This window comes from Acinetobacter sp. Marseille-Q1623 (assembly GCF_902809895.1).
Lineage (GTDB): Bacteria > Pseudomonadota > Gammaproteobacteria > Pseudomonadales > Moraxellaceae > Acinetobacter > Acinetobacter piscicola_A.
Genome location: NZ_CADDWG010000002.1, coordinates 461,216 through 625,679, shown reverse-complemented (window position 1 = coordinate 625,679; position 164,464 = coordinate 461,216). Strand labels below are relative to the sequence as shown.

The 164,464-nt window shown below is 37.2% G+C and carries 135 protein-coding genes, 5 tRNA genes, 12 pseudogenes and 1 riboswitch; of the genes and pseudogenes, 93 read left to right on the top strand and 59 right to left on the bottom strand.

The window, feature by feature from the left end; genetic code table 11:
• From HUV91_RS15600 to HUV91_RS15585, 4 genes and pseudogenes are all read left to right on the top strand, one after another.
• Positions 1 to 1,050 (top strand): annotated as a pseudogene (locus HUV91_RS15600) (poly alpha-glucosyltransferase); the annotation flags it as partial.
• 5 nt (positions 1,051 to 1,055) lie between these two features.
• Complete coding sequence (locus tag HUV91_RS15595; RefSeq protein ID WP_174493998.1) at positions 1,056 to 1,775, top strand: CatB-related O-acetyltransferase; 720 nt, start codon at positions 1,056 to 1,058, stop codon at positions 1,773 to 1,775.
• 23 nt (positions 1,776 to 1,798) lie between these two features.
• On the top strand, positions 1,799 to 2,848 hold the full coding sequence (locus tag HUV91_RS15590; protein WP_174493997.1) for a YheC/YheD family protein: 1,050 nt from the start codon (positions 1,799 to 1,801) through the stop codon (positions 2,846 to 2,848).
• 7 nt (positions 2,849 to 2,855) lie between these two features.
• On the top strand, positions 2,856 to 4,358 hold the full coding sequence (locus HUV91_RS15585) for a glycosyltransferase (RefSeq protein ID WP_174493996.1): 1,503 nt from the start codon (positions 2,856 to 2,858) through the stop codon (positions 4,356 to 4,358).
• A 150-nt stretch (positions 4,359 to 4,508) separates the two neighbouring features.
• Here the strand turns inward: HUV91_RS15585 and HUV91_RS16650 are convergent.
• Positions 4,509 to 5,037 (bottom strand): annotated as a pseudogene (locus HUV91_RS16650) (transposase); the annotation flags it as partial.
• A 733-nt stretch (positions 5,038 to 5,770) separates the two neighbouring features.
• On the opposite strand from HUV91_RS16650, the gene HUV91_RS15580 reads away from it, so the two are divergent.
• From HUV91_RS15580 to HUV91_RS15565, 4 genes are all read left to right on the top strand, one after another.
• Positions 5,771 to 7,177, top strand: coding sequence for an aldehyde dehydrogenase family protein (locus HUV91_RS15580; protein ID WP_174493995.1), 1,407 nt, complete (start codon positions 5,771 to 5,773; stop codon positions 7,175 to 7,177).
• 85 nt (positions 7,178 to 7,262) lie between these two features.
• Positions 7,263 to 7,928 (top strand): helix-turn-helix transcriptional regulator, encoded by a 666-nt coding sequence (locus HUV91_RS15575; RefSeq protein ID WP_174493994.1) that lies wholly within the window; start codon positions 7,263 to 7,265, stop codon positions 7,926 to 7,928.
• Between the two features lie 83 nt (positions 7,929 to 8,011).
• On the top strand, positions 8,012 to 10,309 hold the full coding sequence (tynA, locus tag HUV91_RS15570; protein ID WP_174493993.1) for a primary-amine oxidase: 2,298 nt from the start codon (positions 8,012 to 8,014) through the stop codon (positions 10,307 to 10,309).
• Positions 10,310 to 10,380: 71 nt separating this feature from the next.
• Positions 10,381 to 11,664 carry a hypothetical protein gene (locus HUV91_RS15565; protein WP_174493992.1) on the top strand — a complete coding sequence of 428 codons (1,284 nt, stop codon included), beginning with the start codon at positions 10,381 to 10,383 and terminating at the stop codon, positions 11,662 to 11,664.
• 76 nt (positions 11,665 to 11,740) lie between these two features.
• Here HUV91_RS15565 and HUV91_RS15560 read toward each other — a convergent pair.
• From HUV91_RS15560 to fahA, 5 genes and pseudogenes are all read right to left on the bottom strand, one after another.
• Positions 11,741 to 11,923 (bottom strand): annotated as a pseudogene (locus tag HUV91_RS15560) (hypothetical protein); the annotation flags it as partial.
• Positions 11,906 to 12,050 (bottom strand): annotated as a pseudogene (locus HUV91_RS15555) (CoA-transferase); the annotation flags it as partial. The pseudogenes HUV91_RS15560 and HUV91_RS15555, both read right to left, overlap by 18 nt.
• 20 nt (positions 12,051 to 12,070) lie before the next feature.
• On the bottom strand, positions 12,071 to 12,646 hold the full coding sequence (locus HUV91_RS15550) for a VOC family protein (RefSeq protein WP_174493991.1): 576 nt from the start codon (positions 12,644 to 12,646) through the stop codon (positions 12,071 to 12,073).
• Positions 12,647 to 12,668: 22 nt separating this feature from the next.
• Positions 12,669 to 13,307 carry a maleylacetoacetate isomerase gene (gene maiA, locus HUV91_RS15545; RefSeq protein WP_174493990.1) on the bottom strand — a complete coding sequence of 213 codons (639 nt, stop codon included), beginning with the start codon at positions 13,305 to 13,307 and terminating at the stop codon, positions 12,669 to 12,671.
• A gap of 14 nt (positions 13,308 to 13,321) precedes the next feature.
• Positions 13,322 to 14,303: pseudogene (gene fahA, locus HUV91_RS15540) on the bottom strand (fumarylacetoacetase); the annotation flags it as partial.
• 348 nt (positions 14,304 to 14,651) lie between these two features.
• Between fahA and HUV91_RS16695 the strand changes: the two are divergent.
• The 3 genes and pseudogenes from HUV91_RS16695 (at position 14,652) to HUV91_RS15530 (ending at position 16,407) form a co-directional block, all read left to right on the top strand.
• Positions 14,652 to 15,029: pseudogene (locus tag HUV91_RS16695) on the top strand (FAD-dependent monooxygenase).
• A complete protein-coding gene (locus tag HUV91_RS15535) occupies positions 14,978 to 16,228 on the top strand; it encodes an FAD-dependent monooxygenase (RefSeq protein WP_267313470.1) in 1,251 nt (416 codons plus the stop codon). The pseudogene HUV91_RS16695 and the gene HUV91_RS15535 overlap by 52 nt, the downstream one beginning before the upstream one ends.
• Positions 16,225 to 16,407 (top strand): hypothetical protein, encoded by a 183-nt coding sequence (locus tag HUV91_RS15530; RefSeq protein ID WP_130072450.1) that lies wholly within the window; start codon positions 16,225 to 16,227, stop codon positions 16,405 to 16,407. Before HUV91_RS15535 ends, HUV91_RS15530 begins: the two co-directional genes overlap by 4 nt.
• A 124-nt stretch (positions 16,408 to 16,531) precedes the next feature.
• On the opposite strand, the gene HUV91_RS15525 is transcribed toward HUV91_RS15530, so the two are convergent.
• The gene (locus HUV91_RS15525) at positions 16,532 to 16,948 is read right to left on the bottom strand and encodes a DoxX family protein (RefSeq protein ID WP_130072449.1); all 417 of its coding nucleotides are present in this window, start codon (positions 16,946 to 16,948) and stop codon (positions 16,532 to 16,534) included.
• 191 nt (positions 16,949 to 17,139) lie between these two features.
• Between HUV91_RS15525 and HUV91_RS15520 the strand changes: the two genes are divergently transcribed.
• Positions 17,140 to 17,778, top strand: a complete 639-nt coding sequence (locus HUV91_RS15520; protein ID WP_130072448.1) for a DedA family protein — start codon at positions 17,140 to 17,142, stop codon at positions 17,776 to 17,778.
• Here the strand turns inward: HUV91_RS15520 and HUV91_RS15515 are convergent.
• The 5 genes from HUV91_RS15515 to HUV91_RS15495 all read right to left on the bottom strand — a co-directional run bounded on the left by HUV91_RS15515 (position 17,775) and on the right by HUV91_RS15495 (position 20,625).
• Positions 17,775 to 18,365, bottom strand: coding sequence for a LysE family translocator (locus tag HUV91_RS15515; RefSeq protein WP_130072447.1), 591 nt, complete (start codon positions 18,363 to 18,365; stop codon positions 17,775 to 17,777). The genes HUV91_RS15520 and HUV91_RS15515 overlap by 4 nt on opposite strands.
• A 210-nt stretch (positions 18,366 to 18,575) precedes the next feature.
• Positions 18,576 to 18,959 (bottom strand): hypothetical protein, encoded by a 384-nt coding sequence (locus HUV91_RS15510; protein WP_174494017.1) that lies wholly within the window; start codon positions 18,957 to 18,959, stop codon positions 18,576 to 18,578.
• Positions 18,960 to 18,997: 38 nt separating this feature from the next.
• Positions 18,998 to 19,834 (bottom strand): ParA family protein, encoded by an 837-nt coding sequence (locus tag HUV91_RS15505; protein ID WP_174493989.1) that lies wholly within the window; start codon positions 19,832 to 19,834, stop codon positions 18,998 to 19,000.
• Between the two features lie 81 nt (positions 19,835 to 19,915).
• Complete coding sequence (locus HUV91_RS15500) at positions 19,916 to 20,308, bottom strand: SirB2 family protein (protein WP_174493988.1); 393 nt, start codon at positions 20,306 to 20,308, stop codon at positions 19,916 to 19,918.
• A gap of 8 nt (positions 20,309 to 20,316) precedes the next feature.
• Positions 20,317 to 20,625, bottom strand: coding sequence for a BolA family protein (locus tag HUV91_RS15495; protein ID WP_174493987.1), 309 nt, complete (start codon positions 20,623 to 20,625; stop codon positions 20,317 to 20,319).
• A gap of 227 nt (positions 20,626 to 20,852) precedes the next feature.
• On the opposite strand from HUV91_RS15495, the gene HUV91_RS15490 reads away from it, so the two are divergent.
• From HUV91_RS15490 to HUV91_RS15480, 3 genes are all read left to right on the top strand, one after another.
• Positions 20,853 to 20,925, top strand: a tRNA-Gly gene (locus HUV91_RS15490).
• A gap of 47 nt (positions 20,926 to 20,972) precedes the next feature.
• Positions 20,973 to 21,048: transfer RNA gene (locus HUV91_RS15485), tRNA-Gly, on the top strand.
• A gap of 45 nt (positions 21,049 to 21,093) precedes the next feature.
• A tRNA-Gly gene (locus tag HUV91_RS15480) sits at positions 21,094 to 21,169 on the top strand.
• A gap of 475 nt (positions 21,170 to 21,644) precedes the next feature.
• Here the strand turns inward: HUV91_RS15480 and HUV91_RS15475 are convergent.
• Positions 21,645 to 21,872: a helix-turn-helix domain-containing protein gene (locus tag HUV91_RS15475; RefSeq protein ID WP_174493986.1), complete on the bottom strand. Its 228-nt coding sequence runs from the start codon at positions 21,870 to 21,872 to the stop codon at positions 21,645 to 21,647.
• Between the two features lie 113 nt (positions 21,873 to 21,985).
• Between HUV91_RS15475 and HUV91_RS15470 the strand changes: the two genes are divergently transcribed.
• The 5 genes from HUV91_RS15470 (at position 21,986) to HUV91_RS15450 (ending at position 24,997) form a co-directional block, all read left to right on the top strand.
• Positions 21,986 to 22,195, top strand: a complete 210-nt coding sequence (locus HUV91_RS15470; protein ID WP_174493985.1) for a hypothetical protein — start codon at positions 21,986 to 21,988, stop codon at positions 22,193 to 22,195.
• Between the two features lie 21 nt (positions 22,196 to 22,216).
• Positions 22,217 to 23,398, top strand: a complete 1,182-nt coding sequence (locus HUV91_RS15465) for a tyrosine-type recombinase/integrase (protein WP_174493984.1) — start codon at positions 22,217 to 22,219, stop codon at positions 23,396 to 23,398.
• Positions 23,391 to 23,636, top strand: a complete 246-nt coding sequence (locus tag HUV91_RS15460; RefSeq protein ID WP_130072434.1) for a hypothetical protein — start codon at positions 23,391 to 23,393, stop codon at positions 23,634 to 23,636. The genes HUV91_RS15465 and HUV91_RS15460 overlap by 8 nt, the downstream gene beginning before the upstream one ends.
• Before the next feature lie 71 nt (positions 23,637 to 23,707).
• On the top strand, positions 23,708 to 24,241 hold the full coding sequence (locus tag HUV91_RS15455; RefSeq protein ID WP_174493983.1) for a DUF1376 domain-containing protein: 534 nt from the start codon (positions 23,708 to 23,710) through the stop codon (positions 24,239 to 24,241).
• A gap of 9 nt (positions 24,242 to 24,250) precedes the next feature.
• Entirely contained in the window at positions 24,251 to 24,997 is a 747-nt protein-coding gene (locus HUV91_RS15450; protein ID WP_174493982.1) for an ATP-binding protein, read from the top strand.
• 74 nt (positions 24,998 to 25,071) lie between these two features.
• Here the strand turns inward: HUV91_RS15450 and HUV91_RS15445 are convergent, their stop codons facing one another.
• Genes HUV91_RS15445 through HUV91_RS15435 form a run of 3 tightly spaced genes read right to left on the bottom strand, consistent with a single transcriptional unit; the run spans position 25,072 to position 31,191 of the window.
• Positions 25,072 to 28,272 carry a tyrosine-type recombinase/integrase gene (locus HUV91_RS15445; RefSeq protein ID WP_416377022.1) on the bottom strand — a complete coding sequence of 1,067 codons (3,201 nt, stop codon included), beginning with the start codon at positions 28,270 to 28,272 and terminating at the stop codon, positions 25,072 to 25,074.
• Entirely contained in the window at positions 28,259 to 30,520 is a 2,262-nt protein-coding gene (locus HUV91_RS15440; protein ID WP_174493980.1) for a hypothetical protein, read from the bottom strand. The genes HUV91_RS15445 and HUV91_RS15440 overlap by 14 nt, the downstream gene beginning before the upstream one ends.
• Positions 30,517 to 31,191 (bottom strand): hypothetical protein, encoded by a 675-nt coding sequence (locus HUV91_RS15435; protein ID WP_174493979.1) that lies wholly within the window; start codon positions 31,189 to 31,191, stop codon positions 30,517 to 30,519. The genes HUV91_RS15440 and HUV91_RS15435 overlap by 4 nt, the downstream gene beginning before the upstream one ends.
• A gap of 234 nt (positions 31,192 to 31,425) precedes the next feature.
• Here HUV91_RS15435 and HUV91_RS16545 point away from each other — a divergent pair.
• From HUV91_RS16545 to HUV91_RS15395, 9 genes and pseudogenes are all read left to right on the top strand, one after another.
• Positions 31,426 to 31,623, top strand: a pseudogene (locus tag HUV91_RS16545) (transposase); the annotation flags it as partial.
• A gap of 355 nt (positions 31,624 to 31,978) precedes the next feature.
• On the top strand, positions 31,979 to 32,485 hold the full coding sequence (locus HUV91_RS15430; protein ID WP_174493978.1) for a hypothetical protein: 507 nt from the start codon (positions 31,979 to 31,981) through the stop codon (positions 32,483 to 32,485).
• 191 nt (positions 32,486 to 32,676) lie between these two features.
• Complete coding sequence (locus HUV91_RS15425; RefSeq protein WP_228721884.1) at positions 32,677 to 33,090, top strand: M48 family metallopeptidase; 414 nt, start codon at positions 32,677 to 32,679, stop codon at positions 33,088 to 33,090.
• 148 nt (positions 33,091 to 33,238) lie between these two features.
• Positions 33,239 to 33,823, top strand: coding sequence for a class I SAM-dependent methyltransferase (locus HUV91_RS15420; protein ID WP_174493977.1), 585 nt, complete (start codon positions 33,239 to 33,241; stop codon positions 33,821 to 33,823).
• Between the two features lie 21 nt (positions 33,824 to 33,844).
• A complete protein-coding gene (locus tag HUV91_RS15415; protein WP_174493976.1) occupies positions 33,845 to 34,870 on the top strand; it encodes an HNH endonuclease domain-containing protein in 1,026 nt (341 codons plus the stop codon).
• Between the two features lie 275 nt (positions 34,871 to 35,145).
• Positions 35,146 to 38,613 (top strand): type I restriction-modification system endonuclease, encoded by a 3,468-nt coding sequence (gene hsdR, locus HUV91_RS15410; protein ID WP_174493975.1) that lies wholly within the window; start codon positions 35,146 to 35,148, stop codon positions 38,611 to 38,613.
• A 63-nt stretch (positions 38,614 to 38,676) separates the two neighbouring features.
• Positions 38,677 to 40,239, top strand: coding sequence for an N-6 DNA methylase (locus HUV91_RS15405; protein WP_174493974.1), 1,563 nt, complete (start codon positions 38,677 to 38,679; stop codon positions 40,237 to 40,239).
• Positions 40,236 to 41,582, top strand: a complete 1,347-nt coding sequence (locus HUV91_RS15400; RefSeq protein ID WP_174493973.1) for a restriction endonuclease subunit S — start codon at positions 40,236 to 40,238, stop codon at positions 41,580 to 41,582. Before HUV91_RS15405 ends, HUV91_RS15400 begins: the two co-directional genes overlap by 4 nt.
• Positions 41,583 to 41,655: 73 nt before the next feature.
• On the top strand, positions 41,656 to 42,132 hold the full coding sequence (locus tag HUV91_RS15395; RefSeq protein ID WP_174493972.1) for a hypothetical protein: 477 nt from the start codon (positions 41,656 to 41,658) through the stop codon (positions 42,130 to 42,132).
• Positions 42,133 to 42,324: 192 nt separating this feature from the next.
• Here HUV91_RS15395 and HUV91_RS15390 read toward each other — a convergent pair whose 3' ends face one another.
• Positions 42,325 to 42,711, bottom strand: coding sequence for a hypothetical protein (locus HUV91_RS15390; RefSeq protein WP_174493971.1), 387 nt, complete (start codon positions 42,709 to 42,711; stop codon positions 42,325 to 42,327).
• 103 nt (positions 42,712 to 42,814) lie between these two features.
• Positions 42,815 to 43,480, bottom strand: coding sequence for a hypothetical protein (locus tag HUV91_RS15385; protein ID WP_174493970.1), 666 nt, complete (start codon positions 43,478 to 43,480; stop codon positions 42,815 to 42,817).
• Positions 43,481 to 43,800: 320 nt separating this feature from the next.
• Between HUV91_RS15385 and HUV91_RS15380 the strand changes: the two genes are divergently transcribed.
• The 14 genes and pseudogenes from HUV91_RS15380 (at position 43,801) to HUV91_RS15315 (ending at position 61,989) form a co-directional block, all read left to right on the top strand.
• The gene (locus HUV91_RS15380) at positions 43,801 to 44,376 is read left to right on the top strand and encodes a hypothetical protein (protein ID WP_174493648.1); all 576 of its coding nucleotides are present in this window, start codon (positions 43,801 to 43,803) and stop codon (positions 44,374 to 44,376) included.
• A 111-nt stretch (positions 44,377 to 44,487) separates the two neighbouring features.
• Positions 44,488 to 44,898: pseudogene (locus HUV91_RS16645) on the top strand (guanosine-3',5'-bis(diphosphate) 3'-pyrophosphohydrolase); the annotation flags it as partial.
• Between the two features lie 371 nt (positions 44,899 to 45,269).
• On the top strand, positions 45,270 to 45,671 hold the full coding sequence (locus HUV91_RS15370; RefSeq protein WP_174493969.1) for a hypothetical protein: 402 nt from the start codon (positions 45,270 to 45,272) through the stop codon (positions 45,669 to 45,671).
• Between the two features lie 473 nt (positions 45,672 to 46,144).
• A complete protein-coding gene (locus HUV91_RS15365; RefSeq protein WP_174493968.1) occupies positions 46,145 to 47,089 on the top strand; it encodes a hypothetical protein in 945 nt (314 codons plus the stop codon).
• 50 nt (positions 47,090 to 47,139) lie between these two features.
• Positions 47,140 to 47,283 (top strand): annotated as a pseudogene (locus HUV91_RS15360) (IS3 family transposase); the annotation flags it as partial.
• 193 nt (positions 47,284 to 47,476) lie between these two features.
• The gene (locus HUV91_RS15355; protein WP_174493967.1) at positions 47,477 to 48,898 is read left to right on the top strand and encodes a DarT ssDNA thymidine ADP-ribosyltransferase family protein; all 1,422 of its coding nucleotides are present in this window, start codon (positions 47,477 to 47,479) and stop codon (positions 48,896 to 48,898) included.
• A gap of 10 nt (positions 48,899 to 48,908) precedes the next feature.
• Positions 48,909 to 49,595, top strand: a complete 687-nt coding sequence (locus HUV91_RS15350; RefSeq protein ID WP_174493966.1) for a DarT1-associated NADAR antitoxin family protein — start codon at positions 48,909 to 48,911, stop codon at positions 49,593 to 49,595.
• Between the two features lie 93 nt (positions 49,596 to 49,688).
• Positions 49,689 to 50,168, top strand: a complete 480-nt coding sequence (locus HUV91_RS15345; RefSeq protein ID WP_174493965.1) for a hypothetical protein — start codon at positions 49,689 to 49,691, stop codon at positions 50,166 to 50,168.
• A gap of 721 nt (positions 50,169 to 50,889) precedes the next feature.
• Positions 50,890 to 53,157, top strand: a complete 2,268-nt coding sequence (locus HUV91_RS15340) for an McrB family protein (protein ID WP_217431204.1) — start codon at positions 50,890 to 50,892, stop codon at positions 53,155 to 53,157.
• Positions 53,158 to 53,163: 6 nt separating this feature from the next.
• Positions 53,164 to 54,486: an McrC family protein gene (locus HUV91_RS15335; RefSeq protein WP_174493964.1), complete on the top strand. Its 1,323-nt coding sequence runs from the start codon at positions 53,164 to 53,166 to the stop codon at positions 54,484 to 54,486.
• 317 nt (positions 54,487 to 54,803) lie between these two features.
• A complete protein-coding gene (gene zorA / locus HUV91_RS15330; protein WP_228721883.1) occupies positions 54,804 to 56,627 on the top strand; it encodes an anti-phage ZorAB system protein ZorA in 1,824 nt (607 codons plus the stop codon).
• A gap of 17 nt (positions 56,628 to 56,644) precedes the next feature.
• Positions 56,645 to 57,376: a type I Zorya anti-phage system protein ZorB1 gene (gene zorB1, locus HUV91_RS15325; protein WP_174493963.1), complete on the top strand. Its 732-nt coding sequence runs from the start codon at positions 56,645 to 56,647 to the stop codon at positions 57,374 to 57,376.
• 6 nt (positions 57,377 to 57,382) lie between these two features.
• Positions 57,383 to 58,756 carry an EH signature domain-containing protein gene (locus tag HUV91_RS15320; RefSeq protein WP_174493962.1) on the top strand — a complete coding sequence of 458 codons (1,374 nt, stop codon included), beginning with the start codon at positions 57,383 to 57,385 and terminating at the stop codon, positions 58,754 to 58,756.
• A 20-nt stretch (positions 58,757 to 58,776) separates the two neighbouring features.
• Positions 58,777 to 61,989: a DEAD/DEAH box helicase gene (locus HUV91_RS15315; RefSeq protein WP_174493961.1), complete on the top strand. Its 3,213-nt coding sequence runs from the start codon at positions 58,777 to 58,779 to the stop codon at positions 61,987 to 61,989.
• Positions 61,990 to 62,198: 209 nt separating this feature from the next.
• On the opposite strand, the gene HUV91_RS15310 is transcribed toward HUV91_RS15315, so the two are convergent.
• The gene (locus tag HUV91_RS15310; protein ID WP_228721882.1) at positions 62,199 to 63,116 is read right to left on the bottom strand and encodes an ADP-ribosylglycohydrolase family protein; all 918 of its coding nucleotides are present in this window, start codon (positions 63,114 to 63,116) and stop codon (positions 62,199 to 62,201) included.
• Between the two features lie 922 nt (positions 63,117 to 64,038).
• On the opposite strand from HUV91_RS15310, the gene guaA reads away from it, so the two are divergent.
• Complete coding sequence (gene guaA / locus HUV91_RS15305; RefSeq protein ID WP_130072393.1) at positions 64,039 to 65,607, top strand: glutamine-hydrolyzing GMP synthase; 1,569 nt, start codon at positions 64,039 to 64,041, stop codon at positions 65,605 to 65,607.
• A gap of 299 nt (positions 65,608 to 65,906) precedes the next feature.
• On the opposite strand, the gene HUV91_RS15300 is transcribed toward guaA, so the two are convergent.
• Positions 65,907 to 66,110 (bottom strand): DUF3565 domain-containing protein, encoded by a 204-nt coding sequence (locus HUV91_RS15300; protein WP_174493960.1) that lies wholly within the window; start codon positions 66,108 to 66,110, stop codon positions 65,907 to 65,909.
• Positions 66,111 to 66,226: 116 nt separating this feature from the next.
• On the opposite strand from HUV91_RS15300, the gene gshB reads away from it, so the two are divergent.
• Entirely contained in the window at positions 66,227 to 67,165 is a 939-nt protein-coding gene (gene gshB / locus HUV91_RS15295) for a glutathione synthase (protein ID WP_130072391.1), read from the top strand.
• A gap of 75 nt (positions 67,166 to 67,240) precedes the next feature.
• Here gshB and HUV91_RS15290 read toward each other — a convergent pair whose 3' ends face one another.
• Positions 67,241 to 68,434: a CynX/NimT family MFS transporter gene (locus HUV91_RS15290; RefSeq protein ID WP_174493959.1), complete on the bottom strand. Its 1,194-nt coding sequence runs from the start codon at positions 68,432 to 68,434 to the stop codon at positions 67,241 to 67,243.
• 354 nt (positions 68,435 to 68,788) lie between these two features.
• On the opposite strand from HUV91_RS15290, the gene murG reads away from it, so the two are divergent.
• From murG to lpxC, 7 genes are all read left to right on the top strand, one after another.
• On the top strand, positions 68,789 to 69,886 hold the full coding sequence (gene murG / locus HUV91_RS15285) for an undecaprenyldiphospho-muramoylpentapeptide beta-N-acetylglucosaminyltransferase (protein WP_174493958.1): 1,098 nt from the start codon (positions 68,789 to 68,791) through the stop codon (positions 69,884 to 69,886).
• Between the two features lie 13 nt (positions 69,887 to 69,899).
• Positions 69,900 to 71,348 (top strand): UDP-N-acetylmuramate--L-alanine ligase, encoded by a 1,449-nt coding sequence (gene murC, locus HUV91_RS15280; RefSeq protein ID WP_130072388.1) that lies wholly within the window; start codon positions 69,900 to 69,902, stop codon positions 71,346 to 71,348.
• Positions 71,349 to 71,442: 94 nt separating this feature from the next.
• A complete protein-coding gene (locus HUV91_RS15275; protein ID WP_130072387.1) occupies positions 71,443 to 72,369 on the top strand; it encodes a D-alanine--D-alanine ligase in 927 nt (308 codons plus the stop codon).
• Between the two features lie 3 nt (positions 72,370 to 72,372).
• Positions 72,373 to 73,227, top strand: a complete 855-nt coding sequence (locus tag HUV91_RS15270; protein ID WP_174493957.1) for a cell division protein FtsQ/DivIB — start codon at positions 72,373 to 72,375, stop codon at positions 73,225 to 73,227.
• Between the two features lie 64 nt (positions 73,228 to 73,291).
• The gene (gene ftsA, locus HUV91_RS15265) at positions 73,292 to 74,554 is read left to right on the top strand and encodes a cell division protein FtsA (protein ID WP_174493956.1); all 1,263 of its coding nucleotides are present in this window, start codon (positions 73,292 to 73,294) and stop codon (positions 74,552 to 74,554) included.
• 161 nt (positions 74,555 to 74,715) lie between these two features.
• Positions 74,716 to 75,897 (top strand): cell division protein FtsZ, encoded by a 1,182-nt coding sequence (ftsZ, locus tag HUV91_RS15260; protein WP_130072384.1) that lies wholly within the window; start codon positions 74,716 to 74,718, stop codon positions 75,895 to 75,897.
• Positions 75,898 to 76,021: 124 nt separating this feature from the next.
• Positions 76,022 to 76,924 (top strand): UDP-3-O-acyl-N-acetylglucosamine deacetylase, encoded by a 903-nt coding sequence (lpxC, locus tag HUV91_RS15255; RefSeq protein WP_130072383.1) that lies wholly within the window; start codon positions 76,022 to 76,024, stop codon positions 76,922 to 76,924.
• 97 nt (positions 76,925 to 77,021) lie between these two features.
• On the opposite strand, the gene HUV91_RS15250 is transcribed toward lpxC, so the two are convergent.
• On the bottom strand, positions 77,022 to 77,462 hold the full coding sequence (locus tag HUV91_RS15250; protein ID WP_130072382.1) for a DUF721 domain-containing protein: 441 nt from the start codon (positions 77,460 to 77,462) through the stop codon (positions 77,022 to 77,024).
• Between the two features lie 106 nt (positions 77,463 to 77,568).
• On the opposite strand from HUV91_RS15250, the gene HUV91_RS15245 reads away from it, so the two are divergent.
• The 3 genes from HUV91_RS15245 (at position 77,569) to HUV91_RS15235 (ending at position 83,246) form a co-directional block, all read left to right on the top strand.
• The gene (locus HUV91_RS15245; protein WP_174493955.1) at positions 77,569 to 78,294 is read left to right on the top strand and encodes a M23 family metallopeptidase; all 726 of its coding nucleotides are present in this window, start codon (positions 77,569 to 77,571) and stop codon (positions 78,292 to 78,294) included.
• A gap of 267 nt (positions 78,295 to 78,561) precedes the next feature.
• Positions 78,562 to 81,273 carry a pyruvate dehydrogenase (acetyl-transferring), homodimeric type gene (gene aceE, locus HUV91_RS15240; protein ID WP_174493954.1) on the top strand — a complete coding sequence of 904 codons (2,712 nt, stop codon included), beginning with the start codon at positions 78,562 to 78,564 and terminating at the stop codon, positions 81,271 to 81,273.
• Positions 81,273 to 83,246 carry a 2-oxo acid dehydrogenase subunit E2 gene (locus HUV91_RS15235; RefSeq protein ID WP_174493953.1) on the top strand — a complete coding sequence of 658 codons (1,974 nt, stop codon included), beginning with the start codon at positions 81,273 to 81,275 and terminating at the stop codon, positions 83,244 to 83,246. Before aceE ends, HUV91_RS15235 begins: the two co-directional genes overlap by 1 nt.
• A 65-nt stretch (positions 83,247 to 83,311) precedes the next feature.
• On the opposite strand, the gene HUV91_RS15230 is transcribed toward HUV91_RS15235, so the two are convergent.
• Positions 83,312 to 83,986, bottom strand: a complete 675-nt coding sequence (locus tag HUV91_RS15230; RefSeq protein ID WP_174493952.1) for a methyltransferase type 11 — start codon at positions 83,984 to 83,986, stop codon at positions 83,312 to 83,314.
• A 74-nt stretch (positions 83,987 to 84,060) separates the two neighbouring features.
• Positions 84,061 to 84,208: riboswitch (yybP-ykoY riboswitch) on the top strand.
• 91 nt (positions 84,209 to 84,299) lie between these two features.
• Here HUV91_RS15230 and HUV91_RS15225 point away from each other — a divergent pair.
• The 7 genes from HUV91_RS15225 (at position 84,300) to pdxH (ending at position 90,501) form a co-directional block, all read left to right on the top strand.
• Entirely contained in the window at positions 84,300 to 84,878 is a 579-nt protein-coding gene (locus HUV91_RS15225; protein ID WP_130072377.1) for a TMEM165/GDT1 family protein, read from the top strand.
• A 293-nt stretch (positions 84,879 to 85,171) separates the two neighbouring features.
• Positions 85,172 to 85,969 (top strand): MBL fold metallo-hydrolase, encoded by a 798-nt coding sequence (locus HUV91_RS15220; RefSeq protein WP_130072376.1) that lies wholly within the window; start codon positions 85,172 to 85,174, stop codon positions 85,967 to 85,969.
• A gap of 136 nt (positions 85,970 to 86,105) precedes the next feature.
• Complete coding sequence (locus tag HUV91_RS15215) at positions 86,106 to 86,471, top strand: YkgJ family cysteine cluster protein (protein ID WP_174493951.1); 366 nt, start codon at positions 86,106 to 86,108, stop codon at positions 86,469 to 86,471.
• Positions 86,449 to 86,619, top strand: coding sequence for a hypothetical protein (locus HUV91_RS15210; RefSeq protein ID WP_174493950.1), 171 nt, complete (start codon positions 86,449 to 86,451; stop codon positions 86,617 to 86,619). Before HUV91_RS15215 ends, HUV91_RS15210 begins: the two co-directional genes overlap by 23 nt.
• Positions 86,620 to 86,896: 277 nt before the next feature.
• Complete coding sequence (gene guaB, locus HUV91_RS15205) at positions 86,897 to 88,363, top strand: IMP dehydrogenase (protein ID WP_130072374.1); 1,467 nt, start codon at positions 86,897 to 86,899, stop codon at positions 88,361 to 88,363.
• Positions 88,364 to 88,489: 126 nt separating this feature from the next.
• Positions 88,490 to 89,824, top strand: a complete 1,335-nt coding sequence (gene glmM / locus HUV91_RS15200) for a phosphoglucosamine mutase (protein WP_174493949.1) — start codon at positions 88,490 to 88,492, stop codon at positions 89,822 to 89,824.
• 20 nt (positions 89,825 to 89,844) lie between these two features.
• A complete protein-coding gene (pdxH, locus tag HUV91_RS15195) occupies positions 89,845 to 90,501 on the top strand; it encodes a pyridoxamine 5'-phosphate oxidase (protein WP_130072372.1) in 657 nt (218 codons plus the stop codon).
• A gap of 83 nt (positions 90,502 to 90,584) precedes the next feature.
• Here the strand turns inward: pdxH and HUV91_RS15190 are convergent, their stop codons facing one another.
• Positions 90,585 to 90,944 (bottom strand): hypothetical protein, encoded by a 360-nt coding sequence (locus tag HUV91_RS15190; protein WP_174493948.1) that lies wholly within the window; start codon positions 90,942 to 90,944, stop codon positions 90,585 to 90,587.
• 200 nt (positions 90,945 to 91,144) lie between these two features.
• On the opposite strand from HUV91_RS15190, the gene recJ reads away from it, so the two are divergent.
• Positions 91,145 to 92,848 (top strand): single-stranded-DNA-specific exonuclease RecJ, encoded by a 1,704-nt coding sequence (gene recJ, locus HUV91_RS15185; protein ID WP_174493947.1) that lies wholly within the window; start codon positions 91,145 to 91,147, stop codon positions 92,846 to 92,848.
• A 72-nt stretch (positions 92,849 to 92,920) separates the two neighbouring features.
• Here recJ and HUV91_RS15180 read toward each other — a convergent pair whose 3' ends face one another.
• Entirely contained in the window at positions 92,921 to 93,691 is a 771-nt protein-coding gene (locus HUV91_RS15180; protein ID WP_174493946.1) for a putative porin, read from the bottom strand.
• Between the two features lie 454 nt (positions 93,692 to 94,145).
• Here HUV91_RS15180 and prfB point away from each other — a divergent pair.
• The 3 genes from prfB to HUV91_RS15165 all read left to right on the top strand — a co-directional run bounded on the left by prfB (position 94,146) and on the right by HUV91_RS15165 (position 96,827).
• Positions 94,146 to 95,241, top strand: a protein-coding gene (gene prfB, locus HUV91_RS15175; RefSeq protein WP_130072368.1) for a peptide chain release factor 2 whose coding sequence is annotated in 2 segments (ribosomal slippage) — positions 94,146 to 94,217 and positions 94,219 to 95,241 — 1,095 coding nt in all. Because the reading frame shifts where the segments join, the coding sequence is not laid out codon by codon here.
• A gap of 162 nt (positions 95,242 to 95,403) precedes the next feature.
• Positions 95,404 to 95,703, top strand: a complete 300-nt coding sequence (locus tag HUV91_RS15170) for an ArsR/SmtB family transcription factor (protein ID WP_174493945.1) — start codon at positions 95,404 to 95,406, stop codon at positions 95,701 to 95,703.
• A gap of 50 nt (positions 95,704 to 95,753) precedes the next feature.
• On the top strand, positions 95,754 to 96,827 hold the full coding sequence (locus tag HUV91_RS15165) for an alkene reductase (protein WP_174493944.1): 1,074 nt from the start codon (positions 95,754 to 95,756) through the stop codon (positions 96,825 to 96,827).
• A gap of 10 nt (positions 96,828 to 96,837) precedes the next feature.
• On the opposite strand, the gene HUV91_RS15160 is transcribed toward HUV91_RS15165, so the two are convergent.
• Positions 96,838 to 98,025 (bottom strand): GGDEF domain-containing protein, encoded by a 1,188-nt coding sequence (locus HUV91_RS15160; RefSeq protein WP_174493943.1) that lies wholly within the window; start codon positions 98,023 to 98,025, stop codon positions 96,838 to 96,840.
• A 323-nt stretch (positions 98,026 to 98,348) separates the two neighbouring features.
• The gene (locus HUV91_RS15155; RefSeq protein ID WP_174493942.1) at positions 98,349 to 99,263 is read right to left on the bottom strand and encodes an alpha/beta hydrolase; all 915 of its coding nucleotides are present in this window, start codon (positions 99,261 to 99,263) and stop codon (positions 98,349 to 98,351) included.
• A 156-nt stretch (positions 99,264 to 99,419) separates the two neighbouring features.
• Here HUV91_RS15155 and HUV91_RS15150 point away from each other — a divergent pair, with 156 nt between their 5' ends.
• Positions 99,420 to 99,848 (top strand): DUF2147 domain-containing protein, encoded by a 429-nt coding sequence (locus HUV91_RS15150; protein WP_130072363.1) that lies wholly within the window; start codon positions 99,420 to 99,422, stop codon positions 99,846 to 99,848.
• Between the two features lie 124 nt (positions 99,849 to 99,972).
• On the opposite strand, the gene HUV91_RS15145 is transcribed toward HUV91_RS15150, so the two are convergent.
• Together HUV91_RS15145 and HUV91_RS15140 are read right to left on the bottom strand one after the other, a co-directional pair.
• Positions 99,973 to 100,320 (bottom strand): Spx/MgsR family RNA polymerase-binding regulatory protein, encoded by a 348-nt coding sequence (locus HUV91_RS15145; RefSeq protein WP_174493941.1) that lies wholly within the window; start codon positions 100,318 to 100,320, stop codon positions 99,973 to 99,975.
• A 516-nt stretch (positions 100,321 to 100,836) separates the two neighbouring features.
• Positions 100,837 to 101,655, bottom strand: coding sequence for an exodeoxyribonuclease III (locus tag HUV91_RS15140; RefSeq protein WP_130072361.1), 819 nt, complete (start codon positions 101,653 to 101,655; stop codon positions 100,837 to 100,839).
• Positions 101,656 to 101,696: 41 nt separating this feature from the next.
• Between HUV91_RS15140 and pyrE the strand changes: the two genes are divergently transcribed.
• The 5 genes from pyrE (at position 101,697) to HUV91_RS15115 (ending at position 105,306) form a co-directional block, all read left to right on the top strand.
• On the top strand, positions 101,697 to 102,347 hold the full coding sequence (gene pyrE / locus HUV91_RS15135; RefSeq protein ID WP_130072360.1) for an orotate phosphoribosyltransferase: 651 nt from the start codon (positions 101,697 to 101,699) through the stop codon (positions 102,345 to 102,347).
• Positions 102,348 to 102,427: 80 nt separating this feature from the next.
• Entirely contained in the window at positions 102,428 to 102,979 is a 552-nt protein-coding gene (locus HUV91_RS15130) for a hypothetical protein (RefSeq protein ID WP_174493940.1), read from the top strand.
• Positions 102,980 to 103,169: 190 nt separating this feature from the next.
• A complete protein-coding gene (locus HUV91_RS15125; protein WP_174493939.1) occupies positions 103,170 to 104,117 on the top strand; it encodes a pirin family protein in 948 nt (315 codons plus the stop codon).
• A gap of 94 nt (positions 104,118 to 104,211) precedes the next feature.
• Positions 104,212 to 104,610: an OsmC family protein gene (locus tag HUV91_RS15120; protein WP_130072357.1), complete on the top strand. Its 399-nt coding sequence runs from the start codon at positions 104,212 to 104,214 to the stop codon at positions 104,608 to 104,610.
• Between the two features lie 96 nt (positions 104,611 to 104,706).
• Positions 104,707 to 105,306: an alpha/beta fold hydrolase gene (locus tag HUV91_RS15115; protein WP_174493938.1), complete on the top strand. Its 600-nt coding sequence runs from the start codon at positions 104,707 to 104,709 to the stop codon at positions 105,304 to 105,306.
• Positions 105,307 to 105,358: 52 nt separating this feature from the next.
• Here the strand turns inward: HUV91_RS15115 and HUV91_RS15110 are convergent, their stop codons facing one another.
• The gene (locus HUV91_RS15110) at positions 105,359 to 106,126 is read right to left on the bottom strand and encodes a hypothetical protein (RefSeq protein WP_130072355.1); all 768 of its coding nucleotides are present in this window, start codon (positions 106,124 to 106,126) and stop codon (positions 105,359 to 105,361) included.
• Between the two features lie 391 nt (positions 106,127 to 106,517).
• Complete coding sequence (locus HUV91_RS15105) at positions 106,518 to 110,009, bottom strand: PAS domain-containing hybrid sensor histidine kinase/response regulator (protein ID WP_174493937.1); 3,492 nt, start codon at positions 110,007 to 110,009, stop codon at positions 106,518 to 106,520.
• A gap of 185 nt (positions 110,010 to 110,194) precedes the next feature.
• On the opposite strand from HUV91_RS15105, the gene HUV91_RS15100 reads away from it, so the two are divergent.
• The 4 genes from HUV91_RS15100 to HUV91_RS15085 all read left to right on the top strand — a co-directional run bounded on the left by HUV91_RS15100 (position 110,195) and on the right by HUV91_RS15085 (position 115,409).
• Positions 110,195 to 110,530, top strand: a complete 336-nt coding sequence (locus HUV91_RS15100; protein ID WP_130072353.1) for a DUF485 domain-containing protein — start codon at positions 110,195 to 110,197, stop codon at positions 110,528 to 110,530.
• Position 110,531: 1 nt separating this feature from the next.
• Positions 110,532 to 112,247, top strand: coding sequence for a cation acetate symporter (locus HUV91_RS15095; protein WP_130072352.1), 1,716 nt, complete (start codon positions 110,532 to 110,534; stop codon positions 112,245 to 112,247).
• Between the two features lie 339 nt (positions 112,248 to 112,586).
• On the top strand, positions 112,587 to 113,264 hold the full coding sequence (locus HUV91_RS15090) for an ion channel (RefSeq protein WP_130072351.1): 678 nt from the start codon (positions 112,587 to 112,589) through the stop codon (positions 113,262 to 113,264).
• Positions 113,265 to 113,429: 165 nt separating this feature from the next.
• Positions 113,430 to 115,409 carry a BCCT family transporter gene (locus HUV91_RS15085; protein WP_130072350.1) on the top strand — a complete coding sequence of 660 codons (1,980 nt, stop codon included), beginning with the start codon at positions 113,430 to 113,432 and terminating at the stop codon, positions 115,407 to 115,409.
• 67 nt (positions 115,410 to 115,476) lie between these two features.
• Here HUV91_RS15085 and omp33-36 read toward each other — a convergent pair whose 3' ends face one another.
• Entirely contained in the window at positions 115,477 to 116,349 is an 873-nt protein-coding gene (omp33-36, locus tag HUV91_RS15080) for a porin Omp33-36 (RefSeq protein ID WP_174493936.1), read from the bottom strand.
• A gap of 1,057 nt (positions 116,350 to 117,406) precedes the next feature.
• On the opposite strand from omp33-36, the gene blaOXA reads away from it, so the two are divergent.
• Together blaOXA and HUV91_RS15070 are read left to right on the top strand one after the other, a co-directional pair.
• Positions 117,407 to 118,192 (top strand): class D beta-lactamase, encoded by a 786-nt coding sequence (gene blaOXA, locus HUV91_RS15075; RefSeq protein ID WP_228721887.1) that lies wholly within the window; start codon positions 117,407 to 117,409, stop codon positions 118,190 to 118,192.
• 342 nt (positions 118,193 to 118,534) lie between these two features.
• A complete protein-coding gene (locus HUV91_RS15070; protein ID WP_174493934.1) occupies positions 118,535 to 119,890 on the top strand; it encodes an MFS transporter in 1,356 nt (451 codons plus the stop codon).
• Between the two features lie 32 nt (positions 119,891 to 119,922).
• Here HUV91_RS15070 and HUV91_RS15065 read toward each other — a convergent pair whose 3' ends face one another.
• The 3 genes and pseudogenes from HUV91_RS15065 to HUV91_RS15055 all read right to left on the bottom strand — a co-directional run.
• Positions 119,923 to 121,179: a hypothetical protein gene (locus HUV91_RS15065; protein WP_174493933.1), complete on the bottom strand. Its 1,257-nt coding sequence runs from the start codon at positions 121,177 to 121,179 to the stop codon at positions 119,923 to 119,925.
• Positions 121,180 to 121,348: 169 nt separating this feature from the next.
• Entirely contained in the window at positions 121,349 to 124,177 is a 2,829-nt protein-coding gene (gene uvrA, locus HUV91_RS15060; RefSeq protein ID WP_174493932.1) for an excinuclease ABC subunit UvrA, read from the bottom strand.
• Positions 124,178 to 124,291: 114 nt separating this feature from the next.
• Positions 124,292 to 124,657: pseudogene (locus tag HUV91_RS15055) on the bottom strand (hypothetical protein); the annotation flags it as partial.
• A gap of 198 nt (positions 124,658 to 124,855) precedes the next feature.
• Here HUV91_RS15055 and HUV91_RS15050 point away from each other — a divergent pair.
• Both HUV91_RS15050 and HUV91_RS15045 read left to right on the top strand, forming a co-directional pair.
• Positions 124,856 to 125,197 (top strand): GlpM family protein, encoded by a 342-nt coding sequence (locus HUV91_RS15050; RefSeq protein WP_174493931.1) that lies wholly within the window; start codon positions 124,856 to 124,858, stop codon positions 125,195 to 125,197.
• Between the two features lie 100 nt (positions 125,198 to 125,297).
• Positions 125,298 to 125,582 (top strand): YciI family protein, encoded by a 285-nt coding sequence (locus HUV91_RS15045; protein ID WP_174493930.1) that lies wholly within the window; start codon positions 125,298 to 125,300, stop codon positions 125,580 to 125,582.
• Positions 125,583 to 125,666: 84 nt separating this feature from the next.
• On the opposite strand, the gene tenA is transcribed toward HUV91_RS15045, so the two are convergent.
• Positions 125,667 to 126,341 (bottom strand): thiaminase II, encoded by a 675-nt coding sequence (tenA, locus tag HUV91_RS15040; protein WP_174493929.1) that lies wholly within the window; start codon positions 126,339 to 126,341, stop codon positions 125,667 to 125,669.
• A gap of 278 nt (positions 126,342 to 126,619) precedes the next feature.
• Here tenA and HUV91_RS15035 point away from each other — a divergent pair, with 278 nt between their 5' ends.
• From HUV91_RS15035 to ssb, 3 genes are all read left to right on the top strand, one after another.
• Positions 126,620 to 127,702 carry a DUF475 domain-containing protein gene (locus HUV91_RS15035; protein ID WP_130072343.1) on the top strand — a complete coding sequence of 361 codons (1,083 nt, stop codon included), beginning with the start codon at positions 126,620 to 126,622 and terminating at the stop codon, positions 127,700 to 127,702.
• A gap of 137 nt (positions 127,703 to 127,839) precedes the next feature.
• A complete protein-coding gene (locus tag HUV91_RS15030; protein WP_174493928.1) occupies positions 127,840 to 129,204 on the top strand; it encodes an MFS transporter in 1,365 nt (454 codons plus the stop codon).
• Between the two features lie 51 nt (positions 129,205 to 129,255).
• Positions 129,256 to 129,864: a single-stranded DNA-binding protein gene (gene ssb, locus HUV91_RS15025; protein WP_174493927.1), complete on the top strand. Its 609-nt coding sequence runs from the start codon at positions 129,256 to 129,258 to the stop codon at positions 129,862 to 129,864.
• Positions 129,865 to 129,942: 78 nt separating this feature from the next.
• Here ssb and HUV91_RS15020 read toward each other — a convergent pair whose 3' ends face one another.
• Entirely contained in the window at positions 129,943 to 130,407 is a 465-nt protein-coding gene (locus HUV91_RS15020; protein WP_130072340.1) for a hotdog fold domain-containing protein, read from the bottom strand.
• Positions 130,408 to 130,530: 123 nt separating this feature from the next.
• Between HUV91_RS15020 and HUV91_RS15015 the strand changes: the two genes are divergently transcribed.
• Both HUV91_RS15015 and ahpC read left to right on the top strand, forming a co-directional pair.
• Positions 130,531 to 131,154, top strand: coding sequence for a TetR/AcrR family transcriptional regulator (locus HUV91_RS15015; protein ID WP_174493926.1), 624 nt, complete (start codon positions 130,531 to 130,533; stop codon positions 131,152 to 131,154).
• A gap of 143 nt (positions 131,155 to 131,297) precedes the next feature.
• Positions 131,298 to 131,861 carry an alkyl hydroperoxide reductase subunit C gene (gene ahpC / locus HUV91_RS15010; protein WP_174493925.1) on the top strand — a complete coding sequence of 188 codons (564 nt, stop codon included), beginning with the start codon at positions 131,298 to 131,300 and terminating at the stop codon, positions 131,859 to 131,861.
• An 87-nt stretch (positions 131,862 to 131,948) separates the two neighbouring features.
• Here the strand turns inward: ahpC and HUV91_RS15005 are convergent, their stop codons facing one another.
• Complete coding sequence (locus HUV91_RS15005; RefSeq protein ID WP_174494013.1) at positions 131,949 to 132,872, bottom strand: LysR substrate-binding domain-containing protein; 924 nt, start codon at positions 132,870 to 132,872, stop codon at positions 131,949 to 131,951.
• A 120-nt stretch (positions 132,873 to 132,992) separates the two neighbouring features.
• On the bottom strand, positions 132,993 to 133,619 hold the full coding sequence (gene ycaC, locus HUV91_RS15000) for an isochorismate family cysteine hydrolase YcaC (protein WP_130072337.1): 627 nt from the start codon (positions 133,617 to 133,619) through the stop codon (positions 132,993 to 132,995).
• Positions 133,620 to 133,912: 293 nt separating this feature from the next.
• Here ycaC and HUV91_RS14995 point away from each other — a divergent pair, with 293 nt between their 5' ends.
• From HUV91_RS14995 to HUV91_RS14985, 3 genes are all read left to right on the top strand, one after another.
• Positions 133,913 to 134,788 (top strand): pirin family protein, encoded by an 876-nt coding sequence (locus tag HUV91_RS14995; RefSeq protein ID WP_174493924.1) that lies wholly within the window; start codon positions 133,913 to 133,915, stop codon positions 134,786 to 134,788.
• 465 nt (positions 134,789 to 135,253) lie between these two features.
• On the top strand, positions 135,254 to 136,552 hold the full coding sequence (locus tag HUV91_RS14990) for an FAD-dependent oxidoreductase (protein WP_130072335.1): 1,299 nt from the start codon (positions 135,254 to 135,256) through the stop codon (positions 136,550 to 136,552).
• A gap of 6 nt (positions 136,553 to 136,558) precedes the next feature.
• A complete protein-coding gene (locus tag HUV91_RS14985) occupies positions 136,559 to 137,389 on the top strand; it encodes an SAM-dependent methyltransferase (RefSeq protein ID WP_174493923.1) in 831 nt (276 codons plus the stop codon).
• Positions 137,390 to 137,451: 62 nt separating this feature from the next.
• Here the strand turns inward: HUV91_RS14985 and HUV91_RS14980 are convergent.
• The 13 genes and pseudogenes from HUV91_RS14980 to HUV91_RS14925 form a co-directional block, all read right to left on the bottom strand.
• Positions 137,452 to 137,527 (bottom strand) — tRNA-Thr (locus tag HUV91_RS14980).
• A 143-nt stretch (positions 137,528 to 137,670) separates the two neighbouring features.
• On the bottom strand, positions 137,671 to 138,192 hold the full coding sequence (locus tag HUV91_RS14975; protein ID WP_174493922.1) for a tetratricopeptide repeat protein: 522 nt from the start codon (positions 138,190 to 138,192) through the stop codon (positions 137,671 to 137,673).
• A 344-nt stretch (positions 138,193 to 138,536) separates the two neighbouring features.
• On the bottom strand, positions 138,537 to 138,764 hold the full coding sequence (locus HUV91_RS14970) for a hypothetical protein (protein ID WP_130072332.1): 228 nt from the start codon (positions 138,762 to 138,764) through the stop codon (positions 138,537 to 138,539).
• Positions 138,765 to 139,452: 688 nt separating this feature from the next.
• Positions 139,453 to 142,311 (bottom strand): type I restriction endonuclease subunit R, encoded by a 2,859-nt coding sequence (locus HUV91_RS14965; protein ID WP_174493921.1) that lies wholly within the window; start codon positions 142,309 to 142,311, stop codon positions 139,453 to 139,455.
• 42 nt (positions 142,312 to 142,353) lie between these two features.
• The gene (locus HUV91_RS14960) at positions 142,354 to 143,277 is read right to left on the bottom strand and encodes a GIY-YIG nuclease family protein (protein WP_174493920.1); all 924 of its coding nucleotides are present in this window, start codon (positions 143,275 to 143,277) and stop codon (positions 142,354 to 142,356) included.
• 36 nt (positions 143,278 to 143,313) lie between these two features.
• Positions 143,314 to 144,417 (bottom strand): PD-(D/E)XK nuclease family protein, encoded by a 1,104-nt coding sequence (locus HUV91_RS14955; protein WP_174493919.1) that lies wholly within the window; start codon positions 144,415 to 144,417, stop codon positions 143,314 to 143,316.
• A 45-nt stretch (positions 144,418 to 144,462) separates the two neighbouring features.
• Positions 144,463 to 144,840 (bottom strand): DUF4431 domain-containing protein, encoded by a 378-nt coding sequence (locus HUV91_RS14950; protein ID WP_130072329.1) that lies wholly within the window; start codon positions 144,838 to 144,840, stop codon positions 144,463 to 144,465.
• Between the two features lie 115 nt (positions 144,841 to 144,955).
• Complete coding sequence (locus HUV91_RS14945) at positions 144,956 to 145,414, bottom strand: hypothetical protein (RefSeq protein WP_174493918.1); 459 nt, start codon at positions 145,412 to 145,414, stop codon at positions 144,956 to 144,958.
• 66 nt (positions 145,415 to 145,480) lie between these two features.
• Positions 145,481 to 145,870: a hypothetical protein gene (locus tag HUV91_RS14940; RefSeq protein ID WP_174493917.1), complete on the bottom strand. Its 390-nt coding sequence runs from the start codon at positions 145,868 to 145,870 to the stop codon at positions 145,481 to 145,483.
• Positions 145,871 to 146,185: 315 nt separating this feature from the next.
• Positions 146,186 to 147,838: an RNA-binding domain-containing protein gene (locus HUV91_RS14935; protein ID WP_174493916.1), complete on the bottom strand. Its 1,653-nt coding sequence runs from the start codon at positions 147,836 to 147,838 to the stop codon at positions 146,186 to 146,188.
• A gap of 9 nt (positions 147,839 to 147,847) precedes the next feature.
• Positions 147,848 to 148,537: pseudogene (locus HUV91_RS16765) on the bottom strand (restriction endonuclease subunit S); the annotation flags it as partial.
• A pseudogene (locus HUV91_RS16760) lies at positions 148,511 to 148,981 on the bottom strand (restriction endonuclease subunit S); the annotation flags it as partial. The pseudogenes HUV91_RS16765 and HUV91_RS16760, both read right to left, overlap by 27 nt.
• The gene (locus tag HUV91_RS14925) at positions 148,981 to 150,555 is read right to left on the bottom strand and encodes a type I restriction-modification system subunit M (protein ID WP_174493914.1); all 1,575 of its coding nucleotides are present in this window, start codon (positions 150,553 to 150,555) and stop codon (positions 148,981 to 148,983) included. The gene HUV91_RS14925 and the pseudogene HUV91_RS16760, both read right to left, overlap by 1 nt.
• Before the next feature lie 133 nt (positions 150,556 to 150,688).
• On the opposite strand from HUV91_RS14925, the gene HUV91_RS14920 reads away from it, so the two are divergent.
• Complete coding sequence (locus HUV91_RS14920; RefSeq protein ID WP_174493913.1) at positions 150,689 to 151,144, top strand: hypothetical protein; 456 nt, start codon at positions 150,689 to 150,691, stop codon at positions 151,142 to 151,144.
• 718 nt (positions 151,145 to 151,862) lie between these two features.
• Here the strand turns inward: HUV91_RS14920 and HUV91_RS14915 are convergent.
• From HUV91_RS14915 to HUV91_RS14895, 5 genes are all read right to left on the bottom strand, one after another.
• Positions 151,863 to 154,325: a DUF927 domain-containing protein gene (locus HUV91_RS14915; protein ID WP_174493912.1), complete on the bottom strand. Its 2,463-nt coding sequence runs from the start codon at positions 154,323 to 154,325 to the stop codon at positions 151,863 to 151,865.
• A 107-nt stretch (positions 154,326 to 154,432) separates the two neighbouring features.
• The gene (locus HUV91_RS14910; RefSeq protein WP_174493911.1) at positions 154,433 to 154,720 is read right to left on the bottom strand and encodes a helix-turn-helix transcriptional regulator; all 288 of its coding nucleotides are present in this window, start codon (positions 154,718 to 154,720) and stop codon (positions 154,433 to 154,435) included.
• A gap of 183 nt (positions 154,721 to 154,903) precedes the next feature.
• Positions 154,904 to 155,992 carry a DUF6387 family protein gene (locus HUV91_RS14905; protein ID WP_174493910.1) on the bottom strand — a complete coding sequence of 363 codons (1,089 nt, stop codon included), beginning with the start codon at positions 155,990 to 155,992 and terminating at the stop codon, positions 154,904 to 154,906.
• Positions 155,993 to 156,006: 14 nt separating this feature from the next.
• Positions 156,007 to 157,203 (bottom strand): tyrosine-type recombinase/integrase, encoded by a 1,197-nt coding sequence (locus HUV91_RS14900; protein ID WP_174493909.1) that lies wholly within the window; start codon positions 157,201 to 157,203, stop codon positions 156,007 to 156,009.
• Positions 157,204 to 157,464: 261 nt separating this feature from the next.
• Positions 157,465 to 157,555, bottom strand: a tRNA-Ser gene (locus tag HUV91_RS14895).
• A 123-nt stretch (positions 157,556 to 157,678) separates the two neighbouring features.
• On the opposite strand from HUV91_RS14895, the gene HUV91_RS14890 reads away from it, so the two are divergent.
• From HUV91_RS14890 to HUV91_RS14880, 3 genes are all read left to right on the top strand, one after another.
• Positions 157,679 to 159,559, top strand: coding sequence for a potassium transporter Kup (locus tag HUV91_RS14890; RefSeq protein ID WP_130072318.1), 1,881 nt, complete (start codon positions 157,679 to 157,681; stop codon positions 159,557 to 159,559).
• 417 nt (positions 159,560 to 159,976) lie between these two features.
• Positions 159,977 to 161,071 carry a DNA/RNA non-specific endonuclease gene (locus HUV91_RS14885; protein WP_174493908.1) on the top strand — a complete coding sequence of 365 codons (1,095 nt, stop codon included), beginning with the start codon at positions 159,977 to 159,979 and terminating at the stop codon, positions 161,069 to 161,071.
• A 71-nt stretch (positions 161,072 to 161,142) separates the two neighbouring features.
• On the top strand, positions 161,143 to 161,388 hold the full coding sequence (locus HUV91_RS14880; RefSeq protein WP_174493907.1) for a hypothetical protein: 246 nt from the start codon (positions 161,143 to 161,145) through the stop codon (positions 161,386 to 161,388).
• Positions 161,389 to 161,449: 61 nt separating this feature from the next.
• On the opposite strand, the gene aqpZ is transcribed toward HUV91_RS14880, so the two are convergent.
• Both aqpZ and HUV91_RS14870 read right to left on the bottom strand, forming a co-directional pair.
• Positions 161,450 to 162,142 carry an aquaporin Z gene (aqpZ, locus tag HUV91_RS14875; protein WP_174493906.1) on the bottom strand — a complete coding sequence of 231 codons (693 nt, stop codon included), beginning with the start codon at positions 162,140 to 162,142 and terminating at the stop codon, positions 161,450 to 161,452.
• An 81-nt stretch (positions 162,143 to 162,223) separates the two neighbouring features.
• A complete protein-coding gene (locus HUV91_RS14870; RefSeq protein WP_174494012.1) occupies positions 162,224 to 163,234 on the bottom strand; it encodes an AraC family transcriptional regulator in 1,011 nt (336 codons plus the stop codon).
• Positions 163,235 to 163,430: 196 nt separating this feature from the next.
• Here HUV91_RS14870 and HUV91_RS14865 point away from each other — a divergent pair, with 196 nt between their 5' ends.
• On the top strand, positions 163,431 to 164,057 hold the full coding sequence (locus HUV91_RS14865) for a hypothetical protein (protein WP_174493905.1): 627 nt from the start codon (positions 163,431 to 163,433) through the stop codon (positions 164,055 to 164,057).
• The last annotated feature ends 407 nt before the right edge of the window (positions 164,058 to 164,464 follow it).

Below are 164,464 nucleotides of genomic sequence, written 5' to 3'. Positions count from 1 at the left end.
GTCGAACATAAAAAATCAGAAATTAAAAATATTATTTTAAATAATGCAAAGTTTTTACATAATGAAATTCAAGCGGATGGAAAATTTATTTATGGATATTTCCCTGCATATAATAGAGAAATTAAAAGTTATAATACGGTACGGCATTGCACGGCTATCTATGCCTTATTAGAAACACTTGAAGTTGAATACAATCAAAGCTATCTAGAAAAAATCATTATCTCTATTGATTATGCAATTAAGACTTTCTATAAAGAGATAAATCATCATGCATTTATGATTGATGGTATTGAAAGTCAAGCAGAAATTAAATTAGGTTCAAATGCAGCGGCAATTTTTATGCTCGCTAAGTATCAAGAGATCACAAAAGATAATCGCTATCAAAAATATGCCGAAATGTTAGCCGAAGGTATACGTTTTATGGTAGACGAACAGGGTGAAACTACACATGTATTAAATTATCCATCTTTAGAATTAAAAGAAAAATTTAGAATTGTTTACTATGATGGTGAAGCAGCATTAGGTCTATTACGGCTTTATCAAATCAATAAAAATGAAGCATTATTGGCAACAGTAAAACAGATGTTTGAACATTTTATAGAAAAAAAATACGATAAATATCATGATCATTGGCTGAGCTATTGTACGAATGAATTAACCATGATTTGTCCTGAGAAAAAATATTTTCAATTTGGATTAAATAATTATTTAAAACATATGAGGTTTATTGCAAAACGTAAAACAGCCTACGCAACATTTTTAGAAATGATGATGGCAGCTTATAAAATGGTGATCCGCTTACAACAACAAGGCTTTGATGATTTATATGAGCAAGCAAAATTTGATGAATTAAAAACACTGATCGAGAGTCGAGTTGAGTTTCAACGTGCTACTGGATATTTTTATCCTGAATTTGCAATGTATATGGCGAAACCTGAGAAAATTCTAAATTCATTTTATGTGCGTCATGATCGCTTTCGCTGTCGTATAGATGACCAAGAGCATAATTTGTCAGGTTATGTGGCTTATTTAAACTATTTTGTAGAGTAGATATTTTGAAAAAAAAATTTATTGAAATCAAAAATGACTTACTGAAGCATAATATTTTTTTCACCAGAAGTGGTATAGAGCGTTTCAAAGCAGATGATGAAATTAGCTATCAAGAAGGTGTAGTAATTGAGCCGTATTGTGCATTTTTAGTGGGTAGAAATATTTGGGAAATGGGGGCTTTTTCTTATAGTTGGTCGACTTTACCTATCACCACTAAAGTAGGGAGATATTGTTCTATAGCCACGGATATCAAAGTGATGGGCTTAAGGCATCCTTATGAGTGGCTAACGACCTCTGCAACAACATATGATAGAAATTTTATTATTTATAAAAAGTATCTTGATGATCAGCAAAAATTACAAAATGCGAGGAAATTACCTCATATTCATCATAATAAATTAATTATTGGACATGACGTTTGGATTGGCTCAAGAGTAACATTAAAAGCAAATCTATATATTGGTACAGGAGCTGTAATTGCGGCAGATTCTGTAGTGACGAAAGATGTTCCAGCATTTGCAATTGTAGGAGGTAATCCTGCAAAGATTCTTAAATACCGTTTTGATCAAGAGACTATTGAGCGGCTTTTAGCAACAGAATGGTGGAAATATGATTTTAGTGACATTCAGCATTTAGATATTACGAATATAGCTCTTTTTTTAGAGGAATTTGAAAATAAGAAAAGTATTTTTACTGAAATGAATGTACATCCCTTAACACTTTAATTTATTTGTATTGGAGAATCGAAATGGCAGTATTTGGTGTTTTAAAACCAAATAAAGTTTTGACAGACGTTGAAGAAATATTTATTCAAGTTGCAAAAAATCGTGGTCACCAAGCTTATGTTTTTACAGCAAAAGATGTCTCTTTTGAAGCGGGAACGATTTTAGGTAAAACTATTGAGCATGATCAGGTAGTCGAGAAGCTATTTTCATTTCCAGATGTGATTCAAAATAGATTGGCTGTAAAAGCTGAAGATAAGGATATTTATATTAAATTATCCGAAATGATTCCATTTACTTCAAATAGAATTGGCACAAAAAAACAAGTGGAAGAAAAATTAAATCGAATATCTGAGCTAAATGATTTTTTAATTGAAGTTGAAGAGTGTAAGACAGAAGGTAGTATTTTAGTTGCCTTAGAAAAACATAAGAAAATTATTTTAAAACCGAATTCAAGTAACCAAGGTAAAGGAATTTATACGGTTGAGAACACAGATGGGAAGTATCTTGTTAGAATGTTAAAGGAGAGCTTTATATACTCTAAAGATGAATTTCTATCTTTTATTTTAAATAATATTTTGAATAAAAATTATACTTTAAGTCGATATTTTGAAAGTTCAACAAATAATAATTTAAATACTGTATTTAGGTTGCAAATTAATAGAGGTAAAAATGGTACATGGAAAATGATAAAATTTTTTCCTTATGTTAATATTAATAAAAATGTAGACATTACAAATGGTATGCAAGGTGCTCTTATCACTACAAGAGAAAAATTATTTTTAGAACAATTTTATACACAACATGTAGAGAAAATTTTAAAAAAAGTTAGATATTTGTTCAAGATTTTTCCTTTAGCATTTCAAAAGCAATATCCATGGCGATTAGATTCATTGGGTTTAGATTTAGGTATAGATCAAAATGGAAATGTTGTAATATTTGAAGTGAATGCTGGGCCTGGTATTGGTTTTATGGCTTATCCTGTAGCAAAAGCTCAAGTAGATTATTATGAATGGCTGAAAGATAAGGCAGTCAAGCCTTTTAAAAATAACTTTCTGCCTTTAAATTTAAAATGATCTTTATATGAATTATAAAATATTTATGCTTTATACTGAGATTAAAGCAAAAAAAAATGGTTTATTGGTTGCACTGTTAAAACGTGCAGCCCTTTTTGCTGAAAAAGGTTATCTTGTTCATATTTGTACTCTATCTTATAATCCACACATTCACTTGATTTACAAGTCTTTATTTGAAGATGGATTTTTTGATAAAAAAATTGAAAATAATATTAAATTTATTAACTTATATGAAATTTTGCAGAAAAGAGTATTTCGTTTAGACTCTTTTAAAATTTTTAAAAATGCAATTTATACAGTTAAAGAAGCAAAAGTTAATGAAGCTGGAAATATTAAAGTTTATAAAGATAAAAAAATAGTCAAGTATTATATAAGAGACCAAAAAGGATTTTTGTCATATATTAATGTGTTTAATGCTGGGAAGTTAAACCAAAGAATAAAATATAATGAGCAAGAAAAACTAAGTTCGATTCAGATTTTGGATGAAAATAAATGTGTGATCAGTGAGTTTATATATGATATAAATGGAAAAATTGTTGCAAATAAAATATTTATTGATAAAAAATTAAGTCATATTCATTATTTTGATGATAATGGGATTTTATTAGCAACTTTTGAAAAGGAAGTGGATTTTTTATTTCATATTCTTTCATATTATCATCATGAAGATTGTATTTTTATTATAGATAGGGCGATTGTTTTTTCAGAGTATTTGCTAAAAAACAAAAAAGAAAATCATCGGATTTTTGGTATTATACATGCTGCCCATTATAATGATCCAAACGATAAAAATTCAAAACTCAATGGGCATTATAAACACTATGTCGAATATTTTAATAAACTAGATCAATTGGTATTTTTAACACATCAGCAAAAAAATGATTTTGTTGAGAAATACGGTGATTATCAAAATACTCGAGTTATTCCACATTTTATTCAAGATAAAGAAGATAAAAAGTTAGGACGAGAAGCATATCATTGTGTTTGTGTTGCTCGTTTTGATCAGGTAAAGCGTTTACCTCTTTTAGTTAAAATGTTTAAGCAAATTGTCTTAAATGTACCATTAGCAAAGTTAAGTTTGTATGGCTTCGGAGCTGATGAAATTAATATTAAAAATACAATTCAAGAGTGTGGTTTAGAGGATCATGTCTTTATACAAGGCTTTACTACAGATGTGAATAGCGTATTCCAACAGGCAGATTTAATGCTTTTTGCTGGTTCATCTGAAGGATTTTGTATGGCAATTTTAGAAGCGTTGTCAAATGGTTGCCCTGTTACTTCCTTTGATATTAATTATGGCCCATCTGATATGATTATTCATGGTGTGAATGGAATTTTAATTGAGAACAATCATGAAGAAGCATATATTCAACAAGTCTCAAATTTATTACTCGATCGTGAGAAATTACATCAATTACAGCAAAATGCCAGATCATCTGTAGAGAAATTTAATCGTGATCATATTTTTAAATTATGGAATGATTTATTATCAGTATCAATTAAAAAGTGAGCCGTGTAATTTGTTGCAGAAATGAATGGATCATATTTATGATAGCTCAAAAGGTTCTATGACCATATTTATTTCTATTTAAATTAGGCTTTGTTGCATAAAGCTTTGAAAGACAGAGCTAGCCTATAAGATCTAAATTTAAGATACAATTTAGATATAGGGGCAATCTAATGCTATGAATATGTAGAGTACTGCTACGCGTGCATGAATCTCATTTACCAGACTAGAAAAATTCTTTGTTGTTAATTTATCTCCTAAGCGTTTGACTGTTCCCAATAATTCATTCTGCTCTATAGACCTCGCTTTCCGATCTTTCCAAGGCTTGGCATTCTTTCTTGGTAGAATGATTGCCTATGCATCTCGATTTAAAATAACTCGTTTTTAGTGCTGTGTGTCATAAGTAGCCATGGACTGAATCAATTCGTTCTTAAAAGGGGCTTTGTGAAAGTAAAGTTCCAAGTACTCGTACATCACTGACATTATTCGTTGTGAACTGTAAAGCCCATATCTACAGAGCTTTAGCATCGATTCAACTATAAAGTTTAAACCACTGACGATGATTTTCCAGTTGATGCTTCTTACGTTTCCATTCAGCTTGATCAAGAAAATTCAGACTCGTTGAGTCCATGAATAAATATAGTCTATCACTACTTTTTTGATAACTTATCACAATATCAATCAGGTCTTTAAGCATAAATCAATGAACGCTTGGCGCTTGTATGCACGCAGAAATTATATTGCACCATCACTTATATTGATTGAACAATGAGATTTACGATAAATGTAAATAAGGGTTGAAATTTTACCATTTAGTTAATATATTAATTTTCATGAGGTATCTAAACTATTTAATTTCAACAAAGATTAAATGAATGACAAAGGACATAACGGAGTAACAACATGGATATGTTGAAAATTAAAAAGGCGATATTCAACACTGTATGTAATCGATACAGGTGATCGCATACCCCGTGGTTTATTCGAAATACAAGTTTGATTAAAAATATTCAAACAAGTTGATTCTATCTTTATACAGTGATTATGTTTTTGCTGATTTTTTTAATTGTATATCACTGCATTGCTCAAAAAATCTCGTTAAAGCAGTGACCACGGTAAAAAAGTAAAACATGGGGAACACAGTGATATGGTGCTTTTGTGAACCTCGAGCTGACCCTTCTATTATGGTAAAAAGAGTTTTGTAGGTTTTATAAAAGCAAAAGTGCTGTGGGTATTTCAAATAGTAATACCAATGCACCGACCATTGTTGTTGCTGAAAAAGGAGTCGAATTGCTCATGCAACGGACTTAAAGTTTCATCGGTTTTCATAGAAAGATCATCCTTTGGGATGAGTTCCAAGCCTAGATTCACCGTTAAAATCGTGTTGATCAGGCTTAATATATAAGGAAATATAAATGAACACAGCTTTAATCATTGATGGACAAAAAATACAGGGCGAAGGTGCAACATTTGCCGTGATTAATCCTGCCAATGAAACTGTACTGACAGACGTGGCTAGTGCAAGTCTCAAGCAGGTGAATGACGCAATAGAGTCAGCTGCCCAAGCATTTAAAACATGGAAAAATACTGAGGATCAGGTGATTCATGCGCTTTTTCACAAAATTGCTGCCGATATTCGTGCAGAAAAAGATGAGATTGCACAGCTCATTACTTTAGAGCAGGGCAAAACCTTAGCCATGGCACAGTTTGAAGTCGAAGCAGGTGCTGGCTGGATTGAATATTTAACCAGTTTAGACATTCCTGTGGAGACCATGACAGAGCCAAATGGTAAAACCATTAAGGTGTATAATCGTCCGCTTGGTGTAGTGGCATCGATTACACCGTGGAATTGGCCATTTATGATTGCCGTTTGGCATATTTTTCCTGCCCTCAAAACCAAAAACTGTGTAGTCAATAAACCTTCTGAATATACCCCGCTGAGCACGATTAAACTGGTTGAAATTATTAATCGTCATTTACCGCAAGGCGTATGTAATATTATTTTAGGTCAAGGCGAGGTTGGACAAGCATTAAGTGAACATGCTGCTGTAGATAAAGTGACATTTACAGGTTCTACACGCACAGGACAAAGTATTTTGAGTCATTCTGTACGTTCATTAAAAAGTGTTGTGCTTGAATTGGGGGGTAATGATGCAGGTATTGTGCTTGAAGATGCCGATATAGAGATGGTGGCAGAAAAGATTTTTGGTTCAGCATTTTTAAATGCAGGTCAAACCTGTGCGGCACTTAAACGCTTATATGTGCATGAAAATATTTATGATGCTCTAGTTAAAAAATTAGTCGAGATCGCAAATCAGCAAGTCATTGGTGATGGTACAGATGCTGCTGTCAGCTTTGGTCCTGTGCAAAATAAAATGCAATATGACAAAGTCAAAGCCCTCATTCAGGATGCTGTTGCACAAGGTGGAACAGTTGTGAGCACAGCGCAAGCTTTACCAGAAACCGGTTATTTTATTGCGCCAACCATCGTGACCAATGTCCATGAAGGCATGGCTTTAGTGGATCAGGAGCAATTTGGTCCAGTTCTACCTGTACTAAAATTTAGGACTATTGATGAAGTATTACAGCGTAGCAATGCCACAGAATTTGGTTTAGGTGGTTCAGTATGGAGTCAAAATTTAGAACTTGCTGAAAATATTGCCAGTCAAATGGAAACAGGGACAGTCTGGATTAATAGCCATTCTGATTTATCTCCTGCAGCCGTTTTTGGGGGCTGGAAACTGTCTGGTTTAGGTTATTCATTTGGTTTAGACGGTTTATTGTTATTTACCCATAAACAAGCGGTTCATATTACGTCATAAAGTTTGATCAGTCCTTTGCAGGAAGCAAAGGACTTTTTGGCGTATATCTTGCTAATCATATTTCCGAACAGGATCGGTGGAAATTATGCTTAATCATCAGTTTATAACAGATTTTACTCAAAATTTTATTCAGCAAGTGAGTCGAGTCTTTGATTTTGATGGCTACTTGTTGTATTCGATTGACAACATTCACCATGCTTATAACTATCAAAATTTTAATATTCCTGCACAATCATTAACAGAATATTTAAATCGTGAAGTCGAAAATGATCCTGTATCATTTATGAAGCATTATCAACATAAAGATCATAATGTTGAACTACTGAGTGAATATACCTGTGATGATCACTATGCGGATTTTATGCAACGTTGGAAATTAAAAGATACTGCTGAAATTTTTTTTAGAAAACGTAATGGTGAACCTATTTTAGGTTTAAGTATTATTCGAGAAAAGAATAGCCAAATCTTTACTGTACAAGAAAAAAATATGTTGGATGCTTTTTGTGAACTATCCAAAAAATATTTTTTTAATCAAACAGATCAGTTAGAAAATAGCGCAATATATGATGCTTATCATTTTACTAAAAAAGAAATCGTAGTGCTTGAATTAATATTAAGAGGTTTAAATAATCAGTCAGTTGCGCAGTATTTAAACTGTAGTTTGGCAACAGTGAAAACCCATGTACAGCATATTTATCAGAAAACAGGAATAAATAATCGTCAAGAGATTATGCTGAAGTTTTTAAAATAAAAATCATCCTTTAGGAGGATTTTTTATCGATTGAATTGCATTACTTTAAATCTATCGTCGTGTTTATTATGGATTTTGACACAATGCAATTGAATCAAATTACACAATCATTAAAAAACTTCGCAACGTTCAATGTTGCAATTGCTGCACTTGCTTTAGGGGTTCAACATCATGCATGGGCACATGGTCAAACAGCCGAAATGGTGTCTTTATATCAAAACATGAGCGATTTTGGCGCAGACGTTAAAAAAGATGATTTTACCAATACCTATACCATTGCAAAGGGATCTTTAATTGTACGGGCAAAAGCAAATTCAGATACCGTTTTGGTCAATGGTAAAGCTTTCAAAGTCAGTGTGCCATTGGTTGAAAAAAATGGTCAGCCCGTGGTGAGTAAAGAATTTGCTTCAGAGATTTTTCAGTCAGGTTTAGATCAAACATTTAAAATTGAATCAGTTGCACATCCACTTAATAGCTTAACATCACAAGAGATTACTCAAACATTTAAAGCCATTACACAGTCAGAATATGCTTACCCAAATATGCGTTTTTCAGAAATTAAGTTGAAAGACCCTGAAAAAGAAAAAGTATGGGATGCTTTTATCGGTGGCAAAGCGTTACAAGAGGATCGAATCGCTGAGTTTACTTTGTTAAAAGGTAAGCAAGTGATCGAAGGTTTAGTCGATCTAAAAACACAAAAAGTCACGCAATGGAAAGTTTTAGACAATACGCATGGTATGGTGTTATATGACGATATGGTTGCCGTACAAGAGATTGTCACGCAAGATAAAAATTATAAAAAAGCGCTCGAAAAAAGAGGGGTTAAAGATATTTCTAAAGTTGTGACGACCCCTTTAACAGTCGGTTATTTTGGTGGTAAAGATGGTTTAGACCGTGAACTCAATGTTTTAAAAGTGGTGTCTTATTTAGATACGGGTGATGGTAATTATTGGGCACATCCAATTGAAAATCTTGTTGCAGTGGTCGATTTAGACAATAAGAAAATTGTGAAACTCGAAGAAGGTACAATTATTCCTGTGCCGATGACGGCTAACTCTATCGCAAATAAAAATGATAAGAACCAATTTAAACCTTTAAATATCGTTGAACCTGAAGGTAAAAATTTTTCCATTACAGGACAAACCATTCATTGGGGACCTTGGTGTTTCCATGTGGGCTTAGATTCACGGGTGGGGCTAAAAGTTTCAACCGTAACTTATAAAGATAAAGGTGATAAACGTAAAGTCATGTATGAGGGCAACCTTGGGGGCATGGTTGTGCCTTATGGTGATCCTGATATGGGTTGGTACTTCAAGTCTTATCTAGACTCTGGTGAATATGGTATGGGGACACTGACGTCCTCAATTGAAAAGGGTGTAGATGCACCTGATAATGCAGTACTGCTCGATGCTGTGATTGCTGATTACACAGGTCAGCCACGTATCATTCCCAATGCGATTGCGGTTTTCGAACGTTATGCAGGCCCTGAGTTTAAACATCAAGAAATGAATCAACCGAATATTAGTTCTGAGCGCCGTGAATTGGTGGTGCGTTGGATCAGTACCGTAGGTAATTATGACTATATTTTTGACTGGGTATTTAACAACAACGGTATTATTGGCATTAATGCAGGTGCAACAGGGATTGAAGCAGTCAAAGGCGTTAAAGCACGTACAATGCATGATGCAACAGCCAAAGAAGATACGCGTTTTGGTACGCTGATTGACCATAATATTGTCGGGACAACCCATCAACATATTTATAATTTCCGTTTGGATATGGATGTAGATGGAGGCAATAACAGTTTCGTTGAGATGGACCCTGTAGTGGCTAAAAATACCCGAGGTGGTCCGCGTAGCAGTGCGATGGAAGTCAACGAACGCATTGTCAATACTGAACAAGAAGCTGCCCAAAAATTTGATCCATCGACGATTCGTTTAATTTCCAATCTCAACAAAGAAAACCGTATGGGCAATCCTGTATCTTATCAAATGATTCCATTTGCAGGCGGCACACACCCCATTGCCAAAGGTGCGAACTTCTCGCCAGATGAATGGTTGTTTAAACGTTTAAGCTTTATGGACAAGCAAATTTGGGTCACGAAGCGAGATGCCAATGAACTATTCCCTGAAGGTAAATATTCAAATCGTTCTGTCAAAGACACAGGTCTTGGCGAGTTTGTTGCCAACAATGACAATATTAAAGATCAAGATTTGGTGGTTTGGATGACGACAGGAACTACCCATGTTGCACGTGCAGAAGAATGGCCAATTATGCCAACGGAATGGGTATATACCATGTTGAAACCTTGGAATTTCTTTGACAGTACACCCACCTTAAAAAATGACAACGAGCAACAAAAACAACAAATGCAGCATTAAAACTAATGTGCGTTCTGAAAGGATCAGCTTGGTGCTGATCCTTTTTTAGATTGATCACAATGAGAAAAGACATGAACAAAAAAGTATATGCACTCAGCATTTTTACATTGTTGGGGAATGCTGCTGTACAGGCTGATAATGCGCAGATCAATGAAAACTTAAGCATCAAACCGAGTATAGACATGATGTATGGTGCGATGTACAGCAAAAAAAGTTACAACAATCCTGAAGCGCAAGATGATATTTCATGGCAAGAAGCCTATGCGTCTTATGGTGTTGAAGGGCAATATCGCTTAGGTAAAAATGAACTGTATGCCACAGTGAAAGGGCTCAGTTCAGCGACCTTTGGTGATGGCGATGCAGCAGGTTTTAGCGATGGCAGTGAGCGCAAAACAACGGTAGGTGAATGGTCACTGGGCTGGCGAAACGGTGCAGCAGATAAAGCCAAAATTGATCTGAGTATAGGTCGTCAAAGTGTGCAAATTGCAGATGGTTTTTTAGTTGCTGGTGATGCCTTAAATATGGGCAAAGGCATAGCCGATGGTGAACTCAATCGGGGTGGTGGTTATTATATTGCAGCGCGTAAAAGTTTTGATTTTACAACGGTTCTACATTATCAATTGACGGACAGTTTAAAAAGCCATTGGTACTATTTAAAATCGGATAATCAAGCCCAATATCAACCGACTTTATGGGCAACCGATTGGCAGTATCAATTTAAAAATTATGATTTTGGACTGACGTATTTACAGATAGCAGAGCTTGAAGATCCACAGCATGAATCTGTACGTGATGATTTAAAAGATATTGCTGTTAGAGCGAAGACACAAATCAATGATCAGCTTGCTTTTAGTAGCGAATATGTCTATCAAGATCAGCAACATGAAAATGAAAATGCATGGTATATGGCATTAAATTATCAATTTGAGCACATGCCATTTCAGCCGACTTTAGGGTATCGCTTTTCATCATTTTCGGAAAATTATGATGCATTGTTTTATGGTAATACTGATGCAGGCTTTGGTACATGGTTTCAAGGTGAAGTTGCAGGAAATTATGCGGGGCCATTTAGCAGCAATGCACGTATTCATCAGGTTTCATTGCAAGCTTCCGTTAAGGAAAATTTACATTTAGGCATGTTGGCGTATCAATTTGATACGATTAAAAAAGACACAGAAAATCTAGATGCACATGAGCTTGATATCTTTGCGGTTTGGTCACCGACTCCGCATATCAATGTCATTCCTTTATTGGGGATCTTTAAACCGAAAAAAGCACTTTTAAATGGCGGATCACAAGTAAATGGTACACAGAGCAATACATATGCTCAGTTATTGCTACAGTATGTTTACTAGTTATAAATATAAAAATTAACTCATCGTCATCAAACATCCAAGCAATTTCAGTTGCTTGGATGTTCAATAAAATCAATTATGTCGCAACAGCATCTAAAATCAGCTCAACACCTGTTGCTGCCTTGATTTGTTCTAGCATGACATCTTGAGCAAGTTCGACCAGTTTGACACCTTCAGTACTTATATCCATCATGCCTAAATCGGTGATAATACGGTTGACTACACCTTTGCCTGTGAGGGGTAAACCGAAGTCATCTACTCCAGAATGATTGTAAATACAGGTCAAACCCTTGACCTGTATTTTTAAAAGCGTCGATGAATAGTTCAGGAATACCACATAAACCAAAGCCACCTGCCAGTTCAGCACTTGCAACACATTTATTCATGAACGAGATCATCCCTAAAATTAAGCATCCACTTTGGCATCAGCTGCATTGTCATCTAATTCAGCAGCATGGAGAAAGTGGGTATGGTGTGGTGCACGTTTATTTTTAGACCATTCTTCTAACATTTCGTGCTTCATTTCTTCGGTGATCATTGCAATTTTTTGCGGTGCTTTTTCATCGTCATATGCCAATTCCAAACGGTGACCATTCGGATCGAAGAAATAAATCGAATGGAAAATACCATGATTGGTGATGCCTAAGACATTGATACCATTGGCTTCTAAATGCGCTTTTGCTTCTACCAATGCAGCACGATCTTTCACTTTTAATGCAATGTGCTGTACCCATTTCGGTGTATTTTCATCACGCCCCATTTCAGGTTGTGTCGGTAGCTCAAAAAATGCCAAAACGTTGCCATTACCTGCATCTAAAAATAAGTGCATATATGGGTCAAATGCTTTGGTTGAGGGCACATAGTCTTCTGCAAATGCTAAGATAAAATCCATATTGAGATTTTTTTTATACCATTCGACCGTTTCTTTTGCATCTTTACAGCGGTAAGCCACATGGTGAATTTTTTCGATTTGAATCGTCATCATTTATATCCTTATAAAAATTTTAATTTGCTTCAGCTTGTGCTTCAGGTGCTGCACGTTGAAATGCATGTAATGTGTTGCAATGTGCATAGATCGATTCAATTTTCGGATATGCAGATAAATCAATATTGAAGCGTTTCGCGTTATACACCTGCGGAATCAGACAACAATCTGCCAATGTTGCCTGTTCACCAAAACAGAATTTGCCATTTGAATGGATTAATTGAGCTTCAAGTGCTTGAAAACCTATCTCAATCCAATGCGCATACCATGCAGATTTTTGTGCATCGCTCAGCTCTAAGGTCTGTGTGAGGTACTGTAAAATGCGCAGATTGTTGAGTGGGTGAATGTCACAGGCAATGCTTAAACTAAATACACGTACTTGGGCGCGTTGTTGTAAATCCTGTGTGAGTAGACTAGTTTCTGTGTATTTTTCATCTAAGTATTCAATGATGCTGAGCGATTGTGTTAGGGTAAAATCATCATCACAGAGGGTCGGTACAAGTCCACTCGGATTAACTTGACGATATGCAGCACTATGCTGTTCACCGCCATGATTGACCAAGTGTATAGGGATTAATTCTGCATCTAAGCCTTTTAAATTCAGTGCTATACGTACCCGATAGGCGGCTGAACTGCGAAAATAGGTGTACAGTTTCATTTACGCTATCCGTCTTATTCTGCAAAGTTAAATTGAATGGCAGGCAGAATTTTGCCTGATACAGCACCAAAGCCAATACGTACACCTTCTTTTTCACAGAAACCTTTCATCGTGACTGTATCGCCATCTTGAATAAAGGTATGTTGTTCACCATTGGCAAGTGTTAATGGTTTGGTCGCATTCCATGTGATTTCGAACAGAGAACCGTAGGAGTTTGGCGTTGGTCCTGAAATGGTTCCTGAACCCATTAAATCACCCACTTGCACATTACATCCTGCAATCGTGTGGTGAGTTAACTGCTGTGCCATTGACCAATACATATATTTGAAATTGGTTTCACAAATGACATTTGCTTGCGTTGCACCTTCCGCTTGAATTTCTACAGACAGATGAATGTCATAGCTGTTGTTACTGTGGTCTTCACGTAAATAAGGAAGGGGCTGAGGCTCTTGTATTGGAGAATGTGTTTTAAAAGGTTCAAGCGCTTCTAAGGTCACGATCCATGGGGAGATTGAGGAAGCAAATGTTTTTGCATTGAATGGACCGAGTGGCACATATTCCCATTGCTGTAAATCACGAGCAGACCAGTCATTAAACAGCACCATGCCAAAAATATGATCCCATGCATTTTCAATTGCAATCGGTTCACCTAATGTGTTGGCTTTCCCGACGATAAAACCTGTTTCTAACTCAAAGTCGAGTTTACGGCAGGCTGAAAATTGTGGGCGATCCGCTGTTGGTAATTTAATTTGACCTGATGGACGGACAATGTTTGTGCCACTCACAATCACTGAACTTGCACGACCGTTATAGCCTACAGGTAGCTCAGACCAATTGGCTAAAAGTGCATTTTTAGGATCACGGAACATACACCCCCACATTCGTTGCATGTTCTTTGGATGAGTAAAAGTCAGTATATCCCGGTATATGCACAGGAAGATGTAGGCTTACATCAACTTGTTTAAAGAAAACCTGCTCACGTAATGGTTCATTGTCACTGCTTCAGGTTCGTTTACGTGGGTTTGGATCATTTGTATCGTACTGACTATTTTCCTTTATGTTTTTTATTTCTATGGGCTACGTGGTAGCCAAAAGTACCGCAGCGTTGTATGTCCTGAATCTGATTATTCTGCAATAAAAATGCCCACAACGCTTGTGATGGCGTCCGAAACAAAGTCTTAAATTTAGTATATATATGACAAGGAGTTCAATATGCATTTTCCAGCACAAGAGCCAAGAAAATCGCTTTACTATCAGTATTAAGCTTTTCCACACTTTCATAGTCAAACAGAAGTTGTGACAGACGAACAAACGGTTACTGTGGTTGGAGCAGGTCCAATCGGGATGACGACAGCACTATTGTTAGCAAAACAGGGGATCAAAGTCATTTTATTGTCTGCTGAATTATAACTGTCTGAAGGTAGTCGTGCACTGGTTTATACCAAACGTTCGATGGAAATTTTGCAAGCAGCAGGTGCAGCAGAACGGATCATGTCAAAAGCTTTAGCTTGGACACATGGTAATTCAATTTATAAAGGCCAAGTTACTTTTCGCATGGCATCACCCACCAATGAACATGATCAGTTTGCACCCTTAAATAATTTACAACAAAATTGGTTAGAGCATTTTTTATTAGAAACGATTCAAGAACAAGACAATATTGAAGTACGTTGGGAAATAAAGTCGTCGATCACGTACAAGCACAGGATCAGGTCACTTTAACGATAGACACGCCTGAAGGAACATATCAGCATACTTCCAAATGGGTTGTTGCAGCCGATGGTGGTCGCTCCCCGATTCGTGAAAGTATGAAATTGTGGATGGAAGGAGCGAGTTATGAAGGTCGTTTTGTCATTGTGGATATTCGTATTCAATTGGATTATCCCACTGAACGTTTAGCTTTCTTTTCACCTGATTGGAATCCTGGGAATACGATTTTAATGCATCGTGAACCCGACAATATCTGGCGTTTTGATTATCAATTAGATCCATCGATTAGCCCCGAAGAAGCATTGAAACCAGAAAATTTACATAAAGCTGTCAACGATCAATTAAAAATGATTGGGCAAGATCATCTTGAGTGGGAAATGGACTGGAGTACAGTTTATTCAGCACGTGCATTGACCTTAGATAATTATGTACATAACCGTATTATTTTCGTGGGCGATGCTGCACATTTATTACCAATTTTTGGAGTGCGTGGTGCAAATACAGGTTTTCAAGATGCACAAGATTTAGCTTGGAAATTAGCAGCCGCAGTAAAAGGTTGGGCACCTGAGAAAATCTTACAAAGCTACACTTTTGATCGTGTTGGGGCTGCACGTGAGATTATTGCTGAAGCAGGCAAATCAACGCGTTTTATGGCACCTCCTACGGATGGTTTCCGTTTACTGCGTAATGCTGTACTTTCATTGTCATTAGAACATGAGTTTGTTCGTCCACTTTATCATTGGCGTACCTCACGCCCGCACGCATATACACATTCACCGCTCAACAGTCTGTGTGATGACAATGCACAAATGAATGAGTTGACCGAAAACGGGGCATTGATTCCAAATATCAAATTTGCAGATCATTCATTTTTGTATGATGCAATTTCAGGTAAATTTAGCGTAATTGTATTTACTGAAAAAGGTCAATTACCTACAGCCTTGTCACAAGAAGTTCTGGCATTAAAGCAACAGGGTATTCCTGTACAAATAGTTGCCTTAGCACTTGATCAACACATGGTGGCAAAGGCAGATGTGTGCTTGAGCATCCATCCTGATATTGCAACAGAACCTTTCTTTGCATCTGTCGGCACCGTCTATTTGGTTCGTCCGGGGCATCATATTAATGGGCGTTGGCTGAGCTATCGTGAAAATGCATTAACGCAAACATTTAAACAGTTTACTGACGTTGTGGAAGGAGCGGTAGCATGAGTATTTCTATTGAACATCTAGAAAAAGTGTATGATCACTTGGCTGAAACGATTGATGCTGTACCGTTAGAAAAACGTGAATTATTTTTAGTGAAATTGGCATTACTCAGTGCCAATCAAATTCAAGATAGTGCTATTTTTCAACAATTGATTCATCAAGCAAAGCAGTTTGAAGACTAAGATTTTTCGGCTGTGCAAAGCATTAATAGATTCATTTGATGTTGCTTTGCTTATGCTTGCTTAAACTGTTGCACAAAAAAGCCAGATGTTGATCTGGCTTTTTTAATTTTTATTTTAATATTGATTATTTTTCAATGAGATGATCAAAGCTAAATCGACCTGCACCATGCAACATTAAGAAAAATAAACCACCAGCCATGGCAAAGTTTTTCATAAAGTTAATACTATCTTCTGCACCACCATGGAATAAAAATGCAGTAATTAAACTAAATACAGCTAAGCCGAGTGCTGCAAAACGTGCCTGAAAACCAAATAACAAGGCTAAACCACCACCGAATTCAACCAAAATCGTGAGTGGTAACATTGCTCCCGGCACTCCCATAGACTCCATATAACCTACGGTTGCGCTATATGCTGTGATTTTGCCCCAACCCGCAACGATAAAGATATATGCGAGAAGTGCACGTGCAATCAATGCAAGTGTTGCATCAGTATGGGCTTGATGGACGATATTTTTGAGAACAACATTTGGATTTAACATGATGAGACCTAATTCGTATTTTTTAACATGAGCTCATGATAGTACGCTGTGATTTTTGGATAAATATGCAAAAATCAGACTTATCGTTTTATAAATGAAACGATAATAGATGTTTTTATTTACTTTTTAATACTGACTTTCATAACACAGACTGCTAGGATTTGAGCACGACTTGGCTTAGCTTTTATTTCATGAATCTCATTGATTTTATTTTACATGTTGACCAGCATTTATTTGAATTTATAACAAATTACGGTTATTGGGTTTACGGAATTTTATTCCTGATTATTTTCGTAGAAACTGGTTTAGTGGTGATGCCATTTTTACCGGGGGACAGCTTACTTTTTGCCGCAGGGGCATTGGCTGCATCTACAGGGGCAATGGATCCTGTTTTATTGGTGATTTTACTGTTTATGGCGGCAGTATTGGGCGACACATTAAATTACCACATTGGTAAATACATTGGACCACGGGTATTTGAAATCGAATCTCGCTTTATTAACAAAGAACATTTGATTAAAACTTCACAATTCTTTGAAAAGCATGGTGGTAAAACAATTATTTTTGCTCGTTTTATTCCTTTTGCCCGTACTTTTGCGCCGTTTGTTGCTGGTGCAGGCAGTATGAATTATAAATATTTCCTGACGTATAATGTCGTAGGTGCTTTCTGTTGGGTGGGTTCATTTATCACATTGGGCTATTTGTTTGGTGGGCACCCATTGGTCAAAGATAACTTTACTCATTTGGTCTTCGGCATTATTTTCTTAAGTATTTTACCTGGTTTAATCGGTTTTATTCGTCATAAATTTTTCAATAAAGATAAAGTTTAAAAAAATTGAATCACCACAGGCAACATACATAAAATTAAAAACAGTGCTGATCCTTTATAGATACGATCAGCACTGACGCCTTTTATATTTCCTGCCAACACTGTGCGTCCCCAATAAATCCAAAACAAAGAACAGGGGATTAGACATAACACAAATACGCTCATCACCAAAAAATAATGTAAGTAGGAATCCCATGTTTCTACAGGAAAAATACCTGCGGCAAATAAAATCGTTTTTGGGTTTTTTAATGTTGTAATAAACAGTTGTGATGGCGTTAATGTCTTGTGTAACTGACTATGTGTTTTTAAATGTGAAGCTTTCCATAAATGAAATGCCAACCATAGGACGTAAATCGTACTGGCGAAATGTAAAATATCAATCAAAAATGGCCAAATTGGCAAAGTTAAATGAATCAGCAGTGCCCAAATACTGATGCCATATAGATAACCTAAAAGTTGTGCAGGGACTAAAGCAAATGTTTTTGCAATACCTTGATGATGTGCTGAACTGACTAATAATGCATTGGTGGGGCCCGGAATGAGCAGCACAGCCAACATCGCAGCAATAAATAGCCAATTTTCAATCATATAGTGCTTTCAAATAATTTTACAGGGACATACCTTAAACGAAAATATAAAAGCATAACAAGTTTTAAGATGGATTTTGCTTGAATTTTAACCCATTTATTTAAAGGGATATGATTTAACATTTTATTTTTTATATGATTAATCTTGAAACATTTTGCTAAACATTAAAATGCATACTATGCCAACTGTGGCTCAGTATGCATATATTTGTTACTTTTTCACTTCATGACGTTTAGGCACATAAGGACAATTTTTAAACTGTGCTGCTTGAGAAATCGCATCTTGCTGCCCATACAGATTAGCAAGCTCAGTGTTCTTGGTATTTGAAGATTGTCCCATATTGACTGAAATACTTGGACCAAAACCCCAACCGCCACGTCCCCAACCACCACCAAGTCCGACACCAACGCCCATACCTGTACGTTTTGCAGGTTGTACACCATTGTTGATGTATTGTTGAATACGTTGGAATTCAGAATTTAACTGTCCACAATTCATCGCTTGATATTGTGTTGGTGACACATAACTTGGTTTGACTGTGGTGGCACATGCGGTTAAAACAGACAGCCCTATACCGAAAGCTGCCCATTTCATTGCATTTAAATAGCTCATTTTCATGCGATATCTCGATCTTATTTTTGCTCAATCTCATTGAACAATGATTGATATGCCTGCGTCAATTTATGATCTGTAGCAAAATAGATGAGAGGTAAGTTTTTATGATGTGACTCTTTCATAATGACTGAAGGCGGCAACATATTTTCTAATACAGGAAGATTTTCATCTTTGAGCTGTTGTACCACTTCACGTGGTAATTTTGCTTGCGCTTGGAATTGATTGACAATAATCCCTTCAATTTCCAAACGATCATTATGGTCATCTTGGGTTTCGATGACATTTTCAATCAAAGTTTGTAAGGCGCGTTTAGAAAATACATCGCAGTCAAAAGGAATCAGTACACGATCTGCTGTAATCAATGCCGACAACGTGAAAAAATTAAATGCAGGTGGAGTATCGATAAAAATACGCTCATATTTTCCAGTAAGGGTTTGAATCGCATCACGTAATTTATAGATTTTATGTTTGGCTTCTAATGCATGTTCCAGACTGCCCAAGGTTGGACTTGCGGGTAATACATCTAAATTTGCAAAAGGTGAGTGGTGAATATACTGTTCGAAGCCTTTATTTTTTGATTTTAATAATGACCCGATGGCATTGCCAATCAAGCCTTTTTGTTGGTTATTGCCCAAAACATCTTGGAAGAAATTTTCGATATTGGGTTCAAGTGCGGTTTTGTCTGCTGAATAAGTTGCATCATCACCTAAAAGATATTGGCTCGAATTTGCTTGCGGATCTAGATCAATCACTAAGGTTTTTAGACCAGCATTGGCATTCATTGCCGCCAAATTTACTGTAATACTCGACTTACCTACGCCACCCTTTTGGTTAAACACCACACGTGTGATCATAATTTCCTCAAATTCATTATTTTTTGACTTGTATACAGTTTAACCTAGACTGCATACAAGTAGGGAATAAGTGTCTAACAATCAACCAAAAACAGGCTTAATTAAAATCAAGGCAAGGATAGAAACAAAGGCAATAGCACCCAATACCAAGCCCGCACGACGTTGTGCCAGCAGAATCGTTTCATCTTTTTTATAAGCTTTAATTTGCGATGATAACAACACAAAAAAGAGTAATATTTTTGCGTAAAACCAAGTTTGTACTTGGAAATGATTCATAACCAATAAAGCCACACCTGTGATTACGAGCAGTGTATAAGAAAAGTGCTGTACAGCAACGAAGGCAACACGACCTTTGGGGTTTGGTTGTTGATTTTGCGTGCCAAAAAATAGTGTAAATGCACGTAAAACAAAGACCAACATTGCCAGTGCTGCACTAGACATGTGGATGATTTTAACAATTAAATGCGTATCCATACTCTACCTTATGCTTTTGGTGCATGTGCACATTCAGGGCTAGCAGGCGCTTGACCTTGCCATTCACTTGGAAGATAAGCGTGGATGGCTAAAGCATGAATTTTACCAGGACTGAGTAAATCTTTAGCTTCAGCGTAGATTTTTTGATGACGTTGTACCAAACGTAAACCTGCAAAAGCTTCACTGACGATGATCACTTTGAAATGTGATTCTTTTCCTGGAAAATAGCCACCATGACCAGCTGACTCATTGACGACTTCTAAATGGGTTGGATTTAAAGTTTGTAACTTTTCAATCAATAGTTGTTCAAGGCTCATTTCACACTTCCTCAAGATTTAACTTAAATGGAGTATAACGGATTATATTTTTTGCCCCTAATCTGAGTGTGAGAGATCATAAAATGAGTTTAATTGCTTTAAAGCCTATTTGTTTTTAGGCAGAATTAGCAAAAAAATAAGTCATCTGTGTTAATTTTATGCAAATGAGCGATTTTATAACAAAAAATTGTTGACCCTGATTTTTCTTAATGTATTATAAGCCCCATGCGGGAATAGCTCAGTTGGTAGAGCATAACCTTGCCAAGGTTGGGGTCGGGAGTTCGAGTCTCCTTTCCCGCTCAAAATTTTTTTATTCAGTTTTTTATTTAAAAAATTGGACAGACTCCGCGGGAATAGCTCAGTTGGTAGAGCATAACCTTGCCAAGGTTGGGGTCGGGAGTTCGAGTCTCCTTTCCCGCTCCAAAATTTTTTTATTCAGTTTTTTATTTAAAAAATTGGACAGACTCCGCGGGAATAGCTCAGTTGGTAGAGCATAACCTTGCCAAGGTTGGGGTCGGGAGTTCGAGTCTCCTTTCCCGCTCCAGATTCAAAAAGCCCTCATCGAAAGATGGGGGCTTTTTTATTGTTGATTTTATTCATATTTTTCTAGCTGGTTCAAATTGTTTACTAGAGCCTATTTATAAATTTTATTAGCCGTCCCCATGTTCGGCGACCAAAATGTGACCATTGTGTGCCACACTTTGTATAAAGTACTTTAAATGACCTCAAATTTCACTCAATCACTTGTACTTTTTAGACCATCTAAAGCTAAAAAACTGGGTCTATAAAATAGAATTATATTCCTAGTTTTAAGTTATTTTTCGAATTTGTGACCAATCACTTTTCTAAAGTGACCATCGGTGACCAAAATTTTTCCCTAAAAAGCTCATTTTTAGATATATTCATCTAGGTTCTAAATAAAGCAATTCAAATTTGATGGATAAATTTTAACGATCGTTCAAATTTAATGTCTGCTTTTGTGACCAATCACGATTTCAAAGTGACCATCGGTGACCAAACTACTCTTCATTTATTTGATTAGTAATATTTTTTTTAAAAACTAATAAATCTCCAACTTCTACCTCTAATGCAGTGCAAATCTTATCAATTGTCTCAAAATCAATTCTTACTGATTCATCATTATAAAGTTTATGTAATGTAGATTTGTTAATTCCAGTACTCCTGACTAAATCAGCAACTTTTAGCTTCCTTTCAGCTAACAAAACAGCTAAGTTTGAAATAATCATAAATTATCCTATTTAAATAGTAAAAAGTACTTGCAAAGACATAAAAATATGATAATTTACTTAAAGGGAATAAATTTTCCTACTTAACTAGTAAAAAATCAGAGGCTATTATTATGTCATATACCTATCTTACAGCCCAACAGCTGGCTGAAAAAATTCAATACGACGTTCGCACCATTCGCAATCAACTTAAAGATAGCGTCTTCATTGAAGGTGTTCACTATATTCGTCCTTTTGGTGGTCGAAAGATTCTGTTTGTTTGGGAACGTATTGAAACTGAAATGCTTAAGTTCACAGGACTGAGTATGGATGCTCTTCAATAATTCATTAGAGGATCTATCACTATGGCTACTATCCGTGAACGAAATGGCAGACTCATTGCAGACTTTCGCTATATGGGCATTCGATGCAGAGAGACAACGAGTCTTGAAGATAATCCCTATAACCGAAGGGTATTAAAGAAGCGTCTAGAACAACTAGAAGCGGAAATAACGCTAGGTACTTTTGAATACGAAAAGTATTTCCCTAAAAGTAAAAAAATTGATGATTTCAAAGAAAAACGAAGTCAGCAAATTGCAGTGCAAACACGAGTACCACTTTTTAAAGATTTTACAGCTTTGTGGTTTAAACAGAAACAAATCGAATGGAGAGGTTCTTATCAACAAAAAGTGGCGATTGTCATTAAAAATTACTTGTTACCAGCTTTTGGTAATCAGGTATTAACAAAGATTAAGAAGTCAGACTTGCTGAACTTCCGTGCCTCTCTCGCCAAAGTGACACACGGAAAAGATCAAACAAGTCTGAAAGCATCAAGGATCAATCAAATCATGACACCTTTGCGTATGATACTGAATGATGCGGCCGAACGGTATAGTTTCGAGTCGCCTTATAAAAATATTAACAATTTGAAAGAAAGTAAAATTGAGGTAACTCCATTTTCTCTCGAAGAAGTACAGCAGATTCTCACGACTGTGCGTGACGATTTTAAACCGTATTACACCATCCGATTTTTCACAGGTATGCGTACCAGTGAAATTGATGGATTACAGTGGAAAAATGTGGATTTTCAACGTAGAGAAATCCATATTCGAGAAGCACTTGTAAATGGTGTGCTCGGTGCTACCAAAACGTATGGCTCTGATCGAACGATTCAAATGAGTGAACGTATTTATCAAGCTTTTAAACAACAAAGAAGTTTGAATAATGGTAAATCGGATTTTGTCTTCTGTAATCGAAATGGTGGTCCTTTAGACTACCGTCTTGTTAACAAACGTGTTTGGCATCCTCTGTTACGATTTCTAGAGCTCAAATCACGTCGTGCATACCAAACACGTCATACTGCTGCAACGCTTTGGCTATCTGCGGGTGAAAACCCTGAATGGGTTGCACGACAGCTTGGTCACTCAACCACAGAAATGCTATTTCGGGTCTACAGTCGCTATATTCCTAATGTTACACGCCGCGATGGTAGTGCATTTGAAGCAATGCTTGAAAAACTCAATGAAAAGGAGTTTTCACATGAATAGCAAATCATTTTTTGGCGGTGTGGTTGTGAGTCAAGAAGCTGATGATGTTGCTCGATTATTGATTCAAGAGTTACATATTCCAAAACTGCATAATTTGGCTTTCTTACTCAATATCAATAAATGCTTTGATGATCATCAAGCATTACGCCTATGGCTACAAAAGTTGATGGATGAAGAGTTTATTAATTTTGATGACTTGGCTCTACAAGCCCGCATTCGCCTTAGTAATTTAATTTAGACATGCCAAAAGATTTGAGGTCATCTGAATCAGGTGACCTTCGCCTTCTTATACTTAAAAATGGTGAAAAAATGAATAAAGATGCCTCTATTTGGATGCCAATTTATATTGGTGATCTGCAATCAAAGTTTGCAAGAATGAGCCCAGAACAAATTGGAGCCACATTTCTTTTAATGATGGATTTTTGGAAAAATGGTCCAATTCCGAACCAAAGCGCCATTTTGGTCAGCATTACTAAACTTCCTCAATCCAAAATTAAACTATTGATTCAAACCATAACCAGCTTAGGGATGTTTGAAAGTACGGCTGATCATTTACAATCTCGTTATCTTTCTGCATTGAAAGAGCAGGCGACTTTGAATCAAAAAATGAAATCAGATAAAGCCAAACAAGCTGCTCAAGCACGTTGGAGTAAATCCTCAAGCCATGCTCAAGCATCGTCGAAGCTTGCACCAAATGATGCTCATGTAATGCCTGAGCAAAGTTTAAGTAGTACTTTGGCAAAGCCTGAGTTATACCCTTCACCTTCACCTTCACCTTCACCTTCACCTTCACCTTCACCTTCAGACGTAGAAGGTTGTAATCAAAGTAAAAACTGGGTTTAGGAGGGAAACATGAAGTGCTTTCTCAATTTAATCAATGACTCATCATCTCCAGCAGAGCAAGTCTGTCCTATTCATGGTCAAACAATATGGTTGATTGCAGGACATTTGATTTGTAAGGAGTGTGCTAAAACCTTGGTGTCTGCAGCACAACAGTTACATGAAGATGAAATTCGTCAAAATTTAATTGATGTAAAAATCAAAAAATCTGGTTTATTAAAGCGTTATGTAGAAAGTGGATTTAAAAACTATCAGTGTTTGTCTTTTGGTCAGGAAAATGCAGTAAAAAATTGCCAAAATTTTGCTCAGCAGATTATAGCAGGGCAATATCCTAATTTAATTTTATATGGACATCCTGGTACTGGGAAAACACACCTGAGTGCATCAATCATTCGCAATATTATTTTAAATAGCCCTTTAACAGCTCGATATTATACCAGTGCTCAGATTGCACAATTGATGATGGATACATGGAGCGATCCTACAAAATCTGAAGCTGAAATCATTCAGCATTTGGCTGGTTTTGATCTGTTGGTGATTGATGAATATGGCTTACATGATCGTCATGAAAAGCGTTTAGAAATGGTACATAAGATTCTATACAGTCGCTATGACAGTATGAAATCAACGTTATTGATTTCCAATTTTGATATCAGAATGTTGGAAAAAGATTTAGGTGTCCGTTTGTGGTCTAGATTACATGAAAATTCACTATTTTTAATCCCTTGTTATTGGGAGGATTGGAGAAAAAATATGTGAAATCAAACCTCAGTTCATGAAGGGCTGGGGTTTTAACTGTCCACTTGCTAGTTGAATCCGCCTAATAATAGAATTCATTTGCTATTAAGATGTTTCACTTCACATTCATTTGACTTGTAACTTTTAGGCTTTCCAATACAAGCTAAATGCAAACAAAACTTAAAAACCCCCAGTGCTCTTTGCTTATTTTTAGAAAAAAGCTGTAACCGAACATAATTATCACGCAAAGTGGGAGCTAATACTTTTTGAGTTCTTAATACTTTAAATAGTAAAGGTTGATTTTTACGCGTAATCAAATCACTTAAATCATTACCGGTAATATTCCAGTATTCCGTTGGGAATAAATTGTGAATTTTGCTATAAAATGCTTCAAGCTGATCCACCTTTTTGCGTGGAAAATGAATTCCTGAGTGAGATGCTGTAACACGCTCTAAAAATAACTGCAGCGCCTGAAGAATCAGTGTTGGATTGTTTTCATATTCACCCTGAAGTTTGTCGAAAAAATATGTATAGATTTTAATTTCCTCCTGTGTATCGACCTTTGCAGGTTTTAAGCCGTTCAGACGTGGCTGTCCTTTTTTTGAGGTCAGTTGCCTGAGCTTTTTGGCATTATTGAACCAATAATCAACGAGTGCAAAAGGCAGACCATATTCGGCAGCGACCTGTTGAGAATCCTCTAAGGTTTCGAGTCGATTTAAGCATTGATAAAACAGTTTAAATGATACTTTTGACTGCGGTGTACCTGCAAAAAATTGAAAATAATCATGTGGTTTATAATTGAGAACTGAAGGATCTACAAAAATAGATTCGAAATTGCTTTTTGACCATTCATTCTGTTGATTTAATAAAAGCTGACTTAATTTTTCAGCATACTGATCAAAATTAAAGGGTTTATTGGGATGAACAGAATTAAGAAATTTAAAACAAGTTAATGCAGGGTTATAGCCCATGATTTTCATGGCTAATTCAGCAGAGATATCAGGTTGATGTTTGAGTAATTTTGTACCTGCAATAAAATAGCCGAGGTGGATGTAGCTTCTAAAAGTTTCAGTTGGGTCAATATGACCCAGAAGATGGGCGATGATGAACCAATGGTTTTGGTCATGTGAATTGCGCAAAAGTTCTTGCCGAATATGATGATATTCTTCTAAAGAATAATCTGTGAGCCTTTCCACCCAAGGTGAGTATTCACAATTTAAAATCAGAGCAAAATGATTTGCGGCACTATGCCTGAATGAATGAAAGGAATAATCATGGCTTGGTAAAAGCTGATTAAATAGTGTAATCAAAGGCACAGTCACAGTATTTTTTTGCAACTTGGTCTGTTGATTCCACTCAGCAAAAATGTAATCGTTTTTAGTACCCGACAGACGTTTTTCAATCATAAATTGGTGGAATAGCTCATATTCTTTCTGCTTTAACAAACAGTAGATTGGAATAATACGCTCAGAACTGTCCGTTTTTAACTGATGTAAATTCCCTTGTTTTTTTGAACCGTAAGGCTGAATCCAAATAGATAGTTTTTCCAATCCTTCCACATCACGAATGCGTAAACCCAAAATTTCATTGATACGCATCCCTGTACGATAGGCCAATATATAAATCAATTTAAGATATTGATATTGGGTATGTTCAATGAGATGTTCGGCATTCTGTTGATCTAGTGTATTAAGTAACAATGTTAAAGTTTGATGTCCAATGATTCTTGACCGAGGGCGTGTTTGTGTGGCGATTATTTCAATTTCAAAAGAATCAGCATTAAATACAATTTGTTGAAACTTATGAAACCTTTTGAGCATTTGGATAATTTGCGATTTAGATTTTTTAGCTTCGTTTTGACTCGGTTCTTCTTCTGTTTCAGTAATAGACTCATCTGGAATGAGTGTATTACTGATGATTTGTTCGTAAAGCTTATTAAGCAAGATATTCGGATCATCTTCACTACTTATATATTGTAGAGAATGGCTTAACCATGGCTCAGCAATACGTGTGTAATAGGTATAAATGGAATGGTCAGATAATGGATTATTGTTTTGGAATGACTTTTGAAATAGAGCAGCATCGACATTTAAAAGCGCTAAAAGAGGTGAAATTAAAGCCTTAGCGGGTTTATATAAGCTGATTAACCACAATACGATTCTTTGACTATATTCATTTAAGTTAGCATGATTCAACATGATATATTCAATAATTGAATGTTCAGTCGCGTGATCACTTTGAGTAGAACGAATAAATTTTAAAAGATCTTTATGCAGTTTAAGTGTTTGTTTCCTGGCTTGATCGGATTGGACAAATGCAGGTTGAGCGGGTGCTGCACTAGATTTCTGCGGATCTGGAGATTGAGTATTTGTAATAAATTGAGGGCGATAAAAGTTTTGAAACTCGTGTTTGGATAATCCACAGGTTTGTATATTTTCAATTAAGCATTGTGACAAAGCAGGGTCAATATCGGCATCTTTCAGTTGAGTCCAATGAAAGTTAGAATGATCTCTTAATAATTTATATGTTCTACGATTAAAACTAGAATTCATCTTTGAAAAAATGAGCTGTAAATATTCGTCAACGGTTAGATTGATTTTACGAATCTGCCGCGTATTAAAATGAATTAACCATAAACGGGTAATATGATCAGGAATAAAATTACGAGACTTTCGGATGGTTTTTTCATCGATAAATAAATCCCCATAGCCCGGTGAGAGGGGAGTTAGAAATATAATATTAGTTTGATCAATACTTTGAATATGGGTTGGATTTTTTAGATATTCTAGCAATGCATTTAATGAAGATACTTGATTGAGTCCAGCAAATAACATGGATGAAATCAGTATATTTGCAATAATTTCATCATCTGAAAAAGATTGATGATCCTCAGCCAACTCCCAATAATCCCAAAGCTTTTCGATGATCTCATCAATTTTATACCCAGATTGAAACCATTCAGCATTTCTGACCAAGGCATCCCGTTGCATAGTAAAAGGAAGATAAGGTATTGGAAAAGGATCTAAGCGATTTTGATTTTTCTTTGAAATAAAATTTTTAAAAAATTGATGCGCTTGGATTTTCCAGGCATTACAAGTTGCATGCTGTTGGATAAATTTATAAATTTCATCATATTGATGCTCAAATTGTTCTAAATGTTTCTGATACAGTTGAGTGATATAGGGATGTAGTATTTTCTCAACATCTACTTCAATACGCTTTTTATCATCGAGCCGTTTTTGTTTTCGGCGATCTTCTGCAAATGATATTTTTTTAATTTTCTTAGAGGATGACATCAATATTAATCTCTGGAATTTGAAAAGCCGCTTTCATTTGTTGTAATACATCTGCAATTTTTGAATATTGTGAAAAGGATAAACTAGAAAAAGGATGTGCTGCCTCTTGCTGCATTTGTTCATGACCGAAGAGTGCTAAAATTTCAGGTTCAGAAATTTTATCTGTTAAAAATGCACGTGCAGTATGTCGATGCCAATTGGCATGATTTAAACCGAGTTCTAAATGAAAATTTTTGACAATAGCGGGGCTAAGACTTTTCCATACGCCATCTATACATAAAGATAATAGTGGCTTTTTACTGTCGAGAATATCTTGGATATGTTGACCCATTTGCATCTCATTTTTCCCCAAATAATGTTTTATATTATTGAGAAAGCATACGAAGTTTTGAACTTCTTGAACTAAGAAATCACAGAGTGGAATGATCCGACCATCACCTTGTCGTCCTCCCACTTCTTTGTCTGAAACATAGAAAATCTTCCTTTTTAAATTAAAGTTTTTCAGAAAACCTGGAAAATCAGCAACAGGTCGGGCAGATGTAAATAGCAGTAAAATATTCCACATCCAAATGCTGTAGTGATTAAACTTTCCGATCCAATCCTCATCTGCACATTGACACATCTTCGTGGCAAGCACATTGAAAATATGTTGAATAATATGAGCTCTTGGTGCTTTTCGACTTCCAAAATTTAAAGATGAATCTAGGCGAATTTCTGCATATCGTTTTCCTAGATCTTGATTGAGTTGTTGAATAATAGAAATATATTTTTGCTGAATTTTGAATATATTGTGATGACAATATGAAATAGCGGAAGCTTGATTGGCATCAATGCCTAAGAGAATATTTGCGAGTTGTTGATCTCCTGTGAGCTCGTAAATTCTATGGTGTAATAAAGAATTTGTTTTCAATAGTGATAACTTAGGAATAAACAACTTGTTTTTTAATAGATTAATTTTTTTATAAATGGCTTCAATTTCAATCTTTTCGCCAGCCCGTAACCCGTCTATAAGCTCGTTGGCAATGGGAAGATCAAAATAAATAGTATCATTTAATAAGTCTTTGAAAGGGAATTCTTTATTCTCAAAAATGGTAAATTTTGTGGAAAGGTAATATTGCTGATTTTTATATATCAGGGTTTGTCGTGTTGTTAGGTTTTTAACCCGACGACTCTGTGCTTTGATCCAATGATCCGCAGAATTTCCGGTCAGAAACATGAGCAATAAAATCAGGCTTTCTTTTTCGCCATGAAGAAAGCCTTGATATAACTCTTTTAGTAAATATTGAATACTGGATGGATTGGGATACAAGCTACTACTTGTCAGTAAATGTTCTTTTCTCTGGATATGTTTAGCAATAACCAAATGAAAGTAGTTTTGGCTACTGGTTGAATAATTTGCGATGGGTGAAATATGACTTGGATTTGTGCTAATCACTCTCGCTTCTGGTTCATCAAGTTGATTTTCAAGATTAAGTGCTTTGCTTTTAGAGACGGTGACTAGGTCAACAGTTTCTTCAATCAGTTGATCTTCATCTAAATAACGCGTTTGGATTTGTCGTTGAACATTTGCACGAGCAATTTTAGCCTTATTCTGTAGAACATAATTAAAAGGAATGCGAATGTCATTGATGAGGTGTTGATCAAATTCATCAAGTTGATCTGAATCAGTAAGAGACTCAAGATAAGTAACAAGGTCTTCTAATGAAAGTGTGGGTTCGGGTAAATACTCCGCAAAGAGTTTCAAATAATTATCAGTATTTTGGTGCTTACGTGAATGGCTTAACACCTTATTAGCATTTCGCATACGATGAAATAAGCGTTTTACAGTATTGAAATGTTCTGTGTAAGCTTCTTTAAATAAATCAGGTCGAAGCGCAGGTAAAGCCATTAAATAAATTGCAGCTTTGATCGATAACACATTCCATATCATCGCTTTATGGTGAGAATCGTTTAGCTGAGCGATAGAGTTAACATACCAAACAATAGGGGTATCACTGACTTTGCGTTTTCGGGTAGGTGCAATTATTTCAAGTGAAAATTCATCTTGAAATTGAATATCAAAATCAATTTGTTCGAGTTGTAATCCCGTTAAATAGCCCTCTGTGTTGACCGAACTAAGAAGATTAGCGACATACTGAATATGTTCTGCTGTTTTTAGATCTTCATCCGTAAACAGTTTATTCAAAATATGTTTTAAGGAAATAATCAGGCTATTGGGATCTTCAAAATCTAAACTTTCTTGGGTCATGAGGAGGTCCAAATTAAGTCAGGTGTTAATACAAAATTGGGATCATTCAACATCGCTTTTGCTATCGCACTATTTTTCTCTAAATCATCGAGTGTTTGCTTACGACGCTTTTCGATGCTTTTGATTTGTCGTTGTAATTGCTGATCTGATACCTTGAGCTCTTTGGCCAGTACCTCTAGTCCCATAGTTTTATGTGCTTTATAGAAGTATTGTTTATTGAGCTTCAGTAAACACTCGCTTGGAATATATTGATTAATAAGGGCTTGTAGTCGTTTAGGATTGAGTTTTGTTAACTGATAGGGGTATTTGCGCAGATCATTTAAAAACTCATTCCCTACATAGACTTTAAGTGCATCTATATCTTCTGCATTTTCAGGATATTGATAAACATGAAAATGAATAAATCGATCTGATTGACTAAAATAATAAAAACGTGTGAGATGATGTACGCAAACGTAACTATCATGCTGGGGGGCTTTGCAAACAGCCAAATATAGGTTTGAATCAAATGATGATTCTAAGTTGAAATTTAAGCCTTTAAATAATTCTGTATAACAATTATAGATCCCAGTAAAGTCTGGATGAATTTGGTGTTTAATCAGACTGATTTTTTTATCTTTAAGTATTTTGTGTTCACCTAAAATTTGATTTAAATCAATTTGAAAGGCCATCTCAAAATCCATATCTCGTTATTTACTTGTATATGGATACGATTGTTTTATATACAAATGCAAGTAGTGTTTTCAATATATAGTTATTTTTTACAATAAAAATACAATATCTTGTGTTTTTTATAAAATATGATCTTTCTGCAGTATCGAATATCAATCTTTTGAATCTATGATGTGTGCTGATAAAACGGAGGCTTTAACTTGGTAAACTAAACATACTCATCAGGAGTTGCCATGAGCAAAAAACAAAAGATTTATACGGCAGAATTTAAAGCTGAAGCAATAAAAGCCATTGAAGAAAACGAAGGTCATATTTCCGAAACAGTATGACAACTCGGTATTTCCATGCAAACTTTGTCAAATTGGTACAAGAAAGCAAAGGTTGGGACATTAGCAGACACACAACAATATTCGCCCGATCTCATTGCTCTAAAGCAGATATTACAAAATATATAGAGCTATTTATAATCAACAAAGAATTCAGAAGGGGCTGAATTTTAAGACACCAAATCAAACAGCAGAGGACTTTTACAAGTTGGGTGCGTAGAATCTCCCAAGTGGAAGAGTCCTATTATTTCGGCACACATCAATAAATATTCAAGCACAGGGTATACAGAATGAGCAAAGTGAGAACATACACACCAGAGCGTCTAGCACTCACTCGAACAGCAATGCAAAAACACTTTCAAACTCTAACACCACAGGAACAGCAGGACAATCAGCACATCCTACAGGAGTTGGACGAAGCTCAAACGATAGTGGATATGTATCGGATAATGAATCAAGTTTGGGATCTGACAGCAACAGCCAAACAAGTGAAACAGTGGAAGGAGCAGGAACAACTACAGCTACAGAAATAACCAAGAATGCACCTGAAGCATTAGTTCCTGTACTTCAGAATATTACAGATCAAGTACGAGAATTAGAAAAACGTAAACCATTCAAGCTGCGTGATGTGGTTAAAGCTCACTTTAATCAAAAAGTAGTAAAAGGTAATCCTCTCGTTTCAGTGAAAGATTTTGCAACTCAATTAAAAGAAAATTTGGATGGAATGTTGCAACGTTTTTCTAATAAAGAAATGACTAAAAGACAAATACAACAGTTAAATGATTTCCTGAATTTTAATGATGCTTTGAGTCAGACGATCAAAGACATCTTTAAAGCTCGACCTGAGCAGTATCGCCATTTAGATTTCACCAATTATCTTGTGAATGTTCAGGGTACATTCGATGACAATACTTTAAATCAGGTAAGGTTCACTCCTGAGAGCAGGAATATTATAAAAAAATTTTAAAAGAGCTTCAGAAAATTGAGAAATTACAGGTTGAATAAAAGCTATCTATACCTAGTAAATTTAAAAATATCTTTAAAATTAGCAAGAAAGGAAGTTGCGATGTTAAATCTTAAGACGGTATGTACATTGGCTCTATCAGAGATACTTTTGACTGGTTGTATGTCTACAACAGTAAGTGGCATACAGGTTCAATGACTAAAATTAATGCTACTGATGATGAATTAGCAGCACTAATCGGTCATGAAATTTCTCACGCATTAAGGGATCATGGTCGAGAGAAAATGAGTAAGAAGCTTTTAACAAGTTTACGGATCCTAGCTGCAAGTTCAGCTGGCTTAGGAGATATTGCTGTTTCAGGTACTAGTCTTGTTGGAGATTATGGAATCAATTTACCAGGATCTCGTAAGTTAGAAACAGAAGCTGATTTATTAGGCTTGGAAATTATGGTGCGAGCTGGATATAACCCTCAAGGTACAGTCAGTTTTTGGAATAAAGTTTTAGCTCAAGAAAAAGCAGGGACTAAAGTAGACTTTCTTTCAACTCACCCAGCATCTGAGAAACGTATAGTTGCAATTCAAGAGCACATTAACCAAATGAATAAATAGCACATGTATAATTCTAATGAGTGTTGAATCAAACCAATTTTTATTTTAAATGAGTATAATCAACGACAAAATTTGACGCTAAAAAATTCAACAATCTATATTTTTGGGTTGTAGTCATATACATTAATCTCCTTAGGGGAGCGATGCTATGATGACCACATTAGATTATTACAATAAAAATGCTGAATTATTTTGTACGCAAACAATAAATGTTGATATGGAATCTTTATATCAACCGTTCCTACGTTATCTGCCTGAACATGCCAAAATATTAGATCTAGGCTGTGGTTCTGGACGTGATAGTTTGGCTTTTAAAAATAAGGGCTATCAAGTTGAAGCGACAGATTATTCTGAAAAATTGGTAGCACAAGCTAAAAAATTAACGGGTATTCAGGTCCGTTTAGAAAGTTTTTATGAATTAAATGATTGGGAAAAATACGAGGGTATTTGGGCATGTGCTTCATTACTGCATTGTGAAAGAGGTCGTTTAACTGAAGTTATCGGAAGAATTTTAAATGCATTAAAACCCGATGGTATTTGTTATATGTCTTTTAAATATGGTGAGACAGAACGAATTAAAGATGGACGCAGTTTTACGGATTTAGATGAGCAGCAAGCCCAAGCATTATTGGATCAGTTAAATGGTATTGAAAGCCTAGAGCAGTGGATCACAGTAGATAAACGACCTGATCGTGATGAAGAATGGCTGAATGTTCTTTGGAAAAAGAAATAAAATAATAAGGAAATTATCTTAATGTCTGAATTTTATGAAATAGAGCCATCTTTAGAAAACTATTGGCGTGCAGTGATTCTGTTTGGACGTAATGTTGCTTCCTATAAATTTGCGTTAGCTAAATCACTTTATGATCTAAAAGCGGGAGGCAGTACGATCATTACCCTTGATCAATTAGCAGAGCCTTTTAGCCAGCATATTTGTGAACATTTAAAACTCGTAGATAAACAGGCTACTTCAAGCTCAAGTCGGTTTTTAGATTTTTGCCGTTCTTACAATACAGGTGAAATTGATCAGCAAACTTTGATTGCAAAAACGGTGCAGTATGGCTTCGCAAATGTTATTGATGCTTTTCATAATGTACATGGGCAAGAGTTACCAAAAAGATTTTTCATAGACGCTCGCAAAACACATGGTGGCATCATTCTCACTGATGAAGTATTCCAACTCTTTGAAGCACAAAATGCTCATGATTTAGTTGATGAAACCGAAGCAAGATGGCGCTTGGTTGAGACTGCTTGGGATATGAATTTACCTAAGCATTTAGTACAGATTGAGCATGATGATCAGGGTATTTTGGTTGCAAACAATAAAATAAGACGCGTAAATGTTACCTCTGCAAAATCAGCGTTGAATGGTTATCAAAAGAGTCGGTGTTTCTATTGTTTTACACCGATCACAATTGAACAGTTATTTGAACATTCGGCGGATGTGGATCATTTTTTTCCACATAAGTTGCGTGAGTGTGATATTCAAAAACCAATTAATGGCGTAGCGAATTTGGTGCTGTCTTGTTCAAATTGTAATCGAGGACAACAGGGCAAGTTTGATCGCTTACCATCGGTGAATCTATTAGCACGTTTACATAAGCGTAATGAGTACTTAATTACGAGTCATCATCCTCTTCGAGAGACCTTAATTTCACAAACGGGCTTTACTGAATCTGCACGTCGTGGTTTTTTACAAGATGCGTATAGCTGTGCTACGTTGACGATGGGTGGGGGGAAGAAATGGGAACCAACACGGAGTGGGAATAGCATTTTTTAGCAAAGTATTAACTTTCATTATTTTTAAATAACAACATGACGATCTAATACTGTAGATGTTTTGATCGGGCTACAAGACTGTAAATGCTTCTACTGCGATATATGAGCAAGCAAAAGAAAATGGCTATTTGATGTGGAGTTTAAATACAGTGTAGATATCTAAAATTTATTTATATCTTAGTTTTTTCTTAAAGTATTCTTTGAGAACTGCTATGCTTGACTCAGGGTGGCTTTTAAAAAGCATAATAAAATACAGATAGTTAGTTGCATATAATGATGAATGATATAGTTGAATCTCAGTTTGAATTTGTAAAAGAAATTGATCCTTTAATGCATGCATTATTGATCAGTGCAGAAGCTTCATATTACTCAGCACCTGCGCATACTTTAGTACAGACACGTAAGTTTGCTGAGCGTTTGGTCAATCAACTCGCCATTGCAAATAAGATTGAATTTACAGAACAAACTGACTTTGCAGCACGCATTCGTCGTTTAGAAAATACAATTGATATCAAAGCTGATTTTATTTCTGTGTTGCATACTCTACGTAAAAATGGCAATAAAGGTGCACATGATTTACAGACCCATCATAGTGATGCCCTTGCTTCATTGACGCTTTCTTATAAAGTTGCACAATGGTTATATTTGGTGACCCAAAAAAAATCGAAAGTGTTCAAAGCATATCAAGCACCAGTAGATCCAACCTTAGAAACACGTCGAATGAAAGTTGAAGTCATGGAGCTTCAACAGCAGTTACGTACAGCTTATGATAAACAAGCTGTAAATCATGAAATTCAACAAAAAAATGCAGAATTAGAAGCTGAGAATCAAAAGTTAAAACAACAACAGTCAGAAGAGGCTGAAAAGTTAAAACAGCAACTTTTACAACTTGAGCAAAAAGTTAAAGAACTCGAACAGCAACCTACCGCACCTGTAGTTGAGGTGATTGATCCGTCACAACTAAAAGTTGCCAACCAAACTTTCGAATTGTCTGAAGCAGAAACTCGATTATTAATTGATAAACAATTGAATCAGGTGGGATGGATTACGGATACTGAGTTGTTGACTTATGCCAAAGGTGTACGCCCGCAAGAGGGTTTAAATTTAGCGATAGCAGAATATCCAACATTATTTGATGGAAAAAAAGGTGAAGCTGATTACATTTTATTTGTAGGATTAATCCCCGTTGCAGTGGTTGAAGCGAAGAAAGAAAACAAGACTGTGAGTGCTTATATTTCTCAGGCAGAACGCTATTCGCAAGGTTTTCAATTTACGGATGAAATTAAACCAGCTTATCTTTTAGAAGATCGTACACAAGCATGGCAGTCAGAGGATAAAACCTTCCACGTACCTTTTGTGTATTCCTGCAATGGACAGCCATATTCACAGCGTTTAGTCGATGAAGGTGGTATTTGGTATCGTGATGTACGTCATGCCTCCAATTTGCGTCGTCCCTTACAAGGTTTCCATTCACCTCAAGGCTTACTCAGTAAGCTTAAATACAACGCCTATCCAGCAGATCAATATTTGGAAAAAACGGAGATACTGCCATTTAATGATCGACAATATCAACGTGAAGGCATTAAAGCGGTTGAACGTGCGATTGCTCAGGGCAGTGACCGTTGTTTATTAGCGATGGCGACAGGTACAGGGAAAACCCGTTTAGCAACAGGGTTGATGTATCGATTGTTAGAAAGTAACCGTTTTCAGCGTGTTCTATTTCTCGTCGACCGTTCATCACTCGGAACTCAGGCTTTTAAAGCTTTTGAATCTGAAGTGATTAATCAAAGTCAGACTTTGGCGCAGATTTATACCATTTCTGATTTGGGAATTGAGTACGACACCGACATTGATGTACAGGTGGCGACAGTACAAAGTCTGGTACACCGCTTATTTAACAGTGATGATCCATTACCAATCGATTATTTCGACTGTATTATTATCGATGAAGCACACCGCGGTTATACCTTAGACAAGGAAATGACCGAAGGTGAAGATAGTATCCGTGATGAGGCACAGTATCTGTCGACCTATAAACGAGTACTGGAATATTTTGATGCGACCTTGATTGGTTTAACGGCTACACCTGCGCTACATACCACCGAAATTTTTGGCAATCCTGTATTTACTTACAGTTTTACCCGTGCGGTCGAAGAAGGTTATTTGGTCAACTATAATGCGCCGATTCGCTATATTACAAAATTGAGTCAGGCAGGCATTGAGATTCCAAAAGGTGAAACCGTTCAGGTGGTGACCAATAAAACAGGGCAGAAAAGTACGGCACAGCTACAGGATGACATGGCTTTTGATGTCGCAGACTTTAACCGACGTGTGATTGCTCCTGAGTTTAATCAAGTCATTTGTCAGGCATTGGTTGAGGATTTAAATCCATTGTCTGATGAAAAGACGATGATTTTCTGTGTGACGGACCGTCATGCTGATCAAGTTGTATTGGTCTTAAATGAATTGTTCAAAAAGAAATACGGTAAAGATTGGAACAATGATGCAGTTGCTAAAATCACGGGCAATGCAGAACAGCCTGATAAACTGATCGAAAGTTTTAAAAAGAATAAATTCCCGAATATTGCGGTGACAGTTGATTTACTTACCACAGGGATCGATGTTCCAAAGATTTGTAATTTGGTCTTTATTCGTAAAGTCCGTTCTCGTGTGCTCTTTGAGCAGATGCTTGGTCGTGCAACTCGTCTTTGTTCTGATATTGGTAAAACTGAGTTCCGTGTATTTGATGCCGTTGATATTTTTGCAACTTTACAAGATGTCAATACCATGAAGCCAATCGTAGTGCGTCCAAACATCAGTATAGATCAGCTCATCAAAGAGTTAACCGATGCTGATTTGATGCAAAAAGCCAAAACCGTTTCAGTTCCCTCTGATGATGGTGTGAAGCGGACACAAGCCGATTTGGTCTTAGATGAATTGGTGCAAAAAATTACTCGAATTTTAGGTAAAGCTGAAAAGTTTAAGCATCATCCTGATCAAGGAAAACTTCGTGAAGCTATGGCTAAGATTAAGGAAAATTTTGGTGTTGACTCGCATAAAGTCCCGCAAATGTTACGTGAAAAGGGGGTAGATGGTTTGGGTGAATGGCTCAAACAAAACAGTGCAATTTTAGAAGAGCGATTATCAGAAGTGCGTTCTTCACTTGGGACTTTAGATTTACCAATTATTTCCACTGAAAAAGATGCATTGGTCGAGCGTGTTGTGGATACAGCACATCAACGACCTGAAGATTATTTATTGCAGTTTGATCATTTCATTAAAACTGCTGTGAATGATAATGCTGCAATTAAAGCAGTAGTGACACGTCCTGCCGATTTAACCCGTGTGCAATTGCGTGAATTGGAAAATTTATTTGCCAGTAAAGGTTTTACCCAAACTAAGCTTTCACAGGCATTGGGTGGCAATGCAAGCACCCAAAGTTATGCCTCACAGATTATTTCTCAGATTCGTCGTGCGACTTTGGGGGAAGATGTGACTTCGGTGGAGGAGCGCTATAAACGAGGTTTGGCGAAAATCCTGAAAATACGTGATTGGACGCCAGATCAAAAACAATGGCTTGAGCGTTTAACAATGTTTATTGCCAAAGAAATCATTGTCGATAAAAGCATGATTCACCATCAATTTGCCAAAGCGGGTGGGGTTAAACGGTTGAGTAAACTTCTGGACACAGATGTCGAAAAACTGGTTGATAAGATCAGTGATGGCGTTTGGAAAGCATCCTAAGCTCTCGCTAACTGTTACAATACCACGCATTTATTTTTTAATTTTTTTGATGAAGTAGACAACATGACCCAAAACGATATCGTACAAAAACTCTGGAATCTTTGTGATGTGCTCAAAGATGACGGGATTAACTATAGCGATTATGTCTCTGAGCTAGTCATGTTGCTATTTGTCAAAATGGTCGATGAGCTGGATGATGAGTTTTCCACACTCGCTAAAATTTATCCTGAACAATATAAATGGGCACATTTTAAAGACCATAACGGTTTAGCTTTACTGACTTTTTATAAGCAAATGTTGCTCGATCTGTCGCAAAGTCAGCATGAGTTAATCGCTTCGATTTATGCCAATGCGCAAACACGTCTACGTGAGCCACGTCATTTACAACAGTTAATCAATGCTTTTGATCAGTTGGATTGGTTTAGCATTAAAGCCGATGGTTTGGGTGATCTATACGAAGGTTTATTGGAAAAGAATGCGACTGAAACCAAATCAGGTGCAGGTCAGTACTTTACTCCTCGCCCACTCATTAACAGTATTGTGCGTTGTATGCAACCGCAGCCGAATGAAGTGATTCAAGACCCTGCATGTGGTACGGCAGGTTTCTTAATTGCTGCCGATGCGTTTATTAAACAGCATCATGACTTGTATGATTTATCTGAGTCGGAAACGAAGTTTTATACTTTAGAGGCGTTTACAGGTGTAGAGCTTGTACCGAACACCCGTCGTTTAGCGCAAATGAACTGTTTGTTGCATGATATTGGTGGGGAAAATGGTGCAATTAAACTCGGTAATTCGCTCGGCCCTGTAGGTGAGAGCTTAGCTAAAGCCGATGTGATTTTAGCCAATCCGCCATTTGGGACGTCGAAAGGGGGTGAAGCGAGTATTACCCGTGACGACTTGCCATTTACCACATCAAATAAGCAATTGGCGTTCTTACAGCATATTTATAAGAATTTAAAACCAGGTGGTCGTGCCGCTGTGGTATTGCCAGATAATGTGTTGTTTGAAGCAGGGCAAGGCACGTCTATTCGTCAAGACCTGATGAATAAGTGTAATGTACATACCATTTTGCGTTTGCCGACAGGGATTTTCTATGCGCAAGGTGTAAAAACCAATGTGCTGTTTTTTACTAAAGGTACAGAAGCTAATCCACTTCAAGATGAAAATTGTACCACGGAAACGTGGGTCTATGACCTACGTACCAATATGCCAAGTTTTGGTAAGCGTACGCCATTTACTGAAAGTCATTTAAAAGGTTTTGAAGCTGTCTATGGCACAGACCCGAAAGGTTTATCAGCTCGTACGGAAGGTGAATGGTCGCTTACGGAAGAAAGCCAAGAGCAAACGCTTGAAAACAGCCGTTGGCGAAAGTTTAGCCGTGAATGGATTAAAGAACAAAAAGGCGATTCTTTAGATATTTCATGGTTAAAGGATAATGATGCGGTGGATGCTGCAAACTTACCTGAACCGCATGTGTTGGCAAGTGAAGCCATGTCAGAACTGACTCAGGCTCTAGTTGAGTTAGATGCGTTAATGCAGGCATTGGGTCAAACTGATGAAGCCAATACGCAAAAACAGTTTTTGGTAGATGCTTTAGGTTTAAACGCTGAGGAACAGGCATGAATTTAGATAATTTGCCTGTTGAATGGTATTTAGTTCCTTTTACGGATTTGTTGGATGTACAGGGTGGTACTCAACCCCCAAAGTCGGAATTTATAGATCAACCTAGTGAAGGATATATTAGGTTATTACAAATTAGAGATTTTGGCTTAAAGCCTGTACCTACTTATATTCCAATGACAAAAAAATTAAAAACTTGTCAAAAGGAAGATATTTTAATCGCTAGATATGGGGCTTCCTTAGGCCGTATATGTTCAGGTATGGAAGGGGCATATAACGTTGCATTAGCCAAAGTCATTACTCCATCAGGCATTGAAAAAACTTTTTTAAAGTATTTCTTAAGATCAGATTATTTTCAAAATCCTTTGATGTTGTTATCTAGATCAGCTCAAAATGGTTTCAATAAAGACGATTTAGCAAAGTTCCCATTTATATTACCACCATTAGCCGAACAACAAGAAATTGTTCGTCAGCTTGATGTGATGCTTGCCCAAGTGGAGCAAATTAAAGCCCGTTTAGATGCGATTCCTGCCATTCTTAAAAAATTCCGTCAGTCGGTTTTGGCGGATGCAGTGAGTGGGAAGTTGACGGAGGAGTGGCGTGGTACTTCTGAAATAAATGAGTGGCAAGATAAAACCTTAGGGGATATTGCTATCATTAAAACTGGAAAAACACCTTCTCGAAAAGAATCAAAATATTGGGAAAATGCTTCTATTCCTTGGCTAACAAGTTCTGCTACAGGAAATAATTTTACTGATAGTGCAGATGAATTTATCTCAGAGATTGCTTCAAAAGAGTGTAATTTAATTCCTTTCCCAAAAGGAACTTTACTCTTAGCTATGTATGGTGAGGGTAAAACTCGAGGACAGGTAACAGAGCTACTAATTGAAGCGACATGTAATCAGGCATGTGCTGCAATTTTAGTAAATAATGAAATTGCTCATACCTCATTTGTAAAAATTAGATTATTAGAAAATTACGAAACCATTCGTAAAGCTGCATCTGGTGGAAATCAGCCAAATCTTAACCTAAATAAAGTCAGAGAAATTGATATATTTTTACCAACACTCAATGAACAAGTTGAGATTGTAAATATCGTAAAAAATCTATTTGTTTATGCAAATAAGATTGAAGAAACAGTTAAATCAGCCCAAAAACGAGTGAATTTACTCACGCAATCTATTTTAGCCAAAGCCTTTAGCGGTGAACTCACTGCCGAATGGCGTGAGCAACATCAAGAGCTTATTACGGGGGTTAACAGTGCTGAAAGTTTACTTGCTAAAATTCAGGCGGAAAGAGAAGCGAATAAGCCTGTGAAAAAAACACGGGCAAAGAAAGAAGTTTAAACAATAAAAACGCATTCATGGGGATGAGTGCGTTTTTACGATCTACAGCGCATAGACAAGGAGGGGGGACGCTATGCAACCACCAAAAAATATTTATAAAACATCTACCATCGATTACTTAAGTAAAAAACTACATATCAATATTGATCAAGCCGAAGAATTTCCACAATGCTTTCATGAGGTTGTAAAAGCCAACATTGCATTTATAACAAAACTCGAAAAATTTAAACAATTCATTGACTGTTTAAGCGCAGATCGTTGCTTTGCACTTTGGATTCAAGAAACAGAAGAAGTCATTCAAAAATCAGAAGATTGCCTACAATACTTTGCTTATAGAAGTATGACAGATGAACAATTTATTGCAGAGCATTGGGAGTTGGCTGAAAGAATGATGGATTTGGCAGGACGTGTGTACGAAGGGCATTGGGGATATGGTGTAACTCGGGAAGCTGATCGGCAATTTGATGATCTCACTGAGCTGTGTAGACGTATTTGGTTAAAAGAAAACAAGGCTTGGTTGAACTTGGCAAAGACTTGGGGACGGTTATAATTCATTGAAAAATTACTTAATTTTCTGTTGAAATAGACGCCCATAATCATCTTAATCACCAGCATGGCTTGCTTATGTGAAATGGAACTATCAATTTTACATAAGCAGAAAGCTAAATAGGGTTGATGATATTTTTCTAAGTAATTGAAAAAATATCATTTATAAAAAATTCTGTGAATACGTTGAGTATCTTTACTCATAATTGACATCGGTAGCAAAGTAAACCAATTCCATAACACTTTGTTGATACTGCTCAAAGTCAAAAACCACATGTCCAAACTGAGTAAAGAATTCTATGTTTGGGTCATTTTTGTGAAGTAAAATAATTTTAGGGAATTTAGCTTGCAGTAAATCTTGATCAATCGCTTCTATTTTTGGGTAATACAAGCCATAGCCTAACCAGTTTTTCACTGCTGTTTTAAGGACAAAATTATTTTCAGCGCAATCTTCCGCCATCAATGACGTATCTGACGATTCAAATTCCGCAATTTGGCTTTCAAAATCATCATTCATTGAGAAAGTCAAAGTTTGAATTTTTGAAGAATGATCGGCAAGTTCAAATGTCGTAAATATTTTCATAGTTTTAATCTCATGCGTATATATCTCTTCACTTGGCGTATAGATCATCCATTACCAAGGATGATCTATAAATCTAAAAAATAGGTCTAAAAAATCCTAGCGATTAAATAAGTTCTGAAAATAATACGGCTTCTTCCTTTCTAAAATTTTCAATCGCTTGATCGAGTTGAATATACTGCTGTTTATTGAGTGTGAAATATTGAATATCTTGATCGGTATTGGATTTTTCCCAAACATTCGCTTGCTGGATTAAGCGCTCATGTTGATCGAGCTTTAAACGCACAGTGGAGCCAATATTTAAGGGCAACTCAATATGTGTATCGTCTGCTCTCCATACGTGTTCAATGTCCTCGACAGAAAATACCGTTAAATCTTCTAAGTACGGAATAAAACTGCGTGGAAAATAAATATTAGTGGGTGAATTTTTAAATAATGGACCAATTTGATTGACGTTATAATTGGCAAAACCACAACCAATCTCTGTGAGATAAAACTTAAGATCAGGATTGCTTTTTGCATAGTGTATAAAATTATCGATGTAGTTTTGAATGAGATTTAAATCTAAAACTTCACCACTTTGAGCGATGGTAGGAATACCATAAGATTGGCCTTGTCTTCCTTCGCCTTGACCTAATTTTGCACCAAAATGATGTAGAGCCGTTTGTGCATATCCAGAGTAATGCTTACCTAATTCATGACAGCCAAATACTAAAATCTGATTTTCGGGAAAGTTGTAGTCTTTAATTGCTTGATAATACTGATAAATCATTAAAATCCCCTGTAAAATAATGCTGTTGAGATAAGCGCGTATTTGTATGACTCAAATCCAAGGTAGAAATGAAAAATGCATAAATACCTAATGAATAAATGAAGTAAAGTGTTTAAAAGATTGATTTAATTTTCCATTAAATGCTAACACGGAATGATTTAAACAGAAGGGTTATGAGTGCAATCGAGGATAGTTGAGCGACAAATAATGTCGCAAAGCTGCTTAGTAAGTTTGCTAATGCAATATTTAAACCGTAAAGTTAGATGTGAAATAAATCCTTATAAACCAAGCAACTATAATTCAATGATCGTGAGGGAAATATGGGTATACATCAATCTGAAACATTAGTTCAAGATTTAGCACTGATCAATCAACTGATATTGGACGATAGGTCTAATGAAAATGTAGGCATGTATGTCTTTCCTGTCTTAACCTTTAAGGCTGAAATTTCGACAGTATTATTTGGCTTAAAATATGCTTTTGAACAGTTGAGCCTACAACATGGAAATGTTGCTGAAAAAGAACAATTGTTTTTTTGGGTGAAACAACCTAAGGATTGTGAAAATTCAGTCTTTAATCGAAATATTCTAAAAATTTGTCGCCACTTTCAAATCACATCGAAGTGTGCAGTCAACATTCAAGATACAGACGTAAAAATTAAAGTTTACGTCAATGAAACGTCTTCAAAAAGCACAGTGAAAGTGAAAGAAGCTGCAGAATGGCTCATGTCATCGTTCTTTGAAAAATTTAAAAATAAATCTCTAGAAACATTTGTGCTGATTCATGCAAATGAATCTTCAGCCGTGGCTGAACCGCAAACCAATATGGGAAGAATGGCAAGAAAATTGAAAGCTGATCAGCTTGTACAACAAATAGACTTAACCAAAACAATCTAGTCTAACATTACGACATAATTTGACGCGACACCTATGATTGAGCTGTACTCATTCGCTGTAATTGATTAATATAATTGAAGAAAAATGGTTAAAATAAAAGAGGAATATCATATCGCAACTTTAGAAAAAGCAATTTCACTCGCTACTGAACGTCATTTAGGTCAATTGGATAAAGCAGGGTTGCCTTACATTTATCACCCCTTGCGTGTTATGCAAAATGCACAGCATCCAGATGCTAAAATTGCAGCGGTATTACATGATATTTTAGAAGACACAGCGACATCGGTAAGTGATTTAAGATCTCTTGGTTTTAATGAAAATGTTATTCAAGCAGTATTAGCAGTCACTAAACAAGATGGTGAAAGCCGCTTTCAAGCGGTGCAAAGAACGGTAAAAAATGCGATTGCGTGTGACGTCAAGCTGGCTGATTTACGTGACAATATGGATTTATCACGACTCCAACAAATCACACGGAAAGATTTGATTCGCTACAAACAATATCAAAAGATTCAATCTATACTCCGAGAGGCTTTCGCAATTCATCAGCATATCAATTCTTTAAAATTAGATGCTGATTATCCTAAGTTTGAATATGGAAGTATGCGATTTAATTTTCAATATTTACTCAATGCGCGCTTCGATCAATTACATCCCATCGGTGGGATTCAAATCGGTAGTCCACAAGAGTGGTGGATTTTATTCGAGAATGTGAGTGAATATTTTGCTTACTGTCAGCGAAAAAAACTAAAGCCTAACCAACAATACTTTATTCAATTGTTGAATTCGACGGATCGTGAGTTTTTTGGCAGTGCTTTTCAAACATTACTCGATCAAGAGATTTTGATGGAGATCTATAACACGTTTATGCAACGACATTTTACTAAGGATATTGCATGATTTTAAAAGAGGATTTAATGATTGATGGATTACATTACATACTCAAATTTGATCATTATAATTTTTCTTTTTCATTGAATAGACCACCACGTGCTAGAGTTCAAATTAATTATCGCAAGCACCCAGAATTAGCTTTATTTAGAGATGACCCTATATATGAAGACGTTAATTTGAAGTTACCTGCGATGAAAGTTTTTAACGTGATTAGTCAGCGCGTTGAAAAGCTGATTTATAAGCATAGAATTCATTATTGGTCTTTTAGTGCGACCTCAACCAAAAAGGCAAATATATATGAAAAGCTTTTAAAGCGATGGATGGGTCGTAACACTTTGAGCTTTAAATATGATCGTGTGGGCAATGATTTTTATGTATATGTAGAAAATAATTTTGGTGATTAATATCGTTAATATAGCGAGTAATTTAATAAAGAAGCTTATTTGTTAGTTTGTGTGGATGTGGATGATGTGAAATTGAAATATGGGGAAGTCTCACGTGTATTTATGTCGTATATACAAATAATGAGAGCGCATTTTTGATTAAAAGAAAGTAAGGCTTGGTTTGCCTTAGCTATAATTTAGGGAGAGCTAAAGCCAAGTAATGTCTTGTAATAAGCAGTGAAGAAATAAAATCTTTAAAATTGAAATCGTTTTAAAGGAAAAATCAAACAGCAGAGGACTTTTACAAGTTGGCTGCGTAGAATCTCCCAAGTGGAAGTATCCTATTATTTCAGCGCATATCAGTAGCAGGTGAAGCAGGAAAATGTAGAAATTAAACGTGTTTAATTAGTCTTGTTATAGCAGATGTTTGTTTAAGTTTTTAAAGCCAAATTCTTTAGAAAATTTGGTATTTTTTAATAATGATATGAGAGGGTATGATGAAAAATGCATGGTTAATTGGGGTGGCTGGTGTTGTTTTAGGTGGTGCTGGTGCTTTTGGCTATGTGTCCTATCAGAATAAAAATGTAGGTACGACGGTAGGGGTAATAAAAGAAGCATCTCAGCCCAAAACGACTGAACAATCCAATGAATCTAAAAAATCTAGTTTTCTGAGCCAAGAATTAGTAGATGCCCGTTTAAATGAGCTCAGTTTTAAAGAAATTATGCGACTTTTCTATAAAGATAATATGCGTAATGTCTACGTCAATGAAGATGAATTAGAAACAGAAAATCTCATTGGTCTAGGGGCAACGAATGAGTCTGGGGAAGATACAGTTGCATTGATGCATCCTATTATTAACTATCGCAATGTCGAAGGTGATGCACGTTTCTTGGTGATTATTGAAAAAGTTCAGGTAATGGATAATGGCGGTGTTGTGAGTTGTCATGCATGTGTGGGAAGTGCTGATTTATATACCTTTAAAAAACTTAAAAATGGTCAGTATCAAGTCGTAAGTATCACACATAAAGACCAGGAGTTTGGTGGTAGTTATGGGCGTGTACACTTAGATCGCGAAGAAATTTTAAATAATATGCAACCTATCGGAAAAAACTTAATTGGTAGTTTTTACCAAAGTGGCTATAGCAGTACGGGGGAAACTTCAATCTCATGGAATGTTATTCATTTACCTGAAGATGATTTTATAGGCGCTTATGGTGTAGCTGAAAAGGCAGGAGATAATGGTGGGAATCATGAAGAAGGCTCTCCATTGCATTATAGTTTTGATAGTCAAATTCAGGTGATTGATAATAATGAAAAATATTATCCAATTCAGGTGAGCTATTTCGGGGAAAAATATAATACAGATTACACAGAGATCATTCCTGCTGATCAAAAAGTTGTCTTAAAGTTTGATTCAATTAAAAAAGAATATGAATAGTGAACCGTACCGGGTTTGTCGGAGAGTCGATATTCTGAGAAACTACCCCGATGAAAAAATCAAACTATACCCATGAAATCAAAGAACGTGCAGTTCAACTTGTTCTTGAATCTGAAAAAGATTATCCATCGAATTGGGCTGCGATCACTGCTATTGCGCCTAAAATTGGTTGCACTCCTGAAACTCTACGTGTTAGCAACATCAAGCGCTAGTTAAAGGCATCAATAGTACGAAAGATTACTTGCTAAAATTCAGACGGAACGAGAAGCGAGTAAACCTGAAAAAAGGGGAAGCAAGCGAAAGTGGTATAATCACTTTTTTGACTTAAATTCTCCTTTAGGTGCAGGGTGACCTGCATTGATATTTTTGTGTTTCTGGGGGATAGTCATGGAAATCATTGTATTTATTGTTATTGCACTTATTTTTTATATTGTGGTTTTACCATTTATCAATAATTTTGGTGGAAATAGTAAGCATAAAGACAGTGGGAAAATTACCAAAACTAAAGAAGCATTCAAAGAAGTAGGGAACAATTATCGAGAAACGAAAGAGGCTATATCCAAAGGATTCAGTGCTTTAGAAAAAGGACTTGACGCTTTAGAAAAAGAGACTAGAGCTTGGCCTGAAAAAGCTGAAAGATTTCGTTTAGAAGAACAGGAAAAAGGTTATCAGCGTGGTAAACAAAAAGTTGAAGAAGTCAATGTAACATATAGAAAGCTAGGGTTACCTGAAGTTTCACTTGTTGATTTTTTTGCATATAACAAGGACTATCAAGAACGTGCACGAAAAGAACTTGCAGAATTGGAAACAAAAAAGCGTGCTGAGCGTTTATTAGTACTTATAGAAGAATCCCATAAAAATGAAATAGTGCCAAAAAATGAAAAATTAGAAGCAACAACTGATACGCAGTTTAGTCAAAAAGAAAATCTAGAAATTTTTAATTGTAAGCAACATGACACTATCGGGTTGGTAGAAAATAATGAATTACATGTTATAGAGGGTTTAAATAGACCAATAGATATTCAGTTAAATCAACTTCCCATTGAATTGATTGAATTTATTTACATACGCTATTACCTAACGGGTGAAAAATCACTGCCAAAACACAAGTGTATAAATGATAGTTGGGCAAAAAGTCATTATGCCGATTCGGAGTTAAATGATGTACAGTGGAGTAAAATTATTGAGAAAATGTCTTTTGATGAGACAAAGTGTAAAAAAATTGATGCGCTATATCATTTTACTCATAAAGATAATTTATCTTCGATTTTATCTAAAGGTTTACTAACTAAGCAAAATTTGGAAGAACAAGGTTTAAAATATAAATATAATGATGAGCATCGCTGGGATGGTATTGAGGACTCTATATCTCTATCCGTTAGTCATCCAAATTGGAAAATGTTTTTTAAATATAGAAGTAAATTGGGTAAAAATGATTGGGTAATTTTAAAAGTTTCACCTAAATTACTTTCAGGAGTGGAAAATTTGGTGAGTGATGTTTTTGAAAAATTTAATTATTTAGATAAAGCGATATTTAATAAGTTTAATGCAGCATCGTTTAACGTACAAAAATTATCAATTGCGGAAAGAAAATCTCACCAAGCGTTTTTAGATATGTTTGAGTCAAATATTGGGAAGACTTTAGAAACATATACTTTTGATAATCAGGCTGAAATTTTATATCAGGGCAATATTCCAACTGGATTTATCGAAGCAATCTACATTGTTGAAGAAGATCAAAATCTGTCTTGGGTACATGATTTAGGTTTTAAATTAAGTGTAAATAAAACAGTATTTGAGAAAAGATAAGGACAACATCATGGCAAAAAGACCCGTATTTGTACCTAAATTCGATGGTGTCACTTTAGTGGATATTATAGAAGTTGAATTTGAGTGGTTTCCAGGGATGCACTTTACTCAGAAACAAAAGTCGATCCGATCCTTGCACGAAGCTTATCTAACACAGAATCCAGAAGCTAAGATTCTAGAGATTTCGAGCAAATCAGAGATTGAATTAGGTACGAAGCTCAGCGCGTTTAACTTAATGTTTAAAACTAAAAGTGGCAAAAGCATCAGTGTTGAAAGTATCTTTCAGGCATCGAAAGTATTCTCGAATGGTGGTCCTTATAAAGAAATCATGGACATGACTTCGCGTGATGCGAAAAAAGACGAGCGCCTCAAAAACTCAGGAAATTTGATTGCTTTTGAATATCGGGATTCACGTTGGGAACTTGAACCCAAAACTGCTTTTTATGATTGGTTATACTTAAATGCACTCAATCTGAATGATAACCTAAAAGAACAAGCACTTGCATATAATGCATTTACAGATATTGAGTTTAATCCTCAGAAGTCCATTAATTGCCAAGCCTATTCAATAGCGCTGTTTGTTGCTTTGACCAAATGTGATTTGTTGGTTGGTGGAGTTATTCCTCCTAAAGATGAATTTATTCAGCTTGTTGAGCAATTTAAGATTAAGAATACAAGTGATGGATTACTTTTCTAAATAGAGTTGTTCAATATATTATAGATTGCTATAAAAATATTTAGATTCATAAACACTTTCAATTAATTTTGTCGTATATATTCAGAGGGAATAATGCAACGGACTGGTTTAGACCGTAAATCTAGAAACTACTTAGATAGTTTACATATCAATTTCACTTATAGAGAAGAGCAATTCATAGCTATCAGCGCATTAATAAAAGCCAATATTGCATTTAAAGAAAAACTGGAAAAATTCAAAAAATTTATAGACTGTTTAAGTGCAGATCGTTGTTTTGCCTTATGGACTAGAGAAACAGAAGAATTACTTTTGCAATCAGAAAATGCCTTAACAAGGTACAACAATGAAGAAATGTCAGAAGCATTATTGGTTGAAATACACAAAAACCTAGCTGAAAAAATACAAGAGCTGGCGGATTGTCGCTTATATGAAGGGCATTGGGAATATGGATTATCAGAGGAAGTTGATCAGCAATTTGATGATTTAACCGAGCTATGTAGACGTATTTGGTTAAAAGAAAATAAGGCATGTTTGAGCTTGGCAAAGACTTGGGGAAGACTAAAACTAAGTTAAGTTGTGTAAGAAGCAGTGAATAGAATTTAAATTTTTAGGTTTGGGGTAAAGTGTGTCAGTAGAGCAACAAAGCAATTGGAATGATTTTTTAGGAAAATGGCCAGTAAGTCGTTTAAAAGAAATGACGTTGGAAGAGTATAATCAAGTCGGAAATAAAGACTCTTTTACATATTGGCTTGAACAAGCCACTCGCCCCATTGCAGATATTCGAGGTGGCGATGCTTCAAAATTTGGAATATTTCATAGAAGAAATACGGAAGTCAAAGAAAATAGTCGCGGTCGAATTTACGATGGTGAATATTGTTGGTTTGAAAAGTTTGGGGAAACAAAGGAACAAGCATTTCAAAACATTAAAAATAATATCCTTGCTATTGTTGATGCAATCAAACAACACAATTTAAATGCGATTGAAGAAATTACTATTAGTGATATGTTCAAATGGAAAATTGCATTCTTATATCAAGATCGAGATAATCCATTGATTATTCCAATATTTTGGAAAGTCATGTTGGATTTTTTGACACAAAATAAAAAGATGAACTATGTACAAGCCTATGAAAAATTAGTTCTGAATAAAGGTAATCTTTCTCTATTTGAATATAGTGAACAGCTTTTGGGACAATACTTTGAAGCTCACCCGAAAAAAAGTTATTTAACGCCGAGTGAGGCGAATGAAATTTTAAGTCAAAAATATCCTGATCGTTATATTAGTCGTGAAAAAATGACTGTGGTAACGAATGAAAGTGACAGAGAAATTGCATTAGTTTTAACAGGTGCCAAAGTATCAATTTTTATTGAAAAAGATCCAGAAGATAATGGTCAGTTTAGTTTTAATTTTAAGTCAACTAAAGATGTGCCGAATGGTAAATATTCAGAGCAAGATGGTCGTCACAGTGGTTTAAAATCACAAAGTCAACATTTGTGGTTAGGTAATCAAGTTTATTACATAGAATTGGATACAGTAGAAGAATTAGAAAAATTCTGTGATTGGTACGAACAAAATGATAATCAAACCACTGTACTTGAGCGTAAAGTCAAAGCATTTCTAGAATTATGGTCTGTTGAACGTCTTAAGAATCTGACTATTGAAGACTATCATCAGGCTAAAAATACAGACTGTTTTATTTCACAAGTAGATAGTTTTGACCCAACCCAAGGTGATCCTACTTTTGCTTGTTATTTTGATTTCTGGGAGCCTATTGGCTTAGGTAACAATGAGAAATATCACAATGAGAAGCCATATTCTTGGCATAAAAGACTCGGTGATGATCCAGAGCTGGCATTCCAGCAGATTAAACAAGAAATACTCGATATCATCGCTGCAGTACAGCGTCGTGATTTAATAGCAATTGATCAAATTCAGTTTACTAAGGGACTGAAATGGATGATTGCATTTTTATATCAGAATTTTAGTAATCCTTGTGTTATTCCAATCGTGACTGAAACGAACATAAAGAGAATAGGCTATGAATCTTATCTGAAAACGCCTTTACCTGAGTTTTTGCCAATACTCATAAAAAACCAAGGGAATCAAAGCTTTTTCCCATATGTAGAAAAGCTATTTACGATGGTAAGAAAAGGCTATTTAGCGAATAAGCAAAAGAAACAAAAAAATGAAGAAATTAAGGGGGAGGTTATGATGGAACAGGCTTTAAACCGCATTTTATTTGGTGCTGCTGGTACGGGTAAAACCTATCATACAATTAACCATGCTGTGTCTATTTTAGATCCAGAATACGATCCGCAATTAGATCGTAAAGAATTAAAGAAAAGATTTGATATTTATAAAAAGCAAGGACAAATTCAATTCGTGACTTTTCACCAGAGTTTTAGCTATGAAGATTTTGTAGAGGGAATTCGAGCTGAAACAGATAAGCAAGGGCAGTTACGTTATGATGTAAAAGCGGGTGTATTTAAAAAAATTTGTGATCAAGCAAAACAAATCGATAATAATCAAAGCATTACTCAAGTTACACAGCCAATCGAGTTTGGGAAAGGTTATATTTTAAAGAAAATGAATACAGAGTTACTTGAGATTCAGAAGCCCAATGGAAACGTTATTCATCTATCGCGTGTATTGACCGATTTTTTACTAAGAGAATTTAGGAATGGCAAAATTACAGATAGAAATTTAGCTGAAAAAAAAGTCATTGAAATTTTGGGTGAGTCAGAAATATTAGAGCCCTATTTAGTTAATGGTTATAGCGCAATTTGGGCAAATTTAATTCCATTTTTAGATAAACTTCTACATAGTGCAAACCCTGTAGTTAAAGAAAAATCGAAATATGTAATCATCATCGATGAAATCAACCGTGGCAATATTTCCCGTATTTTTGGTGAACTCATTACCCTTATTGAAGACTCAAAACGCCAAGGTGCTGACGAAGCTTTGTCTGTAACGCTGCCATACTCAAAAGAAGAATTCTCTGTCCCAAACAATGTCTACATCATTGGTACCATGAATTCATCAGACCGTTCTTTAACAGGTTTAGATATTGCTTTACGCCGTCGCTTTACCTTTATTGAAATGCCTCCGCAACCTCAGGAAATTAAAAATGAGGATGGTGAATTAATAAAAATATCTGGTAAAGATAAAGATGGAAATGATAAAGATGTGATTGTTGCGGATATTTTATCAGCCATGAATCAACGAATAGAAGTGCTTTTAGACCGAGATCATTGTATCGGTCATGCCAACTTTATGAGCTTAAAAGAAAAACCTACACTTGAGCATTTAGCACATATTTTCAAACAAAAAATCATTCCTCAACTGCAAGAATATTTCTTTGATGATTGGGCGAAGATTAATTTAGTATTCTTCAATAACAGTATGATTGTCGAGGATAAAGACATCAATATCGCAGAATTATTTCCATCAAAGTTTGAGCAAGAATTGGGTTATTCAAGTGAAAAGAAAATTTGGAAAATCAATAACAATGCATTTAAAACGATAGATGCTTTTATTCAAATTTTAGGCTCGAAAGAATAAGAATTTATGTCTAATTTTACTGTTCGAGAATATGCTTTTATCAGTGTGCAATACGACGGCTGCCCAAAGTCTACTATTGAGCATGCTTATATCCCTGAAAAAGCGTTTGAGCATTTATGTGAATTGTCTGCTTCATTTTCCAAGCATGGGGCAAAAGTCTTTGAACTTGCAGGTCGTAAAAAGCTAAAGCTTGATCAGCATGTGGGTGTTATTGAAACTCCATGTGGTACTCGTATTGAAATATTACCCAAGCATGTGGATATGAAAGAGGGGGATGAGCAGGAGATTATTCAACAAGAGCGCAGGCTTCTGCAAAATATGCTCAGTGTTTCACTGCATTTGCCTTATCGAGAAGTGGGTGCAGCAGATTTAAGCAAATTTAAACAGCCTTTGCATGAATGGATTATTACTCAGTTTTTAAAATGCTTTGAACGATTAGTACAACGTGGTCTTCGTTTTGACTATAATCGTGTGCAAGAGGATCAAAAATTTCTACGTGGGCAGTTACAACATGCCCAATACATGCGTCAGTCTCCTGCCCAAAAACATATTTTTCCCATTGAGCATGATGTGTATGAGGTGAATCGACCAGAAAATCGTTTGATTAAAACTGCATTGGAAGTTGTTTGTAAAAAGACTAAACATGCAAGCAATTGGAAACTCGCGCAAGAACTCCGCTTAATGACAGGTGAAATTCCGAAGAGCCTGAATGTGAAACAAGATTTTAAACAATGGCAATCAGGACGGTTATTGGCGCAATATGCAGAGATCAAGCCTTGGACTGAACTCATACTGGGTGAATATATGCCTGTTTCCACGCAAGGCAACTGGCGCGGTATGAGTTTACTTTTTCCGATGGAGAAATTGTTTGAACACTATGTTGCACATTTCTTGAACAAAGCTCAGAAAGAGTGGGAAATTCATACTCAGCATAGTACTGAACATATGTGTCTACAAGGAAGCAAATCCATGTTTAGACTCAGACCTGATATTTTTATGAAAAGGGTCAGTTCTGAGGCAGAGGTTTTAAAGGTTGCAGATACCAAGTGGAAATTATTGGATTCAAATGATTCAAGTGGGCGTTATGGTTTAAAAGACAGTGATATTCAGCAAATGTTTGCTTACAGCGCATTTTATTTAAATCATGCTCACGAAGTGCTTATGATTTATCCTGCAAGAGGAGATGTATTTAATCAACCGTTGCAAGATTTTAAATTTAAATATGGGGCTTCAACTTTAAGAATCTTACCTTTTGATTTGAATATGAGACCTGAGTGTGAAAAAGGACAGCGATTTATGAGGTGGGTATTTAATAGAGCAGATATATAAATTTATTTTCTTGAAAATTAATATTTTATATAAAAAGTAAGTGATATCATTTCCATATTAAAGAGATTTTAATTAGGGGGTTCACTTGCTAGCTATTGCTGAGTTTTTACAGAGCTACTTTATTATTCCAATAACCATGTTGATTTTTGTATCAGTCGTTGGTTTTAGATTTTTAAAATTATATTCAACCTGCAGAAAAATTAAATAATGATTTATTATCTATCCAAAACTATTTAAAGCAAGTTGATATAAATAATTTAGATAAATCTGAACTAGATAATAAGTTTATAGATAGTTTACTTTTAGAAAATGCTTGGTTGAACTACAAAAGTTCATTTCATGATGTTTATGAGATCGTAGATGGTGAGAGTGTATTACTTACTTCTCGTGCAACAGCTGCTAGTGAAGTATTTTTTACACAATCTGCATTGGTTGATACCCCTTTAAAAGTAGAGTTTTATAAACATTTACCAGGTATTATTACTGGTGTTGGTATTATTGCTACATTTACTGGATTATTATTTGGTTTATTTGCCTTTGATCCTGCTGGTGATCCTGCCAAAGTGCAAGACAGTTTAGCATTATTATTAGGTGGAGTCGGTGAGGCTTTTATTGCATCTGGTCTGGCAATTTTAGCTGCTATGCTTATCACATGGCGCGAAAAATCTTGGCTAAGAAAATGTTATGAGAGCTTAGAAAGTCTAACGATTGAAATTGATAAAATTTTTGAAAATGATGCTACTGGTGAAGAATATTTAGCAAAACTATTGCAGTCATCACAGGCAAATGAAACCAATGCCCGTCAATTAAAAGATAGTTTAGTCAATGACTTAAAGGTTATGATGACTAACTTAATTGATGAAAATAAAAAGAATCAATTGGCATTTACCTCACAGTTGACAGAAAGCTATGCCAAAACAAGTAAAGATATGGCAGATCAAATTGGCCAGTCTATTTCAGATAATTTACAAGCACCTTTAGAAAAAATTGCTTCAAGTGTACAGCAAGTCAGTGGTGATCAAAGTTCTGCTGTTCAGTCACTTATGGCAGATGTACTGACAGCGTTTATGACTAAATTAGAGTCAACTTTTGGCGCACAAATGAATGGTATGAGTGAAATGATGATTCAATCTGTATCTGCGATGAAAGAAATGCAGTTAGGGTTTAGTCAACTCGTAACCGATATGAAAATAAACAGTGAAAGTTCTACGAAAAACTTAGAAATTCAGATGGCAAATATGATTGAAGATATTCAGTCAAAGCAGAATGCTATGTCAGAACAAATGAATGAGATGGTTGATCATTTAGCTCAAAGTGCAAAAAAAATTGGTGAACAAGGGCAATATTCAATTGAGCAGTTAAATGGCAGAGTTTCTGAGCTTATAGAAAATATGGGTGGAACAATGTCTAGTGTAGTTGCTAATATTGCCCAGCAACGCATAGAGCAAGATAGTATTATTGCTGCGAACCAGCATAAATTACATGAAGAGTCCTCAGTATTAATAAATAGCCTTGGCTTAGAAATTAAAGAACTTATATTACAAAGTCAAAATGCGGTTGATGCATACAAAAATAATATTCAGAAACTGACTCAAGTAACGACAGAAAGTATTCATGGAATGAACAATGGGGCTGAAAAAATGCGCCTTGCTTCAGAACAATTTAATATGGCTGGTACATCATTAATTACTGTTACTGATAAAGCGTCAGAGTTAATTTCTGAAGTCACTGTTACATCTACACATCTTACAAGCGCAAGTAGTAATCTTATCTCGTTATTGGGTGATTATAAAAACTCACAAGATAGTGTAAACAAAGCAATCGGTGTTTTAGAAAGTTTATTGAAACAAGCACAGTCTGAAGTAGGGATGAGTACAAAAATGCTTGATGATATGCATCAAATGACAAGTGCATTAAGTCAAGTTAAACAAGAGATGCAAGATTATCTTGAGCAAGTCAGTGATGTTCTCGTTAAAAGCTTTGATAGCTTTGGTGCTTCTGTTGAAACAAGTCTAAATCATTCTTTAGGTATTTATGACAACACTTTAGATCAAGCTGTTAAGCGTCTTTCTGTTGGGGTAGAGGGCCTAGGAAATTTTGTTGAGGATCTAGAGGACCTCGTTAGACAGAAGAAAAATTAAACTGGAGTGCATGATCAATGTTAGGTAATCGGTACTCTAAAAAAGCTCGCCCTAAAGACGATGGTGAAAAACCCTTTTGGATTTCTTTTGCAGATTTAATGACAGCTTTGATGACATTGTTTCTTGTCGTCATGGCTGTATCGTTGATGATTGTGACAAAAAAGATTAATGAGGCAACTCAAGCTGAAGATCAGAGAAGTGCTGAAATTTTAAATATTTGTCAAGGTATTCAGCATAGTGCAAAGCTGAAAGATGCTGGAATAGAGGTAGATTGTAAAAATAATCGTATTAATTTTGGTGAGGCAGGACGGTTTGCACACAATGATTATCGTTTAAATGAAATTGGTAGGCAGCGATTAAATACAATTGTCCCAATTATTATTGAAGAAGCAAATAATCCAAAAGGTGAAAAATGGTTTAAGCAAATTGTGATCGAAGGCTTCACAGATACTGATGGCTCATATCTCTATAATTTAAATTTGAGTTTGCGTCGTTCAGAATGGGTGATGTGCAGTTTACTTGACCCCAAATTTAGTACAGGGTTATCTCTAACCGAACAGCAAAAAAATCAAGTTAAACAGCTCTTTTTGGCAGGGGGAGTATCTTTTAACTCAGCTAAAGACAGTAAAGAGGCATCTCGTCGAGTCGAATTAAGAATGCAATTTTATGGATTAAAAGAGAGAGAGACTTCAGCACCACAACCTAAGTTTGTTTCAGCGCCTGTTGAGACATGTCAATTAGCACGGTAGTTTAATATGAGCATAGACAAGTTAAAACAGAGGTTAGAACAACAACTAAGTCATTCTTTGGCTCAAGAGGTTGTACACACAAAATTTGTAAAGCCACAGAAATTAATCAAAACATTATATGTTCTTGAACAACGATTTGACGATTTTGAGAATGCTATTCCTTTAGATCAAAAAATTTTTAGAACAATTTCTAAATTTCACGATACAGGTTTCTATTCGCTTTCTAAGCGAGATTGGAAAAATTTAGCGTGGGCTTTAAGTAAAGTTTTACCAGACACTGAAAATAAACTCATTTTTAGTGATATTGGTAAAAAAATTCTTCAACATTTTACACAAGCTAAGCTAGACCTTATCGGACTAGTTTATTTTCCATTATTGTATAGCTACTTTGCTTTAGAAAATGAAGATGTCAAAAATAAGCCTGAAACGTGGCTTCACCTGAGAAGTATACTGAGTGCACATAGATCACAGGTTTACAGAGATGCACAGCGCCCGAAAAAGTGGATGAATGCCCTTATAGATTATCCTGAACTTTTATCAGACTTACCTACTCAAATTTTTGTAGGCAGATTTTTAAAGGATCAAGATTCAAATAGCATTCAACAGGATTTAGAAAGTTTAAAAATAGCACCTAATAGCTGGTTTTGGGATGATTTGATTCATTCTTCAATTCAATCTATTAAGAAAATGAGTGAAGCGGAATTCTTTCAGTTAATTCCACGATTTCTTATATTATCGGAAAAAAATACGTTATATACCACGGAAATTCTTGTTGCTCTGCTAGAGAGATATGCACAGAGTATTCAACGGGAAGTTGTACATGATGCATTAAAGCATTTAGCTTTAAATCAATGGGGAAATCCACAATATAATTCATCGGCAGGGTGGAATAATGTGAATGCTGAGACTAGATATATGGTGAACCAATGGTTTGTGAGAGCGGATCTAGAAGCATTTTTTAAGGTATTTAGTCATGGTGCAGAAACGCGTAGATTCAATTATTGGTTGCGCTTTATTAAGCAAGTTTCTCTTTCAGAAATATTTTTAAATGATGATGCAATTTACCATGCAACGAGGCAACAAGAAGAATTTAAAAATAAAAATCAGGGTAGATATAAGCGAATAATTGGAAAAAGTACAGCAGCTAATGCATTTATGATAAAAATAGGGGGGTATTATATAGTTGAATTTTCTGAACTTAATAATGCAACATATTTTTATAGAAAGCTTCCTTATAAAGGGGCTAATGCTAGTTTACAACTTGTAAATATTACAGATTTAAAATCTACTGCAAAGGCAGATTTTTATTTATCCCATAATGGTTCATGGGAAAATTCTTTTGATAAACGTTTAAAAGCTTTAGGAATTTATCCAGATTAATCTTGTGAAGGGGTATTTGAATGAGACTAGCATTTTGGAAAAGAAAGAAAAATACTGATTCTCATGTGGATGAAGCTACTCCATTAGAGTCAAATCCATTCATTTTTAATGAATTAGGCGTTCTGTATTCATCTAGACAAAATGTGAGTACCAAAAATGCAGATTTTTATTGGCAAAGTCTTGAAGAAGAGGAATTAGCATATCTTTCAGATGATCATTATATTTTACCATGGGAAGAGTTATTCCAAATTTTACAGGATAAGGAACATCATAGTGTTATTCACTTATTAAATTTACCTTCTCAAATCAATTTACGCCCTATTATTCGAAGTGAGGGCGGATTAAGTGATACTGAATTCAAAATCATTTTAGATGGATGGCTGAACGAGAATAATACGAGAATTAAAAGCCCATATCAGAGGCTGGGTGCGATCCTAACAGTAGATGGTCAGCAATATTTACTCAATGAGCAATGTTTTAAATTAGTCGAATTACTTAAAGAGTTTTCACATTTACAGCCAAAAGATAAAGAATTAAACCAAAAATATTGGGCAAAAATAAGAAATGTAGCGAATAAAGCAAATGCAAATTTAGATGATTTTTTAAGAAAGACTATTGTATTAGCGCCAGAAAAGTTACAACTTAATCTTCGAAGAAACTTAATTAGTCATGAGTCTGTTGTTGAAATTCAACCAGAATTTGATGAAATGCCAGAAAATTGGTTAGATGCATTTGATCAATATAATCAAGTTCAGGATCAATATAGTATGAGTTTACCTAATGGTGGACTTGCACATATTGTGATTGATCCACAAGTCAAAAGTGTATTAACTGAAATCAAAAAAATGCCAAATCGTCGTGTATCAGGTGAAAGAGCTCAGGCATTTATACATAATCCTTTTGCTCAATTAGGTGATGACGCGATTAGTGTCATTTCACCAGAGAGTTTTGAGGCATCAAAACAACAAGCAGAAATTTATACTTATAATTTACAAATTCAAAAACAATATAATGAGCTAGGGTATTATGAAGCTGCAAAACTAGTACTTCATGAAAATTCGGAAAGAGAGCACAGCACAATATTCTTAGAATTGAACAATATTGATCAAACTTTGTTTTTTATTCAAGCTTATGAAAAAAAATCGTTATTTTTTATATGGGCTGGATATGAAATTGAGCGTAGTCAATTTCTAGAGCAAGAAATCGAAGATTTAAAAAAAGAGCTGCATGAAATACAAAAATACCAAGATGAATTACAGGCAAAGCAAGTTTTAGATTTATCTAATTATAGTGAGCGTGTCATTGGTATTGGTGAAGCAGAACAACTTAATTCTGAATTTATTAAAAGAGATAGTGGTGAGTCTGAGTGGTTGCCACAGCATCTCATGGATTTAGGGCAGCTGTTACAAGATGAAAATTTAAAACAAAATATTGAATTGCTTGAAAAATGTATTCAGCAAGCGAAACAGAATAATTTAGATGAGTTCACCTTCCCAAATACGGATAAAAAGCTATCTATAGAACAGGCTCAAAACTTACTGAATCAACTGCGTATTTCTAATAATCAAGATCAAAGTGTAATTGAAGAAAAAACAGCTCAGTATCAAAAAAAGAAAGATACATTATTAATTGCAAATAATATTGAAGAAGCTGAATTTACTAAACAACGCGCCAATCAACTTATTTTTGATGAGTGTTCTCCACCACATGCGAGATTACCAAGTAGTTTTAGGCAAACAGAATTTAGTCTGAAGGCACATCAATCTTATGGTGTAGCATGGTTACAGAATTTACATCAATATGCGCCAGAACATGTGGGTGGATGTTTGTTAGCTGACGATATGGGTTTAGGGAAAACATTACAATTACTATGTTTCATTGGTGAGTATTTAGAGCGGGCAAAGAATAAAAAACCTGTATTAGTTGTTGCACCAGTTTCCTTATTAGAGAATTGGGAAGCTGAAGCGAATCGTTTTTTTAGTGCTAAGTTTCCTGAAATTTTGAGTCTATATGGTGAAAAACTGAAAGAAAGAAAAATACCTAGGCATTTGATTTCATCACAATTGAGAGATCATCATGGTATTACCAATCTTCTTGAAGAGGGATGGCGTGGAGAGGCAGATATTGTTCTTACTACCTATGAAACTATGCGTGATCTAGAGTTTTCTTTGGCAAGAGAAGATTGGGGCATCATGATCTGTGATGAGGCACAAAAAATTAAAGTACCAACAGCAATGGTAACCAAAGCAGCTAAGGCACAAAAAGCTGATTTTAAAATAGCATGTACAGGAACTCCCGTTGAAAATTCATTAACTGATCTTTGGTGCTTATTTGATTTTATACAAGAAAACTTATTAGGCCCACTCAATGAATTTGGACGAAACTATCGAAAACCTATAGAAAATAGCAGTGGCAGTGATGCAACAGTTTTAGCAAAACTACGGGAAATCATTGCACCTCAAGTGTTAAGAAGAATGAAGCATGATGTTGCAGATTTACCACCAAAAAGTGAGGTAGTACATTGTAAGGACATCACTATTTCTCCATTGCAAAGACAGTTATATGTGGATGTGGTGAATCGTTTTCATAAAATGTCAGCTGAAGGAAATCAGGGAGCAATGCTCACGTCACTACATAGCATGAGAATGATTTGTGCACATCCTTTACAGCTTCAGTCAGATATAACATTAAAAGATTCTCCAAAGGTGGGTTGGTTAATCAATACATTGGAAATGATTAAACAACGAAATGAAAAAGTTATTATTTTTACAGAGTTTAGAGATATACAAGTTTTTCTCATGCGAATTTTAATGGAACGATTTGGCTTAAATATTATAACTATAAATGGTGATTCTAATACGAGTAGTAAGAAAGGATTAACCAGACAAAATTTAATTGATAAATTTCAAAAAAAGGCTGGATTTAATATCATTATTTTATCTACTACAGCTGTAGGATTTGGAGTGAATATCCAAAAAGCAAATCACGTTATTCATTACACACGTAGTTGGAATCCTGCTAAGGAAGATCAGGCAACTGATCGTGCTTATCGTATAGGTCAAGAAAAAGAAGTTTTTGTGTATTATCCGACGATAAAGGCGGAAGACTTTGATACATTTGAGGTGAAATTGGATAGATTATTGTCAAGTAAGAGAGAACTTGCTGATGATATGTTAAAGCCAAGCCTTGATATAGGTAAAGAGTTAATGGAAGCTGTAAATTATTTTGTGTAATTACTTTTCATAAATTTAAAGGTGATTACTTAAGCGGCCACCGAATTCAATAATAAAGTGGCTCAAGGCTAAATGCCATGAGCCACACAGCTGCGCAAGATTTAATGATTAGAACGGTATACTCTCATTATTAATTGAGGTCAAAAGTAGAAAGTTCTAAGTCCGTGTTATCGTTTAAAGTTAGGTGATCTACCCTCAATTATAAAATCTTATGAGATCTGCTCAGCGATAAGCAATTCAGCCAATTGAACTATATCATCATAGCGATAGAGTTGATTTTTCCAGTGTTTCGGTATTCCTGCTAAACCATAATATGCCCCCGCAATTTGCCCACAAATCGCTGCTGTTGTATCTGCATCATCACCTAAATTGGTTGCTTTCAAAATTGCATCTTCAAAATTTGAACTGTGCCAAAAAGCCCAAAGTGCTGCTTCTAAACTTTCTATGACATAGCCACTGCCTTTGATTTGATCTTCTGTTTTGTCACGATATTGTCCTAAAACAATCTGCTGAAGATCAGGTAACGCTGTCGAAAAGTGGATATCAAAAATCTGTTCTTTGGATTGTCCCTGTAAAGCATTGGTGACTACATGAGCAAAGTACTGACAAGCTTCAATACACTCAGTAGATGCATGTGTGGTTTGTGAACTTAATGCAGCGTAACGATATAACAGAGTTAAATCGTGTTGATAATATAAAATAATCGGGGCTAGACGCATTAAAGACCCATTACCGGAATAGTGTGATTCGGTACGACCACTATAAACTTGCCCCGTCTTATGATAGCGAAATAAAGCATTCAAGATGGTTTTTCCAACTCCAAAAGCATGAGGCAAACAGGAGTTATAGCCTTGGTCTAGCCACAACCAATAACGATCCATTTGATCTTGTGCATTAAAGCCTTTGTGAATAATCAAACTTTCAGCCAAACACAAAGTCATTGCAGTGTCATCTGTCCACATGCCTGCCTTGAGTTGAAATTTTCCGCCTCCAATCATGTCCGTAACAGGCTTAAATCGGCCTCGGGGCAAAAACTCAACAGTAGTACCAACAGCATCACCACATGCGAGCCCAATCAGGCAACCGAGCGCTTTATCTTTAAAATTAGAGGTTGTAGGGTTCATCATAAAGTGGCCTTTTATATTATTGCCATATTTATAGCTCTATAAAAATATGAATTTTCCAATCGGAGAGTTAGGTCTGATAAATACAATTTTTATTTTCTTTACATTTAATATCAAGCTCCGAATAGATATTGAAAAGTTATAATCGACCCAACAATCCTCTTTATTTTTACCAAATGGTATAAAATTAATTATCCACAGCGATACAAATTATTTTATGTTTGTCATTGTTTATAAATTATTCAATTAAAAAAGTGACCATAATTATGTTACTTTAGACAATGTAAAATGACGTTAAATTTAAAAATATTGGTAATTTTTTGATTTTAAATAAATATAATTAAATACACTTGCTGTAATTTAAGGTCATTTATGTCGGTGACTATTGCCAAGGTTGGGGTCGGGAGTTCGAGTCTCCTTTCCCGCTCCAGATTCAAAAAGCCCTCATCGAAAGATGGGGGCTTTTTTATTGTTGATTTTATTCATATTTTTCTAGCTGGTTCAAAGTGTTTACTTGAGCCTACTTATAAATTTTATTAGCCGTCCCCATGTTCGGTGACCAAAATGTGACCATTGTGTGCCGCACTCTGTATAAAGTACTTTAAATGACAAAGAGCTTTTACTAGTTGGCTGCATAGAAGAATTTCCCAAGTGAAAGTCGCCTGTTATTTCAGTATACATCACCTTAGATTGGATAAAAATTAGAATATTATTTGTGTGATTATATAAATTGCTGTTTGATTGAGTTTAGATTTTTTAACTATGGAATATATTTGTTGACCCAGTTGGGCTCTCCGTTGTATTCGCATATTTCACAAGTACATTTGTGGAAAATTATGCAAATTTGCTGCAATGGTGTGCGTCCTGCGCTGAAAAATGTTAGAATATGGCGCTTAAATCCATTTGCCTGCATAGTTGTATATCCATGACGACCAATACTCAAATTACTGAAGATCGTATCCTCATTCTGGATTTCGGTTCTCAATATAGCCAATTGATTGCACGCCGTGTTCGTGAAGCTGGTGTTTATTCTGAAATGTATGCGTTTGATATGTCAGAAGAAGACATTCGTGCATTTAACCCGAACGGGATCATTCTTTCAGGTGGTCCTGAAAGTGTGCATGAAGAAGGCAGTCCACGTGCACCAGAAATCGTCTTTAATTTAGGCGTACCAGTATTGGGCATTTGCTATGGTTTACAAACCATGTCAGAGCAACTTGGCGGTAAAGTTGAGCCAGGTGATGTACATGAGTTTGGCTATGCTGAAGTCAATATTCAGGTTCGTGACAAATTGATTGGTGATCTTGAAGACAATAAAGACCAATTGAAAGTATGGATGAGCCACGGTGATAAAGTAACGCGTATCCCTGAAGGATTCCAAGTGACTGCAAGCACACCAAGCTGTCCATTTGCGATGGTGTCGGATGAAAATCGTCGTTTCTATGGTATTCAGTTCCATCCTGAAGTGACACATACTGCCAAAGGTGCAGAGATTCTGTCTAACTTCGTTCATGGTATTTGTGGTTGCCGTAACCTTTGGAATTCTGAAAACATCATCGACTTACGTGTAGAGCAATTACGTGCGCAAATTGGTGATCAAAAAGTATTACTAGGTCTTTCAGGTGGTGTGGATTCATCTGTGGTTGCTGCACTTTTACATAAAGCGATTGGCGACCAATTGACATGTGTATTTGTGGATAATGGCTTACTTCGTTTGAACGAAGGCGAACAAGTGATGGACATGTTTGCAAAAAACATGGGCATCCGTGTGATTCGTGCCGACGCTGAAAATCGTTTCTTGTCTGCACTTGCTGGTGAAGTTGATCCTGAGAAAAAACGTAAAATCATCGGTCGTGAGTTCATCGAAGTTTTTGCTGAGGAAGCACGTAAACTTGATGGCGTAAATTTCCTTGCTCAAGGCACGATTTACCCTGACGTGATCGAATCTGCTGCAACTAAAAATGGTAAAGCGCATGTGATTAAATCACACCATAACGTGGGTGGTTTACCAGAAGATTTAGCGTTTGAATTGGTTGAGCCAATCCGTGATTTATTTAAAGACGAAGTTCGCCGTTTAGGAACAACTTTAGGTCTGCCACATGAGATGCTGTATCGTCATCCATTCCCAGGTCCAGGTTTAGGTGTTCGTATCCTTGGCGAAGTGAAAAAAGAATATGCTGACATTTTACGTTTAGCTGATGACATCTTTATGCAAGAGCTTCGTGCAAGCGGTTGGTATGACAAAACTGCGCAAGCATTCGCTGTATTCCAACCTGTCAAATCTGTGGGTGTGGTGGGTGATGGTCGTCGTTATGCATGGGTGATTGCACTTCGTGCGGTTGAAACAGTTGACTTTATGACGGCTCGTTTTGCACATCTTCCATACGACCTCGTAGACAAGATTTCTACACGTATTATGAATGAAATTGCAGACGTTTCTCGTGTTGTTTATGACGTTTCATCTAAACCACCTGCAACGATTGAATGGGAGTAAAATCAGGGTTTCAAAATGCAACGCATTTTGCTGATTTTACGCCAAGGGCTGTGCCCGCGGCAGTGAGGGCTTTCAAGAAACAACGTTTCTTGCCTAAATTACGGCAAAGGCTATGCCTGCGGCAGTGAGGGCTTTGAAGAAGCAATGCTTCTTGCCTAAATTACCCTAAGAGCAAAATACAACATGTTGTTTTGAATTTTGTGCAAAGTGTTTGCGGTAGTTGATCGACATGATTAAGTAAAAAAGAGCGCTTAGGCGCTCTTTTTCATTTTTACCGATGATCGTAATTTATGGATGACTTAAGTAAAACTCGTGTTCTTCACTTCACACGCTTTACATTCCAACATCATCCCAATTTTTTCTCTTCGCCCTTGTTCATTCATTATCCACGGACGATTTTGCCAAGGTGGCGTATGACGAACATGTTGCGTATGACCGCAAGCAAGCTCAGCCACCCAATGACCTTCATGGTCTATATGAAAAGCAATTATGGCTTGTTGCATATTTATCCTTAAAATATTTAAAAATATAATTCATCAAAGCTTTACTGAAAATGGCATAAATGCAAGAAAAATCTCGGCTATACTAAAACCATTAAATATTGAAAAAGAGCTTAAAAATGCGCGTACTTGTAGTGATGGACCCGATTGAAAATGTAAATCTCAAAAAAGATTCAACCATGGCAATGTTATGGGCAGCATCACGACGTGGGCATGAACTCGGCTATGCATTACAGCAAGATTTATATATTGATCAAGGTAAAGCGTTTGGCTTAATTCATCCTTTAACAGTATTTGAAGATTACAACCACTATTACGAATTGGGTGAAAAACAAAAGCAATCTTTGGCTGATTATGATGTGGTGTTGATGCGTAAAGATCCACCATTTGATATGAACTTTGTTTATACCACTTATATTTTAGAACAAGCAGAGCGTGAAGGTGCATGGATTATTAATAAGCCACAAAGCCTGCGTGACTGTAACGAAAAACTATTTGCAACTCAGTTCCCTGAGCTACAAGTGCCGACTTTAGTGACGTCACAACAAAGTCTGATTCGCGAGTTTTTAAAAGAACATGGTGATGTGATTGTTAAGCCTTTAGATGGTATGGGGGGAATGGGTATTTTCCGTTTATACCAAGATGGAGTAAATATTGGTTCAACCATTGAAATTTTAACAAATAATGGTACACAACCAATCATGGCACAGCGTTATATTCCTGAAATTGTGGATGGTGATAAACGTATTCTCATGATCAATGGTGAAGCTGTTCCATATTGCTTGGCACGTATTCCACAAAATGGAGAAGTGCGTGGTAACTTGGCAGCAGGTGGTTTAGGTGAAGCTCGACCATTGACTGAAAATGACAAAGCGATTGCAGCAAAAGTGGGTCCATTTTTAAAAGAAAAAGGCTTAGTTTTTGTTGGTTTAGATGTGATTGGTAACTATGTCACTGAAATTAATGTCACCAGCCCAACGTGTATTCGAGAAATTGATACACAATTTGGCACCTCAATTGCTGATGACTTATTTGCTGTCCTAGAAGCAGGACGTTAATCGTTTTAAGTCGGTTTGAAAACACCAGCATCAAGCTGGTGTTTTTTTAATATGTCTAAAATTTTTAAATGACATTTATTGTATTTTTACGGGGTACGCTTTAAATAATTGCCAAACTGCGCCAATGCCAAGTAAAGACAAAGCTGTGGTAATCCAGACAATATTGCTCCAATTATGTGTATATGAAACGAGCATTCCACTCAGAGGTGGCAATATAAATTGTCCAAAAGCTGAAATTTGTAATACTAAACCGACACTTGCTGCAATTGCATTCGGATGAGGTGCGTAATTTAAAGTAATCGCAAAAACGGTTGCAGGAATCAGCCCGCCTACAGCAGAAAAAATAATGACACTGAAATATTGAATTGGAAATGGTAAATATTGATTGAATACGAACATAACGAAACACATCGTACACATGGTCAAAAAACCTGTAATGATGAGTTTTTTAGCCGTAATCCCATGGTGTAAAAGTGCACCTGCAGCCAATGTTCCCGCAATATTAGAAATTGAAACAAGAGCTGTTAATATCCCTGCAACTTGAAAATCAATTTTTGCATTGAGATAAATACTCGGTAAAAAACCAATGACGGTCAGCCATTGACTGGTATAAGCAGCAAAAATGATGGCTAAACAGACAACAGGTGCGTGACGCAGTGTCATTTTAACAACACTTAAAAATGATAATGATGAGGTCTGTGTTGAATGTGTACGTGGAAGATAAAGTAAAACTTGCACAATTGCTGCAAAGCCTAAACAGAGCAGTCCTAAACCAAACCAAATATGTTGCCAAGAAAAGTACTGTAATAATAACGGAATGCTGAGCATGGCAATCCCTACACCGAGTCCCATATAAGACCCCCAGATGCCCATTTTTACATTCATTTTTTGTGGATCACAGATTCTTTTTAAAATTGCAGGAGCAGTGAGGGTAATCAATAAAAAGCCAATTCCTTCAAAAAATCTAAAGAAAAATAAACTGAATAGTGAACTAATAAAAACACCGCTTAAACTTGCACAGCCTAAAATCACTAAACCTGCAATAAAGCACTGTTTAAGCCCAACTTTTTCACTGAAACTTCCTAAACATAACGCAAACAACATACCTGCGGCTTGTACTAAAGACAAAGCAAGTCCTGCTTGTGCAAGATTTAGATCAAGTTGTTTTTGTAAAATAGGCAGAATAGGGGAGAGTTTACCGACATGAATCGCAGCCAAATATCCTGCTGCAATAATCCAAAGATCATGTCGTGAATTATGTTGTGTCACGATGTCTATTCTTCCATGAATAATTTTTAAGTCAAATTTGAGTATAAAGAGAATAAAATATATTTCTATAAAAACAATTTTAAGTTTATAGATAAATTTTTCATATAAAGAGAAAGATACGATAAATACTTAAGGCATACAGGAATCCCGATTTAAAATATATAAATTGTACAAAAATAAGTATTTTCTGATAGATTAATAACAAAACTAGTTTAAACTTTCAAATCAGTAGAAAAAAACAATGAAGTGTCAGGTGAAAAAAAGTAAATAAACTTTTCCCTCTCATGGTTTGTGATTACAATTGTCTGCTTAAAGACTCGTTAAATTTTATTTTTGGTATTGAAGAATTAGACTGTGAGCAAACCTCAACAAACTACACCTAAGCATGTCATGATGATGGCAGCAGGTACAGGTGGGCATGTATTTCCAGCCTTAGCGGTCGCTAAAGAGTTGCAACAACAAGGGTGCCAAGTCTCATGGTTAGCAACCCCGGCGGGAATGGAAAATCGTTTATTAAAACAACATGATATTCCAATTTATCAAATTGATATTCAAGGTGTACGTGGCAATGGTCTTGTCCGTAAATTAGCAGCACCTTTTAAAATTTTAAAAGCAACCTTAAGCGCAATGCGCTATATGAAGCAGCTCAAAGTTGATGCTGTTGCAGGCTTTGGGGGGTATGTTGCAGGTCCGGGTGGTTTGGCTGCCCGTTTATTGGGTATTCCTGTGATTATTCATGAGCAAAATGCTGTGGCGGGCTTTACCAATACGCAACTTTCACGTGTAGCAAAAAAAGTATGTCAGGCATTTCCAAATACCTTTCCTGCATCTGAAAAAATTGTGACAACAGGTAATCCTGTGCGTGCAGAAATTACCGCAATTTATAATCCATCTTATCGTTATAAAGAACGTGAAAATTCAGGTGAACCCATTCGTATTCTCATTGTGGGTGGTTCCTTAGGGGCACAAGCTTTAAATGAATGTGTACCACAAGCGTTGAAACAGCTTAATGTTCCACTGAGTGTTTATCATCAATGTGGTCAAAATAAGCAAGAAGCCACACAAGCATTATATGCAAATTTACCTGAAACTTTGCACGTTGAAGTTCAGCCATTCATTGAAGATATGGCAAAAGCGTATAGTGATGCTGATTTAATTATTTGTCGTGCAGGCGCACTCACTGTAACTGAAGTGGCAACTGCGGGTGTCGCTGCGGTCTTTGTCCCTTTACCAAGCGCAGTGGATGACCATCAAACAGCAAATGCTCGTTTTTTGGAAAAAATTGGTGCTGCAAAAATTTGTCCACAAGCCACCATGACACCTGATTCGTTAAAGGATTTATTAATGCCGTTGATGAATCGCCAATTATTGATGGAAATGGCGGTTAAAGCTCGTCAACAAGCCCAACCTGACGCAACACAGCGTGTGGTTGGTTTAATTCAAGATTTGTAAGTTAGAGTTGATTATGTCTCCAACAAGCCCAGCTGATAAAGCAAAAAACCTGATTAAAATTCCTGAAATGCGCCGTATTAAGCATATCCATTTTGTGGGTATTGGTGGTGCAGGGATGTGTGGTATTGCCGAAGTATTGAAAAACCAAGGTTATAAAGTTTCAGGCTCTGATATTAAGGCATCTAAAACAACGGCACAGCTTGAAGAAAACGGGATTAAAGTTTATATCGGGCATGCAGCTCAAAATATTCAAGGTGCAAATGTATTGGTGGTTTCAACTGCCATTGATCCTGAAAATCTTGAAGTTAAAGAAGCAATTGAAAACCGCATTCCTGTTGTTCGTCGTGCCGAAATGTTGGGTGAGTTAATGCGTTATCGTCATGGGATCGCAGTTGCGGGCACGCATGGCAAAACGACAACAACTAGCTTAGTCACTTGCATGCTTGCTGAAGAAAATATGGATCCAACTTATGTGATTGGTGGATTACTCAATCGTACAGGTGTAAATGCTGCACTTGGAGCAAGCCGTTATATCGTTGCTGAAGCGGATGAGTCAGATGCATCATTCTTACACTTAGAGCCAATGGCTGCGATTGTCACGAATATTGATGCAGACCATATGGACACTTATGGTGGTAGCTTTGACGTATTAAAAGATACCTTCGTCAAGTTTTTACAAAAAATGCCATTTTATGGTTTAGCTGTCGTCTGTGGTGATGATGCCAATATTCGCGAAATTATGCCGCGTATCGGTCGTCCCGTTTTAACGTATGGTTTTAATGAAGATAATGATATTCGTGCAATCGATGTTGAACAAACAGGCATGCAATCAAGCTTTACTGTTTTACGTAAAGATCGTGAACCTTTACGTTTAACCATTAACTTGCCAGGCTTACACAATATTTTAAATGCTTTGGCTGCAATTGGTATTGCAACTGACGAAGGTGTTTCAGATGCTGCTATTGCACGTGCTTTAGAAAGCTTTAGTGGCGTGGGTCGTCGTTTCCAAGTACAAGGTGAATTTGCGCTTGGCGAAGGCAATGTAAAACTTGTCGATGACTATGGTCACCATCCTAAAGAAGTTGAAGCGACCATTAAAGCGGCACGTGCGAGTCATCCAGATCGTCGCTTAGTGATGATGTTCCAACCTCATCGTTTCAGTCGTACACGTGATTGTTTTGATGACTTTGTTGATGTGTTGTCACAAGTCGATCAACTATTACTTTTAGAGGTATATCCTGCGGGTGAAAAACCGATTGTGGGTGCGGATAGCCGCTCATTGGCGCGTAGTATTCGCCTGCGTGGCGAGGTTGAGCCGATTTTGATTGATCCTGTCGAAGGTAATTTGCAGAACGTTATACAAAAAGTGTTACAAGCGAATGACTTGTTATTAACACAAGGTGCGGGTAACGTGGGTGCAATTTCGATAGAATTGGCTCAAAATCAATTGTATTTAAAATAATTTACAATGTTGGGTTTTTATTGTTTGACAGAAAAATAGTGAAACCCAATATTTTAATTTAAATTGACTAACATATAAGTTTAAGGATTTAAACGTGTCAAATGCTTCTAAATTCGGCAAAGTAGCGGTGTTGCTTGGTGGTAAATCTGCTGAGCGTGAGGTGTCATTAGATAGTGGTAAAGCTGTATTAGAAGCATTATTGCGTTCAGGAGTAAATGCTGAAAGCTTTGATCCACAAGAACGTAGTGTGACGGAACTTGTAAATTACGATCGTGCCTTTATTGTCTTGCATGGTCGTGGTGGTGAAGATGGTCAGATCCAAGGTGTTTTGGAGTGGTTAAACATTCCTTATACAGGAACTGGTGTGCAAGGTTCTGCAATTGGCATGGATAAAGTTAAAACCAAACAAATTTGGCAAGGTTCAGCATTGCCGACTGCACCGTATCGTATCATTTCTAAAGATTCAAACTTAAATGAAGTGATTGAAAGTTTAGGCTTACCTTTAATCATCAAACCTGTACATGAAGGTTCAAGTGTAGGGATGAGTAAGGTTGAAAAAGCTGAAGATCTAGCAAAAGCTATTGAAAAAGCAACAGTTCATGATGCTGTTGTGATGGCGGAAAAATGGATTACAGGGCGTGAATATACCATTGCCTTTTTAAATGGACAGGCTTTACCTGTCATTCGCTTACAACCGCCTGCGGATGTTGCATTCTATGATTATGAAGCAAAATATAACCGCAACGACGTTGAATATGGAATTCCGTGTGGTTTAAGCGAAACAGAAGAAAAACAACTGCAAGAACTATGCTTACGTGCTTTCCAAGCTGTGGGTGCAAGTGGTTGGGGGCGTATTGATGCCATGCTAGATGAACAAGGTAATTTCTGGTTGCTTGAAGTTAACACTGTGCCAGGTATGACCAGTCATTCATTAGTACCAAAAGCTGCTCAAGCGGTTGGTTATGAGTTTGATCAACTTTGTGTGGCAATTTTAGAACAGACTTTGGGCGATACACACTAATTTATGGCTCAACTCCCTGCTTCGATGCGCCGTAAAAAGGCAGCAATTACTTCAATACATGAGAAGCCGCCCACTCGTAAAGAAAAGTTAATTCATGCTGGTGGGTGGGTCTTGCTGTGTGTGGCTTTTTTAGTATTGGTTGCTGGTTTGTTTGGTTTATATAAAGTTGTGACAGATGCTAAAGTCGCGACTTTGCAAGTGGTGGGTGTAGATTCACCTATCGAAAATCAAATGCTGTCGCAATATTTAGCCCCTGTGGTCAAGGATAATTATTTTACTTCTGACTTAGAGCAAATTCGAGATCGGGCATTAGAAGTATCTTGGGTAGATCGCGTTGTTGTCGCTCGTGCATGGCCCAATGGGATTCGTGTTCGAGTGATGCCACGTCATGCAATTGCACGTTGGGGAACAGGACGATTGTTGAGTGACAGTGGCGATGTGTATAGTGAAGCACAGTTACGCAATCATCAAAATTTGCCACTTTTGCATGGGCCACTGAGCCAATCTAAAGTTATGATGCGTCGCTATAATGAGATTAATCAATTATTTCATCCTACTCATCTTCGGTTGAAAGAGTTGTATTTAACAGAACGAATGACATGGTTTATGCAGTTTGATTCGGGTATGCGCATTATTGTTGACCAAGATCAAACCATGAGTAAATTACAACGTTTAAGTCATTTGGCACAAACTGATTTAAAACCTGTTTGGTCAAATATTGCTGCCATTGATTTGCGTTATCGAAATGGTCTTGCGATTCAATGGAAAGATGCAAAAATGCCAAAAATTTTAAATGGTGGCTTTGTTGTAACGAACAATGACCCAAGCGTTGCAGATCCAAGCATAGTACAGCCATAATAGATGGCTTTATAAGAGGCGATAAGCCAAAGATAAACAATATGAAGATAATGGTAGTGAAGTGATGAGTGAAGCTGTTCCCTCAGTTGTTGCGATAGACATTGGGACACATAAAGTTTCAGTTCTAATAGGTAAGGTGCATGCCCCTGATAATATTCAGGTTATTGGTATGGCAAGCGCACGTAATAAAGGCATGAATAAAGGCAAAATTGTTAGCCTAGATAAAGTGACCAATGCCATAAAACAAGCCGTGCAAGAAGCGGAAGACATGGCAGAATGTCGTGTACATTCGGCATGGGTTTCTATCCCTAGTACAGAATTACAAAGTCATTATGCTGTGGGACGTACCCCAATTGCGAATCCAGATCGAACGATTACGACTTCAGAAGTTGTTCGTGCATTAGATTTGGCTAAAGCCAGTCATTTAACTGCAGATCATTATTTAGCAACGGCTGTCCCTTTGGGCTTTGAATTGGATGATTCACAAGAATGGGTACAAAATCCAATTAATTTGACTGCACATAGTATGACTGCACATTATCAGCTCATGATGATGCCGATTGCAACTATGCAGAATCTTGATCGTGCAATGAAAGGTGCCAATATTTCTGTTGAGAAAATGGTGGTATCTTGTTTAGCAACAGCAGAAGGTAGTTTGCTAAAAGACGAAAAAGAATATGGGGTTTGCTTGCTCGATATTGGCGCAGGCACGACCAATATTGCCGTATATATTGAAGGTCATTTGGTACTTGCACATACCATTCAACGTGGTGGTGAAAATGTCACGCGAGATATTGCAGCTGTATTACAAACCACTACAGAAGAAGCAGAGCGAATTAAGTTACTCTATGGTTGTGTAGATATTCATCAAGTCAAACCTGAGCATATGATTCAGTTTGAAGCAATTGATGGTCCACAAACCATCAGCCGCATTGAACTTGCTGAAATTATCATTGCTCGCTATGAAGAAATTTTAGGTTTGGTGCGTGATGAATTAGAACAACGTGGTGCATTACCAAGTTTATATCATGGTGTGGTATTAACAGGGGATGTATGTCAAATCGAAGGTATGGTAACGTTAGCACGTAGAATGTTAGGTGTTTCAGCACATTTGGGTAATCCCACAGTAAATGTATATGCAGATGAACAACATTTATCTGCTTTACGCCGTTCGATGTATGCAACTGCGTCAGGATTATTGTTATTTAGTCAAAGTGAAATGCAAGATGCTGTAGAAGAACCAGAAGTCAATAGCCATCGCTCAGTTTGGGAGCGTATAGCCAATGGTTGGACTGCAATGAATAACAAATTGAAAGGTATTTTTTAGGTTTGATTTTTTGGAATATTGTTAAAAAGTTGTAAGTATGTCGTCCTATACTTGACAAGTTTAACAATGAGCAGCATCCTAAAACAAATTTTATTATTGAAGATCAAGGCAGTATACGGGCTTAAGTGACTGCCATACATTAAGTAGGAAATCTAAAGGTCATGGCCTCATTTGAATTTTTAGAAGATGAACAAACCGATAGTAACGGTCAAGCCCGTTTTACTGTATTTGGTGTTGGTGGTGGTGGTGGTAATGCCGTACAGCATATGGTGCAGTCGGACATTAAAGGCGTAAAATTTGTTTGTGCAAATACGGATAAACAAGCTTTAGATCGTATGAATGCCCCATTTAAAATTCAACTCGGTGAACAAAGTACCCGTGGTTTGGGTGCAGGTGCAAACCCTGATGTAGGTCAAATTGCTGCTGAAGAAAGTCGTGAATTGATTCGCCAACACCTTGAAGGTGCGGACATGGTATTCGTGACTGCGGGTATGGGCGGTGGTACAGGTACAGGTGCTGCGCCAGTTGTTGCTGAAATTGCTCAAGAAATGGGTATTTTGACAGTGGGTGTGGTAACAACACCATTTAACTTTGAAGGTCGCCGCCGTCAACGCTCAGCAGAAAAAGGCATTGAAGCTTTAGAACAACATGTTGATTCATTGATTATTATTCCAAATCAGCGCTTACTTAGTGTGTATGGTGACATCTCTATGCAAGATGCTTACCGCAAAGCAGATGATGTATTGTTAAATGCTGTGCGTAGTATTTTTGATTTAGTTGTTCGTCCGGGTCATATTAACCTTGACTTCGCCGATTTAAAAACTGCAATGAGTACCCGTGGTTATGCCATGATGGGTGAAGGTAAGAGCAGTGGTCCAGATCGTGCTGAAGAAGCTGCACGTTTAGCGATTCGTAGCCCATTATTAGATAATGTGAATATCATGAATGCCAAAGGCGTTTTGATTAACATTACTGGTGGTGCAGATGTTACATTACGTGAAACTGAAATTATCACAGATGTTGTCAATCAGATTGTTGACCTTGATGAAGGCGAAGTCTTCTTTGGTACAGTATTTGATCCAGACGCACGTGATGAAATTCGTGTGACTGTGATTGCCACAGGTCTAACACGTAATGCCAATGAAGCAGAAGTAAAACGTCGTACTCCTGTAAGTGTTGCTGCAAATGTACAGCAATCTACTCAAAATGCTGTAGATGAGGATGATATTCCTGCGATCAGTAAGCGTCAGAACAATGATGCGCCTGTTGCGAATACCAGTGCATCACCACGTTCTACACCGATGAGCATTCAAGATTATTTGAAGAATCAACAACGTAAATAATTGATTATTTAAATAAATACTGATGATGATCGAAAAAGGCAGTAAGTTTTACTGCCTTTTTTGTTTTTTATCAATGGCTAAATGTGCTAACGTATAGCAGATTTAGGTTGAAGAACACAGAAGCATGTTGAAACAGCGTACCCTGAAACGTGTCGTGAAAGCGAGTGGCATCGGACTGCATAGTGGACAAAAAGTGATGATTAACTTTTTGCCACATGTTGCTGATGGGGGTATTGTATTTCGCCGTATTGACCTAAATCCGCCTGTAGAAATTCGTGCTGATGCTATGCTGGTGCAAGAAGCCTTTATGTGCTCCAATTTGGTTGAACATGACGCCAAAGTGGGAACGATTGAGCATGTGACGAGTGCCATTGCAGGTTTAGGCATCGACAATTTAATTATTGAAGTTTCTGCCTCTGAAATTCCGATCATGGATGGCAGTGCAGGACCATTTATCTACTTATTAATGCAAGGCGGTTTGGTTGAGCAGGATGCACCCAAAAAATTTATTCGTATGCTCAAGCCTGTAGAAGCATTAATTGAGGATAAAAAAGCTGTTTTTACCCCTCATAATGGTTTTCAAATTAATTTTGAAATTGATTTTGATCATCCAGCCTTTGCTAAAGAATACCAGTCTGCAACTATTGACTTCTCGACTGAAACTTTTGTGTATGAAGTGAGTGGTGCACGTACTTTTGGTTTTATGAAGGATTTAGATTATCTCAAAGCGCATAATTTAGCGCTGGGTGCAAGCCTAGATAATGCTGTGGGGCTAGATGATACTGGGGTAGTGAATGAAGAAGGTTTACGCTTTGCAGATGAGTTTGTACGACATAAAATTTTAGATGCAGTAGGGGATTTATATTTGCTTGGTCATCAAATTATTGCCAAGTTTGACGGTTATAAATCGGGTCATGCCCTGAATAATCAGCTTTTACGCAATGTTAAAAGTGATCCAAGCAGCTATGAAATTGTAACATTTAATGACATATCTTCTTGTCCTATTCAATATGTACAGGTCTTATAAGTCCTTGCTTTTGAGTAGGTATGTTATAAAGTAACATTTAAAAATGTGACTTATTTGGCTTTTTGTAAATACAATATACTAATTTTTATTTTCTTGTTTACTTTTTATTGCTTGCCAAACGTAACAAAGCTTGGCTAAGCTTAGCATCGTTCACAAAGCTTGCAGCGTGTTGTAACATTTCTTGCGTTGCGGGAGTAAGGGTTTGAACGGGTTTATTTGAAAGTATAGGTTCTACTTTTCTTGTGCGAAGGCGAATTTGAATTTTTTGTAAATCTTTCAACTCTTCTAATTGTGATAATTGAGAAATATATTGTTTTTGAAGATAACCGAGCTGACTGATCATAGCTTGATTTTCACCGGTAATCGTCAAAATACCGTATTGATAACATACGACCTGCCATACTTCTGGTTGAGGTAATAAGGGTTGAATTAATTTAGTAAGTCTTTGCCATTCGGCAACTTGCTTTTTTAGAAACGATAAGTTTCCTGTTTTTACGTGTTGTCTTGTTTGATGGAAGAGATTTTTAGGTTCAGACATACATTATTCCTACATAGTTATGTCTTATCTTAAGCCCTCGTTTCAGTAGATATCAAGGACGAGATCACTCAAGGAACTTGACTAAGAACAGTTAAAAGAGGTTTTTATGCATTCGCGACGTATTTTATTGGCATTTTCTTTAGCAGCTTCTGCTGCATCGGTTGCATTCGCAGATTTAGTTCAATTAGATGTTTCTAATCCTTCTGCTCCAGATCGTTTAGAGCAGCTTTCGAAAACATTGTCTCAAGGCTCTTATACACATCCTGATGATATGGATATTCCAGGCAGTGTAACATTTCAACCGCATTTACGTACATCAAATGAAAAATCAATTGAATTGAACAATGCAACAATTGCTCAGAAATACGGTTCAGCAGCACTTTCTTCTTCACATGTTGCATCTACAGCGTCTCGCTATTCAGCAGGCTCTCCATATTCATGGTTAGTGACGCATCCATTACCTGATTTAAAACGTGTAAGTTCAAATTATGGTGGTCGTACCATGGGTGGTCGTGCAGAAAATCACTCTGGTTTAGACATGTCAGCACCAAGTGGTACGCCAATCTATGCAACAGGTCCAGGTATTGTGACCAAGTCAGGTTGGGGTACAGGCTATGGTCAATATGTCGAAATTAACCATGGTAATGGTTATTTAACACGTTACGCACACGCTTCACGCTTAATTGCTCGTGTGGGTGATCAGGTGAAAGCAGGTGAACATATTGCTAATGTTGGTTGTACGGGGCGTTGTACAGGCCCACATTTACATTATGAAGTAGTGAAAGATGGTCAACGTAAAAATCCATCTACCTATTTAGCAATGTTGCCATAATCACGCACCATTCGATTGATGTATATCGTTTGATTTTGGATGCATAGTGAATTCTATATTTCAATAGACTATCATCAAATAAAATCTTAAGTGTATATAAAACCGCCTTTATTGGCGGTTTTTTGTTGCTTTGTGTGAGCTTTGGTCAGTATGTATTTAGCTACTAAATAATACAACAGCTCTACATTCATCTGTAACGATAACTTAACACCTCTAAAACATGATACATATAAGATATAGAAAATTAGTCTAAGGAGTAGGTGAAACATGGCGTATTATGGTGATACTGACGCACAGGAAACACAAGAATGGCAAGATGCCTTTGATTCTGTGTTGCAACATATGGGCAGTGAACGTGCTGCTTTTTTGCTCGAAAAATTATACCAACAAGCAATTTCGAAGCATGTCCCTATTCAGCGACTAAATACTCCTTACTTAAATACGATCCCAGTAGAAGAACAACCTGCTATGCCAGGTGATCCAGATATGGAGCGTCGTATCCGTGCGCTCATCCGTTGGAATGCATTGGCAATGGTTTTACGTGCTAACAAAACAGGTGATGATCTAGGTGGTCACTTGGCAAGTTTTGCATCTTCTGCGACGTTGTATGATGTTGGCTTTAACTACTTCTTCCGCGCCAATAGTGATCACTTTGGTGGTGACATGATTTACTATCAAGGTCACTGTGCACCAGGGATTTATGCACGTTCTTATTTAGAAGGGCGTTTGACTGAAGATCAGCTCAATAATTTCCGTCGTGAAGTCGGTGGTCAAGGTCTTTCAAGTTACCCACATCCTTATTTGATGCCTGATTATTGGCAGTTCCCAACCGTATCGATGGGTTTGGGGCCAATCATGTCAATTTATCAAGCACATATTCAAAAATATTTGATGAATCGTGGTTTAATCAAAGAAGAAGATCGCAAAGTTTGGGCTTACCTCGGTGATGGTGAGATGGATGAACCAGAAAGTTTAGGTGCCATTTCACTCGCAGGTCGTGAAAAATTAGACAATCTCATTTGGGTGGTGAACTGTAACTTACAGCGCCTTGATGGCCCTGTACGTGGTAACGGTAAGATTATTCAAGAACTTGAATCATTATTCCGTGGTGCAGGCTGGCGTGTGATTAAAGTCGTCTGGGGTCGTCATTGGGATCCTTTATTAGATAAAGATGCTTCAGGTGCTTTGAAAGCGCGTATGGAGGAAGCATTAGATGGTGATTATCAGCGTTACCAAGTGAAAGGTGGTGGATATACGCGTGAGCATTTCTTTGGTAAATATCCTGAAGCGGAAGCGCTTGTTAAAGCTTTGAGCGATGAAGATATTGAAAATCTCAATCGTGGTGGTCATGACCCATACAAAGTGTATGCAGCTTATGCCGCAGCGATGACGAGTAATGGTCAACCTACAGTGATTTTGGCAAAAACCGTAAAAGGTTATGGTCTGTCTGAAGAAATTGAAGCGGTCAACAAAACGCACCAAATCAAGAAAATGCATTTGGAATCATTGAAGTATTTCCGTAACCGTTTCAATCTGCCGTTTAAAGATGAAGACTTGGAAGAGCTACCTTTCTATCGTCCAGGTGAAAACTCTCCTGAATTAAAATACATGAAAGCACGCCGTGAAGCATTAGGCGGTTATCTGCCTGCACGTCGTAAAGAAAGTGAAGCGTTGGCGATTCCTGAACTTTCAGTTTTTGATGGTGTACTCAAAGGTAGTGGCGGTAAAGAACAATCAACCACCATGGTGATGGTGCGTTTGATTGCTGCATTATTGAAAGAAAAAGCGATTAAAGATCGTGTTGTGCCAATTGTTCCTGACGAAGCACGTACCTTTGGTTTGGAAGGTATGTTTCGTCAGCTGGGTATCTATGCTGCACATGGTCAGAACTATACTCCTGAAGACCAAGAACAGCTCATGAACTATCGTGAAGCAAAAGATGGTCACATGTTACAAGAAGGGATCAACGAAGCAGGTGCGATGAGTGCTTGGTCGGCATTAGGTACAAGTTATTCAACCAATAACTTACCCATGATCCCGATGTATATGTATTACTCCATGTTCGGTTTCCAACGTATTGGTGATATTGCATGGGCGGCGGGTGACTCTCAAGCACAAGGTTTCTTGTGTGGTGCAACAGCAGGTCGTACCACATTGAATGGCGAAGGCTTACAGCACCAAGACGGTCATTCACATATTTTGGCTGCAACGATTCCAAACTGTGTGGCTTATGATCCTTGCTTTGGTTATGAGTTGGCAGTGATTGTGCATGATGGTTTACAACGCATGTATGTCAATCAAGAGCGTGTCTTCTATTACTTGACACTAATGAATGAAAACTACGATCAGCCAGCATTGCCACAAGAAGCAATTGAAGGTATTAAAAAAGGCCTGTATTTATTCGAAAAAGATGAAAAAGCGACAGTTCAGTTGATTGGTTCAGGCGTGATTCTGCGTGAAGTGATTAAAGCTGCACAAATCTTAAAAGATGAATATCAAATTCATGCCAATATTTGGAGTGCGACAAGCTTTAACGAGTTAGCACGTGATGGTATGGCAGTTGAAGAATACAACCGTTTACATCCACTTGAAGATGGTCAAGAGTCTTGGGTATCGCAGCAACTGCGTGGCACAGATGGTATTGTGGTTGCAGCAACCGATCATATGCGCGCATACAGTGAACAGATCCGTGCTTATTTGCCAGACAGCCGTCCATATGTGACTTTGGGTACAGATGGTTATGGTCGTTCAGATACTCGTGGCAATTTGCGTAGTTATTTTGGTGTTGATGCTGCACACATTGTGGTTGCAACGCTGAAAAAACTCGCAGATGAAGGCGAAGTAGATCCACGTTTAGTGAAAGATGCGATTTCTTCATTTGAACTTGATGTTGATCGTCCAGTGGCTTGGTTACCACAGGCGCATCCTTCAGTACAAGATGTTGCAGCATATGCAGAACCAACTGAGGAGAATAAATAATGCAAGTTAAAACTCCTGATATTGGTGTAGATAAAGCCACTGTCGCTGAGATTTTGGTAAAAGTGGGTGATACGATTGCTGTAGATGACAGTATTGTATTACTCGAATCGGATAAAGCCTCTGTTGAAGTGCCAAGCACTTCGGCAGGCGTGGTTAAAAACATTGCAGTTACTGAAGGGGATGAAGTTTCTGAAGGTGCAGTGCTGATTGAAGTTGAATCTGCTGAAGCGGAAGCAACGCAATCAGAATCTACGCAAGTCGAAGAAAAAGTAGAAGTAGAACCTACACAAGCAGAAACGGTTGCTGAACAGCCCAAAGCTGAAACAGCATCTCCTGTAACAACATCGCAAACTGTTGAAGTCAAAGTCCCTGACATTGGTGTGGAAAAAGCACTGGTCGGTGAGATTTTGGTGAAAGCAGGCGATGAAATCGCGGTTGATGACAGCATCGTGGTGGTTGAATCGGACAAAGCCACTGTAGAAGTCCCAAGCACGGTTGCAGGTACTGTAGAAAGCGTGATCGTCAAAGAAGGCGACAGTGTCAAAGAGGGTGTGGTTTTAATTACTGTGAAAACAGTATCAGTTGCCCAAGAGACTGTGGCAGTTGCTGAAACCAAAGCGAGCCCTGTAGCATCTATGCCTGCTGAAGCGCCGAAAGCTGAGGCAACAACTGTACAAGCCAGCCCTGTAGAGATTGCTGTACCTGATTTGGGTGTAGATAAAGCATCTGTGTCTGAGATTTTGGTCAGCGTCGGTGATCGTGTTGAAAAAGATCAGAGTTTGGTTGTTGTTGAGTCCGATAAAGCTTCAGTTGAAGTACCAAGTACCGTTGCGGGCACGATCAAAGCAATTCATGTAAGTGAAAACCAAGACGTCAAACAAGGCATGCCTTTAGTGACCATTGATGGGGTTGCTGATGTCAAACCTTCTGAAGTTGCTAAAGAAAAAGCAGCTGCAGCACAGACTGAAACAAAAGCTGCACCAAAAGCAGAAAAAGTAGTAGAGCCGCAAGCACATCTTGCCCATACCTCGGATAAACTGAGCAAAGAACAACAGGCTGAAAATGCCAAAGTCTATGCGGGTCCTGCTGTACGTAAACTGGCTCGTGAACTTGGTGTATTGTTAGCGCAAGTTGAGTCTTCAGGTCCGCATGATCGTGTCGTCAAAGAAGATGTTTTTGCTTATGTTAAACAACGCTTAACTGCACCACCATCTGCACCACAAGCAGCAGTGACTCAGGTTGCTTCAGGCTTGCCTGCATTGCCTGACTTTAGTGCATTTGGTGGCAGTGAAATTGCACCAATGACGCGTTTACAGCAAGTGTCAGTACCACAATTGTCATTGAATAACTTTATTCCACAAGTGACGCAGTTTGATTTGGCAGACATTACTGAACTTGAAGCTTGGCGTGGCGAACTGAAAGGTAAATTCAAGCAAGATGGTATTAGCCTGACGATTTTGGCATTCATTGCTAAAGCGGTGGCATTCTTGTTGAAAGAAGAACCTTATTTTGCAGGGCACTTGGCTGATGATCAAAAGTCAGTTGTGCTACGTCATGAAATTCATATGGGTATTGCGGTTGCAACACCAGATGGCTTGACTGTTCCTGTACTGCGTAATCCTGACCAAAAATCAATTAAGCAAATTGCGATTGAATTGGGTGAGCTCAGTAAAAAAGCCCGTGATAAAAAACTTTCACCGAAAGATTTACAAGGGGCTAACTTTACCATTACCAGCTTAGGCTCCATTGGTGGCACAGCATTCACACCATTAGTGAACTGGCCTCAAGTGGCGATTTTGGGGATTTCACCTGCGACCATGCAACCTGTATGGAATGGTGAAGCTTTTGATCCAAAACTGATGTTGCCGCTTTCATTGTCTTATGATCACCGTGTGATTAATGGTGCAGATGCAGCACGTTTCACCAATAAGCTGACTAAATTATTGGCAGATATCCGTAATATTTTGCTATAAATTAAATTTTTAATCTGAATGAGAACCTCGCTACGGCGGGGTTTTATTTTGACTAAGTTTAAAATTTATAGAAAATCGCTCAAATTTTTGCTTCGATCATAAATTGACAAGGCTGAATCAGGATTGATATTCCAAATGCTAGGTAAAGGGCGGTCAGTAAATACTTTTTTCCATTGTTTGGCTTTAATTTTTTCAAAATCAGTAAAATCCCTCAAAAACATACGCCAAAAAGATTCATAACGTTTTATTGAGGCAGAATTTTCTGTTGCATAGCCATGACTTTGTCCATTTTCAGTTTTGAAATCAAAGCCAATGAGCACAATATTTTGTGGTTGAAATAAATGGGCAATACACATTGCCTGCAAGCCGCAGTTATTGCCGTAGACCTGCATCGTTGAGCTAAAGAGCTGTTCCCACTGTGTCGGTGGCGTAATTTTGAGTTCGGTCACCGCTTTAGGATAAGTTTTGCTATTACCTAGACCACAGCCTGTGATGAAATCACCTCGGAATTCGCTTGCTAACCGAGACTGATATTGCTCCCACCACGCATAGTCACTGTGATGAGTGATTTTTGCTGATGGAATCAGTTGAAATGCTTGATTGCAGCAGATGACGAAATGTTCGGGTGTATTCAGTGGTGTCAAATCATGTTTTTTTAATGAAGGACCACCACCAAGGACAAAAATCGTTTGAGGAGATGAATGTTGCTCAACATATTCGGAAAAATGGGTTGTCGTCATGAGTGAAGATAGGTCTTTCAAGTAAATTATTGGAAAAATAGCTGTAAAATTTTTATAGACATTGTAAACTAGTTCTACACTTCATTGGGGAGTAGCCGCTATTCACATGCATTTTAGTTGTGAATAGGTGATGGTCAACATAATTGTTCAACAGAACATGGTCATCATAGCAAAGAACCAATCTGCTTTTTAAGCATATCTTTTGTTGGCAAGACCTTTGATTTATCACTCCGCATGTCATGGTAAATATCATGATACAAGGCTAGCAGGAGGGATAAGTCATTGGTAAATATTGCTAGCCTGAGAATATGACATGTTACATGCCTTCCTCATCTCGCTTGTTGTCGTTGCCCTATCTGAAATGGGTGATAAAACACAATTACTTGCGTTACTTCTTGCGGCAAAATTTCGCAAACCTATACCGATTCTGATCGCTATTTTCTTGGCCACTGTAGTTAACCATGGGGTTTCTGCACTGCTGGGACAATGGATTACCACTGTGTTGAGTCCAACAGTACTGCTTTGGATTGTATCACTTGGCTTTATTGCGATGGCAGGTTGGATGTTGATTCCAGATGAGTTGGATGATGAGTCTGAAAGTATTAACAAATGGCAAAAATACGGTGTGTTTGGGGCAACTTTTGTGTTGTTCTTTCTGGCAGAAATTGGTGATAAAACGCAAATCGCAACCGTTGCTTTAGCTGCTCGTTTTGACAGTATCGGTTGGGTAACTTTAGGGACAACATTAGGGATTATGTTGGTGAATGCACCTGCGGTATTTATTGGCAATAAACTCGCAGAAAAATTACCAATTTCTTTGATTCATAAAATTGGTGCATTGATTTTCTTGGTGATCGGTGTTGCCGCTTTAGTACAGCATTATTTTTTCTAAAAGTTCATCATTAAATCATTTTGGTTTTGCAGCTGCATTGAGTTGTTCATCAGCTCAATGCTATTTATTAAATATGACTGCAAAATTTCGATATCTGACATTGGGTTTTAATTGTAATTTGATCATAATACTTATAAATTATAAGGAATTTAAAATACGCTTTCGTATTCTTTCATCGGGGTTCTCATCTATAAATCGTTTGAATGACATATTGTACTATAAATGTCTGATTGCTTGTAGAAAAAAGAAAATGAAAGAAGTGAAATATATAAATAATTTTTAGAGGTTGGGGTATGGCTTTAGATCGCACCACATCGCAAGTACTGTTTGATAATGGTACACATAAATGCATTAGTTTTACGAGTTTAGTTAAAGGTGAAGGTGTACAAGCCAATCAGTTTTTAATTTTAGATCATGAAAGAGCAGCAGTGTTAGATCCTGGTGGTGATTTGACCTATGTGCCCCTCACGATGGAACTCAATAAATATACGCGTTTGCAAAATCTTGATTATGTTATGGCATCGCATCAAGACCCTGACATTATTACCTCTATGCCACGTTGGCTCGTTTATACAGATGCCAAAGTGGTGGCTTCAAAATTATGGGCACGTTTCCTACCGCATTTAAACTCAGCATTTATGAGTGATCGCATGAAAGGTGGATGGTTAGAGCGTCTGATCGAATTACCTGACCAAGGGGGCTCAATTACACTAGGACAAAGTCAAATTATTGTTGTGCCTGCACACTTTTTACATTCAGTGGGTAATTTCCAATTTTATGATCCGATTGCGAAAATTTTATTTTCAGGTGATATGGGCGCATCTATGGTCAAAGATGCTTCGAAACCCATTGATAATTTTGCAGCACATATTCCCACGATGAAAGGTTTTCATCAGCGTTATATGTGTTCAAATCGTATTATCCGTTTATGGGTGAAAATGGTACGACAAATGGATATAGAAATGATTGTACCGCAACACGGAACGCCTTTTGTTGGTAAAGCGATGATTAATGAATTTTTGGATTGGATCGAAAATTTACAGTGCGGCATCGACTTGATGGATGAAACGGTTTTTACCTGCCCACAATAAGCGAACAAAAAATTAGAAAAAAATATTGAGTTGAAGAAAAAATATTTTTAAGATTTGCAGTGCCAAAATCTTTTTTAAACCTCTTTCATTGTAACTTAATGGAAGAGGTTTTTTTGACCACGAGAATTTTAAAAATATGTTGTCTCAAATCCCAGCACAGGATGCGTGCTTAAGCTGTGGGGCGTGTTGCGCCTTTTTTAGAGTGTCATTTTATTGGGCAGAAGGAGAGATCATGCCTGATGATGTGGTAGAAGAATTAACCCCTGTCTATTCATGTATGAAAGGCACCAATCAAAAAAATCCACGTTGTGTCATGTTGTCAGGTGAGATTGGGCAGCAGGTGAGCTGTACGATGTATGAACAACGCAGTTCAAGCTGTAAGGAAGTTCAAGCAGGCGATGCACAGTGTAATAAAGCACGCTTTGCACATGGCTTGATTCCATTGGTTGAAATTGAACCTGTATTGCCAATTAATGACGATGGCTACGACCAAGTGTGTTAAAGGACTGGGTATTTTTATTGCTTTAACTTTGCTTGCGGATTATGCCTATTCGACCAGTACTTTTACTTTGGCGCGAACCCATTGGCTCATGAGTGAAATGGGAATAGGCAATGCAGAGTGCACAGACACTTATGGTTTGAGTAAATAAGACTTCCCACTGCGTGGCAAAACATGGGAGGTGCAATATCGTTTTGTGGATTTAAGACTCATTTTGTATGATCCCAAGACGTATGAAATGGCATGTGCCTATGCTGCAAAGTAAGTCTTATTTTTTCATTCAACATAAAATAACAATTCAAGTTTCTAGAGTTTGATAAATTTTGTATATATGGAAGTCCCATGCAAGTTTAAAAAAGACAATAAAAAATGAAATTTAAACGGAAATTTGTATATAATAGCTCACGGAAATTACCAGCGAGACTGTTATGTTGACCATCGTTCAAGAAGCCCTTACTTTTGATGATGTCTTATTACTCCCTGCCTATTCTACTGTCCTCCCAAAAGATGTCTCTTTAAAGACACGCCTTACCCGCGGCATTCAACTGAATATTCCTATGGTTTCAGCAGCAATGGATACTGTGACTGAGTCACGTATGGCGATTGCAATGGCGCAAAATGGCGGTATCGGTATCCTGCATAAAAACATGGACATTTCTGCTCAGGCTGCAGAAGTACGCCGTGTGAAAAAATTTGAAGCGGGTATGGTGAAAGATCCAATTACTGTGACACCAGAAACGACAGTGCGTGAGTTGATTGCGATTACAGAAGCAAATAACATCAGTGGTGTACCTGTTGTAAAAGACGGTAAAGTGGTAGGTATCGTAACAGGTCGTGATACACGTTTCGAAACCAATCTTGAACAACCTGTTAGCAATATCATGACAGGTCAAGACCGTCTTGTGACAGTTCGTGAAAATGAATCTAAAGAACATATCCAAGCACTTTTACAAAAAAATCGCATCGAAAAAGTGATTGTGGTTGGTGAAAATAATGAACTAAAAGGCTTAATTACGGTGACTGACTTCCGTAAAGCTGAATTGTATCCAAACAGTTGTAAAGATGACTTGGGTCGTCTACGTGTAGGTGCTGCGGTGGGTACAGGTGTAGAAACGCCAAGCCGTGTTGAAGCATTAGTAGAAGCGGGTGTCGATGCGATTGTGGTTGATACTGCACATGGTCATTCTGCAGGTGTAATCGAGCGTGTACGTTGGGTAAAAGCGAACTATCCACAAGTGCAAGTCATTGGCGGAAACATTGCAACAGGTGATGCTGCATTGGCATTGTTAGATGCAGGTGCAGATGCGGTTAAAGTCGGTATCGGTCCTGGTTCAATTTGTACCACACGTATTGTGGCGGGCATTGGTATGCCACAAATCTCTGCGATTGATTCTGTTGCAAATGCATTGAAAGATCAAATTCCATTGATCGCAGATGGTGGTATTCGCTTCTCAGGCGATATGGCAAAAGCGATTGGTGCAGGTGCAAGTACCATCATGGTGGGTTCACTCATGGCGGGTACTGAAGAAGCACCAGGTGAAGTTGAATTCTTCCAAGGTCGTTACTATAAGGCATACCGTGGTATGGGTTCATTGGGTGCGATGGCGGGTGCAACAGGTTCTGCTGACCGTTATTTCCAAGACTCAAAAGCGGGCGCTGAAAAATTAGTACCAGAAGGGATCGAAGGTCGTGTACCGTACAAAGGTCCAATGGGCAATATCGTGCATCAAATGATGGGTGGTTTACGTTCATCTATGGGGTATACAGGTTCTGCAACAGTTGAAGATCTACGTCAAAACGCGAAATTTGTGAAAATTACCTCAGCAGGTATGTCTGAATCACACGTACATGATGTAACGATCACCAAAGAAGCGCCGAACTACCGTGTAGGCTAATACATCTTTTTTCGTTGTAATTTTGCATTTAAAAACCGTCATTTTATGACGGTTTTTTTATTTTGGTGTAAAGTAATGCGATTGAAAATCAACTGTTAAACAACACGATAAATAAGTGGGTAAAAAATGAGTTATTTTGGTACAGACGGGATTCGAGGCAAATTTGGTGAACTCCCAATTACCCCAGAATTTGCATTAAAATTAGGATTTGCAGCAGGAAAAGTATTAAAGCAAATTAGTCCAAAAACCAAGCCTATTGTTGTTTTGGGTAAAGATACACGTTTGTCAGGTTATATTTTAGAAGCTGCTTTACAAGCAGGATTGAATGCAGCAGGTGTGTATGTGCATTTGCTTGGTCCTTTGCCAACGCCTGCGATTGCACATTTGACCCGTGCTTTACATGCCAATTTGGGTATCGTAATTTCAGCTTCACATAACCCATATTTTGATAATGGGATTAAATTCTTTTCTGATGAAGGTAAAAAATTACCTGACGCCATTCAGGAAGCGATTAATAAAGAATTAGAAAATGACATCGTAATCGAAGACAACGCCAATTTGGGTAAAAGTGTCCGTGTTAAAGATGCCAATGGTCGTTATATCGAGTTTTGTAAGTCGACATTCCCATACCATTTCAACTTACGCCATTTAAAAATTGTGGTGGATTGTGCACATGGTGCAGCCTATAGCGTAGGCCCTGCGGTATTTCGTGAACTCGGTGCGAAAGTGATTGCTCTGTATAACGAACCGACAGGCTTAAATATTAATGAAGGTTGTGGCTCAACCCATCCTGAAAATTTACAAAAAGCAGTGGTACAACACCAAGCAGATTTAGGTATTGCCTTTGATGGTGATGCGGATCGTGTAGTTTTGGTCGATCGTCATGGTCACTTGGTTGATGGCGATGCGATTTTATATATCCTCGCAACACAAGCCGCAAACAAACCTGCGGGTATTGTGGGAACTGTGATGAGCAATATGGCATTAGAACTTGCACTTGAAAAAGCACAAGTACCATTTGTTCGTGCCAAAGTGGGTGACCGTTATGTATTGCAGGCACTCGAAGACAATCAATGGGCGATCGGTGGTGAGCCTTCAGGTCATATTTTGACTTTGGATAAAAGCACTACAGGTGATGCGATCATTGCAGCACTGCAAGTCTTGACGGTTATGGTTGAGCAAGACAAAGCTTTAGATGAATTAATCGCTGACTTTAAACTTTTGCCAAATGTTTTGGTAAATGTACGTTTAGAAGAAATGTATGACCCGTTTGCTGTACCTGCATTGGTTGCCGCATTTGATCAAGCTGAAAAGCAATTGAAAGGTCGTGGTCGTATTCTGATTCGTAAATCAGGCACTGAGCCTGTAATCCGTGTTATGGTTGAAGGGGATAATTTACAAGAAGTAACTGATCTTGCAAATCATTTGGCAGATCAAGTCCGCCAACATGCGAAGGCTTAAGAGTTAAGGGGATAAGGTACATGAGTGATGTCATTAAAGATTTAAGTGAGCTACGCCTGACTTATGAAAAAGGTGAACTGCATGAAGATCAAGTGGATACAAATCCACATGAACAATTTCTGAATTGGTTCAATCTGGCTTTAACTGCAAAACTACATGAACCTTATGCTATGTCTTTGGCGACTGCGGATGATAAAGGTCGTCCGCATGTGCGTACTGTGCTACTGCGTGGTGCAACGGAAGCAGGTTATGATTTTTATACCAACTATGACAGTCAAAAAGGTTTAGATTTAGCTGCTAATCCTTATGCAGAAATTTTATTTTATTGGGCTGAATTAGAGCGTCAGGTGCGGATTGGTGGTTATGTCACGAAGATTTCACTTGAAGAGTCCACCGATTATTATCATAAGCGTCCACGTGATAGCCAAATTGCAGCGCATATCAGTACACCACAAAGTGGTGTGATCGAAAGTCGTGAATTACTACAACAACGTTTTCAAGCATTGCATGATCGAGTTGAGCAACAGTCTGAGCTGAATAAACCTGAATTTTGGGGTGGTTATCGTTTAGAACCACAACATTATGAATTTTGGCAAGGTCGTCCGAACCGTTTACATGATCGTCTAAGCTATGAAAAAGTGGATGCAGCTTGGCAGATTCGACGGTTAATGCCTTAAAATATGATGAATATCAATGCTTTGTATTAAGCTATATGTAATGATGAAAAGAGATCGTTTGTGATCTCTTTTGATTTTAAGATTTAATTTTTTAAATACACAATACTTTGAGTTTCATAAATTTTTTGTCCTGAATAAGGATTATCCACTAATTTAAGATTGACACGTGCTTTACGGTCATTCAGTTCATATTCCTGATATTCATCTTCAGCAAGGTGTTGCATCATATTTTCATATGCTTGATGGTATTGCGTGCAATATTGACGGTCGCCACAGAAAGTTGAAAGCTGAACATTGTCTACATTGGCAATTTCCATAGATAAATAACAACTATCTGAACCACAAGCAAATGATTTTAAATAGACCTCTTCAGTCATTGTGCTAGGTAAAGCATATGCATGTTGTAGGCTGAATAGTCCAAATGCCAAAAGAATTTTTTTCATCATATCCTCATTATAAAAGTTGAATTGATTATGGTGTATAAATTTGTTGGTATTTTAAGCTAAATGACTGAATTATTTAAGGTCTAAACAAGCACTCAAAAGCTGATTGTTATATTGGACATGCTGCAAAAATCCTATGCTTGCTGAATGAAAAAGGAACTCTTTATAATCCTATTTAATTGATATGACATGTGAATGCAGTGAATAAAATTAAAATTCGACAACGACCCTTGTTAAGCTCTCCTGATGTTTTTCCGCAATTGCCACATTTCGCTGCTGAAATTTTAGCAAGACGTGGTGTGCAGTCTGAGCAAGAACTCGATTTAAAACTGAAATACTTACTTGCGCCAACCTTGAAAGGTCTTGATCAAGCCATCGAAATCATTGACCGTGCGATAGATGAACATCAAAAAATTGTGATTGTGGGTGACTACGATGCTGATGGTGCAACCAGTACCGCATTGATGATTTTAGCACTGACCGAAATGGGTGCGGATGTGCATTATCTGGTGCCTGATCGTTTTAAATATGGTTATGGCTTAACACCTAAAATTGCCGATTTGGCTTTTGAAAGTTTTCAACCTGACCTATTGATTACTGTGGACAATGGCATTTCAAGTCATGCAGGGGTGGAACAGGCACAGTCACATGCGATGCAAGTGATTATTACCGACCATCATTTAACCACTAAAGAAACACCAAAAGCTGAGGCTGTTGTGAACCCAAATCAGTTGGGCTGTGATTTTCCAAGTAAGGCATTAGCAGGGGTTGGTGTTGCCTTTTATTTGCTTGCCAATCTAAGTAGTTATCGTGGCAAACAAGGAAAGTCGGCTGCGAAGATGGCACAGTATTTAGACTTAGTGGCATTGGGAACCTATGCGGATGTGGCAAGTTTAGACTATAACAATCGCATTTTGGTAGATGCAGGTTTAAAACGCATTCAACAAAATCAATGCCGTGTTGGCATCAGTGCATTGCTCGATATCGCAGGGCGTGAACCCGCAGAGTTAAAAGCCTCAGATTTAGGTTTTGTACTCGGTCCTCGGATTAATGCCGCAGGGCGTATGGACACGATGGATATTGGCATTGAATGCCTGTTGGCAACCGATGCACAAAAAGCCTATGCCTTAGCACGCCAACTCAATGATTTAAATTTGGAACGCCGTCAAATTGAATCGCAAATGAAGCAGCAAGCTTTGCTTGAGATGGAGAAATTACAATTAGATCAAAATCATTTACCTGCCGCCTTGGTGATGTTTGATGAAGATTGGCATCAAGGCGTGATCGGCATTGTTGCGGGACGTTTAAAAGAACAGTTTCATCGCCCGAGTATCGTCTTTGCTGCGGATAAAGATGGTATTCATATCAAAGGTTCAGCTCGTTCCATTGAAGGGATCCATATTCGCGATTGCATTGAAAAAGTGGCGGAGCAGCACCCTCACTTGGTCAGTTTCTTTGGTGGGCATGCAGCAGCGGCAGGCTTAACCATCAAAAAGCAGCACTTTGAAGAATTTAAGCAGATTTTTACTGAATTGATTGCCCAATCTGAGGATGAGTTATTTCAAGCAACGTTATGGACAGATGGCGAATTACCATTGCATGAGATTCAACTGACGACCGTGAATACCATTGAAAATTTAGGCCCTTGGGGGCAAAAATTCCCTGCACCTGTATTTGAAGGGCATTTTCAGGTATTAGAACATCGTTGGCTGAAAGACGTGCATTTAAAATTGAAATTGGCACTGGGCAATGGGCAATCTGTAGATGCAATAGCATTTAATGTTGCAGATCGGTTTGATTTTGACCCTGCGAAACCACAGGTACATTTGGTTTATGAATTAGATAAAAATCAGTTCAATGGCAATGTTAGTGTGCAACTGAGAATGTTGCATTTACAACAGTAAGCTATTTTTCCATTTCCATGAAAAAACCGCTCAAAGTTGAGCGGTTTTTTGTTTTGCTAAGCTCGTTTAATCTTAGAAACGATAGCCTGCACGTACGCCATAAGTATTGTAGTCATCACCGAAGCCTACACGACCTTCAACGCTGACATTTTGATTTAAGAATTTCTTCGCAGAAATACCAAACTCATCATGATCAAGTACATCATCATTTAAGTAATCAACACCAACACTTAATGTTTTGTCTAAATACAAGTCACCACGTACTTTATATTCATCTAAGTCACCAAATGCACCATATGCTTCGAAGTTAGCATCGTATTGACCAACTTGAGTGACATATTTTGCACGTACAGTTGGGTCTACACCATCATCGCCATCTTTAATGTCATAGCCTTTTAAACCCAATGCAAGCAATAAACCTGGTGCAGGTAAATAACCAACTTCAGCACCATATGTAGTTTTTTTGCGATCTACATTAGTATTGTCGACTTCAAGATCGTCACGACCAACATTACCACTTAAATAAAAGTCACTACCTGGTACGAAGTACTCAACGCCTGCACCATATTGTGAATCTTTGATGCCATCATTGTCGGCATAATTTACATGTGCTTTTACATTACTTGCACGGTCAAGGAAGGCTGCTTCATTTAAAGGTGCATTACGTGTTTGTACTGGGTTGAAATAGTAAGTTCCATCTACACCGAATTGATGTGTTGCATCAAAATCATCCCAATCAGTATAAGTATAAGAACCGCCTACTTCTGCTTGATAAGCATTTGCAGTGCCTGAAACTGCGATCGCTGAAAGTGCGATTGCTGAAGCGATTGCTAATTTTTTCATGGATTCTTCTCCCCTCTGAAAGAAATATAGTTTCATCGTTTTAAATCTTTTGTTACAAGTTCAGTCTAAGGGAAATAATAACTGCGTCAATCATTGCAAAGTAACAGAACTGTAATGTTGGTAAATTAATGTAAAATTCAATAATTAAATTATTTATTTTCAATTATATATGTTTATGTTTTGTTTTATTAAAACTATGTAGAAAATGTGTGTAATCTTAAATTTTGATTAAAAATAAAACAAAATATGTAACAATACATTTTTTAGCCGTTGTCATTTTGCCAAAATATTGTGAAATTTAATTGCTCAATTGACCTCAGTATACCGCGTAAAAGTAGGCAATATTTTATAGCTGAAACAAGCAATTTATTCTAAAAATAAAAGCATTTTTTCATGTTTATATGCTCTGTGATAGAATGCCCCCGAATAAATTTTGATACATAGGATAGCACTCGTGGAAATAAATCCATTTCTAAACCAATTAAAAGACTTAAATGACCGTGGTCTTACACTACGGGGGTATCTTTGACTACGATCTAAAGAAAGAGCGTTTAGAAGAGGTTCTCCGCGAGTTAGAAGATCCTGCCATTTGGAATGACCAAAGCCGTGCACAGGCGATGGCTAAAGAAAAAGGTGAACTTGAAAACGTACTCAACGTTTTAGAAGGTTTAGCCACACAAATTGAAGATGCTCAAGCACTTTTAGACTTGGCTGTTGAAGCGGATGATGAAAGTTTATTGGTCGATGTACAAGCAGAGTTAGACACAGCAGAAGCTGAATTGGCGAAGCTTGAGTTCCGTCGTATGTTTAGTAACCCAATGGACCCGAACCCATGTTATGTGGAAATTCAGGCAGGTTCTGGCGGTACAGAAGCACAGGACTGGGCTTCGATGTTACTACGTATGTATATGCGTTGGATTGAACGTCATGGCTTTAAAGCCGAACTGATGGAAGAATCGGATGGCGATGTAGCAGGGATTAAATCTGCAACCATTCGTGTGGAAGGTGAGTATGCTTATGGTTGGTTACGTACCGAATCTGGTGTACATCGTTTAGTGCGTAAGTCACCTTTTGACTCCGGTAACCGTCGTCATACTTCATTCTCAGCAGTATTCGTTTCACCTGAAGTCGATGACAATATTGAAATTGATATTAACCCTGCCGATGTTCGCACAGATACCTACCGTGCATCAGGTGCAGGTGGTCAGCACATTAACAAAACTGACTCTGCGGTACGTTTAACACATGCACCAACAGGTATTGTGGTTGCATGTCAGAACCAACGTTCACAACATGCCAACCGTGACCATGCATGGAAACAGTTACGTGCAAAATTGTATGAACTGGAAATGAGTAAACGTAACGAGGCAGCACAGGCACTTGAAGACTCTAAGTCTGATATTGGTTGGGGCAGCCAGATTCGTTCGTATGTATTGGATGATTCACGTATTAAAGACTTGCGTACAGGCGTGGAAAATTCCAACACAGGTGCGGTTCTTGATGGTGATCTGGATAAATTTATTGAGGCGAGCTTAAAGCAAGGGCTTTAATCGCTGAAATTAAATTTTTATAAAAAGCAAAGCATTATCTGCATTTTTACAATATATCTAAAATAATCGATATTAAAATCGAAAAAATACGATATATTGAGTTTAACGATGCTGGGTAATGCTTTGTTGTGCATTTGGATATGTCTGATACGAGTTCTAAGTATGGATATTGATTTAATTTCTAAAGCTTTGGCAAATCCGACTCGACGGCAGATCTTGGCGTGGTTGAAAAACCCGCAGCAATATCTGTGCGAAGAACAGTGCGGAGGCTTTAGTCGTGGGATTTGTGCAGGGAATATCGAAAAACTCGGTAAGGTCTCACAATCCACGATGTCAAATCATTTGTCTGTGTTACAACAGTCAGGTCTAATTCAGGCTGAAAAATATGGTCAATGGTCTTATTTTTCTCGCAATGAAGCTCTTATTCAGCAATATATTGAACATTTACAGCAAGCACTGTAAAACTCAGCAGATGCTGAGATTCTCTCTCTTTGGTGCTGAATGAGGCAAAAATGGCTGAACTGAATTCTCCGCTTATTTTAGGTGATTTACACCTTAAAAACCGTGTCATCATGGCACCTTTAACCCGTAGTCGCGCGACCATAGACCGGGTTCCTACGGCAATGATGGCAGAGTACTATGCTCAAAGAGCCAGTGCAGGTTTAATCATTTCTGAAGCGACGGTTATTTCTGAACAAGCCAATGGGTATTTAAACACGCCGGGATTATTCACCGATGCTCACGTGGAAGGCTGGAAGCTAACCACGCAGGCAGTACATGACAAAGGTGGTTTGATTGTTGCTCAACTTTGGCATGTCGGACGTGTTTCACATCCTGATCTACTGGGTGGTGAAACGCCTGTTTCGGCAAGTGCAGTACAGCAAGCAGGGCAAGTCAGTTTACTTCGTCCAAAACGTGATTATGTTGTGCCACGTCCTTTGCAAATTACAGAAATTAAAAGCATTGTTGAACAATATAAACAGGCTGCAATCCGTGCCAAAGACGCAGGTTTTGATGGTGTTGAACTCCATGCTGCCAATGGTTATTTGATCGATCAGTTTTTACAGAGTAAAACCAATCAGCGTGATGATGAATACGGTGGCTCTGTGGAAAACCGTGCCCGTCTATTGCTTGAAGTGACCGATGCCTTGATCGAAGTTTGGGGTGCGGGTCGTGTGGGTGTGCATTTGGCACCTCGTGGCGATGAACATGACATGGGGGATGCTGATCCACGTGAAACCTTTGGCTATGCACTTGAAGAATTGGGTAAACGTAAAATCGCGTTCTTCTTTACCCGTGAATATCTAGCAGATGACAGTATCAGCATTTATATGAAAGAACGTTCAGGTGGCGTGCCATACATTGCCAATATGAAATTAAGCCGTGCAGATGCCATTGAACTCTTAGCTTCAGGCAAAGCCGATGCGGTGTCTTTTGGTAAAGCTTATATTGCAAATCCTGATCTGTATGAACGTTTACTTCTGGATGCACCTTTGAATGAGTTGGTGTTTGACAATATGATCGGCTCACAAACAGCAGAAGGCTATATTGATTACCCTGCTTTAGCAGAAGAGCCGACCGCTTAAACTTTAGCATTCAAGGTTTGAGCGTTTTATGTTGGAATGACTGAAATGTTGTTCCATCATAAATTTGTACTTGATTTCGCCCTGCTTGTTTGGCGTGATAGAGTGCTCGATCTGCTAAATAAATCGCTTGATCAATATTTGCTAAGTTGCGAGTTATGCCTAAACCAAAACTAGCCGTCAGATAAATCTGTTGACCATCATCGAGTTGTAAAGGATGGTGAGCAATCATTTTTCGACACTTTTCTGCGATTTCTAAAGCTTGTGTTTCTGTAATTTGTGGTAAAATTAAAATAAATTCCTCACCACCATAACGCGCGACAATATCCGTTTTACGAACCGATGCAGATAACGTTTTTGCAATGTGTGTAAGTGCTAAATCACCTGTGTGATGCCCATATCGATCATTAATCGCTTTGAAATGGTCTAAATCAAGTAAAATAATGAGATAAGAAAGCTGCTGTTGTTGTAGCTCTTTGATTTTATCATCAAAAAAGCGTCGATTATATAACCCTGTTAATGGATCGATTTGGCTAATCTGTTGAAATAAAGATTCTCTATGGCGCCATTGCATGAGCAGTATTTCAAAGAAAAATAGACCTGCAAATAACACAGGAATAATGAAATAAATCATGCTATAAACCCAAAAACTATTATGATAGGGAATACTATTTAATAGTTGATGGCTAAAAATAGGTGCATAAGGAATGATATTTTTAGTGGTCAGATAAATTAGAGTGGAAAAAATAGAGGTCGCTAAAACTAAATTAAAATAAATAATTTTTTGATTAAATAAAACTAATCCGATACCTGTGACACAAACACTGGTAAATATTGTTGCGGGACTATAAATTCCAACTAAATAACCATCTAATATTAAAATTAAGATAAATGTTGTAATCACAAAATAGCTAAAATAATGATTTACCCATTGTTTTTTATGATTAAAAATACTGATAATAATTAAAATAGTCAGACAAATGATAGAAATAATGTTAATCGAAAGTTGATGTTTTAATAATGAAATGTTTAACCATTGCCACAGTGTTGGCGTGATTAAAATATAAACTTTCCACATAATCCAAAGTAAATGAATTAAAATAGCCAATACCAATACTAAAATACATTTATGAATAGTAGACCAACTCATAATAATGTTAGATTGTATATAATTGATCATTTTCTTTGCTAAATTATTCATGGGAGTTAGCTTAAATCATTATTTATGTATTTTTTATACATACTCTAAAATATAGAATATTTTAATAAAAAACACGGTATTTTTTACGGGAGCATTTTAAGTTAATCTTTTACTAAATTGACTCAAGATATATTTTTATATCGATTCTGAGCCAATTTTAAATAGATTGAAAAGAAAAATAATGCATAAATTATGTGTTATAAAATTATAAACCTAAATGATTATTTTCTAAATATTTTTTTATTTAAAATTATGTCTAAAAATGCGATATAAGCAGTGAGCAGCTATTGCTAACTGACTGCTTAATATTTTTTACAACGTGATTAGTTTTGATCAAGTCGATGGGCAAAGTCAGCAATATCGGCAAGTGCTTTTTTTGCTTCATCAAACCATGGACTAAACATTTGAAAGTTATGCCACATCCCTGTATAGAGTTTATAGGTGACATCTACATCGGCTTTTTTAGCTTTTTTCTCGAAACGGATTGCATCATCCATTAAGATTTCTTTTGAACCCACTTGTACAAGTGTAGGAGGGAGGCCTTTAAAATCACCAAAAATAGGTGAAATTTCAGGAATAGAAGCATCTATACCTTGTGGAACATAATAACTAATCCCCGTTTCTAAGGCTTCTACAGAAAGTAAAGCATCATGTTTTTGATTATAACGTAAAGATTCACTGGTTAATGTTAAGTCTAAAAAAGGTGACATTAAAATTAAGCCACTGGGTAGATGTTCGGGATCGTCTTTTTTTAGTTTTAATGCGAGTGCTAAAGCTAAATTTGCACCGCAAGAATCACCTGAAACAATAATATCTTTGGCTTGTACACCTTGATCCATAAGCATTTGATAAATATCATAAATCGCATCGCTTGCTTCAGGATACGGGTGATCAGGTGCTAAAGGATAGTCCACATGTAAGACTTGCATTTGTGTGCGAAGTGCAATTTCAGATAAAAAAGCCCGATGTGTTTTGAGTGAACCAACGAAAAAAGCACCACCATGAATGTGAAAAATCATCTGCGTGGTTGAAGCTTGTGGCTTTATTTCTTCAGCATGTATACCTGCAATACGCAAAGAGCGCAAAACCACGCCTTTGGGTTGAGGAAAAACACGTGTCAGTTGTTCGAGAGCAAAACGTACAGCAGTCGGTGGGAGATTTAAGCGACTAGGCATTTTAAAACTGGTCTTTAAAATAGTTTCTGTGATGAATTGTTTCATTAACGGATTAATCTTCATGCTTTTTCCATTTTGTTTGGTTTTTACTGTTTTTATTTGTTGAATAACCAACATTATTTACAAGGGTACACTAAATAGTCACATTCAAAAATTGCATATTTGTTGTAATTTTTGAATACTATTACATGTTAATGATGACTAGGGAAATCAACAAAAATGAAAAAAATAGCACTAATGATGGGTTTATTGACAGTGACAGCATTTGCCAATGCCGCAGATCCACTTAACGGCACAGTATGGAAAACCATCGATGATGAAACCAAACAAGCTAAAGCAGTGGTGAAATTTACTGAACAAAAAAATGGTACGCTTTCAGCTACGATTCAAAGCATTGTGACGCCAGGTGAAGAAAATGCATGTACGAAATGTGAAGGGAAGTATCACAATAAATCGTTGAAAGGTGTCACCATTGTTTACGGTTTAAAAAATGTAAATGGTAAATATGAAGGCGGCACAATTTTAGATCCAAAAAATGGTAAAACCTATAAGCTTAAAGGTGAGTTAGCAGGTAATAAGCTTAACTTACGTGGTTATATGGGGGTTTCAGCATTGGGTCGTAATCAAACTTGGATTCGTGCCAACTAATCCTGAGTCAATGAATGATTAAAAAAAGCTCGATGAACATATCGAGCTTTTTTATTGTTAACTTAAAAAGATAGAGTGACAGATGAGATCAAACGCTGTTTAAGTTGTTACCGCGCATTGGATATTATTGGAGTGCTTTGATTTTTTCTTCATCAAAACCGACCACGTACATGCCATCTTTTTCAATCACAGGACGTTTGATCATACTTGTGTGTGTGATGAGTGCTTGAATGAGGTTCTCTTGGCTTGCTAAAGCCTCTTGTTGTTCTTGTTCAGAAAGTTTTTTCCAGGTTGTGCCTTTTTTATTGAGAATAATCTCTGCTCCTTGCTGCGTTAACCATTTTTTTAATGTGTCCGCATCTATGCCTTGTTTTTTATAATCATGAAACTCATAAGGAATGGACAATTCATTGAGTAAATCAAATGCTTTTTTCATAGAATTACAGTTTTTGATTCCGTAAATTTTCAACATAGTCGAGAACCTATTTGTCGTTAAATTTGAATACTGATAAATTTTAGGGTAGCAAAAAAATGCGATGACCAAAAACGATTTAAAATTTAAAATGAGAAATGGAAGGTGAAAATATCACTTGTCATAAAAATGAAAGATAAAGTGTTTAAATTAAGAGATATAAACATGAAGAAAAATTATAAAGATAAACAACGAAAACACTTGAAAATAACAAAGTAATTATTTAAAACATAAGAAAGAGAAAACCCGCATCTAATCATCCTGACTATGCGGGTCTCAGTACAACGTCCAATGTCAAATCCATTAAAAATATTAAACTTGCGTTTAGTATTTTCTTTTCATCCTACGGCGTCCTATCCTTTTGCTGTCATCCTGACAATGTCCCTGTGCCGTGAGACAATAATGCGCTTATTGAGGTGAAGAAAAAATACGATAACACGACAAGCATTGTACGATATTTACATATATTAAGTGAACATGTGTTCACTTAATATATTGAGAAAGGACTACAACGCGTTAAATTTGGTAATCAATAATGACCGGTGCATGGTCACTAAACCATTGTTCTTTGTAGACCCAAGCATTGACAGTGCGTGCTTTCCAGTCTGGTGAACATGCTTGATAGTCGATGCGCCAGCCCACATTTTTAGCACGAGCTTGCCCACGATTTGACCACCAAGAATAAACTTCAGCTTCTTTACGTACTTCACGGAAAGTATCTACATAGCCTAAATCATCATAAATATGGTCGAGCCAAGCACGTTCATGTGGTAAACAACCAGACGCTTTTTGGTTGCCTGACCAGTTTTTAATATCAATGCGTTTATGCACGATATTATAATCCCCACAAACGATGACTGATTTATTTTCATCACGCCATTGTTTTAAAATGATTTTATATTCTTCCAAAAAATGATCTTTACGTGTTTGTGCTTCTTCACCTGATGAGCCTGAAGGAAGGTAAAGTGAACAAATATGGATGTTTTGTTCTAAACCGAGATCAAATTCAGCACTGATAAAACGGCCCTGTGAATCGGCTAATTCAAATCCTAAACCATCTTTGACGGATACAAAAGGTAATCGGCTATAGATGGCAGTTCCTGCATAGCCAGCTTTTTCTGCGGGGAATAGGTGTGTGTACCAACCTTCAGGTTTAAACTTGTCTGTCCATTGTGCATGAGTAATGCGACTTTCTTGCATGCAGATCACGTCTGCATCGGATTGTTCCATCCAGTCAAGAAGTCCTTTGGTCACAGAAGCACGGAGACCATTTACGTTAATGGACACAACGCGTAAAATTTTTTGATCACTTGGATAGCTACTCTTTGGTATCATGCGCAAGTCTTTACCTCTATACAGAATATTTGGAGCACCTCATGTCAACGCCAGCTCAGTTTAACCCACAAGCTTTTATCGAACTCGCATTATCACGTGGTGTGCTTAAATTTGGTGAGTTTACTTTAAAATCAGGCCGTGTGAGCCCTTATTTTTTTAATGCAGGTTTGCTCAACGATGGTGAAGCATTATCGCTACTTGCACAGGGTTATGCAGATAAAATCACACAATGTAACAATGTTGAGGTGATTTTTGGCCCTGCTTATAAAGGCATTCCATTTGTTGCAGCAACAGCTGTGGCACTTTCTCAAATTCACGGTGTCAGTGTACCTTGGGGTTTTAACCGCAAAGAAGCAAAGGATCACGGTGAGGGGGGTGTATTGGTCGGTGCTGCGGTTGAAGGTAAAAAAGTGTGGATCATTGATGATGTGATCACTGCTGGAACTGCGATTCGTGAAGTTGTGACTATTTTGAAAAATGCGGGTGCAAGTATTGCAGGTGTATTGGTTGCTTTAGATCGTCAAGAAAAAGGTCAAGGCTCATTGTCTGCTATTCAAGAAGTACAAAAAGAGTTAGAAATTCCTGTACATGCTTTAATTACCATGAAAGATTTGATGGAATATTTAGACGCTAAAGGTGAAAAAGAAGCTTTGGCAAAAATGGAAGCTTATCGTGTTAAATATGGTATTTAAGCCTGTAAAAAATAATGATTTAGAGTAAGGAGCGTAAGCTCCTTATTTTGTTGGTTGATTTGTTTCAGGTGAATGGATAGATGCTTTTTTTAGTTTTAGTTGTCATCGTAATTGTACTTGGTTTTTTTATGATACAACAATTGGATGAACGACGTTGGCAACGTTATCAGTTTGAACGTGATATGTTTTTTCGTGATCATCCTTTGTTATTACAAGACATAGATGACTTTGATTATGCACTGAAATTAAGTCATGCGATGCAGCGTAAAATTATCACTGAACTGATGCTAAAACCCACAATACAACCCATCTATAAAAAAATGCGTTTACAACGCCTACCTGAAATAAGACAAGAAAAATATCATATCCAAGTGTTGTTAAATGATATTAAAATCGGGGAATTAGACCGTAATTATGCGCAACAATGTGGAGAGCGTTTAGTTAAAACGGATTTTGAAATTGGTCGCCCAATTGAAGTTTTGGCAGAAATTTTGGTGTTACGTAAAAATAGTCATGAACTCACCTGTCAAATACATTTGAGTTTGCCTCAAGATCCGACACAGATCGCCAATTTATTGGTTGCTGAACAAGCAAGTTTAAAATCGAAAGTGCAAATGCCACATAGTCAATAGATTGATCTAATTTCAATTTTTTGCTGTCATTTTTTTTACATAAGAATAAAAAAACAATTCTGTTATTGTCCTATCCTTGATATTCAGCGTATTAATTGTGCTATAGGTCAAGGATTTAAAAATTGACTACAATGTGCAATATTCAGCATGACCATAACAATTTTATGGATAGGTAATTTAGGATAACAAGATGACCAATACCAATTATACCGAGATTTCGAATTCAGACGATTGTGAAAAATACGTGAATAAATTTATTCAAGATTTTGAAATTCGCTCTGCTGAGATTGGCAAAGGCACCGTCATTAAACGTGCATTACCGAGTCGTCATAAACGCATGATTGGCGCATGGTGCTTTTTGGATCACGCAGGTCCAGTCCATTTTCCACAAGGCGATGGTTTAGATGTTGGACCACATCCACATATTGGCTTACAGACCTTTACCTGGATGATTGAAGGAACCATGATGCATACAGATAGCATTGGTTCAAAACAATTGATTCGCCCAAAACAAGTCAACTTAATGACGGCGGGTTATGGCATTTCACATACAGAAGTTGCACCAGATACTGAAACCAAGATGCATGCTGCACAGCTATGGATTGCATTGCCTGATGATAAACTCAATATGGCACCGCAGTTTGATCATTATCCAGAGTTGCCTGTCGTGATCCGAGAGGGGGTTGAATTTACAGTATTGGTTGGTGAGTATCTCGATACGACTTCGCCTGTGAAGGTCCATAGTGAACTTTTAGGCGTTGATTTAACAGCTCAAGAATCAACCACGACACGTATTCCACTTAATCCTCAGTTTGAATATGGCTTTTTAGCGTTAGAAGGCAACGCAATCATCAATGGGCATGAACTGACTGATGATAATATGGTGGTGTTAGAACCAGGTTTAAATGAAATAGAAATACAGCTTTATGCGGGTAGTCGTTTGTTGTTACTTGGTGGGGAGCCGTTTGAGTCACCGATTTTATTATGGTGGAATTTGGTTGGGCGCACGCAAGAAGAATTAAAAATTGCACGTGAGCAATGGATAAATCATGATGCGCGTTTTGGCATAATTCCTGACTATGATGGTCCTCGTTTAGAAGCACCTGCATTCCCAGATAAAATGCGCCCGTCAAAATAAGTTTTAAATGTTTAAGATTAGCTCAACATCAGATGTATGTTGAGTTTTAACATGGCAGCTTGAGCCATATTTTAAATTCATCAGGAGAATAACCATGGCAATGATTGCACATGCAAAAGTAAAAACATTGTCTACAGCATGGTCGGGTGAAGTGACCAGTGGTCAACATCAACTCATGACAGATAAACCTGAATCTTTTGGTGGTCAAGATAAAGGCTTAGCACCCTATGATTTTATTTGTTCAGGATTAATCTCATGCACCATGATTACCTTACGTATGTATGCACAGCACAAAGGTTTTGATTTAGGTGAGTTCACTGTTGAAGCTGATTTTAATGCCAATAAAGAAGGCAAAGAATGGATTGAGCGTCGTTTGTCTTTTGAGCAAGAACTTTCTGCGGAGTTAAAACAAAAGGTTTTAGATATTTGTCAAAAAACGCCTGTCACCAAAACTTTATTGCGTAGTGTCGAGATTCAAACCACATTACTTTAAAGCAGTCATTAAAAGGTATTGTTATGGCAATGCCTTTTTTTATAACTCATCCATTTAAAAATAAGAATGCTTTAACATCTTGAAAGAGATTTGAATTTGCACAATTTTATATTTTTGCCGGGTGCTTCGGGCAGTACAGCATTTTGGCAACCTGTGGTGCAGGCTTTGCCAAGCCATTTGCATCCATCTATTGTCGCTTATCCCAGTTTTGGTGGTCATCCTGATCATGCTGAAGTACAAAGCTTTGAAGATCTACAACATTATGTATTGCAAAAGATTCAGCAGCCGAGTGTGATTGTAGCCCAATCTATGGGTGGGATTTTTGCGGTGCAAGCGGCTTTACAAAAACCACATTTGGTTCGGGCTTTAGTTTTGGTAGCAACGTCTGGCGGTATTGATTTAAGCCCATTTGATGTGGCGAATTGGCGAGATGATTATCAGCTTAACTTGGCTGTACCAGATTGGTTTGCGACACATCATTCCGATGTCAGTACGCAGTTGGATCAAATACAATGTCCTGTGCTGTTGCTCTGGGGCGATGCCGATCCAATCAGTCCTGTGGCTGTGGGTGAGTATTTACAACAGAAATTACCCAAGGCTGAGCTTTTTGTGATTGCACATGGACAGCATGATTTGGCAAATGTTTATGCAGAGCAAGTGTCGAGACTCATTTTAGCGTTCTTTGCAAAGCTGTAATGAAAATGCCCAAGATAGGCTTGAGCATTTTACTGCAGTTGAATAGAAAGAATTAAGCCAAACAGTCCTGTTTAGAAACTAAATCTGGGCAACCCAATGGATTGAGTGCGCATTTTAAATCTTCGATTTGTTCGGGGGTGACATATCCTTTTGACTGTAAATATTCGGCAACACGGTCATCACGTAGGCTGAGGAATGCGGCATCATATACTTCTAGGTCGACAAATAGGGCAGCGGTTTCTAAGCTATTAAAGCGATCAAGGAAAATGTCATCGCCATACATTAAAAAGATATGGTCATATGCTGCATGTGTGTCAACATTTAAACGCTGTGCCAAAGTGGTGGGTGAGGTTTTAACAAAGAGTAAATCAGACAATTCATCAAATTGGGTTAAGTCAAGCACATTTTCCCCTGTTTTGACTTTGCCTAACCACGCTTTAAACACCAATACTGCACCGCCACGTAATAACATACTCCAAATTTGATGACGAGTTTCATCATCTAAAGATTTACATTCCTCTTTGAGTTCTTGAATGAGTAATTCTTCTTGTTGCGCAATTTTGTCAAATAAACCTAAACCTTGTGGTTGATAAGCAGCCGATGTAAAGACATCAAATTTTAGATCTTCAAACACTTTCAACGCCAACGGCACTGCTGCTTGATAAAGTGCATTCAGTGCATGTAATTGGGCATGTTCAAGCTTGCTATGTGGAAAAACTTCTGCCCAATTGATTTCAGGCAAAATCGCATTCACGCCATACTGACGGTGGAATTGTTGTGTTTGGTGAATACCCTGTGGGACTGCTGCTGAAATGTTCATGGGAAAGCTCCTACTTTTAAATTTTTGTTGCATCATTCCAAATGCAAATTGATCAATCAATGAATAGATTTTATGAGTTATTGAAGATGCAATAGGAATACGACTAAAGTATTAGGCGTGGTTTTATTAATATTATTTTTATTGAAATCATCTATTTAAATAATTGTAACTAAGTGTACAAGTGTATAGTAATAAATTTGATTGAATTTGCCATAGAAAACATCGTGTTGAATTTTTTGGTCAATGAATTTTACTTAAATGGGCAATGTTTTGAGCATTTTCGCCTAATCGTTTTAAAACTCGGTCATTTTACTTAAAAAAAGCGCCTAAAAACGGTGTTTTTAGGCGCGATAAATGTATCAAAACATATTTTGGCGACAGTTTAAAAATGCTATTTAGAGATTTTTAAACCTGATAACCAAGAACGTAATGAGGCAGGTTTTAACGGTTTTTTCAGTAAGACAATATTCAACTCTTTTAAATGTTGTGGTAATTCAGGATCTGAGTCTGCGGTGATTAAGGCAACAGGCACATTCTCCTGACGATTTTCTATAATAAAATCTAAGCCGATTTTATTGTCATTTAAGTGTTGGTCGACCAACCATACTTGAATATTTTCCTGTTGAATGAGGTCTAATGCTTGTTCAGGTTCGGTGGCTTTAAAGACTTGATAACCCCATTTGGTCAGTAAAGTATGCATACCTTCTAAGATCGTCTCATCATTGTCTAAGCATAAAATTTTATAGGCTTTAGTCCGTAATGGGACGGCTTGTACAGGGGCTGCTACGACTTTAGGTGCATCCACAATAGGGACTTCAATCATGAAGCATGAGCCCTTACCTAATTCAGAGTAAACATGTACAGGGTAGTCGAGTAAGCTGGTCATACGTTGTACAATGGCTAAGCCAAGTCCTAAACCTTGTTCGCCCCACGGAGAGGTATGTCCACAGCGTTCAAATTCTTGGAATAGCTTAATGCGTTGTTCTTCCGCAATACCTGGCCCTGTGTCCCATACACCGATGCGAATATGCTTGCTATGAGGCGCTGAACGTAATACGCCCACCACCACGCGCCCTTTGGCTGTATAACGCAAAGCATTACTCACAAAGTTTTGAATAATACGGCGAATCCATTGTGGATCGGTGTCAATCCAAAACTGCGCGTCATGTACTACCAATTTGATATTGCGCTGCGCGGCAATGGACTTGAACTGTAGTTCTAAATCGCTGAGTAAATCATGCAATGGATAAATTTGCCGTTTTGGTTGAATCGTTCCCCCTTCTAAACGGGCAATGTCCAATAGCGCAGACAGCATACTTTCTGCGCCATGTAAGGCACGATCCAGTTGTTGTAGAGTTTTACGATCTTCATCGGTTTGCACACTCTGCTCAAGCGCAGTGCTGAATAAACGTGCGGCGTGCATAGGTTGTAATAAGTCATGACTGGCTGCGGCAATAAAGCGGCTTTTTGACATATTGGCTTTATCGGCTTGTTCACGTGCCAACTGTTGTTCTGCAAGTGCATTTGCCAATTGTTGTGTACGATCAGAAACACGCGCTTCGAGCACGGCTTCATTTTCACGGAACGCAGTAATATCGGCAAAGGTCGTCACAAAACCACCCCCTTCAATGGGGTTACCACGCATTTGAATGACACGACCATCTTTACGAATACGTTCAAATTCATGTGCACTACCGACTTTCATCCAATGTATACGTTTGCGCACATGTTCTTCGATGGAGCCTGGACCACATTCACCACGTTCAGCGTTATAACGAATCAAATCGGCAATCGGACAGCCGACATACACCAAATCTTTGGGATAATCAAAAAGTTTGAGGTATTGGTTATTCCAAGCCACTAAACACATATTTTCATCGACGACACTCACCCCTTGTGTCATGTGGTCGATCATGGTCATGATCAGGTTTTGGTTAAACCGTTGCCATTGCGATGCCTGATCGAGAATATTGGCAACTTGTCCAAGGGCTAAGCCGTTGTTGACCATTGCTGTTGTAAGGAGTGTACGTGCAGATGCAGCACCAATTGTGCCTGCTAAATATTGTTCGGTGAAACGCCACCACATGCCATTGGCACTGCTATTTTCATTCAGTACCACATTATTCATGATACAAAATTGACGAAAAGCTTGAATGGTCGGACCTTCACCCGTAATGCGTTTGGCAAGCGTAATCAAATCGCCTACTTTTAAACGTGCTACATCATGGTTTAAATAATTGATATCTGTTGAGGTACTTTGTGCAGGTAAAGGTTTAGTTTCATAGTAGAAGAAACTTTCTGCTTGGATTTGTTCTGCAACAGATGGGCGATAAATACGAGAAACCCAAATATAGAGCATGATATTTAAACCCAATGCCCAGATCACGCCATGTGTGAGTGGTGCAAAAGATTCAAAGCCTAATAACGCCTCAGGACGTAACCACTGAATATTGAATGGGCCAGCGATTAAAAACTGATGTGAAAATTGGCTATATTCGGCAGGTAGGCTGCGTAATACAGTGGGCAGTAGGAGGGTATAAGTCCATAAAATAAAACCAATGACTAGTCCTGCGTAAACACCTTGGCGACTACCACCACGCCAATATAACCCCCCAATTAGGGCAGGTGAAAATTGGGCAACAGCACTAAATGCCAATAGACCAAAGGTTGACAGTTGGTCAATGTCATTAAAGAAATGAAAGAATAAAAAGCCCAAGAACATCACGGCTAAAATACAAATACGCCGCGTCAATTTGAGGACTTGAGGTAAGCGTTTGTCATGGCGTGACAATAAGTTAAATCGCCACAATGCAGGCATGATTAAGTCATTGCTGAGCATAATAGACAGAGCAACAGAAGACACTAACAGCATACCTGTAGATGCAGAAAAGCCACCTAAAAATGCCAATAATGTTAGCCAATCTTGCCCATAACTCAGAGGTAAAGACAACACGGCGACATCGGGAATACTTAAGTACGAAGGTGCGGCATGCAGTGCCCAACTTGCAATGGGAATAATCGCAATAATGGTTAAAATCAGATAAGCCGCAAACCAACGCCGTGCGCCACGAATATGCTTTTCGTCACGCAATTCAACCACGGCAACATGGAACTGTCGTGGTAAACAAATGATGGCTAATGCTGCAAGTAAGGTTTGTACCCAAAAGGTTTCAGGAACACCAAATAATTGTACTTCGTGGAATGTTTTAGTGACATCTTTAGAAATTTGCAGCAAATTGGCTGGATTTTCAAAAATAAAAAAGAATGCAACACACAATAATGCAAAGAGCTTCACAAATGACTCAAATGCAACAGCAAGCATTAAACCACCATGTTGTTCAGTATTGGCAATTTGCCGTGTACCGAACAACATCGCTAAAATTGCAAGTACAGCGGTTAATGCTAAAACCCCATTGGTCGTGGTCGATACCACTTGGGTATTATGATCAAGCATGACGGATGCACTGAGCGCAATGGCGCGTAGCTGTAGTGCTAAATAAGGAATAATGGCGATGACTGCAAGGATCGTCACAAGGGAAGCCAATGTGCCACTTTTACCATAACGTGCTGCGACAAAGTCAGCGATCGAAGAAATGGCATGATGCTGACGCACACGTCCTAAACGCCGCCAAATGTCATAACCGAGTCCAACAAAGAGTAACGGGCCTAAATAGATGGGAAGGAAAATAATTCCTTCGCGAACTGCCGCACCTGTCGCACCATAAAATGTCCAAGATGAACAATAGACACCCAATGTTAGACTAAAGAGAAGCATCCGTCCTCTGGTGCTCAGTCGACTGGCATGTTTTTCACCAAAGAATGCACAGGCAAACAAAATGATGATGTAAAGGGCGAGAACCCCAATAATCAACCAACTATTCATAACAACTACAGTTCAAAAATCTCAGACTATGATAACGCATACATGAACTGACGCGTTCATTCTGTTCAAAATTTAACGACCAAAGTCTAAGTTACGCAGCTCAACAACATTGTTAATTTTAGCTTATCAAAATAATGATTAAAAATTGCAACCAGTGGACTGGTCGCAAATCAAGGAGCAAGATTATGGATGAGAGACAGGTAGATGCAATTCTACATAATCCAAAATTCAAAGAAATGGTGGCTAAAAAGAGTAAATTAAGCTGGACACTTACGGCAATTATGCTGTTTGTTTATGTTGGCTTTATGCTTTTAGTGGGTTACAACAAAGAGTTTTTATTGACGAAGGTATCTGAAGGTGGTGTGACCACAATCGGTATTCCTTTGGGACTAGGCATTATTGTGCTTTCTTTCGTGTTATGCGGTGTGTACTCATATATTGCCAATAATAAATTGGATAAATTGACTGAAGATGCAATGAAAGAAGTGGAAGCAATCGCACATGAAAAAGGAATGCACTAAGATGAAATGGAACTCTTTAAAAACTAAAGCAGCTCTTGCATCTACAGCACTGCTTTCAACAATTGCTCAAGCTGGTCCAGACCTTGGTGCAGCAGAACAACAAGCAACCAATTGGCATGCAATCATTATGTTTGCAGTCTTTGTTGGATTAACCTTATTTATTACTAAATGGGCAGCAAAACAAACCACAAGCACTGCGGATTTCTATACTGCGGGTGGTGGTATTTCAGGTTTCCAAAATGGTTTGGCGATTGCAGGTGACTATATGTCAGCAGCATCGTTCTTGGGTATTTCTGCGATGGTGTTTAGCTCTGGCTTTGACGGCTTGCTGTATTCACTGGGCTTCATGGTCGGTTGGCCAATCGTATTGTTCTTGGTTGCTGAACGTCTACGTAACTTGGGTAAATATAACCTTTCAGATGTAGTGTCATTCCGTTTGGAAGAAAAACCAGTACGTACCTTAGCCGCAGTCAGTTCATTGGTTGTTGTTGCATTTTATTTGATTGCTCAAATGGTGGGTGCAGGTCAGCTCATCAAACTATTATTCGGTTTGAACTATAACATTGCGGTGGTGATCGTAGGTCTTCTGATGATGGCTTACGTGATCTTCGGTGGTATGTTGGCAACAACGTGGGTACAGATCATTAAAGCGGTAATGTTGCTTTCAGGTGCGACATTCATGGCGTTCATGGTGATGCATTCTGTAGGTTATAGCTTCTCTGAAATGTTCAAGCAATCTATTGATGTATTTGCGAAAGTACATGATGTTAGCCTAGATGAAGCTTCTAAAATTATGGGGCCGGGGAGTCTTGCTGCAAATCCATTAGATGCACTATCACTTGGTTTGGCATTAATGTTTGGTACAGCAGGTTTACCACATATTCTTATGCGTTTCTTTACTGTTAAAGATGCCAAAGAAGCACGTAAATCAGTGGTTGTGGCAACAGGTTTCATTGGTTATTTCTATCTATTAACCTTCATTATTGGTTTCGGTGCGATCCTTTTTGTATCAAACAACCCACAATTCATCGACGTTGCGAAAATGGCGGTGACTGGTAAGTTAGAGCTTGTTGGTGGTAACAACATGGCTGCAGTCCACCTTGCAGATGCTGTTGGCGGTGACTTGTTCATGGGCTTTATTTCAGCAGTAGCGTTCGCAACAATTCTTGCGGTTGTGGCTGGTTTGACTTTGTCTGGTGCATCAGCAATCTCTCATGACTTGTATGCAAACGTAATCAAGAAAGGTCAAACGACTCCTGAATCTGAATTACGTATGTCTAAGATCGCAACTTTAGGTCTAGCAATTTTCGCGATGATCTTAGGTATTTTGTTCGAGAAACAAAACGTAGCATTCATGGTGGGTTTGGCATTCTCAGTAGCGGCTTGTGCAAACTTCCCAGTACTTGTACTTTCAATGTTCTGGAAAGGTTTAACAACTCGTGGTGCAGTGATTGGTGGCGTGGTAGGTCTAGTAACAGCGGTAACATTAATCATCTTATCTAAAGCAGTTTGGGTAGATACATTAAAAATCTCTGATACGCCAATTAACTCATTCAATGGCCCTGCAATCTTTGCAATGCCATTAGCATTCATCTGTTGTTGGTTCTTCTCAATTACAGATAAATCAGCACGTGCTGAAGCAGAACGTAAAGCATTTGATGCACAATATGTTCGTTCGCAAACAGGTATTGGTATCTCAGGTGCATCTGATCACTAAGTCTGAACTTGTGTAAAAAAGTCCCATCAGGGACTTTTTTTATGTGGGGTAGAATCTGGAATTTTAAATCTGAAATCTGAATTGCAATATAAATCCAACCATCTAAAAAACAGCGTCTTGTTTATCTGTTTTAAAGTACTCATCTCATTTTGCATTGGTTCATAGAGCTATATCGTTGTTTGCATCATGCTGTTGTTGTATGATTTTTTGCACCTTACATTCCATCACGAACATGCATACTCAGAACCCAAGACATTTTGCGAATGTATTGATGAGTTTTTAAAATTTTCTGTAAGATAAATAACATTCAGACTAAAACAACAATGATTAGGAATAAGCATGCAAACTTTGCTTCAGTTTTGGAAAGGCTTCAAACTTTTGCCTTCAGCTTGGTTGCTTTTGGTACAACTGAGTATTTTGATTTTATATGTATTCGCGAGTAGTAGTCGCAGTTATCAAATTTTGATGTGGGCTTTAGGTGTTTTAGCTTTATTGATGATTGCTAAAGTGATTCGGCAAACACCTGTTTATAGTGTCATTGGGCTGTTTTTTGTTGCAGGCGCATTTATATTTTCAATTCTTATGTTGATTGGGCAGCGCTCTATTGCAATGCAAATTACGGCACATAGTTTTGAAGCCATGGCTTATTTTTGTGCGGCATATGGCTTAGTTCGTTATATGTTTGAAGATCGTTATTTAACGAAGGATGAGCTTTTTGCAGCAGGGGCAGTGTTTACCCTTATCGCATGGGGATTTGCTTTTTTATATAGTATTTGTCAATTGCTTGTGCCCAATAGCTTTCAAAATCCAAATCATGTTGGAGAATACCAAACTTGGTTGGATTTACTATTTTTGAGTTTTAGTTTGCAGTCTGCGACTGGACTTTCAGATGTAATTCCACTTGCACCAGCAGCGCGTATTGTGGCGATGTTACAAATGTTCTGTGGTGTGATGTATTTAGCACTCATTGTTTCACGTTTGATTGCTTTGCATTATGTTGCACATAAAACTGAATAATTTCAATTCACTAATTTTTACAGTAACTAAACTGCATCGCTTTTGTATTTGAATTATCATCTTTTTTGAGCTTTTCTTAAGCTGAGCTCGCTTTTTTTCACGCCATGTGAATGCCTTTTTTGACCTTTTCGGTCTGTCCATTAATTAAAAAAATGTGAGGAAGATATGCCTTCCAAAAAGTCATCTTGGTTTGACAATGTCAATCGAAATGTATTTTTTAGTAGTGTTGGGATTATTGCAATATTTTTAGCGTTCGTGATTTTGACACCGAATGCATTTGACTTGATGACCAAGCAAATGAATCAGTGGATTACCGATTCATTTAGCTGGTTTTATGTGCTTGCCGTTGCGATTTTCCTAATTGTTTTAGTATTTATTGCTTTATCTGACATGGGTAAAATTAAACTTGGCCCTGATCATAGCCAGCCGACGTATAGCAATGGCTCTTGGTTTGCGATGCTATTTACCGCAGGTATGGGCATCGGTTTAATGTTCTTTGGGGTGGCTGAGCCAGTCATGCACTATGTTAATCCACCAACAGGTGATCCTGAAACCGTGCAAGCTGCTCAACAAGCCATGCGGATCACCTTTTTCCATTGGGGCTTACATGCATGGGCGATTTATGCATTGGTTGGTTTGACCTTGGCTTATTTTGCCTTTCGTTATCACTTACCTTTAAAAGTTCGTTCAGGGTTGTATCCTTTAATTGGGAAAAAAATTTACGGTCCAATGGGGGATGCGGTTGATACCTTTGCCACTATTGGTACAGTGTTTGGTGTGGCAACAACCTTAGGTTTTGGGGTCACACAAATTAATTCAGGTCTCAACTATTTATTGGGTTGGGAAAGTCAGATCAGTACGCAGATTATCTTAATTATTTTTGTGACTGCTTTAGCATCATTGTCTGTGTGTTTGGGCTTAGATAAAGGTATTAAGCGCTTATCGGAACTGAATTTAGTATTGGCTCTGGCTCTATTGATCTTTGTATTTTTAGCCAGTTCAAGTATTTATATTTTACAAACTACGATTCAAAATGCTGGGCAGTATATGTCCAATTTATTTTCCATGACCTTTAACCTCTATGCGTATCAACCGAGTGGTTGGATTGGAGGATGGACAATTATGTATTGGGCATGGTGGATTTCTTGGTCACCATTTGTCGGTATGTTCATTGCACGTGTATCACGTGGTCGTACCATCCGCGAATTTATTGTCGGAGTGCTGCTGATTCCAACAGGTTTTACCCTGATTTGGATGGGATTCATGGGCAATGCTGCGTTATTTAGTATTTTAGAACAAGGAAATACCAGCCTGATTACTGCGGTGCAGCAAGATTCATCCGTAGCATTATTTGAATTTTTAAATCATTTACCCTTTGCAAGTATCTCTAGTTTTATTGCGACGATTTTAGTGATTTTATTTTTTGTGACTTCTGCCGACTCAGGTGCATTAGTTACAGATTATTTAACAGCGAAAACGGAAAACTCTCCCATTTGGCAGCGTCTATTTTGGACAGTTATCATGGCAGTGTTGTCAATTATTTTGTTAGTTGTTGGAGGCTTGGGTGCATTGCAATCGGCAACCATGATGAGTGCTTTGCCATTTACCTTGATCATGCTGTTGCTCTGTTGGGGATTACTCAAAGCATTACGCTTAGATGTAACCAAAATGCATGCTTTACAAGTTGCCCGTATTACGCCACGAGCTGTACAAAATCCAAGAAGTTGGCAACAACGCCTTGGGCTGATTATGCACTATCCGCATACCCATCAAGAGGTTGAAGAATATATACAAACAGTGGTACGCCAAGCTTTTGAAAATATTCAGCGTGAATTTAAACGTCGACATTTAGACGTGAAAATTCAGGTCGTTGAAGAAGGTTTAGTATTGAGTGTTGATCATCAAAGTGAAGTCAATTTTGTGTATAAAGTTTTGAATCATGTGACGGAAGCTGCAAGTTTCATGCTCGATGAGCAGCATGAAAATATTGATACATTTTATCAAGCAGAAGTCTTTTTACGAGAAGGTGGGCAGGGCTATGATGTGATGGACTGGACACAAGAAGATGTTCTACAAGATATTATTGACCAATATGAACGTCATTTACATTTTTTAAATGTGATTCGCAATTCAAACCTAGACTGATTTTTAAGAGATTAACAATAAAAAAAGGACTCAAATGAGTCCTTTTTTTGCTTCTGAAGAAATATTCTTAGAAACGGAATTTAGCATTAACACCTACAGTTTGAGTGTCATTTGCAGCTTTAGAGTTTGCATTTACGTAGCTTGCACCCACTGCAACAGCAGGAGTGATGAAGTAATTTACGTTTGCACCCCAAGCTGAATCAGGTGTTGCATCGAAGCTAGATTCTGCATAAGAAGCACCAACACTTAATTGTGGGTTCAAATACAAATCAGTTTTTAATTGGTAAGCAGTGTCATCACCGTATACAAGACCAGTTTCAAAACCAATCGCCATATTTGTACCGTCAATGTTACCTACATATTTAGTACGTGCAGTGATTGCATCTTGGTCATCGCCAATTGTTGCTGATTCTGCAACAGCTTTTGCAATGCCTGTACCCATCACATTGAATGCATCAAGTGCAGCTTGGTCTGCAACACTGGTATAACCTACAGCAACCAAGAAGTTTTTAGTTGCAAGCGCACCCACTTCTAATGCATAACGATCACCATTGTCGTCAGCACGATTTTGGTTTTTGCTGTCTAAAATAGTGTGGCTATAAGAAGCACTTGCATAAGCAGGAACAAATTTAGTTGGAATATAAGCTTCAGCTTTAGCACCAAAGTTATGTGCGATTACGTCAACACCATTTGAACCAACTTCGCCATAGTTATAAGCAAGCGAAACGTTAGAAGCTTGGTTTAAAAATGCAGCTTCAGCCAAAGGACCTTTAGAAGCATCAACGTTTTTAAGGTAATATGTACCTTGAATACCACCTGTAAAATCTTTGTCATTTACAGTTGTGTCGATGTATTCAGATTGACCTTGAACTTCAAATTGATACGCTTGAGCACCGGTCATGGCTAATAATAAAGCAGTGGCTAAACCGAGTTTTTTCATAATCATTTCCAGTCTATTGAAATGGGTTAAACAACCTGCATTGTATTGTAACAATATATTAAGTCAATGATGTATAAAGACATTATATTTTGAGTCAATACTCTAAATGTGTTAAAGGTTAAAAAAGAGACAGATGGCACAGCGCAAGTCAACCTCAACAAAATATCAATCAGAACAATGAAATAAACTGTGAAAAATCACAGAAAAATTACTCAACTAGATTAAATTAACAACAAACATTGATTGTTTTTAACGATTTATTTTATTTTTTTAATTGTAATAATTGATTGATTTATTTTCGTTTTTAAATATTGATTTAAAGAAGCTTAAATAAATAATTTGCTAAATTTAAACATAGTTGATGTCACTTAAATGACAGACTTGATTAAAAATAAAACAAATAAAAATATTTATGTGATTTTTTTTGCATTTTTATTTTGAATTGTGTTTTTAATCAAATCATACTAAAACAATCGGCTTTACTTTTTGCTCAATTTTTACATAATTCTTAGATCAAATTTATATGACAAATTTGATAATTTCTTCATAGTTTTACTTTTTAATGCTCAACTTTCCCCAAGGTTGGGCTTTTTTTTGGGTTTAAATTGAATAATATTAATATTTAAAAAATATGAATAATCATATACGAATTATAACGTCTTTAGCGGAAAACGTCCTGAACCGATAAAAATCTGTAAATAATTCCAGTTTTAATTTTTATTGCACTATATTGGTGCTAATTATGATTAAGTTGGCATGGTTTTTGCCAAAAAAAACCCCAATTTCTTATCGGAATTGGGGTTTTTCGCCAAAATCTTCGGAAAATTTAGAAATTCTGCTGAGGAATATTTCTAAATCGCCCTAATGGAGTGCATTATGCACCTAATTGTTGCACTTGTAAATATTTTCTTACATCCTCGTGAAAAAATTTACATTTTTAAAAAATAGATCAATTATGATGCTGCTTAGCGCATGTTTTTTTGAGTAAATAATGAATTATATCAAGGGTATGTTTATTTTATGTTTGCTGAGTATGAGTTTAGGTTGCCAAAAGCAAATGTTATCTCAGACAGATGATGTGATGAAAATGCAGCAAATCGCTGAAAACTCTTCAAGAGCACAAGAAATTCCATACTTATTCGATGAGGCACATACCAAGGCCGTGATGGTGATTTATGACGGACAGCATTTTCAACAATTTGGAAATGATTTATCTCGTGCCAATCAGGCTTTTGTTCCCGCATCAACGTTTAAAATATTGAATGCTTTGATTGGCTTACAGCATAAAAAAGCAACCTATACTGAAATTTTTAAGTGGGATGGAAAAAAGCGTAGTTTTTCAAGTTGGGAAAAAGACATGACTTTAGCGGAAGCAATGCAAGCATCGGCAGTCCCTGTGTATCAAGAGTTGGCTCGTCGGATTGGTTTAAAACTCATGCAAAGTGAAGTCAAACGTGTGGGTTTTGGTAATGCAGATATTGGTACACAAGTAGATCAATTTTGGTTAAAAGGACCATTAAAAATTACCCCGCAACAAGAAGCTAAATTTGTATATGGTTTAGCAATGGAGGAATTAGGTTTTGATGTAAAAGTACAGCAACAAGTCAAACAAATGCTGTTGATTGAACAACGCGGTGACTTAAAACTTTATGCCAAAAGTGGTTGGGCAATGGATATTGAGCCACAAGTTGGTTGGTACACAGGTTGGGTGGATGACGGGCACGGTAAAATCACCGCATTTTCTTTAAATATGACGATGCAGCATGATTGTGCTGTAGGAGAACGAAAAGAGCTGACTTTAGATGTTCTTGATAAGCTAAATATTTATAGTTATTTGAAGTAAGCAAAAAAAAGCCCAGTCGATATAGAGGTGACTGAGCAGAAAAGGGTACAGTAAGAAACTTACAGCGATATTTAAAAAATATATTCATTGACTTACGGTAATAAAATATATTGGTTTTTATAAAATCTGTAAAACAGTTTATTTAAATAATATTGATTTGTAAAAGCGATTATTGTTTAGTCAATGTAGAAACTGAATTAAGTATTTAGACTTAATACAGCAATGAAGTCGATCAAGCCTGATCAAGCGATGTTACTAAAGGTATAAGGAGATACCTTTAAATGTATTGTGATTTATGACGATCCGTTCAAAATAAAATAAGAATACGGATAAGGATGTAAAATGGATTTAACAGCAAAACCCACACAAATTTCACAGGTTGTGGATCAGAGATTTTCACCATACCAATGGTTTATTACTCTTTTATGCTTTCTCATCGCATTATTTGATGGCTTTGACACCCAAGCAGTTGCATTTACAGGTCCAGCAATTATTGATGCATTTCAACTCGATGCCAAAGCTTTAGCACCTGTATTGACCGCAGGTATTATTGGCATGACAGTTGGGGCGATGTTTTTAGGAATGCTCGGAGATAAGTTAGGGCGCCGTAAGACCTTGATGATTTGTATATTTATTTTTGCGCTCGCGACTTTTGCAACGGCTTTTGTCACGCATTTAGATCATATTTTTGTATTGCGAGTGATTGCAGGTTTAGGTATGGGAGGCGCAACGCCTGTGCTTTTGGCATTGGCATCTGAATATTCACCAAAGCGTTATAAAGGCTTAGTGACGACAGGTGTACTTTTGGCACTCCCTGCAGGGGCGATGATCGGCGGTATATTGGCTGCTAAAATTTTGCCACTATGGGGCTGGCAAAGTATTTATATTATTGGTGGTGTCATTCCGTTGGCATTATTAGTTTTGATGTTTTTTGTTTTGCCTGAATCTTTGGAGTATTTGGCACAACGTCCTACGGAAAAAAATAAAGCCAGTATTGCCAAAATTTTAAATAAAATTTCAGGTCAAACGATTCAGCTTAATGAAGATATTTTTGCAAAATCAGAGATTCAAAAAGCAGAGCCAGCTAAGCTTTCGAGTTTATTTCAAAATGGTTTAGCCAAAACCACAGTAGGTGTGTGGGGAACATATTTCTTTAACTGGATTGCATGGTTTATGTTACTGTCTTGGTTGCCAACGATTTTAAAGCAATCGGGTCTAGATCCTATTCAAGCGCCTTACGCTTCTGTGACGGTAAATGCCGCATTTATTGTGTTTGCGATTCCATTGGCTTATTTTTTACCAAAAATTAATACGGTTAAAATTCTGTATTTTATGTTTGCTTGCGGAATTGCTGTTGCTATTGCTTTGGGTCTAAGTATTGAAACTGCACAGTGGTCAATGATTTTTGTACTGATTGCGTTGGCTGGTTTTGGTATTGGTGGACAACAACTCGCGTTAAATTATTTGGTGGTTGCATCGTATCCTGCTGAAGTTCGTGCAACAGCAACAGGTTGGGCGATTGGTATGGGGCGTTTTGGTGCGATACTCGGTTCTGCGATCGGTGGTACTGTTTTATCTGGTTTTGGTAGCAGTGGTTATTTTTATGCTTTGGCTACTCCATTGGTGATTGCTTGGGTTTGTGTGATTTTAATTCGTAAGCGTTATCAGCAAACAGGTGAAGTGGTGGTGAGTCACTAAGTATATTACGACCTCGAAAGAGGTCTTTTTATTTAAAATAGAACTTCTGTAAAAGAAGTTTGTAAAATATACCACTTAGAGTCTTTCTCATTTCTTAGATATAAATTTCCTTCATCATCTAAAGAATTCATTTGCACTATATAAGTTTGATGAAAGTTTTCTTGATTTTTTGTGTAGTTCAATTGAACTGTTATGTCTGTTATAGCAGGTGTTTGATCAGTTGAAGTAAGGATTGAAAAGTGATGTATTTGAATTGGTAAATAATCTTCTTTTAATCGTTTAATTGTAGCTCTTTCATTATTTATCGTGTGGACTAACATGTTATTCATCAAGCCCCATCGTTTATTTTTCCAATTTTCTAAGAATGTTAATAAACAGTGTTCTGGGCTATTCTCATCAAGTGTTTTCAGAGCTTGAATTTCCCAATAATTCTTAGTTTTGATAGATCTTTTTTCCCATTTATCAATCCGTTTTGAGTATTCATGAATATCATTTGATGTTTTTAACGTATCAAAAAATGAGACTTGCTCTTTAGGTTGTTTATTTAACTGTTTTTCATCTGCCCATTCTAAAAGGCATGCTAATGCCCACCAACACTTAGATGCGACTTCCTTATTATTAAAATTTAAATCACGTCCATGAAGTATCCCATTTCTATATGGAATGGTTATTTTTTCATTTGTAGTTGTTTTTCTTGTTTTATTCATTATTGTTTGTAGAAAAGGCAGTCCACTTTCGTGTGATGTAATACTATCAAATAGTTCTAAATCAGTTTTTCCAGCAAAGAAACCTACATGCGCAGAAATATCATTTGCTAAACCATCAATTAATGCAAGTAGTAAAGGAATGCAGGCGTGATAACGTTCTTCTAAATAATCATTTTTCAATAATTGAAGAAGAGGAATTCTTAAATCAAAATGTTTTCTACATTCACATCGTAGAAGAATCAAATCAATAGTAATTTCATCGATTGAATCTATTAACAATAAATGTGCTTCATTAAATCTTTTCTCATGTCCTAATCTAACAGTTTCTTCTAAAATTTTTGTACTTAAGCTTCCATAACAAATCCAACCATCTTTCGAAAAGAGTTCATTAAACTGATCTGGAAGATTTAGGATATAACTTTGATTTTGAATTTTTTTAAATTGTTCTTTGAATGATTTTATTTGAGGAGTAAATTTATAAATAAAGGGAATTTTATCTATTATAGAAAAGCTTGTTTCCCCTATTTTTAATAAGTTGAGTAAAGGTTGAATAGATTCATTATCTTTAATTTTTTTAGTCATATTTTTTAGCCAAAAATAGTATGTATTTATTTTATAATGCGTTAAATTAAAAAACCATTTTTTAATCTCCCCTAACCCCTCTTTTAAAAAGAGGGGAACTCCATTGAATTAATAATGGAATACTCCTCCCTTTGGAAAAGGTGAGGAATATGTTCCGCAAGGGGGAGGATTATAACATCGGCTTTAAAAACTTCGCTGTATGCGAAACTTTAGATTTCACCACGTCTTCAGGTGTACCTTCGGCAATAATCATACCGCCACCTGCACCACCTTCAGGACCCAAATCTACAATCCAGTCCGCCGTTTTGATCACATCAAGATTATGCTCAATCACCACAATGGTATTGCCCTTATTACGCAGCTCATGAAGAATATCCAAAAGTTTCGCAATATCGTGGAAATGCAGCCCCGTCGTTGGTTCATCTAAAACATACAAGGTTTTACCTGTATCACGCTTCGCCAATTCACGAGCAAGTTTCACACGTTGCGCCTCACCACCTGAAAGCGTGGTCGCAGACTGACCCAAACGGATATAACCCAAACCGACCTGATTTAAAGTTTCCAAACGACGATGAATCACAGGGATCGCATCAAAGAAATGCATCGCATCTTCAACAGTCATTTCTAAGACATCAGAAATGTTCTTGCCTTTATAACCCACTTCCAAGGTTTCACGGTTATAGCGTTTGCCATGGCAGGCATCACATGGCACATACATATCAGGTAAGAAATGCATCGCTACCTTGATCATCCCGTCGCCTTCACAGGCTTCACAACGACCACCTTTGACGTTAAATGAGAAACGACCAGCCGCATAACCACGAGCTTTCGCTTCAGGTGTTTGCGCAAACAATTCACGAATTGGCGTGAATAAACCTGTATAGGTTGCAGGGTTAGAACGAGGGGTACGTCCAATTGGACTTTGGTCAATGTCCACCACTTTATCCAAGAATTGTAAGCCATCAATCGAATCAAACTTTTCAGCGGTCAGCGTGGTTGCGCCATTGAGTTGAGTTGCAGCCAAAGGCAATAAAGTACGGTTAATCAGCGTCGATTTACCTGAACCCGATACCCCAGTGACACAGGTCATCACACCCAAAGGAATGGTCAGATCAACATTTTTCAGGTTATGACCTGCTGCACCCATCAGCTTGATTTGTTCATCAGGCTTCGGCGGTTTAACACGCGTTTTCGGCACTTCGATTTTTAACTTGCCTGATAAATATTGCCCTGTCAGTGAATCAGGATTTGACAAAATTTCATCATAAGTTCCTTCAGCAATCACATGACCACCATGAATTCCTGCACCCGGACCAATATCAATAATATGGTCTGCTGCACGAATCGCATCTTCATCATGTTCAACGACTAAAACGGTATTACCCAAGTCACGAAGACGAACCAATGTTTCAAGCAAGCGATCATTATCCCGTTGATGCAAACCAATTGAAGGTTCATCAAGCACATACATCACACCCATCAAGCCTGCACCAATTTGCGAAGCCAGACGAATACGCTGTGCTTCACCACCTGACAAGGTTTCCGCAGAACGTGATAGACTTAAATAGTTCAAACCTACCGATACAAGGAAGTGCAAACGCTCACGGATTTCTTTGAAAATCTTATCGGCAATTTCGCCTTTGGCACCTTCAAGATTAAGGTCTTGATAATAGCTTTCAGCATCACCAATCGACATTTTGGTGATTTGAGCAATGGTTTTATCTTTCACCCGAACATGGCGTGAGATTTCATTTAGGCGTGAACCACCACAGGCATCACAAGCCGCATTAGATAAATATTGCGCTAAATCATCACGAACATAGTTCGATTCTGTTTCGCGATAACGACGTTCCAAATGTGGCAAGATCCCTTCAAAAGGCTGTACACGACTATGTTTACGTCCACGTTCATCGATATAACTTAGATCAACTTTTTCTTTGCCTGTTCCATAGAGAAATTTCTTTTTGGTATCGGCATCCAATTCATTCCAAGGCGTATCCAAAGAAAAACCGAAATGATCTGCGACTTTTTGAATCATGGAATAATAATATGGACGTTGTCTGTCCCAACCACGAATCGCCCCTTGGCTGATCGAAATATCAGGACTTGGAATGAGTTTGTCCGCACTGAAATGGCTACGTGTGCCCAAACCATCACAAACAGGGCAGGCACCGAATGGATTGTTGAATGAAAATAGACGGGGTTCAAGTTCTGCCACAGCGCGGTCACATTCAGGGCAAGAGTGTTTGGCTGAAAAAACACGATCCGGCTGTTCGCCATTCATCCACGATAAAATTGCAATATCACCGCCCAAACGTAGTGCGGTTTCAAAACTTTCTGCGATACGGTTGCCAAGGTCATCACGGACTTTAAAGCGATCCACCACCACTTCAATGGTGTGTTTTTTCTTTTTATCCAATTCAGGTGGTGTGTCGATATCAATCACTTCACCATCGACACGAGCACGCACGAAACCTTGGCTTTGTAACTGTTCAAATAAATTGCTGTATTCACCTTTACGCTCACGTACTACAGGCGCGAGTAACATCAGCGCTGTGCCTTCTTCTAAGGCTTTAACGGCATCGACCATTTCCGAAACAGTTTGCGCCACCATTGGCAAGTCATGCTCTGGACAGTAAGGTGTACCAACACGTGCATAAAGCAAACGCAGATAATCGTAAATTTCAGTAATGGTTCCCACAGTTGAACGTGGGTTGTGGCTGGTTGATTTCTGTTCAATGGCAATCGCTGGGCTTAAACCCTCAATTGAATCAACTTCAGGTTTTTCCATTTGTGATAAAAACTGACGGGCGTATGCGGACAGTGACTCGACATAACGGCGCTGGCCTTCGGCATAGAGGGTATCAAAAGCAAGGGATGATTTACCTGAGCCTGAAAGTCCCGTGATCACCACAAATTTGTCGCGTGGAATATCGAGTGACACATTTTTTAAATTATGGGTACGTGCGCCTCGAATACGGATATGACTTTGACTCATAGAACGATCTCGAATATATGCAATTTGAAGACTATATATGATAGCGATTTAATTTTGTTCAAGCTGTATTAAATCGTTTTTTCGCGACATTTTATGTCGGATATGTGAAAGATCTATTGCATAAGGTCTTTCAAAAATAGAGTCTAATTCTTCAAAGGCAAATACTCGTGCGGTATCATGATGTTGTCGGGCATAAAAATTAACCTCTTTTTCGAGTAAATGTTAAAATTCATTATATTGATCTTCAAAATCTGCTAAGTCGAGTAAGTGCCAACCTTTTGCAAGATGGCAATTAAATTGTGTAATAAATACCAACATCAATTTTTGAATATGAGTATTGGTATAATAAATCAGATACGTTGCAGCAGCACTGCAATGCTGACACCCTTTTTCTAGATAAATTTCTTCATTGTTTAGCCAACAACATTGTAAATTGAAAAATGTACGAATTGCCTCTGTAGCTAAAGTTAAATTTTGCATAGGAACCTCACAACGGATCAAATTTGTACATATTGATAATAATCATTATTTTTATTAGTCATCTATGAGTTTAAATCTTTTGGCCAATCTTAACTTTTATTGATTCAATCCCCACTTTGTATGCTGTTATATCAACATTCACGAAAAAAATACGTTAAAATTTACCTTGTCAGAATTTTACTTTTGGATCAGATCCACATGCTGTCTTTGTTTTTGAAATGCGTGATTGGGGCAGTCGTCGTGTTGTTGATCGCTGTATTATCTAAAAGTAAGGTGTTTTATATCGCAGGTTTAGTCCCGCTATTTCCCACATTTGCGTTGATTGCGCATGTGATTGTGGCACAAGACAAAGGTGCAGAAGCATTAAGGCAAACTGCATTGTTTGGTATCTGGTCTTTAATTCCTTATTTTGTCTATCTTTTTACGGTGTATATATTGGCAACAAAAATGCCGATTTGGTCGTGTTTGGGTGTTGCAACAGGATGCTGGATTGTGGCGGCAGTCATTTTGATTTTGGGATGGAATAGTTATTTTTCATAAATTTTTGATCAATTTATAGATACGATGATGCTGAATGAATGGTGTATGCTTAAGGCTGAAAAGTGAAAAAGTCATTTATTATTAAAATAGGGAAATCATCATGTACATCATTCAGTTGCAATATCAAAAACCATTAGAAGAAGTCGATGTTTATCTACGCGATCATGTGAAATGGTTGAAACAACAATTTAAATGTGGTCATTTCATTGCGGCAGGGCGTCAAGACCCTGTGACAGGAGGTGTACTGTTTGCGAAGAATATGCCTTTGGCTGAACTTGAAGAAATTTTAAAATTAGATCCTTTTCAGGCGGTTGCTCAGTATGACATTACAAAATTAGATGTGGGCTTAACACATGCTGATTTTGAAAATCTAAAAGGCATTTAAATTTTTTAAATCTATAATAGAACCACTTCTCTTACGCCACATCAAACGTAAGAGAAAGGTAAGATAAATAATTTTTTTTTAAACTTATTGCTCATCTAAACTTAACCATTGTCTTTGATGATAAGCGCCATCCCAAAATAAATACTCAAGTTCAGCACCTTTGGTATATGCCTTATGCATTTTCTCGATGGTATCTGCATCACAACGTTCTGCAATACGGTCAATGGTGGCTAAAACATTTTTAACCGCTTCATTAAACTCTTCACCTGAATAAGTATCTACCCATGCCTGATAAGGGTTATTGGTAACAGACGCACTCACAATATCCTTGCCGACTTCTGCATAAATCCAAAAACAAGGTAATAGTGATGCTAAAACAACAGGATAACTTTCAGACCAAGCCGTTGCAGTTAAAAATGAGGTGTAATGATGACAAGCCAAAGTCAAAGGCGTATTTTCAAAATCCTCTTTGCTAATACCAAAATTTTGCATAAAACCATCATGCAAACTGCGTTCAACCACAATGGCTTCTTTAGCACCTTGGGTAAACTGAATAATGTCATCGGCATCAAATGCCTTCGCACCACACACAGCGAGGGCACGACCATATGCCACCAAATAGTGAGCATCTTGAATCACATAGTGACAAAAAGCCGCTTTGTCTAAAGTCCCTGCAGCCAGTTCTTGGTTAAATGGAAGTGCTAAGGTTTTTTGATAGAGTGCGTGATTACGTTGCCAGACATCTTGAGAAAATGACATGTAATGATTCCAAATAGTTTATAAATAATGCCTTAACTATAACAATAATTAAAAAATTTACGACCTGAAAAACCGTTTAAATCATGTCACATGTTCAAAAAAATCATACGAAGAGTTTGAGAAAAATAAATAAAAGTTGTCATAATTAGCATATCTAACTTAAACCTTGCTTTAAGTACTCTCTATTTATTTTTAGGGTTTGTACACATTTCATTCGTGCTTCACATAGATGAACTGTCAGCACACCTTAGATAAAAAATACTCATAGGTCGTTTATCATGTGGAAACATTTTGGTTTCTCAATCATCTTTTCGGTCGTGTGTCTTGCTATTTCTGCCTACTGGGGTTTTCACCATGGTCCAGAAGCTGGCTTAAAGACGATGTTCACGGCATTGACCATTACTGCAATTTTAGCGGTGATGGAAGTTTCACTTTCTTTTGATAACGCAGTTGTCAATGCTTCCGTTTTACGTGGTTGGGATCATTTCTGGAAAATGATCTTTTTAACTGTCGGTATTCTCGTTGCTGTTTTTGGTATGCGTTTAATCTTCCCAATTGTGATTGTGGCAGCAACTGCTGACATGGGCATGATGGAAGTGGTCAATATGGCACTGAATGATCCAAAGAACTATTCAGCACGTTTAATTGCCCATCATGCAGAAATTGCGGCATTTGGTGGTTCATTCCTATTATTGGTATTTTTAAATTTCTTCTTGGATGAAGGCAAAGATACCCATTGGTTTAAATGGCTTGAAGCACGTTTAGCTAATTTAGCCAATGTTCCTGCAATGTCTGTATTTTTGGCATTGATTGCATTATTGATCATGGCTGCCTATGTTGACGAAGCTAAACGTCTTGTGGTGACGATGGCCGGAATTTGGGGCATCGTGATTTATATCGGGGTGCAAGTGCTGAGTCATTTACTTGGCGGTGAACCCGAAGTGGATGAAAATGGCAATGCAATTGGTCATGATGCTTCAGGTGCACCAACAGGTGCAATTAAAGCGGGTATAGGTGGTTTTATTTACCTTGAAGTGTTAGATGCATCTTTTAGTTTTGATGGGGTCATTGGTGCATTTGCCATTACTTCAGATGTCGTGATCATCATGTTAGGTCTTGCGATAGGTGCAATGTTTGTCCGTTCAATGACCATTTATCTTGTAGATAAAGGTACTTTAGATGCCTATATCTACCTTGAACATGGCGCGCACTATGCGATTGGTGCATTGGCATTTATTATGCTTGCAAGTGGTACAGGTGTACATGTACCTGAAGTGGTCACAGGCTTGATTGGTGTCGCATTTATTGTATGGGCGGTGATTGCCTCAATTCAATACAATAAACGCATTGCGCAGCATTAATGCTTTTTTAAGAAAAATGCTCATAATAAGGACGTATTTATACGTCCTTTTTTATGCGCAGAGCTCCCACAAACGAGTAGCAATATGCGATGATAGGGTGGAAATAAAGTGAAAAAAATTTTGAAAAGTTTATTGATATGATGAATTCCATAGAGCGCCGTTCCACCTTTGCACTAAGTAGTATTTTCGCCTTACGCATGTTGGGGTTGTTCATGATTATTCCTGTCTTTGCCGTTGCAGGACAGTCATATCAATATGCAACCCCAGCATTGATCGGTTTGGCGGTCGGTGTTTATGGTTTGAGTCAGGCCTTATTACAGATTCCTTTTAGCCTTTGGGCAGACCGTTTTAGTCGTAAGCCACTGATTGTGTTTGGTCTATTGTTATTTGCTTTAGGTGGTGCTATCGCAGCCATGTCAGAAACCATTTATGGTGTGATCATCGGACGAGCCATTGCAGGAGCAGGAGCGGTGTCCGCAGTGGTGATGGCACTCTTAGCTGATGTTACCCGTGAAGAAAACCGAACCAAAGCCATGGCAGTCATGGGAATGAGTATTGGTTTATCTTTTACAGTTGCTTTTAGCCTAGGCCCTTGGCTCACCACATTGGTTGGGATTTCTGGATTATTTTGGGTAACGACACTGATGGGATTATTGGCGATTTTGACCTTATTTTTAGTGCCAAAAACCACACGCCATCATAAAAATTTTCAGCAAGGTTATTTCACTCAACTGAAACAAGTTTTGAAAATGGGTGATCTCAATCGTTTACATGTGTCAGTATTTTCACTGCATCTTTTATTAACGGCAATGTTTGTCTATATCCCATCACAGTTGATCAATTTTGCAGGGATTCCATTGTCAAAACACGGTATTGTGTATTTACCTTTACTGCTCATCAGTTTGTTTTTTGCATTTCCAAGCATTATTTTGGCTGAAAAATATCGCAAAATGCGCGGCATTTTTCTGACTGCCATTGCAGGGATCATTGCAGGTCTCATGATTTTAATTTTTGGTTATGAGTCTAAATATATTCTTTTACTGGGTTTAGGTTTGTTTTTCATTGCTTTTAATGTCATGGAAGCGTTATTGCCATCTTGGCTATCGAAAGCTGCCCCGATTCAATCTAAAGCAACAGCAATGGGTGTAAATGCTAGTGGACAGTTTTTAGGTGCATTTTTTGGTGGCACATTGGGCGGTCAATTATTGTTGTTAAATAATACGGCCATCGGTTGGAGTATCCTGACTGCTATTGCTATAATTTGGCTGCTAATCAGTTTCGGTTTGGCACAGCCTCGTTATTTAACCTCAATCGTTTTACGTTTACCTGAGGATAAACAAACCGATGATTGGACTTCTCAATTACTGACAATTCGTGGTATTGAAGAAGTGGTGGTGATGTCTGGGCAACAGGTTGCTTATATTAAAGTCGATAAACAGCAAATAGATGATGCTGGGCGACAACATTTAACGCACTTGTTTGGTAAAGAGGTAGCCATTTAAACATAACTCTTATAAAGTAAAACATAGAAATATATAGGAAGATAACATCTGATGCGTGGTGTAAATAAAGTTATATTGGTGGGTACTCTAGGTCGTGATCCTGAGACAAAGACTTTCCCAAATGGTGGTTCTCTCACCCAGTTTTCAATTGCAACAAGTGAGTCTTGGACAGATAAAAATACGGGTGAAAGAAAAGAACAAACAGAATGGCACCGTATCGTATTGCATAACCGTTTAGGTGAAATTGCACAGCAATATTTACGTAAAGGCTCAAAAGTTTATATCGAAGGTTCATTACGTACACGTCAATGGACAGACCAAAATGGTCAAGAGCGTTACACGACTGAAATTCGTGGTGAGCAAATGCAAATGCTTGACTCAAATCGTCAACAAGGTGAACAAGGTCAAGGTTTTGGTGGTGACAATGGTGGTTATAGCCAGCCACGTTTTAACAATAATCAGCAAGGTGGCTACGGTAACCAAGGCAATAACAACCCAGGTGGTTATGGCAATCCGGGCAACCAAGGTGGCTATGGTAACCAAGGTAACTATGGCAATGCAGGCAATAATGTAAATCAAGGTTTCCAATCACCGAAGCCAGCCGCTGCACCAACACCTGCTCAAGCACCAGCAGATTTAGATGATGATCTTCCGTTCTAACTGATTAAAACAGCAGATCATCATCAAAACCCTTTGTGAAAACAGAGGGTTTTTTATTAGAAAAAAATAAGAAGGGCATCACTTCTTCGCAGACACCCACATGGTAATCACTGCTTTAAATACAGTTTCTTGTTTCGTATCTTTCACTTCAACATTGACTAAATAATCACTGCCTTGATTCCATTGAAAATTTGCATCGGCAGGTGTCGCAATTGCCACTAAATCGGTATTGGCTTTTTTCAGATATTCTACGGTCATACCTTTAGGAATCCAACGATGTGTAGATGGCACTGTGGCATCGGTCATGGTTCCACCTGCAAGTTCAGCCATATTACACATCGCAATGGCGTGTACAGTGCCAATATGGTTGAGGACTGAGCGTTGTTTCTTGATTTTAATTTCGCAATAATTTGGTGCAAGTTGTTCAAAAACAGGGGAAATACTACTGAAATAAGGTGCTTTTAGGCAAAGCAATTTTGAAAATGTCCATTTCCCTGCGGGTTTATTTTTAAAGCTATTCCATAGTTTAAGTGCTTGGCTCATTGTGATGTCCCATTCTCATTAAATATTGTATATGATTTTAATACAGAATAATATTCTGTTATTGGCTCAGCAAACATATTCTGCGTAAAATTTGTCAAAGTTAGGTGGTGGAATGAAATATTGATGAAAAATACCGAATTATTACAACGCATTTATGTGGGTAAGCGTGCAGAATTAAAACGTACAATTTTGAATGAAGCTTTAGATTGCTTTTTAAAGTATGGCATCGAAACCACTAATATTGACATGATCCGAGCGCGTGCTGAGACGAGTGTCGGCGCGATTTATCATCATTTCAAAAATAAAGAAGGCATTGTTCGGACTTTATATCTAAGTGCTTTGCAAGATCAAGCACAACGCCGTGAGCAGGCGTTATTAAACGTACAGTCTTTAGAGGAAGCGATTCAAGCGATTGTCAGTAGTTATATTGATTGGGTAGTTGATTTCCCTGATTTTGCCCGCTTTTTATATATGTCAGCAGCTTTGGTTAACCGTAACGATGAAGATTTGGAATTAAAACACACCAATCAGTTGCGTAACCAAGAATTTATGAAGCGTATGCAATGTTTTGCAGATACTGAAAAAATGAAAAATATTCCACCAGAATTATTATTGTCTTTGATGATTGGAGCGACAGAGAGTTATTGTCGGGCATGGTTGTCACATAAAGTGAAAACCTCACCGCAAAACTATAAAAAAGTATTGGCAAATACAGCGTGGAACAATATTGCTTATTTTCCTGAATGATCTGAAGAGCCGATCAAGGTGAGTATTCTTGATCTGAAAAACAGATTATTTTTATAAAAAACTTCTGTTTTACCGATGCATGCATTTTGCGTATTCTCACTTCACAGACAAGCAATCCCTACAACGAATTGAAGGAATACCCAATGAGTTTAATCAATACTGAAGTCAAACCATTTCATGCAACAGCGTATAAAAATGGCGAATTTATTGAAGTTTCAGAACAAGATATGATCGGTAAATGGTCGGTGGTATTTTTCTATCCTGCTGATTTTACATTTGTTTGTCCAACTGAATTGGGCGATCTTGCAGACAATTATGCAGAATTCCAAAAAATGGGTGTAGAGATTTATTCAGTTTCAACTGATACACATTTCACACATAAAGCTTGGCATGATGCTTCTGAAGAAATCAACAAAATCCAATACACCATGGTTGGTGATCCAACGTGGACTTTGGCGAAGAATTTTGAAGTGCTCATCGAAGCTGAAGGCTTGGCAGATCGTGGAACATTTGTAATTGATCCTGAAGGCAAGATTCAAATTATTGAAATCAATGCAGGCGGAATTGGTCGTGATGCTCAAGAGCTTTTACGTAAAGTGAAAGCAGCACAATATGTTCATGCGCATCCAGGTGAAGTTTGCCCTGCAAAATGGAAAGAAGGTGAGGCGACACTTGCACCTTCAATTGATTTGATTGGTAAAATCTAAGCGTCTAAAGTTTTAAATATGTTGGTTATCAAAATCCAGAAGTCAGTCTTCTGGATTTTTTATTGGATACTATTTTGATTAAGCTATTTAAGTTAAATAGCCATCAAATTCTTTGGCATAGTCACGAATGCCCTCAACTAAGGTTTCTATCAGTTTTTCCATGACCAAGCGTTGCCCTTTACGAGATGCATAAACCAATTGGACTGTGCCAATATTGGAACACCAATCGGGCAAAATGTGGATTAAACGCCCTGATGCAATATCTTGCTGTACGATCAAATAAGGTAGATCGGCAATGCCTAGCCCATCTAAAACAGCATAGTATGCACCTGCTAAATCGTTGCTTTTCACCCGAGGTTGTAACAATACATCAATCACCTCATTGTGGGTTTGATTGTGTAAATGCCAATGATAATTTTGTTTTTGAGTTCCCAATACAATCGTTGGATAATCATAGAGTTGCGTAATATGTTTAATTTCTTTTCCTGCTAAAACTTCAGGACTGACCACTAAGCAATGCGTGGTTTTAATTACGTCACGTACGATAATGCTCGAGTCTTCATTGGCAGAAAAATTGGTACGAATTGCAAGGTCAATGTCATCATGCAAAACATCCACACGACGGCTAGTAAGTTCCAATTCTGCTTCAACTTTCGGATATTTTTTTAGAAATTTATTTAAAATAGGGCGAATTTGGTGCTCCATCATCACGGGTGGGCAACTAATTTTAAGCATGCCATGTAATTCGGAACTTTGTTTTAATAATATACTTTGTGCAGAGTCTGCTTGTTCAATGATTTTGACACATTCATTGTAGAACTCATGCCCTAAAGGTGTGACTTTAAAATGGCGTGTGGAACGTTGAATGAGTGTGACATTGAATTTGGCTTCCAAGTCCAAAATGCGCCGACTGAGTTTGGACTTCGTAATATCTGTTGCTTCACTTGCTGCACTAAATCCACCATGTTTGACGACAAGGTAGAAATAATAATAGTCATCAAAAGAGTGCATCATACACCTCAAAAATGAGTAATTTTTAAGATTATACCATTTTTAAGACAATCTATTATTTATTCAGAGCGTAAACAAAAGCAACCTGAAAGGTCACTTTTGTCATATCAAATCTGAAAATTATTTCTGTTCAGTATTTTTAATATAGCTTTGGATCAAGTTGCTATAGTCAGGAATGTGCGCACCAAACAATGCACCTAAACCTTCAATATCATTACGCCAGTCACGGTGTAATTCACAAGAAGTACCGAACCATGTCATCAGTTGTGCACCAGCTTGTGACATACGATCCCATGCAGAATCACGTGTTAAATGGTTGAATGTACCAGATGCATCTGTCACCACGAAGACGTCAAAGTCTTCTGCAAGAGCAGAAAGCGTTGGAAAAGCCACACAAACTTCAGTAACAACACCAGCAATAATCAATTGCTTTTTACCCGTTGCTTTTACCGCTTTGACGAAGTCTTCATTATCCCAAGCATTGATTTGACCCGGACGAGCGATATAAGGTGCGTCAGGGAACATTTCTTTAAGCTCTGGAACAAGAGGACCATTTGGACCGTCTTCAAAACTTGTTGTTAAAATGGTTGGAAGGTTAAAGTATTTTGCAGCTGCAGCGAGTGCCAACACATTATTTTTGAATTTATCAGGATCTATATCACGAACTAAAGAAAGCAGTCCTGTTTGATGATCAACCAATAAAACGGCCGCATTGTCTTTATCTAAACGAACGTATGGTTTACCCATGGTCTATGCCTCATTATTAAAATTAAGTCTGTAAAGTGTACAGCAATATCTGTGAATCAAGAGATACAGGTATTTGTACTCTATTCATCCTACGTGAAGCTGAGTTTGGTTAAAGCCCAAATACTGAGAAAAATAATCCTATTTATAAGAAAATAGCCTCATCTTTAAAATAATGTAGGACAGAGTGTCTTCCCATTTTTGAGATATAGAATGCCGAATCGTGGCTATATTCAGCATCTCAAAAATTTTAAAATGCATTCATATTATCGTTCCGCAAGAGATGGGGCATTGAAATGAAAAAAATTGTTGGCGTTTATCGTAATCAACACATGCACTGGGTTGGTGATGGCTTTCCTGTGAAAAGTTTGTTTTCTTATGATCGTTTAGGTCAAGCCATTAGTCCATTTTTACTGTTGGACTATGCATCTCCGTACCAATTCGATCCAACTCAAGTGCAACATGGTGTAGGGTCACATCCACACCGTGGTTTTGAAACAGTGACGATTGCCTATCAAGGGGAAGTGACCCATAAAGATTCGCATGGTGGCGGTGGTACGATCAAAACGGGTGATGTGCAATGGATGACAGCGGGTTCAGGCTTAGTGCATGAAGAGTTCCATTCAAAAGAGTTTGCTGAAATGGGTGGATTTTTTGAAATGGTACAGTTGTGGGTCAATTTACCTGCTGCGGATAAAATGACGGCACCAAAATATCAAGCGATTGATGCACAAGATATTCCTGTGATTCAGTTTGAACAGGATGCTGGACATTTGCGCGTGATCGCAGGTTCATTTGCAGAACAACACGGTCCTGCAACCACATTTAGCCCCGTCAATGTGTGGGATGGACGCTTAAATGCAGGGTTTTCGGAGCAAGTTTATGTGCCTGTAGACCATACCACCTTGCTTGTGGTGCTTGAGGGCGAAATGTTGCTCAATGACCATCAAGTGGTGCAAGACAATTCTTTGGTACTGTTTGGCAAAGATGGCGAAGCACAAATTCAGTTGAAAGCGCTGAAAGATACTAAGTTTTTGGTACTGACAGGTCGCCCACTGAATGAACCGATTCAAGGTTATGGGCCTTTTGTGATGAATAGCAAAGAAGAAATCGTGCAAGCTTTTGATGATTTCAATCAGGGTAAGTTCGGCGAAATTGCAATCCAACACTAAGGTAAAGGCGGATTTTCGAATCCGCTTTTTATGTATCTATATGTTTACCATGATGGTTAAGGTCATTGGAGATAAAAAAAAGGACTTCTATCCCACACTATAGAAGTCCTTTTACGCTGTAAGTTTTCTTTATACATTTCACATATTTAACCTTCAAATATGTGAAGTAGTTATCATTTATGTTGCTCATGATAATCAAAGCTTAGGTGTTTGTAAATACAACAATTGGTAAAATATTTAAATTATCTTTATATTTTTAAAAAGGTTTATTTTTAAATTTAAAAAAATTGTTATAAAAAAATAAGTTATATTCATATTGTTTAAATTATATGCAGATGTATTTTTTATCAATTAGATTATATTTTTTCATTTGTGAAAAACCATAAAAACTGGAACTTTTTAATAGCCTATTTTTAAGATGCTTCATTCATAATAAAAAAAATAGTTAACGCTTGGATAATAACTTTGAATATTGCAGTGATTGGTAGTGGCATGGCTGGCCTTGCTACAGCAAGAATTCTGAAAGATGCAGGACATCATATAACCATCTTTGAAGCCTTACCTGGTCGCGGAATGGACAGTCATAGTTTAGCATTTGAAGGTGGTTTGATTGATGCACCGTTACGCGTGATGAATCCGCATTTATGGAAAAACACCTTAAGTCTTGCAACTCACTTAGGCATTAAAACCTTTCCTGTACGTACCTTTATGGCATGCAGTTGGTTGTTCGAAGATAAAACAGAAACATGGTTAACAACCACACGATCTCGCATAGGAAATTTTCCGATCATCAATAACCGTAAAGGGATTAAGCAATACGGTTGGCGTTTAGTGAAAGGCATGTTGCAACTTAAAACAGCAATTCATCAATTTTTTAAATCTAAAAATCAAGATATTACATTAGCTGAATTTATTAATCACAATGATATTGAAGAAGTATTTTGGCATGGTGCAGTCATGCCTGTGCTCTATACAATTTGTACGTGTGACCCAAAAACAATTGGTGAATGGCCAGCTAAACCGTTATTGGTTTTCCTACGCCAGTTAACAGATGGTGATGCATTGTTACGTTTGCATGGTGGTACACCTGCATTAGTTGATAAATTGGTCGAAGGCATCGATATCCATAGTGGTTCTGCTGTTTCAAAAGTTGAAGAACGCGGTGACCAAGTCTTAGTGGAAAATGTCCAAGGCGAACAATTGTTTTTTGACCGGGTCATCGTGGCAACCCCAACCAATAAACTGGAGGATTTTTTAAATCCTGAGCAGTTTGCTGAAGATCTAGCATTGTTGAAAAACTTTAAGTTTGAGCAAGGTGAGTTGGTCATGCATACCGATATTACGGTCATGCCGCCGAATCGTAAAGATTGGTGTGTACTGAGTTATATGATGGATCGTAAATTTACCAAGCAACAATTTACGGTGTGGTTAAACTCGGTTGAGCCAAGTCTCGTGGGCAAATCACCAGTGTTTCAAACGTGGCGTCCAGTCACAGCAATTGACCCGAAAAAAGTCATTTCAACGGTGACTTTGACCCGTGCGGTGGTCAACTCTGAAACAGTGGCATTGAATAAAGAATTGCAACAACGTCATCGTCAAGAAAATCGTAAAGTATTCTATTGTGGGTCTTGGTCATGTGATGGTTTGCCTATTTTAGAATCTGCGGTAACGTCTGCTATGCATATCGCCGAGATTTTTGGTGCACCATTGCCATTTGTTGATTTAAAACCTAAAGTTGAAGTTGCTCCACAACTTGGTTACTGATGTGTTATGAAATGGACTCAAGCAATACAGCAACAATTTTCACAACATAAATATGCCATCAATGCAAAAATTTTAGGTGATGATGCGCCGTATGCTTGGACGAATTTAGGATATTGGACGGCAACTACGCAGTCTTATCCACAAGCATGTCGCCAATTGGCAGATCGGTTGGCACATGCTGTCGCTTTAAATTCAAATGATCAGCTTTTAGATTTAGGCTGTGGACGAGGTGCAAGTGTATTGCATTGGCAAAATAACTATAAGATTGAAAATATTAGTGCTGTAGATTTACAGCCACAGTGCATTGTCGATCTTGAAAAAAATTTAAATTCAAATATTCAGTTTCATTGTGCTTCATTCTTAAATTTAAAAAATAGATTGACTAAAACAGATTTTGATGTGGTGCTGTGTATTGATGCTGCCTATCATAGCCCTTTATCTGCATTCTTAGACTCTATTCATTTCGTTTTAAACTCAAAGGGGCGATTAGGCTTTCATTACTTAACATGGTCTGATCAATGGCAAAATTTGTCTCGGTTAGAGCAAAAAAAATATGCGTATTTATTGAAAGCAGCCAATGTGCAGGCACAGCAACTTTTTACAAATGCACAGACCGCAGATATCCTAAAAACATGTGGTTTTGGGCAAATTGAGATTCAAGATATTTCAGAACAAGTTTTGCATGGCTTTGCACAATATGCAGCACAACGTAAATGGCATTATTCAGCAGCCTATGCTATAGATCTATTAAAAATCCGTATGACAGCAAAGTTATGTGAGAAACTTTTTATGGATGGGTTAGTGCATTATGTGCAAATTACGGCACAGAAGATCTGAAGTATATAAATGAAATGCCAAAAACAACAAAGCCTCACTAAAAAGCGAGGCTAAGTATAAAATGGTGCCGGCACACGGATTCGAACTGTGGACCTACTGATTACAAGTCAGTTGCTCTACCAACTGAGCTATGCCGGCAACGTAGCGAGAATTCTACAGAAAAATGACGAGATTACAAGTCAAAAAATAAACAATTGAATCAAAATGTTGATTTATTTTTAGGGTGATGAAAATTTATTCATGTTTTAATTTTCATCACATTTAAATGACCAAAATAGAATTTATAGCTTTGCCAAAGTGGCTTGCGCTAAAGGGTGATTCGCTTGCGCTGCTTTTTGTAACCATTGTTGTGCTTGTAGTTGATCCTGTGCGATACCTATACCTGATCGATATGCTTGAGCCACTTTGAACTGTGCTCTAGCATCGCCTTGATTCGCGGCTTTTAGATACCATTGGAATGCTTCCTTGTCATTTTTTGAATCAATTAAGCCCATTTCTGCAATGGTCGCAAGGCGATATTGTGCTTGGATATGATGATGTTCAGCTGCCATTTTTAACCACTGAAGTGCTTTTTTATGGTCACTTTGACCTTCTTCACCATTAAAATATTTCATGCCGACTTGATATTGCGCTTCGATATCGCCTTTATTTGCAGCAGCTAAGTTCCATGCCAAAGATTGACAATCGTATGCGATTTCTTGAGATCTTGTGGTTTGATTCAATACGTTTGAAGGTGTTGATTCTGCGAATGCTACAGATTGCATAAAAAGTGCAGCACATAAAATTAATAATGAATTTTTCATACTTTTTCTTCTTAGTGTGATTTAATTGGTATTATTTTTATCAAAGTTGAGTTATTTTGTAAACATTAAAAGATGAAAATATAAAAATATTTATTAATTATTATCTAATATTATGTTTTTAAATAATTTTATTTTAAAAGTATTAGTAAGTTTATATAAATAATTATTATAAAATTATTTAGAGGTTTTAAATAAAACCTGATTGTAAGTATTTTTAATTTAAAATTTAGTTTATTAAAAATAACCCGCATTTATTTGCGGGTTATGTCGAAGATTTAAAATGTTTAAAAGCTCAAAATAAATTAGAGGCTAAAATATATACATACTGATATAAAAATTGACATTTACTTACTCCTTAATACTTGGTCTAAATCTTGAGCACATTCTTCTAAAGTGAGCGCCATGTCTATTTGCATTTGTGGCTTGAGCTCATTGGCAAGTTTTCTCCATTGTTCAATTAAGCGAATGGCTTTTTGCACTTTATGTTTATTGATGTCTTTTGCAAGGGTCGGGGTATATCCACCACGTTTCGCATTTTTGATTTGTTTTACAAAGTTGGCACTGTTATTCATTCTAACTCCCGAATACTAGAATCGATGTATTTCGTGTGCTTTATTCGATTGTGCATACCGTATCTTTGATATTAAGTCTGAATTATTGCATCTAAATGATATTTAAATATGTTTTTCATTATGCTGACGTCTTTGCTGTTTTTAAAATATTCATTTTAATCATTGGGTTGTGATTTTATTTTTGAATTTATAATCTCTTTTTCGTTAGCGGGCTGTAGTGGCAGTTTGTATCTATATGTTTAATTTTAGATAAATAATTTAAGCGAAAAGAGAGATCAATAAGATAAGACGCATGTATGCGGAGGAATTGAGGATATTGAACATGATCATAACGATACCGATCTCATCCCCCAAAGTAGCTTAGATTTCAATGAATTTAGTTGGTAGTGATTAGAAATAAAAAAGACCTAAACCCTTACAGTTTAAGTCTTTTGGTATTCCATTGGAGAACTTTGGAATAGAATTTGGCGGTGAAAGAGGGAATCATATTTCGTGTTTAAATTATTGGTTTTAAATACAATATGTTTTTATTATTTTGCTTTATACCCCCATTTATACCCCCAACACGCAAAAGTACTTGTTTAATTTTTTACATCATGAACATTGGATTTAAAGAAAAAATATATGGTATGGCATAAAAATTTATTTTCGATACCATACATTTTTTAAATTTAAATGACGATTAAACTTAAAACCCGATATAAAACTTCTCAATAAATCGTTGGGTTTTAGACAGAAGGTCATTCAAAATACCATCTCGCTTAAATAGACCTAATTTGTAATTAGGTAATTCTGAAATTTCTTCTTTACGTGGCATACGTTTAGTAAATTCATATTGTTTTAAAACACTTTTCATGACATCAGGTTTTAAATTTTCTTGCTCACAAAGCTGTTGATAGGCGTTTTCTTTTTCTATATCCCAGAATTGAGCAAAAGCCTGTTGTACACTTTGCCCATTAATCATTTTCGGTACATTCTGTTCGATAAACTTTTTAATCAATTCTTGTTTGTTGTGCAAACTTACTTCTCCACCTAGGAGATCATAAATTTGTACTTCATATTGCTGACGTTGGGTCGCATTTTTTGCATTTACCACCATTTGCAATAGGTTCAGAATGTAGCCAACATTCACCCGATCACTATGTAATAGCTCCAGTTGGAAGTCGACTTCGCTTAAAACAGAGACTTTATCTTTTTGGGTTGAAGTTTTGACTTCACGACACAGATCTGCATATTTAGATGCAAAATTAGCAAACGCTTGTTTATCGAGTTGGGTTTGATCTTGGTCATACTCAATAAAGGTTTCAAGTTGAGCGTTGTAGCGCATGACTTCACGAAAGGCTTTAATAAAAGCGAGTTGATCATCTTCTGTCAGTAAATCATCTACAGCTTGGTAGTCACTGCTTAATGTTAAAAGCTTTTGTACAGCAAGGTCATAATCTTTTTTAATTTCTTCAAAAGCAGGGATAAGCACGATTTGTTTGGCTTCTTTATTGGAAAAAAGTGCCAATGCTTCATCTGTGGCTTGTTTCAAATTACGAAAGCATAAGATATTACCAAAAGGTTTATCTGCATTTAGAACACGATTGGTGCGTGAAAATGCTTGAATTAAACCATGATATTTAAGGTTTTTATCAACATACAGCGTGTTTAAATATTTAGAGTCAAAGCCTGTTAAAAACATATTGACCACAAGCAAAATATCTATTTTTTGATCTTTGACTTTTTGTGCAATATCTCGGTAATAAGCATAGAACTGATCGCCTGAGTTAAAATTGGTCTTAAATTGCGTATTGTACTGTGCAATATAACGATCTAATTTATCGCGGCTAGACACATTAACTTGTGTGGGAATATCAGTAGATTCTTCATCAATTAAACCATTTTGCCCATCGCTATTGACCGCCTCATTGGCGCCGTAAGAGAAAATAGTGGCAATAGTCAAAGGGATATATGCTGTATTTTCTGCTTGTCGTTCTGCCTGTATTTTTTCAAAAATATCATAGTACTGTGTGAGCATGTCGACAGAGCTGACACAAAACATGGCTGTAAACTTGCGTTGTTTGGTTTTGATGTTGTGATGATCGACAATATAGTTGGCAATCATATTTAAACGTTGAGGATTGTCGTATAACTCTTGGGTATTAATCGCTTCAACATCTTCGTTGGTCTGCATACCTTTGGCTGTGAACTTGCCTCTATAGTCGATTTGGAACTGTAGAACGTTACGGTCACGGATGGCATCGACAATGACATATTTATGCAAACAGTCATCAAAAAGGTGATCAGTTGTAAGCTTTAACCCAGCTTTAGATTGGCTATTTTCTTCAAAAATTGGCGTACCTGTAAAGCCAAACATTTGAGCATTTTTAAAAAATTTTTTAATGTTGCGATGAGTTTCACCAAACTGACTACGATGACATTCATCAAAAATAAACACCACTTTTTTATCTTGTAGATACTGAATATGTTTGGCATAACGATCTGTACTGATCGCTTTATTCAGTTTCTGAATGGTGGTAACAATCAATTTATCATGGCGTTGGTCAAGCTGATCGACCAACGTTTTGGTATTGGTGGTGCTATCGACACTGTCTTTTTTAAATGCGTTAAATTCGCGTGATGTTTGCGTATCGAGATCATTACGATCTACGACAAAAAGAACTTTTTCGACATCAGGCATTTGCATGATGATTTGACTGGCTTTAAACGATGTTAAGGTTTTTCCTGAACCCGTGGTATGCCAGATATAACCATTTCTTTGACTATTTTGTACGTGTGCAACAATTTTTTGCACAGCATAAATTTGATAGGGACGTAATACCATTAATGCAGGTGGATTGGCTGTTTCTAAAAGCACCATATATTGAGTCATCATTTGGGTAATGTGACTGGGTGTTAAAAATACCTGTGCAAAATCGACCACTTCATTGATGGGTTTATTGTCTATGCCTGCCCAAGGGAAAGTAAATTCAATATTTTTTGTGCCATTTGAATAATAACGAGTATTCACGCCGTTACTAATGACAAAGAGTTGGATAAACTGAAATAAGCCTTGTCCTGAAGCATAAGCTTCACGGCTATAACGTTGGGTTTGATGAAATGCTTCACCAATTTCCATGCCACGGCGTTTAAGCTCAATTTGGACTAAAGGTAAGCCATTGACCAAGAGCGTGACATCAAAACGGCTTGTACGTCCATTTGTCGCTTTATGATCGACAGTGATTTGATGACTGACTTGATAAATATTGTGTTGCGGTTGTTCTGATAAAAAATAGATATGTTTGCTTGAACCATCATCAAATTTAACAGGAAATTTGTCTCGTAGTTTTTGTGCGCGTTCAAATATAGTGCCACTGTTTAAATGGCTAATGACTTGCTTCCACTCAGCATTCGATAGGGGAGACAATGCATTGGCACGTTCAATTTGTGCTTTTAAGTTTGACAGTAAAGCTGCTTCATCTTTAATGGTGACATTGGCATAGCCCAAGCCATTGAGCTGTGTAATAAGTTCATTTTCAAGTTGTGCTTCGCTTTGTACTGTCATGGTTTTCCCTTAAATCTATTTTATGTTGTATATCAATCGTAATTAAGCTTCTGAGATCTTTACTTGATCTACTTGGTTTTCCAACCATTCCCCGTAAGTGATATTTGTTCCAACCTGTCGCCAATCTTTACGTCCATTACTACATCTTCCTGCAACTACAGCACCTGCCGCCGAAGGACTTGAAAATAAATAATTTTGCTTAAATTTATATGTAGTTGAATCAATAATGTTTTTTTCAAATAATTGTGGACGTAAATTTTTAGTATAGGTATGGTTTAAATCGGTCATTTCTTGACGTACTTCAGAGTCTGCTAGAACATAAAACTCACCATCTACCACTTTTGCCTTTGCATTAATCCCCTTAACAGAAAAATAAAATTCAGCTTCTTCTTGGTTTTCTACAGTTTTTTCAACAGGCATTGTATTTAATTTTGGGCTGATGATTTTCATTTCTTTTAAAAACTCATAGCCTAAAACAGGTAAAACGACCTGAATTTGCTCAAGAAAATATTCCATATCTGCCCGATCTGACTCGGGTAAACGGTCATATTGATGCGCTGTACCATTGATGAGCTGACATTGTCCATTACTTTGAGCAATATCAATTAATCTGCTTTCTAAGTATTTAATGTGCGTCTTAGTAATATTCTGATCTTTCCCTGTGACTAAACATACTTTATCCCAAAAGTCTTTGCCCCCTGACTTTTCTGCACGGTTATGTTGTTTTAAACGATTGGCAACATCGTCCGATTCACCAATATATACACAAGGTAAAGCACTTTCAGGTTCATATCCAACGAGAAAATAAATGCCTGTTCTTGCACATTCATCTCGTTGAATGAGTTCAGGGAGTTTAGTCCGAGGGGCGGAAAGCACATGACCTGTCCAATTAATAATTTCAGCAGTTAAAATGCCATTGGGTGTTCCATCAACCAAAAAAAGTTTTACACTTTTACCATGAACCATCTTTTATTCCCCCATATTTAATATTTTATATAAAAACTAAGCTCTTAAAGTTGTTTCTAGTAAATTGAGTAAATTTGCTTTTTCAAGGATTAAACTTTCAATTGCTTCAAATGTATTTTCAGGTACAAGCCAATAGATACATAACCAGCACTCACTTCCTCGTTTATATTTTTCTATATCCCACGACAAATAACGAGGATCATCATTGCATTTTAAAGTTTCCCGAGCTTTTTCATGTAGATCTTCTGGTAGATTTAAAATATAAGTATTGACTTGTATGACTGTTTCACCTTTATCTTCATATATATAGAGCGTGTTATTTGTAAAATTATTCCATGCTTCATTATAAAATCGAATTCCTCCCCAAGACTCATATTTGTTTTTGGACAAATATCCTTCAATATTTTGGTTTAATTGTTGGCTAATTTTTTCTACAACATCCTTAATTGTATTAGTCTTTAACTCTTGTAGCTTTTGGATGTCATGGTAATGATCAAAAATAAATTGGACACGGTTCATATCTAAGTTCTGTATCTGATAATAGCTTTCAAGGTGTAATAAAAACTCACGTGCAAACAAATTCCATTTATTCATCGGATTTGTCAGCATTTGTTCTGCAAGATAAGGACGAATAGTATTCACTAATTGTTGATAAGAAATACCAAGCCAATTTTTTGTTTCACTTTTGCCTGAAATACTTAGAATAAACCCTAAGTATTTTTTGTTTTTTGCTCGTTGTTTTGCATATAACTCATAATCATCAAAAGGATTATTTTGATAATGATAAATTTTTGCTTCAATGAGTAGAAGGTACAGGTCTGTTTCAATCACCAAATCAATTCGGTTGCCATGCTGTGTAACGCATTCACGTTCTATCGTTTCAATTTGACCTAAAGATTGTTCAGATGAGAGTTTGATTTCGGATGCAATAACATCACTTAACCCTTTCCAAAAAACATCACCTAATTCATGTGCTTCTTGCGGATGAGTGAAAAATTCAAGCAATTCAGTGGTCGGATTTTCATAATGGTTGCGAATAGCGGTATCGAAAAATGTCTTTTCTCTTAAAGGTAGTTTGAACTTTTCGGCTTCTTTTAAAAGTTGTCGAAAATGTTCAAATGTTGAATCGGTCAAACTCATGATTTTCCTTAAACAAGCATCCGTGTGTCTTATATATACGAAGGGCTATTTATATTTCACCGACTCCACAACACATAAAACTTTTGTGGTGTGATGAGCTGTATGACTTCTAAATAACTCGCTACATTTAATTTGCACTGACTTTCCTTCCTGTTTAAACAAAGAGGAATAGCGTGGATCACTATCAACCAATTGAATAAGTTTAGTTTTAACTAATCCTTCTTCACCATCCACATTGAGTTGTTGGTTTAAAGCGACAGCGATTTGATTACCACCAAATGCTTCCTGATTTGGATGAAGGCTTTTGATTCTGAGGAGCTTGCCTGAAATGGTTGCAGGTTCACCATAGTACGCCGTTTGTGCTTGACTCAAGCCTGAAACAGAAAATACCCCCACCATGAGTAACAATGCTATTTTTTTCATGATTTATTCCATTTTCAATAGTTTAAAAAGGGTATGCTCTAAAGTCTTGAATTACTCAAGCATACCTTGTTGAGTCACTTATCGTTTTTTGTGTACGTTGTTAAATTTAAATGAGTTAATCATAAATATCACATTTTACTGCTTTAGCAGGGGTCACATTTTTTGCTGAAATCAATGTAGTATGATCAAAACCTTCAGATTCTATAAAAAATAATTCGTAGTTTTTAATGGTAATTGTTGCCTTACCTTCATAAGAGCAATAGCCCTTTTGAATACTATTGGGCAATTTAAAAGTTTTTTTAGCTTGCTCAAAATTACTAAAGCAGAAATAGACAATACGTTCGTCACCTTTTGGACGTGGAATCAGTGAAGCTGATTTTTTGTCAGGTGTAAAACAAATATGATCACCTAAATAATCCACATATTCAGGGTCTAATTCACGAGAATATGTGCCTGTTAAGGTTGCTTGTCCCTGATAATGTTTAAAGTCCCCATTGGTTTTTTGATATTTAAAAGGCTGTGCCTGCGCCAGCATAGGCAAAAGTAGCATACCGATGATTAATAACTTTTTCATGATTTCCCCAGATCTTGATTTTGTATAGACGTGCATCAACATTCACGCCATAACGTGCAACTCAAATTAATAATTTTTGCAATAATGTCCAAATATATCTTTCGATAAGTCAGAAATTTGTTTGTCTTTATAGTCATAGTTGATGATGGCATCACACTCTAAAATCGGCAAACTGCTATCATCAATCGGTTTTAAGCGCAGTTTTACTGTATAAGCATGTGATTCACCCTCATCACCGTCATATTTGAGGTTGTCATGACGTAATGCACGATAACGAGCATCGGAGTCATCGTCTGCACTGACCCAAAAAATGGTATTGGGAATATAGTTTTTAACCGCCTGAAGCCCAACAGGGATGGTTTTCGGTGAATAAGAATTGCCTGCTTGTGCATGTGACATACACAGTACACTCGACAGGATGAGTCCCATGCTTAAAATTTTGCTTAAAGGCTTCATGTGTTTTCCGTTGTTTGTTATCGCTTAAGTGTTAAAGGGCTTATTTTATATCTTTGAATATAATACAAAATAAGCATTTGGTCTTAAACAAACATCTGCTGTAACAAGCCTTTTTTTCACTGTTTAGCCTGTTCTATTAAACTAACTTCATTTTTGATGGAGAGGTTTGTATAAGCACAACGTTTAGTTTGAAAAATTTATTCATTTTAAAGTTGTTGTTTGTTTAGTTTTTATTATAAATATATTATTTAACAATAAGTTATGTTTGAAAATAACTAAACTTAGCTAAAATAGCTAAGTTTAGTTAGTTTTTAGCTATTTTTTAGCTATTTTCCATGTTTTTCCTTCAGTTTTAATTAGACCATTTCGCCTCATTTTCTGCATTAAATTTCTGATTCTATTTATTTTTTGGGATTCATCTAAAACCTGAGGGAGTTTATCTAATAATAACTTTTCCAATTCAGAACGTTTTGCTTGCCCAAACTTTTTTAGATATTCAAAAATAAGACCTTGATAATGTTGATCGTCTAATCCACGCATTTCAAGATATTCAGTTTGCTGATCGGTTTGTTGAGCAACATCTGCTGAAATACAATAATTTGGTTTTCGACCCTCAATAAGTCCTTTTTTACGGAGTTCAGAAGCATCTTCATCATTGATTAGGTGATTTTTCTGTACTTGATCAAGGGCAATAATATTGTTCAAAGATAATTCAGGAAGTTCGGCCAGTTTTCTAGCGTAGTCTATATTTAAAACTTTACCTGTAATTTTGACCTGCACACGATTATTTGCCAAATCATAATCAGGCATAGGAAAAAACTTTTCTCGTTGTTTGATGAACATTCTACGAATACCACTGCCAATCGTATCAATTAGATTGAGTTGCATCATGGCATTGACTAAGAAGGTATTACGGTATTGCTGTTCAGGTGTATCATTTAAGATTACATTTTCAATGGATTCGGGTAAAAAACTGCCGTAGTTTTGAAAAGTTAAAGTTGAATCTTCTTTTTCTACAATCGTAATTCGCCCACGCATACGATAATCTTGATGAGCAATCGCGTTACTTAATGCTTCTCGAATAATATAAGGATCGTATTGATCAACCTCTTCGGGGAAAAGCGTTCCATCCATTAAATAGCGATATTTCAAGTTGCGAATTTTTTGATAGACCTCATCTACAGCCAACAATAACGGCGTGTAAAAATGTTGATAGTCTTTTTCTACGCCGTCTGCACCTTTTAGAATCCAGGTAATTTGAGCCACCGCAGGGTTAATGAAATGCGCTGATTCAGGTAAGCCGAGCAATACGATTGCGGTATGGGTAATTTTCCCTTTAATCGTCACTCTGGCTTTGTTCAAAAAAGTCGCGTCATCCCAAGTTGGCACATCTTCAGCTAAACGTGGATTTTTACGAATAAATAGTTGTCTTGCTGTTGTAATGGCAATAGGGTCTAGGTCTTCAAGTGTTGCATCTTGGCAAATTTCAGCACTCCAGTCAGTGGACATGCTTTGCCATAATTTTTTGGCTTTTTCAGGGTAATCTTTTAGCTTTTTAGTATAACTACCCACACGAATATAGGCTTCATGTAGAAAGCTGACAGGTGTGCCACTCGTTGCAGGGATTTCAAATAAAATGACATTTTTCCCATCTATGTTTAATTGATGGATTTTAAAGTCTATTCTTGGGTTCAAGCGTGTAACGAGCCAAAACTCTAAGTCTTCATTGCCTTTGGCTTTTTTTGTTTTTGGGTCGAAGGTTGTACCTACAATGGCTTGTTTCGTATCAGTTACGCCAAAGATTAAATAGCCATAGCGTTTATTTGCCAAACAAGCGCCATTGGACAGCGCAGAAATGCGCTCTCCAATTTCTTCAGGGCTATGAAAGTTTTCTTTAAACTCAAGCCATTCTTGTTCATTTGGCTCGTTTACAAGTTGAAAAACAAGATTTTTTAAATAATCAGTCATTTTCACCTCTTAAACAAACATCTGCTGTAACAAGCCTTTTTTCCATTGTTTCGCTTGTTCAATTTGCTGTGCTACCACTTCAATTTTTTGGTCAATGGCTGATAAAAAGTTAGCGATTTTGGTTTGTTCTTCTAGGCAAGGAAGCGGAACTATTACTTTTTTTAATAATCCACCTGTTATCAATGGTTGACCTGTTCCGAAAACTAATTTATTTAGTTGAAATTTTTCTAAAAAAGCACGGATAAATTTAGAATTCAAAGTAGATGGAATTTCCAAAATAAGAGTGTTATCCGACACACTATATTTTCCATCAACCATATAGATATAACCTGCATTATGTCCAACACGTGCAATTAATATTTTCATCCCTTGGTAATCATATTCATCTGCGTAACCTATTAATCCCGTTGAACCATAAAATGGATACTGGGCAAGATTTAGTTTTTCATGCGAGGATCTACCTGAAGCAACTGAAAGTCCCTTAATATTTCCTAAAGTTGTTTCCTCCCACTCCCCAAACTCACTGCCATCATCGGCTTTAAAACGAATCTGCTGACTAAACAGTTTTTGCATCATGCTTTGTTTATATTGGCTTAACAGGCTGTGTTTTTGGCTGAGTTGGTTAATCTTTTCATCCACTGCGGAAAGAAAAGAAGCGATTTTGGTTTGTTCTTCTTTGGATGGATAAGAGAACTGTAGTAATGAAACATTTTTATGACCTAAATGAGGCTGACCTCCCGCATTAAAAAATTTCTTTATTTGATTTTGTGCTAATTCAGAAGAACAAAACAAATACATAAACTTGTGGTCAAATAAATTTAGATCATAACCAATCTTAAAACTATTGTTGCTTAAAACTCCACATTTTCCTGTATATGCTTCTCCCGTTGTATTCCCTGTATTAACCATCATAATTTCATGTGGTTGAATTATCTTTTCAGGGTATACATCAAGTACATAGCATGGAAATTTATCTGTAAAGAAATCCCTAATGTATAAATAACGAATGTAACCACTTTTAAGATGATTAATTTGCTCAGATTGTGGTACTTGAACTCCTTGAGTAAATGAACAAATATTGCCTAATTGTGTGCTAACCCAATCACCATCAAACTCTTTAAACCTTAACTTTGGCGCAGTCATTATTTAGCCTCCGTAAAAGGGCTATCAATACCCAACTCTTTACAGAAACTAGCAATCACTTTGTCAGTCGCTTGGCTATTGGCTTCTAAAGCTTGTAATTGCTTGGCAATGGCATCTAAATCAATTTCATCTTCCGCTTCAAAAGTATCTACATAACGAGGAATGTTTAGGTTGTAATCATTGGCTTTGACCTCTGCCAATGTCGCCACTTTGGCATATTTTTCAATATCCTGACGATTTTCAAAAGCACCAATAATATTGTCCAAATGCTCAGGCAATAACTTGTTTTGGTTCTTTTGCTTCTCAAAATTGTTACTTGCATCAATAAACAAAATATTGCCTGTATGCTCACGGTTTTTCTTGAGCACTAAAATACAAGTTGGAATAGACGTACCGTAGAAAATATTGGCAGGCAAACCAATAATGGTATCAATCACATTCATTTTTTCAATCAGATGCTGACGAATCACGCCCTCGCTTGAACCACGGAATAACACGCCGTGTGGCAGTACAACCGCCATTGTGCCGTTCTCATCCAATTGGTGAAGCATGTGCTGAACAAACGCCATATCTGCTTTAGAACTCGGTGCGAGTTTACCAAAAGCACTAAAACGATCATCCTGTAAAAATAACGGATCAGCCGACCATTTTGCAGAGAAAGGCGGATTGGCAACCACAGCATCAAAACGCTTATCAAGATGCTGAGGACGAATCAAAGTATCTTCTTGCTTAATATCAAACTTCGCAAAATGAACATCATGCAAAATCATGTTCATACGTGCCAAGTTATATGTGGTGCGGTTCATCTCTTGACCGTAAATCATATCGACATCTTGAACTTCACGCTTTACACGAAGCAATAACGAACCCGAACCACAAGTCGGATCATATACCGAACGTAAACGCTCTTTGCCTTGTGTCACAATTTTCGCAAGTAGGGTAGATACCGTTTGAGGCGTATAAAATTCACCTGCCTTTTTACCTGCACCAGAAGCAAACTCACCAATCAAATATTCATAAGCATCGCCCAAGACATCAGATTCAGTATTGGAAATATCAAAATCAATTTTGTCCAAATGACTGAGAATTTTGGCAATTAACTCATTGCGGTCATTCGCCGTGTTGCCAAGCTTGGTTGAGTTTAAGTCGAGGTCTTCAAACAGATTGGCAAAGTCATCGGCAGAGTCAGAACCTAAAGTACTTTGCTCAATGGCTTTTAAGGTCGCTGCAATATCATCAAGAATAAATTCACCCTGACGACCACGTTCCGCAATGCTATGGAATAACTGACTTGGTGAAAGGGCATAACCTACCTCACTAATCGAATTCGTTTTGATTGCTTCGATATATGGCACATGCTCATCATTACTTTCATGGAGTTCTAAAAATGTGATGTCTTCACCTTCATCTTTAAGCAAGCCATTGGCAAAGTTCACCGACTTTTCAGACAGATATTTAAAGAAAATAAAGCCCAACATGTAATCACGGAATTCATCAGCACCCATTTTGCCACGTAAGTCATTGGCAATATTCCATAACTGTTTTTGTAATTGTTGAAGTTGTACTTGGGTCATTGCTAAAATTTCCAAAATTACGATAAAAATGAATGGGGGTAGTGTACTAAAGTATTGTCAAAAATATAAACTGAGTCATAGTATTAAAATACACATTTAATTCTAAAATATTCGAAATAATAAAGGGGATAACATGAAAACAATTAATAGACTTTTGCCAGATCCAGAAGCATTAGCACCAATGGTTGAAAATATTAAAGCTATTTTTGCCCAACAAGGCGTAACAGATTATGTATCTGAGATTATTAAAAACATGCATGAAAATGCTGCAATGTTAATGAATAATCACCAGATTGATACATGGATTGGTTACGGAAATTATCTGCCTGCGATTGAAAAAATTATTGCACTCAATGCAGGACAAAGTGAAGAATATTTTTATGCCCGTACGGAATATCCTGTCAATGTAGTTGATGCTTATACTGTTGTGGACAATCCTTTAGCTACGCTGATTGCAGCAGATCAGTTTTTCAAAATGCACCGCCGTATAGTTCCTTGTACGACTACAATTTGGGCTTTAGATGAAGATGAAACGTATTTTATTAATTTGGATGACTATGAAAATCGTTTGAGACATAGAAAAAGATAGAAAATCCAAAAAGAGCTAACAGCAACTATTTGACACCCCCTTATGCTCGTGAAACAAAAAATAATTTATTGTGGAACATTTTTATTTATTTGTTTGTATGAGGTTTAAATTTTTAGTGGATCAAAATAACAGATTAAGCACCGCTGAAATCTTCAAAAAATGGTTGAAATTTTGAGGTCTTTATTCTGCATAAATGATGTCAAATCTGCGCTATGCTTGTATATTATAAAAAAAGTGGTTCGCGAAAGGCTTTTTCCCTATCTGAACCACTTTTTTTATGCCTAAAAATTCATAATGAATAAATGATCATTTTATATGAACATAGGGTCCTCTTGCTGGAGCAAATACTTTTATAGCTCTGTGGACAATACAAATATTGTGAAAGCATCCCATACATTTTGTTTTTAGAATTTCTTTAATTCTCTCTAATGATTTCATTTTTACCTATATCAAAGTTAAATTGCTGAAATTTTCTAAGAATATCCATTTTTATAGGTAACGTAGGTAACATGGGTAACACGCTTGCTATCAGAGGGTTTCAATGTGTTACCTACTTATTTTTTCATAGGTAACGTGGGGTAACATCGGTAAGGCAGATGAAAACTGAAATTGTTACCTCTGTTACCTGTTGTTGCATCTGCATTTTTGCTATAGGTAACACGCTCAAAGCCTTTATTTATAAGGTTGTTACCTGTGTTACCTTAGTTACCTCACTTTTTTAGCCTTCCCAGCTAAAAATAGCTTCTTTAATGACATAAACCTTAACGGGATTATTCTTTGATGGGATTCTGACTGTCTTACTGGTCTTGCCTGTGTCATGTTCTAATAACCCATGAAGCAATAAAGCTTGTGCGATTTTTCGGCTATCATGTCCTTTACACACTTCATTTTTGAATTGCTCAGGTAATACAAAAAATTGTTTTTCGCCGTTCTCGATCTTCCAGTAGCCCACACGGTTAATGATCTTTTCGGTTTGCTCAGGGTCAGGCGTGATAGATTCAAAACGACTTGATTCATTTGCCTCAAAGAATGCCTTAACATGTAAAATATATTCTTTGGTTTGGTAGTCCCCGACATATTCAAAGTCATTGACCCAAGCATTGAATACGTCTTTCACGGCGTTAAATACTGTACCAGTTTGCCATCCTGTAATGCCTGCTTGTGTAGCGAGTTCACCTGCAACGGCAATCAAGGCAAAGGCATTTGCAACACGGACAATATGACCTTGATTGTGTTCTGTTACCAATTCACGGTGATATTGCTCCAATAGCTGCTTAGCCTGCTGCATGACATTATCTTTGTCTTGGGTGAGGTATTTCAGCCATGCCATGCCTGCAACGCCGTAGAACTGATTAGAACGCTCGACCAATACCCTAGATTGTTTTGCACCATCTTCGGCAAAGTCGATCTGATCAAATAAACCATATTCAGACTGATCTATATCAATATCAATCAAACGGATTTCTTGCCCTAGTTTGGTCTTTTGTCCGTTCTCTTGCATGATTTCCTTGAGGCTCTTTTCACCTGTAGATAGGAAAATGACTTTCCAAGCATAAGAGGGCTTGGCTTTGATTTCCTTAGTTAGCCTTGCTTTGCCTTTACCATTGGCAAGCATGTAGGCAATGTTACCCAACTCTTTAGGATTGGCGACTTCTCCAATCTCATCCAGTGCCAAAAAACCATCATTGTGAATATATGCGGTATGTTCTAAAGCGTTGCCTGTTGATTTCCATGTTTTACAATAATTGCTTGGTTTGCCCCATACACTACAACCGACATATAAAGCGGTGGTTTTGCCTTTAGAGGATTGCCCTTTGAAATGAACGCCTGCACCTGTCTGTTGCTCCAATGGAGTGAGTAATTGCCCTGCAAAAGCCGAACTCAATGCCACGACTAATTTGGAATGAGCAGCAAGTGGCATAGAAATATGACTTTGCCATTGTTCCAAACTGCCTTTACTCTGATAGTTGCTATCAATGCCTTGTGTGGTTTGATAAACAATTAAATCATCCTGTTTATGCTGTCCGATCTGCTCATTGGGCAACACAAAAACATTGTCATGCCATCCCACACGGTCAACACATAATGCCCTTGTATGGGTCGGGTAGCTCATCAAATAACTTTGCAATAAGTTCCTTGCTTTGCCATCGGGTGCAATGATGACCCCTTGATAAGCCAAAGCCTTGCGGAGTTCCACACCATCAGATTGGAATAGTTCCATTGATAAGGCTTGTGTGTGCTTTACACCGTCAGCATCGTACCATTCAAGCAAACGCCCCCATGCGTTATTGGTGGTGTCCCTTGTTTGTGCCAATACTCGAATCGGACTGGAGATATAGCGTTTATACTCATCATCTTTGGTCTGTTCGATGTAATACAAGCCACTATCTAAGAGATGAAATACCCCATCACCATAACGAAATGGCTTGGCTAAATGTCCTTTAGGCAATGGGTCGAGTTCAGGCAATTGACTGATTGCCTCATGAATAAATGCTTGCACTTCGGCAGCATCATTTTCTTTAATCAGTTCAGTGAAAAACTCATTTTCGCCATATTTCAAATATTGATTTAGTAAACGTACAGCCGTGTTTTGCTCAAGCTGTTTAAATGGCTTAAGCTGCATCTGTTCAGGTCTGACAGGCATATATAACTGTTGATAGCCTGCCTTAGATAACTGCTGAATAACGTACTGCATCTGCTCAAAATCAAAGGCTTTGAGTTCTGTTAGGTTGATATTGCATAGGTTGGGCAGTATCACCAATACAACGGAAAACGGCTGTAATGGTGGTTCAAAACCAATGGCAATACTGGAGGCAAGTTTAAAAAATGCCTCTAAGTTATGGGTGATGATGACAGGTTTATCCTGGTGCAAGTCACCATAGCAAGCAAAGCCTTTTGCCAATCCAGCAGGTATGATTTGAATACGTTGTTCATTTTGCAATACGGCGCATTGCACAAGCTCAAGCCGTCCATTAACGATAGGTAGAATCAAAGGCTGTTCATAGGGCACGCCGTTAATGTTTACATTGCATTGATCAACATAGATCGGCTGTGATGGGCTGCCAAAGCGTTCAATGATGGGGTGGTTTAAACAGTGATCATCTAATGGCTGTAAACGCTGTGCTTGCTCTATGATTTGCAACGGCGTAGGCTCTACGAGTGGGGTGAATTGTTTATTCATATTTGTCCCCTTTTTAATATCTTATACTCATCTTTGAATACTTTGGCTTGGCTCAAGGTTTTACCTTGTCTGAGGTAGGCTAAAATTTGGGATTGATGACTCATGGATTAAACCTGTAATCCTTTGGATTGCATCCATGCTTGCACCTCTGACAAACGCCATACAGTGACATTCTGAGTTAATTTGATTGGGGTAGGAAACTCGCCACGCTTAACCCATTGCCAAATTGTTTTATCAGACACACCGATCAAGCCTTTTGAGGCAGGACGTGCATTGATATTTTTAGTTTTACCTTTGTTGATACCACTTTTATAAGTGTGAGTGGTCGCTTGTTTTTCAGGGTAATTTGCAAGGTCTTTTATGCGTAAAAAGCGTTCTTCGTGAAGTGATGACATTTTGTAATTTCCTGTTAGTAATAAAGTTCACAGTATTGGATTGCTTTGAATTGCTAACAGTATTTTGATGCAAAGATTCTATAAAAATCGGAATTTAGCTAGGGGGTAGGAAAATTCATAAAATTTATTTTAAGTGAAATAAATTTTATGAATTTTATATATTTAAATTGATTAATTTGCAGGTTATATATTTGATTTCATATTATTTTCTCGTGAAATCATTAAATTTGATGCTTCATCACTAAGTGGGTTAAAAAGTTTGTTAATAAAAGGTATTATTGTTTTTGAGATATAGTTTTCATCATAAGAACTATTAGGAAATATAATATCAATGTAAGTTTTGAGTTGAATTTTGTTTTCATAAATCAAGCTCCATATATATAAATCTAAAAATGCAAAAATAGAGTAATTTTTTATTTTGTGTAAGGTGAGTAGAATATTGTTGTTCTTAGTTTTATATGAGGTATTTTCTTCTCTTTGTTTTTTTAACCAAATTTTAAATTGCTCTATTAATAAATTGTCAGAACAATTTAAGTTAACATTAATAATAGGGTTGAACATTGTTTTTTCTTCATAGTATTTTTCGAGGTCAATTAATTTAATGTCACATATTTCATCAAAATCTATGAAAAAACTAATGTTTTCCGTAATTTTATTTTCTTTATGGTTTATCTTGCTTTCTTTTAAATAGTTATAATGTTTTTGTGAAAAGTATTTGTAAGAAGGGTGTTCACAATATTTTTTATTTTGAATATTATTTATTTGACTATTATGGAATTTTGCTTTTAAGAATAATTTAATTGCTTGAGGAGTAGTATAAAATCTTTCACCTAAATCATTTAAGTCTACATCCTTAATCGGTTGTAATTGGTAACTTTTATGTTCATATTCATTTTTAGCATGGAAAACAGTGTCTACCCAAAAATTTGATAATGTCTGATTGTTGAATAAATCAATTAAATTATATTTTTTAATGGGGTCTTCTATAATGTATTCGAAAATTTTTTTTATATCATTAGGTTGGGTTTTTATTTGTTTTAATACATCATTTCTTTTTTCTGTGCCGAGGCTATGTACTATATTCCAATTATCATAGTAACCTAAATCAACTATTTTTATTTTTTTATTTACTTTTCCTAAAGCCCTTAATAGTGATTTTCTAAGAATTAAGGAATCTAATATTACATCTGCATCAAACTCATTATCTAATATTGAATAGTTTTTTAAGCAGAACCAAGATGGTATTTCATTTAAGTTTTTGATATTTTTCATATTACTCTCCTGGTTTAAGCTCTTTGATTCTTTGGAAAAGGGACAACATTATTTCTAAGACTGTCGATAAAGTCCGCCCATTCTTGCATCATCTTGGCTCTGTATTGTAAGTGTTGTGCATGGTTATAAGCCTGTGATACGGCGTTACCTGTTTTATGTGCAAGCTGTACCTCGATAGCATCATGCATATAGCCTTGTTCATGTAGGGTAGTGGATGCAAGTCCCCTAAATCCATGACCTGTCATTTTGCCCATATAGCCCATCGTTCTAATGGCACTGAGTAAAGCATTATTGCTAATCGTTTTCGCTGTACTATGGTTGTAAAACACAAATTGTTTATGACCTGTTAAAGGTTCGAGTTCTTTTAATAGTGCAATGGCTTGGGTGGATAAAGGCACAATATGAGGCAATGCCATTTTCATTTTATGGGCAGGGATGCGCCATTCTTTGGTATCAAAATCAACTTCATCCCATTCCATATTGATGAGTTCGCCAGTTCTAACAAAAGTTAATGTCATAAACTGCAATGCCGTTTTAACTAAAAAACTACCATGATATTTGTCCATACGCAGCAAGAAAGGCGGAAATTCAGATATATCAAGCCTTGCCATATTTTTAACTTTTCTTGGTTTTAAGGCTTCGCCCAAGTGTGGAGTAGGGTCATTCTCAATAAGTCCCTTACGAATAGCAAAACGAAAAACACGCCCGACCAATGGAATAGACCGCTTCGCCATTTCCTGTGCGCCTCGTGCTTCAATTCTTTGGGCGCAATCTAAAACATCTTTTCCTTTAATCTTATCAATGGGCATTTTGCCTAGATAAGGAAAAATATCTTTTTCAAATGTTGTGAGGTCACGAAGATAAGTACCTTCCTTAATCATTTCTTTTCTGTTTTGCATCCATTCAAGGGCAAGTGTTTTAAAAAGGGTATCTTGGTCTATTTCTTGTTGCTGCTTTTTCTTGGTTTCATTTGGATTTATCCCTTGCTGAATGAGTAGCTTTGCTTGATCTCTTTGTATTCGAGCATTGGCTAATGAGATTTCAGGATATGTACCTATACTAAAAACATTCTCTTTGCCATTCAGTCGGAATTTTAAACGCCAGTACATACCGCCACTAGGTAGCACTTCAAGGTACATACCTTTCTCATCTGTATACTTTGTTCGCTTCTCTAAAGGCTTTATCTTTCTAATTTTTGCGTCTGTGAGCATGACTACACCTATTTGGGGGTATAAAAAACGGCGATTTTGGATTTATACCCCCAACTTTGTCGAAAGTTAGGCATTTTTGAGGTTTTTACTCATTTTTCTGGGGGTATAAAAAATAAAGGATTGAAAATATACCCCCATTTATACCCCCACACATACCCCGATTGCAATAGATTGCTTGTCATTGCTTAGCAATAAAAAAGACTTGAACCCTTGTGGATTCAAGCCTTTCGATACTGCTTTGGAGTGCAGTTCTTTGTAATTTGGCGGTGAAAGAGGGATTCGAACCCTCGAAACGCTATAAACGTTTACACACTTTCCAGGCGTGCTCCTTCAGCCACTCGGACACTTCACCAAGGCGAGCGATAATAACCAAAAAAAAGCTTTATGCCAAGTTGAAACAATTGATTTAGAGCAAAAGTTTTTTTGCAGTGCTATGATTGCGAAAAAATCGTGTCTACTTTATAGAAGACGTTTTATGCAAAGCACTGCGAAAAAAACGGCATTACCTGCCATAACCCTAGCTGCACTAGGGGTCGTGTTTGGGGACATTGGAACAAGTCCTCTTTACGCATTGAGAGAGTGTTTCATCTCAGCACATATTGCAATTAATGAAGCAACTGTATTAGGCATTTTGTCACTGATTTTTTGGTGTATGACGCTCAGTATTAGTTTCAAATATATCACTGTGATTATGCGGGCTGATAACAATGGTGAGGGCGGAATTATGTCCTTACTTGCTCTCAACTTACGTTCTAACCGTATTGCAGATCACCGTAAGATTATCCTCATCGCTATCGGATTTATTGGGGCATCGCTATTTTTTGGCGATGGCATTATTACCCCCGCAATTTCAGTCATGTCCGCGATTGAAGGATTAAGTATAGCAACGCCTATTTTTGATAAATGGTTGATGCCACTCGCGATTGGAATTTTGACAGGTTTGTTTTTGGTACAACGTCATGGTACAGGAACGATGGGGAAATTCTTCGGTCCAATCACCTTACTTTGGTTCATTGCAATTGGTTTAGCGGGTATACATAGTATTGTCCAAACACCTTATGTGCTTTCGATGCTGAGTCCACATTGGGCAATTAGCTTTGTTTATCATCAACCCTTTGTTGCCTTTATTGCAATGGGTGCTGTGGTATTAACCATGACAGGCGGCGAGGCACTTTATGCGGATATGGGACATTTTGGTCGCATTCCAATTAAGTTAGCATGGTTCACAGTTGTTCTTCCTGCTTTACTACTGAACTATGCTGGGCAAGGTGCGTTGTTATTACGCAATCCTCATGCAATTGAAAATCCATTTTATTTATTAGTTCCACAATGGGCATTGTATCCCATGATTGGGCTTGCGACGGCTGCGGCTGTGATTGCCTCTCAGGCTGTGATTAGCGGTGTCTTTTCCATGGCAAATCAGGCGATCCAATTACGCTATTTACCCCGTTTAACGGTGCAACATACGTCAGATGTTGAGCAAGGACAAATCTACTTACCTTTTATTAATTGGGTACTCTATATTTCAATTTTATTACTGATTCTTATTTTCCAAAGTAGTGCAAATCTAGCAAGTGCCTATGGCGTTGCTGTAACCATGACCATGCTGTGTGACACCATTTTAGTGTCTGTCGTGGCATTTGGACTGTGGCGATGGCCTATATGGAAAGTGGCTTTATTTGCAGTTCCTTTTTTACTGCTAGATTCAGTTTTTATTGCATCTACCTCATTAAAAGTATTTTCTGGAGGATGGGTTCCGATTCTCATTGGCATCATGGCCTTTACAATTTTGATGACTTGGAAAAATGGGCGTGAAATTGTATATAGCAAACTAGAAAAGGATGCATTGCCATTAAGTCTATTTATCCAAAGTGTAAGTCTAAGTAAGGAAACGATTTATGTGCCTGGTCAAGCGATTTTCTTAACAGGGAATACCAATATTGTGCCCCATGCGATGTTGCATAATATTAAGCATAATAAGGTCTTACATGAGCGTAATATCCTAGTTACTGTGATCACACGGGATGTTCCTTATGTGCCTGATCAAGAGCGTATTCGGGTTGAGGTTTTGGATGAGCGTTTCCAACAAGTTTTTGTTTATTATGGTTTTAAAGATCAACCCAACATTCCTGTTGCGTTGGAACAAGCCTATGGTCAATTACGAATTCCTTATGACATGATGCAAATTTCCTTTTTCATTTCGCGTGATCGGTTAATCCATACGATTGGTGATGGTATGGCGCCATGGCGTGAGAAATTATTTATTTCTATGCAGCGTAATACCAGTCCAGTGAGTGACTTCTATCAAATTCCACCCAACCGTGTCGTGGAAATGGGCAGTCAAATCGAAATTTAACTCGTTTGTGCTACCGTCATTTAGAAGAAAGCCAAAGTATAGACTTTGGCTTTTTTTGTGTCATTGATTTTAAGCAAGATAATTCTGTTTATGCTCAACAGCCATCTAGTGCAAATGAGATCTCAACCATTTTAAATATAGTTTAGTCATTTAAACTTATAAATACTTTATATTGCGACATTATATGTCGCTGATGCATAGCTTCCCTATAACGAAACTGTCATAATTTAGATGCTAGTTTCAAGTCCAATCATTGCAAAAATAAATGCAATTAAACAATTGTTTAAGAGATGATAAAAATATATCCATACAGTTTTGTCATCTGATAATTGTAGAAGATTTATTCAATTGAAAACTAAGCACATTTCTTTCTCAAAGTTAGCCTGATAAGCTAATTTATACTCAAGTGATTGTGTGATGGCTCGTAAAAAACGTCGTAATCGAAGTACTTATTTAGGGAATGATTTGTTGAATAATTCAGTGGTAAAAATTGTTTTAGGTTTGGTCGCGACAGGTAGTTTCGCAATCGCATTTGGTCAAGAAAAAATAGCGCAATTTATTCCTTTTGTCGGTTCAAATTCATCGACTTGTTTGCAACAATTTTACCGAGATGAGCCGCCATTTTTAGTGAAAGATAGCTTGCAAAAAAATAGTTATCCTTTATGTTTCAATGGTTTCAATGTTATGTATTCAGGGGTGTCGAAAACACCTTTATGGACAGCTGAACATTTATCACCTGCGCGTTTAAGCCAAAAAATTAAACGTGAAGACAGCTTTCATGAAGAAATGCGTGTGAGCCAAAGTCATCGAGCTTTATTGTCTGACTATAGAGCATCGGGTTATGACCGTGGGCACATGTCACCGAATGCAGATATGCCAGATAAAGCCTCGCAATATGATAGCTTTTCATTGGCCAATATGGTTCCACAAGCACCAAAAAATAATCAGCAAATTTGGCGTGAGTTAGAAGAAGCCACACGTGCAATCGTCACTAAGCAAAAAAATGATGTTTATGTGGTGACGGGACCTGTATTTTCAGGTAAAAAACTGAAAACAATTGGGAATGGTGTCATTGTACCAACGGCAGTTTTCAAAGCCATTTATATCCCGAAACAGGGTGTGATTGGGGCGTATTACGCACCGAATGACAATAGTTTGAAAGTGAATGTGGTGAGTGTCTGTGCCCTAGAGGAACAGATTGGTATTAACTTATTTCCACAATTGACTGAAGAGCAGAAGCGTAATACTTATAAGCTCCCTTTGAATGCAACTCAGGTTAAAGCCACCACTAAAATTGAATATTCACATTGGGATGCAGAGAGCCAGTGTGCACCAAATGTTTCGAGTGATCAGCTTAAAGCCTTACAAAAGCAATTCCAACCAACCAATACGGCTACGGCAGCTACGACATCACCGACAGCATCACCAAAAGTAGATGAGCAAACTCAAGATGCTTTAGTCAAACAATTGGTTGAGGCATTATTGCAATATTTATTACAAATTTTGAAATAATCTCACGCACTTTTAATGAGGAAAGTCTTTATACTTTTCTCATTAAATCAGATCAAAAATAAGAGAAAAATATGTTTAAAGCTTTTGAAAATGGTACAGAATCACATTCTATTCATGATTTAACTTTGGAGAATCAGGAAGATCGTATCAATATTTATGGAAACTTACAGATTAGTAAAGATCAAGAGGGCTTACAGGCTGCAAAAATTTTACAGGCCTATCTCAATGATATTGTCAAAGCATTAGAACAAGAAACGGATTTACCTGCCAAAATTAGCACGGAAATAGAAGGTGAAGTGGAAAATCCATTTCTATAAATAACATGATGTCGAAATAAAAAACCTGCAAAATGCAGGTTTTATTTTTTGCATGCTGAGGTTATTTTTGTTGTTCGCCACCCACGACTTTATATATGATTGCTCCAATCACAGCACCCACAATCGGTGCAACCCAGAACAACCAAACTTGGCTTAATGCTGCTGTTTCGGCAAAGAAAGCAACGGCTGTACTACGTGCAGGGTTAACGGATGTATTGGTCACTGGAATACTGATTAAATGAATTAATGTTAATGCTAAACCAATGGCAATCGGTGCGAAGCCCGCAGGTGCACGTTTGTCTGTCGCACCCATGATCACGATTAAGAAGAATGCAGTCAGTACGATTTCAATGATTAATGCAGAAAGCATAGAATATTTACCTGGCGATAAATCACCAAAACCATTGGTTGCAAAATTACCGACACCTGTAAAGTTTGCTTGACCTTGTACAATCATGTACAGAACAAAAGCAGCTAAAGTACCACCGACCACTTGAGAAATAATATATGGGACTAAATCTTTGGCATCAAAACGACCACCGACCCATAAGCCAACACTGACTGCAGGGTTAAAGTGTCCACCTGAAATATGACCAAAAGCATATGCACCTGTGAGTACAGTTAGACCAAATGCCAATGCAACTCCAGCAAATCCGATGCCAAGTTCAGGATAGGCTGCAGCTAATACCGCACTACCGCAGCCCCCAAAAACTAACCAAAATGTGCCCAAAAGCTCTGCTAAGTATTTATTCATTTCATTTACCTATTTTTGTTTGAGGTTAAATTAATATATAAACTGTGATTTATATCACATTATTTTGATTCGTAATGTAATTTATTTGATTTTTCCAAGGTGGTTTTTGCGCCATTGGCGAGGGGTTAAACCTGACCAAAGTTTAAAAGCACGTTGAAAAGCACTTTGTTCTGAATAACTCAACAGTATTGCAATTTCATGTAAACTCAAATGGGGATCTTGTAAATACTGCATTGCAAGCAATTGTCGAATTTCTTGTACGCGCTCTTGATAGGTCGTATGTTGTTGTTGTAAATAGCGTTGTAATTGGCGTACGGACATGTGTAACTGCGCCGCAATTGATTCAATTTGATAGTTATTTTTTTGTAATCCTTTGAGAATACTTTGTTGTAGGCGTTCGTCAAGTTGTGTACCTTCGGGAAGTTTTTGCAGTAATTCTTTGCCTTGTTGCATCATGATTTGATGCAAAGTTGAATCAGGACTTTTACACGGTGCTGAAAATAATTTTAAGGGTAAAAGTAATTCAACTTTGGGTTGAGAAAACTTAATCGGTGCATTAAAAAACGTTTGATATATACGTGTATTTTTAGGTGACGGTTGAATAAAGTTCACTTGTTCAATTTGAATATAGTCAAGTTGTATATAAAGGCGTAAAAAACGAACCAATAAAGCCAATGCAATCTCATCGGTAATTTGTGTTGTTAACTCAATAGGTAAAACTTCCCAACCGATTGAAATAAATTCATTTTGCACTTCAATTTTGAGTGGGCCACCGTCATAGATTAAGCGATGAAAATCATAATAACGTGTCAGTGCTTCACCTAAGGTGTCACATGACTGGGTGATATAGGCAATAATTCCTAAATGTTTTGGTTGTACATATTCCGCAATTTCTAAGCCAAGTGCAGGGCTGTGCACTTGCGCATTGATTTCATCTAAAAGCTCACGCCAAATTTGAAACTCAAAACGTTCAAGATTTTGAACACTATGCAGTTTTTCTGAAATATTAAGATTTTTTGCTTGCATATAAGTGTAGAGGAGTTGACCTAACCCCCCATAAACAGTGCCAGAATAATTTTTGAGTTGATGCATATTTTTATTTTCAAAAAAGGTTTTGTTCATATCAAATTGCATTTATACCGTGTGTTTATATCAGGGACAAGTGAGTGCATGTGAAGCGTACTAAAAAGTAAAAAAATGTCGTAATTTGTCAATAATGCCTTATAAAAGGTCAATATCTTTTCAAATAACTGTCCTAGTATGAGAATAAGGTTTGAGGAGAATTCACATGATAAAGGGATTTGTTGCAGGAATCATATTTGCTAATGGCTTTGAGTGGATTGCACACAAATATATTTTGCATGGCGTTCACCGTGTAGGGCAGGCACGTTTTAGTCCTGTACCACGGAGTATGAAATCACATTGGGAACATCATCGTGAAGTACGAAAAACAGAATTTCATGATCATGGTTATGTAGAAGGATTAAGCAATTGGCGTACACGCAATGAAGTTATTTCCCTGGTGGTGGTTGCAGGTGCAGCGAGTTTAATTTTCTATCCCATTTCCAAAGGTATGGTTGCTGCATCAGTTTATAGTGCCTGTAATTATTATTATATTCATCGCCGTGCACACTTACATCCTGAATGGGCAAAACGTAAAATTCCTTGGCATTATGATCACCATATGAATTCCAATCAAGATGCCAATTGGTGTGTGACTAAACCATGGTTTGACTATATTTTAGGTACACGAGTAGTGTCATCCGCAGATTTAAAAGAGCAAAATCCTTTGGGGGTGGTATTACCGAAAAGTACTGCGCAATGGTTGTCGAAGACTGTGGAGAAATTTTTCCCAGTGAAATGGGCGCAACAAAAGCAACTTAAAGTAGAAAATGACATGACTCACTTGTCATAGCATAAAAAAAAGACAATTTTGAGTGAAAAATACGTGTTTTGTCGCAAATTGTCATAAAAATAGATTTCTGATGTCAATATTGTGCATGCAATTCAGCGTAAATTTAACTCACCCAAAGATCTTTGATGAATCTATGTGCTGTAGTTTCTCTTAGGTAATGTTTAGTTTTTTTATATTTCGGTTTATAGGGAGTCTTCAAGACTCCTTTTTTTTGTCTCTCAGATAGATCCATTAAGCAAAATACCGTGCTTTCGCTTTTCTTGACCGTGCGTAGAAAAGTGAAAAAATTGCTTATATTACTTTTTAAAATCGACAGGAGATGATTGCGGTTGTTATTAAATGCTCATAAATCACAAGAACGTATTTTTTGATGATGATGCCATATAAAAATAAAAAAGAGCATTCAT

What these genes read in the sequence shown, in the direction of transcription:
- HUV91_RS15590 (WP_174493997.1), top strand. Translation starts at nt 1,799, where the DNA reads ATGGCAGTATTTGGTGTTTTAAAACCAAATAAAGTTTTGACAGACGTT.
- HUV91_RS15585 (WP_174493996.1), top strand. Translation starts at nt 2,856, where the DNA reads ATGAATTATAAAATATTTATGCTTTATACTGAGATTAAAGCAAAAAAA.
- HUV91_RS15580 (WP_174493995.1), top strand. Translation starts at nt 5,771, where the DNA reads ATGAACACAGCTTTAATCATTGATGGACAAAAAATACAGGGCGAAGGT.
- HUV91_RS15575 (WP_174493994.1), top strand. Translation starts at nt 7,263, where the DNA reads ATGCTTAATCATCAGTTTATAACAGATTTTACTCAAAATTTTATTCAG.
- tynA (WP_174493993.1), top strand. Translation starts at nt 8,012, where the DNA reads ATGCAATTGAATCAAATTACACAATCATTAAAAAACTTCGCAACGTTC.
- HUV91_RS15565 (WP_174493992.1), top strand. Translation starts at nt 10,381, where the DNA reads ATGAACAAAAAAGTATATGCACTCAGCATTTTTACATTGTTGGGGAAT.
- HUV91_RS15550 (WP_174493991.1), bottom strand. Translation starts at nt 12,646, where the DNA reads ATGACGATTCAAATCGAAAAAATTCACCATGTGGCTTACCGCTGTAAA.
- maiA (WP_174493990.1), bottom strand. Translation starts at nt 13,307, where the DNA reads ATGAAACTGTACACCTATTTTCGCAGTTCAGCCGCCTATCGGGTACGT.
- HUV91_RS15530 (WP_130072450.1), top strand. Translation starts at nt 16,225, where the DNA reads ATGAGTATTTCTATTGAACATCTAGAAAAAGTGTATGATCACTTGGCT.
- HUV91_RS15525 (WP_130072449.1), bottom strand. Translation starts at nt 16,948, where the DNA reads ATGTTAAATCCAAATGTTGTTCTCAAAAATATCGTCCATCAAGCCCAT.
- HUV91_RS15520 (WP_130072448.1), top strand. Translation starts at nt 17,140, where the DNA reads ATGAATCTCATTGATTTTATTTTACATGTTGACCAGCATTTATTTGAA.
- HUV91_RS15515 (WP_130072447.1), bottom strand. Translation starts at nt 18,365, where the DNA reads ATGATTGAAAATTGGCTATTTATTGCTGCGATGTTGGCTGTGCTGCTC.
- HUV91_RS15510 (WP_174494017.1), bottom strand. Translation starts at nt 18,959, where the DNA reads ATGAAATGGGCAGCTTTCGGTATAGGGCTGTCTGTTTTAACCGCATGT.
- HUV91_RS15505 (WP_174493989.1), bottom strand. Translation starts at nt 19,834, where the DNA reads ATGATCACACGTGTGGTGTTTAACCAAAAGGGTGGCGTAGGTAAGTCG.
- HUV91_RS15500 (WP_174493988.1), bottom strand. Translation starts at nt 20,308, where the DNA reads ATGGATACGCATTTAATTGTTAAAATCATCCACATGTCTAGTGCAGCA.
- HUV91_RS15495 (WP_174493987.1), bottom strand. Translation starts at nt 20,625, where the DNA reads ATGAGCCTTGAACAACTATTGATTGAAAAGTTACAAACTTTAAATCCA.
- HUV91_RS15475 (WP_174493986.1), bottom strand. Translation starts at nt 21,872, where the DNA reads ATGATTATTTCAAACTTAGCTGTTTTGTTAGCTGAAAGGAAGCTAAAA.
- HUV91_RS15470 (WP_174493985.1), top strand. Translation starts at nt 21,986, where the DNA reads ATGTCATATACCTATCTTACAGCCCAACAGCTGGCTGAAAAAATTCAA.
- HUV91_RS15465 (WP_174493984.1), top strand. Translation starts at nt 22,217, where the DNA reads ATGGCTACTATCCGTGAACGAAATGGCAGACTCATTGCAGACTTTCGC.
- HUV91_RS15460 (WP_130072434.1), top strand. Translation starts at nt 23,391, where the DNA reads ATGAATAGCAAATCATTTTTTGGCGGTGTGGTTGTGAGTCAAGAAGCT.
- HUV91_RS15455 (WP_174493983.1), top strand. Translation starts at nt 23,708, where the DNA reads ATGAATAAAGATGCCTCTATTTGGATGCCAATTTATATTGGTGATCTG.
- HUV91_RS15450 (WP_174493982.1), top strand. Translation starts at nt 24,251, where the DNA reads ATGAAGTGCTTTCTCAATTTAATCAATGACTCATCATCTCCAGCAGAG.
- HUV91_RS15445 (WP_416377022.1), bottom strand. Translation starts at nt 28,272, where the DNA reads ATGTCATCCTCTAAGAAAATTAAAAAAATATCATTTGCAGAAGATCGC.
- HUV91_RS15440 (WP_174493980.1), bottom strand. Translation starts at nt 30,520, where the DNA reads ATGACCCAAGAAAGTTTAGATTTTGAAGATCCCAATAGCCTGATTATT.
- HUV91_RS15435 (WP_174493979.1), bottom strand. Translation starts at nt 31,191, where the DNA reads ATGGCCTTTCAAATTGATTTAAATCAAATTTTAGGTGAACACAAAATA.
- HUV91_RS15425 (WP_228721884.1), top strand. Translation starts at nt 32,677, where the DNA reads ATGACTAAAATTAATGCTACTGATGATGAATTAGCAGCACTAATCGGT.
- HUV91_RS15420 (WP_174493977.1), top strand. Translation starts at nt 33,239, where the DNA reads ATGATGACCACATTAGATTATTACAATAAAAATGCTGAATTATTTTGT.
- HUV91_RS15415 (WP_174493976.1), top strand. Translation starts at nt 33,845, where the DNA reads ATGTCTGAATTTTATGAAATAGAGCCATCTTTAGAAAACTATTGGCGT.
- hsdR (WP_174493975.1), top strand. Translation starts at nt 35,146, where the DNA reads ATGAATGATATAGTTGAATCTCAGTTTGAATTTGTAAAAGAAATTGAT.
- HUV91_RS15405 (WP_174493974.1), top strand. Translation starts at nt 38,677, where the DNA reads ATGACCCAAAACGATATCGTACAAAAACTCTGGAATCTTTGTGATGTG.
- HUV91_RS15400 (WP_174493973.1), top strand. Translation starts at nt 40,236, where the DNA reads ATGAATTTAGATAATTTGCCTGTTGAATGGTATTTAGTTCCTTTTACG.
- HUV91_RS15395 (WP_174493972.1), top strand. Translation starts at nt 41,656, where the DNA reads ATGCAACCACCAAAAAATATTTATAAAACATCTACCATCGATTACTTA.
- HUV91_RS15390 (WP_174493971.1), bottom strand. Translation starts at nt 42,711, where the DNA reads ATGAAAATATTTACGACATTTGAACTTGCCGATCATTCTTCAAAAATT.
- HUV91_RS15385 (WP_174493970.1), bottom strand. Translation starts at nt 43,480, where the DNA reads ATGATTTATCAGTATTATCAAGCAATTAAAGACTACAACTTTCCCGAA.
- HUV91_RS15380 (WP_174493648.1), top strand. Translation starts at nt 43,801, where the DNA reads ATGGGTATACATCAATCTGAAACATTAGTTCAAGATTTAGCACTGATC.
- HUV91_RS15370 (WP_174493969.1), top strand. Translation starts at nt 45,270, where the DNA reads ATGATTTTAAAAGAGGATTTAATGATTGATGGATTACATTACATACTC.
- HUV91_RS15365 (WP_174493968.1), top strand. Translation starts at nt 46,145, where the DNA reads ATGATGAAAAATGCATGGTTAATTGGGGTGGCTGGTGTTGTTTTAGGT.
- HUV91_RS15355 (WP_174493967.1), top strand. Translation starts at nt 47,477, where the DNA reads ATGGAAATCATTGTATTTATTGTTATTGCACTTATTTTTTATATTGTG.
- HUV91_RS15350 (WP_174493966.1), top strand. Translation starts at nt 48,909, where the DNA reads ATGGCAAAAAGACCCGTATTTGTACCTAAATTCGATGGTGTCACTTTA.
- HUV91_RS15345 (WP_174493965.1), top strand. Translation starts at nt 49,689, where the DNA reads ATGCAACGGACTGGTTTAGACCGTAAATCTAGAAACTACTTAGATAGT.
- HUV91_RS15340 (WP_217431204.1), top strand. Translation starts at nt 50,890, where the DNA reads ATGACTGTGGTAACGAATGAAAGTGACAGAGAAATTGCATTAGTTTTA.
- HUV91_RS15335 (WP_174493964.1), top strand. Translation starts at nt 53,164, where the DNA reads ATGTCTAATTTTACTGTTCGAGAATATGCTTTTATCAGTGTGCAATAC.
- zorB1 (WP_174493963.1), top strand. Translation starts at nt 56,645, where the DNA reads ATGTTAGGTAATCGGTACTCTAAAAAAGCTCGCCCTAAAGACGATGGT.
- HUV91_RS15320 (WP_174493962.1), top strand. Translation starts at nt 57,383, where the DNA reads ATGAGCATAGACAAGTTAAAACAGAGGTTAGAACAACAACTAAGTCAT.
- HUV91_RS15315 (WP_174493961.1), top strand. Translation starts at nt 58,777, where the DNA reads ATGAGACTAGCATTTTGGAAAAGAAAGAAAAATACTGATTCTCATGTG.
- HUV91_RS15310 (WP_228721882.1), bottom strand. Translation starts at nt 63,116, where the DNA reads ATGATGAACCCTACAACCTCTAATTTTAAAGATAAAGCGCTCGGTTGC.
- guaA (WP_130072393.1), top strand. Translation starts at nt 64,039, where the DNA reads ATGACGACCAATACTCAAATTACTGAAGATCGTATCCTCATTCTGGAT.
- HUV91_RS15300 (WP_174493960.1), bottom strand. Translation starts at nt 66,110, where the DNA reads ATGCAACAAGCCATAATTGCTTTTCATATAGACCATGAAGGTCATTGG.
- gshB (WP_130072391.1), top strand. Translation starts at nt 66,227, where the DNA reads ATGCGCGTACTTGTAGTGATGGACCCGATTGAAAATGTAAATCTCAAA.
- murC (WP_130072388.1), top strand. Translation starts at nt 69,900, where the DNA reads ATGTCTCCAACAAGCCCAGCTGATAAAGCAAAAAACCTGATTAAAATT.
- HUV91_RS15270 (WP_174493957.1), top strand. Translation starts at nt 72,373, where the DNA reads ATGGCTCAACTCCCTGCTTCGATGCGCCGTAAAAAGGCAGCAATTACT.
- ftsA (WP_174493956.1), top strand. Translation starts at nt 73,292, where the DNA reads ATGAGTGAAGCTGTTCCCTCAGTTGTTGCGATAGACATTGGGACACAT.
- ftsZ (WP_130072384.1), top strand. Translation starts at nt 74,716, where the DNA reads ATGGCCTCATTTGAATTTTTAGAAGATGAACAAACCGATAGTAACGGT.
- lpxC (WP_130072383.1), top strand. Translation starts at nt 76,022, where the DNA reads ATGTTGAAACAGCGTACCCTGAAACGTGTCGTGAAAGCGAGTGGCATC.
- HUV91_RS15250 (WP_130072382.1), bottom strand. Translation starts at nt 77,462, where the DNA reads ATGTCTGAACCTAAAAATCTCTTCCATCAAACAAGACAACACGTAAAA.
- HUV91_RS15245 (WP_174493955.1), top strand. Translation starts at nt 77,569, where the DNA reads ATGCATTCGCGACGTATTTTATTGGCATTTTCTTTAGCAGCTTCTGCT.
- aceE (WP_174493954.1), top strand. Translation starts at nt 78,562, where the DNA reads ATGGCGTATTATGGTGATACTGACGCACAGGAAACACAAGAATGGCAA.
- HUV91_RS15235 (WP_174493953.1), top strand. Translation starts at nt 81,273, where the DNA reads ATGCAAGTTAAAACTCCTGATATTGGTGTAGATAAAGCCACTGTCGCT.
- HUV91_RS15230 (WP_174493952.1), bottom strand. Translation starts at nt 83,986, where the DNA reads ATGACGACAACCCATTTTTCCGAATATGTTGAGCAACATTCATCTCCT.
- HUV91_RS15225 (WP_130072377.1), top strand. Translation starts at nt 84,300, where the DNA reads ATGTTACATGCCTTCCTCATCTCGCTTGTTGTCGTTGCCCTATCTGAA.
- HUV91_RS15220 (WP_130072376.1), top strand. Translation starts at nt 85,172, where the DNA reads ATGGCTTTAGATCGCACCACATCGCAAGTACTGTTTGATAATGGTACA.
- HUV91_RS15215 (WP_174493951.1), top strand. Translation starts at nt 86,106, where the DNA reads ATGTTGTCTCAAATCCCAGCACAGGATGCGTGCTTAAGCTGTGGGGCG.
- HUV91_RS15210 (WP_174493950.1), top strand. Translation starts at nt 86,449, where the DNA reads ATGGCTACGACCAAGTGTGTTAAAGGACTGGGTATTTTTATTGCTTTA.
- guaB (WP_130072374.1), top strand. Translation starts at nt 86,897, where the DNA reads ATGTTGACCATCGTTCAAGAAGCCCTTACTTTTGATGATGTCTTATTA.
- glmM (WP_174493949.1), top strand. Translation starts at nt 88,490, where the DNA reads ATGAGTTATTTTGGTACAGACGGGATTCGAGGCAAATTTGGTGAACTC.
- pdxH (WP_130072372.1), top strand. Translation starts at nt 89,845, where the DNA reads ATGAGTGATGTCATTAAAGATTTAAGTGAGCTACGCCTGACTTATGAA.
- HUV91_RS15190 (WP_174493948.1), bottom strand. Translation starts at nt 90,944, where the DNA reads ATGAAAAAAATTCTTTTGGCATTTGGACTATTCAGCCTACAACATGCA.
- HUV91_RS15180 (WP_174493946.1), bottom strand. Translation starts at nt 93,691, where the DNA reads ATGAAAAAATTAGCAATCGCTTCAGCAATCGCACTTTCAGCGATCGCA.
- HUV91_RS15170 (WP_174493945.1), top strand. Translation starts at nt 95,404, where the DNA reads ATGGATATTGATTTAATTTCTAAAGCTTTGGCAAATCCGACTCGACGG.
- HUV91_RS15165 (WP_174493944.1), top strand. Translation starts at nt 95,754, where the DNA reads ATGGCTGAACTGAATTCTCCGCTTATTTTAGGTGATTTACACCTTAAA.
- HUV91_RS15160 (WP_174493943.1), bottom strand. Translation starts at nt 98,025, where the DNA reads ATGAATAATTTAGCAAAGAAAATGATCAATTATATACAATCTAACATT.
- HUV91_RS15155 (WP_174493942.1), bottom strand. Translation starts at nt 99,263, where the DNA reads ATGAAGATTAATCCGTTAATGAAACAATTCATCACAGAAACTATTTTA.
- HUV91_RS15150 (WP_130072363.1), top strand. Translation starts at nt 99,420, where the DNA reads ATGAAAAAAATAGCACTAATGATGGGTTTATTGACAGTGACAGCATTT.
- HUV91_RS15145 (WP_174493941.1), bottom strand. Translation starts at nt 100,320, where the DNA reads ATGTTGAAAATTTACGGAATCAAAAACTGTAATTCTATGAAAAAAGCA.
- HUV91_RS15140 (WP_130072361.1), bottom strand. Translation starts at nt 101,655, where the DNA reads ATGATACCAAAGAGTAGCTATCCAAGTGATCAAAAAATTTTACGCGTT.
- pyrE (WP_130072360.1), top strand. Translation starts at nt 101,697, where the DNA reads ATGTCAACGCCAGCTCAGTTTAACCCACAAGCTTTTATCGAACTCGCA.
- HUV91_RS15130 (WP_174493940.1), top strand. Translation starts at nt 102,428, where the DNA reads ATGCTTTTTTTAGTTTTAGTTGTCATCGTAATTGTACTTGGTTTTTTT.
- HUV91_RS15125 (WP_174493939.1), top strand. Translation starts at nt 103,170, where the DNA reads ATGACCAATACCAATTATACCGAGATTTCGAATTCAGACGATTGTGAA.
- HUV91_RS15120 (WP_130072357.1), top strand. Translation starts at nt 104,212, where the DNA reads ATGGCAATGATTGCACATGCAAAAGTAAAAACATTGTCTACAGCATGG.
- HUV91_RS15110 (WP_130072355.1), bottom strand. Translation starts at nt 106,126, where the DNA reads ATGAACATTTCAGCAGCAGTCCCACAGGGTATTCACCAAACACAACAA.
- HUV91_RS15105 (WP_174493937.1), bottom strand. Translation starts at nt 110,009, where the DNA reads ATGAATAGTTGGTTGATTATTGGGGTTCTCGCCCTTTACATCATCATT.
- HUV91_RS15100 (WP_130072353.1), top strand. Translation starts at nt 110,195, where the DNA reads ATGGATGAGAGACAGGTAGATGCAATTCTACATAATCCAAAATTCAAA.
- HUV91_RS15095 (WP_130072352.1), top strand. Translation starts at nt 110,532, where the DNA reads ATGAAATGGAACTCTTTAAAAACTAAAGCAGCTCTTGCATCTACAGCA.
- HUV91_RS15090 (WP_130072351.1), top strand. Translation starts at nt 112,587, where the DNA reads ATGCAAACTTTGCTTCAGTTTTGGAAAGGCTTCAAACTTTTGCCTTCA.
- HUV91_RS15085 (WP_130072350.1), top strand. Translation starts at nt 113,430, where the DNA reads ATGCCTTCCAAAAAGTCATCTTGGTTTGACAATGTCAATCGAAATGTA.
- omp33-36 (WP_174493936.1), bottom strand. Translation starts at nt 116,349, where the DNA reads ATGAAAAAACTCGGTTTAGCCACTGCTTTATTATTAGCCATGACCGGT.
- blaOXA (WP_228721887.1), top strand. Translation starts at nt 117,407, where the DNA reads ATGTTATCTCAGACAGATGATGTGATGAAAATGCAGCAAATCGCTGAA.
- HUV91_RS15070 (WP_174493934.1), top strand. Translation starts at nt 118,535, where the DNA reads ATGGATTTAACAGCAAAACCCACACAAATTTCACAGGTTGTGGATCAG.
- HUV91_RS15065 (WP_174493933.1), bottom strand. Translation starts at nt 121,179, where the DNA reads ATGACTAAAAAAATTAAAGATAATGAATCTATTCAACCTTTACTCAAC.
- uvrA (WP_174493932.1), bottom strand. Translation starts at nt 124,177, where the DNA reads ATGAGTCAAAGTCATATCCGTATTCGAGGCGCACGTACCCATAATTTA.
- HUV91_RS15050 (WP_174493931.1), top strand. Translation starts at nt 124,856, where the DNA reads ATGCTGTCTTTGTTTTTGAAATGCGTGATTGGGGCAGTCGTCGTGTTG.
- HUV91_RS15045 (WP_174493930.1), top strand. Translation starts at nt 125,298, where the DNA reads ATGTACATCATTCAGTTGCAATATCAAAAACCATTAGAAGAAGTCGAT.
- tenA (WP_174493929.1), bottom strand. Translation starts at nt 126,341, where the DNA reads ATGTCATTTTCTCAAGATGTCTGGCAACGTAATCACGCACTCTATCAA.
- HUV91_RS15035 (WP_130072343.1), top strand. Translation starts at nt 126,620, where the DNA reads ATGTGGAAACATTTTGGTTTCTCAATCATCTTTTCGGTCGTGTGTCTT.
- HUV91_RS15030 (WP_174493928.1), top strand. Translation starts at nt 127,840, where the DNA reads ATGATGAATTCCATAGAGCGCCGTTCCACCTTTGCACTAAGTAGTATT.
- ssb (WP_174493927.1), top strand. Translation starts at nt 129,256, where the DNA reads ATGCGTGGTGTAAATAAAGTTATATTGGTGGGTACTCTAGGTCGTGAT.
- HUV91_RS15020 (WP_130072340.1), bottom strand. Translation starts at nt 130,407, where the DNA reads ATGAGCCAAGCACTTAAACTATGGAATAGCTTTAAAAATAAACCCGCA.
- HUV91_RS15015 (WP_174493926.1), top strand. Translation starts at nt 130,531, where the DNA reads ATGAAAAATACCGAATTATTACAACGCATTTATGTGGGTAAGCGTGCA.
- ahpC (WP_174493925.1), top strand. Translation starts at nt 131,298, where the DNA reads ATGAGTTTAATCAATACTGAAGTCAAACCATTTCATGCAACAGCGTAT.
- HUV91_RS15005 (WP_174494013.1), bottom strand. Translation starts at nt 132,872, where the DNA reads ATGCACTCTTTTGATGACTATTATTATTTCTACCTTGTCGTCAAACAT.
- ycaC (WP_130072337.1), bottom strand. Translation starts at nt 133,619, where the DNA reads ATGGGTAAACCATACGTTCGTTTAGATAAAGACAATGCGGCCGTTTTA.
- HUV91_RS14995 (WP_174493924.1), top strand. Translation starts at nt 133,913, where the DNA reads ATGAAAAAAATTGTTGGCGTTTATCGTAATCAACACATGCACTGGGTT.
- HUV91_RS14985 (WP_174493923.1), top strand. Translation starts at nt 136,559, where the DNA reads ATGAAATGGACTCAAGCAATACAGCAACAATTTTCACAACATAAATAT.
- HUV91_RS14975 (WP_174493922.1), bottom strand. Translation starts at nt 138,192, where the DNA reads ATGAAAAATTCATTATTAATTTTATGTGCTGCACTTTTTATGCAATCT.
- HUV91_RS14970 (WP_130072332.1), bottom strand. Translation starts at nt 138,764, where the DNA reads ATGAATAACAGTGCCAACTTTGTAAAACAAATCAAAAATGCGAAACGT.
- HUV91_RS14965 (WP_174493921.1), bottom strand. Translation starts at nt 142,311, where the DNA reads ATGACAGTACAAAGCGAAGCACAACTTGAAAATGAACTTATTACACAG.
- HUV91_RS14960 (WP_174493920.1), bottom strand. Translation starts at nt 143,277, where the DNA reads ATGGTTCATGGTAAAAGTGTAAAACTTTTTTTGGTTGATGGAACACCC.
- HUV91_RS14955 (WP_174493919.1), bottom strand. Translation starts at nt 144,417, where the DNA reads ATGAGTTTGACCGATTCAACATTTGAACATTTTCGACAACTTTTAAAA.
- HUV91_RS14950 (WP_130072329.1), bottom strand. Translation starts at nt 144,840, where the DNA reads ATGAAAAAAATAGCATTGTTACTCATGGTGGGGGTATTTTCTGTTTCA.
- HUV91_RS14945 (WP_174493918.1), bottom strand. Translation starts at nt 145,414, where the DNA reads ATGAAAAAGTTATTAATCATCGGTATGCTACTTTTGCCTATGCTGGCG.
- HUV91_RS14940 (WP_174493917.1), bottom strand. Translation starts at nt 145,870, where the DNA reads ATGAAGCCTTTAAGCAAAATTTTAAGCATGGGACTCATCCTGTCGAGT.
- HUV91_RS14935 (WP_174493916.1), bottom strand. Translation starts at nt 147,838, where the DNA reads ATGACTGATTATTTAAAAAATCTTGTTTTTCAACTTGTAAACGAGCCA.
- HUV91_RS14925 (WP_174493914.1), bottom strand. Translation starts at nt 150,555, where the DNA reads ATGACCCAAGTACAACTTCAACAATTACAAAAACAGTTATGGAATATT.
- HUV91_RS14920 (WP_174493913.1), top strand. Translation starts at nt 150,689, where the DNA reads ATGAAAACAATTAATAGACTTTTGCCAGATCCAGAAGCATTAGCACCA.
- HUV91_RS14915 (WP_174493912.1), bottom strand. Translation starts at nt 154,325, where the DNA reads ATGAATAAACAATTCACCCCACTCGTAGAGCCTACGCCGTTGCAAATC.
- HUV91_RS14910 (WP_174493911.1), bottom strand. Translation starts at nt 154,720, where the DNA reads ATGTCATCACTTCACGAAGAACGCTTTTTACGCATAAAAGACCTTGCA.
- HUV91_RS14905 (WP_174493910.1), bottom strand. Translation starts at nt 155,992, where the DNA reads ATGAAAAATATCAAAAACTTAAATGAAATACCATCTTGGTTCTGCTTA.
- HUV91_RS14900 (WP_174493909.1), bottom strand. Translation starts at nt 157,203, where the DNA reads ATGCTCACAGACGCAAAAATTAGAAAGATAAAGCCTTTAGAGAAGCGA.
- HUV91_RS14890 (WP_130072318.1), top strand. Translation starts at nt 157,679, where the DNA reads ATGCAAAGCACTGCGAAAAAAACGGCATTACCTGCCATAACCCTAGCT.
- HUV91_RS14885 (WP_174493908.1), top strand. Translation starts at nt 159,977, where the DNA reads ATGGCTCGTAAAAAACGTCGTAATCGAAGTACTTATTTAGGGAATGAT.
- HUV91_RS14880 (WP_174493907.1), top strand. Translation starts at nt 161,143, where the DNA reads ATGTTTAAAGCTTTTGAAAATGGTACAGAATCACATTCTATTCATGAT.
- aqpZ (WP_174493906.1), bottom strand. Translation starts at nt 162,142, where the DNA reads ATGAATAAATACTTAGCAGAGCTTTTGGGCACATTTTGGTTAGTTTTT.
- HUV91_RS14870 (WP_174494012.1), bottom strand. Translation starts at nt 163,234, where the DNA reads ATGCATCAACTCAAAAATTATTCTGGCACTGTTTATGGGGGGTTAGGT.
- HUV91_RS14865 (WP_174493905.1), top strand. Translation starts at nt 163,431, where the DNA reads ATGATAAAGGGATTTGTTGCAGGAATCATATTTGCTAATGGCTTTGAG.